At 72.2% G+C, this 230,686-nt stretch carries 191 protein-coding genes, 5 tRNA genes and 2 pseudogenes (1 of these 198 running past the window's edge); 123 read left to right on the plus strand and 75 right to left on the minus strand.

Annotation, left to right across the window (positions count from 1 at the left end; all coding sequences use genetic code 11):
* Nucleotides 1-606: the 3' portion of a site-specific tyrosine recombinase XerD gene (xerD, locus tag FE374_RS07770; RefSeq protein ID WP_223173666.1), read on the plus strand. 324 nt of this gene lie to the left of the window's left edge; only the last 606 of its 930 coding nucleotides appear in the window; its start codon lies beyond the left edge, outside the window; its stop codon occupies nucleotides 604-606.
* 56 nt (nucleotides 607-662) lie between these two features.
* On the opposite strand, the gene FE374_RS07775 is transcribed toward xerD, so the two are convergent.
* Complete coding sequence (locus FE374_RS07775) at nucleotides 663-1,622, minus strand: type IV toxin-antitoxin system AbiEi family antitoxin (protein ID WP_168205621.1); 960 nt, start codon at nucleotides 1,620-1,622, stop codon at nucleotides 663-665.
* Between the two features lie 282 nt (nucleotides 1,623-1,904).
* Here FE374_RS07775 and FE374_RS07780 point away from each other — a divergent pair, with 282 nt between their 5' ends.
* The 9 genes from FE374_RS07780 (at nucleotide 1,905) to FE374_RS07820 (ending at nucleotide 10,602) form a co-directional block, all read left to right on the plus strand.
* Nucleotides 1,905-2,768, plus strand: a complete 864-nt coding sequence (locus FE374_RS07780; RefSeq protein WP_230978556.1) for a ParA family protein — start codon at nucleotides 1,905-1,907, stop codon at nucleotides 2,766-2,768.
* A 19-nt stretch (nucleotides 2,769-2,787) separates the two neighbouring features.
* Nucleotides 2,788-3,684, plus strand: coding sequence for a segregation and condensation protein A (locus tag FE374_RS07785; RefSeq protein ID WP_179957357.1), 897 nt, complete (start codon nucleotides 2,788-2,790; stop codon nucleotides 3,682-3,684).
* Nucleotides 3,677-4,279 carry an SMC-Scp complex subunit ScpB gene (gene scpB / locus FE374_RS07790; protein ID WP_230978509.1) on the plus strand — a complete coding sequence of 201 codons (603 nt, stop codon included), beginning with the start codon at nucleotides 3,677-3,679 and terminating at the stop codon, nucleotides 4,277-4,279. The genes FE374_RS07785 and scpB overlap by 8 nt, the downstream gene beginning before the upstream one ends.
* Nucleotides 4,276-5,025 (plus strand): pseudouridine synthase, encoded by a 750-nt coding sequence (locus FE374_RS07795; RefSeq protein ID WP_139927981.1) that lies wholly within the window; start codon nucleotides 4,276-4,278, stop codon nucleotides 5,023-5,025. Before scpB ends, FE374_RS07795 begins: the two co-directional genes overlap by 4 nt.
* A gap of 144 nt (nucleotides 5,026-5,169) precedes the next feature.
* Nucleotides 5,170-6,300: a prephenate dehydrogenase gene (locus tag FE374_RS07800; RefSeq protein WP_179957358.1), complete on the plus strand. Its 1,131-nt coding sequence runs from the start codon at nucleotides 5,170-5,172 to the stop codon at nucleotides 6,298-6,300.
* 132 nt (nucleotides 6,301-6,432) lie between these two features.
* Entirely contained in the window at nucleotides 6,433-7,200 is a 768-nt protein-coding gene (cmk, locus tag FE374_RS07805; RefSeq protein ID WP_139927982.1) for a (d)CMP kinase, read from the plus strand.
* Nucleotides 7,200-7,973 (plus strand): lysophospholipid acyltransferase family protein, encoded by a 774-nt coding sequence (locus FE374_RS07810; RefSeq protein ID WP_139927983.1) that lies wholly within the window; start codon nucleotides 7,200-7,202, stop codon nucleotides 7,971-7,973. Before cmk ends, FE374_RS07810 begins: the two co-directional genes overlap by 1 nt.
* Entirely contained in the window at nucleotides 7,970-9,511 is a 1,542-nt protein-coding gene (gene der, locus FE374_RS07815; protein WP_388043978.1) for a ribosome biogenesis GTPase Der, read from the plus strand. The genes FE374_RS07810 and der overlap by 4 nt, the downstream gene beginning before the upstream one ends.
* 56 nt (nucleotides 9,512-9,567) lie before the next feature.
* Nucleotides 9,568-10,602, plus strand: coding sequence for a hypothetical protein (locus tag FE374_RS07820; RefSeq protein ID WP_139927986.1), 1,035 nt, complete (start codon nucleotides 9,568-9,570; stop codon nucleotides 10,600-10,602).
* Nucleotides 10,603-10,626: 24 nt separating this feature from the next.
* Here FE374_RS07820 and FE374_RS07825 read toward each other — a convergent pair whose 3' ends face one another.
* From FE374_RS07825 to FE374_RS07845, 5 genes are all read right to left on the minus strand, one after another.
* A complete protein-coding gene (locus tag FE374_RS07825; RefSeq protein ID WP_139927988.1) occupies nucleotides 10,627-10,806 on the minus strand; it encodes a hypothetical protein in 180 nt (59 codons plus the stop codon).
* A 95-nt stretch (nucleotides 10,807-10,901) separates the two neighbouring features.
* Nucleotides 10,902-12,191, minus strand: coding sequence for a serine hydrolase domain-containing protein (locus FE374_RS07830; RefSeq protein ID WP_139927991.1), 1,290 nt, complete (start codon nucleotides 12,189-12,191; stop codon nucleotides 10,902-10,904).
* A 15-nt stretch (nucleotides 12,192-12,206) separates the two neighbouring features.
* Complete coding sequence (locus FE374_RS07835; protein WP_168205622.1) at nucleotides 12,207-14,321, minus strand: transglutaminase-like domain-containing protein; 2,115 nt, start codon at nucleotides 14,319-14,321, stop codon at nucleotides 12,207-12,209.
* A gap of 95 nt (nucleotides 14,322-14,416) precedes the next feature.
* The gene (locus tag FE374_RS07840; RefSeq protein WP_168205623.1) at nucleotides 14,417-15,667 is read right to left on the minus strand and encodes a DUF58 domain-containing protein; all 1,251 of its coding nucleotides are present in this window, start codon (nucleotides 15,665-15,667) and stop codon (nucleotides 14,417-14,419) included.
* 176 nt (nucleotides 15,668-15,843) lie between these two features.
* Nucleotides 15,844-18,897 carry a helix-turn-helix transcriptional regulator gene (locus FE374_RS07845; RefSeq protein ID WP_139927998.1) on the minus strand — a complete coding sequence of 1,018 codons (3,054 nt, stop codon included), beginning with the start codon at nucleotides 18,895-18,897 and terminating at the stop codon, nucleotides 15,844-15,846.
* Nucleotides 18,898-19,035: 138 nt separating this feature from the next.
* On the opposite strand from FE374_RS07845, the gene FE374_RS07850 reads away from it, so the two are divergent.
* Together FE374_RS07850 and FE374_RS07855 are read left to right on the plus strand one after the other, a co-directional pair.
* Entirely contained in the window at nucleotides 19,036-19,296 is a 261-nt protein-coding gene (locus tag FE374_RS07850) for a hypothetical protein (RefSeq protein ID WP_139928000.1), read from the plus strand.
* Nucleotides 19,297-19,573: 277 nt separating this feature from the next.
* Nucleotides 19,574-19,647 (plus strand) — tRNA-Pro (locus FE374_RS07855).
* Nucleotides 19,648-19,923: 276 nt separating this feature from the next.
* On the opposite strand, the gene FE374_RS07860 is transcribed toward FE374_RS07855, so the two are convergent.
* The 3 genes from FE374_RS07860 to FE374_RS20285 form a co-directional block, all read right to left on the minus strand.
* Complete coding sequence (locus tag FE374_RS07860; RefSeq protein WP_139928001.1) at nucleotides 19,924-20,292, minus strand: tyrosine-type recombinase/integrase; 369 nt, start codon at nucleotides 20,290-20,292, stop codon at nucleotides 19,924-19,926.
* A 6-nt stretch (nucleotides 20,293-20,298) separates the two neighbouring features.
* On the minus strand, nucleotides 20,299-20,931 hold the full coding sequence (locus tag FE374_RS07865) for a malonic semialdehyde reductase (RefSeq protein ID WP_139928003.1): 633 nt from the start codon (nucleotides 20,929-20,931) through the stop codon (nucleotides 20,299-20,301).
* A 98-nt stretch (nucleotides 20,932-21,029) separates the two neighbouring features.
* Nucleotides 21,030-21,566: a tyrosine-type recombinase/integrase gene (locus FE374_RS20285; RefSeq protein ID WP_223173667.1), complete on the minus strand. Its 537-nt coding sequence runs from the start codon at nucleotides 21,564-21,566 to the stop codon at nucleotides 21,030-21,032.
* Between the two features lie 151 nt (nucleotides 21,567-21,717).
* Here FE374_RS20285 and FE374_RS07875 point away from each other — a divergent pair, with 151 nt between their 5' ends.
* From FE374_RS07875 to FE374_RS07925, 11 genes are read left to right on the plus strand one after another with little or no spacing between them, the layout of a single operon-like run.
* Nucleotides 21,718-23,109 (plus strand): MFS transporter, encoded by a 1,392-nt coding sequence (locus FE374_RS07875; RefSeq protein WP_139928006.1) that lies wholly within the window; start codon nucleotides 21,718-21,720, stop codon nucleotides 23,107-23,109.
* Nucleotides 23,106-24,080 carry an alpha/beta hydrolase fold domain-containing protein gene (locus FE374_RS07880; RefSeq protein ID WP_139928008.1) on the plus strand — a complete coding sequence of 325 codons (975 nt, stop codon included), beginning with the start codon at nucleotides 23,106-23,108 and terminating at the stop codon, nucleotides 24,078-24,080. The genes FE374_RS07875 and FE374_RS07880 overlap by 4 nt, the downstream gene beginning before the upstream one ends.
* A 37-nt stretch (nucleotides 24,081-24,117) precedes the next feature.
* Nucleotides 24,118-25,251 carry a crotonobetainyl-CoA dehydrogenase gene (caiA, locus tag FE374_RS07885; protein WP_139928010.1) on the plus strand — a complete coding sequence of 378 codons (1,134 nt, stop codon included), beginning with the start codon at nucleotides 24,118-24,120 and terminating at the stop codon, nucleotides 25,249-25,251.
* Nucleotides 25,248-26,480 carry an L-carnitine CoA-transferase gene (caiB, locus tag FE374_RS07890; protein ID WP_223173668.1) on the plus strand — a complete coding sequence of 411 codons (1,233 nt, stop codon included), beginning with the start codon at nucleotides 25,248-25,250 and terminating at the stop codon, nucleotides 26,478-26,480. The genes caiA and caiB overlap by 4 nt, the downstream gene beginning before the upstream one ends.
* Before the next feature lie 59 nt (nucleotides 26,481-26,539).
* The gene (locus FE374_RS07895; protein WP_139928012.1) at nucleotides 26,540-28,066 is read left to right on the plus strand and encodes an AMP-binding protein; all 1,527 of its coding nucleotides are present in this window, start codon (nucleotides 26,540-26,542) and stop codon (nucleotides 28,064-28,066) included.
* A 37-nt stretch (nucleotides 28,067-28,103) separates the two neighbouring features.
* Nucleotides 28,104-28,958, plus strand: a complete 855-nt coding sequence (locus FE374_RS07900) for a MaoC/PaaZ C-terminal domain-containing protein (RefSeq protein ID WP_139928014.1) — start codon at nucleotides 28,104-28,106, stop codon at nucleotides 28,956-28,958.
* Nucleotides 28,949-30,388, plus strand: a complete 1,440-nt coding sequence (locus FE374_RS07905; protein WP_139928016.1) for an MFS transporter — start codon at nucleotides 28,949-28,951, stop codon at nucleotides 30,386-30,388. The genes FE374_RS07900 and FE374_RS07905 overlap by 10 nt, the downstream gene beginning before the upstream one ends.
* Before the next feature lie 2 nt (nucleotides 30,389-30,390).
* Nucleotides 30,391-31,155 carry an electron transfer flavoprotein subunit beta/FixA family protein gene (locus FE374_RS07910; RefSeq protein WP_139928018.1) on the plus strand — a complete coding sequence of 255 codons (765 nt, stop codon included), beginning with the start codon at nucleotides 30,391-30,393 and terminating at the stop codon, nucleotides 31,153-31,155.
* A gap of 28 nt (nucleotides 31,156-31,183) precedes the next feature.
* On the plus strand, nucleotides 31,184-32,089 hold the full coding sequence (locus tag FE374_RS07915; RefSeq protein ID WP_139928020.1) for an electron transfer flavoprotein subunit alpha/FixB family protein: 906 nt from the start codon (nucleotides 31,184-31,186) through the stop codon (nucleotides 32,087-32,089).
* Nucleotides 32,086-33,387 carry an FAD-dependent oxidoreductase gene (locus tag FE374_RS07920; RefSeq protein WP_139928022.1) on the plus strand — a complete coding sequence of 434 codons (1,302 nt, stop codon included), beginning with the start codon at nucleotides 32,086-32,088 and terminating at the stop codon, nucleotides 33,385-33,387. The genes FE374_RS07915 and FE374_RS07920 overlap by 4 nt, the downstream gene beginning before the upstream one ends.
* Entirely contained in the window at nucleotides 33,384-33,671 is a 288-nt protein-coding gene (locus tag FE374_RS07925; protein WP_139928024.1) for a ferredoxin family protein, read from the plus strand. The genes FE374_RS07920 and FE374_RS07925 overlap by 4 nt, the downstream gene beginning before the upstream one ends.
* Nucleotides 33,672-33,732: 61 nt before the next feature.
* Here FE374_RS07925 and FE374_RS20185 read toward each other — a convergent pair whose 3' ends face one another.
* Both FE374_RS20185 and FE374_RS20390 read right to left on the minus strand, forming a co-directional pair.
* Entirely contained in the window at nucleotides 33,733-36,330 is a 2,598-nt protein-coding gene (locus FE374_RS20185; protein WP_139928027.1) for a LuxR family transcriptional regulator, read from the minus strand.
* Nucleotides 36,331-36,793: 463 nt separating this feature from the next.
* Nucleotides 36,794-37,109: pseudogene (locus FE374_RS20390) on the minus strand (transposase); the annotation flags it as partial.
* A 730-nt stretch (nucleotides 37,110-37,839) separates the two neighbouring features.
* Here FE374_RS20390 and FE374_RS07940 point away from each other — a divergent pair.
* From FE374_RS07940 to FE374_RS07985, 10 genes are all read left to right on the plus strand, one after another.
* Complete coding sequence (locus tag FE374_RS07940; protein ID WP_139928031.1) at nucleotides 37,840-39,084, plus strand: RidA family protein; 1,245 nt, start codon at nucleotides 37,840-37,842, stop codon at nucleotides 39,082-39,084.
* A 510-nt stretch (nucleotides 39,085-39,594) separates the two neighbouring features.
* Entirely contained in the window at nucleotides 39,595-40,152 is a 558-nt protein-coding gene (locus FE374_RS07945; RefSeq protein ID WP_168205624.1) for an RNase H family protein, read from the plus strand.
* Between the two features lie 287 nt (nucleotides 40,153-40,439).
* A complete protein-coding gene (locus FE374_RS07950; protein ID WP_139928036.1) occupies nucleotides 40,440-42,140 on the plus strand; it encodes an FAD-dependent oxidoreductase in 1,701 nt (566 codons plus the stop codon).
* 320 nt (nucleotides 42,141-42,460) lie between these two features.
* A complete protein-coding gene (locus FE374_RS07955) occupies nucleotides 42,461-43,438 on the plus strand; it encodes a substrate-binding domain-containing protein (protein ID WP_139928038.1) in 978 nt (325 codons plus the stop codon).
* A 39-nt stretch (nucleotides 43,439-43,477) separates the two neighbouring features.
* Nucleotides 43,478-44,236, plus strand: coding sequence for an ATP-binding cassette domain-containing protein (locus tag FE374_RS07960; RefSeq protein WP_168205625.1), 759 nt, complete (start codon nucleotides 43,478-43,480; stop codon nucleotides 44,234-44,236).
* Between the two features lie 9 nt (nucleotides 44,237-44,245).
* A complete protein-coding gene (locus FE374_RS07965) occupies nucleotides 44,246-45,247 on the plus strand; it encodes an ABC transporter permease (RefSeq protein ID WP_139928040.1) in 1,002 nt (333 codons plus the stop codon).
* Complete coding sequence (locus FE374_RS07970) at nucleotides 45,244-46,278, plus strand: phosphotriesterase family protein (RefSeq protein ID WP_139928042.1); 1,035 nt, start codon at nucleotides 45,244-45,246, stop codon at nucleotides 46,276-46,278. The genes FE374_RS07965 and FE374_RS07970 overlap by 4 nt, the downstream gene beginning before the upstream one ends.
* Nucleotides 46,279-46,306: 28 nt before the next feature.
* Nucleotides 46,307-47,059 carry a glutamine amidotransferase gene (locus FE374_RS07975; RefSeq protein WP_139928044.1) on the plus strand — a complete coding sequence of 251 codons (753 nt, stop codon included), beginning with the start codon at nucleotides 46,307-46,309 and terminating at the stop codon, nucleotides 47,057-47,059.
* A complete protein-coding gene (locus FE374_RS07980; RefSeq protein WP_139928045.1) occupies nucleotides 47,059-48,003 on the plus strand; it encodes a nucleoside hydrolase in 945 nt (314 codons plus the stop codon). The genes FE374_RS07975 and FE374_RS07980 overlap by 1 nt, the downstream gene beginning before the upstream one ends.
* A gap of 7 nt (nucleotides 48,004-48,010) precedes the next feature.
* Nucleotides 48,011-49,264, plus strand: a complete 1,254-nt coding sequence (locus tag FE374_RS07985; RefSeq protein ID WP_168205626.1) for a M20 family metallo-hydrolase — start codon at nucleotides 48,011-48,013, stop codon at nucleotides 49,262-49,264.
* 96 nt (nucleotides 49,265-49,360) lie between these two features.
* Here the strand turns inward: FE374_RS07985 and FE374_RS07990 are convergent, their stop codons facing one another.
* Complete coding sequence (locus FE374_RS07990; protein WP_179957359.1) at nucleotides 49,361-49,930, minus strand: helix-turn-helix transcriptional regulator; 570 nt, start codon at nucleotides 49,928-49,930, stop codon at nucleotides 49,361-49,363.
* 100 nt (nucleotides 49,931-50,030) lie between these two features.
* Here FE374_RS07990 and FE374_RS07995 point away from each other — a divergent pair, with 100 nt between their 5' ends.
* Nucleotides 50,031-51,044 (plus strand): NAD(P)/FAD-dependent oxidoreductase, encoded by a 1,014-nt coding sequence (locus tag FE374_RS07995; RefSeq protein WP_139928047.1) that lies wholly within the window; start codon nucleotides 50,031-50,033, stop codon nucleotides 51,042-51,044.
* Nucleotides 51,045-51,154: 110 nt separating this feature from the next.
* Here FE374_RS07995 and FE374_RS08000 read toward each other — a convergent pair.
* Nucleotides 51,155-52,156, minus strand: a pseudogene (locus FE374_RS08000) (AAA family ATPase); the annotation flags it as partial.
* 456 nt (nucleotides 52,157-52,612) lie between these two features.
* Between FE374_RS08000 and FE374_RS08010 the strand changes: the two are divergent.
* Nucleotides 52,613-54,778, plus strand: a complete 2,166-nt coding sequence (locus FE374_RS08010) for a DEAD/DEAH box helicase (protein ID WP_456319091.1) — start codon at nucleotides 52,613-52,615, stop codon at nucleotides 54,776-54,778.
* Nucleotides 54,779-54,864: 86 nt separating this feature from the next.
* Nucleotides 54,865-55,851, plus strand: coding sequence for an aldo/keto reductase (locus FE374_RS08015; RefSeq protein ID WP_139928050.1), 987 nt, complete (start codon nucleotides 54,865-54,867; stop codon nucleotides 55,849-55,851).
* Nucleotides 55,852-55,933: 82 nt separating this feature from the next.
* Here FE374_RS08015 and FE374_RS08020 read toward each other — a convergent pair whose 3' ends face one another.
* Nucleotides 55,934-56,311 carry a DUF2255 family protein gene (locus FE374_RS08020; protein ID WP_139928052.1) on the minus strand — a complete coding sequence of 126 codons (378 nt, stop codon included), beginning with the start codon at nucleotides 56,309-56,311 and terminating at the stop codon, nucleotides 55,934-55,936.
* 342 nt (nucleotides 56,312-56,653) lie between these two features.
* Here FE374_RS08020 and FE374_RS08025 point away from each other — a divergent pair, with 342 nt between their 5' ends.
* Nucleotides 56,654-56,884, plus strand: a complete 231-nt coding sequence (locus tag FE374_RS08025; RefSeq protein ID WP_221934881.1) for a hypothetical protein — start codon at nucleotides 56,654-56,656, stop codon at nucleotides 56,882-56,884.
* A gap of 140 nt (nucleotides 56,885-57,024) precedes the next feature.
* On the opposite strand, the gene FE374_RS08030 is transcribed toward FE374_RS08025, so the two are convergent.
* Complete coding sequence (locus tag FE374_RS08030) at nucleotides 57,025-57,417, minus strand: VOC family protein (protein ID WP_139928054.1); 393 nt, start codon at nucleotides 57,415-57,417, stop codon at nucleotides 57,025-57,027.
* A 351-nt stretch (nucleotides 57,418-57,768) separates the two neighbouring features.
* Here FE374_RS08030 and FE374_RS08035 point away from each other — a divergent pair, with 351 nt between their 5' ends.
* Nucleotides 57,769-59,196: an Nramp family divalent metal transporter gene (locus FE374_RS08035; protein WP_139928056.1), complete on the plus strand. Its 1,428-nt coding sequence runs from the start codon at nucleotides 57,769-57,771 to the stop codon at nucleotides 59,194-59,196.
* 257 nt (nucleotides 59,197-59,453) lie between these two features.
* On the opposite strand, the gene FE374_RS08040 is transcribed toward FE374_RS08035, so the two are convergent.
* Nucleotides 59,454-60,161 (minus strand): FadR/GntR family transcriptional regulator, encoded by a 708-nt coding sequence (locus FE374_RS08040; protein WP_139928058.1) that lies wholly within the window; start codon nucleotides 60,159-60,161, stop codon nucleotides 59,454-59,456.
* A 163-nt stretch (nucleotides 60,162-60,324) separates the two neighbouring features.
* Here FE374_RS08040 and FE374_RS08045 point away from each other — a divergent pair, with 163 nt between their 5' ends.
* Complete coding sequence (locus FE374_RS08045; RefSeq protein ID WP_139928060.1) at nucleotides 60,325-61,353, plus strand: L-idonate 5-dehydrogenase; 1,029 nt, start codon at nucleotides 60,325-60,327, stop codon at nucleotides 61,351-61,353.
* Nucleotides 61,354-61,669: 316 nt separating this feature from the next.
* On the opposite strand, the gene FE374_RS08050 is transcribed toward FE374_RS08045, so the two are convergent.
* A complete protein-coding gene (locus FE374_RS08050) occupies nucleotides 61,670-63,076 on the minus strand; it encodes an Nramp family divalent metal transporter (protein WP_230978511.1) in 1,407 nt (468 codons plus the stop codon).
* Nucleotides 63,077-63,527: 451 nt separating this feature from the next.
* Here FE374_RS08050 and FE374_RS08055 point away from each other — a divergent pair, with 451 nt between their 5' ends.
* The 3 genes from FE374_RS08055 to rlmC all read left to right on the plus strand — a co-directional run bounded on the left by FE374_RS08055 (nucleotide 63,528) and on the right by rlmC (nucleotide 67,723).
* Nucleotides 63,528-65,060, plus strand: coding sequence for a Re/Si-specific NAD(P)(+) transhydrogenase subunit alpha (locus tag FE374_RS08055; RefSeq protein ID WP_139928062.1), 1,533 nt, complete (start codon nucleotides 63,528-63,530; stop codon nucleotides 65,058-65,060).
* Between the two features lie 7 nt (nucleotides 65,061-65,067).
* Nucleotides 65,068-66,501 carry a Re/Si-specific NAD(P)(+) transhydrogenase subunit beta gene (gene pntB, locus FE374_RS08060; RefSeq protein ID WP_139928064.1) on the plus strand — a complete coding sequence of 478 codons (1,434 nt, stop codon included), beginning with the start codon at nucleotides 65,068-65,070 and terminating at the stop codon, nucleotides 66,499-66,501.
* Nucleotides 66,502-66,589: 88 nt separating this feature from the next.
* Nucleotides 66,590-67,723 carry a 23S rRNA (uracil(747)-C(5))-methyltransferase RlmC gene (gene rlmC / locus FE374_RS08065; protein WP_139928066.1) on the plus strand — a complete coding sequence of 378 codons (1,134 nt, stop codon included), beginning with the start codon at nucleotides 66,590-66,592 and terminating at the stop codon, nucleotides 67,721-67,723.
* A 72-nt stretch (nucleotides 67,724-67,795) separates the two neighbouring features.
* Here rlmC and FE374_RS08070 read toward each other — a convergent pair whose 3' ends face one another.
* Together FE374_RS08070 and FE374_RS08075 are read right to left on the minus strand one after the other, a co-directional pair.
* Nucleotides 67,796-68,203 carry a YchJ family protein gene (locus FE374_RS08070; protein WP_139928068.1) on the minus strand — a complete coding sequence of 136 codons (408 nt, stop codon included), beginning with the start codon at nucleotides 68,201-68,203 and terminating at the stop codon, nucleotides 67,796-67,798.
* A gap of 62 nt (nucleotides 68,204-68,265) precedes the next feature.
* On the minus strand, nucleotides 68,266-68,547 hold the full coding sequence (locus tag FE374_RS08075) for a DUF2277 domain-containing protein (protein WP_139928070.1): 282 nt from the start codon (nucleotides 68,545-68,547) through the stop codon (nucleotides 68,266-68,268).
* Nucleotides 68,548-68,673: 126 nt separating this feature from the next.
* On the opposite strand from FE374_RS08075, the gene FE374_RS08080 reads away from it, so the two are divergent.
* Nucleotides 68,674-68,868, plus strand: a complete 195-nt coding sequence (locus tag FE374_RS08080; protein ID WP_139928072.1) for a hypothetical protein — start codon at nucleotides 68,674-68,676, stop codon at nucleotides 68,866-68,868.
* A gap of 7 nt (nucleotides 68,869-68,875) precedes the next feature.
* Here the strand turns inward: FE374_RS08080 and FE374_RS08085 are convergent, their stop codons facing one another.
* Together FE374_RS08085 and FE374_RS08090 are read right to left on the minus strand one after the other, a co-directional pair.
* Nucleotides 68,876-69,280 carry a nitroreductase/quinone reductase family protein gene (locus FE374_RS08085; RefSeq protein WP_223173669.1) on the minus strand — a complete coding sequence of 135 codons (405 nt, stop codon included), beginning with the start codon at nucleotides 69,278-69,280 and terminating at the stop codon, nucleotides 68,876-68,878.
* A 130-nt stretch (nucleotides 69,281-69,410) separates the two neighbouring features.
* Nucleotides 69,411-69,872: a VOC family protein gene (locus FE374_RS08090; protein WP_230978512.1), complete on the minus strand. Its 462-nt coding sequence runs from the start codon at nucleotides 69,870-69,872 to the stop codon at nucleotides 69,411-69,413.
* A 75-nt stretch (nucleotides 69,873-69,947) separates the two neighbouring features.
* Between FE374_RS08090 and hrpB the strand changes: the two genes are divergently transcribed.
* From hrpB to FE374_RS08125, 7 genes are all read left to right on the plus strand, one after another.
* Nucleotides 69,948-72,497, plus strand: coding sequence for an ATP-dependent helicase HrpB (hrpB, locus tag FE374_RS08095; RefSeq protein ID WP_223173670.1), 2,550 nt, complete (start codon nucleotides 69,948-69,950; stop codon nucleotides 72,495-72,497).
* A gap of 137 nt (nucleotides 72,498-72,634) precedes the next feature.
* Nucleotides 72,635-74,965, plus strand: coding sequence for a DNA/RNA non-specific endonuclease (locus FE374_RS19520; protein ID WP_223173671.1), 2,331 nt, complete (start codon nucleotides 72,635-72,637; stop codon nucleotides 74,963-74,965).
* Nucleotides 74,966-74,986: 21 nt separating this feature from the next.
* Nucleotides 74,987-76,234: a zinc metalloprotease gene (locus FE374_RS08105; RefSeq protein ID WP_139928076.1), complete on the plus strand. Its 1,248-nt coding sequence runs from the start codon at nucleotides 74,987-74,989 to the stop codon at nucleotides 76,232-76,234.
* A 7-nt stretch (nucleotides 76,235-76,241) separates the two neighbouring features.
* A complete protein-coding gene (locus tag FE374_RS08110) occupies nucleotides 76,242-76,532 on the plus strand; it encodes a hypothetical protein (protein ID WP_139928078.1) in 291 nt (96 codons plus the stop codon).
* On the plus strand, nucleotides 76,529-77,899 hold the full coding sequence (locus FE374_RS08115) for a M28 family metallopeptidase (RefSeq protein WP_223173672.1): 1,371 nt from the start codon (nucleotides 76,529-76,531) through the stop codon (nucleotides 77,897-77,899). The genes FE374_RS08110 and FE374_RS08115 overlap by 4 nt, the downstream gene beginning before the upstream one ends.
* A 10-nt stretch (nucleotides 77,900-77,909) precedes the next feature.
* The gene (locus tag FE374_RS08120) at nucleotides 77,910-78,287 is read left to right on the plus strand and encodes an RNA-binding S4 domain-containing protein (RefSeq protein ID WP_139928080.1); all 378 of its coding nucleotides are present in this window, start codon (nucleotides 77,910-77,912) and stop codon (nucleotides 78,285-78,287) included.
* Between the two features lie 112 nt (nucleotides 78,288-78,399).
* Nucleotides 78,400-79,191: an alpha/beta fold hydrolase gene (locus tag FE374_RS08125; RefSeq protein WP_139928082.1), complete on the plus strand. Its 792-nt coding sequence runs from the start codon at nucleotides 78,400-78,402 to the stop codon at nucleotides 79,189-79,191.
* Between the two features lie 48 nt (nucleotides 79,192-79,239).
* Here FE374_RS08125 and FE374_RS08130 read toward each other — a convergent pair whose 3' ends face one another.
* From FE374_RS08130 to FE374_RS08160, 6 genes are all read right to left on the minus strand, one after another.
* Nucleotides 79,240-80,163: a S1C family serine protease gene (locus FE374_RS08130; RefSeq protein ID WP_223173673.1), complete on the minus strand. Its 924-nt coding sequence runs from the start codon at nucleotides 80,161-80,163 to the stop codon at nucleotides 79,240-79,242.
* A 63-nt stretch (nucleotides 80,164-80,226) separates the two neighbouring features.
* Nucleotides 80,227-80,508: a hypothetical protein gene (locus FE374_RS08135; protein WP_230977545.1), complete on the minus strand. Its 282-nt coding sequence runs from the start codon at nucleotides 80,506-80,508 to the stop codon at nucleotides 80,227-80,229.
* A gap of 444 nt (nucleotides 80,509-80,952) precedes the next feature.
* Nucleotides 80,953-82,116, minus strand: coding sequence for an imidazolonepropionase (gene hutI / locus FE374_RS08145; protein ID WP_139928086.1), 1,164 nt, complete (start codon nucleotides 82,114-82,116; stop codon nucleotides 80,953-80,955).
* The gene (gene hutU / locus FE374_RS08150) at nucleotides 82,113-83,783 is read right to left on the minus strand and encodes a urocanate hydratase (RefSeq protein WP_139928088.1); all 1,671 of its coding nucleotides are present in this window, start codon (nucleotides 83,781-83,783) and stop codon (nucleotides 82,113-82,115) included. The genes hutI and hutU overlap by 4 nt, the downstream gene beginning before the upstream one ends.
* A 41-nt stretch (nucleotides 83,784-83,824) precedes the next feature.
* On the minus strand, nucleotides 83,825-85,414 hold the full coding sequence (gene hutH / locus FE374_RS08155) for a histidine ammonia-lyase (RefSeq protein WP_139931466.1): 1,590 nt from the start codon (nucleotides 85,412-85,414) through the stop codon (nucleotides 83,825-83,827).
* Nucleotides 85,415-85,503: 89 nt separating this feature from the next.
* On the minus strand, nucleotides 85,504-86,436 hold the full coding sequence (locus FE374_RS08160) for an arginase family protein (RefSeq protein WP_139928090.1): 933 nt from the start codon (nucleotides 86,434-86,436) through the stop codon (nucleotides 85,504-85,506).
* A 278-nt stretch (nucleotides 86,437-86,714) separates the two neighbouring features.
* Between FE374_RS08160 and FE374_RS08165 the strand changes: the two genes are divergently transcribed.
* The 3 genes from FE374_RS08165 to FE374_RS19140 all read left to right on the plus strand — a co-directional run bounded on the left by FE374_RS08165 (nucleotide 86,715) and on the right by FE374_RS19140 (nucleotide 90,198).
* Nucleotides 86,715-88,346, plus strand: a complete 1,632-nt coding sequence (locus FE374_RS08165; RefSeq protein WP_139928093.1) for a LuxR C-terminal-related transcriptional regulator — start codon at nucleotides 86,715-86,717, stop codon at nucleotides 88,344-88,346.
* Between the two features lie 237 nt (nucleotides 88,347-88,583).
* Entirely contained in the window at nucleotides 88,584-89,708 is a 1,125-nt protein-coding gene (locus FE374_RS08170; protein WP_139931467.1) for a flavin-containing monooxygenase, read from the plus strand.
* Nucleotides 89,709-89,832: 124 nt separating this feature from the next.
* Nucleotides 89,833-90,198 (plus strand): methyltransferase family protein, encoded by a 366-nt coding sequence (locus FE374_RS19140; RefSeq protein ID WP_168205627.1) that lies wholly within the window; start codon nucleotides 89,833-89,835, stop codon nucleotides 90,196-90,198.
* On the opposite strand, the gene FE374_RS20290 is transcribed toward FE374_RS19140, so the two are convergent.
* Entirely contained in the window at nucleotides 90,182-90,736 is a 555-nt protein-coding gene (locus FE374_RS20290; RefSeq protein ID WP_407925321.1) for a DUF6191 domain-containing protein, read from the minus strand. The two genes, FE374_RS19140 and FE374_RS20290, sit on opposite strands and share 17 nt — an antisense overlap.
* Nucleotides 90,640-92,808: an HNH endonuclease signature motif containing protein gene (locus tag FE374_RS08180; protein WP_139928097.1), complete on the minus strand. Its 2,169-nt coding sequence runs from the start codon at nucleotides 92,806-92,808 to the stop codon at nucleotides 90,640-90,642. The genes FE374_RS20290 and FE374_RS08180 overlap by 97 nt, the downstream gene beginning before the upstream one ends.
* Nucleotides 92,809-92,967: 159 nt before the next feature.
* Here FE374_RS08180 and FE374_RS08185 point away from each other — a divergent pair, with 159 nt between their 5' ends.
* The 3 genes from FE374_RS08185 to FE374_RS08195 all read left to right on the plus strand — a co-directional run bounded on the left by FE374_RS08185 (nucleotide 92,968) and on the right by FE374_RS08195 (nucleotide 94,742).
* Nucleotides 92,968-93,432, plus strand: coding sequence for a TlpA family protein disulfide reductase (locus tag FE374_RS08185; protein ID WP_139928099.1), 465 nt, complete (start codon nucleotides 92,968-92,970; stop codon nucleotides 93,430-93,432).
* Nucleotides 93,429-93,881 (plus strand): DUF4395 domain-containing protein, encoded by a 453-nt coding sequence (locus FE374_RS08190; protein WP_139928101.1) that lies wholly within the window; start codon nucleotides 93,429-93,431, stop codon nucleotides 93,879-93,881. Before FE374_RS08185 ends, FE374_RS08190 begins: the two co-directional genes overlap by 4 nt.
* Before the next feature lie 189 nt (nucleotides 93,882-94,070).
* Nucleotides 94,071-94,742: a hypothetical protein gene (locus FE374_RS08195; protein WP_139928103.1), complete on the plus strand. Its 672-nt coding sequence runs from the start codon at nucleotides 94,071-94,073 to the stop codon at nucleotides 94,740-94,742.
* A gap of 20 nt (nucleotides 94,743-94,762) precedes the next feature.
* Here FE374_RS08195 and FE374_RS08200 read toward each other — a convergent pair whose 3' ends face one another.
* The 6 genes from FE374_RS08200 to pepN form a co-directional block, all read right to left on the minus strand.
* Nucleotides 94,763-96,280, minus strand: a complete 1,518-nt coding sequence (locus FE374_RS08200) for a M1 family metallopeptidase (protein WP_139928106.1) — start codon at nucleotides 96,278-96,280, stop codon at nucleotides 94,763-94,765.
* 40 nt (nucleotides 96,281-96,320) lie between these two features.
* Nucleotides 96,321-97,103, minus strand: coding sequence for a 4'-phosphopantetheinyl transferase family protein (locus tag FE374_RS08205; protein WP_139928108.1), 783 nt, complete (start codon nucleotides 97,101-97,103; stop codon nucleotides 96,321-96,323).
* Nucleotides 97,100-97,765, minus strand: a complete 666-nt coding sequence (locus FE374_RS08210) for a BPL-N domain-containing protein (protein ID WP_139928110.1) — start codon at nucleotides 97,763-97,765, stop codon at nucleotides 97,100-97,102. The genes FE374_RS08205 and FE374_RS08210 overlap by 4 nt, the downstream gene beginning before the upstream one ends.
* A 3-nt stretch (nucleotides 97,766-97,768) precedes the next feature.
* On the minus strand, nucleotides 97,769-99,313 hold the full coding sequence (locus tag FE374_RS08215; RefSeq protein ID WP_139928112.1) for a heparan-alpha-glucosaminide N-acetyltransferase domain-containing protein: 1,545 nt from the start codon (nucleotides 99,311-99,313) through the stop codon (nucleotides 97,769-97,771).
* Nucleotides 99,310-103,449, minus strand: a complete 4,140-nt coding sequence (locus FE374_RS08220) for a Pls/PosA family non-ribosomal peptide synthetase (RefSeq protein ID WP_230978513.1) — start codon at nucleotides 103,447-103,449, stop codon at nucleotides 99,310-99,312. The genes FE374_RS08215 and FE374_RS08220 overlap by 4 nt, the downstream gene beginning before the upstream one ends.
* Nucleotides 103,450-103,719: 270 nt before the next feature.
* Complete coding sequence (pepN, locus tag FE374_RS08225; RefSeq protein WP_139928113.1) at nucleotides 103,720-106,359, minus strand: aminopeptidase N; 2,640 nt, start codon at nucleotides 106,357-106,359, stop codon at nucleotides 103,720-103,722.
* A gap of 134 nt (nucleotides 106,360-106,493) precedes the next feature.
* Here pepN and FE374_RS08230 point away from each other — a divergent pair, with 134 nt between their 5' ends.
* The 5 genes from FE374_RS08230 (at nucleotide 106,494) to FE374_RS08250 (ending at nucleotide 110,373) form a co-directional block, all read left to right on the plus strand.
* Entirely contained in the window at nucleotides 106,494-107,411 is a 918-nt protein-coding gene (locus tag FE374_RS08230; RefSeq protein WP_139928115.1) for a universal stress protein, read from the plus strand.
* A gap of 144 nt (nucleotides 107,412-107,555) precedes the next feature.
* Nucleotides 107,556-108,065, plus strand: a complete 510-nt coding sequence (locus FE374_RS08235) for a DUF6328 family protein (RefSeq protein WP_139928117.1) — start codon at nucleotides 107,556-107,558, stop codon at nucleotides 108,063-108,065.
* Nucleotides 108,066-108,069: 4 nt separating this feature from the next.
* Nucleotides 108,070-108,501, plus strand: coding sequence for an alternative ribosome rescue aminoacyl-tRNA hydrolase ArfB (gene arfB / locus FE374_RS08240; protein WP_139928119.1), 432 nt, complete (start codon nucleotides 108,070-108,072; stop codon nucleotides 108,499-108,501).
* Nucleotides 108,502-108,620: 119 nt separating this feature from the next.
* Entirely contained in the window at nucleotides 108,621-109,097 is a 477-nt protein-coding gene (locus FE374_RS08245) for a methyltransferase family protein (RefSeq protein WP_139928121.1), read from the plus strand.
* 40 nt (nucleotides 109,098-109,137) lie between these two features.
* Entirely contained in the window at nucleotides 109,138-110,373 is a 1,236-nt protein-coding gene (locus tag FE374_RS08250; protein WP_168205629.1) for a sugar phosphate nucleotidyltransferase, read from the plus strand.
* A 49-nt stretch (nucleotides 110,374-110,422) separates the two neighbouring features.
* Here FE374_RS08250 and FE374_RS08255 read toward each other — a convergent pair whose 3' ends face one another.
* The gene (locus FE374_RS08255) at nucleotides 110,423-112,504 is read right to left on the minus strand and encodes an elongation factor G (RefSeq protein WP_139928125.1); all 2,082 of its coding nucleotides are present in this window, start codon (nucleotides 112,502-112,504) and stop codon (nucleotides 110,423-110,425) included.
* Between the two features lie 269 nt (nucleotides 112,505-112,773).
* On the opposite strand from FE374_RS08255, the gene FE374_RS08260 reads away from it, so the two are divergent.
* On the plus strand, nucleotides 112,774-113,571 hold the full coding sequence (locus FE374_RS08260; RefSeq protein ID WP_230978514.1) for a ribonuclease H family protein: 798 nt from the start codon (nucleotides 112,774-112,776) through the stop codon (nucleotides 113,569-113,571).
* Between the two features lie 65 nt (nucleotides 113,572-113,636).
* Here the strand turns inward: FE374_RS08260 and FE374_RS08265 are convergent, their stop codons facing one another.
* The gene (locus FE374_RS08265) at nucleotides 113,637-114,626 is read right to left on the minus strand and encodes an LLM class F420-dependent oxidoreductase (RefSeq protein WP_139931470.1); all 990 of its coding nucleotides are present in this window, start codon (nucleotides 114,624-114,626) and stop codon (nucleotides 113,637-113,639) included.
* A 30-nt stretch (nucleotides 114,627-114,656) separates the two neighbouring features.
* Nucleotides 114,657-115,286 (minus strand): DUF4126 domain-containing protein, encoded by a 630-nt coding sequence (locus FE374_RS08270; protein ID WP_139928127.1) that lies wholly within the window; start codon nucleotides 115,284-115,286, stop codon nucleotides 114,657-114,659.
* A 96-nt stretch (nucleotides 115,287-115,382) separates the two neighbouring features.
* Between FE374_RS08270 and FE374_RS08275 the strand changes: the two genes are divergently transcribed.
* The 9 genes from FE374_RS08275 (at nucleotide 115,383) to FE374_RS08315 (ending at nucleotide 122,165) form a co-directional block, all read left to right on the plus strand.
* Complete coding sequence (locus FE374_RS08275; RefSeq protein ID WP_139931471.1) at nucleotides 115,383-115,991, plus strand: CDP-alcohol phosphatidyltransferase family protein; 609 nt, start codon at nucleotides 115,383-115,385, stop codon at nucleotides 115,989-115,991.
* On the plus strand, nucleotides 115,988-116,977 hold the full coding sequence (locus FE374_RS08280; protein ID WP_139928130.1) for a DUF881 domain-containing protein: 990 nt from the start codon (nucleotides 115,988-115,990) through the stop codon (nucleotides 116,975-116,977). The genes FE374_RS08275 and FE374_RS08280 overlap by 4 nt, the downstream gene beginning before the upstream one ends.
* The gene (locus FE374_RS08285) at nucleotides 116,977-117,309 is read left to right on the plus strand and encodes a small basic family protein (RefSeq protein ID WP_139928132.1); all 333 of its coding nucleotides are present in this window, start codon (nucleotides 116,977-116,979) and stop codon (nucleotides 117,307-117,309) included. The genes FE374_RS08280 and FE374_RS08285 overlap by 1 nt, the downstream gene beginning before the upstream one ends.
* 2 nt (nucleotides 117,310-117,311) lie before the next feature.
* Nucleotides 117,312-118,130 (plus strand): DUF881 domain-containing protein, encoded by an 819-nt coding sequence (locus FE374_RS08290; protein WP_139928134.1) that lies wholly within the window; start codon nucleotides 117,312-117,314, stop codon nucleotides 118,128-118,130.
* 102 nt (nucleotides 118,131-118,232) lie between these two features.
* Nucleotides 118,233-118,754, plus strand: coding sequence for an FHA domain-containing protein (locus FE374_RS08295; RefSeq protein ID WP_139928136.1), 522 nt, complete (start codon nucleotides 118,233-118,235; stop codon nucleotides 118,752-118,754).
* A gap of 104 nt (nucleotides 118,755-118,858) precedes the next feature.
* Entirely contained in the window at nucleotides 118,859-119,527 is a 669-nt protein-coding gene (ftsR, locus tag FE374_RS08300; RefSeq protein WP_139928138.1) for a transcriptional regulator FtsR, read from the plus strand.
* Between the two features lie 71 nt (nucleotides 119,528-119,598).
* Entirely contained in the window at nucleotides 119,599-120,294 is a 696-nt protein-coding gene (locus tag FE374_RS08305) for a bifunctional nuclease family protein (RefSeq protein WP_139928140.1), read from the plus strand.
* A gap of 242 nt (nucleotides 120,295-120,536) precedes the next feature.
* Nucleotides 120,537-121,058 carry a MerR family transcriptional regulator gene (locus FE374_RS08310; RefSeq protein ID WP_143419852.1) on the plus strand — a complete coding sequence of 174 codons (522 nt, stop codon included), beginning with the start codon at nucleotides 120,537-120,539 and terminating at the stop codon, nucleotides 121,056-121,058.
* Nucleotides 121,059-121,127: 69 nt separating this feature from the next.
* Nucleotides 121,128-122,165, plus strand: a complete 1,038-nt coding sequence (locus tag FE374_RS08315) for a quinone-dependent dihydroorotate dehydrogenase (RefSeq protein WP_139928144.1) — start codon at nucleotides 121,128-121,130, stop codon at nucleotides 122,163-122,165.
* Between the two features lie 38 nt (nucleotides 122,166-122,203).
* Here FE374_RS08315 and FE374_RS08320 read toward each other — a convergent pair whose 3' ends face one another.
* The gene (locus FE374_RS08320) at nucleotides 122,204-122,782 is read right to left on the minus strand and encodes a DUF3043 domain-containing protein (RefSeq protein ID WP_168205630.1); all 579 of its coding nucleotides are present in this window, start codon (nucleotides 122,780-122,782) and stop codon (nucleotides 122,204-122,206) included.
* A gap of 73 nt (nucleotides 122,783-122,855) precedes the next feature.
* Between FE374_RS08320 and FE374_RS08325 the strand changes: the two genes are divergently transcribed.
* From FE374_RS08325 to FE374_RS08355, 7 genes are all read left to right on the plus strand, one after another.
* Nucleotides 122,856-124,217, plus strand: coding sequence for a dipeptidase (locus FE374_RS08325; RefSeq protein WP_139928148.1), 1,362 nt, complete (start codon nucleotides 122,856-122,858; stop codon nucleotides 124,215-124,217).
* A 2-nt stretch (nucleotides 124,218-124,219) separates the two neighbouring features.
* Nucleotides 124,220-125,545 (plus strand): glycerate kinase, encoded by a 1,326-nt coding sequence (locus FE374_RS08330; protein WP_168205631.1) that lies wholly within the window; start codon nucleotides 124,220-124,222, stop codon nucleotides 125,543-125,545.
* A gap of 180 nt (nucleotides 125,546-125,725) precedes the next feature.
* The gene (locus tag FE374_RS08335) at nucleotides 125,726-126,076 is read left to right on the plus strand and encodes a HesB/IscA family protein (RefSeq protein ID WP_139928152.1); all 351 of its coding nucleotides are present in this window, start codon (nucleotides 125,726-125,728) and stop codon (nucleotides 126,074-126,076) included.
* A gap of 114 nt (nucleotides 126,077-126,190) precedes the next feature.
* Entirely contained in the window at nucleotides 126,191-127,168 is a 978-nt protein-coding gene (locus tag FE374_RS08340) for an FKBP-type peptidyl-prolyl cis-trans isomerase (RefSeq protein ID WP_139928154.1), read from the plus strand.
* A 423-nt stretch (nucleotides 127,169-127,591) separates the two neighbouring features.
* Nucleotides 127,592-128,470: an aa3-type cytochrome oxidase subunit II gene (ctaC, locus tag FE374_RS08345; protein WP_230978515.1), complete on the plus strand. Its 879-nt coding sequence runs from the start codon at nucleotides 127,592-127,594 to the stop codon at nucleotides 128,468-128,470.
* Complete coding sequence (gene ctaD, locus FE374_RS08350; protein WP_139928158.1) at nucleotides 128,470-130,248, plus strand: aa3-type cytochrome oxidase subunit I; 1,779 nt, start codon at nucleotides 128,470-128,472, stop codon at nucleotides 130,246-130,248. Before ctaC ends, ctaD begins: the two co-directional genes overlap by 1 nt.
* Complete coding sequence (locus FE374_RS08355) at nucleotides 130,245-130,715, plus strand: cytochrome c oxidase subunit 4 (RefSeq protein ID WP_230977225.1); 471 nt, start codon at nucleotides 130,245-130,247, stop codon at nucleotides 130,713-130,715. Before ctaD ends, FE374_RS08355 begins: the two co-directional genes overlap by 4 nt.
* A gap of 231 nt (nucleotides 130,716-130,946) precedes the next feature.
* On the opposite strand, the gene FE374_RS08360 is transcribed toward FE374_RS08355, so the two are convergent.
* The 5 genes from FE374_RS08360 to ctaE form a co-directional block, all read right to left on the minus strand.
* The gene (locus FE374_RS08360; protein ID WP_139931473.1) at nucleotides 130,947-131,570 is read right to left on the minus strand and encodes a superoxide dismutase; all 624 of its coding nucleotides are present in this window, start codon (nucleotides 131,568-131,570) and stop codon (nucleotides 130,947-130,949) included.
* Between the two features lie 309 nt (nucleotides 131,571-131,879).
* Complete coding sequence (qcrB, locus tag FE374_RS08365; RefSeq protein WP_139931474.1) at nucleotides 131,880-133,601, minus strand: cytochrome bc1 complex cytochrome b subunit; 1,722 nt, start codon at nucleotides 133,599-133,601, stop codon at nucleotides 131,880-131,882.
* A 50-nt stretch (nucleotides 133,602-133,651) separates the two neighbouring features.
* Entirely contained in the window at nucleotides 133,652-134,710 is a 1,059-nt protein-coding gene (gene qcrA / locus FE374_RS08370; RefSeq protein ID WP_179957360.1) for a cytochrome bc1 complex Rieske iron-sulfur subunit, read from the minus strand.
* Nucleotides 134,707-135,489 carry a cytochrome bc1 complex diheme cytochrome c subunit gene (gene qcrC / locus FE374_RS08375; protein ID WP_139928162.1) on the minus strand — a complete coding sequence of 261 codons (783 nt, stop codon included), beginning with the start codon at nucleotides 135,487-135,489 and terminating at the stop codon, nucleotides 134,707-134,709. The genes qcrA and qcrC overlap by 4 nt, the downstream gene beginning before the upstream one ends.
* A 60-nt stretch (nucleotides 135,490-135,549) precedes the next feature.
* Nucleotides 135,550-136,188 (minus strand): aa3-type cytochrome oxidase subunit III, encoded by a 639-nt coding sequence (ctaE, locus tag FE374_RS08380; protein WP_139928164.1) that lies wholly within the window; start codon nucleotides 136,186-136,188, stop codon nucleotides 135,550-135,552.
* A 336-nt stretch (nucleotides 136,189-136,524) separates the two neighbouring features.
* Here ctaE and FE374_RS08385 point away from each other — a divergent pair, with 336 nt between their 5' ends.
* Together FE374_RS08385 and trpD are read left to right on the plus strand one after the other, a co-directional pair.
* Nucleotides 136,525-136,959 (plus strand): response regulator transcription factor, encoded by a 435-nt coding sequence (locus FE374_RS08385; RefSeq protein ID WP_139928166.1) that lies wholly within the window; start codon nucleotides 136,525-136,527, stop codon nucleotides 136,957-136,959.
* Complete coding sequence (trpD, locus tag FE374_RS08390; RefSeq protein ID WP_139928168.1) at nucleotides 136,956-138,023, plus strand: anthranilate phosphoribosyltransferase; 1,068 nt, start codon at nucleotides 136,956-136,958, stop codon at nucleotides 138,021-138,023. Before FE374_RS08385 ends, trpD begins: the two co-directional genes overlap by 4 nt.
* A gap of 553 nt (nucleotides 138,024-138,576) precedes the next feature.
* Here trpD and FE374_RS08395 read toward each other — a convergent pair.
* The 3 genes from FE374_RS08395 to FE374_RS08405 form a co-directional block, all read right to left on the minus strand.
* Nucleotides 138,577-138,855 carry an Lrp/AsnC family transcriptional regulator gene (locus tag FE374_RS08395; protein ID WP_139928170.1) on the minus strand — a complete coding sequence of 93 codons (279 nt, stop codon included), beginning with the start codon at nucleotides 138,853-138,855 and terminating at the stop codon, nucleotides 138,577-138,579.
* A gap of 70 nt (nucleotides 138,856-138,925) precedes the next feature.
* Nucleotides 138,926-140,704: a DEDD exonuclease domain-containing protein gene (locus FE374_RS08400; protein ID WP_139928172.1), complete on the minus strand. Its 1,779-nt coding sequence runs from the start codon at nucleotides 140,702-140,704 to the stop codon at nucleotides 138,926-138,928.
* Nucleotides 140,705-140,899: 195 nt separating this feature from the next.
* The gene (locus FE374_RS08405; RefSeq protein WP_139928174.1) at nucleotides 140,900-142,729 is read right to left on the minus strand and encodes an AMP-dependent synthetase/ligase; all 1,830 of its coding nucleotides are present in this window, start codon (nucleotides 142,727-142,729) and stop codon (nucleotides 140,900-140,902) included.
* A gap of 148 nt (nucleotides 142,730-142,877) precedes the next feature.
* On the opposite strand from FE374_RS08405, the gene FE374_RS08410 reads away from it, so the two are divergent.
* Nucleotides 142,878-143,810: an ROK family glucokinase gene (locus tag FE374_RS08410; protein WP_139928176.1), complete on the plus strand. Its 933-nt coding sequence runs from the start codon at nucleotides 142,878-142,880 to the stop codon at nucleotides 143,808-143,810.
* A 78-nt stretch (nucleotides 143,811-143,888) separates the two neighbouring features.
* On the opposite strand, the gene FE374_RS08415 is transcribed toward FE374_RS08410, so the two are convergent.
* Entirely contained in the window at nucleotides 143,889-144,473 is a 585-nt protein-coding gene (locus tag FE374_RS08415; protein WP_139928178.1) for a hypothetical protein, read from the minus strand.
* A 97-nt stretch (nucleotides 144,474-144,570) separates the two neighbouring features.
* On the opposite strand from FE374_RS08415, the gene FE374_RS08420 reads away from it, so the two are divergent.
* The 4 genes from FE374_RS08420 to FE374_RS08435 all read left to right on the plus strand — a co-directional run bounded on the left by FE374_RS08420 (nucleotide 144,571) and on the right by FE374_RS08435 (nucleotide 149,129).
* Nucleotides 144,571-145,554, plus strand: a complete 984-nt coding sequence (locus tag FE374_RS08420; RefSeq protein WP_456319092.1) for a lysophospholipid acyltransferase family protein — start codon at nucleotides 144,571-144,573, stop codon at nucleotides 145,552-145,554.
* 145 nt (nucleotides 145,555-145,699) lie between these two features.
* Entirely contained in the window at nucleotides 145,700-146,926 is a 1,227-nt protein-coding gene (locus FE374_RS08425; RefSeq protein WP_139928182.1) for a pyrophosphate--fructose-6-phosphate 1-phosphotransferase, read from the plus strand.
* A gap of 238 nt (nucleotides 146,927-147,164) precedes the next feature.
* On the plus strand, nucleotides 147,165-148,517 hold the full coding sequence (locus FE374_RS08430) for a class II 3-deoxy-7-phosphoheptulonate synthase (protein ID WP_139928184.1): 1,353 nt from the start codon (nucleotides 147,165-147,167) through the stop codon (nucleotides 148,515-148,517).
* Between the two features lie 90 nt (nucleotides 148,518-148,607).
* A complete protein-coding gene (locus FE374_RS08435) occupies nucleotides 148,608-149,129 on the plus strand; it encodes a molybdopterin-dependent oxidoreductase (protein WP_139931475.1) in 522 nt (173 codons plus the stop codon).
* 68 nt (nucleotides 149,130-149,197) lie between these two features.
* On the opposite strand, the gene pknB is transcribed toward FE374_RS08435, so the two are convergent.
* Both pknB and FE374_RS08445 read right to left on the minus strand, forming a co-directional pair.
* Nucleotides 149,198-151,099 (minus strand): Stk1 family PASTA domain-containing Ser/Thr kinase, encoded by a 1,902-nt coding sequence (gene pknB, locus FE374_RS08440; protein ID WP_139931476.1) that lies wholly within the window; start codon nucleotides 151,097-151,099, stop codon nucleotides 149,198-149,200.
* A 112-nt stretch (nucleotides 151,100-151,211) separates the two neighbouring features.
* Nucleotides 151,212-152,714 carry a LysM peptidoglycan-binding domain-containing protein gene (locus FE374_RS08445; protein WP_230978517.1) on the minus strand — a complete coding sequence of 501 codons (1,503 nt, stop codon included), beginning with the start codon at nucleotides 152,712-152,714 and terminating at the stop codon, nucleotides 151,212-151,214.
* Nucleotides 152,715-152,893: 179 nt separating this feature from the next.
* Here FE374_RS08445 and FE374_RS08450 point away from each other — a divergent pair, with 179 nt between their 5' ends.
* Nucleotides 152,894-153,265 (plus strand): Rv2175c family DNA-binding protein, encoded by a 372-nt coding sequence (locus FE374_RS08450; RefSeq protein ID WP_139928186.1) that lies wholly within the window; start codon nucleotides 152,894-152,896, stop codon nucleotides 153,263-153,265.
* 86 nt (nucleotides 153,266-153,351) lie between these two features.
* On the opposite strand, the gene FE374_RS08455 is transcribed toward FE374_RS08450, so the two are convergent.
* Nucleotides 153,352-154,440: a polyprenyl synthetase family protein gene (locus FE374_RS08455; RefSeq protein WP_139928188.1), complete on the minus strand. Its 1,089-nt coding sequence runs from the start codon at nucleotides 154,438-154,440 to the stop codon at nucleotides 153,352-153,354.
* A 140-nt stretch (nucleotides 154,441-154,580) separates the two neighbouring features.
* On the opposite strand from FE374_RS08455, the gene FE374_RS08460 reads away from it, so the two are divergent.
* From FE374_RS08460 to FE374_RS08480, 5 genes are all read left to right on the plus strand, one after another.
* Nucleotides 154,581-155,732, plus strand: coding sequence for a DUF4192 domain-containing protein (locus FE374_RS08460; protein WP_168205632.1), 1,152 nt, complete (start codon nucleotides 154,581-154,583; stop codon nucleotides 155,730-155,732).
* A 156-nt stretch (nucleotides 155,733-155,888) separates the two neighbouring features.
* Nucleotides 155,889-156,281 carry a universal stress protein gene (locus FE374_RS08465; protein ID WP_139928192.1) on the plus strand — a complete coding sequence of 131 codons (393 nt, stop codon included), beginning with the start codon at nucleotides 155,889-155,891 and terminating at the stop codon, nucleotides 156,279-156,281.
* A 157-nt stretch (nucleotides 156,282-156,438) separates the two neighbouring features.
* Complete coding sequence (gcvH, locus tag FE374_RS08470) at nucleotides 156,439-156,819, plus strand: glycine cleavage system protein GcvH (RefSeq protein ID WP_139928194.1); 381 nt, start codon at nucleotides 156,439-156,441, stop codon at nucleotides 156,817-156,819.
* On the plus strand, nucleotides 156,816-159,722 hold the full coding sequence (gcvP, locus tag FE374_RS08475) for an aminomethyl-transferring glycine dehydrogenase (RefSeq protein WP_139928197.1): 2,907 nt from the start codon (nucleotides 156,816-156,818) through the stop codon (nucleotides 159,720-159,722). Before gcvH ends, gcvP begins: the two co-directional genes overlap by 4 nt.
* A 113-nt stretch (nucleotides 159,723-159,835) precedes the next feature.
* On the plus strand, nucleotides 159,836-161,218 hold the full coding sequence (locus FE374_RS08480; RefSeq protein WP_230978518.1) for an RNA polymerase sigma factor: 1,383 nt from the start codon (nucleotides 159,836-159,838) through the stop codon (nucleotides 161,216-161,218).
* A 184-nt stretch (nucleotides 161,219-161,402) separates the two neighbouring features.
* Here FE374_RS08480 and FE374_RS08485 read toward each other — a convergent pair whose 3' ends face one another.
* Entirely contained in the window at nucleotides 161,403-162,230 is an 828-nt protein-coding gene (locus FE374_RS08485) for a DUF1206 domain-containing protein (RefSeq protein WP_139928201.1), read from the minus strand.
* Between the two features lie 111 nt (nucleotides 162,231-162,341).
* On the minus strand, nucleotides 162,342-162,542 hold the full coding sequence (locus FE374_RS08490) for a DUF7455 domain-containing protein (RefSeq protein ID WP_139931478.1): 201 nt from the start codon (nucleotides 162,540-162,542) through the stop codon (nucleotides 162,342-162,344).
* Nucleotides 162,543-162,742: 200 nt separating this feature from the next.
* Here FE374_RS08490 and FE374_RS08495 point away from each other — a divergent pair, with 200 nt between their 5' ends.
* From FE374_RS08495 to FE374_RS08505, 3 genes are all read left to right on the plus strand, one after another.
* Nucleotides 162,743-164,878 (plus strand): DNA gyrase/topoisomerase IV subunit B, encoded by a 2,136-nt coding sequence (locus FE374_RS08495; RefSeq protein ID WP_139928203.1) that lies wholly within the window; start codon nucleotides 162,743-162,745, stop codon nucleotides 164,876-164,878.
* An 88-nt stretch (nucleotides 164,879-164,966) separates the two neighbouring features.
* Complete coding sequence (locus FE374_RS08500) at nucleotides 164,967-166,001, plus strand: GNAT family N-acetyltransferase (protein ID WP_139928205.1); 1,035 nt, start codon at nucleotides 164,967-164,969, stop codon at nucleotides 165,999-166,001.
* Nucleotides 166,002-166,099: 98 nt separating this feature from the next.
* Entirely contained in the window at nucleotides 166,100-167,155 is a 1,056-nt protein-coding gene (locus FE374_RS08505; RefSeq protein ID WP_230978519.1) for a GNAT family N-acetyltransferase, read from the plus strand.
* 209 nt (nucleotides 167,156-167,364) lie between these two features.
* Here the strand turns inward: FE374_RS08505 and FE374_RS08510 are convergent, their stop codons facing one another.
* A complete protein-coding gene (locus FE374_RS08510) occupies nucleotides 167,365-169,827 on the minus strand; it encodes a DNA gyrase/topoisomerase IV subunit A (RefSeq protein ID WP_139928207.1) in 2,463 nt (820 codons plus the stop codon).
* 79 nt (nucleotides 169,828-169,906) lie between these two features.
* Between FE374_RS08510 and FE374_RS08515 the strand changes: the two genes are divergently transcribed.
* The 4 genes from FE374_RS08515 to FE374_RS08530 are packed head-to-tail and all read left to right on the plus strand — an operon-like array spanning nucleotide 169,907 to nucleotide 175,294.
* The gene (locus tag FE374_RS08515; RefSeq protein WP_139928208.1) at nucleotides 169,907-172,729 is read left to right on the plus strand and encodes a GNAT family N-acetyltransferase; all 2,823 of its coding nucleotides are present in this window, start codon (nucleotides 169,907-169,909) and stop codon (nucleotides 172,727-172,729) included.
* Between the two features lie 7 nt (nucleotides 172,730-172,736).
* Nucleotides 172,737-173,318: a DUF5998 family protein gene (locus FE374_RS08520; protein ID WP_139928210.1), complete on the plus strand. Its 582-nt coding sequence runs from the start codon at nucleotides 172,737-172,739 to the stop codon at nucleotides 173,316-173,318.
* Nucleotides 173,315-174,484, plus strand: a complete 1,170-nt coding sequence (locus tag FE374_RS08525; protein WP_230978520.1) for an alkaline phosphatase family protein — start codon at nucleotides 173,315-173,317, stop codon at nucleotides 174,482-174,484. Before FE374_RS08520 ends, FE374_RS08525 begins: the two co-directional genes overlap by 4 nt.
* On the plus strand, nucleotides 174,485-175,294 hold the full coding sequence (locus tag FE374_RS08530) for a thymidine kinase (protein ID WP_139928213.1): 810 nt from the start codon (nucleotides 174,485-174,487) through the stop codon (nucleotides 175,292-175,294). It abuts the gene before it with no gap.
* A gap of 214 nt (nucleotides 175,295-175,508) precedes the next feature.
* On the opposite strand, the gene sepH is transcribed toward FE374_RS08530, so the two are convergent.
* Entirely contained in the window at nucleotides 175,509-176,726 is a 1,218-nt protein-coding gene (gene sepH / locus FE374_RS08535) for a septation protein SepH (protein WP_139928215.1), read from the minus strand.
* 146 nt (nucleotides 176,727-176,872) lie between these two features.
* Here sepH and FE374_RS08540 point away from each other — a divergent pair, with 146 nt between their 5' ends.
* Both FE374_RS08540 and FE374_RS08545 read left to right on the plus strand, forming a co-directional pair.
* Entirely contained in the window at nucleotides 176,873-177,733 is an 861-nt protein-coding gene (locus tag FE374_RS08540) for an inositol monophosphatase family protein (RefSeq protein ID WP_230978521.1), read from the plus strand.
* 175 nt (nucleotides 177,734-177,908) lie between these two features.
* Nucleotides 177,909-178,208, plus strand: coding sequence for a DUF4193 domain-containing protein (locus FE374_RS08545; RefSeq protein ID WP_139928219.1), 300 nt, complete (start codon nucleotides 177,909-177,911; stop codon nucleotides 178,206-178,208).
* A 4-nt stretch (nucleotides 178,209-178,212) separates the two neighbouring features.
* On the opposite strand, the gene FE374_RS08550 is transcribed toward FE374_RS08545, so the two are convergent.
* Nucleotides 178,213-178,710 (minus strand): DUF3093 domain-containing protein, encoded by a 498-nt coding sequence (locus FE374_RS08550; RefSeq protein WP_230978522.1) that lies wholly within the window; start codon nucleotides 178,708-178,710, stop codon nucleotides 178,213-178,215.
* 156 nt (nucleotides 178,711-178,866) lie between these two features.
* Between FE374_RS08550 and FE374_RS08555 the strand changes: the two genes are divergently transcribed.
* Genes FE374_RS08555 through FE374_RS08565 form a run of 3 tightly spaced genes read left to right on the plus strand, consistent with a single transcriptional unit; the run spans nucleotide 178,867 to nucleotide 180,748 of the window.
* Nucleotides 178,867-179,592: a DUF3710 domain-containing protein gene (locus FE374_RS08555; protein WP_139928223.1), complete on the plus strand. Its 726-nt coding sequence runs from the start codon at nucleotides 178,867-178,869 to the stop codon at nucleotides 179,590-179,592.
* Nucleotides 179,589-179,960 carry an OB-fold nucleic acid binding domain-containing protein gene (locus FE374_RS08560; RefSeq protein WP_139928225.1) on the plus strand — a complete coding sequence of 124 codons (372 nt, stop codon included), beginning with the start codon at nucleotides 179,589-179,591 and terminating at the stop codon, nucleotides 179,958-179,960. The genes FE374_RS08555 and FE374_RS08560 overlap by 4 nt, the downstream gene beginning before the upstream one ends.
* Complete coding sequence (locus tag FE374_RS08565) at nucleotides 179,957-180,748, plus strand: DUF3159 domain-containing protein (protein ID WP_230978523.1); 792 nt, start codon at nucleotides 179,957-179,959, stop codon at nucleotides 180,746-180,748. Before FE374_RS08560 ends, FE374_RS08565 begins: the two co-directional genes overlap by 4 nt.
* Here the strand turns inward: FE374_RS08565 and FE374_RS08570 are convergent.
* A complete protein-coding gene (locus FE374_RS08570) occupies nucleotides 180,666-181,382 on the minus strand; it encodes a potassium channel family protein (RefSeq protein ID WP_139928227.1) in 717 nt (238 codons plus the stop codon). The genes FE374_RS08565 and FE374_RS08570 overlap by 83 nt on opposite strands.
* Nucleotides 181,382-182,032: a potassium channel family protein gene (locus tag FE374_RS08575; protein WP_139931482.1), complete on the minus strand. Its 651-nt coding sequence runs from the start codon at nucleotides 182,030-182,032 to the stop codon at nucleotides 181,382-181,384. The genes FE374_RS08570 and FE374_RS08575 overlap by 1 nt, the downstream gene beginning before the upstream one ends.
* 112 nt (nucleotides 182,033-182,144) lie before the next feature.
* Here FE374_RS08575 and FE374_RS08580 point away from each other — a divergent pair, with 112 nt between their 5' ends.
* The 8 genes from FE374_RS08580 to pflA all read left to right on the plus strand — a co-directional run bounded on the left by FE374_RS08580 (nucleotide 182,145) and on the right by pflA (nucleotide 197,947).
* On the plus strand, nucleotides 182,145-184,130 hold the full coding sequence (locus FE374_RS08580; protein WP_388044457.1) for an APC family permease: 1,986 nt from the start codon (nucleotides 182,145-182,147) through the stop codon (nucleotides 184,128-184,130).
* Nucleotides 184,131-184,387: 257 nt separating this feature from the next.
* Nucleotides 184,388-185,668, plus strand: coding sequence for a class I SAM-dependent RNA methyltransferase (locus FE374_RS08585; RefSeq protein WP_230978524.1), 1,281 nt, complete (start codon nucleotides 184,388-184,390; stop codon nucleotides 185,666-185,668).
* 198 nt (nucleotides 185,669-185,866) lie between these two features.
* The gene (acnA, locus tag FE374_RS08590) at nucleotides 185,867-188,668 is read left to right on the plus strand and encodes an aconitate hydratase AcnA (protein ID WP_168205634.1); all 2,802 of its coding nucleotides are present in this window, start codon (nucleotides 185,867-185,869) and stop codon (nucleotides 188,666-188,668) included.
* A 202-nt stretch (nucleotides 188,669-188,870) separates the two neighbouring features.
* The gene (locus FE374_RS08595; RefSeq protein WP_168205635.1) at nucleotides 188,871-190,160 is read left to right on the plus strand and encodes a serpin family protein; all 1,290 of its coding nucleotides are present in this window, start codon (nucleotides 188,871-188,873) and stop codon (nucleotides 190,158-190,160) included.
* Between the two features lie 56 nt (nucleotides 190,161-190,216).
* Entirely contained in the window at nucleotides 190,217-192,259 is a 2,043-nt protein-coding gene (locus FE374_RS08600; protein ID WP_139928236.1) for an amylo-alpha-1,6-glucosidase, read from the plus strand.
* Nucleotides 192,260-192,344: 85 nt separating this feature from the next.
* Nucleotides 192,345-194,324 (plus strand): 1-deoxy-D-xylulose-5-phosphate synthase, encoded by a 1,980-nt coding sequence (gene dxs / locus FE374_RS08605; protein WP_139928238.1) that lies wholly within the window; start codon nucleotides 192,345-192,347, stop codon nucleotides 194,322-194,324.
* 343 nt (nucleotides 194,325-194,667) lie between these two features.
* Nucleotides 194,668-196,929 (plus strand): formate C-acetyltransferase, encoded by a 2,262-nt coding sequence (pflB, locus tag FE374_RS08610; RefSeq protein ID WP_139928240.1) that lies wholly within the window; start codon nucleotides 194,668-194,670, stop codon nucleotides 196,927-196,929.
* Between the two features lie 115 nt (nucleotides 196,930-197,044).
* Nucleotides 197,045-197,947: a pyruvate formate-lyase-activating protein gene (pflA, locus tag FE374_RS08615; RefSeq protein ID WP_139928243.1), complete on the plus strand. Its 903-nt coding sequence runs from the start codon at nucleotides 197,045-197,047 to the stop codon at nucleotides 197,945-197,947.
* A gap of 156 nt (nucleotides 197,948-198,103) precedes the next feature.
* On the opposite strand, the gene FE374_RS08620 is transcribed toward pflA, so the two are convergent.
* From FE374_RS08620 to FE374_RS08640, 5 genes are all read right to left on the minus strand, one after another.
* Nucleotides 198,104-198,925 (minus strand): HpcH/HpaI aldolase family protein, encoded by an 822-nt coding sequence (locus FE374_RS08620; RefSeq protein WP_139928244.1) that lies wholly within the window; start codon nucleotides 198,923-198,925, stop codon nucleotides 198,104-198,106.
* On the minus strand, nucleotides 198,910-199,695 hold the full coding sequence (locus FE374_RS08625) for a fumarylacetoacetate hydrolase family protein (protein ID WP_139928246.1): 786 nt from the start codon (nucleotides 199,693-199,695) through the stop codon (nucleotides 198,910-198,912). The genes FE374_RS08620 and FE374_RS08625 overlap by 16 nt, the downstream gene beginning before the upstream one ends.
* 165 nt (nucleotides 199,696-199,860) lie before the next feature.
* Nucleotides 199,861-202,077, minus strand: a complete 2,217-nt coding sequence (locus tag FE374_RS08630) for a 3-hydroxyacyl-CoA dehydrogenase NAD-binding domain-containing protein (protein ID WP_168205636.1) — start codon at nucleotides 202,075-202,077, stop codon at nucleotides 199,861-199,863.
* A 55-nt stretch (nucleotides 202,078-202,132) separates the two neighbouring features.
* Nucleotides 202,133-203,395 carry an HRDC domain-containing protein gene (locus FE374_RS08635; protein ID WP_388044429.1) on the minus strand — a complete coding sequence of 421 codons (1,263 nt, stop codon included), beginning with the start codon at nucleotides 203,393-203,395 and terminating at the stop codon, nucleotides 202,133-202,135.
* 46 nt (nucleotides 203,396-203,441) lie between these two features.
* Nucleotides 203,442-204,026 (minus strand): DUF3000 domain-containing protein, encoded by a 585-nt coding sequence (locus FE374_RS08640; RefSeq protein ID WP_139928253.1) that lies wholly within the window; start codon nucleotides 204,024-204,026, stop codon nucleotides 203,442-203,444.
* A gap of 123 nt (nucleotides 204,027-204,149) precedes the next feature.
* Here FE374_RS08640 and FE374_RS08645 point away from each other — a divergent pair, with 123 nt between their 5' ends.
* From FE374_RS08645 to FE374_RS08670, 6 genes are all read left to right on the plus strand, one after another.
* Nucleotides 204,150-205,391: a carboxylate--amine ligase gene (locus FE374_RS08645; RefSeq protein WP_139928255.1), complete on the plus strand. Its 1,242-nt coding sequence runs from the start codon at nucleotides 204,150-204,152 to the stop codon at nucleotides 205,389-205,391.
* A gap of 35 nt (nucleotides 205,392-205,426) precedes the next feature.
* A complete protein-coding gene (locus FE374_RS08650) occupies nucleotides 205,427-206,458 on the plus strand; it encodes a lipid II:glycine glycyltransferase FemX (RefSeq protein WP_139928257.1) in 1,032 nt (343 codons plus the stop codon).
* A gap of 177 nt (nucleotides 206,459-206,635) precedes the next feature.
* Nucleotides 206,636-207,637 carry a siderophore ABC transporter substrate-binding protein gene (locus FE374_RS08655; RefSeq protein ID WP_139928259.1) on the plus strand — a complete coding sequence of 334 codons (1,002 nt, stop codon included), beginning with the start codon at nucleotides 206,636-206,638 and terminating at the stop codon, nucleotides 207,635-207,637.
* Between the two features lie 91 nt (nucleotides 207,638-207,728).
* Entirely contained in the window at nucleotides 207,729-208,712 is a 984-nt protein-coding gene (locus tag FE374_RS08660; RefSeq protein ID WP_139928261.1) for an ABC transporter permease, read from the plus strand.
* 43 nt (nucleotides 208,713-208,755) lie between these two features.
* Nucleotides 208,756-209,772, plus strand: a complete 1,017-nt coding sequence (locus FE374_RS08665) for an iron chelate uptake ABC transporter family permease subunit (RefSeq protein WP_168205784.1) — start codon at nucleotides 208,756-208,758, stop codon at nucleotides 209,770-209,772.
* Nucleotides 209,769-210,524: an iron ABC transporter ATP-binding protein gene (locus FE374_RS08670; RefSeq protein WP_139928263.1), complete on the plus strand. Its 756-nt coding sequence runs from the start codon at nucleotides 209,769-209,771 to the stop codon at nucleotides 210,522-210,524. The genes FE374_RS08665 and FE374_RS08670 overlap by 4 nt, the downstream gene beginning before the upstream one ends.
* A gap of 71 nt (nucleotides 210,525-210,595) precedes the next feature.
* Here the strand turns inward: FE374_RS08670 and FE374_RS08675 are convergent, their stop codons facing one another.
* From FE374_RS08675 to glgX, 4 genes are all read right to left on the minus strand, one after another.
* A complete protein-coding gene (locus tag FE374_RS08675) occupies nucleotides 210,596-211,501 on the minus strand; it encodes a M15 family metallopeptidase (protein WP_223173677.1) in 906 nt (301 codons plus the stop codon).
* 159 nt (nucleotides 211,502-211,660) lie between these two features.
* Nucleotides 211,661-213,415 (minus strand): malto-oligosyltrehalose trehalohydrolase, encoded by a 1,755-nt coding sequence (gene treZ / locus FE374_RS08680; protein ID WP_139928268.1) that lies wholly within the window; start codon nucleotides 213,413-213,415, stop codon nucleotides 211,661-211,663.
* Nucleotides 213,412-215,913, minus strand: a complete 2,502-nt coding sequence (gene treY, locus FE374_RS08685; RefSeq protein ID WP_139928270.1) for a malto-oligosyltrehalose synthase — start codon at nucleotides 215,911-215,913, stop codon at nucleotides 213,412-213,414. Before treY ends, treZ begins: the two co-directional genes overlap by 4 nt.
* Nucleotides 215,910-218,030, minus strand: a complete 2,121-nt coding sequence (glgX, locus tag FE374_RS08690; protein ID WP_139928272.1) for a glycogen debranching protein GlgX — start codon at nucleotides 218,028-218,030, stop codon at nucleotides 215,910-215,912. The genes treY and glgX overlap by 4 nt, the downstream gene beginning before the upstream one ends.
* 237 nt (nucleotides 218,031-218,267) lie before the next feature.
* On the opposite strand from glgX, the gene FE374_RS08695 reads away from it, so the two are divergent.
* Nucleotides 218,268-218,882: a YgjV family protein gene (locus FE374_RS08695; RefSeq protein WP_139928274.1), complete on the plus strand. Its 615-nt coding sequence runs from the start codon at nucleotides 218,268-218,270 to the stop codon at nucleotides 218,880-218,882.
* 107 nt (nucleotides 218,883-218,989) lie between these two features.
* Here FE374_RS08695 and FE374_RS08700 read toward each other — a convergent pair whose 3' ends face one another.
* The 4 genes from FE374_RS08700 to FE374_RS08715 form a co-directional block, all read right to left on the minus strand.
* Entirely contained in the window at nucleotides 218,990-219,913 is a 924-nt protein-coding gene (locus FE374_RS08700) for a carbohydrate ABC transporter permease (RefSeq protein WP_139928276.1), read from the minus strand.
* Complete coding sequence (locus FE374_RS08705) at nucleotides 219,910-220,884, minus strand: carbohydrate ABC transporter permease (RefSeq protein ID WP_223173678.1); 975 nt, start codon at nucleotides 220,882-220,884, stop codon at nucleotides 219,910-219,912. Before FE374_RS08705 ends, FE374_RS08700 begins: the two co-directional genes overlap by 4 nt.
* A gap of 83 nt (nucleotides 220,885-220,967) precedes the next feature.
* On the minus strand, nucleotides 220,968-222,290 hold the full coding sequence (locus FE374_RS08710; protein ID WP_139928278.1) for an ABC transporter substrate-binding protein: 1,323 nt from the start codon (nucleotides 222,288-222,290) through the stop codon (nucleotides 220,968-220,970).
* Between the two features lie 389 nt (nucleotides 222,291-222,679).
* A complete protein-coding gene (locus tag FE374_RS08715; RefSeq protein ID WP_139928280.1) occupies nucleotides 222,680-224,431 on the minus strand; it encodes a SulP family inorganic anion transporter in 1,752 nt (583 codons plus the stop codon).
* A 124-nt stretch (nucleotides 224,432-224,555) separates the two neighbouring features.
* On the opposite strand from FE374_RS08715, the gene FE374_RS08720 reads away from it, so the two are divergent.
* Nucleotides 224,556-225,725 carry an AI-2E family transporter gene (locus FE374_RS08720; protein WP_223173679.1) on the plus strand — a complete coding sequence of 390 codons (1,170 nt, stop codon included), beginning with the start codon at nucleotides 224,556-224,558 and terminating at the stop codon, nucleotides 225,723-225,725.
* Between the two features lie 154 nt (nucleotides 225,726-225,879).
* Here the strand turns inward: FE374_RS08720 and FE374_RS08725 are convergent.
* From FE374_RS08725 to FE374_RS08735, 3 genes are all read right to left on the minus strand, one after another.
* A tRNA-Val gene (locus tag FE374_RS08725) sits at nucleotides 225,880-225,954 on the minus strand.
* Nucleotides 225,955-225,972: 18 nt separating this feature from the next.
* A tRNA-Cys gene (locus tag FE374_RS08730) sits at nucleotides 225,973-226,043 on the minus strand.
* 36 nt (nucleotides 226,044-226,079) lie between these two features.
* Nucleotides 226,080-226,152: transfer RNA gene (locus FE374_RS08735), tRNA-Gly, on the minus strand.
* Between the two features lie 119 nt (nucleotides 226,153-226,271).
* Here FE374_RS08735 and FE374_RS08740 point away from each other — a divergent pair.
* The 3 genes from FE374_RS08740 to FE374_RS08750 all read left to right on the plus strand — a co-directional run bounded on the left by FE374_RS08740 (nucleotide 226,272) and on the right by FE374_RS08750 (nucleotide 229,603).
* Complete coding sequence (locus FE374_RS08740; RefSeq protein ID WP_179957362.1) at nucleotides 226,272-227,117, plus strand: aminotransferase class IV; 846 nt, start codon at nucleotides 226,272-226,274, stop codon at nucleotides 227,115-227,117.
* 135 nt (nucleotides 227,118-227,252) lie between these two features.
* A tRNA-Val gene (locus FE374_RS08745) sits at nucleotides 227,253-227,327 on the plus strand.
* Between the two features lie 317 nt (nucleotides 227,328-227,644).
* Nucleotides 227,645-229,603 (plus strand): potassium transporter Kup, encoded by a 1,959-nt coding sequence (locus FE374_RS08750; protein ID WP_139928282.1) that lies wholly within the window; start codon nucleotides 227,645-227,647, stop codon nucleotides 229,601-229,603.
* A gap of 442 nt (nucleotides 229,604-230,045) precedes the next feature.
* Here the strand turns inward: FE374_RS08750 and FE374_RS19150 are convergent, their stop codons facing one another.
* Nucleotides 230,046-230,213, minus strand: a complete 168-nt coding sequence (locus FE374_RS19150; protein ID WP_168205637.1) for a hypothetical protein — start codon at nucleotides 230,211-230,213, stop codon at nucleotides 230,046-230,048.
* Between the two features lie 7 nt (nucleotides 230,214-230,220).
* Between FE374_RS19150 and FE374_RS19155 the strand changes: the two genes are divergently transcribed.
* Complete coding sequence (locus FE374_RS19155; RefSeq protein ID WP_168205638.1) at nucleotides 230,221-230,565, plus strand: hypothetical protein; 345 nt, start codon at nucleotides 230,221-230,223, stop codon at nucleotides 230,563-230,565.
* The last annotated feature ends 121 nt before the right edge of the window (nucleotides 230,566-230,686 follow it).

Raw genomic sequence — 230,686 nt, forward strand, 5'->3', positions numbered from 1 at the left:
CCTGTCCCCGGCAAGCGGCTGCCCAAGGCGATCAGCGTCGAGGAGGTCGAGCGGCTGCTGGAGGCGGCGTCGCTGGGGGAGGGGCCGGTGCCGCTGCGCGACCGTGCCCTGCTGGAGCTGCTCTACGGCACCGGTGCCCGCATCAGCGAGGCGGTCGGGCTGGCGGTGGACGACCTCGACATGACCGGGGACGTCGCGACCGTGCACCTGTTCGGCAAGGGCCGCAAGGAGCGGGTGGTGCCGGTGGGGCACTACGCCGTCGAGGCGCTGGAGGCCTACCTGGTGCGGGCCCGGCCCGCGCTGGCCCGTGAGGGGCGGGGCAACCCGAAGGTGTTCCTCAACACCCGCGGCAACCCGCTGAGCCGGCAGAGCGCCTGGGCGGTGCTGCAGCAGGCCGCCGGCCGGGCCGGGCTGGACCAGCGGATCTCCCCGCACACCCTGCGCCACTCCTTCGCCACCCACCTGCTCTCCGGCGGCGCGGACGTCCGCGTGGTCCAGGAGCTGCTCGGTCACGCGTCGGTGACCACCACGCAGATCTACACCCAGGTCACCGTGCAGACGATGCGCGAGGTGTACGCCGCGGCGCACCCCCGCGCCCGCGACTGAGCTGCAGAAGAAGTGACCATGACTAGCCCGCGAGATGTCATCTTCTCCGCGACATGTCACGGCAAGTCGTGCATGCCCCGCCATCGGCGGCGGGTCGGCACCACCGAGAGCCCGAGCGCTTCGATCACCGTGGCCTCCACCACCGGCCGCCGGCCCAGCACGTCCCCGGCGTGGAACGCGAACGCCGTCCAGCCCCAGCGGTTCTCGATGTCCTCGCGGCGACGGACGTCGTGCCGCCCCTGCTCGACAGTGGTCCGATGGAACCGCTCCCCGTCGTACTCCAGGCCCACCTGTTTCTCGTGATAGCCCATGTCGAGGCGGTAGATCTCACGCCCCAACCCGTCCCGGAGGCTGATCTGCAGGTCCGGGATGGGCAGGCCCGCCTCATGCAGACGCAGCCGCGTCCAGGACTCACCGGGCAGCTCGGCGCGGGGGTCGGCCATCGCGAGGACGGCGCGCGCCCGGGCGATCCAGCGCCGTCCCCGCAGCTCTCGGATCCGCTCGGTAATCTCATCGAGAGTGATGAGGCCGGCGTGGCTGAACATGTCCAGGGCCGCCAAACCCATGTACCTCTCGCTGTGCCTGGCCAGGTCCAGTGCGGTGCGAGCGGGTGACGTGATCGGGACGCCGTCGACCTCGACGATGTCGCCCGGGCCCAGGTCGGTGAGGTAGCCGCGGATCTCCGGCCGGCGGAGGGGGTTCAGGAAGATCTCACGGTCGCTCAAACACTCCAGCATTGGTGGATCCCGGAAGCGGTCAGGCGGTCGGACATCCACGCCGTGCAGCCAGGCCGCGGTCTCGCGGCCGAGCGTGGCGCCGTCGGGCAGGAGCATCCCGATTGCGCGGGCACGCGCCTCGGGGTCTTCGGCGGTGTCGACGGGCAGGTAGATGCCCCGGAACGGCCGGACCAGCGGGCCGTCGCGCACCAGGTCCGTGAGCTGGTTCGGCCCGACCCCGGCGGCGCGGGCGGAGTCGAGGGTGATCGGCCGGTCGGTGGGCAGGTCTGTCGTTGTCATGCCCGCAGGCTGGCAGGGAGCCGACCCGCGGCACGAGGAGCTACCGCGAACGCTGTGGACAAGGTGGCGCTCGACGGCGGTCTGGGTGGGTTGAGCGACGACGGGACGTGGCCGGACGGGAGCTGTGACCTCTGGCGGAGAAGATGACATCTCGCCACGGAAGGGGCGGGAGTGGCAGGGGTGACGAGCCGGGCGCGCGCCGACCACGGCGCGCCGGGGCAGTGCCCAGGACCGCCGCGAGGCGTCGACTACCCTCGCAGAGTGAGCACCGAGCAACCAGGACTGATCACCAGAACCGCCGCGGGCGTGGGCGAGAGCCCCGACGGCGCGGTGGAGGACTTCCCGGTCCCTGCCCCGCTCTCCACCCACGGGCCCGCCCGCATCATCGCCATGGCCAACCAGAAGGGCGGCGTGGGCAAGACCACCTCCACGATCAACCTCGGCGCGGCGCTGGCCGAGTACGGCCGCCGGGTGCTCATCGTCGACTTCGACCCGCAGGGCGCCGCCTCCGCCGGCCTGGGCATCAACGGCCACGAGCTGGACGAGACGATCTACACGATGCTCATGACGCCCCGCTCGGACGTGCGGGAGATCATCGAGCACACCGACGTCGAGGGTCTCGACGTGGTCCCCGCCAACATCGACCTCTCCGCCGCCGAGGTGCAGCTGGTCAACGAGGTGGCCCGCGAGCAGGCCCTCGCCCGTGTCCTGCGCCCGGTGCAGGACGACTACGACGTCGTCCTCATCGACTGCCAGCCCTCCCTCGGCCTGCTCACCGTCAACGCGCTGGCCGCCGCGCACGGCGTCATCGTGCCGCTCGAGGCGGAGTTCTTCGCATTGCGCGGCGTGGCCCTGCTGGTGGAGACCATCGAGAAGGTGCAGGACCGGATCAACCCGCGCCTGCGCATCGACGGCATCCTCGCGACCATGATCGACCTGCGCACGCTGCACTCCCGCGAGGTCATCGAGCGGGTCCGGGACGCCTTCGGCGACAAGGTCTACACCACGATGATCGCCCGCACCGTGAAGTTCCCCGACGCGTCGGTGGCCACCGAGCCGATCACCACGTTCGCGCCGACCCACCCCGGCGCCGAGGCGTACCGCCGCCTCGCACGCGAGCTCATCTTCCGTGGCGACGCCGCCTGACCCTGCGGCGCCCCCGGCAGTGACGCGCCGTTCCGACGGCGCCGCCGCACCCGTACCTGCCGACGTGGACGACGGCGCCGCCCCGCCCGCCGCCACCGGTGCCCGCACGTTCGAGCTCACCCTGGAGAACTTCTCCGGCCCGTTCGACCTGTTGCTCTCCCTGATCGCCAAGCACCGTCTCGACATCACCGAGGTGGCGTTGGCGCAGGTGACCGACGAGTTCATCGGTTACATCTCCGCCCAGAGCGAGTGGGACCTGGGGCAGGCGAGCGAGTTCCTCGTGATCGCCGCGACCCTGCTCGACCTCAAGGCCGCCCGGCTGCTCCCGCGCGGCGCCGTCGACGACGAGGACGACCTCGAGCTCCTCGAGGCCCGGGACCTGCTCTTCGCCCGGCTGCTGCAGTACCGCGCGTTCAAAGATGTCGCCGACCACCTGGGGGAGCGGTGGGCGCAGACGGCCAAGACCTACCCCCGCAGCGTCGCCCTCGAGCCGCACCTCGCCGCCCTGCTGCCCGAGCTGGTCATGCAGATCGGCCCCGAGGAGCTCGCACGCCTGGCCGCCGCGGCGTTCGCGCCCCGTCCCGGGGCGCCGCAGGTCGACATCACCCACGTGCACGACCCCGCGGTCCCGGTCCGGGAGCAGGCGACCCTCATCGTCGACCGGCTCCGGCGCCTGCGGTCGGCGACCTTCCGCGCGCTCACGGCCGACGCGACGAGCACCGCCGTCGTCGTCGCCCGGTTCCTGGCCCTGCTGGAGCTGTTCCGGGAGCGGGCGGTGTCCTTCGAGCAGGCCGAGGCGCTGGGGGAGCTGACCATCCGCTGGTCCGGCGCCGAGGAGGGCGAGGTGGCCGTGGACGACGAGTACGACGACGCCGGCTTCGACGACGCCGCAGCCCAGAAGGATGACGATGAGTGAGCCGCGCTACGGGAGCGTGTCCGACGACGTGCTGCCGGAGGAACACCTGGCGGCCATCGAGGCGGTCCTCATGGTGACCGACGAGCCCGTCCCCGCGGCGCAGCTCGCGAGCGTGCTCGGGCTGCCCACCGGCCAGGTCCTCGAGCTGCTCGCCGAGCTCGGCGCCGACTACCGGGGTGAACGGCACGGCCGTCGGCGCGGCTTCGAGCTGCGTGAGGCTGGCGGCGGCTGGCGGGTCTACTCCGCCCCCGCGCACGCCGACGTCGTGGGCCGGTTCGTGGTCGACGGCCAGACCGCCCGGCTCACCCAGGCCTCGCTGGAGACACTCGCCGTCATCGCCTACCGCCAGCCGGTCGCCCGCGGCCGGATCGCCGCGATCCGCGGCGTCAACGTCGACGGCGTCGTCCGTACCCTGGTGGCCCGCGGGCTGGTCGAGGAGGCGGGCCACGACCCCGAAGGTGGTGCGATGCTGTACCGGACCTCCTCCTACTTCCTCGAGCGCATGGGCCTGCGCTCGTTGGAGGAGCTACCCCCACTGGCGCCCTACCTCCCCGAGGTGGACGCGCTGGACGACGTTGATGGAGAGCTGCGATGACCGGAACCGACCCCCACGTCCCCGACGGCGTGCGCCTGCAGAAGGTGCTCGCCGGCGCCGGACTGGGCTCACGCCGCGCCTGCGAGGAGATCATCGCCTCCGGCCGCGTCAGCGTGGACGGGCAGGTGGTGCGCGAGCTCGGCACCCGGGTGGACCCGGCCACCGCCGTCATCCACGTCGACGGGCTGCGCGTCCAGCTCGACGACTCCCTGGTCACCCTCGCCCTGAACAAGCCGCGCGGTGTCGTCTCCACCATGGACGACGAGCTCGGCCGGCCGAGCCTGGCCCAGTTCGTGGCCGACCGGACCGAGCGGCTCTACCACGTGGGCCGCCTCGACGCGGAGACCGAGGGCCTGATCCTGCTCACGAACGACGGCGAGCTCGCCCACCGCCTCGCGCACCCCTCCTATGAGGTGCTCAAGACCTACATGGCCACCGTCGAGGGGCGGGTGCCCCGGTCCCTCGCACAGCAGCTCAAGAGCGGCGTCGAGCTCGAGGACGGCCCGGTGCGGGTGGACTCCTTCGTCGTGAAGGAGACGACGGCGGACGCGTCGCTCGTGGAGGTGGTGCTCCACGAGGGGCGCAACCACATCGTGCGCCGGCTGATGGACGCCGTCGGGCACCCGGTCACCCGGCTCGTGCGCACCCGCATCGGCCCGATCCGGCTCGGGGCGCTCAAGCCGGGCCGCACCCGCGTCATCGCGGGCGCGGAGCTGGGCACGCTGATGCGCGAGGTGGACCTCTAACCCCCTGCGTCGCGCTGGCGAGATGTCATCTTCTCCGTGAGATGTCATCTCCTCGGTCAGATGTCCTCGCTCAGGTGCCGGGTCCCGGCTCTGACCGCCGACCGCGAGAACGGGGCAGATCCCGCTGCGGGGTAGTCTGCCCCGGTGCCCGTGAACCCTCACCACAGCGTCCCCGTCGCCACCAGGGGACCGGTGCGGGTGGTCGGCACCGGCCTGCTCGGCGCGAGCCTGGGCCTGGCGCTGAGCGCCGCGGGCGTGGAGGTGCAGCTCGAGGACGCCTCGCCGGCCGCCGTCGCGCTCGGCCGTGACCTCGGCGCTGGGCGGCCCGTCTCCCCGGACCTGCCGGACCCGCGACTGATCGTCGTCGCCACCCCGCCGGACGTCGCCGGGCCCGTGGTGCTGGCCCAGCTGCGCGCGCACCCGGCCGCCGTCGTCACCGATGTCGCTTCGGTCAAGGCACGCGTGGCCGAGCATGTGGAGGCCCACGGCGGTGACGACGCCGCCAGGTATGTCGGCTCCCACCCGATGGCCGGGCGGGAGCGCTCGGGCGCGGCCGCCGCCGACGCCGACCTGTTCGCCGGCCGTCCCTGGGTCATCGTCCCCTCGGCGCGGTCAACGCCCGACGCCGTCCTGGTGGTGCGGTCGCTCGCCGTCGACGTCGGCGCCACCCCGGTCACGCTCGGCGCTCAGGAGCACGACGACGCCGTCGCCCTCGTGTCCCACCTGCCCCAGCTGGCTGCGTCGCTGGTCGCCGCCCGGCTGCGCGAGGCGCCCGAGACGGCGCTGGCCCTGGCGGGGCAAGGACTGCGCGACGTCACCCGCATCGCCGCCTCCGACCCCCAGCTGTGGGCCACGATCCTGGTCGGCAACGCGGGCCCGGTGGCCGCGGCGCTGCGCGCTCTGCGCGACGACGTCGACGTCACCCTCGAGGCCCTCGAGCGGGCTGCTGCCGATGGCCCGCTCGCGGAGGGTGCCGCCGGGCCTCTTGCGCGGGTGGTCGCCGCGGGCAACACGGGCGTCGCCCGCATCCCGGGCAAGCACGGCGGGGCGCCGCGCCGCTACGCCGAGGTGACCGTGCTGGTCCCCGACGAGCCGGGCGAGCTCGGCCGGCTGTTCGGCGAGGTGGGGGAGATCGGGGTCAACATCGAGGACCTGCAGCTGGAGCACTCGGCAAGGCAGCCGGTCGGGATGGCCACCGTCTCGGTCGACCCGGCCGCCGCGGCACGGCTCGAGACCGAGCTGGGGCTGCGGGGCTGGCGCGTCGTTGTGGGATGAGGCAGGCGCCGTCGGTGGGCGTCGGCTTCGCCCGGCCGCGGCGCGGCGCGGCACCAGCGGCAACAGAAAGATGACATGTCGCCGAGGAGATGACATCTCGCGGAGAAGATGACATCTCGGGCTACTCAGGAAATGCAGGAGGACACGGTGGAGCAGGCAGGCACGGGTCGCACGCGGGGGATCGTCGTGGCGATCGACGGGCCGTCGGGGTCGGGGAAGTCGACCGTCTCCCGGCGCGTCGCGGCCGAGCTCGGGCTCGCCTATCTCGACACCGGCGCCACGTACCGGGCCGCCACCTGGTGGTGCCTGCGCCGCGGCGTCGAGCTGTCCGACACCGACGCCGTCGCCGCCACGGTCCGTGACATGCCCCTGGAGATGGTCACCGACCCCGCACGCCCGCGCGTGGTGTGCGACGGCGAGGACATCACCGACGCCATCCGCGCCTCGGCGCTGTCCGCCGTCGTCTCCCAGGTGGCCACCAACCTTGAGGTGCGCGCCGAGCTGTGCCGGCTCCAGCGCGCCGAGATCGAGGCCGAGGCCACCGGCGCCCCCGGCAGCCGCTCGGCCGGCCGCGGGATCGTGGCCGAGGGCCGGGACATCACCACCGTCGTCGCGCCCGACGCCGACGTGCGCATCCTCCTCACCGCCGACGAGCAGGCCCGCCTGGCCCGCCGCGCCAAGGAGCTGCACGGCACCGCCGACGCCGCCACCATCGAGGCCACCCGTGACGAGGTGGTGCGCCGCGACGCCGACGACTCCACCGTCTCCACGTTCATGACCGCCGCCGACGGCGTCACCACCGTGGACACCTCCGGCTACGGCGTCGAGGAGACGTTCCACGCGGTGCTCGCCGTGATCCGCGCCGCCTCGACCCGCCCGGCCAGCGGCGGGGAGCGGTGATGGCCGCACGGAGCCGCGGGCAGCGGGTCCAGCCGGACGACATCTACCGGTGGGGGCCGATCTGGTCCCGGCGCGTGGGCTGGGCGCTCGACCACCTCTGGTGGAACACCGAGGTGCACGGCGCCGCGAACGTGCCCACCACCGGGCCCGTGATCATCGCCTCCAACCACACCGGGATCGTCGACGGTCCCGTGCTGCACGGCGCCCTGCCGCGCGGCTCGCACGTCCTGGTCAAGCAGGAGTTCTTCGACTCCAAGATCGGCTTCCTCATGACGTGGGCCGGGCAGATCCCGGTGGACCGCGCCTCCGGGCGCGCGGCCCTGGCGGTGGCCAAGGCCATGCTCGACGAGGGCCGCGTCGTCGGGATCTTCCCCGAGGGCACTCGCGGGCGCGGCGACGTCTCCGAGGTACGCGCCGGCGTCGCCTGGCTGGCGGTGAACACCGGCGCCCCGGTCGTGCCCGCCGCCTGCCTGGGTACCCGGCGCAGCGGTGACACGCGTGGCTACGTCCCCCCGCCACGCGCGAAGCTGCACGTCGTCCTCGGCGAGCCCATCCCGATGGCCATGCCCGACGGCGCCACTCGCCGGGAGCGCATGAGCCATGCCATGGACGCCATCGGCGCTGGCCTGGCGGCCCACGTGGCCACGGCGGTCGCCCTCACCGGCGTCGCGCTGCCCGCCTCGGCGAGCGACCCCACCACCGCCGGGTCCGGCCCGGACCCTGTCGGCCCGATCGACTCGGTCGGCCTGGCCCCCGGCGAGAAGGGAGAATGACCCCCATGAGCACCGACCCCGCGCGCGAGCGCCACGATGTCACGGCCCCCGAGCACGACGGCCCGGAGCTGCGCGACCCCGCCGTGATCGCCGCCGAGGAGGCGGAGGAGAACCGGCGCGCCGAGGCGCTGCGCGCCGGCCTGGCCGAGTACGTCCTCGAGGAGGACGACCTCGCGCTCCTCGAGTCCGGCGAGGAGGAGATGGAGGCCCCCGCCCCGGCCGGGCTGCCGGTGCTGGCCGTCGTCGGCCGGCCCAACGTGGGCAAGTCGACCCTGGTCAACCGCATCCTGGGACGGCGCGAGGCCGTGGTCCAGGACGTCCCCGGTGTCACCCGCGACCGCGTGACCTACCCGGCCGAGTGGGCCGGGCGGAACTTCACCCTCGTGGACACCGGCGGCTGGGAGGTCGATGTCGCCGGCATCGACGCCCGGGTCGCCGAGCAGGCCGAGGTCGCCGTCCGCATGGCCGACGCGGTGCTGTTCGTCGTCGACGCCACCGTCGGCCCCACCGACACCGACGAGCGCGTGGTCAAGCTGCTGCGTCGCTCCGGCAAGCCCGTGGTGCTGGCCGCCAACAAGGTCGACTCGCCCATGCAGGAGTCCGACGCCGCCACCCTGTGGGCCCTGGGCCTGGGCGAGCCGTACGCCGTCTCCGCCCTGCATGGGCGCGGCTCGGGCGAGGTCCTCGACGCCGCGATGAAGGTGCTGCCCGAGGTCTCCCAGGTCGCCGACGCCATGCCGCGGGGCGGACCACGCCGGGTGGCCCTGGTCGGCCGGCCCAACGTCGGCAAGTCCTCGCTGCTGAACTCCCTGGCGGGAGCCGAGCGCGTCGTCGTCCACGAGACCGCCGGCACCACCCGCGACCCGGTCGACGAGCTCATCGAGCTCGGCGGCACGCCGTGGTGGTTCGTCGACACCGCCGGCATCCGCCGCCGCGTCCACCAGACCTCCGGGGCCGACTTCTACGCCTCGCTGCGCACCCAGGCCGCGCTGGAGAAGGCGGAGGTCGCCGTCGTGCTCGTCGACGCGTCCGCGCCCATGACCGAGCAGGACACCCGGGTGATCCAGCAGGTCATCGACGCCGGCCGGGCCCTCGTGGTGGCCTACAACAAGTGGGACCTGATGGACGAGGACCGCCGCCCGTTCCTGGAACGAGAGATCGAGATGGACCTCGTCCAGATCCAGTGGGCGCCGCGGGTCAACCTCTCGGCGAAGACGGGCTGGCACACCAACCGGCTGGTCCGGGCGCTGGAGACCTCCCTGGCGTCGTGGGACACCCGCATCCCCACCGGCAAGCTCAACGCCTTCCTCGGTGAGCTCACCGCCGCCCACCCGCACCCGGTGCGCGGCGGGAAGCAGTCACGCATCCTCTTCGCCACCCAGGTCTCCAACCGGCCGCCGCGGTTCGTCCTCTTCGCCACCGGGTTCATCGAGGCGGGCTACCGCCGGTTCGTGGAGAACCGGCTGCGGGAGAGCTTCGGCTTCACCGGCACGCCCATCGAGATCAGCGTGCGGGTGCGGGAGAAGCGGCGCCGCTGATGGCCCGCGCTCGGTGGGTCGGTGGCCGGCCGACGGCGGGTGAGTCCGCAGCGGGCGTGCCTTCGGCGCCGGGCGGGCCGCCACCTCGGCTCCTGCGCTGGGGGCTGCCCCGCGACCCGTACGCCACCGAGCACGTCACCGGGTTCGTGGTCACCACGGTGCTCACGATCCTGGTGACCCGCGGCTTCCTGGAGCTGGCGGGGTTCCCGCAGATCGGCGGGGGCGGCCTGCACGTGGCACACGTGCTGTGGGGCGGGCTGCTCATGGGCGTGGCGGTGATCCTCGCGCTGTCGTTCGCCGGCCCGGTGATCCGGCCGCTCGTGGCGTTCCTCGGCGGCATCGGGTTCGGGCTGTTCATCGACGAGGTCGGCAAGTTCCTCACGCAGGACAACGACTACTTCTACGCCCCGGCACCGACGGTCATGTACGTGACCTTGGTGCTGGTGATGATCGGGGCCGACGTGCTGCACGGCCGGCGGGCGCACCACCCTGCCGAGTACCTCGCCGCCGCCGCGGACCACGCGGTCGCCGGCCTGGTGGGCGGGCTCAGCGAGCGCCGTCGCGCCGTCGCGCGGGAGCTGCTCGACCGCGGCCGGGACGCGCCGGGCGGTGCGGAGACCGCCGCCCTCGTCGCCGCCATCAGCGACGACGACGAGGAGGTGCTCGACCCGCTGGACATGGCGCGGCAGCGGCTGCGGAACCTGCTGGGCACGGTCGTGACCCGCCGGTGGGCGACCCGGGCGACGACCGTGCTGCTCGTCGCGCTGATCGCCGGAGCCCCGGCCACGCTCGCCGCCCACCTGGCCGAGGGGCAGGCCCCGCCCGGCTGGGCCGGTGCCGGGGTGCTGGCCGCGACCGCGCTGACCCTGCTCGCCGCGGGCCGTGGCTGGCTGCTGCTGCGCCGCGACCGGTACCTCGCGTTCCGGTGGCTACGGGGCGCGGCGCTGATCACGCTCCTGCTGACCCTGGTGGCCCTGTACCGCCTCGAACCCTGGCTGGCCAGCGCCGGGCTCGCCGTCGCGGTCGCCGCGCTGGGCGTCACCGGCGCGGAGCTGCGTCGCCTGGAGCGGCTGCGCCAGGCGCCGGCATAGCCCTGATGACGGGCGCGCGCCGGGCTATCGATCCGCCTCGGTGTCGGCGTCCTCCTCCGCCTCGAACGAGCTGCTCTTGCCCGCGCCGATGCCGGCCCCGGTCTCCGGGTTGGGCACGCCGCCCTCCTCCGGCGGTGCGGTCTGCGCGTCCTTGGTCTCCGCCGCGCCAGCAGCCTCGGACGATTCCTGGCTGTGCGTGCTCATCGAGCCCTCCTCGGTTCGGGATTTCCTCCGAGTGTGGGCCCGGGTCGCCGGGGCGGCAAGGCGGGTGAGCCCGTCACCGCGGCGGCGTCAGCCCGTCAGCCGCGCACCGTCAGTGTCGCGAGCTCAGCCACCAGGCCCAGCAGCTCGTCGCCGAGCCCGTCGTTCGTCATGACGACCACGACGACGCCGTCCACCGGTTGGCAGTACGCCCAGGCTCGCGCCAGGGGCAGGGTGTCCGCGTAGCCGACCGCCGGGACGTCGGCGACCTCGGAGAGGTCCATCAGGCCGAGGCCGTAGCTGCGCAGCGTCCGAGCACCCTCCGCGGGGAACGCGGCCATCTCGGACAGGGAGGTCCGCGAGACCACCCGCCCCCCGCCCAGCTGCTGCCACCAGCGTGCGAGGCCGGCCGGGTCGCCCGCCAGCGCCCGGGCACCGCCGAGCGCGGACACCACCGCCTGGGAGGGGAGCGGCCCGCCGGACGGTGCCGCGTCGACGTCACGCGCCGACGGCCCGGTCACGACCTCGTCGGGCTGCACCGCGAGACCCCCGAGCGCGGGGTCCGCGAGCACACCGCCGCGCAGGACCGCGGCGAGGGGGCGGCCGGTGACGTGCTCGAGCAGCTTCCCGAGCAGCACGTAGTTCGTCCCGGAGTACGCCACGTCCTGACCGGGCCGACGGCGGGTCTGCGCCGGCGTCGCTGCCCTGAGCAGGTCGGCCGGTTCCCACGTGCGCGCCGGCTCGGCCCGTAGCTCGGCCGTGTACCAGGCTTTGTCCACGTCACGCAGGCCGCTGCGCATGCCGAGCAGCTCCCGGACGGTCGCCTCACCGACGGCGCCCGCCAGGGTCCCCGGCAGGTGCGCACGGGCGGGGTCGTCGAGACCGAGCACCCCGTCCTCGACGAGCCGCATCACCTGGGCAGCGACCACGGGTTGGGTCAGCCGCCCGGCGGCGAACACGTGCCGCGGGGTCAGCGCGACGCCGTCGCCCGCGCTGCCGGACGCCCCGCTCCAGCGGCCGTGCGGCGAGATGACGGCGGCGCTGATGCCGCCGTCGAAGCGGGCGGCGATCCCCTCGGTGGATCGCGGTGCCGCGGCCCGGTCGACGGCGCGCTGGAGCGCGCGGGCCAGCGGGGCCGGCACCGGGCCGTCCGGGGCGCGGGCGAGCGGCGCGGTCGTGAACGGCAGCGGGAAGAGGGTCACGACGTCGGCCGGATCCGGTGCCGGGGGCACGCTGGACCGGACAGGCGTGGGCGCGGAGCGGCGGGCGACCGGCGCGGCGGCGGCCGGCGCGCTCGCCTGGTCTGCCCCGTCCGGCGGGCCGGGCGCGCACGCCCCACCGAGCGCGACGGCCAGGGCGATGACGAGGACGCCCCGGAGTGCGCGCACGGTGGCCCACCGGTCCTAACGCCGTCGTGCGCGCGGCGAGAGGAACACGCCGCGCAGCGCACCGGCCCGGCGCGAGGGCCACAGCCGCACCCGGGCCCGTGCACGCCACGGCGCGGCCCGGCGCACCTGGTCGACGACGGCGCGCACGTCCGCGCCCACGTCGCCCGCCGCGGCACCACCGGGGTGGTACCGCGACCGCTCGACCGTGGCGACCACCCGGCCCAGCGCCCCGGAGGCCGTCCCCACCGTCGGCCCGTACTGCCCACCGGCCTGCCGCGGCGTGGCCGACGCCGCCAGGGCGGGCACGCCCAGGTCACCGAGGTCGGCGACCAGACGCCGCCACTCCCGTTCGATCCGGTCGGCGTCCGGCTCAACCGGCCGGCGCCGCCGGTGCAGGACGGCGGCCGCGACCACGGCGCCGGCCCCCACCACCGCCACCCCGAAGCCCAGGGCCGCGGTGCTGCCGGCAGCCCGCGCCGCGGCTTCGGTCGGCGCCGCCGCAGCGTCCGGGACGGTCTCGGTGGGCGGTGCCGTGGCGCGCGAGCCGGGCACCGGCCCCGGGTCGTCCCCGCCGGCCGGCACGTAATACAGCGGCACGTCGCCCCCCACCCCGGGGGTCGGCTCGAAGCGGGTCCAGCCCAGCCCGTTGATGTACAGCTCGGGCCACGCGTGAGAGTCGGCGAGCACCACGGTGTGCACGCCGTCGCTCCCCACGTCGCCGATCGCGAACCCGACGGCGAGCCGTGCGGGGATGTCGAGCGCCCGCGCGAGCATGACCATCGCCGTCGCGAACTGGACGCAGTAGCCCTGCCGGGAGTCCAGGAAGCTCGTGAGCGGATCGGGGTTGCCAGGTCCGGGGTCGGCGAGCTCGCGCGAGTACGTGTACGCCGGGCTGCGCAGGTGCTGCTGGATCGCCATGGCGCGGTCCACCTGGTTCGTCGCGTCCCCGGCCAGGTCCGTGGCGAGCTTCGTGACCCGGTCGCGGGCCTCCTCGTCGACGGCGAGGAGGTCGGGGCCGACCTCGCTGGGGGCGCCGGGCCGGCCCACACCGGCCGGCAGCGTGCTGCCGTACGCGTAGTACGTCGCGGTGTACGTGGTGACCGGGTCCTGCACGCGGGCGACCCCGAGGGAGTCGACGCCCCAGCCGGCCGGGACGTCCGCACCGGCCAGCGGTTCCGGCAGCGCGAGGCGGGGCCGGGGCAGCGCGTTGCGGGTCACCTCGAGCGTGTGCTCCTCGGCGCCGGCGGGTGGTGGCGTCGGGGCGAACTCGTCGACCCCGCGCGTTGGGCCGACGAGCCACCGACCGTCGACGAAGCGCGTGCTGCCGGCCACCTTCAGCGGCGGCGGCTCGGCCTCGTCGGCGTGGACCCGCAGGATCGGAGCCTGGCTCCGGTCGGGCAGGTCGGCCGCGAGGTCCAGCGAGCCGGTGAAGGTCCCGCCCGTGGCCGCGGCGACCGCCGTGGGTGTGCTCCGCGGGACTTGGGGCGCCAGGAGTGGCACGGCCGTCGCGGCTACGGTCACCGCACCGGCCAGCCACACCGCACCCATGCGGCCACGGCCCCGGGAGACAGGCGCCTCGCCCGGCCGGCTGGTCCCGTGGCCGAGCATGAGCAGCCACGCGGCGGCTGGGGCGAGGAAGAACGCCGCGGGCAGCGGGCCGCCGTCGTTGGGGGCCGCGGCCAGGCACACCACCGCCAGCGGCACTCCCGCGAGCGCGGGGGACTCGTACGAGACCGCGACGGCGTGGACGGCGATGGCGAGACCGATGAGCGCGGCGATGAGGAGCAGGACGACGCCGTCCGTCGCAGCCAGGGGGGCGACGTGCCGGCGGGCTGTCCAGGCCCCGTCCTCGAGGAGGCGGGCCGCCGCGGACATCGCGGAAGGCCGGGGCAGACCGAGCCAGGTGTGGTCGGGCAGGAGCAGCCAGCACGTGACGAGGGCCGCGGCGGCCGCCTGGGCACCCGCCGTCGGGGCGGCCCCCCACGCTCTGGAGCGCCCGATCGACCCCGCCGCCACGACGGCGACCGCCGCCGCGACGAACGGGCCGATCCAGCGGGGGTCGGCCACCACGCGGAGCAGGGACCAGCCCGCCGCCACCGTGGCGAGACCGGCGAGAGCGGGGTCCACCACGTGGCGCAGCCGTGGCAACGCGGCGCCGGGCCGCGGCGGCCGCGGCGGCCGCGGCGGCCGCGGTGGCCGCGGCGGCCGCGGCTGACGTGCGGCCGTCACCGCCGGCTCCAGCCGGCCGGGACAGGACCGGGGACGGCGGCGTGATGCCAGGCCGCCCGTACGGTCGTGCCGGCCCGCACCTCGACGCATCGCCATCCCGGTGTGCGCGGGAGCCCGGGGAGCGGGGCGGGCGCTGCCGGTACCGGGCCGCCGTACGAGAGGCGGCCTGCGCCGTCGAACGTCCTGGTCCGCAGGACGAGAAGCACATCGTCCCCGGCGCGCGAGCGGGTGCCCGCGCCCGCGAGGAACAGCGCCAGGTCCCGGTCGGGCACGACGGCCACGGTCGTGCCCCCACCGGCGCGGCCCAGGACGGGGAGGAGGCCGCCGAGGTCGTCGTCGACGAGGTCCGCGACGGCCAGGTACCGCAGCACCGTGGCGAGCACGAGCGGCCGGTCGGCGACGTCGTCGCGCACCGTCTCCGCCGTGACGAGGTGAAGACCGCAGCCGTGCGTGGCCAGGGCGGTCGCGACGGACGCGAGCGCGGTGACCGCCCACTCGAAGGACGAGGTCGGGCCTGTGCCGCGGTGGGCCGACCATGACGCGTCCAGGAGCAGCCGGGCCCGCGGCCCGACCGGGTGGTCCTCCTGGCGCACGATGAGATGGCCGTGGTGGGCGGAGGCGGGCCAGTGGACGCGCCGCAGGTCGTCGCCGACGCGGAAGGGACGGGTGGCGACGTCGTTCTCCCCGGCGGTGGGTGAGGGGAGGGACCGGGCACCAGCCCCCGCCAGCCCGGTCTCCCCGGGCAAGGCCTCCACCCGCGGCAGGACCACGATGTCGGTGGCCGGCAGCAGCTCGAGGTCGGTCCGGGTCAGACCGAACGGGTCCGAGCGGTGCAGCACCAGCGGGCCGAGGGTGTGCCGGCCGCGGGCCGTGCCGCGCACCAGGTACGCGTGGGAGCTCCACGTGCCCGGCTCGGTCGTGGGCAGGACAAGGGGGTGCGAGCCGCCCAGGGCCGGGGAGAGGTGCTCGACGGCGGCCGCGGGCGGCGCGGTCCGCCACCCTGGGTTGGTGATCCGGAGCTCGACCTGGGCCGCCCCGTCGTGCGGGAGCAGGGGCATGGAGACGGCGCGGTGGGCGGCGAGGGACGGTGTGCGGCGGCCCGTGAGCACCAGCGCGGCGGGCAGGAGAAAGAGCAGCAGGCCGATGCGGGTGACGTCCGGGACCTCGACCACCAGGCCCACGACGACGGTGGCACCGCCGGCGATGGTGAACGCCCGGCCGCGGGCGGTCAGGTGCGAGGTGGCCATCGCCGCCCATGGCCGCAGGCCCGCCCGAAGGAGCGGACGGGGGGTACGGACCGCGGCTGGAGGCGTCATGACGGGCCATTTCGACGGCGTGGTCGAAGCGTCCCCCGCCGGACCCCTTACAGGCATCGCCTGAGGACCCTTACACGCGCTCGATAGGCACTCAGGCACCGCTTTGTTCAGCCGGGCGGGCCGCGTCCGGGCCGCCGCGCCCGTTCCGGGCCCGGTCGCTCGGGGCCCGGCCGTTCCGGGCCCGACCGTCCCGCCTCGTCCGACGGCTGTCCCGGATGTTCTGGCCCGGCTTGTCCCGCCTGCTCCGAGCCGGGCCGCTCCGCACGTTGCGCGAGCCGGGCCAGCTCCAGCCGGCTGGCCGTCCCCGTCTTCTGCAGCAGGTGGGAGATGTGCACGCTGACCGTCTTCTCACTGATGGACAGGGCACGCGCGATCTCGCCGTAGGTCCGTCCGGCGACCACGAGACCGAGCACCTCCTGCTCGCGCGCCGTGATGCCGGCCAGCGCCGAGAACGCGTGGCCCGCGCTCGCCGGCTTGCCGTCCGTGTCCCGGCTCGGGCCGGGGATGGCCGAGAGGCTGATCCGGGCGGTGCGCGCCAGGTCTTCCAGCTCGGTCAGCAGCGGCACGGCGCGCAGGTCCGAGGCCATCTCGTGGGCGCGCCGCAACCACGCCGTCCCGCGGGCCCGGCCCCGCCGGTCGGTCAGGTACGCCTCGGCCGCCCGGCACGCGGCGTAGGCGGCGTCCCAGGGCAGCGACACCGCGGCGCACCGGTCTGCCACCTCCGCCCACGCGGGACCGGCGCCGGGGTCGGCCTGGGCACGCAGCCACTCGACGTCGTACATCGCCTGCAGCGCGGCGAGCTGTTCCGCGTACCAGGGCGGGGCGGACCCGCCGTCCTGCAGGACGGCGGGGTGCGCCCGGCGCAGCTCGCGCAGCCGGTCGAAGGTCTCGGTCAGCGCGGTGCCGTGGTCCCGGTGCTCCTGGGCCAGGTCGGCCAGCGCCCGGGCCGCCAGCGGGAGGAGCCACTCGGCGCGGGTGGGCGGCGGGCCCGGCGTGCTCACCCCGGTCAGTGCCGCGGCGACGGCGCCCTCGAGGTCGCCCGCCGCCAGGGCGACCTCGGCCCGGGAGGCGTCGAACTCGAACGCGAGGAACTCGGACCGTTCCTCGTAGAGCTCCTCGGCCCGGTGCAGGTGACCCTGGGCCTCGGGCAGCCGGCCCTGACGGGTGGCGAGGAGCGCGGCGGTGAGGCGGGCGGTGACCTCGCCCATGGGACCGGGGGAGGACCCGAGCGCCACGCGCAGGTTCTCCTGGCACTCCCGCCAGCGCCCCACCGTCAGCAGCGAGGAGGCCTCCGCCGCGCACAAGAACCCGACGTAGGTGTGCGGGGCGCCGAGCGCCGCGAGCTGCCGGCGCCGGGCACGCAGGGGCACGGTGTAGGCGGGTTCGGACCCGGCGGCCAGGGCGTTGGCCTCCCACAGGGCCACGTGGCTGAACGCCCACCAGTCCTGCGCGTCGACCGCGGCGTCGATGGCCTCGTCGGCCCAGTCGGGGGCCGGGCGACCACCGCCCCACATGGTGCGGGCCATGGACCGGGCGGCGAGGGCGTAGGGCAGGGCGCGCCGGTCGTCGGCGACGCGGGCCGCCTCGACCGCCGCCTCGGCGTGGGCGTCGCCTGCGGGGTCGTCGTGCCAGATCTCCGCGTGGGCCAGCTCGGCGAGGGCGTAGGCGTACTGCCAGCTGTGCGGCCACGGGGCGGCGAGGCGGACGGCCTCGCGCACGTCGTCCAGGCCGGCGAACTTCCGGCCGGTGGAGTGGCGCAGGTTCATGCGTCGCACGCGCAGCGCGGCGGCCTCCAGCGGGTCGTCCAGCGGCTCGGCGAGCAGCTGGTCCACCGCGGTGAGCTCCTCCTCCTGCCGGCCGACCCGCTCGGCCGCCCTCCGGACCTGCTGGAGCAGCTCGACGCGTGACTCCGGCGGGTCGTGGACACGGCGGTGGAGCACGACGGCACGGCGCAGCAGCCGCAGCATCTCGGCGGTGCCGTGGGCGTCCGCGGCGGCCCGGGCCGCGCGTAACGCCCAGCGATAGGCGAGCTCGTCGTTCCCGGCGCGGAAGTGATGGTCGGCGACGGCGGCCACCGCCCGCACGCCGTGGGACGCCGTCCGGGGCTCGAGCGCCGTCGCGAAGGCCGTGTGCCAGGCGCGGCGCTCCTCCGGCAGCACCCCGCTCTCGAGCACCTCGGCCTGCAGCGGGTGCCGGAACCAGTACGCGCCGCTGGCATGCACCTCGAGCAGCCCCGCCGCGACGGCCTCGTGGAGGAGGGGGACGACGTCGTCCGGCAGTCCCACCGCGGCGCTGACGGTGCTCAGCACGGCCGCGGGCACCGGCGCGGCGCCGACCGCGAGCAGCCGGGTGAGCTCGCGGGCGGCCGGGGTCATGTCGTGCCAGGGCTGGAGCACCGCCTCGCGCAACGTGGTCGGGAGCTCGGCCGGCAGCCGGTGAGCGTCGAGGGGGAGGTGCTCGACGATCAGGCGGGTGAGGTACGCGTTGCCGCGCGTGTGCGAGTAGACGTCGTCGACCAGCGACTCCCGGGCTGGGCCGCCCAGGATGGCGGCCATCTGGTTCGCGGTGCCGAGCCGGTCGAGCGGGCCGACCGGTGTCTGGGAGAAGCGCGGCATCCGGGCCGAGTCGGCCAGCCAGCGGTGCAGCGGGTGCCCGTCCCGCAGAAGCGTGAGGTCGCGGGAGGCGAGGAGCACCGCCAGCGGGCGCTCCGGCGGGCCGGCCAGCACGTAGGTGAGCAGGTCGAGGGTGCTCTGGTCCGCCCAGTGGAGGTCGTCGACGGCGAGCAGCACGGGCCGGCGTGCGCACAGCCGGTCCAGCCAGGAGTCGAACTCGACCACGACGTGATCGGTGCCCTCGCCGGGCTGGGGCAGCGTCGGGATGGGCGCTCCGGTGGTGCTCGCCCAGCGGCGGACCGCGGCGGCGATCGGCAGCAGGGGCACGGACAGCGAGGTCAGTGGCAGGCCGGCACCCATCATGATCTCGGCCCGGGACGAGGTGAGACGGCAGACCTCCGAGAGCAGTGCCGTCTTCCCAATACCCGGCGCGCCGACCAGCAGGCGCATCCCGGAGCGGCCGGCGGCGGCGTCGTCGACCACCTCGAGGAGCTGGGCCAGCTCGACGTCGCGCCCCGCCAGCACCGGGTACTCGGCACCGACACTCACCGGCTCAGTCTCGCACCGGCCCACGGCGGGCGATAGGCCGCGGCGGCCCCCCGATCTAAGGGGTGACCCCCGATGCTTGTAAGGGTGTGCGTTAGGGAGCGTGGGGCCCACGACCTCGTGCGCAGAAGGAAGATCACCATGAACCAGCACCGTTCCCTCACAAGGCTCGCGGCTGCGGCCGGCGCGGCGGCGCTGACCATGCTGGCTCTGGCGCCGGCGGCCAGTGCGGCGGACCCAGACGCCCACCTGGCCTCGACGACCCAGACGGTCTACGAGACTTACCAACAGTGCCCCATCACCCAGATCGGCGGCCAGCTGTTCCGTTGCGACGTGGCCACCGGCGGGGGAGTCCGGGCACCGGCGCACGTCCCGCAGGGCGCGCACAGCACCAACGGCTGACAGGGCGACTGACCAACCTAGACGCCCGGGCCGGCGGCCGGCGGTAAGGGCAGGTGGCCCCGGCTACCTGCGCTGCCGTCCCGCCGGCCCGGTGCTGTGTCGTGTGTCGGCCCGCTCCGCGCGTGGGCGCGCCTCGGCGTCCGACCATCGCACCGCACGATCGCCGCAGGCTCGGCGACCGCGGCCGCTTCGGTGAGGTCACCGTCACAGCGAGGCGGATTCGGTAGCGCCGGGACCGCTGCGGTAGTGTTCCTCTCGGCCCGCTGAGCGGGTCGGACGGGCTGTGGCGCAGTTTGGTAGCGCACTTGACTGGGGGTCAAGGGGTCGCAGGTTCAAATCCTGTCAGCCCGACAAAATTGGTGTATAACCGCAGGTCAGAGGCTCGTAGAGGGACTTTTCGGAGTCTCGCGGCGGGCCTCTTTTCACGCGTTGACATCAGGTTTGACATCAAACGGCGGGTTTCGGCTGCCGCGGCCGGCTCCGGCACGTCCAACGGCCGTGCCGCAGCGGTCACGGCGCGCTACTTCCGGAGGGCTTCGCAGAGCACGGAGAGGGCGGCGTGGGACGACTCGGGCGTCACGTGCCCGTAGACGTCGCCGGTGATGGCGATCGAGCTGTGGCGAGCAGCTAAGAGACGACCTTGAGGGGCACGCCGTTCTCGAGCATCACCGAGGCCGCCAAGTGCCGCAGCGTGTGGAGACCGACCCCGGGGAGGTTCGCCCTCTTCGCGGCCGCCTTCAATGCCCGCAGCGCGTCACGGGGGTCGCTCGGCTGGCCGGTCTCGGTGGTGAAGACGTAGGGCGTCTGGACCCACGCCGACCCTGCGGAGCGCCGCTCGATCTTCTGCCGCTCGCGGACGGTGCCGAGGATGGTGACCGCCGCGGGCGAGAGCGGCACGACGCGACGGGACTTCTCCGTCTTGGTGGTGGTGCGCAGGCTGTGCCCGGCCGGCGACAGGCGCCAGCGGGCGCGGACCCCGAGCGGGGGCCGTTTCAATCAAGCTCAGAGGGCCGTGACGACCTCGTCGAAGGGAAGACGGGGCAGGCGGTCCTTCCACGCGTCCTCGGCGGGCTCGCCCATGTTGATGGCGACGAGTACGCGGTGGCGGCCGTCCGGGAAGAACTCGCGGGAGATCGCGTCGGCGTCGAAGCCGGTCATCGGCCCGGCGGCGAGGCCGGCCGCGCGGATGCCGATGATCGCGTAGCCGACCTGGAGGTCTGTGTTGAGCTCCGCCGTGCGGGCGCGTGACTCCTCGTCGCCGGCGAACATGTCGCGGGCGCCAGGGAAGTGCGGGAAGGTCCGCGGCAGCTCCTTGTGGAAGTCGATGTCCGCAGCGAGAAGCGTGTTGGCGGGGGCGGCCGCCGTCTTCGCCCGGTTGCCCTCGGCCATGTGGGGGAGGAGGCGTTCCTTGGCGTCGGCGGAGCGGACGATGACGACGCGCAGCGGCTGGGTGTTCGTCGACGTGGGCGCCCTTTTGACGAGCTCGAAGATCGCGGCGATCTGCTCGTCGGTGACTGGCTCGTGCGTGAAGGCGCTGGCCGTGCGGGCGTGGTGGAAGAGCAGATCTTGCGCGTGGTCGTCGAGGAGGAGCGGGTCCTGGGTCTGGTGCCCCTTTTCCGTTCCCCACGCGGTCATATGGCCACGGATGTAGCCATGACACACGAACCCTGCCCTGACGGTCGCTTCCCTTCGCGGGATGGATCGCACGATGCGTACGGGCACCCTCAAGGTGCCTACAGGTACGAGGCGCGCTTGAGTTCGGTCGACTCGGGCGCGCGGCGGCTACCGCCCCAGCGCCGAGGCGAGACGATCGATGGCGGATCGGCCCCCTCGGTGGAGACGTGCCCGTAGAGGTTCCCTGTGACCTGGACAGAGGCAGGGTCGAGGATTTCCGAGACGGTGCGCAAGGGGACGCCGGCCTCGAGCATGGTGGACGCGGCGGGGTGCCGAAGCGTGTGTATGCCGACGCCGTGGAGGGCCGCCTTCAGAGCGAGCCACCACCACGCGACCCGCCGCGGGTCAGAGCAGCGCCGGCCCTCGCGTAGGCGAGCGCGGCGTCGGGAGCGTGGACGCGGACGCCGCGTGAGCGATTGCCGATCGGTTATCTGGCGCCTCTGGCGGTTCGAAGCGGCCGAGCGGAGGGACGTCGCGCGCGGCCAGTCTCGGCCTCTGCGCCCAGAGTTTCGTTCGCCGCGCCCGGCGGCCTCCGCGGCTTTCGCCGGCGCTCGACCTTCGCACCAGGGATGACGAGAACGGGCCTCACCCCGCACCCAGATCGTCCAGCGACGGTACTCAACCTGCCTTCGGTCGGTACCTAGGCCTCCCTTCCGGTCCCGAACGTCCTACGAATTCGTGCGCCAACCGTCCGAACCTGGCTCTCGTACAGCGCCGGCTCACGGCGCTCCGGCCGAGGAGACAAAGATGGCGGCTACCGCCAAGGGTGAGAAGAGGGCGTCCGACCTCTCGACGGCCCGCCGATGGTTCGTGCTGATCCTGGTGAGTGCAGGGAGCTCGACCATCTACGGACCTGCCTATCTCAAGAACGCGTTCTACGACTCGCAGCGCGTCGCACTGGACCTGACGAACACGCAGGTCGGCGCACTGCTCTCGGCGTACGCGATCACCGCGATGATCTGCTACCTGCCCTCGGGCCTCGTGGCGGACCGGATGCGGATGCGGACACTGTCCGCGACCGGGTTCCTGCTCACGGCGGGCCTGACGTTCTGGTACGCGACGCTCCCGTCCTTCAACACCCTGCTGCTGATCTTCGTCGCGATGGGTGTCACCACGATCCTGCTGTGGTGGGGCGTGCGCTACAAGCTGGTGCGCCTCATCGCCGATGAGTCCGAGTACTCCCGCAACATCGGGATCAGCTACGGGTTCTACGGTGCCGCTGGGCTCCTGGTCGGGCTTGTCGGTTCGGCGATCCTCGCCCGGCTCGGATCGACCTCCCCGGAGGCGTTCCGCGCCTTCCTGCTGGTCTACGCGTTCCTCATCCTGGCCCTGGGCCTGCTCTCGATCGTGGTCATCCCCAAGTTCGAGGGGGAGATCGTCGAGGGTCGTTCCGTCAAGCAGGTCTTCGTCGACGCCGTCGGTTCGCTGAGCAACCCGGTCGTCCTGATCACCGCGGCGACCATGTTCTTCGTCTACTTCTACTACACGGGTGTCAACTACGCGACGACCTACCTGGCGTACCTCGGCGCTGACGCCAACCTCAACAACATCACCTCCGTGGTGCGCACGTACGGCGTCACGCTGCTCGCCGGCCCGATCTTCGGCGCGCTGGCCTTCAAGGCGAAGCGCCCGTCGCGTGTGATCTCGATCGGCTCCCTCATCGCCGTCGTCGGGCTCGCAGTGCTCGCGCTCGTGCCGACCCCGGCACCGGCCTCCCTGCCCGCCACCATGGCCCTCGTCCTGACCGTGGCCCTGCTGGGTGTGGCCCTGGGCTTCATCGCCAATGGCGTGTTCGGGATCGTCTCCAGCCAGCTCACCGAGGGCAAGGTTCCGCTGCCGGTCTTCGGTGCGGCCACCGGCGTGATCTCGGTCGTCGGGTTCTTGCCGGACACCTTCTCCAGCACGTGGTTCGGCACGATCATCGACGGTGCCGCCGCTGCAGGTGACGAGGGTTCCGCCTACCCGGTGATCTTCTGGATCCTCGCCGGCTCCGCCGTGATCGCTGTCGTGTGCGCACAGATGCTGGCTGTCTACGTCCGCCGCAACGCGCAGAAGCTGGAGGATGAGTATGCCGCCGCGGAGGCCGCGGCCGCTGCCTCTACCAAGGACCGCGAGTCCCGCATGGCTGCAGCGTCATGAGCACCGACGTCCTTCCCTTGCTGACCGAGCCCATGCGCGAGGTGCTCCGGATCCAGTCCCGACAGAACGTGGGCTCCACCAGGGAGACGACCCCCGCGGAGCAGCGTCGGCAGTACGCGGCTGAACGCGCGTACTGGAACGAAGGCGGGCCCACGATGGCCGAGACGGTCGACGACCTGGTCGCCGGCCCCCACGGGCCGCTGACCGTTCGCTGGCACCGCCCGGAAGGCGCGGTACGGTCCGTCATCGTCTTCATCCACGGCGGCGGGTTCGTCGTGGGCGGCCTCGACACGCACGACCGGATCATGCGAGCCCTCGCGGCCGATTCCGGTGCCGTCGTCGTCGGCGTGGACTACAGCCTCTCCCCGGAGGCCAAGTTCCCGCAGGCGGTGCACGAGTGTGCCGCTGCTGCCCGCCACGTGGCAGAACGGGCCCACGAGCACGGGGTCGCCGAAGGCGCCATCTCCCTCGCCGGCGACTCCGGCGGAGCCAGCCTGGCGCTGGCAGCCACGCTCCTGCTGCGCGACCAGGGCGGCCCGGAGGTCGAGTCACTCCTCCTCTACTACGGGATGTACGGGCTCGTGGACTCCCGCTCGCGACGCCGCCTGGGCAACGAGTGGGACGGTCTGACGCCGTCGGACCTGGAGTTCTACCTCAAGGCATACACGTCCGGGTCGCAGGACCTCGCCGACCCCTACCTGGACTGCCTCGGTGCCGACCTCTCCTTCGGCCTGCCGCCGACGTATCTCCTCGCAGCGACGCTCGACCCGCTCCTGGACGACACCCTCGCCCTCATGGACGCCCTCGAGGAGTACGGCGTGCCGCACCAGCTGCGGCTTGTCGACGGCGTCCTTCACGGCTTCCTGCACTACTCCCGACTCCTCCCCGAAGCGGTGGAGGCACTGGCCGAGGGAGCTGCGTTCCACCGATCCGTCGTCGCCGGCCGGCAGCCGGCTACCGCCCACCACTGACCGACGGACACCACCAAGACACCGAAAGGCATCACCCATGGACTTCTCTCTGACCGAGGACCAGGACCTGATGGTCCAGGCCGTCCGCGAGCTCATGACACGCGAGAACTGGGAGCCGTACTTCGCCGAGTGCGACGCCGAGCACAAGTACCCGCAGCGCTGGGTCGCCGAGCTGGCGGCGATCGGCGTCGACACGATCCTCCTGCCCGAGGCGCACGGCGGCCTGGACGCCGGCTGGACGACGATCGCGGCGGTGTGGGAGGAGCTGGGCCGCCTCGGCGCCCCCACCTACGTCCTCTACCAGCTCCCGACGCTCGAGACCGTCGTCCGGGTGGGCAGCGAGGAGCAGCAGAAGAAGATCCTCGCCAAGGTCGGCACCGGCGAGCAGATCTGGAACTTCGCCATGACGGAGCCGGGCGCGGGCTCCAGCTTCGCGGCCATGGCCACGACGTACACCCGCCGTGACGGGAAGTTCTACCTCAACGGCCACAAGACGTTCATCACCTCCAGCAAGTACGTGCCGTACCTGATCGTCATGGCGCGCAACGCGGAGAACATGGAGCAGTACACCGAGTTCTTCGTCGACATGACCAAGGCAGGCATCACCAAGGAGCCGCTGGAGAAGCTCGGGCTGCGCATGGACTCCTGCTGCGAGATCTACTTCGACGACGTCGAGCTCGACGAAGCGGACATGTTCGGTGGCGAGGGTGAGGGCTTCGCCCGCACCGTCGCCGACTTCGACCTGGAGCGGTTCCTCGTCGCCGCCTGCGACTACGGGTGGGCCCTGTGCGCGTTCGAGGACGCGGCCAGGTACGCCAACCAGCGGGTGCAGGGCGGTCAGACGATCGCCCGGTACCAGCTCATCCAGGACAAGTTCGCCAACATGAAGATCGCGTTGACGAACATGCGCAACATGATCTATGAGGTCGCGTGGAAGGCAGACAACGGCCTGCTCGGCAAGGGCGACGCCTCGATGGCGAAGCTCTACTGCACCCGGGCGGCCGGCGAGGTCGTCGACGACGCGATCCAGGTGCTCGGCGGCATCGCCGTCACGGGCGACCACCGGGTGGCGCGCTTCTACCGCGACCTGCGCGTGGAGCGGATCTCGGGCGGCACCGACGAGATGATGGTCCTCACGGCCGGCCGTGCGGCGCTGAAGGACTTCCGATGAACAGCGCCGAGAAGAAGCAGCCTGCCATGACCACCGTCCCCGCCTTCGGCCCGCTCCAGGGCGTCAAGGTCGTCTACTCGGCCGTCGAGATCGCCGCCCCGTCCGCGGCCGCGATCATGGCCGAGTGGGGAGCCGACGTCGTCTGGATCGAGAACACCCGTACGGGCGACTCGATGCGCGACACCACCCACATCAAGGAGCTCGAGCGTCGCAACCAGCGCTCGATCGCACTCAACCCGTTCACGGACGAGGGCCGGGAGGTGCTGCTCTCGCTCATCGCCGACGCCGACATCTTCATCGAGTCGTCCAAGGGCCCGACGTACGTGCGGCGCGGAATCACCGACGAGCTGCTCTGGGAGCGCAACCCGAAGCTCGTCATCGTCCACGTGTCCGGCTTCGGGCAGTACGGCGTGCCGGAGCGGGTCAACCGTGCGGCGTACGACCTGACGGTCCAGGCCTACAGCGGCTACATGGCGCAGAACGGCACGCCCGAGCAGCCGATGGCCGCGGTGCCGTACGTCGGTGACTACTTCACCTCCCTCATGGTCGTCTCGTCGGCGCTCGCAGCGCTCAACCGGGCCAAGGCCACGGGCGAGGGGGACAGCGTCGACGTGGCGATGTACGAGGTGATGCTGCGCGTCGGTGCGTACTACCTCATGGACTACCTCAACGACGGCACGGTGTACCCCCGGCCGGGCGCCCGGCACCCGAACCTGTGCGGGATCGGGGAGTACCGCACGTCCGACGGGTTCATCGGGCTGTGCGTGTACGGCGTCAAGCAGAACAAGTACCTGCTCGAGCGCATCGGTCTGGGTCACCTGTGGGGCACCGAGGAGTACCCCGACGACACCAGCGCGCTGTGGCTCGACGGGCCCCAGGCGGAGCTCATCGAGGCGAAGCTCGACGAGTTCTGCCTGACCCAGAAGGCGCTGGAGCTGGAGAAGGAGTTCTCCGGCGTCGGCATCGCCGCCAACGCCGTGCTCGAGTTCGATCAGCTCGTCGCCGAGGAGCACCTCGCCCAGCGCGAGGCCCTCGTCGAGTGGGAGCGGCAGGACGGCAGCCCGGTCAAGGGAGTCGGCATCTTCCCGAAGTTTGTGCGTAACCCGGGCCAGATCTGGCGGCCCATGCCGGACCTCGGGCAGGACACCGACGACGTGCTCGCCGAGGCCGGGTACACGCCCGACCAGATCGCGCAGCTGGCCGACAACGGAACCGTCAGAAGGAGCTGAACCAGCCACGGGCGCGTGCGGGGCGACCCCGCTCCGCACGCGCCGACGGCACCACCACCATGGACATCATCGGCAACCGCACCCTGCGGGACCTCTGGGACGAGCTGGCGCGCACGCGCACCGAGGACGTGTTCCTCGTGCACGAGGACCCCGACGGTCACACCACATCGTTCACGTACGGCGAGTTCGGCACGCGCATCGTGCGCGCGACGAACCTCCTGCGCAGCCTGGGCATCCGGCCCGGTGAGTGCGTGGGCATGCACATGGGGAACGGCCCGCAGCAGCTCGAGTGCCTCTTCGCGCTCGCCTGCATCGGTGCGGTGGCCGTGCCGCTCCACCCGCGCAGCACCGCGGCCGAGTGCGCCCGGAGCCTCGCCCGGGTGGGAGCCGCCCTCGTGGTGTGCGAGCCGGAGGTACGCCCCGCGGAGGGGTACCCCGCCGGTGTCCGGGTCCTGGTGGCTCGCGAGCCGGTCCCGGGGCCGGACTCCTACGACGACGCGCGTGACCGGCAACCGGACACCCTCGTGGACCCGGCACCGCTCACGAGCGACGACCCCGCGGTCATCGTCTTCTCCTCCGGTTCCACGGCCGAGCCGAAGGGGGTGGTGCTCACGCACGCGAACCTGTTGTTCTCGGGCATCTTCGTCGCCTGGCAGGCAACGATGACATCGGCCGACCGGCTGCTGACGACCATGCCGGCCTGCCACGTCAACTTCGTGCTCAACGCGCTCATGCCGGTGCTCACCGTGGGTGCCGAGCTCGTCGCCGTCGAGCGGTACAGCGCCCGACGGTTCTGGCAGCAGGTCCGCTCGCACGACGCCACGATCGTCCAGAGCATCTCGACGATCGCGCGCACGATGCTCCTCCAGCCGCGCGACCCGCACGACCGCGACCACCGCGTGCGCGAGATCCTCTACTACCTGCCGATCAGCGACGAGGAGAAGGCCGAGTTCGACGAACGGTTCGGTGCCCGCCTCCTCAACTCCTACGGCACGAGCGAGACCCTCGTCGGCGTCCTGACGGACCCCCCGTCGGGGCCGCGCCGCTGGCCCTCCATCGGCCGCGTCGCCCTCGGCTACGAGGTGCGCGTCGCCGACACGGACGGTCGCGAGCTGGGGCCGTTCCAGCACGGCGAGATCCAGGTCAAGGGAGTGCCCGGGCGCACCCTCATGGCGGGGTATCACGGCGATCCGGAGCGCACCGCGCAGACCTACACGGACGACGGCTGGTTCCGGACCGGGGACATCGGCTGGTTCGACGAGGACGGCTGGTTCTACTTCGTCGACCGCCTCGTGCACTTCATCAAGCGCGCCGGGGAGAACATCTCGCCCACCGAGGTGGAGGAGGCCCTGACGGCGCATCCGGAGATCGCCGAGGCGGCGGTCATCGGAGTACCCGACCCCGTGCTCGACGAGGCGGTCAAGGCCTTCGTGGTGCGGGTGCCGGGCTCCGGCCTGAGCATCGCGGACATCCAGGCATGGGTCGCCGCGCGGCTGTGCGACTTCAAGGTCCCCACCCAGGTCGAGATCGTGGCGGCACTGCCGCTGACCACAACTTTCAAGGTCGCCAAGAACGACCTTGCATGACAAGTGCCTCCTCGGAGGCGGAAAGAGCAGGACAGAGATGGGCATCAACACCGACATGGTCGGCCAGTGGTTCGGGCCGTTCGAGCGCGAGTACACGTTCAAGGACCTGAGCCTGTTCGCGCTCGGCTCGGGCAGCGGCATCGACGGTCGCACCGATCTGGAGTACGTCTACGAGAAGGACATGAAGGTCCTGCCGACCTTCGGGGCGATGCCGATCGTCGACTCCGAGGTCACCAAGACCATCGACTACGGCTACAACTACGCCGGTTCGCTGCACTGGAGCTTCGACCTGACGTTCCACCAGCCGATCACCAAGCTCGCCGACCGGCTCAGCACCAAGGTCCTGCTCAAGGGCCTGTACGACCGGGGACCGGGCAAGGGCCTGCTCGCCCAGCACGTGGGCGACACCTACGACGCCGACGGCAACCTGATCTTCACCAACGAGAGCTGGGACTGCCTGATCTACGACGGCGGCTGGGGCGGCCCGGCGGCCCCGAAGGACCTCGTCGAGATGCCCGAGCGCGAGCCCGACGTCGAGCTGCGTGAGCGCGTGCCGGAGAACCAGGCGCTGATCTACCGACTCTCCGGGGACTATCACCCGCAGCACGTGGACTGGGAGTACGCCGCGGAGAACGGCCAGCCCAGGCCGATCCTGCACGCGGTCAGCTTCGCGGGCATCGTCTGCCGGCACTTCGTCCGCGCGTTCGTGCCCGGCGAGCCCGAGCGACTCACCAGGTTCAAGACGCGGATCACGGCCTCGCTGCTGCCGGGGACGACCGTGGCCAGCCAGTTCTGGCGCATGGACGAGAACCGGGTGCACTTCCGCCTCGTCGACGCCGACGACCCCTCAGCCAAGCCGTTCCTCAACTGGGGTGTCATCGAATGGCGGTGAACGGCCGGGACGGCGTCGGAGCGGCCCCCGCCGGTCGGGTGCTGCTCGACGACGTCGCCATGACCCCATTCCTCAAGCGGCTCACCGTCTTCGCCAGCGGTGGCCCGTTCCTGGACGGATACGTCCTGTCGATCATCGGCGTGGCTCTCATCCAGCTGGGGCCCGAGCTCGAGCTGGACGCCGCCGCGACCGGGGCGATCGGGGTCGCGGCGATCGTCGGGCTGTTCCTCGGCACGGCGGTCGGGGGCTGGATGACGGACCGCATCGGCCGCAAGCGGATGTTCGTCATCGACATCGTCGGCATCGCCCTCATCTCAGTGGGCACGGCGTTCGTCCCGAACGTGGTCATGCTCGTCGTGATGCGGTTCCTCATCGGGATCGTCGTCGGGGCCGACTACCCGATCGCGACCTCCCTCATCGCGGAGTTCACGCCGCGCCGGCACCGCGCCGTCTCGATGGGCGTGGCCGCCGCCGCCTGGTACGTCGGTGCGAACGTCGCCTTCCTGGTCGGCTACTTCCTGCTGTCGGTCGAGGGCGGGTGGCGCTGGATGCTCGCCTCCGCGGTCGTCCCCTGCCTCGTCATCCTGGTCGGCCGTTGGGACATCCCCGAGTCGCCCCGCTGGCTCGTGCGCAACGGCCGGTCCCAGGAGGCCGCGGCCATCGTCCGCCGCATCTTCGGGACCGACGTCGAGCTCGAGCCCGAGACGACGACGAAGGTCGGCTATGCGGCCCTGTTCCGCCGCGGTCACATTGGCAAGGTCCTGTTCATCGGGACGATCTGGATGTGCCAGGCGGTTCCGATGTTCGCCATCTACACCTTCGGTCCGCAGATCATGGCGGACTTCGGTTTCGGTGAGGTGCAGACGGCGACCCTCGGGCAGATCGTCATCGGCACGTTCTTCATGGTGGGCTGCATCCCCGCCATGTTCCTGGCCAACTCCATGGGGCGGCGCAAGCTGCTGGTCGGCAGCTTCCTCGTCATGACGGTGGCCCTCGGCGTGCTGGGGATCGTGCCGGTCGCCGGAACCGTCCTCGTCATCATCTGCCTCGCGACCTACGCGTTCTTCTCGGGCGGGCCGGGCAACCTCCAGTGGCTCTACCCGAACGAGCTCTTCCCCACCGACATCCGGGCCTCCGCCACCGGTGCCGCCATGGCGTTCAGCCGGATCGGCACGGTCATCTCGACCTACGTGCTGCCGAGCTTCCTCGCCAGCCACGGCCCGCGAGCCACGATGATCGCCGGCGCCCTCATCTCCGGCCTCGGACTCGTTGTCTCGGTGCTTTTCGCCCCGGAGACCCGTGGTCTCACCCTCAACGAGTCCAGCAAGCTCGGCGTCGGCTCCCGGCGCGCCCCCTCACCCGCTCCGAGCCCCGGCGCCACCCCTCCGTCCCAACCAGCCGCCACGAGCGGATCCACGAAGGAAGCATGACGATGAAGATTGCAGTTGCCTACAAGTGGGCCCCGAACCCGCAGGACGCATCGGTCTCCCAGGAGGGGACCGTCGACTGGGGCCGGGCGAAGGCCGCCATCTCCGAGTACGACCAGGTCGCCCTCGAGGTGGGTCGACGTCTGGCGGACTCAGCTGGCGCAGAGCTCGTCGGGATCAGCGCAGGCCCCGCCGACGCCGGGAGCAGCATGGCCCGCAAGGCCGCCCTGTCCCGCGGTCTGGACCGGCTCGCGATCGTGACGGACGAGGCGCTCGCCGGTGCCACCGCCGGCCGCACCGCACGGGTGCTCGCCGAGGTCGTCGACCAGGTCGGCGACGTCGATCTCGTGCTGACCGGGGACTCCTCCGTGGACCTCGGCGCCCAGCTCGTGCCGTCGGTGCTGGGCGCGGTGCTCGGCTGGCCCGTCCTGTCGAACGTCACCGCGATCACCGGCTCCGCCGGCGACCTGACCGTGGAGCGTTCTCGCGAGGGCGGCACCCAGACGCTCCGGGTCACCGGTCCCGCGGTCCTCGCCGTGGCACCGGACGCGGCGATGCCGAGCGTGCCCGGGATGAAGGACATCCTGGCCGCCGGCAAGAAGCCCACGGACGTCCTCGACGTCCCCGTCCCCGACGCCGAGCCCGTCAGCGTCGTCGCCACCGCGCCCCCGGAGATGAAGGCCCGCAAGCGCCAGATCATCGACGGTTCCGACCCAGCGGCCGCCGCCGCCGAGCTCGTTGCCGCATTGCGCGCCGACAACCTCGTCTGAGCCCGTGACCGAAGAGCAGGAGAATCCCATGAGCAGCGCCTACATCCTTGTCGCCGACGACGCCCGGATCGGCGACCTCGTCGCCGCCGCCGCCGCCACCACCACGACCGCACTGGTCGTCGGATCGCGGGAGGTGGCCGAGCGGGTCGCCACCTCCGGCGTCGACACGGTCGTCCGCCTGGTCGGCGCCGTCGACGACGCCCCCCTCGAGGCGTACGCCGCCGCCGTCGCCGAGATCGTCGCGGAGGCGTCCCCCGACCTCGTGCTCGTGGCGACCCGGCCCGCCGAGCGCGTCCTCGCCGGCGCGGTCGTCGCCCGCACCGGTGCCCCGGTGTTCACCATGGTCAGCTCGGTGCACGTGTCCGACGGGTCTGTCGAGCTCACCCGGGACGCCTTCGGCGGTATCGCGCAGGAGACGCTCAGGGTCGCCGGCACCGCTGTGGTCGTCGTCGACGGCGGCCCGGCGGTCGAGGCCGGCACGCCGGTCGAGGTCACGGAGCGCACGGTCGAGCCCGCCCCCGGCACGACCGTCGTCGAGGACCACGCCGCCGAGCGTGCCGCCGTCGACCTGTCCCGGGCGCCCCGGATCGTCACGGCCGGACGCGGCGTCAAGGCCCGCGAGGACCTTGCCCTGGTCGACGCCCTGGCCTCCGCGCTGGATGCGGAGTCGGCGTGCTCCCGCCCGCTGGCCGAGGGCGTCGGCTGGTACAGCCGCGACCGGTACATCGGTGTCACGGGTCAGCACGTGCAGCCCGAGCTCTACGTGGCCGTCGGCGTCTCCGGCCAGCTGCAGCACGCCGTCGGCGCGCGCGGGTCCGGCACGATCGTGGCGATCAACGCCGACAAGGACTGCCCGTACTTCGCCGAGGCAGACTACTGCGTCGTCGGCGACCTGTACTCGGTCGTCCCGGCCGTGACCGAGGCGCTGTCATGACCGAGGCCGTCGAGCCGGACTTCGACGTCGTCGTCGTCGGGGCGGGTATCGCCGGGCTGGTGACGGCGTACCGCCTTGCCGAGGCCGGCCGGTCCGTCGTCGTGATCGAGCGTGGCGAGACCCCCGGCTCGAAGAACCTCTCCGGCGGCGTGCTGTACTCGCGCGTCCTCGAGCAGGTGTTCCCGAACCTGCTCGAGGAGGCGCCGGTCGAACGCCGCATCACGCGCAACTACGTCCAGTTCCTCAACGGCTCCTCCTCGGTCGGCATCGACTACCAGGACGAGCGACTGGGCGCCCCCACCAACGCGGTGACGGTGCTGCGCGCCAAGCTCGACGCCTGGATCGCCGAGCGGTGCGAGGAGGCCGGCGTCTTCCTCATGCCCGGTGTGCGGGTCGACGACGTCCTCCGCGAGGACGGTCGTGTCGTGGGGGTGCGCGCCGGCGAGGACGAGCTGCGTGCCCACGTGGTCGTGGCCGCGGACGGCGTGAACTCCTTCCTCGCACGGACGACGGGACTCCGGACGAAGCCGGCGACGAACCAGGTCGCGCTCGGGGTCAAGGCCGTCCTCGCACTGCCGGCCGAGACCATCGAGGATCGGTTCCACCTCCGCGGCGACGAGGGTGTGGCGTATGCCATCGTCGGCGACTGCACGCAGGGGATCGGCGGCGGCGGGTTCCTCTACACCAACCGCGAGTCGATCTCCGTCGGTGTGGTGCTCCGCCTCGACGCCCTCGTCGACTCGGGCAAGTCGTCCGCGGAGGTGTTCGAGCAGTATGTGCAGCACCCGTTCCTCGAACCGCTCCTGCGCGGCGGCGAGATCGTCGAGTACGGCTCGCACCTCGTCGCAGAGGGCGGCCTGGACATGGTGGGCGACATCCATACCGACGGCATGATCGTCGTCGGGGAGGCGGCCGGGCTGGCGCTCAACACGGGGCTGACCGTGCGCGGCATGGACCTCGCCGCCGCCTCGGGCATCGCAGCCGCCTCGGCGATCGACGCGGCTCTCACCACCGGTGACACGAGTGCGGCAGGGCTGGCGGGCTACCGTTCGGCACTGTTCGAGTCGTTCGCGGGCATGGACATGAAGACCTACGCCAAGGCGCCCGCATTCCTCGAGCGGGAGCGCCTCTACGAGCAGTACGGCGCCCTGCTCGCGGACGTCCTCCACGGCGCCTTCAACCACGACCTGACCCCGCGTCGCCATCTGCGCGACGTCGCCCGGGACGCGCTGCGGCGCTCACCCGTGCGCGTGCGGGATCTGATGTCCGACGCACTGGCGGGGGTACGAGCACTGTGAAGATCGGGAGCGCGGCCGAGCGGCTGGCCCAGAACCGCTTCGAGACCGACGAGCAGGAGAGCCACATCGAGGTGAACCAGGAGGTCGCCCGCCGCGCGGGCGCGGTCGACCTGCTCGTTCGGGTGTGCCCCTCCGGGGTCTACAGCAAGGAGGCGGACGGTTCGCTGTCCGTCGAGTACGCGGCGTGCTGCGAGTGCGGTGCGTGCCTGGCGGTCGCCCCGCCCGGAGCGCTGTCGTGGCGCTACCCGCGCGGCGGCATGGGGGTGCAGTTCCGGGAGGGCTGAGCACGCGACGACGCCCCGCCGGTCCGCCGGCGGGGCGTCGTCGCGCCCGGGAGACGGGCGGTCATTGCCGCCCGCAGGTGAGCCAGGTGCGCGCGGCGCGCCCGAGGTCTTCGCGGTTGTCGACCTGCAACTTCCGACACGCCGCGAAGACGTGGTTCTCCACGGTACGGACCGACAGCACCATCCGTGCCGCGATCTCCTGGTTGGTGTATCCGCGAGCGACCGCGACCGCGAGCTCGCGCTCACGGGCCGTCAGGTTCACCGCCTGGTCGAGCGGGTTGAACAGCCCGCACAGGTCACGTCCGCGCAACCCGGCTTGGCTCCATGCAGCGTCGGCGTGCGAGATCGCCGCGGTCATCTCCCCCCGGTCCATCAGCTCAACGGACCGGGCCACCGCGGTGCGCACGGCCATCTGCCCCAGGCCGGCGTGGCGTAGCACGGCTTCCTGGCGCTCGAGCTCGTCGACGTCCCGCGACGCCAGCGCCGTCGCGTAGTCCGCAAGCCGCACGAGCAACGGGGACCCCGAACCGGCCGCGATCCGGGCGATGGTGTGTGCCCGCTCCGGGCATCCGCTGCGCTCGAGAGAGCGGACCCCGGCAACCACGCCGGCACTGACGAAGCCGCGCTCGAGCCGTTCGTTCGCCAGGTCCCACAGGGCCTGCGCCACGTCCCGGTCGCTGGCGTCGGGCATCAGCGCCGGTTCCTCCGCCGCGTCCATCCACGGGTGGGGTCCCCGCAGACCTCGTAGGGTGGCGGCCTCCGTTGCCAGCACCCGGGCGTACCCCGGCTGGTTCCGCCAATGGGCACCGGACGCGGCCAGGGTGAGCAGCGCCGCCTCGTCGTGCCTGCGGTGCAGGGGCGCGGCACCGAGCTCGAGCACCGATGAGACGAGACCGTTGAGCTCGACCGCGCGGCCCTGGAGCCACAGCGCGAACGCCGCGACGTACGCATGCTCCAGCACGGTCACCGGCTCGAGCGCGGCGCGTCCTCGCCGCACACCCTCCAGTGCGTCTCGCACGGCGTCATCGAGGCGACACTGCAGAACCGCGGCCAGGCCCCGCAGCGCCGAGATGTGCTCGCCCGCCTCGGCGGGGAGAGTGTCCAGCAGTGCGAGCGCCCGGTCCGCGTCACCGGAGGCCAGCTCGATCTCGGCGGCCACCGGAATGAGCAGAGGATGACCGGTCGCGCCGGGGTCGAGCGGTCGCACGGCAGCCCGTGCCTGCTCCAAGTCACCCGCGACGAGCTCGACACGTGCGGCCCCCGCGCGGAGCACAGCATGCGCCCGGCTCCCCGCCTGACACGCGGCGTCCAGCTCGGCGAGGGCCTCGGCCCGCGTCCCGCCTGCCGACGCGCGGTACAGCGCTGCCCAGGTGGCCAGGGTGGCGCCGTCGCCGTCCGCCTCCGCCACCCTGGTCCGCTCCAGGACTGCGTCGATCTCGTAGGGGCGCGAACGGGCCTCGAGCATCGCCTCCACGAGCGCCGACCCGTGGGCGGCGGAAGCGTCCGCCTCCCACGCGCGTCGTCGCGCCTCGCACCTGGCGGTCACGTGCTGCCTGAGCATCCGGACGATGACGGCCTGCCCCGCCTTCGACGTACCGTCGGCGCCGCTGACCGCGCCCAGCCCCGCGGCCGCGAGCCGTTCCCGCGCCAACAGGTTCCGCACGGTCGGCCCCTCGTGCGTGCAGTAGTCGCCGAGCAGCGGGGGGAACACACCGACCACCTCGGTGGCGTCGGTCGGCAGCACCTGGAGCAGCCCCCGGTCGTCGAGGTCGGCCAGCACCTCCGGAGCCACGAGCTCGCGCGCGGTAACCAGGGGCAGCGTGCCGGCCGCGGCGAGCAGCGTGAGCGCGTCGAACTCGACCTCCCCGAGATCGACGAGCATCGGTTCGGCGGCCTCGGCGAGCGCGGTGGTCCACAGGTCCCCGCGGACCGTCCAGAGACCATCACGCAGAACTAGGCGGTAGTCACGCCGACCGTGCTCGACGATGGCGGCGACGAGGCCGGGCAGCCCGCCGGACTTCGCTGCGATGCGTGCGACCGCCGTCGGGTCGACCGCTCCGGGCAGCAGACCGTGCACGTACATGAGCACCTGGTCGAACGTCAGCGGGTCGAGTGCGACGCGCGCAGCACGCGTCCCGGCGGTGATCAGCCCGGCGTTGTTGTTCTGGCGGCGCCCGCGGTGGCGCATGGTCAGGAGCACCGGCACCTGCCGGTGCTCGTGGAGCGCCGCGATCGCACCTGCGCTCGTCGGGTCCAGGTCGTCGGCGTCGTCGACGACGAGCACCGACGACCCCCGCGCTCCGACGAGCGACTCGAGCGAGGTGAGCGCAGATGTCAGCGCCGGCAGCTGCCCCGGCGTGGCGCTGATGTGCACGCCGGCGACCGCAAGCGCACTGAGCGGCCGGTCACGAAGCGCCCGCAGCCCGCGTACATGGACGACGTTGACGCCCTCGCTGGTGAGTCTCTCGACGACATGACGCACCAGCGTGGACCGACCGGCGCCCCGACGGCCCACGACCGTGACGCTCGTACGCTCGCCCAGCAGGGACAGCACGCGGCCAACTTCGGCCTGGCGCAGGTCGGGCGTGATAGGCCGCGTGGCCACGGGGACGGTCGACGGTGCGGGCGCCTGCTGTGGCGCACCGGTCGACTGTGTCATCGTTCCTCCACTCCTCCGCTCGTCCACTCGTCTGCTTTGGTCCGGCCCACCAATGTTCCACGGCCCCGTGGGCGCATACCCGGACCTCCGGCCCAGCCCAACTGCACATGCTCAGAGCCTCGGCCCGTTGAATCCGGCCGAGGTTCTCTCGGTGTCTCTCGGCGATTAGGGTCTCGGTCAGCCTCGTAGGAACTCCGCTGCGAACCGTTGGGAATCAGCCGTTCTGGGAGCCCGAGGCGGCTTTGCGGAGCGCATGCAGCGGCGTTGCGGGGCGCATCCAACCATCCGTGTGGTCCTGACACTGGTAGCGGTTGCATGCCGGGAGCGCAGTTTGGCTGGTGGCGTGGCCGGAGCCTACGGCAACCCCCATTCGCAGTAGGCGCGCCTCCGCCTTCACGACCTCACGCGTCAGTACGCGGGGGCGATCGCGTCGACGAGGCCGGAGTGGGTTCAGTGGTCACCGGCGCCACCCGATCAGGCTCTCGGCGACAAGGTCGCGGAAGACGCCGGCGAGCGGCACCGGTCTCGCCGGTGGCGACCAGGACGCCGCAGACCTCGCCATGGCCGCCGTGGTTCCCCCGGTAGCCACCATGACCGATCGTTGATGACCCTGCCGCCGCCGCGGACCTTCATCCTCAACGCGTCCGCGGCGGCGACCGTGTACAGGCCGGCATCCCACGGACGGGTGCGGGAGTCGTTGACGTGGGCATGGGGGTCGTTGACCATTTCGCTGACCCGGAGGTCGACAAGGCCGTGATGCCGAGCGTCTGGCCCAGCTTGCCCCTCCACGTACACCATGTGCGGGGTTCCATCCACGACTGCACGGGCGTACTACCCGCGAGGACTGTCCATTTCCAAGTGGTGGTCACTGATGACGCCGGAGTCGATGCGTTCGGGGTGCTTTACCCGGTATGACGCCAGCAACCCAGGCGGCACAACATGAGGCGATGGGACCATGGTCACAGTACGACCGTACTAGGCGAGTGCAAGAGTGAGGCCCCGGATCTTAATGACGAGAGCAGGTGGCGGGTCGTGAGGCGATAAGTTCTGCAGCCTCCATGTTGTAGTGGGCTTTTGCGGTACTCCCGGCGCGTCCGCCGTTCCGTGAGATTCGGTCGCGATGGATTGGTGGTCGACCGAGTCCGGTCGCGCAAGCAAGTCGCGCCTCACAGCCGTGAATCGTCACCGGCTGTCCGAGGTATCGATCCGCATCCTGAGGCCCGGAGTCGTTGACCGGGGCGGACACGTCGCTGATGAGGTCGTCTGCCTGAACCACGACAGGCCCAGCTGACGGCGGCCGAGTGTGAGGTGCCTGGGCGCACGCGGGCAAGGGCAGTGTCGGTCAGCCATGTCACCGCTACGACAAGGCAATGGCCAGGGTGATGCCGACGAGCACGGGAGATCCAGAAAGGGGGTGCTGTACGGCTGGATTGCAAATTGATTAGAGGTGTCTTCGAAAAGGTACTTCAGCTAGATGTTTCAACCCGCAATCAGGAGGTAGATACCATCATGAGCACCTACAACACCATTTATGCAAGAGGCACGGACACTGCCCCGAGGAGTTCGCTGCACACTCAAACCGTCGCATTCTCTCACTACAACAACATTTCTGCCCAGCTGCCTGTCGATCCTAGATCTGGAAAGGTGGTCGCTGGTGGTGTGGCAGAGCAGGCCAGGCAGTGCCTCGCCAATATCAAGGCAATTCTGGAGAGCATCGACCATGTCATGGACGATGTTGTCAGAATCACCATCTTTCTCAGGCACATCTCCGACATCGAGGCCGTCGACGACGTTTGCGCAACCTTTTTCACGAGCTATGTTCCTACGCGGACGACACTCGCGGTTGCAGACTTGCCTATGGATGCTCTGGTGCAGATCGAGGCAGTTGTCTCGAACGGGGAGGGAACAATTCCGGGTGCACCGCAGGCAGGCGACCTCGTCAAGGTCGCAAGAAACACAGAGAATGCGCCAACGAGTCCAGGAGCCACGCAGACCGTAGCTTTCTCGCACTACAACAACATTTCAGCTCAGCTCCCGATCGACCCCGAGTCCGGCAATTTGGTCGCTGGTGGTGTGCGAGAGCAGGCCGGGCAGTGTCTGAACAACGTCAAGACGATTCTAGGGAGCATCGGCCATGTTATGGACGATGTTGTGAGGAACACCATCTTCCTCAAGAACATCTCCGACGTTAGCGCCGTGGACGAAGTCTACGCGACGTTCTTCCCGAACTATGTGCCTGCACGGACGACGGTTGCAGTTGCAGGTTTGCCGATGGACGCTCTGGTGCAAGTTGAAGCAGTTGTGTCGCACGGAGACGGCACACCCCCACAAGCCCCTGAGGACGCGCGTCGTCTCGTCATTGAGGCCAACGACACGGAAAATGCGCCCAAGGATCCGCGCTCCTCGCAGACCGTAGCGTTCTCTCATTACAACCACATTTCAGCTCAATTGCCGTTGGACCCGAGAACTGGCGGAATGGTTCCTGGCGGCACAAAAGAGCATGCTTCCCAGTGCCTGGCCAATATCCAGGCGATTCTGGAGAGCATCGATCACCGCATGGACGATGTGGTAAAGCTCAACGTCTATCTCAGGGATATGGCAGAGATCGACGCTGTGGACGAAGTCTGCACCACATACTTCCCGAGCTATGTGCCTGCACGAAGGACAGTCGGCGTGTCAGCTCTACCCGGAGACGCCCTCGTCCAGATCGAAGCAGTTGTGTCAAACGCGGAAGGAACCCCTCCAGCAGCGTAGGTGCCCGGGTGCCCCACTGGGTCGGCGCAGAACGGGTGCGCTCCCGCCCGTTGCGGCCGGTGCGGGGCACCTCGACGATGTCTTGAGAGACCAGTCGCCCATGTCGTGAACCAGCACGCGTGATGTCCTAAGACATCGGCGCCGGGCGGCACCCACGAACGTGGGTGCCGCCTTGGTCGTTGGTGGGCCCGGGTGGTGTGGGGTTCGTGCTGCCGAACCGGCTGCGGATGCCCTGCACCATGTCGGTTAGGCTCGTCCGGCGGCTCCCTCCCGTCGTCGGAGGCGGCCGCGGGCTACCGGCATCGGGGAGGAGGGCTCGTGGAGGACTGGTCTACCCAGGCCGAGCTCGGTGAGCGACTGGGCGTCGACGCTCAGGCAGTGGGTGAGCTCCTGGTGGCCGCAGGACTGAAGGTCGGGCGGCAGGCAACGGATGACGCTCTGCGACGAGGACTTGCGGAACCGGGTATGTCGGAGCTCGGGCGACCATTCGTACGGTGGCGAGCAGCCGAGGTGCTGCCCATCATCGAACCCTTGGTACAGCGCAGTGAGACGCCGACTGTCAGTAAGGGGCCCGCGCGGACGACCCGACGGCGGACGGCGGCAGCGGATCGCCCCGTGCGGGTACCGGGCACGACGTTCGACATGGTGGTCGCACTGCAGGCTGTCGCTGAGCCGAACCCTGGCCCGACTGGGTGGGCGTATGTGAATCAGGAGAACGGGGCATCCACTTCGGGTGGGTTGCCTGACGGGACGGATCAGGTGGGGGAACTGACTGCCGCGATCCACCTTCTGAACCACTCGCCGGCGGGGGCCAACCTTCTTATCAGGTCCGCATCTGAGGATCTCGTCAAGGCCGCGACGGTGTGGGGGCCGAACTGGCGGCGCAACGGGTGGAGGAAGCGCAACGGGGAGACTCCCCATAACCTCGACCTGATCCGTCTGCTGCTCGCCAAGATCGAGGAAAGATCTGGGCGCACCAGGTTCGGGCACGCCGCTGCCGACGACGAGTTCGTCAGGGTTGCCGCCCAGACCGCGGCCGAGGCGGCACGCGAGATAGCCGGGCAGTAAGCGACTCAGCAGGACTTCGGTGGGGACGTGCTCACAGCCTCCTGCGCCTGGCCTGCATGGACCGATCCTGCGCGAGCAGAGCGAACATCCACCGTGAGCTGCAGGTCAGGATCTCGGCAGGGGGAAGTTTCCGTCTGGTGTCGCGGGTCAGCTCTCACGCGCCGTCGACAGCGCGCTCGGTGATGATCGCTTCGAGACGGTGACGTGCTCTGGCGTCCCGGCAGCCCTACGAGAAGCGGCGGCGCCGCCATACTGGTGGCGACTCGGGCCATCCATGAGGAGCCGCGTTGACTGACCGATCGATCGAGACGGGGAGCTCGGGAACCCCTGCGCCGTCCCGGGCTACGCGGGCTCCGACTCCGCTGCGGGCGGATCAGATCGAGGTCCTGAGGAACTACGGGCAGACGAGAGTGACGCAGGCCGGGGAGGTCCTCTTCCGAGCGGGCGACACCACGAACGACTTCTTTGTCGTCCTAGACGGAGAGGTACGGGTGGTCGACGACTTCGCCGGCGAGGTGCGGACGATGGGCGTCTTCGGCCCAGGCACCTTCTTGGGCGACCTCTACATGCTCACCGGGCAAGGGGTGCCCCTCTCGGCGGTGGTGAGCGAGGGCGGAGAGCTGCTGGCGATCCCGCGGGAGCGTCTGAAGAAGGTCGTCACCGAGGAGTCCAAGCTCTCCAATCTCATCCTCGATACCTTCATGGCCAGGCGCTTGTTCCTGATGAGGACGGGTGTGGGCCTGAGGCTCATCGGCTCCCGTCACTCGAGAGACGCGACGCGCCTCCGGGAATTCGCCATCCGCAACCGGCTGCCCCACGTCTGGATCGAGGTCGAGGAGGACCGCAGCAAGGCAGAGGCGCTGCTCGAGAGGTTCGGTGCCACCCTTTCCGAGGCGCCGGTGGCCATCTGGCAGGGCGAAGACGTGCTCACGAACCCGACGACCCCCGAGCTGGCGCGCATCATGGGCGTCAAGGTGGACTTTCCGCGGGAGAAGACTTACGACCTCATCGTGGTCGGGGCAGGGCCTGCAGGCTTCGGCGCGGCCGTCTACGGGGCGTCTGAGGGCCTCGCTACCCTCGCCCTCGAGTCAGTGGCCTTGGGCGGGCAGGCGGGCACCAGCTCTCGGATCGAGAACTACCTGGGGTTCCCGGTGGGTCTGTCCGGCTTCGAGCTCGCCACCCGCGCCCTGGCCCAGGCCGACAAGTTCGGCGCCCAGACCGCCGTGCCCGAGGAGGCCGTGAGGCTCCGAAGGGTGAACGGCCACTACCGGATCGGGCTCGCTGAGGGCGCCGAGATCGTGGCGCGCAGCGTGATCGCCGCGACCGGGGCTCGCTACCAGAGGCTGGACGTACCCGGACTCGCGCAGTTTGAAGGCGTCAGCGTCCATTACGCGGCCACCGAGTCAGAGGTTCAGCGGTGCGAAGGCGAGGAGGTCGTCGTCGTCGGTGGTGGGAACTCCGCGGGACAGGCGGCGGTGTACTTGGCGGGACGCGCGCGCAGGGTCTACCTGCTCATCAGGGGCGGCGACCTGAGCAAGGGCATGTCGACTTACCTCGTCGATCGCGTGAGGCACGCCGAGAACGTCGAGCTGCTCGCACACACCGAGGTAGAGCTGCTGGTGGGGACGGATCGCCTGGACCAGGTCGTGGTCCGGGACAACCGCACGGGCGAGGGTCGAAGCCTCGATGCGAAGGCGCTGTTCGTCTTCATCGGGGCGCAGGCCAACACGGGCTGGCTGCGCGGAACCGCAGAGCTCGACAGACGTGGCTTCGTTCTGACGGGAAGAGCAATGGCCGATTTCGCGCTCGAGGGGGAGGCCTGGCAAGGCCTCTCGCGAGAGCCGTACCGGCTGGAGACGAGCATGCCGGGGGTGTTCGCGGCGGGCGACGTGCGCAGCGGTTCGATCAAGCGTTGCGCGTCCGCGGTGGGGGAGGGCGCCATGGCGGTGGCGTTGGTCCATCAGTATCTGGCCGAGACCGGCGTGTGACGGCTCAAGCGGGCTCATACGCTCGGCAGGTCGTGAGTTCATCCCGCCATGTCCCGTCAACGACGTCGAATCCGACGACGCGAAGGTTCCGGGGATGCTGAACCCTCGGGGCTGCAGACGCCCGATCAGGCCCAGTGCGATGACCTCCGCCTCGGCAATGAGCGTCCCTCGCGCGAGCCCCTGCTCAAGCAACCAGTCCGCGCGTCCTGGCCCCAGCGGACGTCAGAGCCACCCACGAGCAAGGGAACACCGGGCAGCCGCGCGACCGCACGCTAGTGTGACCGAACGCACAGGTGGAATCGACTGCCAATGGAGGCACCATGAACTCGCACGTGCGCCCTCGAGCCCGCATCGGCGTCGGGATCGGACTGGCTGCCGCACTGCTGCTGGCCGCGTGCAGCACCGGGAACGAGGAGCCGTCCGGCGGCGACACCGGTGACGGCGCAACGTCCGCGGCCGGTGACAGCTGCACGATCGGCATGACGCAGATCAACCAGACCGCTGTGTTCTTCACGCAGATGAACGAAGGCGCGCAGCAAGCCGCTGACGAAGCGGGCTGCGAGCTCACGATCGCGAACGCCAACAACGACTCGGCCCGGCAGAGCAGCGACATCGAGAACTTCGTCTCGCAGGGCGTCGACGCCATCATCGTCGTCGCGATCGACGTCAACGGCGTGAAGCCGGCCGTCGAAGCGGCCCGGGGCGACGGCATCCCGGTCGTGGCCATCGACGCGGAGCTCGAAGGAGTCGAGACCTTCGTCGGCGTCGACAACGAGGCGGCCGGGAAGGAGGCCGGTCAGTGGTTGGTCGACGAGGGGCTCGCCGACGGGCAGCGCTACGGCGTCGTGGACGCGAAGAACTCCTTCATCCAGAACCAGCGCGAGGAGGGCTTCCGCGGAGTGATCGACGCGGCCGGTGCCGTCTACACGCAAAGCGTCAACGGCGACAACGTCCAGGAGAAGGCGGCGACCGCGGCCCAGGATCTCGTCACCGCGCAGCCGGACCTCAACTTCGTCTACACCACCGGCGAGCCCGCCACCGTCGGTGCGGTCGCGGCGCTTCAGGGCAACACCGACACGGTCATCATCGGCTGGGACCTGACCAAGGAGGTCATCGCCGGGATCGACAGCGGTCTCGTGCGCGCCGTCATCCAGCAGAACCCCAAGCAGGAGGGCATCGAGGCCATCAACGAGCTGAAGGCCATCCTGGGCGGGGCCGAACCGCAAGGCTTCATCGGGGTGCCGATCGAGATCGTCACCAAGGACAACGTCGATGACTACCGCTCGATCTTCCCGTGAGCGAGGTGCCCTGACGTCGCCGAAGAGGACGAGACACCCATGAGCCAGGCCGGCACTGATCTCCCGACCCCGACCGCACGAGTCGAGATGGTCGACATCCGCAAGCGCTACGGGCCTCTCGAGGTGCTGCGCGGAGTCAACCTCAGGGTGGAGCCGGGCGAGGTCATCGGCCTCGTCGGTGACAACGGCGCGGGCAAGTCGACGCTGATGAAGATGCTCGCCGGCGCCGTCACACCGGACTCCGGACGCATCCTGATCGACGGTCACGAGATGACCGGGGCGGGGCCTCGCGCCGCCCGGGCGCACGGCATCGAGATGGTCTACCAGGACCTTGCGCTGTGCAACGACCTCGATGTCGCGGCCAACCTGTTCCTGGGTCGCGAGCTCTACCAGCCGTGGAGCCGGCGGCTGGGGCTCACCCGGATGCACGCCGACGCGGCCGATGACCTCGCCAAGCTGCACATCCGGATCACCGACACCACCCAAGAGGTGGGCACCTTGTCTGGTGGCCAGCGACAGGCGGTGGCGATCGCCCGTGCGGTCACCTTCGACCCGAAGGTGCTCGTGCTGGACGAGCCGACGGCGGCCCTGGCAGCCAAAGAGGTCGAGATGGTGCTGCAGCTCATTCGCGACGTCTCCGGCCGGGGGGTGAGCGTCGTTCTGATCACCCACCGCCTGCAGGACCTCTTCGAGGTCTGCGATCGCTTCGTCGTCCTGTACGAAGGCGTCCTGCACCGGGAGCTCGCCCCGGAGGACACCGATCTGGCCGAGCTCGTGACCGCCATGATGGGGAAGTGACCCACGCAGATGACCGTCACCACTACTGAGCCGGCCAGCCGCCGTAAGCCAGCCGGCGGGAGCTCGTCGTTCGTCGCCCGCCACTTCGGCGTCCTGTCCATCAGCGTCGTATTCCTGGTCCTCTTCGTCGTGTTCTCCGTCCAGGCCGACGCCTTCCTCACAGCCAACAACCTGGTCAACGTCCTGCGGCAGGTCGCCCCGACCGTCATCGTGGCCATGGCCATGACGTTCGTCATCACGACAGGCCAGATCGACCTGTCGGTCGGGTCCATCGTGGGCCTGAGCGCCGCCGCACTCGGGCTGTGGGCGGAGAGCGGGAACGCGATCGTCGCGCTGGCCCTCACGATGGTGATGGGGCTGGGGATCGGGCTCCTCAGCGGGGCACTGACCGCGTACGGCCGCCTGCAGTCCTTCATCGTCACACTCGCGGCCCTGACGGCGGTACGTGGAGTCGCCCTGCTGCTCACCGAGGGATTCAGCACGCCGATCGACTCGCCCTGGATCGTCCCGCTCGGCCAGGGCAAGCTGCTCGGGCTCTACACACCGACCTGGATCGCCCTCGCGGTCGTCGTGCTCGCGTGGTACGTCTTCAGCCAGACGCGCTTCGGCCGCTACGTGGTGGCGGTGGGCTCGAATGCCGAGTCGCTGCGACGCTCCGGCGTCGACATCCGCCGCATCAGGATGATCGTGCTCGGGATGACCGGCTTTGCCGCCGCTCTCGCCGGCGTCATCACCGCCGCGCGTCTCTCGAGCGGATCACCGAACTCCGGGACGATGTTCGAGCTTGAGGTCATCACCGCGGTCGTCCTCGGCGGGACGAGCCTCATGGGCGGACGCGGCTCGGTGATCGGATCTGCGATCGGTGCCCTCACCTTGGGCATCATCAGCAACGGGCTCGTGCTGCTCCGGGTGGACGTCTACTGGGTGCCCATCGTCCAAGGCATCATCCTGGTCGTCGCGATCCTGCTCAACAGCAAGCTCTTCGGTCGGTTCTCCCGAGCCAGCGTATGACCCGGATCAGCACCGTCACCGGGCCCATCGCCAGCACCGACCTGGGCGTCACGCTCACCCACGAGCATGTCCTCAACGACGTGACGTCCTGGTCCCACGCGACGTCCTCGACCGGCTGGGACCCCGAGGACTACGCGAACCGTCCGGTGGCCGAGGACATCCTCTGGGACCTTCGGCAGGACCCTTTCGGGAACCGCGACAACTGCCTGCTCGAGGACCGTGATGCCGCCGTGGAGGAGGTCAGCCGGTACGCCCGGCTCGGCGGGCGCACCATCATCGACACCACCGGCCTGGGCGCAGGGCGGGACCTGATCGGGCTCCGGGAGATCAGCCGGCGCACCGGCGTCACCATCATCGCGGGCACCGGGTACTACCTCGAGTCGAGCCATCCACCCGGCGTGGACGCCCTCAGCCGGGAACAGATCGCCCAACGCATCCTCGACGACCTCTCCGAAGGCGAAGATGGCATACGGCCCGGGGTCATCGGCGAGATCGGGGTGAGCTCGGACTTCACGGCAGCCGAGCGACGAAGCCTCGAAGGCGCGTTCCTGGCCCAGCGGGAAACAGGCCTGCCGGTCCAGGTGCACCTCCCGGGCTGGTTCCGGCGGGCGGACGAAGTCCTCGACATCGCGGAGGGGCTCGGCGTCGACCCCACCCGTATCGTGCTCTGCCACATGGGGCCTTCCGGCGACGACGTCACCTACCAGGAGCGCTTGCTGGGACGTGGCGCCTGGGTCCAGTACGACATGATCGGCATGGAGGTCTTCTACGCCGACCAGCAGGTGCAGTGCCCCTCCGACGAGGAGAACGCTCGCTGGCTCGCCCGACTGGTCGAGCGCGGTCACCTGAGCCAGCTGCTCATCTCGCAGGACATCTTCCTCAAGTCCTTGCTGCGCCGTCACGGCGGGCCCGGGTACGGCCACATCCTCCAGTACTTCGTCCCGCGGTTGCACCGCCACGGGCTCGACCAGACGGTGACCGACCAGTTGCTCATCGACAATCCGCGCGCCCTCTTCGACGGGCGCGGCTAGAACCAGAGTCCTCGACGAAGGAGACACGATGGCCCGCATCCTGCTGGCAGGCGAGAGCTGGATCGTTCACGAGACCCACCAGAAGGGGTTCGACCACTTCAGCAGCACGACCTTCGACACGGGCGCGGACGCCTTCATCGCCGCGGCCGCCGAGCAGGGAGTCCAGGTGGAGCAGATGTACGGCCATGACGTCCCTCGGCACTTTCCGCGCACGGTCGAAGCACTCTCCGCCTATGACGGCGTCATCATCTCCGACATCGGCTACAACTCGTTCGTCCTGACACCCGAGACGTGGAAGCACGGACAGCGCAGCGACAACTCGATGGCCGCGCTGGCGGACTGGACGCGACAGGGAGGGGGCCTGATGATGGCGGGCGGCTACCTCAGCTTCCAGGGAATCCAGGGCCTGGCCAACTTCGCCCGAAGCCCCATCGCGGACGTCCTCCCCGTCGCGATGATTCCCGGTGACGACCGCGTCGAGGTCCCGCAGGGCGCCAGTGTCGAGGTGCAAGAAGCCGACCACCCGCTGAGCTCGGCCTGCACCGGCGCGCCACAGCTGCTGGGCTACAACCAGGTGACGGCGCTGGCGGACTCCACGGTCGTGGCGACCGTGAACGGGGACGTCCTGCTCGCGACGCGCGAGGTCGGCGCCGGCCGCAGCCTCGCATGGACCTCGGACATCGGGCCGCACTGGTGCCCGCAGGAGTTCCTCGACTGGCAGGGGTTCTCCACGCTGGTCGGCGCCATGCTCCGCTGGCTGGCGGGGGAGCGGGACCACTGATGCCGCTCCCGATCATCATCGACTGCGACCCGGGACACGACGACGCGGTCGCGCTGCTCCTCGCGGTGAGCTCGCCCGCCGTCGAGCTGCTGGCGGTGACCACCTGTTTCGGCAACTGCTCGGTCGAGGACGCCACGCGCAACGCCATCCAGGTGCTGACCCTGGCGGGGGTGTCCCATGTCCCGGTCGCCGCAGGCGCGGGCGGCCCGTTGCAGGGCGACGCCACGCTGGGCAACTACGTGCACGGAGCCAGCGGCCTCGACGGCCCGCAGATGCCGGCACCGGCCTTCGAGCCGCTCGAGGAGAGCGCCGTCAGCCTGCTGTCCAGGACGCTGAGCGACCATGACGACCCGGTGACACTGGCTGTCACGGGCCCGATGACCAACATCGGCCGGCTGCTGACCGAACGGCCCGAGCTGCGTCCCAAGGTCCGTGAGGTCATCTTCATGGGCGGCTCCACCGAGCGCGGGAACCACACACCGACCGCCGAGTTCAACACCTACGCCGATCCCGAGGCCCTCGACCGGGTCCTGTCCTCGGGCGTCCCCGTCCGCATGGTCGGGCTCAACCTCACTCACCAGGCCGTGGCCACGCAGGACGTCGTCGACCGGATGCGACGGATGAACCACCGGATCGGCGAGGTCTGCGCCGCGTGGATGGGCTTCTTCGGAGACTCCTACAACAAGCTCTGGGAGTTCGAGGCGCCACCCGTCCACGACCCCTGCACCGTTGCGGCCCTGATCGACCCGGAGGTGGTCCGCTGGCGCGAGGCCTTCGTCGCCGTGGAGCTCGACGGCCGGTGGACCCGGGGCACCACGGTGGTCGACCTGTACGGCCGGTACCCCGATCGAGAGCCCAATGCCCGGGTGGCGATGGAGCTGGACGCCACCCGGTACTGGAACCTGGTCCTGGAGTCCCTGGACGACCTGGGTAGACGGTCATGAGGGTCAGGTGAGCGCCACCATCGACCCCGAGATCGGGTGGGTGCAAGAAGGGCTGGATCACCTCGCCACCCTCGTCGACCCGGCACTGCCCGGCTGGTCCCGCACCGGCTTCAGCGTTCAGGACGTCGAGGGTCGCCGCTGGATCGCCCACCAGATGCGCGCCGCGGGGCTCAGTACGCACGTCGACGCCGTCGGCAACGTCATCGGGACCCTCGAGGGCACGGCCCCCGCCGCCCCCGCCATCGTCGTCGGCAGCCACAGCGACACCGTTCCGGGCGGAGGGCGCTTCGACGGCATCGTCGGCGTCCTGGGCGCCATCGAGGTGGCACGCACGCTCCGCCGCGCGGGCACCCGCCTCACCCATGAGCTGCGAATCGTCGACTTCGCCAATGAGGAAGGAAACCCCCAAGGAGTCAAGCTCGTCGGCAGCAGGGCGACCTCCGGAACCCTGGGCCACGACCACCTCCAGGCGACAGACGAGGGTGGCGTCAGCCTCGCCGATCTGATCAGCCGCGCCGGCCACTCACCCGAGAAGGTCCACACGTGCCGCTGGGACAGCGCCGGCATCGCCGCATATCTTGAGCTGCACATCGAGCAAGGCCCGGTCCTCGAACGAAACGGCGCCAGGATCGGCGTCGTCACCCGCGTGTGCGGCATCAGTACCTTTCACCTCGACGTCCACGGGCGCCGAGACCACGCCGGTACCACGCCAATGGCCACGCGGAGCGACGCCATGTGCTGCGCGGCGGACGCCGTGCTCGCCGTTCAGCGCATCGCCGCCGCGGGGCGCGACACCGTGGGGACGGTCGGTGCACTCACCACCACGAGCCCACTCACCAATGTGATCTCCGAGCTCGCCCGGGTCACCGGAGAGTTCCGGAGCCCGCACATGGCCGGTCTTCGAGCCCTCGCGGAGGAGCTGGAGGCCGACATTCCGCGACTCGACGCGGCGCACCGGACCACGAGCAGTCTCGCCTGGGGCCACACGGATCCGCCGGCCGTGATGGACCGGCACTTGTCCGCCATCGTCGCCGGCGCAGCCGCGACGGTTGGCCACGAGGCCGTTCGGCTCTACTCCGGTGCGACCCACGACAGCGTGCAGATGTCACAACTGGCACCGACCGCGATGATCTTCGTGCCTTCGGCGGGCGGGCGGAGCCACTGCCCGGAGGAGTGGACCGAGCTGGCTGACATCGAGCAAGGCGTTCGCGTGCTGATCCAAGCGGTGCTCGACGTCGACACCGGTTTCGCCGGCAGCTGAGGGGTCGCTGGGGACGTGGTCCGGGTCCACCGTTTCCGGTGCCGGACGCGCATAGCTCGCAGTTGCGGCAGTGCGGTCGGCCGCGAGTTTCCTGGCTCAGTCGCCATCGGTTCGCTGGTGGCCGCGACGGGCGTCGCGGTCGAAGATTCCCAGGATCTCGCAGGGGCCGCCCTCGGCGCCGATGGCGTGCGGCATCATCGTGGGGAACTCGGCGGCCTGGTTGGTCTCGACCCGGTAGCGCCGGTTGCCCAGCATGAGGATCGCGGTGCCCGAGAGGACGACGAGCCACTCGCGACCGGGGTGTGCGCGTAGGCGCGAGGCGATCTCTGGTGGCGGCTCGGTCATCCGTTGACGCACCACGGTCATCCCGGGATCGCCCTTGATGGGCCAGCGCATCAGCCCGTGAGGAGCGTCGATCATCGGACTCGTGACGACGTCGTCCGACGCGTCCTCCACCAGCTGGTCCAGGGACGTGTCCAGGGCGCGGGCGAGCGTGACGAGGGTGTCCAGAGAGAGGCGGCGCTGCCCGTTCTCGATGCGGGAGAGGGTGGACTGGCTGAGCCGGGCTCGAGAGGCCATCTCCTCCAAGGTCCAGCCCTGCGCCACGCGAAGGGCGCGGATGCGCTGGCGTACGAGGCCGTCCAGTTCCGCCAAACCTTGCGTCATAAGCAAGATCCTATGCCCAACCTGGAAGGTGCGGATAGCGTCGCGCCCACAGGGCGGACGTACATCCGGTGTCGTTCGCACCGACGGAAGAGGCGACGCCATGACGGTGACCACACCTGCGCAGACCACCCACACACCGTCCGGCGAGACGGTGGACGCCGTCGTGATCGGTGGCGGTGCCGCAGGGCTGAACGGTGCGCTGATGCTCGCCCGGTCCCGCCGCAGGGTGGTCGTGGTCGACGGCGGCACGCCCCGTAATGCGCCGGCCGAGGCGGTGCACGGCCTGCTCGGGCTCGACGGCACCGCGCCCGCCCAGCTGTACGAGCGCGGGCGGGAGGAGGTGCGCCGCTACGGGGGCGTGGTCGTCGCCGGCGAGGTGGCCACCGCCGAGCCGGCGGCGTCGTCCGCCGACGGTGACCTGCGCTTCACCGTCACCCTGGCCGGCGGCCGCACGCTGAGCGCGCGCCGCCTCCTGGTCGCCACCGGACTACGCGACGTATTGCCCGACCTACCCGGGCTGGCCCCGCACTGGGGGCACGACCTGGTGCACTGCCCGTACTGCCACGGCTGGGAGGTGCGCGACGAACCGATCGGAATTCTCGCCGTCGGGCCCGCCTCCGCGCACCACGCGCTCCTGTTCCGGCAGCTGACCGACGATCTCGTCTACTTCGCACGTGGCACCGAGCTGGACGAGGACACCCGCGCGCGCTTCGCCGTACGCCGCATCCGCATCGTCGACACCCCGGTGGCGGAGGTCGTCACGTCGGACGACGGCGGGATCGCTGGTGTGCGCCTGGTTGATGGTCGGGTGGTCTCCCGCAGAGTCCTCGCGGTGGCGACCACGATGCGGGCGCGCACCGAGGGCGTGGACGGACTGAAGCTGCCGATGGAGGACTTGCCCGACGGCAGGGGCCGCCGCTTCGCCGCCGGCCCGTCCGGTGCGACCGACGTGCCGGGCGTGTGGGTGGCCGGCAACGCCACCGACCTGACCGCCCAGGTGGGCGCCGCTGCCGCGGCCGGCGCCCTGGCCGGGGCCCACATCAACGCGGCCCTGGCCACGGCCGACACCGACGCGGCCCTCGTCGCGGCCGGGAGCCGCACCGTCCCCGCCTGATGCCGTGCACCCAGGTCACACTGTCACTCTCCCGCGCCTGGTCCACCCCTGGACGGGTTCGTGTCGGGAAGGCGAGCGCGCTGTCGGGGTGAGGCGAGCGCGCGCCCCAGTCACCCGGTGAGGACCACCAGCCGCTGCGTCGCCCGCGTCATCGCGACGTAGCGGTCGACCGCTCCTTCGATCCCGTCACCGAACGCCCCCGGATCGACGAGGACGACCAGGTCGAACTCCAGCCCCTTCGCCAGCTCCGGGCGCAGCGACCGCACGCGGGAGGTGACCCGGAACGTGGGATCGCCGATGACGCACGCGAGTCCCTCAGCGTGCTGGGCGAGCCACGCGTCGAGGATCTGGGCCAGTTCCGACCTGGTTCCGTGCACGACGGGGACACCGGTGCGGCGGACGGAGGTCGGCACGTTCGCGCCCGGGAGCATGGCCCGGATGGTCGGTTCCGCCTCGGCCATGACCTCCTCCGGTGTCCGGTAGTTGATGCTCAGCGACGCCAGGCTGATCCCACCGAGTCCGATCCGCTCGAGCCGCTCGAGCCACGACTCCGTGAACCCGTGGCGAGCTTGTGCGCGGTCCTCGACGATGGTGAAGCTTCGGGACGGGCAGCGGAGCAGCAGCATCTGCCACTCCGCGTCAGTCAGCTCCTGCGCCTCGTCCACGACGACGTGCGTGAACGGTCCGGCGAGCAGGTCCGGGTCGGTGCTGGGCGCCTCGGCCTCGTCGACGAGCGCTTGCTGAAGGTCCTGTCCGCGCAGCATCGACATGATCTGCAGGGCGGAGTCGTCCGCGGCGATGAGGTGGTCGACCACCCGTGCCATCTCCTCGCGCTCGGCAGCGAGCGCGACGTCCTGCCGGCGCTTGCGTCGTGACGCCTCCGGGTCTCCGAGGCGCTGCCGGGCTGCGTCCACGAGGGGCAGGTCGGACACCGTCCACGCCTGAGGGTCTGCGCGCCGCAGCTGCGGCACCTCCTCCCGGCTGAGCCACGGAGCGCACGCGCGCAGGTAGGCGGGTACCTCCCATAGGTCTCCGACAAGATCGGTGGCCTCGAGCACCGGCCACGCCCGGTTGAAAACGCTCGTCAGCTCCATGTGACGTCGCAGGGACCTAGGTGCCCGCTCACCCGACCCTGTTGATGCCTCTGCTGCCTCTGCTGCCTCTGCTGCCTCTGCTGCCTCTGCTGCCTCTGCTGCCTCTGCTGGCCGGCGTCGGTTCCTCGATCGGTGTCCCGGGCGGACTCGACGAGGTCTTCGTCTCCGCATCCCGGCCGTACCGTCCGAGGGCGACAGGCGGTATCATCGGAACTTCACTGGCTATCGGCCGGGCCGCTCGCGATGACGACCCGTGCGCTGAGGTTGGTGATCGGCCTTCGAGGGGTCGGACGGCCAGGGGGTCGGGTCGTCCGCGTCCTACGTGTTGATTCGCGCGCGGATCCGCGAGGCCGGCTCACGTCCCGGAGGGGTGCTTCTGCCCGCTCCGACCGGACGTCCATCGTCCCGGTCGCGGGGCTGTGTGCGGGCTTGTCCTCGCCACGGTCACCGGCAGGTAACGCTAGAGGAGGACCCGTGGCTCAAGGAGCCTCGCGCCAGTCGGGCGCACGCCGCGCTGCCCCGCGCCAGTCGGGCGCACGCCGCGCTGCGCCGCGCAATCAGCGACCGGCCCGCCACCACCACGACGACGACGGCATCATGCCGGTGCTCGCCCGGGTCGCACGCGAGGTCGAGACGGCCGTGCAGCGCGGTCGGGTGGTGCCGTCGGTGCGGAAGAAGTTCCAGGTCCTCGCGCTCCTGGTGCGTGAGGAGCGGTCCCGGCTGAAGTCGGACGCAACGGTCAGCGAGGCGCGGCGCGCCGAGGAGCTCAAGCGCCTCGACGGCATCGCCGTCATCCTGGCGACCACCGCGGCCCGCGACATGTCCCTGTTCTCCCTGCTCGACGGCGAGGTGGCCCTCTCGGAGGACGCTCGGGCATTCAAGCGCGAGCTGCTCCTTGAGGCCGGCATGGAGGTGCCCGCCGAGGAGGCCGCACCGCCCGAGCCGCCCGCGGAGACAGCACCCGATTCGCGTCGGGTGGTGCCGCAGTCGGTCGTCTCGCGTCAGATGGCCAACCCCTTCCTCGCCCCGGACTACTCCTCGTTCGCGAAGCGAAGCGCCCGCCCCCGCCGACTGGCCGGCTGGGAGCTCCTCGGGCCCCTGTTCCGCTCGTTCGAGATGGGCGGGGCGTCGTCCTGCATGGACCTGCCCGAGCCGACGGCGGTCCGCGTGCCGAAGGGTCGCCGGCTGATGCCGCACCAGGCGGGCGTCGTCGGGGCCGCCGCGGCGGGGCACCGGACCTTCCTGCTCGCCGACGAGCCCGGCCTGGGCAAGACGGCGCAGGCGCTCCTGGCCGCCCAGGCGGCCAACGCGTACCCGTTGCTCGCCGTCGTGCCGAACGTGGTCAAGGCCAACTGGGCACGCGAGGCTGGCCTGTGGACGCCCGAGCGCCGCGCGACCGTGATCCACGGCGACGGTGACACGGTCGACGGCTTCGCGGACATCATCATCGTCAACTACGAGGTCCTCGACAGGCACGTGGGGTGGCTCGGCGAGCTCGGGTTCCGCGGCATGGTGGTCGACGAGGCGCACTACATCAAGAACAAGAAGTCCCAGCGGTCCCAGCACGTGCTGCAGATCGCCGAACGGCTCCGCTCCCGGATGGGGAACCCGTTGCTGCTGGCCCTCACCGGCACGCCGCTGATCAACGACATCGAGGACTTCCACGCGATCTGGGAGTTCCTGGGCTGGATCGACGACAAGAAGCCGCTCGGCGAGCTGATGGAGGCGCTCGAGGAGACCGGGCTGACCCCCGCCGACCACGGGTTCTACGCCGCGGCGCGTGCCAGCGTGATCGACCGGGGGATCGTGCGCCGCCGCAAGATCGACGTGGCCGCGGACATCCCGGCCCGCCGCGTGGCCGATCTGCCCGTCGAGCTCGACGACGAGGCGGGCCGGTCCATCCGCGTGGCCGAGCAAGCGCTCACGCGTCGCCTCGTGTCGCGCTACGACAAGGCGCTCGAGGCGCGTCACGCCGACGTCGTGGAGGGCATCGACCACGAGCTGGTGCGTCAGGTCGCCAAGTGGGAGCGGGGCGCCAAGACCGACAAGAAGTCCGACGAGAACGTCTTCAGCATGATGCGACGCATCGGCCAGGCCAAGGCCGGCCTCGCGGCCGACTATGCCGCGCAGCTCGCCCGCAGCGTCGGCAAGGTGGTCTTCTTCGCCAAGCACGTGGACGTGATGGACGCCGCCGAGGAGACCTTCGCCCGCCGCGGGATGCGATACGCGTCGATCCGCGGCGACCAGACGCCGTCGGCGCGGCAGAAGAACATCGATGCCTTCATCACCGACCCGGACGTCGCCGTCGCGGTCTGCTCGCTGACGGCCGCGGGGGTGGGCCTCAACCTGCAGGTCGCCTCCAACATGGTGCTCGCTGAGCTGTCGTGGACCGACGCCGAACAGACCCAGGCCATCGACCGCATCCACCGCATCGGGCAGGCCGAACCCGTCACGGCGTGGCGCATCATCGCCGCCCAGACCCTCGACGCACGGATCGCGGAGCTGATCGACTCCAAGGCGGGCCTCGCCGCCCGGGCGCTCGACGGCTCCGACGAGGAGCTGTCGTCCTCCACCGACGTCCAGCTGGAGGCGCTGGTCACGCTCCTCACCGACGCGCTGACGGAGCGGGTCCCCGCCTAGGGCCGACACCCGTAGGACCTATCGATTGTCCGTTGCTCCCTCTGGTGGCCGAGACTGTAGCCATTCGGCATCGATAGGAGAACTTCATGGAGCAGCGCACACTGGGCCGCACCGGCCGCAACGTCTCGGTCATCGGCCTGGGCACCTGGCAGCTCGGCGCGGACTGGGGCGACGTCCGCGAGGACGAGGCCCTCGAGGTGCTCGAGGCCGCCCACGACAGCGGTGTGCGATTCCTCGACACGGCTGACGCCTACGGGGACGGGCGCAGCGAGCAGCTGATCGGTGCGTTCCTGCGGTCTCGGCCTGGGCACGACGTGGTGGTCGCCACGAAGGCCGGACGGCGGGTGATGCCGCAGCGCGCCGAGACCTACTCCCTCGACAACCTTCGGGAGTGGACCGACCGCTCGCGCGCCAACCTCGGTGTCGAGACGTTGGACCTGGTCCAGCTGCACTGCCCGCCCACATCCGTGTACGGCGACGATGCCGTGTACGACGCGCTCGACACGCTCGTCGCCGAGCGTCGGATCGCCGCCTACGGCTTCAGTGTGGAGACGCGTGCCGAGGCGTTGGCCGCGATCTCGCGCCCCAACGTGGCCACCGTCCAGATCGTGTTCAACATGCTGCGCCAGGGCCCACTCGCCGAGGTCCTGCCCGCGGCGGCCGCCGCGGGCGTCGGCATCATCGCGCGGGTGCCCCTGGCCAGCGGCCTGCTGTCCGGGAAGTACGACGAGAACACGCAGTTCGCGGCGAACGACCACCGCAACTTCAACCGCGAGGGCAAGGCGTTCGACGTCGGCGAGACGTTCGCCGGCGTCGACTTCACCGTGGGCCTCCAGGCGGTGCGCCGGATCGCGCCGCTGGTACCCGACGGCGCCACGATGGCCCAGTTCGCGCTGTGCTGGATCATCGACCAGCCAGGTGTCAGCACGGTCATTCCCGGTGCGCGCAACGCCGCCCAGGCCCGCGGCAACGCGGCGGCGGCGCAGATGGCGCCCGTGCCCAGCGATGCGCTGGCTGCCATTCGGTCCGTGTACGACGAGCTGATCGCCCCGCAGATCGGTTCGCGCTGGTGACCGGCACCGCCGCCTGACCGGCCGCGGTACTCGGGTGAACTCGCGGGGCCCGCGCCTGAGGTGCAGGCGCGGGGCCTCGCGCTCAGGCGTCTTGCGGCACGAGGCGAATGGTCGTGAGCTCGGAGCCCGGCCCCACCACCGTGTTCACGATCCGCGGCCCGTGCCGGTCGTACTTGGCGTGGTACGCGGCGTCGACCGCCTCCTGCAGCTCCTGGCCGACCTGCTCGAAGGTCACGTTCTTCTCCACCCCGCCCGCACGGACACGGCCCGACCCGCTCGCGAGCGCGCGGCGGAACCAGCCGTTCTCCGGCCCGTATGCCGACCGGATGAAGATGTCCTCGGCGGCCCGCACGACCCAGATCGTGACGAACGGTCGCGCACTGCCATCCCGGCGCAACGACGAGACCTGCAGCTCCTCGGCGCGCCCGACCTTGTCGAGCTCGTCCGGCGTCCACGTCATGTCTCCTCCTAGGTCCGGGTGGGCCGTCCAGCTGGTGCAGATCCTTCCAGGGGCTGCCACATCGGCGCGATGGGAGTAGACAGGATGCTGGCGTTCCGCACTTCGGTACCAAGGTCACGCTGGACGATCACCACGCAACGGAGGTGTGCCATGGGGCACAGCACGATGCCCGCACCACATCGGCGGATGGGGAAGGCTGCCGCGACCCGAATGGCGATGAAGTCGCCCAAGGGTGCCGCGATGCACATGGCGATGAGATCGCCGAAGCGTCCCGCGGGGCGCATGGCGGCGCGGCGAGGCGCGGGGAAAGGATCTTGGCCGCCCGGCGGCAAGGGGCCGACCGTGAGCGGCCCGCACGCGATGCCGGCGCTCGCCATCGGCGCGTTCGCGACCGGTGCCAGGAGCATCGGCTTCGCCAGCCTCCTTGGCACGGCCATGGGCGCGGCAGCGCTCGGTGTGGTCGCCGTCTGGCGCCTCTCGGTCAACAAGGCCGTCATCCGACACCTCAGGATCCGCGAGCTCGAGGTGGACGACCTGACCGTGCGGAAGCTGCACGTGGTCGACCGAACCTGACGGGCCGGCGGCCGATCAAGGCCGCCGCGGCAGCGTGAGAACGAGGGGCGCGGTTGTCACCGCGCCGTCGTCCGCGCGCCGGAACTACGGCAACACCTGTTGCCTCGGCAAGGTGGCGCCTCGTCGTGCGGAGCTCGGCGCTACTTGGCCTGCTCGTCGGGCTGGTGAATGCCGAAGACGTTGCCCTCGGTGTCGAGGAAATAGCCTTGCCAGGCCATCCCGGGAAGGGCGTGCTTGGCCAGGGCCACGGTCCCACCGGCGGTCAGGATCGCCGTTTCCGCCGCGTCGTAGTCCTCGACGCCGATGGTCAGCACCGCGCCCATCACCGCCTGACCGGTGGCCGGGGCGTCACCGTGGCGTTGCATGATGGCACCGTCGATGCCGGGCTGGTCCTCACCGGTTCGCACGCCGACGTAGGGCACGCCGGCGTACTCGCTCCAGTCCTCGAAGGTCCAGCCGAACGCGGCGCCGTAGAACGCCTGCGCGCGCGGGACGTCGCCGGCGTGGATCTCGAAGTGCACGGGACGGGGCATGGTCTCTCCCTGGATCGCGGCTGTTCGACCGTTCGGGCCAGACGGTGGGGCGGCCCGGCAACGGTGACGGTACCCGCCCGCCGCGTCCTCCTGTCCCGGCCGTGCGTAGACGTTCGCGCGTAGTCGGTTCGCATGGGCCACTACGTAACCCATGACGTGATCCGACTCACCAAACACATACGGATGACGGAGTTGTGACATCCCAGAACGTGTGATTAATATGTCTAAAGTCAGATGGGGCGAAGGTCCCAACGCGGCACACCTTCCACGCCCGGAGCCGGCGACAGCGACGTACGCAAGGTCCTCGAAGACCGTCAACACCTCCCGGGCATCTCCTTGAGAGGACCAGTCATGTCAGTGACGACGAGCGCCCAGAGCGCGACTCCCTCGTCCATCCGTGAACGCGACCCGTACAAGCTCGACCCGGCCGATATCCAAGATCCGCCCCGCGGATGGCGCCAGAGCTGGAAGTTCTTCGGTCCCGGCTTCGTCACGAGCGCCGCGGTCGTCGGCTCCGGTGAGCTGATCACCGCCACCGCATTGGGCGCCAAGGTGGGCTTCCTGCTGCTGTGGCTGGTGCTCGTCTCGACCTTCGTCAAGGTCGCGGTCCAGATCGAGCTGGCGCGCTGGTCGATCTCCACCGGGAAGACCTCGGTCACCGGTTACAACGACGTCACGCCGAAGATCGCCGGGCGCGGCTGGATCTCCTACATCGGTGTCCTGATGATCCTCCAGATCGTCATCGGCCAGGGCGGCGTCCTCGGCACCGGGGCGCTCGCGCTCAGCATGGTCATGCCGGTCGGCGGCGACCCGTTCTCCCTGGTCTCGATCGCGACCTGGGTGACCGTCATCGTCGTCCTCGCGGTCGCGGTCCACCTCACCAACCGCTACGGCGTGATCGAGAAGGTCTCCACGGTGCTGGTCGCCCTGGTGACCCTGGGCGTCATCGCGATGGTCATCGGGCTGCAGTTCACCCCCTTCGCATGGTCGGCGACCGACATCGCCGAGGGCATGCAGTTCAAGATCCAGGTCGGCACCATGGGTGTCGCGCTCGCCATGTTCGGCATGACTGGCGTCGGCGGCGGCGAGATCACCGCGTACAGCTACTGGGTGGTCGAGAAGGGCTACGCCCGGTTCGCCGGCCCGAACGACGGCTCCCAGGCCTGGGTCGACCGCGCGCGCGGCTGGATCTCGGTCATGAAGAAGGACGCGTTCCTCTCCTGGGTGATCTACACCATCTCCACCGCTGCCTTCTTCATCCTCGGTGCGGCCGTGCTGCACCCGCAGGGGCTCGTGCCGGAAGGCACCGAGGTGCTCGAGGTCCTGTCCCGCATGTTCACCGACGTCGCGGGTGACTGGACCAAGACGATCTTCCTGGTCGGTGCCGCGGCGGCGCTGATCAAGACGATCCTGGCGAACGTCCCCGGCTTCGCCCGGCAGGTCTCCAACACGCTGGCCATCTTCGGCGCATTCGACTGGAACGACGTCGAGGTGCGTAACAAGTGGCTGCGCGTGCTGATGATCGCCCTGCCGATCGTCTGGGGAGCGTTCTACCTCTTCGTGCAGTCGCCGGTCGCGATGATCATCATCGCCGGCATCGGCAACGCCGTGTACCTCATGGCCATCGTCGTCGCCGTCTGGTACCTCGGCCGCACCCAGACCGACCCCCGGGTCAAGGACGGCTCGACCTTCAAGCTCTACCTCGTCATCTCCTCGATCGCCGTCTTCGCGGTCGGCCTGCTGTCGCTGCTCGACCTCATGGGCATCTCGATCGCCTGAGGTCTCGCACGGAAGACGGGGCGGCAGCGGCCAGATGGCCGCTGCCGCCCCTTCGTACACCCGGGCCGTCCCGCCAGTGCGGTAGTGCGGGGAGGTGAGCCAGCCCTCCGGCGGTCGTGCGGGGAGGGGGGCGAGCCCTTCGGCGGTCGTGCGGGGAGGGGGGCGAGCCCTCCGGCGGTCGTGCCGGATGGTCAGCCACGCCGGCGCGCCGTCGTTCGTCGCGCCCTGGTAGTACTTCGTCAGAAGACCGAGCAGAGTCAGCCGGCGCTGGCGGGCTGGACCACCTCGTGGGCGACGACGTCGACGATCGCCGTGGCGAGCCGCTCGGCGCGGGCGACGTCGCCGTCCGCCAGTGCGTCCGCGAGCTCCGCGTGGTTGTCCAGGTTCTCCGCCGCGGGGTGCGGGGGAGTGAGCCCGAGCTCGTTGCGCCCGGTGAGGATCGCGGTGATCGTCTCCTCCAGGGCGGCGAGCATCTCGTTGCCGCTCGCCGCGAGCAGCGCGGCGTGGAAGCGGATGTCGGCGGCGAGGAACGCCGCGGAGTTGCCCTCGCCCGCCTCGCCCAGGCGCTTCATCTCCGCCGCGCTGCTGCGCAGCTCCTCGAGCTGCTGCCACGTCACCCGGGCCGCGGCGTATCGGGCCGCGGTGGGCTCGATGCCCCGGCGCAACTCGGTGAGCGTCTTGAGCTGGAAGGCCTTCCCGGGACTGTCCAGGCGCCACCGGATCACCTCGGGGGCCAGCATGGCCCACTCGCCCGGCTTCGTGACCGTGAGCCCGACCTTAGTGCTGGAGCGCACGAGCCGCAGGCTCTCGAGCACGCGGACGACCTCCCGCGCCACCGAGCGCGAGACGCCGTAGCGCTCCTCGAGCTCACGCACCGTGGTGCGGTGGCCCGGCGGGTAGGTGCCGGTGACGATGGCGTGCCCGAGGTCGTCAAGCATCTGCTGGTGGAGGTTCTTTCCCGTCATCACGTCTTCCTTGTCGCTCGCAGTCGGGATATAGACCTCAGAATAGCCGACCTGAGCAGTGGTAAAGTATGACTAATACCTGCGATCGGTCAGATCACCGATCGTGTTCAGTTGGGGCGACGGCGGCCCGAGGACCGCCGTTCTCACAGGAGCGGAGCGGGACATGAAGGCAGTTGTGGTGCACGGCGCGGGAGACCTGCGGGTCGAGGACATCCCGGAGCCGCAGTGCGGACCGGACGAGGTGCTCGTCGAGATGGAGTTCGGCGGCATCTGCGGCTCGGACCTCGCGTACTGGCGGCACGGCGCCTCCGGCACGGCCGTCCTGCGTGAGCCCCTTGTGCTGGGGCACGAGGTCGCCGGCCGGATCGCCCAGGTCGGCGCGAACGTCCGCGGCTTGGTCACCGGCACGCCGGTCACCGTCCACCCGGCCACGAACGTGGGCGACGGCGTCATGCCTGAGCGCCTTGCGGGTCGGTCCAACCTGTACCACACGGTGCGCTACTTCGGCTCCGCCGCCTTCCTGCCGCACGAGCAGGGCGGCTTCTGCCAGTACCGCGTGGTGCGTCCGGACCAGATCCGCGTGCTGCCCACGAACGTCACCACCCGTCAGGCGGCCGTGGCCGAGCCGCTGGCCGTGGCCCTCCATGCGGTGAACCGGGCCGGCGACCTCACCGGCAAGACCGTGCTCGTCAACGGCTGCGGGCCCATCGGTGTCCTCACGGTCGCTGCGGCGAAGGCCCGCGGTGCCGCCGAGGTGGTCGGCGCCGACCTCGCGCCGGCATCCCTCGAGATTGCCCGGCGCATGGGCGCCGACCGCGTCGTCAACCCGGCGGCCGGCGAGGACCTGCCGCAGGACGTCGACGTCAGCTTCGAGGCGTCAGGTGCGCCCGCGGCGCTCGGGGGCGTCATCGCCGCGACCGCCCGCGGCGGCGTCCTCGTCCAGGTCGGCAACCTGCCGGTCGGCGACGTCAGCGCTTCGCTCGGCAACATCGTCACCCGCGAGATCGAGTACCGCGGCTCGTACCGGTTCGCCGACGAGATCAGCGACGCGCTCACTCTTCTGGGCGAGGGCCTCGACGTCGAGCCGTTGCTGACCCACACCTTCCCGCTGGCCGACGCGCTCGCCGCGTTCGAGACCGCGGGCGACCGCTCGACCGGGTCGAGCAAGGTGCTCCTGCAGATCGGCGAGTAACGGCCGACGGCGTGGGACGGCTTGAGGCCGTCCCACGCGGTCCGTGTCGGTGGGCCTGCTGGCCCCTGCTGCGGTGGGCCTGCTCTGCTGCGGTGGAGCCGCGTTGCTGGCGTATCGACCCACGCTGCGGCCGTTCGGCCTCGCCGTCCGGGCCGTGGACGAGCAGGTGCGCCTGGTTCGGCGCGCCCACGAGAATCCACTGACCGACGCCCAGACAGGGCCCCGACGTGCGGAGCCTGGGTCGCCCCGCGTCATCGAGCCGAACGGACCGTGAGCCCCCCCGGGTGACCCGGGGGGCTCGCGGTCAGGCGTGTCGTCAGAACATGTCGTACAGCGCAAGGGTGCCCACGGCGAAGATCGCGAGCGCGGAGACCACCAGCATCACCATGAACCCGTTGCCGTCCTTGACGCGCGGGTCCGTCTGCGTGCGTGACAGGTACAGCGTCGCCACGGCGACGCCCATGAGGAACAGGGCGTTGAGGATGCCGGCGATGACGACCAGCGCGAGCGGGGAGTTGGCGAGGACGCCGAGGGTGCCCCAGGTGATCGGCAGGATGATCATGATGACCCGCATCCACCTGTCGCGCACGACCATGTTCATCCAGTCGAACGCGCCGAAGACGGACAGCGTGTTGGCCACCTGCCGGCCCAGGCTGGGCACGTTGGCGATGATCGTCTTGAACAGCGCCACCCCGGCACCGAAGAGGAAGATCGTCCCGCCCCACTGCCCGACGGTGGTCGAGAAGATGCCGGAGATGACCTCCATGACCTGGGTGCCCTCGGGCTCCAGGCCCTGGGGGTTCAGGACGGAGGCGCCGAGCATGTAGAAGGCCGCGGTGGAGATGGTGTAGATGGCCCAGGAGACCCAGGCGTCGAGCTTCATGACCTTGATCCAGCCGCGGGCCCGACTGACCCAGCCCTCAGAACCGTCGTTCGGGCCGGTCCACGCCGCGTAGCCCTTCTCGACCACCCAGTAGGTGTAGGCGGTGATCTCGCCGGCGCCCACGCCGGTCATGCCGAACATCGCCAGGGCGATGCCCATGGCCCCGGCCGCGACCTGGAAGCGGAGCCCGTCGGCGATGTCGGCGCCGCTCCAGGCGAACTCGGTGTACTGGACCATGAAGACCATGGCGACCGCGAAGAGGGTGACCATCAGGACGAGCCAGGTCGAGACGTTCTCCACCAGCTCGTAGCGGTTCGCGAGGTGGATGCCGATGGCGACGACCACGAGGATGGCGACCCACGCGCCGATCGACAGCACCGAGAACGGGTCGCCGCCGATGGGAAGCAGCATGGAGAACGCCAGCGCCGCGCCGCTGATGACGCCGGCCTGGCCGATGAGGAACTGCAGGAACATCAGCAGGACGAGCCACGCCATCCAGCCGCGGCCCAGGAACTTCGGGGGCACGTCGTTGTAGCCGGTGATCGCCGGCTTGCCGGTGGAGATGGACCAGCGGGCGAGCTCGACCTGGACCCACACCTTGACGAATGTCGAGATGAGGATGAGCCAGAACAGCATGAAGCCGACCTTGGCGCCCAGCGCCGTGGCGGTGAGCAGCTCGCCCGACCCCACGACAGCGGCGCTCGTGATCATGCCCGGGCCGAGGTACTTCAGGCTGCCGCGAATTGTTCTCGGGGCCTCCCGGACGTTGGCCGGATCCAGCAGATAGGGATCCAGGTCCTTGTCGAACGTCGTCTCACGTGTGACGGTCTGCGCGGTCACGGTCAGCTCCTCTGTGTCGCCCCGAGCGGGACGGTTGATCTTCGGTGCCGCCCACCGCGCACGCGCCACGGCGCCGGGGGACGTCATCCAGAAATGGGGCGCCGAAGGGTAGGCAGCACGCTGGACGGTTCAACTAGCTGTTGCAGGTTGTTGTTGTCGTCCACAGGTCCCGCAGGGGAGCGGCGTCGAGGGGCCTCTCCGGCGTCACCGCAGCCCACGGCGGCGTCATGGCGCCACCTGGGACTTTCGGCCCAACGGCCGTGGCGGGCACCCCAGGAGGATCGGTTGCACGGAGTACGATGTTTCAGAGGGTTTCCTCCATCACCTGGGAGCCGTCGGGCACACGAGTCCACTCGCCAGTTCGCCGCCCCGCGGTTGTGGACCGAGCACCCCGCGGAGAGGAGTCGTCGATGACTGACAGGCTGGTACCGGGAGCCGCGGTGGCGCCCCGATGAGGATCGGCATCCCGCGCGAGACCCTGCCGGGCGAGAACCGTGTGGCCGCCACCCCCAGGACGGTGCCCGAGCTCATCACGCTCGGCTACGACGTCGTGGTCGAGCAGGGCGCGGGGGAGCGGGCGAGTGCGCCCGACCCGGCCTACCTCGAGGCCGGTGCCCGGATCGTCGACCGCGCCGAGGCGTGGGCCAGCGACGTCGTCCTGGCCGTCAACGAGCCGGGCGAGGCGGAGATCGCCATGCTGCGCCCCGGAGCCACCCTCATCACCTTCCTGCGCCCGCGGCAGGACCCCGAGCTCGTCGCGGCGCTGACCCAGCGCGGCGTCACCGCGCTGTCGATGGACATGGTCCCGCGCATCAGCCGCGCCCAGTCCCTGGACGCCCTCAGCTCCCTGGCCAACATCTCCGGCTACCGGGCCGTCGTCGAGGCGTCCTTCGCGTTCGGCCGGTTCTTCACCGGCCAGGTCACCGCCGCCGGGAAGGTACCGCCGGCCAAGGTGCTCGTCGCGGGCACCGGCGTCGCCGGGCTGGCGGCCATCGGGGCGGCGAAGAACATGGGCGCCGTCGTGCGCGCCACCGACGTGCGCCCCGAGACGGCCGAGCAGGTCGAGTCGATGGGCGCCGAGTTCCTCCACGTGCGCGCCGCCGCGCTGCAGGTCTCCTCGGACGGCTACGCCCAGGAGATGGGCGACGACTACACCCAGCGCGCGGCCGAGCTTTACGCCGAGCAGTGCAGGGACGTCGACATCGTCATCACGACCGCGGCGATCCCCGGGAAGGCGTCCCCGCGGCTCATCACCGCCGAGATGGTCGCCACGATGAGACCCGGCAGCGTGATCGTCGACCTCGCCGCGGCCGGCGGTGGCAACTGCGAGCTGACCCGGCCGGGGGAGAAGTACACAACCGACAACGGGGTCACCATCGTCGGATACACCGACCTCTCCAGCCGGCTGCCCGGGCAGGCGTCCCAGCTGTACGGCACAAACCTCGTCAACGCGCTCAAGCTCATGACGCCGGAGAAGGACGGACGGCTCGTCCTCGACCTCGACGACGAGATCGTGCGCACCATGACCGTGTGCCACGACGGCGTGACCACCTTCCCGCCGCCGCCCATCACCGTGTCCGCCACCCCGGCGCCCGCACCGGCGGCCGCCGCCGCCCCGACCCCGGCGAAGCGGTCCCGGCCCTGGACGCACTCCTTCGGGGTGGTCGCTGCCGGCGCGGTGCTCATGATCGCCCTGCTGACCGTGGCGCCGTCGTTGTTCGTGCAGATCTTCGGGGTGTTCGTGCTCGCTGTCGTGGTCGGGTACTACGTGGTCTGGAACGTCACCCACGCCCTGCACACACCGCTGATGAGCGTGACCAACGCCGTCAGCGGCATCATCGTCGTCGGTGCCGTGACCCAGATTCCCAGCGAGAACATGACGATCCGGGTCATCGCGTTCGTCGCGGTGCTGCTGGCGAGCATCAACATCTTCGGCGGGTTCACCGTCACCCAGCGCATGCTCAAGATGTTCAGGAAGGCGTGAGAAGGCGATGATGACCAACTTCGTCAATGCGACCTACATCGTCTCCGGTCTGCTGTTCATCCTCGCCCTCGCCGGGCTGAGCCGGTTCGAGACCTCCCGGCGCGGCAACGCGTTCGGCATCCTCGGCATGGCGTTGGCAGTGGTCGCGACCATCGTGTCCGTGCTCGACCCGCCGGCCGGCGGCACCGCGCTCGACGGCGAGGGCCTGATGCTCCTCGCGGTCGCCATGGCCCTGGGTGCGGTGATCGGTATCCGCAAGGCGGTCAAGGTCGAGATGACCGGCATGCCGGAGCTCATCGCGCTGCTGCACAGCTTCGTCGGCCTGGCCGCCGTGCTGGTCGGGTACAACTCCTACCTCGAGAGCGGGAGCGACAGCTTCCACCTCGCCGAGGTCTACATCGGCATCTTCATCGGGGCGGTGACGTTCACCGGGTCGATCGTCGCCTGGGGCAAGCTCTCCGGGAGGCTCGCCTCCAGGCCGCTGATGCTGCCCGGGCGTAACTGGCTCAACCTGGCCGGCCTGGTCGCCGTCGTCGCGATGTCGTTCTGGTTCGTGCCCACCCGCAGCCTGACCGCGCTGGCGCTCATGACGGCGATCGCGCTCCTGCTCGGCATCCACCTGGTCGCGGCCATCGGCGGTGCCGACATGCCGGTGGTCATCTCGATGCTGAACTCCTACTCGGGATGGGCCGCCGCGTTCAGCGGCTTCATGCTGGACAGCACGGTCCTGATCATCACCGGAGCCCTGGTCGGGGCCTCCGGCGCGATCCTGTCCTTCATCATGTGCAAGGCCATGAACCGCTCGTTCGTGTCCGTGATCCTCGGTGGTTTCGGCGAGACCGCCGCCGTGGGCGGGCCGGTCGACCAGGGCGAGTACCGCGAGCTGAGCGCCGGCGAGGTCGCCGCGGCGCTCGCGGGGGCCGGCAACGTCATCATCGCCCCCGGCTACGGCATGGCCGTCGCGCAGGCGCAGTACCCGGTGGCCGAGCTGACGAAGCGGCTCCAGGCCAACGGCACCACGGTGCGGTTCGCCATCCACCCGGTCGCGGGGCGCCTGCCCGGGCACATGAACGTCCTCCTCGCCGAGGCGCACGTGCCCTACGACATCGTCCTGGAGATGGACGAGATCAACCATGACTTCGCCGACACCGACGTCGTGCTCGTCATCGGCGCGAACGACACGGTGAACCCGGCCGCCATGGAGCCCGGCTCACCGATCTCCGGCATGCCGGTGCTGCACGCGTGGGAGGCGCGCCACGTCATCGTGTTCAAGCGGAGCATGAGCCCGGGCTACGCCGGGGTGCAGAACCCGCTCTTCTTCCGGGAGAACTCGGCGATGTGCTTCGGCGACGCCAAGGCCAGCGTGCAGGCGATCCTCGCCGCGCTCCCGGGCGGCTCGACGGACGCCGCCGCCCGGACACCCGAGCCCGCCCACGCCTGAGCTGACCGCCGTGGGCAGGAACAGGGGCCCGTGAGGTGTGCCACCGCACAGGTATCGCCGCGACGTCGCCGCGTAGCATGGGCGGGCTATGCAGTGCTCCTACTTCGACGCCGGCCGGTGCCGTTCGTGCACTCTGCTCGCGGTGCCGTACGGCGAGCAGCTCGCCGGCAAGGAGCGGCACTGCCACGAGCTGCTCGCCGCCTACCCGGACCTGGAGTGGCTCCCCGCCGTCCCGAGCCCCGAGGGCGGGTACCGCAACAAGGCCAAGATGGTGGTCGGGGGCACCGTGGAGCAGCCGCGGCTGGGCATCCTCGACGCCGACGGGCACGGGGTCGACCTGCAGCGGTGCGGCCTGAGCGGCCCCGGCCTCCGGGCCGCCTTTCCCGCGCTCGCGGCGTTCATCACCCGCGCCCGCCTCACTCCTTACGACGTCCCCGCACGGCGCGGCGAGCTGAAGTACCTGCTGTTCACCGAGTCGCCCGACGGCGAGCTGATGCTGCGGTTCGTACTGCGCACGGACGAGTCGGTCCCGCGCATCCGCAAGCACCTGCCCGCCCTGCTGACAGAGCTTCCCCAGCTGCAGGTGGTCTCCGTCAACCTCCACCCCCAGCACAAGGCGGTGCTGGAGGGGGAGCGAGAGCTCCTGCTCACCGAGCGGTCGACCCTGACCATGCGGATCAATGACATCGCCCTGCACCTGCGACCGCAGAGCTTCTTCCAGACCAACACCGAGATCGCGGCGGCCCTCTACCGGCAGGGCCGGGCGTGGGTCGAGGAGATCGCGCCTGCCTCGGTGTGGGACCTGTACTGCGGCGTCGGCGGCTTCGCGCTGCACAGCGCCGCCCCCGCACGCGACGTCGTCGGCATCGAGACCAGCCGCGAGGCCGTGGCCAGCGCCGAGCTCAGCAGCCGGGAGGCGGGGCTGGACGCACGTTTCGCGGCCGGGGACGCCACCGCGTTCGCACTGACGACGGCGGCACCCGAGCTGGTCATCGTCAACCCGCCGCGACGTGGCATCGGGCCCGACCTGTGCATGTGGCTCGAGGCGTCCGACGTGCAGCACGTCGTGTACTCCTCGTGCAAGGCGGAGTCGCTGGCACGCGACCTCGCCGCGATGCCGTCCCTGGTGCCGCGGCGTGCCCGGGTGCTCGACATGTTCCCGCAGACCCATCACTACGAGGTCATGGTGCTGCTCGAGCGGAACGCCGCGCGCGTGGCGTGACCGCCGGGCCGGTCCGCCCGGCCGGCGTCGGCCCTCCTGGCCCAGCCGGGCTACGCCGGCTACCCAGCCGGGCTACGCCGGTTGCTCGCCGTCGACGTAGAACCAGCGCCCGCCCTCGCGCACGAACCGGGACACCTCGTGCAGGCGGCCGCCGCCGGCGGGGGAGCGGTAGTGCGCCACGAACTCCACCACGCCGTCGGTGTCGAAGGGCCCACCGGCCACGGCGGCGAGGACGTCCAGGCGCCGCCACGTCACGCCGTCCAGCGCGAGGTCGGGCGGTCGGGTCCGCGGGTGCCAGGTCGCCTCGAGGTAGGCGACGTCCCCGACGGCGAAGGCGCTGTACCGCGACCGCATGAGCGCCTCGGCCGTGGGCGGGTACGGTCCCCCGGCGGCGAGCCCGGCGTGGAAGCGGCCGCAGCACGCGCCGTAGGTCTCGCCGGACAGGCACGGGCAGCGGGCGTCGTCGTTCAAGTCGGCCACGAGACGATTGTGCCGTGCCCGAGAGCGGGCTCCCGCGCCGGCTCAGCGACCGCGCACGAGGGTCACCCGACCTCGGCGGTGGCGAAGCGCAACCGGCTGCGCTCGCGGGCCTTGGCCGCCTCGACCTCCCGATCCTTCGGAGGCGCGGAGGTCACGAGCGCATCCAGGAGGTCCTGCGTGGCGCGGGCCACCCGGGCCACGGCGTCGTCGAACGCCGCCTGGTTGGCCTGGGAGGGCTTCGTCATGCCGGCCACCTTGCGCACGTACTGCAGCGCGGCGGCCCGCACCTCCGCCCGCTCGGCCGGAGGCTCGAAGTTGTGCAGGGTGTGGATGTTGCGGCACATGCCCCCAGCCTTGCCCCCGGACGGCGCGCGGGCAAGCGGTCACCCGCTGCACGGGTGCCCCCTTGCGTGGCGGGCCGCCCGGGAGCAACCTCGGTCACAGACACCGACCGGGAGTGAGGAGCCAAGATGCGGCGCAACGGGTGGCGGATCGGCGGCGGCGCGGTGCTGGTAGCGGTCGGGGTGGTCTGGACCCTGCAGGGTGTGGGGCTCCTGGGCGGGAGTGTGATGACCGGCGTCACGCTGTGGGCCGTCATCGGCCCTGTGGTCGCGGTGGCCGGGCTGGTGCTGACCCTCCTGGGCCTGCGGCGGCGGGCCCGGTGATGGTGCCTCACGGCCGGCCGGGGTCCGGCTCGAGCAGCACCAGCGCGATCTGCCGGCTCGTGCGGGCCTGGTAGGTGCCATACGTCGGATACTCGCGGGTCACCCGCGGCCACAGCGCGGCGTGCTCGTCGGTGCCGGCGACGCGCGCCCGCGTGGGCCGAGCTCGCCCGCGGCCGGTGCGGACCCGGACGGCCGGGTTTGACCGGATGTTGAGCAGCCACTCCGGTGGCCGGTCGTCACCACCCCGTGACGCAACGACGACGAGGGTAGGGCCGTCCTGCACCGGCGAGGTCAGCAGTACCCGGTGGGGCCGGCCGGTGCGCCGTCCCGTCGTCGTCAGCTCGACGACCGGCATGCCCGCCACCTGCCACCCGATTCGCCCGCCGGTGACCACCAGGAAGGCGCGGTGCACCGCGTTGAGGACTTTCAGGGCCGTGACGGTGGGCGCGGTTCCAGCACGCCGCGAAACGTCGGACGGCCCAGGACTGTCGGACGGGTCCGGACTGCCGGGCGGCCCGGGACCGTCAGCAGGGTTCGGACGGTCAGGCGTACGTGCCCACGTTCAAGATGTTGCCGTCGAGGTCCTCGAACCAGACCGACTTCATCGAGCCGTCGCTGAGGACGCCGTCGTCCCAGGAGCCGCTCGGCATGTCGAAGGTCAGGAAGGTCACGCCCTTCTCACGCAGGGCTGCGACCTCGGCGTCGAACCCGTCCGCCGGGACCTGGAACGACACCGCGGTGGCCTTGTTCGTGCCCGCGTAGGACGACGCGTAGACCATCACCTTGCCCGAGCCCACCGAGTACAGGACCACGTCGGGCACATCACCTTCTGACCTGGTGAACCCGAGGGTGCCCTCGTAGAACGAGCGGGCAGCGTCGAGGTCCTTGACGGCGAGCGTCGGGACGGGGTTGAAGTCGGAGAGCATGGCGTCCTCCCGGGCACGATCGAACGACCGTCGGTCGATCGGCACCACGACGGTAAGCCCGGGCGCGACGGCGATCAAGGCCCCTAGCGCCTTGTGCGTCTCGCCGACAGGCCTCGGCCGGTCACCGGCGCCGGCGGGAGGCAGACTGCCCCTGTGGACGACCCGATCTCCCGGCTGCTGGCGCACCCGCCCGAGCTGCCGGTCCGGCATGGCCTGCCGGCCGTCCTTGAGGCCGTCCGAGCCCGAGGGGTCGCGGTGGTCCAGGCCCCGCCTGGCACGGGCAAGACCACGCTCGTCCCGCCTGCCCTCGCCGGTGCGGTGCCCGGGACGGTCGTCGTCACCCAGCCCCGGCGCCTGGCCGCCCGGGCCGCCGCCCGCCGGCTCGCGTACCTGCTCGACGAGCCGGTCGGACGCACGGTGGGCTACGCCGTCCGCGGGGACCGCCGCCGCAGCGCCGCCACCCGCATCGAGATGGTGACCACCGGCGTCCTCCTGCGCCGGCTGCAGCGCGACCCCGACCTGCCCGGGGTGGGCGCCGTCGTCCTGGACGAGGTGCACGAGCGCCACCTCGACGCCGACCTCGCCCTGGCCCTGCTGGTCGACGTGCGCGCGAACCTGCGCGAGGACCTGCCCGTGGTGGCGATGTCCGCCACCGTCGAGGCGGCGCGCACGGCCGCTCTGCTGGGCGGGGCTACGCCGGCGCCGGTGGTGGACGTGCCCGGGGTCCTGCACCCCGTGGCGCAGGAGTGGTGCCCGCCGCCGGCCACCGTCCCGCGGGCCGACGCCCGCGGGGTCACCCCCGGGTTCCTCGACCACGTCGCCGCCACCACCCGCCGCGCGCTGGCCGAGCGCGACGGCGACGTGCTGGTCTTCGTGCCCGGCGCCGGGGAGGTCACCGGGGTGGCGCGGCGGCTGGCCGGCGTGGCCGCGGACGTGCACCCCCTCCACGGCCGCCTGCCGCACCGCGAGCAGGACCTCGCGCTCACCCCCGGCCCGCGTCGGCGCGTGGTGATCTCCACGGCGGTGGCGGAGTCCTCGCTCACCGTGCCCGGCGTCCGGGTGGTGGTCGACGCCGGGTTCTCCCGTGAGCCGCGCACCGACCACCGTCGGGGTCTGGCCGGGCTCGTCACGGTGAGCGTGAGCCAGGCGGGAGCGGCCCAGCGCGCCGGCCGTGCCGGCCGTGAGGGGCCCGGGGCGGTGTACCGGTGCTGGTCAGAGGCGGAGCACGCCCGGCTGCCCCGGTACGGCGAGCCGGAGATCGCGACGGCGGACCTGACCGCGTTCGCGCTCGAGATGGCCTGCTGGGGCAGCCCGGACGGCGCGGGACTGGCCCTGCTCGACCCGCCACCGCCGGCCGCCCTGACGGCTGCACAGCTGAACCTGGCCGAGCTCGGCGCGGTCCGCCCGGACGGTGCCGTGACCCCGCGAGGCCGGCTCATCGCGGCCGTGGGCGCGGACCCGCGGCTGGCCCGGTCGCTGCTCGACGCCGCCGCGGTGATCGGGGAGCGGCGCGCCGCAGAGGTGGTCGCCCTGCTCTCCCTCGACGTGCGGGCGCCCGGCGGCGACCTCGTCGCCGCCCTGCGGGCGGCGCGCCGCGGCGGGCCCGACACGGCGGCCTGGGAGACCGAGACTCGCCGGCTGCGCGCCTCGCTGCCCGCCGGCGCCGCGCGGGGAGGCGGCAGCCCGGCGTCCGACGGCGGCACCCGGGGACGGGGGAGCGCCGTGCTGCCGGACGACCTCGCCGTCGGCCTCGTCGCCGCCCTGGCACACCCGGGCCGGATCGCCAGGCGCCGCCCGGGCGGATCGAGCTACCTGATGGCCTCGGGCACGGGTGCGATGCTGCCGGCCGAGTACTCGCCCCTGGCCGGCGCCGAGTGGCTCGCGGTCGCCGACGCCGACCGTGGCGCCGGTCGGCGGGATGCGACCATCCGTTCCGCGGCGCCGATCGACGAGGCCGTGGCGCTCGAGGCGGGTGCGGCGCTGCTGCACGAGACGGAGACGGTGACCTGGACGGACGGCCAGGTGGTGGCTCGGCGTGCCACCGCGCTCGGGGCGATCGAGCTGTCGGCGTCGCCCATCGCGAACCCGCCGGCCGAGCTGGTCGCTGCCGCGGTGCGGGACGGCCTGGCCCGCGAGGGGCTCTCGATGCTGCCGTGGTCGGACGCCGCGCGTGCGCTGCGTCAGCGCCTCAGTTTCCTCCATGGTGCGTGTGGGGCGCCGTGGCCAGACGTGTCGGACGCTGCGCTCCTCGACTCCGTGGAGGTGTGGCTGGGACCGGACCTGGCCCGCATCCGGGGTGTGCGGGACATCCGCCGCGTGGACGTGCTGCAGGCGCTGCGCCGCCTGCTGCCCTGGCCGGCGGCCGCGCGGCTCGACGAGCTGGCCCCCGAGCGAGTCACCGTGGCGAGCGGGTCCAGCGTGCGCGTGGACTACTCGGCGGAGCAACCGGTCCTTGCCGTGCGGCTGCAGGAGGTGTTCGGCTGGCGGTCGCCGCGCCTGGCGGACGGGCGGGTGCCGCTGGTGCTGCACCTGCTCTCGCCGGCGCGCCGCCCGGTCGCCGTGACCGCGGACCTCGCGTCGTTCTGGGCCACCGGGTACCCGCAGGTGCGCGCGGAGATGCGAGGCCGGTACCCGAAGCACGCCTGGCCGGAGGACCCGCTGACCGCGACGGCGGCCCGCGGCACCGGTCGCCCGCGCGGCTGACTCCGCGGCACCGGTCGCCCGCGCGGCTGACCGCGCTCGCTGTCAGCCTGCCGGACGCCATCCGGGTGCGTTGTCCGTAATGCCCAGGTCACGTCGGCGCGCCTACCGTGCTGGTGAGAACCACGTGAGGATCGGTCATGGTCGCAGTCCAGCCACCGGACGCCACGCGCCAGCGGCCCGACGACCACCTGCCCGACGACCACCAGACCGGTGGCGCGGCCGGCGACGTCGACGAGACCTACCAGCGCGAGCTCGCTGCCCAGCGGGCCGCCGCCCGCGAGCGGGTGGACGAGCGCGCCCCCGAGCGGCAGGAGCACGAGGAGGCGCTGCAACAGGCCGGCGGCCTCGCCCAGGCGGACGACCCCGTGCGTATCGCGAAGCGGCTGGACCGCCTCAGCCGCTACTACACCGGCGGGGATCCCGCCGAGTCACCGGCCGACGTCCAGCCCGAGGTTCTCGTCGCGGCGGCGGTCGAGCGCGCCCGCGACATGGTCGAGCCGGACGAGGCGCACGCGGTAGAGACGTCGACCCTGCTCCTCGAGAAGATCATCAACACCGCCGACTTCGTGGGCGTGCGGTATCTCGACGCGGGCGTGATCGCGGCACACGCGATCGGCCGGGTGAACATCCGGGACGTGCGCGGCACGGTCCGCGGGTACGGCACCGGATTCCTCGTCAGCCCGTCGCTGCTGATCACCAACCACCACGTGCTGCCCGACGCGCCGACCGCGCGCAGCAGTGTCATCGAGTTCGACTACCAGGACGGCGTGGACGGGCGACCGCTGGCCCCGCAGGTCTTCCCGCTGGACCCCGCACGCTTCTTCGTGGCGGACCGCGGGCTCGACTTCGCCCTGGTCGCGGTCGGCGCTCCGACCGGGGTCCTCGCGCAGTTCGGGTTCAACCGGCTCACCGCGGCCCAGGGCACAATCATCATCGGCGAGTTCGTCACGATCGTGCAGCACCCGCGCGGCGAGAAGAAGCAGGTGGCGCTGCGGGAGAACCAGATCGTCGACATCCCGGAGCTCGTGGTCCACTACGCGGCGGACACCGAACCGGGCTCCTCGGGGTCGCCCGTGTTCAACGACCAGTGGGAGGTGGTGGCCCTCCACCACGCCTCCGTCCCGGCGCCGACGCGTGACGACCTCGGCGGGTTCGTCAACGAGGGCATCCGGATCAGCCGGATCCTCAACTTCCTCGCCGCGCGCGTGGATCAGCTGCCGCCGGAGTGGCGCCCGCTCCTCGACGAGATGTTCCAGCCGCCCGAGGTGGCCCGCCCGGTGGTCATGGCTCCCGGTACCGTCCCCGCCGCTGTGGCGGCGGCCGCGGCGGCCGCGGCGGTGCCGGCGTCGGTGCCTCCTGCACGCCCCCAGCTCGGTGGCCCGGCCGTTGCCGGAGAGGTCGACGACGGCATGTGGGCCCTCCCCGCGGACGGGGCCTGGACCGCCCGACCGGACCGGGACGGCGCGGTCCACGTGCGGGTCCCGGTCGACGTGACCTTCCGGGTCGGCACGCCGGGCCTGGCCGTTCCCGGGCCCGGGCTCGCACCCGCGGCCGCCGGCGGCGCCCCACCTACCGCCGTCGGCGGAACCGGAGCCCCCGCCGACGGCGGCGCGCCCGCGGCGGGGGAGGCGATCTCTATCGACCCGGACTACTCCACCCGCTCCGGGTACGACCGCGCCTTCCTCACCGTCCCCCTCCCGCTGCCCGGCCGCGGCCCGGACCTGTCCGCCGTCGCCTCCGACGAGCTGCGCTACCACCACTTCAGCGTCGTCATGCACCGGCCCCGGCGGCTGGCCCTGTTCACCGCCGTCAACATCGACGGCAAGCAGTCCGAGCAGATCCGCCGCGAGAGCGACAAGTGGATACGCGACCCCCGACTGCCCGCCGAGGACCAGACCGGCGAGGACGTCTACCGGGACAACCCGCTGGACCGCGGCCACCTGGTACGCCGGCTCGACCCGGCCTGGGGGCCGGTGGCCAAGGCCGCCAACGACGACACCTTCCACTTCACGAACTGCACCCCGCAGCACCACGAGTTCAACGCCGGCCAGACGCTGTGGCTGGGCCTGGAGGACTACGTCCTGCGCCACGCCGACAACCTCGACCTCAGGGTCACCGTGGTCACCGGCCCGTTGCTCGACCCGGGCGACCCGCGCTACCGCGGGGTCGCGCTGCCGCGCCAGTTCTGGAAGGTCGTCGCCATGGTCACCGGTGCGGGGCGGCTCTCGGCCACCGGCTACCTGCTCAGCCAGGCGGCCTTCCTCGACGACCTCGGCCCCGAGGAGTTCTCCTTCGGCGCCTACCGAACCTTCCAGGTGCCCGTGACCCGCCTCGCCCGGCTGACGGGGCTCGACCTTGCCGCGTTCGCCGCCGGCGACCCGCTCGGCGCGCTGGAGACCACGCCGTTGCCGCGCGAGCTCATCCGCCTCGACGACATCGTCCTGGACCTGCCCGCCCGCCCCACCTGAACCTCCCAAGGAGCGACCGCCATGACCACGACCGATCTTCCCGCCGCACAGCCCACCCGCCGCAGCTGCGCGGTCATGGACGTCCACCGGCGGCTGCTGACCGAGTCGGAGTCCTACCGGGTCGCCCGCACGCGGATCGAGAACCTCACCATCGAGCTCGAGCGCCTGGAGGCGGACCGCGGCGTCGCCCGGATCCCCGTCGTCGTCCACGTGGTGGCCCGGACCCCGGCGGAGGACATCACCGCCGAGCAGGTGCACAGCCAGATCGACGTGCTCAACCGCGACTTCCGGGCCACCAACCCGGACACGGCCGACGTGCCGGCACCGTTCCAGGGGTTGGTGGCAGACCCGCAGATCGAGTTCCACCTCGCCACCACCGACCCGGCCGGCAACCCCACCGACGGCATCACCCGCACCTCGACCACCGTGAACGGCTTCGGGGCCGACGACCAGGTGAAGTTCACGGCCCGTGGCGGCCAGGACGCCTGGCCCGCCGACCGGTATCTCAACGTGTGGGTGTGCCAGCTCGGTGGCGGGCTGCTCGGGTACGCCCAGTTCCCGGGTGGGCCGCCGGAGACCGACGGCGTGGTCATCCTGCAATCGGCGTTCGGGACCACCGGCACCGCGCGGGCACCCTTCGACCTCGGCCGCACCGCGACCCACGAGATCGGCCACTACCTCAACCTCTTCCATATCTGGGGCGACGACGGCACAGGCTGCCGCGGCTCGGACGAGGTCGACGACACGCCCAACGCCGGCGGACCGAACTACGGCCGCCCGGCGTTCCCGCACGTCACCTGTTCCAACGGGCCGCACGGCGATTTGTTCATGGACTACATGGACTACGTGGACGACGCCGCGATGGTCATGTTCAGCTCAGGGCAGGTGGCGCGGATGTCCGCCTGCCTGACCGGGGTGCGTACCTCGCTGTGGGCGGGCGAGCCCGTACCCACGCCGCCAGGAACACCGGCCCCGGGCGGCCCCGGGGCCGGCCCGGCGCCCGAGCCGCCGGCTGGTGGGGCGCCCGAGCCGCCGGGTGGCGGCACCGAACCCGCCCCCGCGCCGGGCACCGTGGCAGTGCCCGGTCGCGTCGACGGCGCCGGTACCCCGATCGTCGTCGCCGGCCCGGGCACGCTCGACGTCTTCGCCGTCGGCCCGGACCAGATGCTTTACCACAAGCGGTGGGTCGACGGCGGATGGCAGCCCTCGCAGACCGGCTGGGAGTCCCTGGGACGCGCGGGCGGTGACGGTGGCTCCCCCCGACAGTGACCCCCCGGTGACCGGGCGCTGGGGGCACTCCTTCGAGGAGGACCACGACGGCATCGAGGTCTACCGGCCCGCCGGGTACGACTTCCCCCGCGCTCGCGGACGGGCCGGGATCGAGCTGCGAGCGGACGGCACCTTCGTGGAGTGGGCGGTAGGCCCGGGCGACGCCCCCGAGCCGCACGAAGGACGCTGGGACGCCGACCCGTCCGGCACCCGGCTCGAGGTCGCCGGGCCCGGCGGGGACGATCAGGTCCTCACGATCCTCACCGCCGAGCCGGACAGGCTGGAGCTCCGCCGGTGAGCCGCGTCGCCTGGACGGTGCTCCCGGTCGACGACCCGGCGGCACGGACGGCCAGGGCAGCGCGCTCGGGCCCCGCCGGGCGCACCGGTCCTCCCGCGGCCGGCGGCCACGACCCCTTGCTGCACTGGACACGGCTGGGGGACTCCGTCGTCCTCTTCGCGGAGGGACCGGATCCGGTGCACCGGGCGGCGGGGCCGGGAGCCGCAGTGCGTGACGCCGGTGGCCTGAACCTCGTCATCCAGGTAGGCCGAGCGTTCCAACGGGCGCATCCCGAGGTCTCCGTGCTGCTCGATCGTGGGCGGCATCTTGTGGTCGATGCCGCCCATCTTGTGGTCGACGCTGCCGGGACCCACGCCGGGGAGGGCCTCGACTGGGTGGTGCGTCCCTTGCCGCGGGACGAGGTCGTCGTGGACCGGCCGACGCCGTCGGCTCGCGGCGCGGACCCTGCGCTGGGCGAGCTGCTCGCCCTGCTCTCCCAGCCGTCCTACGAGGAGACGCTGCACGTGGTGACGGCGCCGCCGACCCGTCACTCCCTGGACCCCGGGTTCGTCATCGCCGCCGAGACTGCGGCCGCGGTGCTGCAGGCGCTGGGCTATGTCGTCGTGCGTGAGCCGATCATCGTGGGTGCCGGGCACAGCGAGAACGTCGTCGCCGACCTGGCCGGGACGGCGGAGGCCCCACGTGGCCTCGTCGTGGTGAGCGCCCACCTGGACTCCGTCAACCACGCCGACGGGCCGGACGCCCCCGCACCGGGTGCGGATGACAACGCCAGCGGCGCCGCCGGCCTGCTCGAGCTGGCGCGGGCGCTCGTGACGCGCCGGTGGCCCCACGACCTGCGGCTGATCCTCTTCGGCGGGGAGGAGCAGGGCCTGTTCGGGAGCAAAGCGCATGTCGCCGCGCTCGACGAGGCCGACCGCGGCCGGGTCCGGGCGGTGCTGAACATGGACATGATCGCGCGGTTGAACACGCCCGCACCGGGGGTGCTCCTGGAGGGGGCCGAGGTATCCCGGACACTGGTCGACGAGCTCGCCGCGGCCGCCGCCACGTGGACGTCGCTGGCGGTCTCGACGTCGTTGCATCCCTACGCCAGCGACCACGTCCCGTTCATCGACGCCGGCATCCCCGCGGTGCTCACCATCGAGGGCAACGACACCGCCAACGACGACGTCCACACCGCCCGCGACACCCTGGCCACGCTGTACCCGCCGCTCGCCCTGGAGATCCTGCGGATGAATCTGGCGGTGCTGGCCACGTACCTCGAGGCCGACGGCGGCGCGGACGGTGCGGTGCCGGCGCGGACGGCGCCGACCCCGCCTCCCACGGCGATCAGCCCGGCGCACCCGCCTGAGACCACGTCACCGTCGTAGGGTCGGTGGCGTGGCAGTCGAGGAGCCGTCGTCGGTGCGCGTGGACAGCTGGGTGTGGGCGGTGCGCCTGTTCAAGAGCCGCTCCCAGGCGACGGCGGCCTGCCGTGCGGGGCACGTGCGGGTCAACGACGAGCGTGCCAAGCCGTCGACGCCCGTGAAGGTCGGTGACCGGGTGGTCGTCCGCGGCGGGGAACGCGAGCGGATCGTCGTCGTGCGTCGTCTGCTGGTCAAGCGGGTGGGTGCCGTCGTCGCCGCCGAGGCGCTGACCGACCACAGCCCGCCGCCCCCGCCGGTCGAGGTCCGTGCCGCGGTGCCGCAGCGCGAGCGCGGTGCCGGGCGGCCCACCAAGCGTGAGCGCCGGCAGCTCGAACGGCTCCGCGGCCACTGAGCGCCCGGCCCGGCAGCAGCTTGTGCCCCGTCGACCACCGGGCCCTCGTGGGCTCATTCCCTCGTGCGCCCGTCCGCTCGTGGGCCCGTCCGCGCCGGACCATCATCGACCCATGATTTTGCGGGCCCGGCTGGGCACCGGAGTCACTTTGACGTGCGCCGACCTCGGCGACCGCGCCGGGATCCCGGTCCTCCTCCTGCACGCCTGGGGCGAGTCGCGGGGCGTCTTCGACCGCGTCGTCCCGCTCCTCCCGCCGGCCCTCCGTCTCCTCGTCCCGGACCAGCGAGGGCATGGCGAGGCCGACAAGCCGGCGGACGGCTATGCGCTGAGCAGCCTCGCCGCGGATGCCGCGGCGCTGCTCGACGCCGTCGGCGTGCCGGCCGCGGTGGTGGTGGGCAGCTCGAGCGGAGGCTACGTCGCCCAGCAGCTCGCGCTGGAGCATCCGGACCGTGTCAGTGGGCTCGTGCTCGTCGGGGCACCGCGCAGCCTGCACACCCGACCGGCGTTCGCCGACGAGGTGGACCGGCTCACGGAGCCCGTCGGTGAGGCCTGGGTGCGGGCATCCCTCGCGTGGTTCCCGACGTTCGACCCGATCCCGGACGACTACCTGGTGGAGCGGGTCGCCGACGGCGCACGTATACCCGCACACGTCTGGCGGGAGGCGCTCGCGGGTCTGCTGGACGCCGTGCCGCCGACCGAGGCCGGCGCGATCACCGCTCCGACCCTCGTCATTTGGGGAGACCTGGACGAGATCCTTCCCCGGCGGGAGCAGGAGGCCCTCACGGCCGCCATACCGGGCGCACGGTTGACCGTCTACGAGGAGACAGGGCATCTGGTCCTGTGGGAGGCCCCGGAGCGGGTCGCCGCGGACCTCGCGCGATTTATCGCGTCCATCGGCCGGTGAGCCCGCGCACGGGATTGGCCTCGACCGACCGAGTGACGTGCGCGCGACTCATGGCACCAGCTCCGCCAGCGTGGCGACGACGTCCACGAGCGCGCCGCGCCGGTAGACCGTCACCGGGAACGAGCGGCCCACCGCGGTGCCGAGCATGAGGCGCTGCAGGTCCTGCGCCGTCGTCACGGGTGTGGCGCCGGAGGCGATGACCATGTCCCCCAGGAAGACGCCCGCCGCGGCGGCCGGACTGCCCGGGACCACCTCGGCCACGTGCAGCCCGGTGCGCCGGCCGAGCCGCTCGCCCAGGGCCGGCGGGATCGCCATGGTCACCCCGCCGATGCCCAGCCACGCGCGGCGCACACGCCCCGTGCTGATCAGCTCGGTGAGGATGCGGCGGGTGGTGGAGTTGACCGGGACGGCCAACCCCAGCCCGATGCCCGCGACCGCCGTGTTCACGCCCACCACGGTGGCGGTGGAGTCGGCGAGCGCGCCGCCGCTGTTGCCCGGGTTCAACGCCGCGTCGGTCTGGATGACGTCGTCGATGGAGTGGGCGCCGTGGACCGTGCGCACGGGCAGGGAGCGTCCCAGCGCGCTGACCACCCCGGCGGTGACGGACCCGGCGAACCCCAGGGGGTTGCCGACGGCGACGACGAGCTGACCGACGCGGAGGTGGTCGGCGTCGCCGAGCGTCGCGGGTGGGGCGAGGTGGCTGCGGGTGCGCAGCACGGCGAGGTCGGAGAGGCGGTCGGCGCCGAGGACGTCGAAGGGGGCCTCGTCGCCGTCGGCCGCGACCACCCCACCGCCGCGCACGCCTTCGACCACGTGCGCACTGGTCAGCAGGAGCCCGTCGTCGGTGAAGGCGACGGCGGAGCCCGCGCCGCTGCCCCGGCGTGAGCGCACCAGCACGGACAGGACCGAGGGCTGCAGCGTAGCCGCGACCGAGGTGACCACCTCGGAGTAGGCGTCGAGCGGATCGACCATGAAGGCGGCAACGCCTGAGCCGGGCGCCGGCATACCGCGGTTCGCCGCAGGCGGACAACGGACCTACGGCGTCCAGCCGAACAGGCTCTCCCCGCCGATCATCACGACGAACCACACGGCGACCGCCACCACCGGCAGCAGCAGCACGAGGAAGGGATGACGGCGGAACCAGAGAATCCCGAGGAGGAACAGCGCCAGCCACACCACCACGAGAAGGGCGACGGCCCAGTACGGAGCCATCAGCCCGGAGGCCAGGTAGAACGGCAGCAGCACCAGCATGAGGACCAGGCCCGCCACCGCGGCGACATGACCCGCGATGCTGCCGCCCGCTTCGTTGCGCGCCATGGCGTCAGGGTAGGGGAGCGTGGGCGCGCCCGAGCCTCGTATCGGGCCGCCGGCCGTGCATCGGGTCGGTGGGCCGGTGGGCGCCTGCCGGTCGCGCGCTGCACAGTTCTGCGGATGCCGTGCCGGCGGGTCGAGCGGTTCACCCCATGTGCGTCGGGGCGCTCGCGGCCTAGCGTCGCGGCCATGGACGTCCAGGTCGCGGCGGGCGCGGTCTCCACAGTGATCTTCGGGGCAAGCATGCTTCCGATGCTCACCAAGGCGGCGCGCACCAAGGACCTCGGCTCCTACAGCCTCGGCAACGTGGTGCTGGTCAACGCGGGCAACGTCGTCCACACCCTGTACGTGCTCTCCCTGCCGCTCGGGCCGGTGTGGGCGCTGCACGGTTTCTACGTGCTCAGCCAGGCGCTGATGCTGGTGTGGTGCCTGGGCTACCGCCGCTCCCGCTCACTCGGGCAGGTCGAGCGCGCGGGCCAGGGGCACACCGGGCCGGTAGGCGAGATGGACGAAGGACGGCGCGTCGAGGATCGTCAGGTCGGCCCGCGCCCCGGGGCCCAGGCGGCCGACGTCGTCGCGGCGCAGCGCCCGCGCCCCGCCCGCCGTCGCCGCCCAGACCGCCTCGGCCGGTGTCATCCGCAGCTCCCGCACGCCGAGCGCCACACAAAAGGGCATCGAGCTGGTGTAGGAGGTACCGGGGTTGCAGTCGGTCGCCAGCGCGACGGTGACTCCCGCGTCGAGCAGCCGGCGGGCGTCGGGGTAGGGGTGCCGGGTGGAGAACTCGACGCCCGGCAGGAGCGTGGCGACCGTCTCGCCGTCGGCGAGGGCGGCGACGTCCGCATCGGTCAGGTACGTGCAGTGGTCGGCGCTCGCGGCACCGAGCTCCACGGCGAGGAGCACCCCCGGGCCGGGCGCGAGCTGACCGGCGTGCACCCGCAGGCCCAGCCCGGCCCGCGCACCGGCGGAGAGCACGGCGCGGGCGGCGTCACCGTCGAAGGCGTGCGGGGAGGCCGGCTCGCAGAACACGTCGATCCACCGGGCGTGCGGGGCGCACGCGGTGAGCATCGCCCCGGTCACCAGGTCCACGTACTCGTGCGTGCGGCCCGCGAACTCGGGTGGCACCGCGTGGGCGCCGAGGAAGGTGGTCTCCTCGGTGACCTCGGCCGCCAGGCGCAGCGCCCGCGCCTCCTCGGCCGTGGTGAGCCCGTAGCCGCTCTTGATCTCCACCGTGGTGGTGCCCTGCGCGCGCATCTCCGCCAACCGGGTGCGCAGCCGGGCCCGCAACGCCGAGTCGCCGGCCGCGCGGGTGGCGCGCACGGTGTCGAGGATCCCGCCGCCGTCGTACGGGACGCCGGCGGCCCGGGCGGTGAACTCCGCGGCACGGTCACCGGCGAAGACCAGGTGCGTGTGGGAGTCCACGAAGCCGGGCACGACGGCGCGGCCCGCCACGTCGAGGCGCGCGTCTGCCGCCGGGGCCCGGGCGGCGGCGCCCACCCAGGCGACCCTTCCGCCGTCGACCACCACCGCCGCGTCCTCGACGATGCCGAGCGGTCCCGGTCCCAGAGCCGGGTCGTTGGTGACCAGCTCGCCGATGCCGGTGACCAGCGTGCTCACCGGTGCCCGCCGGTGCCTTCGCGCATGGGCACCCGCAGGCCGGTGGCGCCGGCCACCTCCGCCGCCCTGTCGTAGCCCGCGTCGACGTGGCGCAGCACCCCGGTGGCGGGGTCGTTGGTCAGCACGCGGCGCAGCTTCTGCTCGGCCAGATCGGTGCCATCGGCCACGCACACCTGCCCGGCGTGGATCGACCGGCCGATGCCCACCCCGCCACCGTGGTGGATCGAGACCCAGGTGGCACCGGAGGAGGCGGCCACGAGGGCGTTGAGCAGCGGCCAGTCGGCGATGGCGTCGGAGCCGTCGGCCATCGACTCCGTCTCCCGGTAGGGCGAGGCGACCGACCCGGCGTCGAGGTGGTCCCGGCCGATGACCACCGGCGCCGCGAGGCGGCCGTCGGCGACCATCTCGTTGAACCGCACGCCGGCGGCGTCCCGGTCGCCGTACCCGAGCCAACAGATCCGGGCGGGCAGCCCCTGGAACGCGACGTGCTCGCCGGCGGCGCGGATCCACCGGGCGAGGTGGTCGTCGTCGGGGAAGAGGTCGAGCACCGCCCGGTCGGTGGCCGCGATGTCCGCGGGGTCCCCGGACAGTGCCGCCCAGCGGAACGGACCCTTGCCCGCGCAGAACAGTGGCCGGATGTAGGCGGGCACGAACCCGGGAACGTCGAAGGCACGCTCGCAGCCGCCGGCCACGGCCTCGGCCCGGATGGAGTTGCCGTAGTCGAACACCGCGGCACCGCCGTCCAGGAAGCCCACCATCGCCTCGACGTGCCGCGCCATCGACTCCCGGGCCCGGTCGGTGAACTCCTCGGGCTTGCGGGCGGCGTAGTCGTGCCACTCCTCGAGCGCGACGCCCTCCGGCAGGTAGGCGAGGGGGTCGTGCGCGGACGTCTGGTCGGTGACGACGTCCACCTCCACCCCGCGGCGGAGCAGCTCGGGCAGCACCGTCGCGGCGTTGCCCACCAGCCCCACGCTGACCGCCCGCCGGTCGCGGCGCGCCGCCTCCAGGTCGGCGACGGCGTCGTCCAGGCTCTCGGCGACGGCGCCCAGGTACCCCCCGGCGACCCTTCTGCGGAGCCGGGCGGGGTCGACGTCGACCACCAGGCACGCGCCGCCGTTGAGGGTGACCGCCAGTGGTTGCGCGCCACCCATCCCGCCGCAGCCTGCGGTCACGGTCAGCGTGCCGGCCAGGGTGCCGCCGAAGTGTTGCGCAGCGACGGCGGCGAAGGTCTCGTACGTGCCCTGCAGGATGCCCTGGGTGCCGATGTAGATCCACGAGCCCGCGGTCATCTGCCCGTACATGGTCAGACCGAGGGCCTCGAGGCGGCGGAACTCCGGCCAGGTGGCCCACTGGGGCACGAGGTTGGCGTTGGCGAGGAGGACCCGGGGTGCCCACGGGTGGGTGCGCAGCACGCCGACCGGGCGGCCGGACTGGACGAGCATCGTCTCGTCGTCCGCCAGGGTGGTCAGGGTGGCGACCATCGCGTCGAAGCTGGCCCAGTCCCGCGCGGCGCGGCCGGTGCCCCCGTAGACGACCAGGTCCTCGGGCCGTTCCGCGACCTCCGGGTCGAGGTTGTTCATCAGCATGCGCAGCGGGGCTTCCGTCTGCCAGCTACGCGCCGTCAGGGTGGTGCCGCGCGGGGCGCGGACCGGCTGGGATCCTTCCACGGCGTCCTCCTCTCCTCGTTGGCGCCGGGGTGTCCGGCTGGTCAGGCGAGCTCGCCCGCCACCTTTTCCGCGGCGGCCAGCACGACGCCGTCGCGTACGGCAGCGACGACGGCGGCGAGCTGCGGGGCGAGCGGGGCGTCCGGTCCGGGGCCGGGCACGCCGGCGCCGCGCAGGGCGTCCCGCACGGCCGCGGTGGCCGGGGCCGGTGCCAGCGGGGCGCGCAGGTCGAGCGCCCGGGCGGCAGTCAGGAGCTCGACGGCGAGCACCTGCGCCAGGCCGTCGAGCGCGCGGCGCAGCTTGCGGGTGGCGGCCCAGCCCATCGAGACGTGGTCCTCCTGCATCGCCGAGGAGGGGATGGTGTCGACCGACGCCGGGACGGCGAGCCGTTTGAGCTCGGCGACGATCCCGGCGGCGGTGTACTGGGCGATCATCAGGCCGGAGTCGACGCCGGGGTCGTGGGCGAGGAAGGGCGGCAGGCCGTGGCTGCGGGCCGGGTCGAGGAACCGGTCGGTGCGGCGCTCGGACATGGCGGCGACGTCGGCGACCGCGATGGCCAGGAAGTCGGCGGCGTAACCGAGCGGCGCACCGTGGAAGTTGCCGTTGGAGGCCACCCGACCGTCGGTGGTGACCACCGGGTTGTCGATGGCGGCGGCGAGCTCGTGGCCGGCGACCACTTCGGTGTGGGCGAGGGTGTCGCGCGCGGCGCCGTGCACCTGCGGGACGCAGCGCAGCGAGTAGGCGTCCTGGACCTGCGGGCAGTCGGGGCCGCGGTGGCTGGCCATGATCGCGGACCCGGCCACGAGCGTGCGGAGGTTGCGTGCAGCGGCCGCCTGGCCGGGGTGGGGGCGCAGCGCGACGAGATCCTCGGCATAGGCGGCATCGGTGCCCAGCAGTGCTTCGACGCTCATGGCGGCCGCGATGTCCGCGGTGCGCAGCAGCAGGTGCAGGTCCGCCTCGGCCAGCACCAGCATGCCGAGCATGCCGTCGGTGCCGTTGATGAGGGCCAGCCCCTCCTTCTCGGCGAGCACGACCGGCGTCAGCCCCGCGGTGGCGAGGGCCTCGGCGGCCGGGCGCAGCGCGCCGCCGCCGTCGCGGACGTCGCCCTCTCCGGTCAGGGCCAGGGCCACGTGGGCGAGCGGGGCGAGGTCGCCGGAGCAGCCCAGGGAGCCGTGCTCCGGCACCACCGGGGTGAGGCCGGCGGAGAGCAGGGCGGCGTAGGCCTCGGCGGTGGTCCGGCGCACCCCGGTGCGGCCGGTGGCCAGGGTGGACAGGCGCAGGAGCATCATCGCCCGCACCACTTCCCGCTCCACCTCGGCGCCGGAGCCGGCGGCGTGGGAGCGCACGAGGCTGCGCTGGAGCCGGGCGCGGTCGGCGGGTGGGATGTGCCGGACGGCGAGGGCGCCGAAGCCGGTGGAGACGCCGTAGTGGGGCTGGTCGTCGTCGGCCAGGGCCTCCACGAAGGCACGACCGGAGTCGAGCGCGGCCAGCGCCTCCTCGGTCAGGCGCACCGCGGCACCCCCGCGGGCGACCGCGACGACGTCGGCCGGGGTCGGTGCCCCGGGCCCGACGGCGACCGCCCCCGCCGCGCCGGCTCCTTTCGTCCCCGGCGCCCCGGCTCCGTCCGTGACCACGCTGTCCACGGGCACATCACACCGCGTTCGTGGCGTTGTGGCCAGTGCGGGCGGGGTGCGGGGGCGCACGCCGGCTGCCGCCGTGGGGTCTACTCGCCGGTGGGGCGGGTCGCGAGCCCGGCGAGCACCTCCAGGACGCACAGGGCGACGAGCCGGACCGTGCGGCCATCGGGTGCGTCCGCCGTCGCGTCCACCTCGGTGAGGTCCACCGACCGCACGGCGGGGTGGGCGCCGGCGGTGCGGGCGGCGGCCCGCAGCTCATGTGACGCAAGGCCGCCGGGCAGGGCGGCGGGGCAGGCGGGCGCGACGGCCCGGTCGCAGACGTCGACGTCGAGGTCGACATGGACGCCGCCACCGCCCGACGCGGCCCGGTCCAGGGCCTGGGCCATCACGGCCGCCATCGGGCGCCGGTGGAGCTCGTCGCGGTGGACCACCGTGATGCCGGCCGCCTCTGCCCGTTCGGCGTAGGCGGGCGAGTTCGCGAAGTCGGCGATGCCGACCTGGACCACCCGGTGCCCGTCGAGGCCAGCGGCGATCAGGCGCCGCACCGGTGAACCGTTGGAGACGCCGTCGCGCAGGTCGTGGTGCGCGTCCACGGTCACCAGCCCCGCGGTGCCGAGGCCGGGGCCCAGGGCACCGAGCGCCGCGGGGACGGTGGCGGCGTTGTCACCGCCGAGGACGACCACCACTCGAGCACTGGCGGCCGCAGCGGCGACGGCGGCAAGGGCGCGGTTCTCGCCGTCGGCGCCGTCGGGCTCGGTGACGTCGCCGGCGTCGGCGCAGCGCAGGGGGAGCAGGTCGACGGCCGAGCCCGTGCCCCCGGCGGCGACAAACGGTGCGTACAGGCGCAGCGCCTCCCGCACGGCGGCCGGGGTGGCTGCGGCGCCGGTGGGGGACAGGGACGTGCGCCAGGTCGGGATACCGAGGAGCACCAGGTCGGCGCCCGCCGCACCGAGCTCGTCCAGTGGCGGCCAGCCGCCGGCACGCGGCCACAGCGGGTCCGCGTGCAGCGTCCGGCTCATGGTCGGCACCGTAGCCCGCGAACGCGCTGGTCGCCCGCGATCGCGTACGGCGTCAGGCCACCCACGGCCTGGCGTACGACGCCAACCCCGGGGTATCGCCGGGGGTTACGTTCCGGGGGCATCGCCGTCGTCGGACCGCAGCAGGCGTCCAGGGGCCCTGCCGACCTTGTGCCGCCCGTCGTGAGCTCGTTCGGTGGGCGGAGTAGCCTCGTCAGCACGGCGCCTCGGGACTGCCCGCGGGTGGGCTGCTCGCTCCCGGTGCGCGCCGGGGAGGGGCCATGGCCGACGCCGAGCTGGTGGACCGCGGCAGGGTGGCGTTCTCCCGCGCTCGGTGGGCCGAGGCCTACGACCAGCTCGCAGCGGCCGATCGCGACGGGCAGATCGCGGCCGCGGACCTTGCGCGGCTGGCCACCGCGACGGTGCTGCTCGGCGAGGAGGCCAAGGGTTGCGACACGCTGGGTCGCGCCTACCACGCCTACCTCGATGCGGGGAACGCCGAGGGGGCGGCCAGCTGCGCATTCTGGGCCGGGATGCTGCTGCTCAGCCACGGGCACCCCGAGCAGGGCGCCGGATGGATCGCGAAGGCGCGCCGGGCCGCCGACGATGGGCCGGCGGATGGCGTGGTCCACGGCTACCTCAGCCTGCCGTCCGCGATCCAGGCCTTGCGCGCCCGTGACTTCCCACGCGCGCTCGAGGGGTACTCCGCGGCGCTGGAGGTGGGGGAGCGCTGGCACGATCTCGACCTCGTGGCACTTGCCAGGCTCGGGCTGGGCAGCACCCGCGTCGGCCTCGGCGAGGTGACGGCCGGCAACGCCCTGCTCGACGAGGTCATGGCTGGTGTCACCGCCGGTGAGATCTCACAGATCCCGGCAGGGATCGTCTACTGCACCGTTATCCACGTGTGCCGGGAGTGCTATGACCTCAGGCGCGCTCGTGAGTGGACGGCCGCGTTGACCCGCTGGTGCGAGCAGCAGCCCGACCTGGTGCCCTTCCGCGGGGAGTGTCTGGCCAACCGCGCCTACGTCATGATGACGCAAGGGGACTGGGCAGATGCGCTGGCCGAGGCGGACCGGGCCGTCGAGCGCCTCTCCGACCCGCCGGGCCAGCCGGAGCTGGGCTGGGCGATCTATCACCGGGCGGAGATCCTCCGCGTGCTCGGCGAGGACGTGGATGCCGAGGAGGCCTACCGGCGGGCAAACCAGCTCGGCTGGGACCCGCAGCCCGGCCTTGCGCTGCTGCGGGCACGGCAAGGCCGCACCGAGGAGGCCGTGACGGCCGTGCGGCGCGCTCTTGATGCCGCCGGCCAGGGGCCGGTGCGGGGTGTGGTATTGCCCGCCGTCGTCGAGGTCACCCTGGCGGCCGGCGACGTCACGGCTGCCCGGCAGGCAGTGGATGAGCTGGCCGAGATCGCGGGGCGGCTGGACAGCACCTGGCTCTCCGCGGTGGCTGCCCAGGCGGTCGGCGCCGTGCAGCTCGCCGAAGGCGCCGCCGACGGCGCGCGGGGCACGCTCCGTCGCGCGTGGACCACCTGGCGTGAGCTCGGCGTGCCGTACGAGGCGGCTCGCACCCGGGTGCTGATGGGCCAGGCCTACCGGGCACTCGGGGACGAGGAAGCCGCTCAGCTCGAGCTCGACGCGGCGCGCTGGACGTTCAGCCAGCTGGGCGCCCGGTCCGATCTCACTGCGGTCGAGGCCCTGGCGCGCCGTACCGCAGGGACGGGCCGGCTGACCGCTCGGGAGGTCGAGGTCGTGCGGCTGGTGGCGACCGGGCGGACGAACCGCGCGATCGCCACCGAACTCTTTCTCAGCGAGAAGACGGTGGCGCGCCACCTCAGCAACATCTTCACCAAGCTGGACCTGCCCTCGCGCGCTGCGGCCACGGCGTACGCGTACGAGCATCACCTCGTGTAGGCGGATGGGCGCGGAGCGCTGCTGCTCGGTGGTGGCCTCGCTGGTGGCACTGCGCGCTGCGCCGTCCGGAGCCGGTCTCCACGGGGAGGGCCGTCTCCCCAGCACCGTCGACGAGGTCCCGTGGGCAGAACTGCCCATGGTGTCCGGCGCCCCATTTGGGTAGGCCGCCCGACGCCCACGAGGTGGACGGTCCCTAGCGTCGTCGGTGAGGGCCCCGGGCGGGGGCCGGAGGGGACCATCATGAGCGAGCACTTTGACACCGTCGTCATCGGCGCAGGACAGGCGGGCCTGGCCACCGGGTACCACCTCACCCGGCAGGGCGCGGACGTCGTCATCCTTGAGTCCCGAGCCCGAGTGGGCGACGTGTGGCGGGAGCGATACGACTCCCTCCAGCTCTACTCGCCCGCGATCGGTGACGGGTTGCCGGGCATGGCGTTCCCGGCGCCCCGGTTCAGCTACCCCACGGGCACGCAGATGGCCGACTTCATCGAGTCCTACGCGCAGTCGATGGCCCTGCCAGTTCGCACGGGCGTCTTCGTGGAACGGGTTCGTGCCCGGACCGACGGCGGCTACCTCGTCGACACCGCGGACGGTCAGCAGCTTGCGGCGGACCAGGTCGTGGTAACCACGGGAGGTCACCATCGACCGTTCGTTCCCGCGTTTGCGGGCGACTTGGACCCGGACATCGTGCAGATCCATTCCGCCGGGTACCGCAACGCGAGTCAGTTGCAGGACGGACCGGTGCTGGTGGTCGGCGCCAGCCACTCCGGCGCCGACCTGGCGTTGGAGGTGGCTAGCGCCCACCAGACCCATCTGTCCGGCCGCATCCACGGCGAGATCCCGTACACGCTCGGGCGTCCCTCGGGGTACCTGGCCACCTTGTTCATCCCGTTCGTCTTCAAGCACGGGCTTACGCTCAGGACGCCGATCGGACGGCGGCTGGCCCCCAGCGTCCGTCAAGGAGGTGGCCCGCTCATCCGGGTCAAGCGTGCTCATCTGAAAGCCGCGGGCGTGGAGCTGATCGAAGCCCGCACGGTCGGGGTGCAGGACGGGTTGCCGGTGCTGGACGACGGACGCGTCCTCGACGTGCGCAACGTGCTGTGGTGCACGGGCTACCGAGAGGACTACCGGTGGGTCGAGCCGGCGCCGTTGGACGAGGACGGGTTCCCGCGCAGCTACCGGGGCGTCGTCGACGATGCGCCTGGCTTGTACTTCGTGGGACTTCCGTTCCAATACGCCTTCGCCTCCATGCTCATCCTCGGCGTGGGGCGGGACAGCGCCTATGTGGCCCGGCATATCTCGTCACACCGTCGGTCGCGGCAAGGTACGGGCGCCGGTGCATTGCGGGCTGGTCAGGTGTGAGTTGACCGGGGCGACGGTCTCCGTCGGGCGTGCTCGGCGGGCCGCGAGCAACGTGCCGGTGCCGGAAGCGTTCGTGATAGCGCCTATCGCGGCGTGGGTCGCAGGGCGGGCTATACCTCTCCGGGTGCCAGGGCCCCGCCTGGTGTCGATCCTGGGCACCGCGCTGGAGGTCGCCGGAAGCTCGATGATCGCGTGGGCGTGGCTCGCGGCCCGAGATGTGTATCTGATCGAGCCCGGTCGGCTGCTCACCGATGGCGTCTACGGGCGCGTGCGGCACCCGATGTATGTCGGCTGGGCCCTGCTCTACCTTGGCGGCGCCCTGACCTCCCGGAATGGATGGGCGCTGGCGGTCTTGCCGGTGGCCGTGAGGATCGTGCACCACGAGGTCCTGCGTGAGGAAAGGGCTCTAGTCGAGCGTTTCGGCACGACCTACGAGAAGTACCAGGACCGCGTGCCGCGGTACGGGCTGTGGGTCATGCCTCGGGGGTGACCGGGGGGTTGGGTGTTCGTGCCGGTTTGGTTTCTGGTTTTCGTGCGGGTTTGGTTTGTGGGTAGGCGATGCCGGCGTCGAGGTCGATGCCGAAGGGTGGGGCGCCGTCGCCGGGTCGTTCGATCTCGAGGCGTTGGCGTTCGCGTTCGTCGGTCAGGTGTTTGAGTCCGGGGCGAACATCGAGAAGACCTCGTCGAACACGGCCTGATCCTAGGAGCGGTAGCCGGGCGGCGGGGTGGGGACCGCGGGGCTGGGTGTGGATGGACGGTGGGGCGGGGTGTGGATGGACGGTGGGGCGGGGTGTGGATGGACGGTGGGGCGGGGTGTGGATGGACGGTGGGGCGGGGGGTGCGGAGGCCGGGCCTGCGCGGCTGCTGATCGACCGCCGCGGGAACGGTGTCGGGAGAATCCCGACCCGGGGGCCGTGGCCCCGGGTCGGTGTTAGTAGGGCGGGTCGTCGTCGCTGGGTGGGGGGAGGCGTTTGCCGAGGGGTTTGGGCGGTGGTCGGATGTAGGTGTGCCCGGTCAGGGCGGTCCAGATGATGTTGCCGGTGGTCTCCTCGCGGGTGGCGGTCCACCATTTGTTGGTCTTGAGGTTGTGGTGGCGCCGGCACAGGGCCTGCAGGCGGATCTTGGTGGTCTGCTCGATCAGCTCGGCGATCGCGGGGTCGTAGGACGCGATGTGGTCCAGGTCGGCCTTCCACGCGGGTTGGCGGCAGCCGGGGAAGGTGCATTGGATGTCGCGGGCGATGACCTGGCGGGTCAGGTCCGCGCCGGGGCGGTACTTCTTCGACCCCAGGGCGCGGAAGCAGCCGGTGGCGTCGGTGAACAGGCCACGCCAGGTGCCGTCCTGGGCGATCTCGCGGGCGAGGTCGGCGGGGATGGGGCCGTACCCGCCGAGCTGGGCGGGTTCGTCGTCCAGGCCCAGGAGGGTGGGGGCGGCGATGGTGACCTGGATCTGGGGTTTGACCCCGTGGTAGGTGGGGAGCTCGTGGCCGTCGAGGTCGACGCCGCGGGTGAGCACGGTGGTGAACAAGTCGGTGAAAACGTCGGCGCGGCGTTGGTCCAGGGTGCGGGTGTCGAGGTCGTTGGGCCCCTTGGCCGCGTGGGCGAGGGCGTCGAGACAGATCCGGGTGGCCCCGGCCTGGTCGGCGCGGATGAACGCCGAGACCCACGCCATGTTCTCCGGGGCGGGCTCGAACCGCACATGGCGGTCGGCGAAAGCCTTCTCCCGGCGTTTGGTCGCGGCGTCGACACCACCGGCATCCACCGCCGCCAAACGCAGAAGATCACGCAGCTGCGACCCGGTCAGGTCCTCCACCCCCAACGTCACCGCCACCGCCTCCGCACCCTCCACGTCGGCATCGACATCGGCATCGGCGTCCGCGGCTTCGGCGTTTGCGTCAGCGTCCGCGTCCGCGTCCGCGTCCGCGTCGGCGTCGGCGTCGGCGGTGTCCGTGTCCGTGTCCGTGTCGATGGCGTCGCCGTCTGTGACCGCATCCGCCTGTGTGGCGTCCTGGTCAGGGGTGGCGGTGGTGTCGGCGGTGTCCGAATCCGGCTGGTCGCCGCCGCCACCTGCGCCGTCGCCGGCGCCGGCACCGGCGGTGTCGGTGTCGGTGGTGGGGTGGTCGGGGTGGAGGTGGGTGCGGATCGGCACGCCGAGGATGTCGGCGACGACCTTGCGGTGGTCGGCCACGGACAGCCCGTCCTCACGGTTGAGGAGCACGTCGGCCTTGCGTTTGTCGATCCGGCCGGTGGTCAGGGCGTCGGCGACCTCGGGGAACAGGTCCAGCCCGGCAGCGAAGTGGACCTTGGCCTGCCCGGCGTAACCGGTGATGCCCAGCCGGGCGGAGATCTCCGCGCCGGCACTGGTCAGGGCCAGGGAGGTCGGGCCCCGCCGGTCGGTCAGCTCACGCACCGCGCGGGCCTGGACGGCCATCGCCCACGACGCCAACCGCTCCGCGCCGGCGATCGCCTCGACGATCGTGGCGTCGTCCGCGTCACCGACGCACATCCCGCCCAGCACCGAGGCCAGCCGCCCACCCGGGGCGAGGCGTTCGAGGAAGACCGCCGGCGCCGACGTCAGCCCGTACCCCGACTCCCACTCCTGCCGGACGCCAGGCCCCTCGTCCCCTTCCGGCTCAAGGTCGTCCGGTGGCGCATCGAGGTCGTCCACGGCGTCAATCACAGGGCCGGTGACCGCCGGCCGGGGGGCGACTGCAGAGCCAACGAGCTCAGCCGGGTCGAGCTCGCCACGCCCGGCCACGTCCCCGCGGCCGGGGTCGAGATCGGCGAAAGGATCGTCCTCCGCGTCGTCGGTGGCCGCGGCGTCGTCGGTGGCCGAGCCGGCGCCGGTGGCCGTAGCGTCGCCGGTGGTGGAGCCGGCGCGGGTGGCCGCGGCGGCGGCGAGCTCCTCGTACCGGTCCCACCACGGCGCGGAAAGCACCAGCTCGGTCATGTCCACGGCGACCTCAGCGGCCGCCGTTCCCAGCGCCGCCTCGGGCACCGACAGGTGCACCATCAACGTGCCGTCGGACTCCACGACGCGGACCGAGGGAAAGGCCAACGCCACCGCGCCGCCCGCCCCGCTCACGCCGTCGTCCTTGACCATGAAACGACGCTATCGGCGACCACTGACATCGACCCGAAAGCCTCTTTGACCTGGGCAATCGGACTGAGAACGGGCCGCTTCGTTGGCGCCAGATCCCGTGATGTGAGACGAGTGCCGCGCTGTCGCCGTGGTGGCCGCTCCGAACCCTAGCCTTCGGTCATGCCGGACATCCTCCTGCGCGCGGCGGTGATCGCCGTGGTCCTCGCTGTGGCCAGCGGCCTGTGGTTGCTGCGGGAGCGCCGCCGTGGCCAGCTGCGCCCGGTCCGCGCCGGCACTGCGGCGGACTCCCTGACGCTCGCCCGTGTTCGTGCCGCCGTCGGCCCGCTACTGGATCCCGGCGCCCGGGCCACGCTCGTCCAGCTCTCCAGCGAGACGTGCACACCCTGCCGGCAAAGCGCGCGCACCTGGTCGAGCCTCACGCCTCACCACCCTGGCGTGAACTTCCTCGAGATCGACGCCGCTGAGCACCTCGACCTCGCCCGGGCGTTCGACGTGCTCCGCACCCCGACCACCCTCGTGTTCGACGCGGCCGGCACAGCCGTCGGCCGCGTCCTCGGACCGCCCACCCCGTCCCAGGCCAGGGAGATCCTGGCCGGCCTCCACCCGATCCCGGAGTACCGATGACCGCCGAAACCACCGCCCGCACGACCGGCATCGACCCCCGCGGACCGCGCTTCGGTGCCGCGGTCACCAGCGTGCTTCTCGTCGTCGTCATCCTCCTCGGGCAGACACCGACCGCCACGATCCTGCTCGTCGTCGTCACCGCGTCTTTCGCGCTGGGAGCGGTACGTGGCACCCAGGGCACCTGGCAGGGCTGGCTCTTCCGGACTCTTGTCCGCCCGCGACTGGCGCCACCGGCCGAGCTCGAGGACCAGGCGCCGCCGCGGTTCGCGCAGCTCGTGGGGCTGGTCGTCACGGGCATCGGTCTCGCCCTGGCGCTGGCCGGTCTCGGGTGGGCCCTGCCGGTGTTCGCCGGTGTCGCACTCGTCGCGGCATTCCTCAACGCGGCCTTCGGCTTCTGCCTCGGCTGCGAGCTGTATGTGGTCGGACGGCGGCTCGTCGCCGCCCGCTGACGGTCAGGGCCGACGGCCAAGACGGCGCTCCATGGCATCTCCTCGTGCAGCTGCAGACGGGACGACGTCCCTGCCCCTCGGCAGCGGTGATCCGCGGTACGTGGACCCGTCCCAAAGGCCTCCCAAGCCGCCCGCCCGTACTTACTCTGGAACGCGACAGCCAACGTCGTCATCGGTCGAGGGGGTGCCGTGACAACTCGTCTCAGGCTCGCCGCGCTGTGCGCGGCAGCGCTCGTGCTGACCGGATGCGGTGCGGTGATCACCAGCCCTGATCAGGTGACGCCGGAGGTGTACGTCGAGCAACCGTCCGTCTCCCCGGCCGCTGCCAAACGTTTCGGCGACGACAAGGCCGAGCAGGCCTATCAGGAGGTCACCACGTTCGCCCTCGAGCAGGCGTTCCCGGAGGCGTTCCTCGACCCCGCCAAGAAGACGTACACCGCGGCGGAGCTGACGGCGGGTGTCGCACCGCATCTGACGCCGACGGCGGCACAGGGCTGGTCCTCGCTCGTGACCTTGGCGCTGGCCGGGGACGCCGACGCCCAGGACTCCCTGCGGATCCTGCAGTTCTACAACGTGGACTTGCCCGGCTCGGAGCTCCCGCCAGACGGTGACGTGCTCGTCCGGCAGCAGATCACCGACGCCACGGTCGACGTCGAGGAGCCGTCCGGCGACAGCCCGGAGCGGCTGCTCGTCTCCTTCAGGCACGAGGCGGTGCTCACTTACGCCGAGGCGGGCCGGCCGTACGAGCTCGACGTCACCAAGACGATGTCCTACTGGCTCTCACCTGCCGGCGCGAACGCCGGTTCGACCTGGCTCATCGCGTCCTACGACGGCTGGATGGACGTCGCCGTCGACAGTTAGCACGGCGGACGCTCGGCGCCTCACCGTTCCAGCGCACCGGCGTCCTTCAGCACCTCGATCACCTCGGGAAGGTCGGCGAAGGCCTCGACGACGTCCTCGGGTGTGGCGACCGAATGCGCGTTGGCGCGAATGTACGAGCGGAGCGCGTCGTCGAACGCATCGGCGCCGACGGCCCGGCGGGCCTCGATGAGGGCGTCCGTGCCGGCCACGTAGACGCCTTGGATGTAGGCGTTGCCGGGCCGGTCGAACTGCTCCGCCCAGAACGACATCGGCCGGCCGACGTCACCCAGCACCAGGCGCGGCACGTCCCCGGACGGCGCCGGGTCCCGGTCCCGGTCGTCGGCCACGACCTGCACGAACGAGGCGAAGGACTCGTCGAGCCACGGGTCACGACCCTGGTTGTTGCCCACGAGACCGTAGAACCACATGTGGGCGACCTCATGGGTGACCAGCCAGCCGTCCCTGCGGGGGTTGGTGTCCCTGAACTGGACGGCCCCGGGAAACTCGACGCCGTCTGCGGTGTCGGGCAGCACGCTGACCCACAGGTCGTCGTACGGCATCGGTCCCAGCAGGGCGCTGACCCTTTCCACGGAGCCCGCCAGTTCCTCCGCCCACCGCTGGGGCGTAGAGCGGATGCCGATGGTCGGTGCACCGACGTGGACCGTCACGTCGCCGACGGTGTACTGGATGACGTCGAGCCGGCCCACCGTCACCGTGACGTCCCGAACCGCGGGAGCGGTGAACCGGTGGATGGTGGTGCCCGGGTCCTCACCGTCCGTGGTGCCGACAAGCTCGCCGGCGCCCAGCACGTCGTACTCCGACGGCGCCGTCACCTCCAGCGACCGCAGCTCGAAGTCCTCACTGGTGGCCGTCTCGCCGGAGACCGGTACGGCGTCGTCCCGCGCCCACCCGACACCCCGCTCCCAGGCGAGCATCGGGTACGCGGATCCAAACCACGCGACCTCGTCCTCGGGCGTGACACCGACCCGCTCGCCGGAGTCCTCACCGAACGTGAGGGTGAAACCGAGGTCGACGTCGATCGGCGTGGCGGCGTCGACGCAGCCCGGCAGCTGCACCTCGATGAGCGTGCCCGGCGATCCCTCCGGCGCCCCCGCCGGGGACACTTCGGCCACGGCCGGCGCCCCGTCCACGCTGACCGCGTCCATCACCAGCGCGTTGCCGGCCGCCGCGATGGAGGGGTTGTTCGGCCACGCCCGGAACACCAGCTCGCACACGTCGAGGTCCGGGGTGAACCGCACCCGCTCCTGCCCGACGGCGGAGCGCAGGTCCGTGGCGACCGTGAAGCTCAGGTCCATCACGGGTCGTGAGGGGTCAGGTGCGGGCCAGGACGCGGCACCGGACGCCGTCGCCTCGGGCCGTTCCTCGCCCGGGCGCACCGGGCCGGACGACCCGTCGGCCCCGCTCCGGCTGGGCGCCCCACTGCCGGACGCCCCGCCGCCGGGCGCGTCCGTTCCCGTGCACGCCGAGAGCGCCAGCAGCGCCGTGACGACGGCGGCCGAGAGCGTTCGGCGCCTCATCGCGCCAACGTTAGCGATCACGTCCCACATGCACCGTGGGTCAGGCCGTCCGGGCGTGCGCGACGTTCCCCGCCGACGACGCGAGGAGGGCGTCGCCGTCGTGCTCGACGACGGTCAGGGGGCCCGGGCCCATGACGGCGACGCTGGCGACGAACGCCGGGCTCGGGTGCAGGTCTGCCAGCGTCACCGCGGGCGGTGGCGCAGGCCCGGGCCAGGTGAGCAGTGCCGCAGGCAGTTTCGGGCCGGTGACCTGGATCGTCTCAGGCGGAACCGCGAGGCCCTCCCCGGTCGCCTTGAGAACGGCCTCCTTGCGTGTCCACCACACCGCGAGCGCCGCCCGCCGCGCCGTCGCCGGCAGCTCGCCGAGCTCGCCGAGCTCGGCGGTGCTCAGCAGCCCGGCGGCGTCCTGATCGGTCAGCCGGGCCAAAGCCTCCACGTCCACGCCGACCGGCGGACCGGTGCTGACCGCCACGACCACCTGCCCGGCGGTGTGGGCGAGGCTGAACTCCACGGCAGCCGGTCCCGGAAGCCGGGGCTTGCCGTGGTCCCCGCCGCACCGCGGGCAGGTGGTGTCCAGCCGCAGCTCGTGCGGCGCGACCCCCACGGCCGGCGCGAGGAGCAGCCGGAGGAGCGCACGGGCCGTGACGAAGCCTGCCCGCGCCCCCCCGACCAGGCGTGCCGCGCGGCGCCGCTCGACCGGCTCGAGCAGCCGGGTGAGTGCGGGCAGTCCCGCGGGCCCGGCCGGGCCATCGTGCGGACCCTGGCTGTGGTGCCGACCGGTCGTCGACGGCGTCGCCCACCACACGTCGCACCGCACGCTCATGCCGCCATCACCCGATCGAGCAGGTCCAGCCCGAGGTCGGTGGCCGCCCGCCGGGGCGGGCGCAGCCCGACGTCGGTGAACCAGTCGGCCGTCGCCTCGGGGTGGGGACCGACCACCCCGACCACCCCGTGGCCGAACCGGGTGACCACCGCGGCGGGCAGCCCGTTGTCGTACTGGGCGACCACCTCGGCGCTGCCGCGAGCGGGGTCGAGCACGAAGTAGGGCCCGTCCTGGAAGTAGACCTCGCGGCGAAGCCCGCCCCACCGCACCCGGAGGACCGCGTCCCCGTCCGAGGTCACGGTCGCGCCGGGCGACTCGATGTACCGGTCCGTGTCCCCGGGCAGCAGGCCGAAACCGGGCGTCTCGCCGGCCAGGTACGCGCCGAGGCAGAACCCGAGGTAGCGGCCGCCGCCGGCCACGTACTCGCGGACCGCTCGGGCACGACGGCGGAGCCGGCGGTACGCCGGGCCCAGCTCACCGCCGCCGGGCTGGGCGTACAGCGCTGCACCGCCGAGCACGTCCGGCGTGAGGGGCAGCTCCTCCCGGGGCCCCACGAACCGCACGTCGAAGTCCCAGCGGGAGGTGCGCAGCAGCCCGGCGACGGCCTCGGGACACCCCGGTGACGACGCCGGCCCCCGGTATACCAGCGCGCGGGCGGCCATGGGTCAGCCCGAGGTCGTCGGACGGCGGGTCTCGGTCCCTGCGGCGAACGAGACGGCGGCCGGCGGAGCAGCGGCGGAGGGCACCCCCGCGGGTACCCCGGCGAGGTGTGCCTTGCGTGGCCGGGCGTGCATCGGGGGACGGGCGAGCCGACCACGTCGCACCGCGCCCCTCGAGCCGGTTCCCGTCGGGCCCCCGCCGCTCGGTGCGCCGTCGCCCCGGCCTCGGCCGAGGACCAGGTTGCGCGTGAGCCGCGTGGCCCACCACACCACTGCTTCGAGCGGACCGCGGCCCAGCCACTTGGCCCACAGCATCGCGAACACGACGAACCCGACCACCTGAACGGCGTAGTCCAGTCCCTCGTTCTCGGGCATGAACCCGGCACCGAGCAGGAGCAGGTGCGCGACGTACAGCGTCAGCGTCATGCTGCCGGCCTTGGCGAGCGGCGCGAGGGGTGCCCACGCCACCCGGCCGAGCAGGATCGCCAGACCGATCACTGCCAGCGAGACGCCCATCGTGAAGAGCAGGTCCACCGGTGTGGTCGTGTGCGGCGCCATGACACCCAGCCACCACGGGCTCGTCGTCGGCAGGGTGCCGTCCCCGCCCCACACCATCAGGTCGGTGTACTGCTCGAGCGGCATCGTGGCCAGCGCGACCGGCTCGAGCGCAGCCCGGCCGCCTAGCTGGACCATGGCGAACCATGAGGCGCCCGCAGCGGCCACGGCCAGCACCAGCCCGGCGAACGTCATCCGGATGACCACGCCGCGGGAGGACAGCCGCGAGCGGCCCACCGCCATCCCGAGGGCCAGGTACGCCACCCACGGCAGCGCTGGGTATACCCCGGTGAGCGACAGGCGAACCAGCTCCGCGGCCGGATCGGCGACGAGCTCGGCGAAGGTCGGGTTGGCCAACGGCGGGACCGGCAGGTCGCCGCGCAGCAGGTGGCTGACGACCGGGATGAAGACGGCGGCGAGCAGCGCGAGCACCGCGAGGGCCCTCGGCGAGAGGCGTAGCAGCGGGATAGCGAGAACAAAGAGCACGGCATAGAACGGCAGGATCACGCGGGCGTCGTCGTAGTTCACGAGCGGCCCGACCAGCAGCCCGATCGCGCCGATGAGCAGCGCCCGGACGACCAGCGAGACCCCGGCCGCCACCAGGCGGCGGCCCCCGGGGCGGCGTTCCCGACCGGTCATGAACGCGATGCCCACACCGGCGACGACGGCGAACAGCGCCGCCGACTTCCCTGAGGAGAGGATCCACGGCAGCGACATGTTGCCGTCGTCGGTCGCCGGGTCGAAGATGTGCACCGCCATCATCCCGAGCAGCGCGACGCCACGGGCCACGTCGACCCCGATGAGGCGGGCGGCGGACCGCTGCGGCGCCGGCGCGGAGGTGTCGGGGGGCGCCGGGACGCAGTCGTGCGGGATGTCGACCGCGGGCGGGGGCCACGCGAGGTCGACGGGACCAGGCGTGGACAGCACCGCCGTCTCGGTTCCGGCGGACCGGGCCGGCGCGAGCGCGGTGCTTCCCGGCGGGTGGGGTGCGTTCACTGTGTCTCCTGCGTCGGGTCGACTCGCGTCGGGTCAGGCTGCGGCTGCGCGGGCACCAGCTGCCCGGCCGGCGGTTGCGTGTGCGGCGTACGGTCGGGCTGCACCCGGGCCGGGTGCTGCGTGGTCTGGGCGGGGATGCCCCGCCAGGCGGTTCCCGGTTCGAGCCGTTCGCCCTTCATCACCAGCGAGAGCGGGGCGAGATAGGCGTCGGCGCCCACCGCGGAGTCGTAGAGCACGATCGATCGGGTGCCCACCGTCGAGCGGGCGCCGATGTCGATCGTCGACATCTTCATGACCCGGTCCTCGAACAGGTGGGTCTGCAGCGAGGCGTGCGGGCCCACGACGGCGTCGTCCCCGATGCGGACGAGGTCGAACTCGGTGGTGTAGGTGGTGGAGATCAAGGTGCGGCGGCCGGCCTTCACGCCGAACAGCCGCAGCATCGGTCCGAGCAGGGGCGTACCGGTCAGGATGTCCAGCAGCGCGGGGACCGCGGCCGCCTCGTAGATGCCGGTGACGAACTCCGTGCGCCGCACGAAGGAGCTCCACAGCGGCTCCACCCGCCGGACGTACCGCCCCACCACGACCCACTTCAGGGCGGCGACGGCGAGCACCACGCCGAGGCTGGCGGTCAGCGCCAGCACGGGGGTGGCCAGGACGGTGACGACCGTGGGGGCCGCGCCGGCCACGAAGGACAGCGCGTAGAGGGTGGCGAAGGTCGACAGGGAGAGGATCGACGCGGGCAGCGTCATCCGGAAGAACTCGATGACGTAGCGGTTGCGCACCTGCCGGCGGCTGGGACGGAACGTCTGTGCCTCGGTGAACTCGTCGTACATCTCCCGGCGCGGCAGGAAGATCGGCGGCGAGCCCAGCCAGCTCGTGCCCGGCGGCACGCCGCCCACCGGGGGCACCGACAGCACGCCCACCAGGGAGCCGTCGCCCAGGTGGATCCCCGACGGCACGTAGGACGCGTTGCCCACGAAGGTGCGGGTGCCCACGTCCGTGGCCCGGAAGGCGACGTGGCCGTTGGCGTAGGACGCGGCGCCGACGCTGGCCATGTCCGCCACGAAGCTGTCGTCCTCGAGGGTGAGCAGGTCCGGGTCGATGTTGGCGATGGTGGAGACCTCCGCGCCGCGGCCCACCCTCGCCCCGAGGGCACGCAGCCACATGGGGGTGTACAGCGTGGAGTACATGGTGTTGTTCAGGTCCAGGCTGAGCTCGAGCAGCTTGTCGCCGAACCACTTCTCCATGCCGAGCTGGGAGCGCAGGTGGTGCACGCCTACCGGCGTGGCGGGCAGCGCCAGGCGCCGCACCCCGAGGATGAGCACGCAGGAGGTCGCCACGAACAGCGGGCCGCAGCAGGCGGTGACCACCAGGGCGGCGACCTCGCCGCTGGTGAGCAGCGTCCACCAGACCAGCACGACGATCGGGACGAGCGCCGCCAGCGGCATCAGCTCGAGGACGGCCAGGCCGACGGCGAAGCCCGGCAGGAGCCGCCGCGGCCAGGCCCGCGGGGCCTCCTGGCACTGGGCCATCAGCTCGAGCACGGGGTCGCCCGCGGACGGCAGCACCCGGGCCGGGGAGCCGGCCCAGGTCTCGCCGTCGGGCACGTGCTGCCCGGCCTCGAGCAGCGTCTGCTCGCGCAGGATGGCGTGCGCGCCCACCTCGCACGGTCCCTCGAGGACGGTGTTCGCCCCGACGACGGCGTCCCGGCCGACCGCCAGGTGCCCGATCGTCAGCACCCCGTCGTCGAGGTGGCTGGCGTTGAGGTGCGCGGCGTACCCCACGGTCGCGCCGTCGCCGAGATAGATGAACCGCGGCAGCGAGATCTGCGCGGTGCCGATGTGGCACGCCTCGCCGATCCGGGCGCCGCCCAGGCGCAGGTACGCGGCTGCCCACGGCGAGCCGGAGAGCATGTTCAGCGGCGAGAGCGTCATGGCCTTCTCGGCCGCCCAGACCCGCAGGTGCACGTGCCCCCACAGCGGGTAGGTGCCCTCCCGCAGCCCCAGGGTGAACAGGCGCACGGCGACCAGGGGGAGGAGCCAGCGCCCGATGAGGTAGGACACCGGGAAGGTCAGCACCAGCTGCTCGATCATCGCCACGGACGGGATGCCGTCGTTGATGGCGTAGACGAGCCCGATCGGGAGCATGAACACCACGAGCATCGTGTAGACCCACGCGAGCTGGGTGCTGCCGAACAGCATCACCCGCCACCGGCGTGGCGGCGTGGGTCGGGCGGCGGCGGTGGGCTCCGTCCGGCCGGCGGCGTCGCGCTCGAGGAGGATCTCGTCCTGCCGCTGGGCGAGGGCGCGGACGGTGGGGTGGGCGTACAGGTCGAGGATGGACAGGCCGGAGTCGGCGAGGTCGGCCCGCAGCCGCGAGACCACGGTGGCCGCGAGCAGGGAGTGGCCGCCCAGGTCGTCGAAGAAGTCCGCCTCGACGGACACCGAGCCGGGGGACAGCCGCAGGACCTCCTCCCACGCCGCCGCGATCCGTTCCTCGGTGGGGGTGGCGGCGGGCACGTGCCCGCCCCCGCCCATGAGGCGGGGACTGCTGGGCTCCGGGAGGCTCTTGCGGTCGACCTTCCCGCTGGGCAGCATCGGGACCGCGTCGAGCACCTCGAGATAGGCGGGAACCATGTACGCAGGGAGCCTGCGCCGCGCCGTCGCGTGGAGGCGGCCGACGACGTCGTCGGTGCGGGGTGCGTCGTCCGTGAGCAGCACATAGCCGGCCAGCTCGCCGCCGCTGCCGGCCGTGGTGAGCAGCTTGACGACGGCGACGGCGACGTCCTCGTCCTCGATCAGGACGTTCTCGATCTCCTGCAGGTCCGCCCGGTGCCCGCGGATCTTCACCTCGCTGTCGGCGCGTCCGAGGTACTCGATCTCGCCGTCGGGCAGGATCCGGCCGAGGTCGCCGGTGCGGTACAGGCGTTCACCGGCCCGCCCGTCGGGGTCGGGGATGAACCGGTCAGCGGTGAGGTCGGGCCGGTTGACGTACCCGCGCGCGACACCGGGCCCGCCCACGCAGATCTCGCCGACCTCGCCGTCGGGCACGGGGTGGCGGTCCTCGTCGAGCAGGACGACCGAGTACGTGGGCAGCGCGCGGCCGATCGTGACGGGCCGGCCCACCTCGAGCTCGGCCCACGTGCACGTCACCGTGGTCTCGGTAGGTCCGTAGGTGTTGAGGATGCGCCGGCCGGTCCCGCCCCAGCGCTCCACCAGCTCGGGTGGGCAGGCCTCGCCGCCGACGTTGACGGTGCGGATGGCCGGCGGCGTGCGGTCGAGAGTCGCCAGGACCGTCGGGACGCAGTAGAGCATGGTGATCGCCGCGTCCTCGAGGAAGTCGGCGAGCCCGGTGCCGATGCGGCGGGCGTCCGTGGGCCCGGCGACGACCGTGGCACCCACGGCCCACGTGGGCCAGATCTCCTCGATGGAGAAGTCGAAGGCGATGGTCATGCCCTGGTAGACGCGGTCGGACGGCATGACGCCGTACACCTGCGGGACCACGCTGAGGAAGTTGCAGATGCTGGACTGGCAGACCTCCACGCCCTTGGGCCGGCCGCTCGACCCGGAGGTGTAGATGATGTAGCAGACCGGGTCCCCCGACGCCTCGATGCGGGGCCGGTCCGCCGCGGCGCCGCGCACCTGGGCCGCGACCGTCTCCACGGCCAGCACCCGCGCCTCCAACCCGGCGCAGACCGCGGTCAGGGCGCCGGTGGTGAGCATCAGGTCGATACCGGAGTCCTCCGCGATGAAGGCCACGCGGTCCGCCGGCGAGGCGGGGTCGATGGGCACCAGGGTGGCCGAGGCCTTCAGCGCCGCCAGGAACGCGACGTACATCTCGGTCGAGCGCGGCAGGAGCAGTCCCACCCGCGACCCAGGGGCCAGGCCGTCACCGAGGAGGTGGTTCGCCAGCTGGTTGGCCCGTCGGTCGAGCTCGGCGTAGGACAGGCTCTCGCCATCGCACTCGAGGGCGACGGCGCCCGGCCGTTCGTCCACGGTGTGCTCGAAGACGTGCTGCATCCGGGCGTGCACCGGCCCGGGGCTGAACGTCCGTGCGGCGGGGGCGCGGGCCGTGCCGGGCTGCTCTGCACCGACGGTGCCTGGTGTGCTGGTCGCTGCTGGTCGCAGGTCCGTCACGGACGTCCTCCCGGTTGGGCGCCGGGACCGTACGTGGTTCAGGCTCGGCGCTGGCTCGTCTCGAGTCCAACAGAGGTACGACGGCGGGCCTCAGACGGGTTCGGGTGAACCGGGGTGGAAAGGCCAGGGTGAGGTGGTGGGGCGACCAGGGGGGTGATGGGGGGCGATAGGAGGGCCTGGACCAGTACCCGCCGTGACCGGTGCGGCCGGGTGGGTGGTGTCAAGGTGACAGGCCCCGTGAACGCGGCCCACGTGGCGCTCGCGGGAGCCCTATCCGCTCGCGAGCTGGGCGCGCAGAGCCCGCAGCAGGTGGTCCCGCGCCTCGATAACCAGCCGGCGCAGCGCAGCCGGCGCGTCCGGGTTCACCTCGAGCCACTCCGTGGTGCGACGCACGGCGGGGTGGTCGGCAGGGTCGCGGGCCGGCTCGGCGTCCTGGTGGGCCGGGTAGAGGCCGCGCACCAGGCGGTCGGCGATCTCGATGCTGTGCTCGACCCAGACATGGCGCAGCGCCGCGAAGTAGCGCTCCGTGTACGGCGCGGTCAGCTCGCGGTGCAGCGGCTGGGCGAAGCCGGCGAGAGTGGCGTCCACATGGTCGTTGGTGAGCGCGCCGGGGGTGAACAGCTCCTGCCACGCCGCGGCCTTGACCTCCGGGTCGGGGACGGCGGACAGCGCGGCGAGGTGCTGGGTGGCGCCGTCTGCGGTGGCGTCGCGGGCCAGCTCGCCGTCGAGCTCCTCCCTCGTGGCGTCGCCGACGGCGGCCAACGCCTGCCACAGCGACCACCGCAGCTCCGGGCCGAGTGGCAGCCCCGGAACCTCACCGGCCAGCACGGCGCGCAGCCGCGGTGCCGCCGCGGGGGCCACCGCCGCGGCGGAAGCGAGGGCGCGCGCCCACACGAGCTGGACGTCGGAGCCCGGCGCGGCCGCCAGCAGCCGGGACCAGGCGCCGTCGGCCTGCTCGTCCCGAACCTGGGGGCGTTGCGCGGCCGGCAGGTAGTGCTCGACGGCGGTGCGGGCGTTGCCGGTGAGCCCGGCCAGTACGGCGGTGTCGGTCTCGCCGGGACCGTGCCGGAGCACGAGGTCGAGGTAGTCCGCGGCGGGCAGCAGACCGTCACGGGTGGCGTTCCACAGTGCCGACCAGACGAGCGAGCGTGGCAGCGCGTCGGTCAGCGCGCCCAGGTGCTCCCGGGCGGTGGCCAGGCTGGCCGGATCCAGCCGCACCTTGGCGTACGTGAGGTCGTCGTCGTTGACCAGGACGAGGTCCGGGAGGGGCAGCCCTCTCGCGTCGGGCACCTCGGTGGCAGCTCCGGTGACGTCCACCTCCAGCCGGTGGGTGCGCCCCAGCGTGGGCGCGGCTCCACCCGTCCGGGGACCGGCGCCGTCCGTCACCGAGTACAGGCCCACCGCCAGGCGGTGCGGGCGCAGCACCTCCTGCCCCGTCACCGGGTCGGCGCCCTCCTGGGTGACGACCAGGCGGGCGACGTGGCCGCCGTCGGCGGTGACCTGCGCCGTGAGAACCGGGGTGCCCGCGGTCTCCAGCCACACCCGCGACCACGCGGCCAGGTCACGGCCGGAGGCGCCCTCCAGCGCGGTGAGGAGGTCGCCCAGCGTGGTGGCGGACCACTGGTGCTGCCGAAAGTACGCCCGTGCACCGGCGAAGAACGCGTCCGTGCCCACGTAGGCGACGAGCTGCTTGAGCACCGCGGCGCCCTTGGCGTAAGTGATGCCGTCGAAGTTCTGCTTGGCGGCCTCGAGGTCGGGAATGTCGGCGACGATGGGGTGCGTGGTGGGCAGCTGGTCCTGGGTGTACGCCCAGGCCTTGCGCCGGTGCGCGAACGCCACCCACGCGTCGGTGAACTCGGTCGCGGCCACGGAGGCGTGGGCGCCCATGTAGTCGGCGAAGGACTCCTTCAGCCACAGGTCGTCCCACCAGCGGGGCGTGACGAGGTCCCCGAACCACATGTGCGCCATCTCGTGCAGGATCGTGTTGGCCCGGGCCTGGTACTGCGCCCGCGTGGCGGCGGACCGGAACACGTAGCTCTCGGTGAACGTCACGCAGCCGGGGTTCTCCATCGCACCGAGGTTGTACTCGGGCACGAAGACCTGGTCGTACTTGCCCCACGGGTAGGGGAAGGCGAAGGCCTCGTGGAAGAAGTCGAGCCCCTGCCGCGTGACCTCGAGGAGATGCTCAGCGTCGAGGTGCTCGGCAAGGGATGCCCTGCAGAGCAGCCCGAGCGGGACCTCGAGGGTGCCGCCGTCGGGCAGCGGGGCGGACCAGGGCCCGTTGACCCGGTGGTACGGGCCGGCGACGACGGCGGTGAGGTAGCTCGACATCCGCGGCGTGGGGGCGAAGGTCCAGCGGCGCAGCGCGGGGTGCGCGCTGTCGGCCGGCAGGTCCTCCACCTCCGCGGGGACCTGGTTGGAGAGCACCTCCCAGGCGGCTGGCGCGAGCACCTCGAACGTGAAGGAGCCCTTGAGGTCGGGCTGTTCGAAGGTGGCGAACACCCGACGCGAGTCGGCCGGCTCGTATTGGGTGTAGAGGTAGGTCGCGCCGTCCACGGGGTCGGTGAAGCGGTGCAGGCCCTCACCCGTGCGGGAGTAGAGACCCTCACCCTCGACCGTCACCTCGTTCTCGGACCCGTCCGCCGTCAGCCCGGTCAGGAGCACACGGGCGCCGTCGTGCTCCGGCTCGACCGAATGACCGTTGACGACGACGGAGCTCACCTCACCGAGGAAGTCCAGGAAGGTGGTCGGTGCCGTGGCGGTGAACCGCACGGTCGTGGTGGTGGGGAAGGTGGTGCGCGCCGGGTCGGGCGCCCCGCTCAGGTCCACGCGCACCAGGTACTCGCTCACGCGCAGGTGGGTGCTGCGCTCGCGGGCCTCGGTGCGGGTCAGGTTCGCCGTGGTGCTCATTTGGGCACTCAACCACCTTGGCGCCCGCGGTCACCAGCCCGCGGGTAGGCGGATGAGCTCCCGCCGCGGGCGAGCCGGTGCCACGCTGGGACCAACCGGGAGCGCCGGGCCGGCGGCGCGGGAAGAGGTGCGTCATGGACCACGCCTTCCCCGACGGCGCGGTGGTCGTCGGCGTCGACGGCAGCGGCAAGGCACAGCACGCCCTGGTGTGGGCAGGGGAGGAGGCCGCCCGGCGCCGGTTGCCGATCCACGTGCTCTACGCGTTCTCCCCACGGATCTCGGCCCGGTCCTACGAGCTGCTGCCGACGGCCGAGCTGATCGCCGCGGGGGAGAGGATCACCGCCACCGCCGCTGCGGAGCTGCGCGCCGCCCATCCGGAGGTCGACGTGACCGCCGAGGTGCAGCTGGACGAACCTGCCGTCGCGCTGGTGGATGCCTCAGGGCGCGCGTCCATGAGCGTCCTCGGCGCCCGTGGCCTCGGGACGGTGCTGGGACGACTCCTCGGCTCTGTCTCGCAGAAGGTGGCCGCCCACGCAGCGGGACCGGTCGTCGTCGTGCGGGAGGGGGCCACCCGCTCCGACGGCCCGGTGGTCGTGGGCGTCGACCCCGAGCACGACGCGCCCGAGCCGCTCGAGTTCGCCTTCACGCACGCGGCGGCCCACGGCGTCGGAGTGCGGATCGTGCACGCGGCGCACCACGAGAGGCTCCGTGCCGACCTGGCGGACGGGCGGGTCCACGACCTTCTCGCCGAGGCGGACCGGCACGGACTGGAGGCGGCCCGCGAGCTGGGAGCACGCTGGGCGCAGCGCCACCCCGCGGTGCCGGTGGAGGCCCGGACGGTCCTGGGCCGGCCGGTGGACGAGCTCGTGCGCGAGGCCGCCGACGCCAGCCTGCTGGTGGTGGGTGCGCGCGGCCACCACGGGCTGGCGGGAGTGCGGCTGGGATCGGTGGCCCGCGGGGTGCTGCACGAGGCGCCGCTCGTCGCCGTCGTGCGCCGGCATGACGGCAACCCGAGAGACCATGACGGGGTGATGCCGGCCACCGCATCATGACGGGTCGGTGCCGGCCACCGCATCATGTCGGTGCCGGCCACCGCGTCGCCCGGGCGCCTGACGGCCGGGCGGACGGCGTCGTCCTGGCCCCGCGCCTATCCTGAGCGGGCCGGCGCCGGCCGGCCCCGAGCCAGGAGGGGCGACATGACGACGCAGCAGCAGGCTGCGCCCACCGGACAGGACGACGACGGGCGCAAGGAGACCCCGGAGGAGCGGTCGGACCGCAACTGGAACGAGCTGCTCCAAGAGCTCCGGGTGACGCAGACCGGCGCGCAGATCCTCACCGGTTTCCTCCTTACACTGCCCTTTCAGCCGGCCTTCGCGGACCTGGACGACTTCCAGGTGACGGTCTACCTGCTGCTGGTGAGCCTCGCGGCACTGACGACCCTGCTCGTGGTCACCCCGGTCAGCGCGCACCGCTTGCTGTTCCAGCGGCGGCTCAAGCCCGAGCTGGTGCGCGGCGGGCACCGCGCCGCCCTCGGCGGGCTCGCCTGCCTGGCGCTCGTGGTCACCGGCACCATCCTGCTGGTGTTCGACGTCGTCGTCGGGCGCGGGGCGGCCCTCGCGGCCGGCGGGGTCACCCTGGGCCTGATCCTCTTTGGGTGGGTGCTGTTCCCGCTGGTCTACGGACGCCGCGGCAACCCGCGGCGATGAGCTGATGAGGGAGACGTCGAAGGTGCGGGTGACCGACTCGGTGCTGCTCGATCCCCGGGAGCTGCGCTGGCGCTTCTCCCGTGCCGGCGGGCCCGGCGGGCAGGGGGTCAACACCACGGACTCACGCGTCGAGGTCAGCGTCGATCTCGCCGGCTCGCCCGCGTTCTCGCCGGCCCAGCGCGAGCGGGCCCTGGCGCGGCTCGGGGACCGAGTGGTCGACGGCGTGCTGACGGTGACGGCATCGGAGCACCGGTCCCAGCTGCAGAACCGCCATGCCGCGCTGGACCGGCTCACCGCGCTGCTCCGCGAGGCGCTCGCACCGCCGCCCCGGCCCCGCCGACCCACCCGGATCTCGCGCGGAGCGGTGCGGCGGCGGGCCGCGGCGAAGCAGCAGCGCAGCCAGGTCAAGCAGCTGCGGCGGCGTCCCGACGACTGAGGGCATGGTCTACCGGGCGTGGGACGCGCTCAGCCTTCTCGGCGGACAGGTGTGCTGATGCTCGTGGCACCGGCCGCCGTCGTCGCCGCCCGGGCGCCCGGGCGTGACATCCTGGTCCGGTGAACCGTGCCGACTGGCTCGTCGCCGCCCAGGCCGCGGCGCTCACGGGCATCGTGTGGCCCGGGCGGGCGCGTTGGGCCCTACCGCCGGTGGCCACTGCCGCGGCGAGCCTGCTGGTGGCCGGTGGAGCCGCGCTAGCGGTGGCCGGCGTTCGTCCGCTGGGGCCGCACGTCACCCCGCGGGTCGCCCCGCCGCCGGGCGCTCAGCTGGTCACCACCGGCGCCTACGCCGTGACCCGCAACCCGATCTACACCGGCCTGCTGGCGGGGTCGGTCGGGGCGGCGGTGCTGCGCCGTCGCCCCGCGCCACTGGTCAGCGCCGGGCTGCTCGGCCTGGTCCTGGCGACGAAGGTGCGCCTGGAGGAGCGGGCCCTCGAGGGGCGGTTCGGGTCGCGCTACCGCGCGTATGCCGCGCGAACTCCTCGCCTGGTGCCGCGCCGGCGCCGCCTGGTGCCGCGCCGGCGCCCGCCCGGCTGACACCGCCGTCACGAGACCCATCCCGAACCCTGGAGGCGCCATGGCCCCGCCCCGGACGCTGCTGATCGTCCTCGCCGGTGGTGCGGGCGCCCGGTTGGGCTCGGTGGCCGACGCGGCCGCGGCGTCGGCGCTGCGCTTCGCGGGCAGCCACCGCCTCATCGACTTCCCGCTCTCGCACGCCCGCAACAGTGGCATCCCCGACGTGTGGGTCCTCGAGCGGCACCATGCGATCACCGCGCACCTCGCCGGCGGCCGCCCGTGGGACCTCGACCGGACCCGGGGCGGTCTGGTGGTGCGCGGCCTGGGCGAGGTGGCGGACGGGGCGGCGGCCGGCAGCGCGGACGCGCTGTGGGCGCAGGTGGACGCGATCGGGGCGTACGAGCCGGAGGTGGTGCTCGTCGCGCCGGCGGACGCGGTCTACCGGATGGACTACTCAGCCGTCGCCGCGGAGCACCTGCGCATCGGGGCCGCCGCGACCGTGGTGACCACGCGGTACGACGGCGACCGCTCCCGGCACGGTGTGGTGGTGGTGCGTGAGGGCCGGGTGACCCACTACGCCCACCGGCCACGGGTGGCGCGCACGGACGTCATCGCGACCGGTGTCCTCGCGTTCGAGCCCCGTGAGCTGCTCGCGCGCCTGACCAGCCTGCGCCGGGACCGCGCCGGTGACGGGGCCCTCGGGGACATCGGGGAACGCCTCATGCCGGGCGTCGCGGACGCGGGCGACGCCGTCGAGCTGCGGCACACCGGCTACTGGCGCGACGTGGGCACCGTGGCGGAGTACTGGCGCGCACACATGGACCTGCTGACCCGGCCGCCCTTCGACCTCGACGATCCCGCCTGGCCCATCTCCACCCGCCAGCTACGGCACGCCGCGGCGCGGCTCACCGCCGGCGCCGAGGTGGACCGCGCGCTGGTCAGCGCCGGCGCGGTCGTGGAGGGCACCGTGCGGCGCAGCGTGCTGGGGCCCGGTGTGCACGTGTCACCGGGCGCGGTGGTCTCGGACGCCGTCCTTCTCGACGACGTACGGATCGGCCCCGGGGCCCAGGTGCACCGCGCGGTCGTGGACGAGGGAGCCCGGGTGCGGGGCCGCGCGGAGGTGGGTGCGCCCGCGCCGACCGGTCCCGCCGCGGAGGCGGACGCCGCCGTCGAGGCAGGTGCCGCCGTCGGAACAGGTGCCGCCGTAGGCGACGGCGAGATCGCCCTGGTGGGCGCGCGGGCCGTGGTGCACCCCCGCAAGCGGGTACCGCCGGGCGGGCGCTACGGGGCCCGGTAGTCCGAACGCGGCGACAGGTGGGCCCTGCCGACAGGTGTGTCGCGATCCTCTAGCGTGCCGCGCCGGCGGACGCCCGGGTGGCGGCCACCAGGTGCTCGGGGACCGGCTCGTAGTGGTCCGGCACGGCCCGGTAGTGGCCACGCCCGGCGGTCAGTGCACGCAGGTCGACGGCGTAGCGCCGCAGCTCCGCGGCCGGCACCAGCGCCTCGATCACTTCCTCGCCGCCCGTGCCACCGCCGGTGTCCACCACCCGGCCGCGCCGGGTCGCCAGATCGGCGAGCACGTCGCCCTGGCTGGCGCTGGGCACCACCACCGTGACCGCCACGACCGGTTCGAGCACCACGGTGCCGGCCTGCGCGAGCGCCTGCGACAGGCCCATCGCTGCGGCCGTGCGGAACGCCATGTCGGAGGAGTCCACCGAGTGGTACTTGCCGTCCACGCACTCCACCCGCAGGTCTGTCACGCGGTGCCCGAGCGGCCCGCCCTGGCGCATGGCGTCGTCGACCCCGCGCTGCACAGCCGGGAGATAGTTGCGGGGGATGGCGCCGCCGACGATCTTGTCGACGAACTCCAGACCGGTCCCGCGCGGGGCGGGGGAGACCCGCAGCTGGACGACGGCGAACTGGCCGTGCCCGCCCGACTGCTTCTTGAGCTTGCCCTCGATGTCGACCGGCCGGGAGATCGTCTCCCGGTACGGGACCTTGACGTCCTCGGTCTCGACCTTCACGCCAAACTTCCGCTCGAGGCGCTCCAGCGCCACGGCGAGGTGGGTGTCGCCGACCGCCGTGAGGAGCACCTGGCCGGCCTCCTCGTCCTGCACGACCGTCAGCCCCGGGTCCTCCGAGCACAGCCGGCGCAGCGCCTCGGGCAGCTTGTCGTCGTCGGACTGCGTCACCGGGCGGACCGCCCGGGTGAACCCGGCCGCCGGGGCCGGCAGCGGGGACAGCGCGACGGGCCGGCCGGGCAGGGCGAGCAACGACCGCGTAGGGGATCCGGCCAGCTTCGCGACGCCCGCGATGTCGCCGGCGACGACCTTCTCGGCAGTCAGGTGGTCCCGGCCACGCAGGAAGAACAGGCCGTGCAGACGTTCTTCGGTCCCGGTGGTGGTGTTCGTGAGGTGGTCGTCGCCGCGCAGCGTGCCGGAGAGCACCTTCAGCAGCGACACCTGCCCGACGAACTGATCGGCCATGGTCCGGAACACCTGGACGAGTGGCTCGCCGACCGGGTCGGCCGTGACCGTGGCCTCCTGACCACCGACGAGGATGCCGACCGGGCGCACGTCGGGGGAGGGGCCGAGCTCGCAGACGAAGTCACCCAGGCGGTCCACGCCGACGCCCGTCGCAGCCGAGCCAAGCAGCACGGGGTGGACGGCGGCCGAGGCCACCTCCCGGGCCAGCGTGCGCTCGACGTCGGCCGCCGAGATGGACTCGCCGGCGAGGTACCGCTCGAGCTGGTCGTCGTCACCGGAGACGACCTCCTCGACGAGCTCGTCGTGGCGGCGCCGCTCGTCGTCGACCTGGTCGGCGGGAATCGCCACCTGGGAGCCGCGCCCCTCGGCGTCGTACTCCCGCGAGCTGTCGAAGATCAGGTCGGTGACGCCGTGGAAGCCCTGCTGGCTCCCCACCGGCAGCTCGATCGGTACGACACCGGCGCCGAAGGACTCACGCAGCTGGGTCAGCGTGCCCTCGAAGTCGGCACCGGCCTTGTCCTCCTTGCTGAGGAAGAAGAGCCGGGGCAGGCCGAGCTCCTCGCACCTGCCCCAGGCTCGGACGGTGCCGGCCTGGACGCCGTCGACCGCGCTGACGATGATCACCGCGAGGTCGGCGACGGACAGGGCGGCGTCGACCACCTGGGTGAAGTCGTCGTGGCCGGGGGTGTCGAGCAGGTTGACCTTGCAGGTCTGCCCGGCCTGGGTGGTCCAGTCCAGGGCGGCGACGGCGATGGTCAGGGTGGCGCGGCGGCGCACCGACTCCGGCTCGACGTCGAGGATCGACGTGCCGTCGTCCACCCGCCCCAGGCGGGTCGCGGACCCGGCCCGGTACAGGAGCGCCTCGGCGAGCGAGGTCTTCCCGGAGGCCTGGTGCCCCAGCAGCACCACGTTGCGGATGGCGGTGGTGACGACGTCGCCCATTGCGCACTCCCCGTCGAGTGGGTGACAGCCGTGCCGGTGCCCGGCCTTGACCCAGAATGCTAGTTGGCCGGGCGGCCGGGGCGGAGGCGTCTGGAGCATTTGCCGAGGCCGGATCGGACGGTGCGTCAACCGGATCGGACGGTGCGTCGAGCGGGAGCGACGCGGCCGTGTGGGACACGGCACGGCTCCGCGTGTCGGCTGGGTGCCGCGCCGCGGCGCGTAGCAGGGTGGTCGGGGCCGCGAGAGACGTGGCGAGGAGAGGATCGACGTTGGCAGGCAAGACCTGGTCCACCCAGACCCAGCTGGGCACGATGTTCTCGCTGACGGCTCGGCAGGTGGGCACACATCTGTCGGAGCTGGGCCTCAAGGACGGTGCGCGCGCCACCGACCGTGCCGTGGACGAGGGGCTGGCGAAGGACGCCAAGCTGCGTGACGGCACCGTGTTCTACGTCTGGCACACCGACCGGGTGGCCGAGCTGCTCCGCGGTCGGGGGCTCGAGGCGTCCGCAGCGGGCGCGGCCGGTGGGACCGGGCGTGCTCGGCCGGCCGCCGGCGCCGGGTCCGGCGCCGCGCGCTCCACCGCAGCCAGCCCTCCGCCGCGTCCCACCGAGGGGTACGGCAAGGTCGTTGCGACGGACGGCTCCGCGCTCGGCAACCCCGGACCGACCGGCTGGGCCTGGGTCGACCAGACCACGGGGGAGACCGGGTCCGGGGGCCTGCCTCACGGCACCAACAACATCGGCGAGCTGCTCGCCCTGCTCGAGGCGCTGCGCCACGCTGGCCCCGCCGTCGACCTGCTCGTGCGCGCCGACTCCCAGTACGTCATCAACATCGCCACCAAGTGGGCGAAGGGGTGGAAGCGGCGCGGCTGGCTGAAGGGCGACGGGAAGGTCCCCGAGAACCTCGAGCTCGTCCAGGCGATCGACGCCGAGCTCGAGGCCCGGACCGGTCGCACCGACTTCGAGTGGGTGCGTGGCCACGCCGGCGACGAGCACAACGAGCACGCCGACGCCCTCGCGGTCGCCGCCGCCAGGGCCGCGGCACCGACCCGCGCCGGCGCCGGCTGACCGGCGCGCCGGGCCCGCGGGGCTAGCCGGCGCGCCGGGCCCGCGGGGCTAGCCGGCGCTGTGGCTCACCGCAGCGCCGGGATGACCTCGAGCTCGAAGAGCTCGATGCTCTCTGTTCCGTACGCCGCGTCCGGGAAGTAGAAGATCCCGTAGGTCATGCCCGCCTCCCGCAGGGCCGTCAGCTTCTCCACGACCTGCTCGGGCGTCCCGTACGCGGGCAGGTCCTTGTACCCACGGACCTGCCGCTCGACGTCGTCGGCGCTCATGTGCGGGCTCAGCCGGGCCACGAGGCTCTCGACCTTCTCGGCCACCTCACGCTCGTCGCGACCGATGGTGACGTTGTAGTTGGCCGAGCGGGTGATCTGCTCGAAGTCCGTGCCGACCTCCGCGCAGTGCTCGCGCAGGATCGCGCTCTTGCGGGTGAAGCCCTCGAGCGTGCCGTCGAAGTTGGTGTACCGGGCGTGCTTGGCGGCGAGACGCAGCGTGACCTTCTCCCCGCCGCCGGCCACCCACACCGGCACCCCACCGGGCTGGAGGGGCAGCGGGCGGCAGATCGCGCCGTCGACGTCGTAGTGGTCGCCGTGGAAGGTGACCTCACCGTCGCGCCACGCCTGCTCGAAGATCTCCAGGCCCTCGCGCAGCCGGGCCAGCCGTTCACCCGCCCGCGGGAACCCGTAGCCGTACGCGCGCCACTCGTGCTCGTACCAGCCGGCCCCGATGCCCATCTCCAGCCGGCCGCCGCTGATGTGGTCGACGGTGGCGGCGACCTTCGCCAGGTACATCGGGTTGCGGTAGCTCATGCAGGTGCACATCTGCCCCAGCCGGACGCGGTCCGTGATCGCGGCCAGCGCCGCCATCAGCGACCACGCCTCGTGGGTGGCCTCCTCCGTGGCGTGCGGAGTGGTGTGGAAGTGGTCGTAGACCCACAGCGAGTCCCAGAAGTCGCCGGCGTCCGCACGCCGGGCGAGGGAGCGCATGGTCGGCCAGTGCTGGGAGTCGTCGATGCCGACGAGGTCGAGGCGCCAGCCCTGGGGAAGGAAGTGACCGAACCGCATCTGTGTCATGCGGGGAAGCCTAAAGGCGGGTCACCCGGCCAGCCCGCCACCCGGCCCGGCCGGACGCCGCCCGGGCGGGCGCTCGCGCCGCCCGGTGAGCCGCCGTCGGACCGCCAGGACCAGCAGTGCGACCAGCGCCGCCACCAGCGCCGCCACCACCACCGGGAGCAGGAGCGAGACCACGACCAGGCCCACCGCGGAGACGTCCTCGGCGGTGGAGACGACCGGGGCGCCGGCACCCGCCGTCGTGAGGTTGACCGCGGGCCGGGCGATGCTCTTGACGGTGTGGGTCGCCAGGGCCAGCAGGACACCGAGGACCACCGGCACCCAGCCCCACCCCTCCAGGGTGGCCGGGTCGGTCACGGCGGGGGTCTGGGAGGCCGAGCCGGCAGCCAGGACGAGACCGCCTGACGCGGGCCGCACCACGGTCTGGAGCACGTCGTTGATGCTGTCGAGCACCGGAATCTTGTCCGCGACCACCTCGACGGCGAGGAGGACCGCCAGCACCACCAGCGCGATGTCACCCTCGAGCCAGCCCCACCCGGCCGGCAGCGTGAGGACGTCGGTGAACCGGGAGAGCAGGCCGAGGGCGAGGAGCGGGATGTAGGCGTTGAGGCCGGCGGCCATGGCCAGCCCCGAACCGGTGAGCAGCTCGAGCACGGGCACAGCGTCCCACGCGCCGGGGCGCGCCGCGCCGCTCCGCGGCCGCGGTGTCCAGGCAGAACGGTTGCGCCTGCGTAACCTGGGGCGGTGAGCATGCAGACCGGGGACGAGCCGGCGCCCCCGACGGCGTCCGAGCGGGTGCTCACGCTCCCCAACGCCATCTCGTTCGCCCGGCTGCTGCTGGTGCCCGTCTTCGGGGTGCTCATCTTTACGGAGCGCGACGTCGCCGCGCTCGTCGTCCTCGTCGTCGCGGGTGCGAGCGACTGGTTCGACGGGGTCATCGCCCGGCGGTTCAACCAGATGAGCCGGCTCGGTCAGCTCCTCGACCCCGCGGCGGACCGCCTCTACATCTTCGTCACGCTCGTGGGCCTCGCCTGGCGCGAGCTGGTCCCGTGGTGGCTCGTGGTCGTCATCGCGCTGCGCGATGTCCTCCTGGCCGCGCTGCTGCCGGTCCTCACCCGGCACGGGTACGGGCCGCTGCCCGTGCACCTGGCGGGCAAGGCGGGCACCTTCGCCCTCATGTACGCCTTCCCGCTGCTGCTCCTCGCCAACGTGCCGGGCACGTTCGGCACGGTGGCGTGGACCTTCGGGTGGGCGAGCGCGCTGTGGGGGGTGGGCCTGTACTGGCTCGCCGCCGTGCTCTACGTCGACCAGGTGGTCCGGATCGTCCGGTCGGACCAGCGCGGTGCGCGCCCCGCATGAGCCCCACCGACGACGGCGCCGCGTCGGCGGGCGGCACCGGTCCGACGCCGGGCCCCGGCGGGCGACGCCGGCCCGACGAGTCGATGTCCCTCCTGCGTGACGTCCTCGACAACCCCCTGGACGCCGGGTACACCGCGTGGGCCGCCCGCGCCGCCGGTGCTGAGCCCCCGTCCGCGCTGCCCTGGTGGCGGCGCGGCTTCGTCGTGCTGGCGTGCGCCGTCATCGGCGCCGGCGCGGTGTGGTCGGCGAGGGCCCTGCGCCCCGCCGAGGAGGTCGTCACCAGCGCCTACGGCCTCCTCGTGGAGGAGATCGACCAGCGCCGGGCCGAGGGCGACGCGCTGCACCGGGACAACGACGTGACGGCCGCCGAGATCGAGCAGCTGCAGGAGGCGGCCCTGGCCGGTCAGGCCGAGGAGCTCCTGGAGCGGGGCCGTGTGCTGGGCGTCGCGTCGGGCCAGACCCGGGTGCGCGGGGAGGGGCTCGTGATCGAGCTGGCCGACTCGCGTGCCGCTCAGGAGGGCGCCCCGGGCACCGAGGACGAACGTGTGCAGGACATCGACCTGCAGGTGCTGGTCAACGCGCTGTGGGCCTCCGGCGCCGAGGCGATCGCCATCGACGGCCAGCGGCTGGGCTCGACGAGCGCCATCCGCGCCGCCGGGCAGACGATCCTGGTCAACCTCGTGCCCGTGGTCTCCCCGTACGTGGTCGAGGTCGTCGGGGACCCGGTGGACCTCCAGACCGAGCTGTCCCGCACAGCGGCCGCCAACCACCTGTCGGTGCTGCGGACCACCTACGACATCACGGTTTCCATGCGCCCCGCCGACGACCTCGACCTCGGCGGGAACCCGTCACGCATGTTGCGGTTCGCCGAACCAGTGACCGGTGCACCGGGCGCACCGGAGGGCGCAGGAACGGCGCCGCCGGGCCCGGGTGTGCCAGGGTCGGGGCAGGATAGTGCGGGGACGACTGATGGAGGGGTGAGCTGATGCTGGCTGTGATCGGCCTGGTGATCGGGGTGGTGGCCGGCTTCCTGCTCGAGCCCACCGTGCCCCTCGGGCTGCAGCCGTACCTGCCCATCGCGCTGGTCGCGGCCCTGGACGCGCTCTTCGGGGCGGCCCGGGCACGCCTGGACGGGGTCTTCAACGACCGTGTCTTCGTCGTCTCGTTCGTCTTCAACGTGCTCATCGCCGCGTTCATCGTCTTCCTCGGCGACCAGCTAGGCGTGGGCACGCAGCTGTCCACCGCCGTCATCGTGGTCCTGGGCATCCGGATCTTCTCGAACGCCGCCGCGATCCGCCGGCACGTCTTCAAGGCTTGACCTTGACCGGCGAGCACAGCAGCAAGGGCACCGACCGGCAACCCGCCGGGCGGCCCGATGCGGAGCGGAACAAGCCCGATCAGCCGGAACCTCAACCCGCGGCGCCGCGCTGGCGCACCCTGCTGACACCGCGCCTCAACAACACCCAGCTGATCGCGTTCGTCCTGTGCGCGGCCCTCGGCTTCGGGGTCGTCGTCCAGGTGCGCCAGACGCACGACGACGCCCTGGCCGGCATGCGCCAGGACGACCTGGTGCGCCTCCTCGACGAGCTCACCCGCCGCAACGCCGACCTGGCCGAGGAGCAGCAGCAGCTCCGGTCGGATCTCTCCGACCTCCGCTCCAGCTCCAGCAGCCGCGAGGCGGCTGCCACGGCAGCCGCCGAGCAGGCCCGGGTCCAGGGCGTCCTCGCCGGCACGCTGCCGGTGCGCGGCCCCGGCATCCGCCTGAGGATCGACGACCCGCAGGGCGGGGTCCGCGCTCAGACGCTGGTGACCATCCTCGAGGAGCTGCGCAACTCCGGTGCCGAGTCCGTCGAGCTCTCGGGGCAGCGGATCACTGCCTCCAGCTGGATCCTGGACGACGCCGTCGATGGGGTGGTCGTGGACGGGGTTGCCATCTCACCGCCCTACGAGTGGGTGGCGATCGGCGACCCCGACACGATGGCCGTGGCCCTCGGTATCCCTGGTGGGGCGCTTGCCGCGGTTCGCAACGCGGGCGGAGAGGCCGACGTCGACGAGGTCGAAGACCTGGAGATCACCTCGGTACGCCCACTCGAGCCGCCGGAGCATGCCACGCCCGCCCCCGCCAACGGCGACGGGTGATGCTCAGAGGCACGTGCGGTGCGCGGACCTCTAGAGTGGAGACCAGCACCGTGGGCGTCCGATCGCGCCCCTGACCGCGCCCGAACCCCTGGAGGCAGGCACATGACCAGCACCCCGGAGCGACCCGACCGCCCGGAGGACCGGCCCGACCGCGCGGAGGAGCAGCAGCCCGGCCGCCCGGACGTCACCAGCACCGCCCGGTTCGGCGCGATCGGTCACGAGACCGAGTCCGAGCTTGCCGCGCAGGGGCTGGGTATCGACGACGCCGCCGCGATCGAGGCGCTGCCGCCGTCCTCGGCGCTGCTGGTCGTCCAGCGTGGCCCCAATGCCGGGGCCCGCTTCCTGCTCGACGCCGAGCGCACCACGGCCGGGCGTCACCCGAGCTCGGACATCTTCCTCGACGACGTCACCGTGTCGCGCAAGCACGCCGAGTTTCTCTCGGTCGAGGGCGGCTTCGCCGTCCGCGACGTCGGCAGCCTCAACGGCACGTACGTCAACCGAGAGCGGATCGACTCCGTCGCGCTGCGCGCCGGCGACGAGGTCCAGATCGGCAAGTACCGACTGACCTACCACCCCAGTCCCCAGCGCGGTGCCGCCTCCGCGGCCGGCGCGGAAGCCAGGTGAGCGGCGCCACCGAGCGGCGCCAGGCAGCCGAGGAGCCGGTCGCGGCCCACTCCGAGGCGGAGGCCGCGGCCTCATGGCCTCCAGGGGTGTCGCACGAACCCGCGATGAGCATCGGCGCGGTCCTGGCCGCGCTCAAGCCTGAGTTCCCCGCCGTGACGATCTCGAAGCTGCGCTTCCTGGAGGAGCAGGGGCTCGTCCAACCCCACCGCAGCGGCTCCGGGTACAGGATGTACTCCCGCGCGGACGCCGAGCGGATCCGGTATGCCCTGACCGCCCAGCGCGACAGCTATCTGCCCCTGCGGATCATCCGCGAACAGCTCGCAGACCTGGACGCCGGCCGCGGCGTCGAGCCGCTCTCGCACGCCCGCATGGTCACGCGCGACGGCGAGCTGGTCGCCCCGGCGACCGGGGCCCGGGTGAGCGCCCGAGAGGTCTGTGAGCTCACGGGCGCCACCGAGGCCGAGCTCGACGAGATGGCCCAGGCGGGCCTCGTCCTGGCCGACACCCGCGGCCGGTTCCCCGGCCGCGCCGTCCAGGTGGTGCAGGCGGTCCTCGCCCTGCGCCGGCACGGCATCAGCCCGCGGCACCTGCGCACTGTGCGCACGAGCGCCGAACGGGAGGCCGACGTCATCGACCAGGTCGTCGCCCCGCTGCGCGCACAGCGCTCAGGGGCCGCGCGCGAGCGGAGCGCGGCGCAGGCGGCGGAGCTCGCCGAGCTCTACGCGCGCCTGCACGCCGAGCTGCTGCGCACCGCCGTCGACCAGCTCGGCTGACCCCGCGAACCCGGACGAGCGGGACGGTGGTTCCGGGCGCGTCGGGACCGGCGGCGACGTACCGTTGCGCCATGCGCGAGATGGTGGTTCTCGGCGTCCGGGTCAGCGTGCCCGGCAACGAGGTCGTCGTGGTGCTCGGTGAGCCCGGCGGCGACCTCGTGCTGCCGATCGTCATCGGTCCGCGTGAGGGGGCGGCGATCGCCTCGGCGCAGGCGGGGCTCGTCCCGCCGCGTCCCCTGACCCACGACCTGCTCGTCTCCATCCTCGACAGGCTCGGGGTCAAGGTGGTCGAGGTGCGCGTCACGCACGTGCTGCACGGCATCTTCCACGCCGAGCTCGTGCTCGGTGGCGGGGCGGTGGTCGACGCGCGACCCTCCGACGCCATCGCGATCGCGCTGCGGGCGCACTGCCCGGTCCTGTGCGAGGAGAGCCTCCTGGCACTGGCGGGCGTGCCCGTGGAGGACGCCGGCCTCGACGCGTCCGAGGTCAGCGAGGCAGGTGCGGCGTCCGGCACGCCTCCGGCCCGGGCCGAGGAGTCGCCCGAGGTGCTGGAGGAGTTCCGCGTCTTCCTCGAAGGCGTCGAGCCCGAGGACTTCGAGGACCCGGGCGGGAACGAGCCGCCCGCCGGTGGGGAAGCGGGTGGCCCGGAGGGGCCTGGTGGTGAGAAGGGCCCGCGGCACCGGGCCGACAAGTCCGGACCCGGCGAGGAGGAGCCCGGTGAGCCCGGCTCTTCCCGTGGGCCCGACCAGGGGCCGCAGCGGCACTGAACCTCAAGTTCCGCTTGAGGGTAAGACACGCCCGAGCGACACGCCGGACGATGCTCACGGCCAGCCTCGTTGACCTGCCCGGGGCCGGGTCCTAGCGTGGACCACGCACGACCAACTCAGCAGTATCCTCGGCCATGGCGCGCCAGCGCGGGACGAGGGAACAGCGACGAACGGAGATCCCTGTGAGCGGCACTGATGCGACGGCCGGCGCCGTTCCCGGCGTCCCCCAGCGCGCCCAGGGCATGCTGTTCGGTGACACGCTGCCCGACCTCGACCAGGACACCGGGTACCGCGGACCCACCGCCTGCAGGGCGGCCGGTATCACCTACCGCCAGCTCGACTACTGGGCCCGCACCGGCCTCGTCGAGCCCAGCATCCGCGGGGCCAAGGGCTCCGGCAGCCAGCGGCTGTACAGCTTCCGCGACATCCTCGTCCTCAAGGTCGTCAAGCGGCTGCTCGACACCGGTGTCTCGCTCCAGCAGATCCGCACCGCGATCACCCACCTGCACGAGCGCGGCGTGGAGGACCTCGCCCAGATCACCCTCATGAGCGACGGCGCGTCGGTCTACGAGTGCACGTCCGCCGACGAGGTCATCGATCTGGTCCAGGGCGGTCAGGGAGTCTTCGGCATCGCCGTCGGCCGCGTGTGGCGGGAGGTCGAGGGCGACCTCGCGAAGCTGCCCACCGAGCGGGCCCACCACGACGAGGGACCTGATGTCGAGGACGAGCTCGCCCGCCGGCGTGCTGCCCGCAACGCGGGCTGACTGCCGCCCATGACGGTGGCCGACTGCCGCCCGCACCGCCGCGCCACCGGGCGCCGGTAGGCTCACCGCGTGTACCCACTCCTCTTCCGCACGGTCGCCGTGCGCCTCGATCCCGAGCGCGCCCACCGGGTGGGGATGGCGCTGATGCGCGCTGCCAGCGGCGTCCCCGTGCTCGCCGGCGCCGTCCGCGCCACCCTCGGTCGACGCCCGGACCGGGCCGTCCCGGCCGCCCAGGACGGTGGCCCCTTCGCACGGCCCGTTCCCGGGGTGCTCGGGCTGGCCGCCGGGCTCGACAAGGACGCCGACACCGTCCTGGGGCTGGACATGCTCGGCTTCGGGTTCATCGAGGTGGGCACGGTCACTGCTCTGCCCCAGCCGGGCAACGAGGCGCCGCGGCTGTGGCGACACGTGGAGCGCCGCGCGCTCCGCAACCGCATGGGGTTCAACAACCGCGGCGCCGCGGCCGCGGGGGAGCAGCTGCGCCGCCTGCGCGGCACCCGCCGCGGACGCTCCGTGGTGGTGGGCGCCAACATCGGCAAGAGCAAGGTCACGCCGCTCGCCGACGCCGTCGCCGACTACGAGGCGAGCGCCCGAGAGGTGGCCCGCTGGGCCGACTACCTGGTGGTGAACGTCTCCTCGCCGAACACGCCGGGACTGCGCGACCTGCAGGCCGTGGACACCCTGCGCCCCATCCTCACGGCCGTCCGGACCGCCGCCGACCGTGCCGCCGGCCGGCCCGTGCCGCTGCTGGTCAAGATCGCGCCCGACCTCGCGGACGACGACGTCGACGCCGTCGCCGACCTGGCTCGCGAGCTGGACCTGACGGGGGTGGTGGCCACCAACACCACCATCGCCCACGACCTGGGCCCCGGCGGGCTGTCCGGCGAGCCGCTGCGCGAGCGTGCCCTCGCTGTCGTGCGTCGTCTCCGGACGCGGCTGGGGGAGGGGCCCGTCATCATCGGCGTCGGCGGGATCTCCTCCGACGCCGACGCCGAAGCCATGCTGGACGCCGGCGCGGACCTGCTGCAGGCCTACTCCGCCTTCATCTACCACGGCCCCGCGTGGCCCGGCCGGATCAACCGCACGCTGGGTGCCCGCCGAGCCTGAGGCTCGGCAGGCGACGAGGAGTCAGCCCGCCCGGTGGCTCAGGACGGGTACTCGCCGCGCTTGACCTGCGGCTTGGGCTGGCGCAGCCGGCGCCAGTAAAAGCTGCGCCCGAAAGCGTAGAACGCCGTCCACGGCGCGATCGCGCTCGCGCCGAACTTCTTGGTGAGCCTGCGCTTGAGGATCTGGGCCATGATCGTCGAGTCGATGATGGACACCAGCAGCACGCCGTACATCCCGAGCACGACGATCTGGGCGAGCTGCGGCACGGAACCCGCGAAGAGCATGACGACGATCATGACCAGGGCGACCGGCATGAAGAACTCGGCGATGCTCCACCGGGCGTCGACGTAGTCGCGGGCGTAGCGGCGCACCGGGCCCTTGTCCCGCACGGGCAGGTACCGCTCGTCGCCGGTGATCATCGCCTGCCGCTGCTTCGTGTAGGCCTCGTTGCGGAGCTCCCGCGAGCGGCGCTTGGCCTCCTTGCGGTCGTCCGGGACCAGCGGGCGCCGGTTCTGCGCCTCGACCTCCCGGCGCTTGGGCGTCGGGCGCCCCTTGCCGGACCGCACCTCCTCGAGAGGCTCGGGCTCGACAGGGGTGGGCTTACGTCGTCCGATCACCCCAGCAGGATAAGCGAGCCGGGCCGACCTCTTGGTATCGGCCCAGCCGGCGGCTCGCCGGTAACCTCGGGTGGTGATCACCGTCGAACAGCTCGCCCAGCGCACCGCCGACGCCTTCGGGCAGGTGCGCGCCGACCTCGAGGACCTCGTGCGTATCCCGAGCGTGTCCTCGCCAGCCTTCGACCAGGCCCACGTGCGCGCCAGCGCCGAGGCCGTCGCGGAGCTCCTGCGCGGCGCCGGGTTGCCCCAGGTGGACATCCTCCAGGTGGAGCTACCCGACGGCGCGACCGGCCGCCCCGCCGTCGTCGCCCACCGACCGGGGCCCGACGGCGCCCCCACCGTGCTGCTCTACGCCCACCACGACGTCCAGCCCCCGGGCGAGGCGGCCGGGTGGACCTCCGCCCCCTTCGAGCCGGTCCAGCGCGGGGAGCGCCTGTACGGGCGCGGCGCTGCCGACGACAAGGCCGGGATCATGGCCCACGTGGGCGCCCTGCGCGTGCTCGGCGAGGACCTCGGTGTCGGCGTCACCGTGTTCGTCGAGGGCGAGGAGGAGATCGGCTCGCCGACCTTCACCCCCTTCCTGCACGCCCACCGGGACCGCCTCGCCGCCGACGTCATCGTCGTGGCCGACTCCAGCAACTGGAAGGTCGGCATACCGGCGCTGACCACCTCGCTGCGCGGGCTCGTGGACTGCGAGGTGGAGGTGCGGGTGCTCGACCATGCCGTGCACTCCGGCATGTTCGGCGGGCCCGTCCTGGACGCCGTCACCCTGCTGGCCCGGCTCATTGCCACCCTGCACGACGACGAGGGCACCGTCGCCGTCGCCGGGCTGGTCTCCCGCGACGACGCTGCCGTGGACTATCCCCACGACGAGCTGCGCGCCGACGCCTCCGTGGTTGAGGGCTACCGGCTCGCCGGCACCGGCCCGCTCGCCGCCCGCATGTGGACCAAGCCGGCGATCTCCGTCATCGGGCTGGACGCCACCTCCGTGGCCAAGTCGTCCAACACGATCGCCCCCGTCAGCCGGGCGAAGCTGTCGATGCGTATCGCACCCGGCCAGGACCCGGCCGACGCCGAGCGGGCGCTGCGTGAGCACCTGCTCGCCCACGCACCCTTCGGCGCCCAGGTCACGGTCACCCCGGGCGAACGCGGCCAGGCCTTCGACGCCACAGAGGACACCGAGGAGATGCGCAGCGCCCGGTGGGCGTTCCACCAGGCCTGGGGTCACGAGCCGGTCGACATCGGCGTGGGCGGGTCCATCCCGTTCATCTCCGAGCTCCAGGAGGTCTTCCCGCAGGCCAAGATCCTCGTGACCGGCGTGGAGGACCCGGACTCGCGCGCCCACAGCGAGGACGAGTCTGTCCACCTCGGCGAGCTGGAGAAGGTGGTGCTGGCCGAGGCGCTGCTGCTCGCCCGGCTGGCCAAGCAGGTCTGAGCGTGCACGTCCTCCTCGCCCCCGACCGTTTTTCCGGCACCCTCACCGCCGTCGCCGCCGCCCGCGCCCTCGCGCGCGGCTGGCGGGAGAGCGCCGCCGATGACGTCGTCTCCGAGGTCCCCATGTCCGACGGCGCCGCCGGGCTGCTCGACGTCGTCGCCGCCGCGCGGGGCGGCACGCTCGTCCCGGTGACGGTTCCCGGCCCCCTCGGGGTGGCGGTGCCCGCTGCCGTGCTCCACGTGCCCGGCCCGGGCGGGGGCACCGCCTACGTCGAGGCCGACCAGGTGCTCGGCGCCCACCTCGTGGCGGCGGCCGACCGGCGTCGCGCCGCCACCGCCGGCACGTCCGCCGGACTGGGTGAGCTGCTGCTCGCCGCAGTGGGGAGCGGGGCCGGTCGCGTCGTCGTCGGCCTCGGACCGGGTGTGGTGCATGACGCCGGAGCCGGGCTGCTCGCCGTGCTGGGCGGCACCGCCGCCGCGGGGGACCGGCGCGACGACCTGCTCGAGGCAGGTGGGCTCGCGCTCGCCGACCTCCGGGTCGATGACGTGCTCCTAGCGGCGGCTCGGGACGCCCTCGGAACGGTCGACGTCGTCCTGGCCCTCGCCGACGACGCCCCCCTCCTCGGGCTCCACGGCGCCGGCGCCATCCTCGGTCAGGATCCGGGTGTCGGCCCGGCCGTCGCCCAGGAGCTCGAACGCGCCCTCGGGCACGCGACCACCGAGCTCGAGCGCACCGCCGCGCGCCTCGTCCCGCGGCGCCCGAGCCTGGCGTTGGCGGACGGCGCGGCCCGGCCCGGCCCACCGGTCGCTGCGCGCTCACCCGGCGCCCAGGGTCATTCGGCCGGTGGTGCCACGGGCCACGCGCACGGTGCCGCGGCCGAGCCGGCCCGGTTGGCGCGCCGGTCGGGCACCGGCGCCGGCGGCGGCGCGGCGTTCCTTCTGCGGCTCCTCGGGGCCCGGGCGCTGGCGGGGGCCGAGCTGGTCGCGGACGCCGTCGACCTGGCCGGGCACGTCGCCCGCGCAGACCTCGTCGTCACCGGCGGCCGGGTGCTCGACGCAGCGGCGCTGACCGAGTCGGTGCCCGCCACCGTCGGGCGCCTGGCCATGGCGCGCGGCCTGCCCGTCGTGGCCGTCGCCGAGGAGGTCCACACGAGTCGTCGTGAGGTGGCCCAGATCGGGATCAGCGGCACGTACGAGGTGGTGGAGCGGCGCCGCGCCGGCGTGGCGGCCCCGGCGGGGGAGACGGGTACGGGCCATCCCGTGGCGCCCGCGCCGGCCGAGCTTCTCGCGGCCCGGGGCTCGCGGATCGCCCGCACCTGGTCCTCGTGAGGGTGGCGCCAACGCCGTGTCCGGCGCCCTTCGTCGTGGGTCGTGCCACACGCCGCAGGCCGTGCAACAACTGGCAGCAACGACGTAGGCTGCAACTCAGCGCGTAGGCTGGCGGGAACACGGCCGTCACCATGACGGTTGCATCCGTCGAGGCCGTCCATCGACGAAGCGGAGAGACGAATGAGCGAGATCACCGAGATCGCCACCCACGGGGTGGAGCTGACCGATGTCGCATCGAACAAGGTCAAGACCCTGCTCGAGCAGGAGGGTCGGGACGACCTGCGCCTGCGTGTGGCCGTGCAGCCCGGTGGCTGCTCCGGTCTGATCTACCAGCTGTACTTCGACGAGCGCCTGCTCGACGGGGACGCGGTGCGCGACTTCGGTGGCGTGGAGGTCGTGGTGGACCGCATGAGCGTGCCCTACCTCGACGGCGCCACGATCGACTTCGCCGACACGATCGAGAAGCAGGGCTTCACGATCGACAACCCGAACGCCGGCGGGTCCTGCGCCTGCGGCGACTCCTTCCACTGACCGACGGCGCCTGAGCCAGTCGATCTCGCGCGGCCCCGCGCCGGAGCACCCGGCACGGGGCCGTTGCGCTGCCCGGCCACCCCGGGTGCCAAGACACCCCGATATGGAGAACCTGTGCGTCGTCGCCCTACCGTCCTGACCTCCCTGGCACTTGCCGCCGCCCTGACCCTCGCCGCCTGCTCGGGCGGGGAGAGCGACCCGGAGCCGAGCGGCAGCGCCGACGAGACCGCCTCCGCCGAGGCCACCCCCGCCGGCACGGAGATGCCGCAGGTCGAGGGCGGGTTCGGCGAGGACCCGACGATCACCTTCCCGGGCAGCGGCGCGCCCGCCGACCTGCAGGTCGAGGTCGTGGAGTCCGGCGACGGCGACGAGGTCGGCGCGGACGACTACGTCATCGCCCACTACAAGGGCCAGGTCTGGGACGTCGACGAGCCCTTCGACAGCTCGTTCGAGCGTGGCGCCCCCACCGGCTTCAGCCTCAACGCCGTCGTCCAGGGCTGGAAGCAGGGCCTGACCGGTACCCACGAGGGCGACCGGGTGCTGCTCTCCATCCCCTCCGACCTCGGGTACGGCGACGACGGTCGCCCGCCGAGCATCCCTGGCGGCTCCACCCTGGTCTTCGTCGTCGACATCGTCGACGCCATCGCCCCCGACGCGTCGGGCCAGGCGGACGCCACCCCGGTCGAGCCGGCCCCCGACCTGCCCGTCGTCGTCGAGGGCGACCTCGGTGGCCCGGCCACCGTCCGTGTCGAGGAGGGGGCGCCGGAGCCCACCGTTGGCAGCGTCACGGTCATCGCCACTGGAACTGGCGAGGCCGTGCCCGAGACGCCCGGGACCACGCTGGTCCTCCAGCTCGCCGAGAACCTGTGGGACAACAGCCAGCCGAACTCCACCTGGGAGACCACCGGCGTGACCGACGGTGTGAAGATCGGCGGGGGTGGCCTCTTCGACCAGCTCGTCGGCGTGCCCGTCGGCTCGCGTGTCGTGCTCCAGCAGCCCGGCGCGCCTGGCGCGGACGGCGCGGAGGCCGCGCCGGCCATCGCCGGCGTGGTGGACATCGTCGCCGTGGTCCCCGCGCCCGCCGGCTCCTGACCCACGCTTCGCCACCGGCCCCGGTCCTGTCCCCCTGTGGGACGGGCCCGGGGCCGGCGTCGTTGTGCCGTGACGGGTTGGGGCGGCGTCGCGCGGTGAAGGTCCGGGCTGGCGCCGTCGTGCGGGAGCGGCCGCGTTGGCCGCATTCACCCCCGAAGCAGCCCCGGCGCTGGAGCGTCCGGTAAAGCGGACAATAGGGGCCGAAACGCCCGCAGGGATCTGACGGATCGTCAAAAATCGAGGCCTGAGCCCCGCCGTGGCGGGCGCGAACCGGCGCCGGGGACCGGTAGGGTGACCGACGAAGGACGTTGGTCCCGGGTTCGTGCGCGCGCTTGAGCGCTGCGCTCGGCTGGGCCTCGTCCGCCAGTACCACAGCACCGTGTCGGAAGGTCAGGTCCCGTGCGATCACCGTCTCTCTCCAAGGTGAGGCGCCCAGCGCGCACCCTCGCTCTCACCGCAGCGGTGGCGCTCGTCGCCGCCGGCTGCGCCGCCGAGCGCCAGTTTCCCAGCGAGCCGGGCAAGGGTGTCGACGTCGGCTTCCTGCCCTCCGAGCGAGGGCTGACAGATCAGACCTCCGGCATCATCGACCTCTGGAACGGGTCGTGGATCGCCGCGCTGGCCGTCGGCGTGCTCGTGTGGGGCCTGACGATCTGGTGCATCGTGGCCTACCGCAAGCGCAAGAACGACAACCAGCTCCCGGTGCAGCTGCGCTACCACGTGCCGCTCGAGCTGATGTACACCGTGGTGCCCATCCTGATGATCGGTGCCCTGTTCTTCTTCTCCAGCCGCGTGCAGGGCGACATCCAGGACGTCTCCGCCGAGCCCGACGTCGAGATCGAGGTCTACGGCAAGCAGTGGAGCTGGGACTTCAACTACCTCAGCGACGACGTCTACTTCTCGGGACACCGCGTCAACCTCACCGGTGAGGAGGGCGTGGAGGAGACGCTGCCCACCCTGTACCTCCCGGTGGACGAGACGGTCGAGTTCACTGTGAAGTCCCGCGACGTCGCCCACTCGTTCTGGATCCCCGCGTTCTTGTACAAGGTCGACAACTTGCCAGGCCGCGTGAACACCTTCCAGGTGACCCCGCAGCGCGAGGGCGTCTACTCCGGCAAGTGTGCCGAGCTGTGCGGGGAGTTCCACTCCGAGATGCTGTTCAACGTCGAGGTGGTGGATCGCGCCACCTACGACGACCAGATGGACCAGCTCCGCCAGGCCGGGCAGACCGGACGCCTCGGTGACGAGCTCAACCGCCAGTACAACGTTGTCGACGAGGTCGGCACCGAAGGGAGCCAGAACTGATGGCGGCCACCACCCAGGCTGGTCTGGACGTCGTGCCGGGGCTGCGTCCCCACAAGCAGGGCCTCGGCAAGACCCTCGTCTCGTGGATGACCTCCACGGACCACAAGACCATCGGGTACATGTACCTGATCACCGCGTTCATCTTCTTCTGCATCGGCGGTGTGATGGCCCTGCTGATCCGGGCCGAGCTGTTCGAGCCGGGGATGCTGCTGCAGTCCAAGGAGCAGTACAACCAGCTGTTCACGATGCACGGCACGATCATGATGCTGCTGTTCGCGACGCCGCTGTTCGTGGCGTTCGGCAACATCCTGGTGCCGGTGCAGATCGGCGCGCCGGATGTGGCGTTCCCGCGGCTGAACATGTTCGCGTTCTGGCTGTTCCTCTTCGGTGGCCTCATCGTGATCGCGGGCTTCCTCACCCCCAAGGGGGCGGCGAGCTTCGGCTGGACGGCGTACATGCCGCTGGCGAACGCGACATTCTCCCCGGGCCTGGGCGGTGACCTGTGGGTGCTGGGCCTGGCGATGACCGGTTTTGGCACGATCTTCGGGTCGGTGAACTTCATCGCCACGATCGTCACGCTGCGGGCGCCGGGCATGACGATGTTCCGGATGCCGATCTTCACCTGGAACATCCTCATCACCTCGATCCTGGCGCTGATGGCGTTCCCGGTGCTCGCGGCGGCCCTGTTCGGCATGGTGTACGACCGGGTGCTGGGCGGGCAGATCTACAACCCTGAGGCGGGCGGCGCGCTGCTGTGGCAGCACCTGTTCTGGTTCTTCGGGCACCCCGAGGTCTACATCATCGCGCTGCCGTTCTTCGGGATCATCTCCGAGATCGTGCCGGTGTTCTCCCGCAAGCCGATCTTCGGCTACAAGGGCCTGGTCTTCGCCACCATCGCGATCGCTGCCCTGTCCATGACGGTGTGGGCGCACCACATGTTCACCACCGGCGGCGTCGCGCTGAGCTTCTTCTCGTTGATGACGATGACCATCGCGGTGCCGACCGGGGTGAAGTTCTTCAACTGGGTCGGCACCATGTGGCGGGGGAAGATCACGTTCGAGACGCCGATGCTCTTCACGCTCGGATTTCTCGTGACGTTCCTGTTCGGCGGGCTGACCGGTGTGATCATGTCGAGCCCTGCGATGGACTTCCAGATCCACGACACGTACTTCATCGTCGCGCACTTCCACTACGTCGTCTTCGGCACCGTGGTGTTCGCGATGTACGCGGGCTTCTACTTCTGGTGGCCGAAGTTCACCGGCCGCATGCTTGACGAGAAGATCGGCAAGATCCAGTTCTGGTTGCTCTTCTTCGGCTTCCACAGCACGTTCCTCGTCCAGCACTGGCTGGGTGTGCAGGGCATGCCCCGCCGGTACCCGGACTACATGCCCGAGGACGGCTTCCAGCTGTACAACCAGGTGTCGTCGGTCGGCGCGATCATCCTGGCGGTCTCCACGCTGCCGTTCCTCTACAACGTCTACAAGACGCAGCGCGGCCCTCGGACCGTGTTCGTCGACGACCCGTGGGGCTTCGGGCAGTCCCTCGAGTGGGCGACGGCGTCGCCCTTCCCGCGGCACAACTTCACCTCGCTGCCGCGCATCCGGTCCGAGCGGCCCGCCTTCGACCTGCACCACCCGGAGGTCGCCGCGCTGGACCACGCCGAGCCGAACCAGGACGTCCTCGACTCCATCTACGCCGGCGCGGAGCGCACCGGCCGCACGCAGGTGCTCGAGGAGCGCGTGCGGCGTAACGACGACACCGAAGGGACCGGGCGATGAGTGAGCGACTGGTCGGCCACGCCGACGAGCATGCAGGCGGTCATGTCGAGCAGGCACAGTCCAAGCCGATGCGTGTCGAGGCGTGGCTCCTCAGCGCCGGCGTCGTCTTCTTCGTGCCCATCGGCGTGATCTACGGCTGGGCCTCGGACTGGGAGCCCGTCGGGGTGGTGAGCTTCCTCCTGCTCGGTGGCATGTTCGCCCTCGCCGGTGGCTACATGTGGCTCACCGCGCGGCGGATCGACCCGCGCCCGGAGGACAACCCGACCGCCGACATCGAGGACCGGGCCGGCGACGTCGGCACGTTCTCCCCGCACAGCTGGTGGCCGCTGGTGATGGGCGCCGGCGTCGCCCTCGCCTTCCTCGGCGTGGGCGTGGGCTGGTGGCTCACGGGCATCGGAGCCGTCGTCGCCCTGGTCGCCGTCGCCGGTCAGCTCACCGAGTTCTCCCGCGGGATGCACGCCCACTGAGCAGCGCACCTCGCGCAAGGAGGCCCCCGGACTTACGTCCGGGGGCCTTCTGCGTGCCAGGAGGCCGCTGCAGGAACCCGAGGAGGGGACCCAGCGTCATTGAGGGACGACCAAGGGCCCAGGAGTGTGCCACGAGGGACGACAAGGCCCCCAGGACGCATCCTGGGGGCCTTGTCGTCCCTGGAGGGCATCATGGCCCCGCCGAGGTCATCACGCGCCGACGAGAGGTCGTCAGGCCGGCACGATGAGGCCCGAGGCCTGGGTGGCGCGGCTGAGGCGGGCGGTCACGTCCTGCCAGTTCACGATGTTCCAGAAGGCCTTGACGTAGTCGGCCTTGACGTTGAGGTAGTCGAGGTAGAACGCGTGCTCCCACATGTCGAGCATGAGGAGGGGCAGCGTGCCGACCGGGACGTTGCCCTGCTGGTCGAAGAGCTGGAAGATCACGAGCTTCTTCGAGATCGAGTCGTAGGCCAGCACCGACCAGCCGGAGCCCTGGATGGACGTGGCGTTGGCCGTGAAGTGGTTCTTGAACTTCTCGAAGTCGCCGAAGCCGTCCTTGATGGCCTCCGCGAGCTCGCCCTCGGGCTCTCCGCCGCCCTCGGGGGAGAGGTTGTTCCAGAAGACGGTGTGGTTGACGTGCCCGCCGAGGTTGAACGCGAGGTTCTTCTCGAACAGGTTCACGGCCGCGAGGTCCCCCGACTCACGGGCGGCGGCGAGCTTGTCTAGGGCCGCGTTCGCGCCGTCGACGTACGCCTTGTGGTGCTTGTCGTGGTGCAGCTCCATGATCTTGCCGCTGATGTGCGGCTCGAGGGCGGCGTAGTCGTAGGGCAGGTCGGGCAGCGTGTACACAGCCATGAATGTCCTCCAGGCGTCGTGGGGTGCCATGCCGGCACCGTGTGCTTGTGGTCCCGGGAAGAACCCGGTCACAAGGGACAACCTATTCGGTTGCCGTCTGTTCCCGCCTGTCCATGGCCTGAGACACACTCCAGCGCGCCCGCGGGGCCCTGACCTCGGGAGACGTGGACAGTCGGACGGACCTGCCGCCGCGGACTGGTCGACGACCCTGCCCTTCTCGCGCCGGCAGGCGGACCGCGCGGCGCGCACACACGAAACGACGGCGGCCGGCCCCCAAGGGGAGCCGGCCGCCGTCGTTTCGTGCGGAACTCAGTCCTCGCGCGACCGGGCGAGCATCGCGACGGAGCTGGAGGCGGGCACGCCCGGGTCGTGGTGCCCCTGCGGCACCTCGAGCTCGACCTCGACGCCGCCGCCGCGGACCTGACGGGCCGGGCCCTCGTCGCCGAGGATCTCGCCGCCGTGGCCGGTGGCGGCCAGCTCGGCCGGGGTGACTGGCTCGACACGGTCCTCGTAGAAGAACCGGGACAGCTTGTGGCGGATCATGTCGGTGCGGTAGCCGGGCCGGTCCACACCGTTCCGGTCGGTCGCGGGCTCGATCTCGATCGGGCGGCGCGGCTCGTGCGCCACCAACAGCCACCGCTCGTGGTCGTCGAGCGGCTTGTGGACCTCCATGAACGCGCCGTTGGCCAGCTGCACCACGCGGCCGGTCTCGTGGCCGTGCAGGGCGAGCTCGCGGTCCCGGCGCTGCAGTGCCAGGCACGCACGCTTGGTGACGATGAAGGCGATGACCGGGCCGACGAAGAACAGGATGCGGAAGGCCCAGGTGATGTCGTTGATGGACAGGTCGAAGTGCGTGGCGAGGAGGTCGTTCGACCCGGCCAGCACGAGGATCACGAACGAGGTGAGCCAGGCGACACCCAGTGCCGTGCGCACCGGGACGTTGCGCGGGCGGTCGAGCACGTGGTGCTCGCGAACGTCCTTGGTGGCCGCCGCCTCGAGGAACGGGTAGACGGCCATGAAGGTGAACAGCAGACCCGGGATGACCACGCCGGGGATGAGGATGTTCAGCGACAGCGTGTAGCCGCCGATCATGACCTCCCAGCCCGGCATGAGCCGCAGGGCGCCCTCGAGGAAGAGCATGTACCAGTCCGGCTGGGCGCCGGCGGAGACGGGGGAGGGGTCGTACGGGCCGTAGTTCCAGACGTTGTTGATCGACAGGAACGTGCCCATCAGCGCCAGGAAGCCGAAGACGATGAAGAAGTACCCGGCCATCTTGGTGACGTACACCGGGAAGGCGGGGAAGCCGACGACGTTGCCGTCGGTGCGGCCGGGCCCGGGGTACTGGGTGTGCTTGTGCACGACCATCAGGATGAGGTGCACAGTCACCAGCGCGATGATCAGGCCGGGCACGAGCAGGATGTGCACGGTGAACAGGCGCGGGACGATGTCGGTGCCGGGGAACTCGCCGCCGAAGAGCCCGTAGCTGGCGTAGGAGCCGATGATCGGGATCGACTTGGCGACGCCGTCGGCGATGCGCAGGCCGTTGCCGGACAGGACGTCGTCCGGCAGGGAGTAGCCCGAGAAGCCGGCCGCGAGGCCGAGGATCAGCAGCGTGAACCCGATGAGCCAGTTGAGCTGGCGGGGCTTGCGGAACGCACCGGTGAAGAAGATGCGCATCATGTGCGTGACGATGCCGGCCATGAAGAGCAGGGCGGCCCAGTGGTGCATCTGCCGCATGAGCAGACCACCCTTGACCTCGAACGACATGTAGACGGTCGAGGCGTAGGCCGCGGACATCTCCATGCCCTGGTGGGACACCGGCAGGGCGTCCGTGGGGTAGGTCGTGTGGGTCATCGACGGCTCGAAGAACATCGTCAGGAAGATCCCGGTGATCACCAGGGTGACGAAGCTCCACAGCGCGATCTCGCCGAGCAGGAAGGACCAGTGCTCGGGGAAGATCTTCCGGGAGATGAACTTGACGGCCTTGCCGGCGCCGGTGTGGGTGTCGAGGTAGTCCGCGGTGGCGGCCATCGGCTTGGACGGCTTGTACCCGCTGTAGTGGTCGCGGGGGACTGTGGTGCTCACTTCAGACGCTCCCAGTAGGACGGGCCGATCGGCTCGGTGAAGTCGCTGCGCGCGACGAGGTAGCCCTCGTCGTCGACCGCGATGGGCAGCTGGGGCAGCGGCCGCTTGGCGGGGCCAAAGACCACCTTGGCCTCGTCGGTGACGTCGAACGTCGACTGGTGGCACGGGCACAGCAGGTGGTGGGTCTGCTGCTCGTAGAGGGCCACCGGGCACCCGACGTGGGTGCAGATCTTGGAGTAGGCCACGATGCCGTCGTAGGACCAGTCCGCGCGCTCGGGGCGCTCCTTGAGCACACGCGGGTCGACGCGGACCAGCAGGACGACCGACTTGGCCTTCTCCTCGTAGAAGTCCTCCTCGTCGTTCAGGCCCTGGGGGATGACGTGGAAGACCGACCCGATGGTGACGTCCGACGCCTTGATCGGGGTGTCCTCGGGATCACGGGCCAGACGCCGCCCGCGGGAGCCGTCCGGCAGGGTGCCGTACGTGCCTTCGGGGGTGTCGCCCCAGATCGTGTGCTTGAACTTCGAGACATCCCAGTCGTCGCCGAGGTTGCCGATGAGCGGCACGAGGATCGGCAGGGGAGCGAGCGCGGCGGCGCCGGCGATGGCGCCCTTGAGGACCGGGCGGCGGGCGATGCCCGACTCGTTGACGCCATCGATCATCATCTGGGCCGCGACCTGCTTGGTCTCCGGGTCCGACTCGGTCGGGTGCCGCAGCTCGATGCGCTCGTAGTAGAACATCACCGCCTTGGCCCAGTGGATCGCGGCGGCACCGATACCGAAGAACCCGATGCCCAGACCGAGGCCGAGCACCAGGGTGGAGAGCCGCACGTTGCCGAGCGTGCTGTCCAGCGGGATCGCGAAATATCCGACGACCGCGCCGATCGAGGCGAGGATCGACAGGGTGAAGAGGATGAGGACGAGCCGCTCGGCGCGCTTGCGCGCCCCGGAGTCGGCGTCGGTCAGGCGCGGGAGGTTCTCCTCGAGGCCGGGGTTCTCGAAGCGCTCGGGAACCTCCGTCGTCGGGGCGGGGTTGTACTGGTCGATGCTGCTCACGACGACTTCGCTCCGATCCAGACGGCCAGGCCGATGAGGCCGCCGATGCCGATCACCCACACCCACAGGCCCTCGGCGACCGGGCCGAGGGATCCGAACGTGATCCCTCCGACGGAGGTCTCCCGCTGCTCCATGAGGAAGGCGATGATGTCCTGCTTGCCCTCGGGGCTGATGTTGGCCTCGTTGAAGACCGGCATCGACTGCGGCCCGGTGAGCATCGCCTCGTAGATCTCGGTGGGCGTCGACTCGTAGAGGGCGGGGGCGTACTTGCCCTCGCTGAGCGCACCACCGGCGCCGACGGCGTTGTGGCACATGGCGCAGTTGGTGCGGAACAGGGCCATGCCGTTGGCGGAGTCGCCGGCCGCGGGGTCGACCTGGTCGGCGGTGGGGATGGTCGGGCCGGGGCCCAGGGATGCGACGTAGGCCGCGACCTGGCTGATCTGCTCGCCGTCGAACTGCGGTTCCTTCGCCTCCGCCTGCGGGGAGTTGTTCGCCATCGGCATGCGCCCGGTCGCCATCTGGAAGTCGACCGATGCGGCACCCACGCCGATGAGCGACGGCGCCAGGTCGGTGCCCTCGGCGTCCAGTCCGTGGCAGGTGGAGCAGTTCGCCTGGAACAACGCCTCACCCTGCTTGATGTCCTGGGCGGTTCCGGTGGTCGTCGCCTCCGCGGGGCGCGGGGCGAGCACGGCGTACAGGGCGCCGGTCAGGATCAGGGCGAGCAGCACCAGGACGGCCGGTGCGTACCGGCTCCTTCTGCTGGCGGCGAGTGCCTTCACGATGGCGATTCCTCGTTCGGGTTCGTGGGGACGGGCAGGGCAGAGGCCGAGGGGCCGGTGCTACCTGAGGACGTAGATGATGAAGAACAGGGCGATCCAGACCACGTCGACGAAGTGCCAGTAGTACGACGTGACGACCGCACTGCCCGCCTCGAGGTGGCCGAACCGCTTGGCGCTGAATGCCCGTCCGAGGACGAACAGGAACGCGATGAGGCCACCGATGACGTGGAGCGCGTGGAAGCCGGTGGTGATGTAGAAGACCGACCCGTAGGAGCCGGAGGAGATCGTCAGCCCGTGCTGGACGAGCTCGGCGTACTCGGCGACCTGACCGGACACGAAGAAGGCGCCCATCAGGAAGGTCAGCGTGTACCACTCGACCATGCCCCAGCGCGCGACGTTCAGCAGAGAACCCGTGCGGGTGGCCTGGAAGCGCTCGGCGGCGAACACCCCCATCTGGCAGGTGACCGAGCTCAGGACGAGCACGGTGGTGTTCGCGAAGGAGAACGGGAAGTTCAGGATGCTGGAGGTCTCGGTCCACACCTCCGGCCCAGCGACAGACCGGTGTGTGAAATACATCGCGAAGAGACCCGCGAAGAACATCAGCTCGCTGGACAACCAGACGATGACGCCGACCGACAAGGTGTTCGGCCGTGTCACCGATACGTGGGCAGCGCTCGGGGCAGCAGTGGTTGACGACACGACGTCATTATGGCCCAGGTCCGGGGCAGGATCGCCAGTTAGCGGCCGCGCGAGTCGCGCAAGAACCCAGAATCAGCGTACTGGCGCGGGATCTTTGCTGAACCGAGACCTTGGTCCCGGCCCGCTTTGTCGTGATCGTCCGGGTCTGTCCCGCGGGTCGCGACGTCCGGGATGGTGGTGCGGACCTCCGGCCGGTGGGCCGGTGCGGGGGACCGCGGCGCCGGGCCACTACCATTGGCGCCAGGACGGTGACGCGCGGCGCGCGCCGCCCGTGCACCCTTACACGCAACCGGCGCGGCCGTGGCCGCCGCCCGTGGGACCTCCTGGAGGACGACGATGACCAGCACCCAGACCACACCTGCACGTGCGGGGGATGAGACGGGGACGGTCGACCTGCTGATCTACAGCGACGACGTCGACACCCGACGGACGGTGATCGAGGCGGTGGGCCGGCGCGCCGCCAAGGGCCTGCCGCTGATCCGGTGGACCGAGGCCGCCACGCACGCGGGCGTGCTCCAGAAGGTCGCCGACGGCGACTTCGCGCTGCTCGTGCTCGACGGCGAGGCCGCGAAGGTCGGCGGCATGGCGGTGAGCCGGCAGCTCAAGAGCGAGATCTACAACTGCCCCCCGATCCTGCTGCTGATCGCCCGTCCGCAGGACGCCTGGCTGGCCACCTGGTCCGAGGCCGACGCCTACGTCTCCGCCCCGCTCGACCCGATCGACCTGCAGGAGGCGGTGGCGCTCCTCCTGCGCGAGCAGGCCGCGAAGTGAGTGCCGCGGTCAGCACTCACGCGCCCGAGCCGACCTGGCCCGGTCTGCTCCTCCAGCTGGTCCACCGCCAGGACCTGACCGCCGCCGAGACGGCGTGGGCCATGGACCAGGTCATGCAGGGTCTGACCTCACCGACGGTGCTCGCGGGGTTCCTCGCCGCCCTGGCCACCAAGGGGGAGACGGTCGAGGAGCTGCGCGGCCTCGCGGACGCCATGCTCGATCACGCCATGCCCATCCACGTGCGCTCCGACGTCGTCGACATCGTGGGCACCGGCGGGGACCGGCTGCAGACGGTCAACATCTCCACCATGGCCTCGCTCGTGATCGCCGCCGCCGGGGTGGGGGTGGTCAAGCACGGCAACCGGGCGTCGAGCTCACGCTCCGGGTCGGCCGACGTGCTGGAGGCGTTGGGGGTGGACCTGAACCTGGAGATCCCGCGCGTCGAGTCGGTGTTCGCCGAGCTGGGGATCACGTTCTGCTTCGCGAACCTCTTCCACCCCTCGTTTCGGCACGCGGCGGTGGCCCGCAAGGAGCTGGGGATCGGCACGGCGTTCAACCTGCTGGGCCCGCTGACCAACCCGGCCCGCCCCCGGGCAGGAGCGATCGGTGTCTCCGACGCGCGCACGGCCCCGCTCGTGGCCGGTGTCCTGGCGAGCCGCGGCACCCGGGCGCTGGTGTTCCGGGGGCAGAACGGGCTCGACGAGCTCAGCGGGACGGTTCTCAACGAGGTGTGGGAGGTCCGCGACGGCGCCGTCACCGAGCACACGGTCGACGCCGTGCGGGAGCTGGGCCTCGCCCCGGCCACCGTGGCGGACCTGCGCGGTAAGGACGCGACGTACAACGCCGGCGTGGCCCGGGACATGCTCGCCGGGCGGGCCGGACCGGTCCGTGAGGCGGTGCTGCTCAACGCCGCCGCCGCGTTCGTGGCCGACGGCACCCTCCCGGGCACGTCGGAGGGTCGACTGGTCGCTCGGCTCGCCATCGGTCTCGAGCACGCCGCACGCTCGGTCGACTCCGGGGCAGCTGCGGACCTGCTCGAGCGCTGGGTGACGCTGACGCGCTGAGCCCCGCCACCCACGCGCGCCCCGGCTCCGAGACATCGGTGCCGGGGCGCTGTCGGTCGTGGCAGTGACGGTTGGTGCAGTGACGGTTGGTGCAGTGACGGTTGAGCAGGAGACAGTCACCGCGGCGCGGGCCTGTTGCGCCGAGACCTGCCTGTTGCGCCGAGACCTGCCGGTGGAACGGCAGGTGTGGGTCGCTAAGTGCAGGTCTCGCCGCTCTTTAGAAGCTCACGAGATCGAGCTCCCGCGCCGCAGAGCTCCGACCAGCACGGGGGACATCACCCTCGCGCCAGTCGCACTATTCGGCCTTGCTGGCCACGGCGGTTGGGGTCGTCGGGGTTCAAACGAGTGCGTGCGCGATGACAGACATCGACACGGAGCCGTGCTGGAAACGAAATGGCCGAAATGGCTGAAAAAAACAACCACCTCGGCCATTTCGTTGGTGGCTCTGGCCCGATCGAGGCGGATCTGTCCGATGGGCTGCGGACCAGCTGGGACGAGGTCGCCCCACGTCACCGGCCCACTACACTGTCCGCCTCTGTCCGCGCATGCTCTATCAGTCGAGTCCGATGTGGAATGCCTGCTCGAGGTCGTGCTGGGAGTAGGCCTGGAACGCGATGTAGGTCTTCATGCCCTTCACGCCCTCCACCTTGCCGACGTGGTCGGCGACGACCCGCGCGAGGTCCTCGTGCTCGCGCACCCGGGCGATGGCGATGAGGTCGATGTCCCCGGTCACCGAGTACACCTCGCTGATGCCCTCGAGGTCGGCCACCTGCTGGGCGACCTCAGGGATTCGGGCGACGTCGGCGTCGATGAGCACGATGGCGGTCAGCATGTTCGCTCCTTGATCGTTATGGGGGCGCGGGGCGCACGCAGGCGCGCCGCGCGGCGGGATCTTGAGCCCATCATCCTCTGGCCGGCAGGCGGTGTCGTGCAGCGCCGCGCACCGGGCACGCCAGGGGCACCTCCCCCTGCACGACCTCGACCAGCCGGACCCCGGGCCGCTCGAGCCAGGTGGCGACCAGCTCCGACTCCTCCACGGGAGCTGCACCGCACGCGGTGTCCGGTGCGGGCACGGCCTCGGCGCTGACACGCAGCGACTCGGCCACGAGGACCGGGTCGATGCCGCGCGGGGCGACGGCGGTGCCGGCGAGCCTGCCGTGCCGCACCAGGACGAGCTCCCACCCGCCGGCGTCGCGGCGGCGTGCGGCGAGGATCTCCGGCGTGGTCACCAGCGGCCGCAGCCGCTCCGCGCGCCGGGCACCGGCCAGCAGGGCATGGAGCCGATCACGCTGGGTGGCCGCCTCCTCGTAGCGTTGCTGCGCAGAGAGCGCGCGAATCTTCTCGTGCAAGGCCGTGACCACGTCGTCCACGTCGGTGCGCAGAGCCTGCCGGACGCCGTCGGCCACGCGGGCGTAGGCGTGGGCGTCCTGCCCACCGGTGCAGGGGGCGCCGCACCGGCCCATCTCGGCGAGCGCGCAGGCGCTCGCGCCGGTTCGCGGGACGAGCGGGAGCCGCGCGTTGCACCGCCGGACGGCGACCGCCTCCTGCAGGGCCTCGAGCGCCTCGGTGGCGGCGCGGGTCGAGGTGAACGGCCCGAGCGCCTGGTCCATCAGCGAGGCGGGCAGCTTGCGGACCACGCTCAGGCGCGGGTACGCCTCGTCGGTCAGGCGCACCCACGGCCTCCGGTCGGGACGGCGGGAGCGGCGGTTGTAAGGCGGGTCGAGCTGGGCGATCAGCCGCAGCTCGCGGACCTGCGCCTCCAGGACGGTCGCGCACGGGATGTGCCGCACGGCCGCGGCGATGTCGAGCATCTCCCCGATGCGGGCGCGTTTCTCCGCGGCAGTGAAGTAGCTGCGCACACGCCGGTACAGGTCGGTCGCGGTGCCGACGTAGAGCACCTCCCCGCCCGGGCCGATGAACTGGTATACGCCCGGGGCGTGGGGCAGGCCGTCCGCCAGGGTCGACTTGCGGCGCCGCTGGTGCGGGACCGGGTCCGACGCGGTGGCCAGGTCCTCCAGGTGGGTCACCCCGACCGGGGCGAGCCTACCGAGCAGGGCGTGGAGGACGTCGACGGTGGCGCGGGCGTCGTGCAGGGCGCGGTGGTCCGGAGTGACGGCCGTGGAGAACAGCGCCGCCAGGGTGCCGAGCTTGTGGTTCGGCGCCTCGTCCTTGGTCACCACCCGGCGCGCGAGCTTGACCGTGTCCACGATGGGCGGGCGGGGCCAGACGAGGTCCATCCGCTCCGTGGCGTGGCGCAGGAACCCGGCGTCGAACGCGGCATTGTGCGCGACGAAGACCGAACCGCGGTCCAGGCCGGCGAACTCGAGGAAGGCGGGCAGCACCTCGGTGATCGGCGGCGCCTGGATCACCATGGCGTTGGTGATCCCCGTGAGCACCGTGATGGTTGGCGGGATGGCCATGCCGGGGTTCACGAGCGTCTGGAACTCGCCGAGCACCTCACCGCCGCGCACCTTCACGGCGCCGATCTCCGTGATCTCGGACCCGGTGGGGGAGCCGCCCGTGGTCTCGAGGTCGACGACGACGAAGGTCACCTCGTGCAGGGGGGTGCCCAGATCGTCCAGCCCGAGCTGGACGGGGGTGCCGGTGCCGCTCGCCGCGCGGGTGGCGTCGTCGAGCGCCAGACGGCGACCCTGGGCGACCTCGAGGAGCGAACGCTGCATGCCGGTCACGCTAGGTGCCGGCACTGACATCGCCCGGCAGGCGCCCCCGGCGAGGCGGCGGACGAGCCCGCCCGCTTTCCTCTCCCCCCGGCTCCCCCCGCCGCCTACCCGCGAGATGTCATCTTCTCCGTGAGATGTACATCTCACGGAGAAGATGACATCTCGCGGGCAGGGCGGGGCGGGTGTTGCCGAGTCTCAGCGGGACTCGGTGGCGCGCCGCGCCGCGGCGCCCACGTAGAACTCCTCCACGGCGTCGGCGTAGTCGCCGAGCACCTTGTCGCGCTTCACCTTCAGCGACGGTGTGAGGTAGCCGTTCTCGACCGTGAAGTCGCCCTCGAGCACGTGGAACGCCCGGATCGACTCGGCGCGGGAGACCTTCGCGTTGGCCCGGTCGACGGCCATCTGGATGTGCTCGCGGACCATCGGGTCGGTCCTGGCCTGCTCGGCCGTGAGCGCCTCGCGCCCGTGGTTGGCGAGCCAGCCGGGCAGCATCTCGGCGTCGAGCGTGACGAGGGCGCCGATGAACGGCCGCTGGTCGCCAACGACCACGCACTGCGAGACCAGCGGGTGCGCCCGGATGGAGTCCTCCAGCGGCGCCGGGGCGACGTTCTTCCCGCCCGCGGTGACGATGATCTCCTTCTTGCGGCCGGTGATCCGCAGGTAGCCGTCCTCGTCCATGGACCCGATGTCCCCGGTGTGGAACCATCCGTCGCGCAGGCAGGCGGCGGTGGCCTCGGGGTCGTTGTGGTAGCCGCGGAAGACCGGGACGCCCTGGACGAGGATCTCGCCGTCCTCGGCGATCCGGACGGCCGTGCCGGGCAACGGTGGGCCCACCGTGCCGATCTTGATGCGCTCAGGCCGGACGACGTTGGTGGGTGCGGTCGTCTCGGTCAGCCCGTAGCCCTCGAGCACCCGTAGTCCGACGCCCCGGTAGAAGTGGCCCAGGCGCTCGCCCAGCGGCGCGCCGCCGGAGACGGCGTAGGTCGCCTGACCGCCCAGCGCCGCCCGCAGCTTCGACAGCACGAGCTTGTCGGCCAGCCGGTGCTGGGCCTTGAGGATGGCGCCCGGCCCGCCCGTGTCGAGCGAACGGGACCAGGTGATGGCCACCTTCGCCGCCCAGCGGAAGATCTTCAGCTTCAGCCCACCGCCGGTCTTTTGCTCCGAGGCGTTGTAGACCTTCTCCCACACGCGCGGCACCGAGAGGATGAACGTGGGCCGGAAGGTGGCGAAGTCCGCGACCGCCTGCTTGGCGTCTGCGGTGTGACCGAGCGGTCGCCCGGACAGCAGGACCAGGACCTCGACGAACCGCGCGAAGACGTGCGCCAGCGGCAGGAAGAGCAGCGAGCGTGACCCGGGCTGCTCGAAGACCTCCTTGATCGCCTCGATCGCCTCGAGGGACACGTTGACGAAGTTGCCGTGCGTGAGCTCGGCGCCCTTGGGTCGTCCGGTGGTGCCGGACGTGTAGATGATGGTGGCGAGGTCGTCCATGCCCACCGAGGTGTGCCGCGCCTCGAGCTCGGCGTCGGGCACCGCCGAGCCGAGCTCGGCGAGTGAGTCCAGCGCGCCGTCGTCGATCTGCCACAGGTGCTGCAGCGTGGGCAGGCCGCCGTCCTCGGACCGGGCCTGCTCGACGACGGCGGCGTTCTCTGCCGTCTCCACGACCACCGCCATCGCGCCGGAGTCGGCAAGGATCCACTGGGCCTGCTCGGGGGAGCTGGACTCGTAGATCGGCACGGGGACAGCGCCGGCGTGCCACGCCGCCAGGTCGAGGAGGGTCCACTCCAGGCGGGTGCGGGACATGATGCCCACGCGGTCGCCGCGCTGAACACCGGCCGCGATCAGGCCCTTGGCGACCGCCTCCACGCGTGCCAGGGTCCATGCGGCGTCGTGCCGCACCCAGGCGCCGTCGACCTTCTCCTCGTACAGGACCGCCGTGGGCCGCTGCTTGGCGTGGTCGACCAGGTAGTCGGTGATGCTGCGGCCAGGGTCGACCTCGACCCGACGAGGCACGCGGAATTCGTCCATGCTGTCTCCAGTGGCAGTAGGGCTGCTGCCCGGAGCGTAACGGCCCAGGTCGCCGCCGGGGCACGGGTTGGCGCAAGCGGCGTGGCGCGGGCCCGCAAGACCTGCGCGGGCACGACGATGGGCAGCAACGAGGACGAGGAGCGTGGGCATGGACGCCATCGGCGTGGACATCGGCGGGACGAAGATCGCGGCAGGGGTGGTCGCCGACGACGGCACCTTGCGCGCGCAGCGCTGGTACGACACCGATCCGGGCGACCCCGCCGCCATCGAGGAGTCCGTGATCCGGGCGGTGTCGGAGCTGCGTGAGGAGCACAAGGTGGCCGCGGTGGGCGTGGCGGCGGCCGGCTTCATCAGCCCACGGCGCGACGCCGTGCTGTTCGGCTCGAACATCGCGTGGCGTGACCACCCGCTGCGGAACCGGCTCGCGGCCGGCATCGACCTGCCGATCGTCATCGAGAACGACGCGAACGCCGCCGGGTGGGCGGAGTTCCGCTTCGGCAGCGGTCGCGACGCCGAGCACATGGTGATGGCCACGGTCGGCACCGGTCTTGGCGGCGCGATCGTCGTCGACGGGCGCCTGCTGCGCGGGGCGTTCGGCGCGGCCGGGGAGATCGGGCACATGCAGATGGTGCCGGGCGGTCACTACTGCGGCTGCGGGCACGAGGGCTGCTGGGAGATGTACGCCTCTGGGCGGGCGCTGACCCGGGCGGCGCGCGCCGCCGTCGTGGCCTACCCGGACCGGGCGGGCGCGCTGGTGGACCTGGCCGGTGGGCCGAAGATCAAGGGCCCGCACGTGACGCAGGCGGCGCAGGCGGGCGACCCGCTCGCCGTCGAGCTGTTCGAGGACCTGGGGTTCTGGTTGGGCGCGGGCATCGCCGACCTCGCCGCGATCGTGGACCCGGAGATCGCCGTCATCGGCGGCGGCGTGGCGGCGGCCGGTGACCTGTTGCTGGAACCGGCCCGTGAGTCCTTCCGCAGCCACCTGTCCGCGCGCGGCTACCGCGGCGAGCTGACCGTCCAGCTCGCCGAGCTGGGCAACGAGGCCGGCATGGTCGGCGCGGCGGACCTCGCCCGCACCTGAGGCGGGGGAACTGCCGCGGGGGCAGCGCTCTCATAGGGCAGCGCGCTCAGACGACGGCGCCGTCAGACGACGGCGCCGTCAGACGACGGCGCCGTCGGAGCGGTCGTCGGGGTCAGAGCCGTCCGGCATGCGCCACAGGAGCAGTGCGACCCCAGCGAGCATCGTCAGGCCCAGCACGGTAAGCACGGTGGAGGGCAGGGGCCGCCATGCGATCGCCAGGACGATGGCGACCACCACCGAGCCGACCGCGGCCACCCAGCCCAGCGTCAGGGCGGGGTCGGCGTGCGAGAGCGGCTCGGGCTCGGGCGGGACGTACCCCTCGTCGTCGTCCTCGTCCGCGACGTAGTCCCGCGGACCGGGGAGCGGTAACGCACCCGTCGCGCCGGGTGCCGCGCCGCTCGCGGCGTCGACCCGGCCGACGGCGTCGGCCGTGCCGTCGTCCGTCCAGCCCACGGTGTTCCCCGGGCCGTCCGGCCGGGCCCCCTCGGTGGTGGGGCCGCCGTCGGCGGAGGGCCCTCGCGCGGGGTCGCGTGGCGGGTCCGCGACGGCCGGGACCTCGAGCTCGCCGAGGGAGGCGGTGAGCTCGGCCCAGCGGGCCGCGACGGTGGCGTCATCGAGCGAGTCGCTCGAGTCGTGCTCCCCGTCGCGGGTAGGTCCTGCCATGGAGATCACTCTAGAGTGAACGAAGGCCGCCGCGGTGTTGGCAGTTCGACGGCCCGCGGCCCACGGCGGAGGTTGACGACAAGTGTTCTACCGGTTGATGAAGGCGACGCTGGGCTCCATCCTGCGGGTCTTCTACCAGCCGTGGATCCGCGGCGCCGAGCGCATCCCGTCCTCGGGGCCGGTGATCCTCGCGTCGAACCACCTCGCGGTCATCGACTCCTTCTTCCTGCCCCTGATGATCAGCCGCGAGGTGGTCTTCCTGGGCAAGCAGGACTACTTCACGGGCACCGGGCTCAAGGGGCGCTTCGTCGCTGCCTTCATGCGCGGCGTCGGCACGATCCCGGTGGACCGCTCCGGCGGCAAGGCGTCCGAGGCGGCCCTGCAGACCGGGCTTCGCCGGCTGCGCGAGGGCGGGTTGTTCGGGATCTATCCCGAGGGCACCCGCAGCCCCGACGGGCGGCTGTACCGGGGCAAGACCGGGGTGGCCCGTCTCGCGCTGGAGTCGGGGGCGCCGGTGGTACCGGTGGCGATGATCGGCACGAACATCGCCCAGCCGATCGGCAAGCGCATCCCGAAGCTGCACCGCATCGGCGCGGTGGTGGGGGAGCCACTGGACTTCAGCCGCTACCGCGGACTGGAGAACGACCGGTTCGTGCTGCGGTCCATCACCGACGAGATCATGTACGAGCTCATGCGCCTGTCCGGCCAGGAGTACGTGGACATGTACGCCGCGACGATGAAGACCCGGCTCGCCGCCGCGAAGAAGGAGCAGGGCCGTAAGCATCCCGACGCCGTCGCCGAGGCCGCGGCGGCCGCACCTATCGGCGCCCCGGGTGGCCGTCCCGTGCCCGAGGTGGTCGTGCCCGAACCCTCCGAGGACGAGATTCGCGCCGCCGCCGAGGTGTTGGGGGAGGCCGACGCGGCCGGCGCAGTCGAGCCGGCCGGCGGGATTGGTAAGGCCGGTAGGGCAGATCCGGCCGGCTTGACCGGTACGGCAGATCCGGCAGCCGGTACGACCGGCGAGCCCGGTACAGCGGGCCAAGTCACGATGACCGGCGACACCGACACCGCGCGCGCCTAGCCGCCCCCAGCGGGCGGCTGCGACCCCGGTCCCGGCCGGCCCACGGGCCGCAGCCTAGAATGGGGCCGGCCAGCGCACCGTGGTGCGCACCGGTCCGCCGCGGCCCTCGCCGCGGCCACTCAGTGAAGTCAACGGAAGGTTGCCGATGTCGGTCCGTCGTGTCGCCCTGCTCACCGCAGGCGGATTTGCCCCCTGCCTGTCCTCCGCCGTCGGCGGCCTGATCGAGCGGTACACCGAGATCGCTCCCGAGGTCGAGATCATCGCCTACCAGCACGGCTATCACGGCCTGCTCACCGGTACGAAGATCGTGGTCGACGACGAGGCCCGCAAGCGCGCCGGGATCCTGCACCGCTTCGGCGGCAGCCCCATCGGTAACTCCCGGGTGAAGCTCACCAACGCCAAGGACCTGGTCTCCCGCGGCCTCGTCAAGGAGGGCGAGGACCCCCTGCAGGTGGCGGCCGAGCGGCTGCGTGCGGACGGCGTCGACGTCCTGCACACCATCGGCGGGGACGACACGAACACCACCGCGGCTGACCTGGCCGCCTACCTCGAGGACAACGGCTACCACCTGACCGTGGTGGGCCTGCCCAAGACGATCGATAACGACATCATCCCGATCCGACAGTCCCTCGGCGCGTGGACCGCGGCCGAGGAGGCAAGCGAGTTCGCGCAGAACGTGTTCGGCGAGCACCGCTCCGGGCCGCGCCAGCTCATCGTGCACGAGGTCATGGGGCGGCACTGCGGGTGGCTCACGGCCGCCGCCGCGAAGTCCTACCGCGGCTGGCTCGACACCCAGGAGTGGGTGCCCAGCATCGGGCTGACCAAGGAGCGGTGGGACATCCACGCGGTGTTCCTGCCGGAGATGAAGGTCGACATCGCGGGCGAGGCCGAGCGCCTGCGCGGCGTGATGGACACCGTCGGCAACGTCAACATCTTCCTCTCTGAGGGGGCCGGCGTGCCGGAGATCGTCGCCGAGCTCGAGGCCAAGGGCGAGGAGGTCCAGCGCGACCCGTTCGGTCACGTCCGCCTCGACACCATCAACCCCGGTGCCTGGTTCGCCAAGCAGTTCGCCGAGCTCATCGGTGCCGAGAAGGTCATGGTGCAGAAGTCCGGGTACTTCTCCCGCTCTGCCCGCGCCAACGCCGAGGACCTGCGCCTCATCAAGTCCATGACCGACCTGGCCGTCGAGTCCGCCCTCAAGGGCGAGTCAGGCGTCATCGGCCACGACGAGGAGGACGGCGACCGGCTCAAGGCCATCGCGTTCCCCCGCATCGCTGGCGGCAAGGCCTTCGACATCACCCAGGACTGGTTCGGCGAGCTCATGGCCGGCATCGGCCAGCCCGTCGCGGCGGCCGCGCCCGCGTCCCACTGAGCGACCCGGGCCCGCCACGCGGGCCCGGGCCCACTGACCCGGGCTCGCCACGCGGACCCGGTCACCCTCGGCGCAGGTGACCGAGGACGACGGCGCCCCCACCCGCCCGGGTGGGGGCGCCGTCGGCCAAGCCCGGGTGGGGACGACGGCGCGCCAGCCGGCGGTGCCGACGCCGGGGTGGTTCCCGGCCGTTGGACGCCGTCCGAAGCATCAGCGCGGGGCACCTATTCTGGTCCGCGTGAGTATCGAGGCAACTGACGAGGTCCTGACCGGGCTGCAGCACTGGCGCGAGCTTCCCGCCGCCCACCAGCCCACCTGGCCCGACGCCGGCGCGGTGGATGCGGCGACCCGGGAGCTTCGCGAGTGGCCCCCGCTCGTCTTTGCCGGCGAGGCCGACAGCCTGCGGGACAAGCTGGCCGCGGCGGCCCGCGGGGAGGCGTTCGTCCTCCAGGGCGGGGACTGCGCCGAGACGTTCGCCGAGTCCACCGCGGACCGCATCCGCAACAAGATCCGCACGATCCTGCAGATGGCGGCGGTACTCACCTACGGCGCCTCGGTGCCGGTGGTCAAGCTGGGCCGGATGGCCGGGCAGTACGCCAAGCCGCGCAGCAGCGACCTGGAGACGCGCGACGGCGTCACCCTGCCCGCCTACCGCGGCGACGCCGTCAACGGCCACGCCTTCACGTCGGAATCCCGCATCCCGGACCCGCAGCGGCTGCTGCGCGCCTACCACCACTCCGCGACCACGATCAACCTGATCCGCGCCTTCACTCAGGGCGGCTACGCCGATCTGCGGCTCGTCCACGACTGGAACCGCGGCTTCATGTCCAACCCGGCCTACGCCCGATACGAGGTGCTCGCCGCGGAGATCGACCGCGCCATGCGGTTCATGGACGCCGCCGGGGTCGACTTCGAGGCGCTGCGGACGGTGGACTTCTACACCTCCCACGAGGCGCTGCTGCTCGAGTACGAGTCGGCGATGACGCGCATCGACTCGCGCACCGGGCTGCCGTACAACACCTCCGCGCACTTCCTGTGGATCGGGGAGCGCACCCGCCAGGCCGACGGCGCCCACGTGGACATGCTCGCCCGGGTGCGCAACCCGATCGGCGTGAAGCTCGGGCCCACCACCACCGGCGACGACGCGCTCGCCCTCATGGACAAGCTCAACCCCGACGGCGAGCCCGGCCGCCTGACCTTCATCACCCGCATGGGTGCCGGAAAGGTCCGGGACAACCTGCCCGGGCTCGTCCAGCGGGTCACCGCCGACGGGCGGCCGGTCACCTGGATGTGCGACCCCATGCACGGCAACACCATCACCTCCCCGTCCGGGTTCAAGACCCGCGAGCTGGCCACCATCCTGGACGAGGTGCGCGGCTTCTTCGAGGTGCACAAGGCGCTGGGGACCGTGCCCGGCGGGCTGCACGTCGAGCTCACCGGCGACGACGTCACCGAGGTGCTGGGCGGTAGCGAGGAGGTCGACGACGCTGCGCTGGCCCGCCGGTACGAGACGCTCGTGGACCCGCGGCTGAACCACCAGCAGTCGCTCGAGATGGCGTTCGACGTGGCCGAGATGCTGCGCGGCCACTGACCCGGTGCCGTGACCACCGACGAGCCGGCCCTCCTGCCTGTGGAGCGGCACCTGCCGCCCGGGCAGCACCTGGTCGACCCGGCGCCGATCATGCACTACGGGCCGGTGCCGCGCCGTCGTCCCGAGCGGTGGACCTTCACCGTGGGCGGGGCGTGCGAGGGTGGCGGCGAGCAGACCTTCAGCTTCGCCCAGCTCGCCGAGCTGCCCACGCACGAGGTCGTCGCGGACCTGCACTGCGCGAGCGGGTGGTCCGCCGTGGACGAGCGGTGGTCCGGCCCGCTCGCCCGGGACGTCGTCGAGCTGGCCCCGCCGCGCAGCGACGCAGAGCATGTGCTCGTCTTCGCGGAGTACGGCTACAGCGCCACCGTGCGGCTGGAGGACCTCATGTCGGCGCGCACGCTCCTGGCCACCCACCACGACGGCGCCCCGCTGGACGACGAGCGTGGCGGACCGTTGCGCCTGATCCTGCCCCACCTGTACTCGTGGAAGGGGCCGAAGTGGCTGCGCGGGTGGAACTACCTCACCGCGGTCGAGCGCGGCTTCTGGGAGGAGCGGGGCTACCACCTCCGCGGGGACGCCTGGCGCGAGGAGCGGTACTCCTACCAGGAGTAGCCGCTCCGTCGGGGCGCGAGATGACAGCTCACCGAGGAGACGACATCCCGCGGGATTTGCTGGCGTTGCTACACCACCGTCAGGGTGATCACGCTGTCGCGGGGGAGCATCGCGCCGGCGGCGGGGTCCTGGGCTCGCACGGTCCCGAAGAACCCGCCGAGGACCTCCTCCACCCGCACCCGGAAGCCCGCGGTCTCAAGCACCTGGGTGGCCTGCCGTACCTGGCTGCCCACCACGTCGGGCACCGCGAACAGCTCCGGCCCCTTCGAGACGACCAGCGCGACGGCGTCGCCGCGGTAGAGCTGGGCCGCACCGGGCGCGGGGGACTGGGCGATCACCGCACCGGCCGCGACCGAGTCGGAGAACTGCTCGGTGACCTCACCGGCGACCAGCCCGGCGCCCTCGAGCGTCGCGACGGCGTCCGCCTGCGCTGCCCCGGTCACGTCGGGCAGCCCGACGGGCTCGCGCCCGGCGGAGACCACCAGCTCGACCCCCGTGGTGTGGGGGACCACCTCGCCGGCGGCGGGCGTCGAGGACAGGACAATGCCGGCGGGGACCGTGCCGTGGTACTCCTCGCGAGCCTCCGGCGCTGGCAGGCCCGCTTCGGCGAGCGCCGCCTCGGCGTCCTCCAGGCTGGTGTCTACCAGTGTCGGGACCGTGACCATGAGGATGCCCAGGGAGACCGAGACCTGCACCTCGCTGCCCTTGCGTGCGTCCGCGCCACCGGCGGGGTCGGTGGAGATGACCTCGCCCTCGGGGACGGTGTCATGGTGGGTGCGGCTGACAGCCGGCTCCAGCTCGGCGTCGCGCAGCCCGGCGACAGCGTCGTCCTCCGCCTGACCGACGACGGTGGGGACGGTGACCATCGCGCCCGGGCCCACCTGGAACCACCAGAGCGTGCCCGCACCGGCCGCGACGACCAGGACGAGCAGGACCGCGAGCACCCGCGGCCACACGCGCCGACGGCGAGGCCGGGCGGGGGCCTCGGCCTGCGGGCGCGTGATGGCACCGATGGGCAGCGCGACCGTCCCGTGACCGTTGCGGAGATCGGTGACGCGGGTGGCGTCGTCGTCCACCTCACCGTCGCCCGCTCCCGACGGCGTCGCCGGCCCGGGCCGTACGTCGGCACGGCGCGTGAGGGTGGTCGGGTCCAGGGTGGCAACCGTGCGGCGCAGGAGCATGAGCGCAGCGCCGGCGTCCTGGGGGCGTTCGTCGGGGTCGCGGGCGGTCAGGGCCCCGACGAGCTCGTCGACCTCGACCGGCAGCCACGCCACCGCGGCCGACGGGGCAGGCACGGAGGAGTTGACGTGCTGGAAGGCCACCTGGATCGGCGCGTCGCCGGTGAAGGGCTGGCTGCCGGTGAGCAGCTCGTAGAGGAGCACCCCGACGGCGTAGACGTCGGCGCGCGGGTCGGCTCGGCCGTCGGTGACGATCTCGGGCGCGAGGTAGGCGACCGTGCCGAGCACCGTGCCGGTGGTGGCGGCAGTGGCCTCGCTCACCGCGCGGGCGAGCCCGAAATCGGCCACCTTGGCGCGCCCGTCGGCGGTGAGGAGCACGTTCTCGGGCTTGATGTCGCGGTGCACCAGGCCCGCCCGGTGGGCGCTGGCGAGCGCGTCGAGCACCTCGTCGGCCAGCGAGAGGGCCTCTCCGAGCGGCAGCGCACCGCGCTCGCGCAGCACGGTGCGCAGGTTCGGCCCGTCGACGTACTCCATCGTCAGGTAGCTGGCCTCACCGGCGACGCCCTGGTCGTGGACGGCCACGATGCCCGGGTGGGTCAGCCGGGCCGCGGCGCGCGCCTCGCGGCGGAAGCGCGCCACGAAGTCGGCGCTCTCCGCCAGGTGCGGGTGCATCACCTTGACGGCGACGGTGCGCTCGAGCCGCCGGTCCACGGCCCGGTACACGGTGGCCATCCCGCCGCGCGCGACCCGCGCGGTCACCTCGTACCGGTCGTCGACCAGCTGGCCGATCATCGGGTCGAGGGCGGTGGTGTCCACAGGCGCAGCCTACTTGGCCGGACGGCGCCGGCCCGGGTGCCGGGCCGTGTCGGAGGCGCGGGCACCCGGGCCGGGCGGTGCGGGACGGTCAGAACCGGGCCATGTGCGCCTTGACCGACGCGACGTACCGCTCGGTGTCCGCGAACATCCCGTTGCGCTTGACCGAGCCGGCGCCCTGGTAATAGCTCGCGATGGCCGAGTCGAGGTCGCCGGGGAACGTCTTGACGAGCTGACGGATGATCGCCACACCGGCCACGACGTTGTCGTTCGGGTCGAGCAGGTCGAGCTTGCGCCCGACGAGGGACGACGCCCACTCCCCGGAGGAGGGGATGACCTGCATGGTCCCGATGGCGTTGGCAGGGGAGACCGAGGTGTGGTTGAAGCCCGACTCCTGATAGGCGTGGGCCTGGGCCAGCGCGGGGTCCACGCCCATCTGCCGGGCCACCTGGACCACCGTGGCCTGCATCTGGGCGCGGGAGGGGACGCCACGGGCCAGCAGGGTCGCCTTGTTGGCGTTCGCCGCGGAGACGGTCGCCTCTGGGTAGGTGCGGCCGAGGAAGGTGTTCGGCACGAGCTGGCCGGTGGCCGGGGCGGCCGCAGTGGGCGCGGACGCGCCGGCCGGGACCTTCAGGGTCTGGCCGACGTAGATGAGGCCCGCACCGCTCAGCCGGTTCGCCTCGATGACGGCGGGGACGGTGGTGCCCCACGTGCGGGCCAGGCCGGAGACGGTGTCCCCGGCCCGGACGGTGTATGTGCCCGCCGAGGGGGCCGGGGCGGCCGGGACGCTCGCCACCGGCGCGGACACCGGGACCACCGTTGCGGTCCCGCCGACCTGGAGGGTCTGGCCGATACGGATGAGGGCGTTCGGCCCGAGGTTGTTGGCCGCGACGATCGCGGCCACCGTGGTGCCGTACTTCTTGGCGATGACCGAGACGGTGTCACCCGCGACGACCCGGTGGGTGCGCGCGGGGACGGGTGTGGACACCGGCGTGGTGACGGGGGTGGACACCGGGGCCGCGGTCGCCGGGCGTGCGGTCGCACCCGGGATGGTGAGCTGCTGCCCGATGCGGATGAGGTGCGCCGACTTCAGCCCGTTCGCGGAGACGATCGCGCCCACCGTCGTGCCGTAGCTCTTGGCGATCCCGGAGAGGGTCTCGCCGCCGCGCACGCTGTGCCGCCCGGTCCCGGCGGTCGACGTGGAAGGGGCGGGTCCGGAGCTCGCGGACGCCACCGCGCTCGCCGAGGGGATCTTGAGCATCTGCCCGACGCGGATGAGCGCCAGGGCGTCCAGGTTGTTCGCCCGGACGATCGCGTCGACGCTCGAGCCGGTGCGCAGCGCGATGTGGGAGACGGTGTCGCCGGGCTGCACCTGGTAGGTCATCTGCGGCACGGCCGCCGGGGTGACGGCTGAGGCGATGGCACGGGCGGTGGCGCCGTGCAGTGCCGCGGCGGGAGCGGTCGGGGTGGCGGCCTGGGCGTGCGCGGCCGGGCCGGTGGCGCCCACGGCCGTCGTGGCTGCGAGGGCGAGGCCCACGCCGGCGCGGCCCGCGTGCCGGCGCGGGGCCGTGCGGGGTCGTTCGGCCTTCGACATCGATCCTCCATGGGGAGTTCTTGTGACACCGGGCGTTGGCTCGACGTCGCCGGCACCGCCCGTGCCAGACGCAGCGGAACGGTGTGGCTGGTGTTACTGCAGTTAACTAGCGTGACCATAGCGACTGGTGTGGCGTGTCGACAAGACTTTCACCAGGTGAAAGGCCGTAGGCTGCCCCGGTGGAGCCCACCCCCGTCACGCCGTCCGGTTGGTACTCGGTGCCCGAGGTGGCCGATCTGCTCGGTCTGCGGCAGCGAGATGTCCGCGCCATGCTGAAGGACCACCGGCTGCTCGCCGTCCCGCACGGACCGAACGGTGCCACCTCCGTCCCGGCCGAGTTCTTGCTCGTCGGTGACGAGGCAGACGCACCCGGCGTGCTCGGCTCGTTGCCTGGCACGCTCACGCTTCTCGCCGACTCCGGCTACGACGCCGAGGCTTCCTTCCGGTGGCTCTTCACGCCCAACGACGAGCTCGGCTCGACGCCGGTCCAGGCACTGCGAGAGCGGCGCACCCACGCGGTGCGGCGTGTCGCCCTGACGCTGGCCTTCTGAGGGGGTTGTCTGGCCGACGTTCGCGTCGCGCCGGCGCGGTGGGGTGCCGGCGGGCGAGGTGCGGTCCTGGCCGGCCGCCGTCGTGCTCAGGCGATCCGTGTCGTCAGGGCGGTGGCGAGCTCCTCGAGGAGCTGCCGGGCGCCGTCGTTGAGGGCAGTGCGGCCCAGCGCCTCCAGGCCAGCGTCGCGGCGTTCCTCGATCATCGCCTCGTGCGCGTCGAACGCACCGCCGTCCTTCATGAGCTGCTGGATCTGCGCCACCGCCGCGCCGCTGAGGTCCGGCTGGCCGACCTGCGTGCGCAGCAGCTCCCGCTCGGCCGGCCCGGACATGGTCATCGTCATGGCCAGCAGGACGGTCCGCTTGCCCTCGCGCAGGTCGTCCCCGGCGGGTTTTCCGGTGACCGCCGGATCACCGAAGACGCCCAGCTCGTCATCGCGCAGCTGGAATGCCTCACCCAACGGCAGCCCGACGGCGCTGAGCTCGCCCAGCAGGTCCTCGCCCGCCCCGGCCAGGGCGGCGCCCAGGAGGAGCGGGTGCTCGACCGAGTAACGGGCGGACTTGTGCCGGACCACCTGCAACGCACGGTCGACGGCGGCCGCCGCGTCCTCGCCCCACGGCATGTCCTGCGAACGGATGTCGAGGTACTGGCCGAGCGCGACCTCCGCCGTCATCACGTCGTAGATGCCCCGGGCCCGTGAACCAGCGGCCGTCGGCACGAGCGCGCGGGCCCGTTCCATCTCCATCGCGGAGACGGCCAGCAGCAGGTCGCCGAGCACGATCGCTGCCGCGTGCCCGTAGTCGTCCGGACTGCCGAGCCAGGCGTTCTCGGCGTGCTCGGCGGCGAACCGGCGGTGCGCCGCGGGCAGCCCGCGACGGGTGAGCGAGCCGTCGATGACGTCGTCGTGGACGAGCGCGGTCCCCTGGAACAGCTCCAGCGCCGAGCCCGCGAGCACCACGGGCGCCAGGCCGTCCTGCTCCGTGGCGCCCCCGGCGGCCACCCAGCCCGCTGCGCACAGCTGGGCGCGCAACCGCTTGCCGCCGCCGAGGAGGTCCCGGGCGGGGGCGAGGAAGTCGGTCAGCGCGCCGACCGATGCGAAGTGCTCGGTGTGCTCGCCCAGGGCCACGAGCACCCGATCGGAGACCCGGTCGCGGACGTCGGCGGGGGAGGAAGGCATGGCCTGAGCCTACGGTGGAGCAGGTCGGCGCCCAGAATTCGCGCGCCCCCGCCCCCCGGCCACCGTCCGGAGCCCGTCGGGTCGGCGGTTGTCCACAGGCACCCGGCACGGGCACGCCACCGACCGGTGCAATGGGCGGCATGGACGACACCGTGATCCGCCTGAGCTCCCCGCGCGACCTCCTCGCGCTCGTGCCCTACCGACTGGGCTTCCACCCGGAACGATCGGCGGTGCTCATCGGGACTCGGGTGAATGAGCGGGGCAGGGACGCCCCGGGGCTGGTCATCCGGGTGGACCTCGCGGACGTCGCGCACCCGGATGCGGGCCCGACGGTGGCCGCGGCGCTGGCCCGGCACCTGCGCGCGGACGGAGCGCACGACGCCGCCGTGGTGCTGTACACCCCGCTCACCCATGCCGAACGGGCCGTGGACGAGGGGTTGGCCGCGGCCAGTGCGGCACTGTCGGCCGCGCTGCCCTGGGTCGAGGACCTCCGCCCGTGGGTGGTCGGCCCGGACGGGTGGCGCCACCTCAGCTGCGAGGACTGCTGCCCGGCGGCGGGGTACGCCCTGGCGGACCTCGAGGCCAGCGCGGTGGCGGCCGCGCACGTGCTCGAGGGACGCACGGCCGCGCCGTCGCGGGCGGCGCTGGCGGTGAAGCGGGTGCCCGCCGGTCCCGCCCGGGAGGCGGCGCAGCGTGCGGCCGAGGAGGAACTGGCCTGCCACCGTGCGGTCCTCGCCGCCACCGGCGGCGCTCCGCTGCTGCGTGGGGCGGCGTTCGGGGTGCCCGGCGCCGCACCCGCCCGCGACCAGGGCCCGCTCGACCGCCGGCGCCGAGCGGGCGCCCGTCTGTGGGACAGCGCGGTCGCCGCGCGCCGACCGCGCCCGGGCCCAGAGGTGCTCGGGCGCCTGCTCGTGCACCTGGGCGACCGTCCCCTGCGCGACGCGGTGCTCGCGCGCACCACGGACGGCGGCATGAAGGCGAGCCACCGGTATCTCGGGAAGGCCGCGGCGGGTGCCGTCTTCGACGTTCCGCGACGTCCGGACGTCGACGTGCTCGACGCCGCGATGGCGCTGGCGGGCGATGTCGCCGCGCACGCCGCCCCCGGTTGCGGCGCACCGGCGCTGGGCGTGCTCGCGTTCCTCGCGTGGTGGTCGGCCGACGGCGCCCGCGCGGACGTCGTCGCCCAGCAGGCCCTGGCCGAGGAGCCGGACCACCGGCTTGCGCTGCTGGTGCTGCGGAGCCTCGACGGTGCGGTGCCCCCGCCGTGGTACGAGCCCGGCGGGCCGTGGTGACCCGGCGTGAGACCGGGTCGTGGTGAGCGTTGGGTGCGCGTTCTCGCGCCGGTCGTTGCGAGGCGTGCGCGGGCGCCCACGGCACGGCGGGATCAGGTAACGTCCCGACGCATCAGCGTGGCGGGCACCGACCCCGCCAGGGACGGGGGACCGGGCATGTCGATCGTCGTGGGCTACCTCTCCACCAGGGAGGGTGAGGCGGCGCTCACGGCCGCTGTGGCCGAGTCACGCCGTCGGGACCACAAGCTGGTCGTGGTGCTCTCGCGACGCGCCAAGGCCGAGGAGCACGCCGTCCTCGAGGCCGAGGCTGACGCGGTGCGTGACCGGCTCGACGACGCCGACATCGCCTACGAGGTGCGTCAGCTGCGCCGCGGCCACGACGTCGCCGAGGACCTGATCACCGCCGCGGAGGAGGAACAGGCCGCGCTCATCGTGATCGGGCTGCGGCGGCGATCCCCGGTCGGCAAGCTCATCCTCGGCTCCAACGCGCAGCGTATCCTCCTCGACGCCCCGTGCCCCGTGCTGGCGGTCAAGGCGGATCCCGAGTAGGTCAGCACGGCGCTCCCCCGAGCCGGCCACTTCGTGAGACGCTGCGCGAGCACCGCAGGCGCGGGACGGTGGACCACGGCACCAGGGGCTTCTCCCTGGCCGCGGAGACCAGGCCCCGCCTCGAGCAGACACCGTCGTCAGGAGAACAGGAGCAGCCATGGACTACCCCAGCGACCGCCGCTACACGGCCGACCACGAGTGGATCGCCGTCGACGGCGAGGTGGCCACCGTCGGGGTGACGGCGTACGCGGCAGAGGCCCTGGGCGACGTGGTGTACCTGGAGCTCCCCGAGGTCGGTGCCGCCGTCACGGCCGGGACCAGCTGCGGGGAGATCGAGTCCACGAAGTCCGTCTCCGACCTCGTCTCGCCCGCGGACGGGGAGATCCTCACGGTCAACGACGACGCCGTCGACAGCCCGGAGAAGGTCAACGCCGATCCGCACGGTGAGGGCTGGCTCTACACGATGCGCGTGACCACCGTGCCCGACGGCCTCCTCGACGCCGCCGCCTACACCGAGCTGGTGCAGGGGCACTCGTGAGGAGCTTCGCCGACCGGCACATCGGCACCGACGCCGCCGCGCAGCAGCGCATGCTCGAGGCGGTCGGGGCGCCGTCGGTCGACGCCCTCCTCGCGGCGGCCGTGCCCGCCACCATCCAGCACGCGCAGGTCCCCGCCGGGCTGCCCGGCCCCGCCGCCGAGCACGAGGTGCTCGCCCGGCTGCGGGCGATCGCGTTCCGGAACACGGTCCGCACGTCGATGATCGGCCAGGGCTACTACGACACGGTCACCCCGCCGGTGATCCAGCGCAACGTCCTGGAGAACCCCGCCTGGTACACGGCGTACACCCCCTACCAGCCGGAGATCTCCCAGGGCCGCCTCGAGGCGCTGCTCAACTTCCAGACCATGGTCATCGACCTCACCGGGCTGGAGGTGGCGGGCGCGTCGATGCTCGACGAGGCCACCGCCGCGGCCGAGGCGATGCTCCTGGCCCGGCGGGCCACGAAGGGGCGGGGGCACCGGTTCCTCGTGGACGTCGACACCTTCGCCCAGACCCGTGCCGTCCTGGCCACCCGCGCCGAACCGGTCGGCATCGAGCTGGTGCCCACCGACCTCACCGACGGGCTGGCCGCGGCCGACCTGACCGACGTGTTCGGCGTGCTGGTCCAGGTGCCCGGCGCCGCCGGGCGCGTGCCGTCCCGTGCGGTGCTCGAGTCCGTCACCGCCGCCGCCCACGACGCCGGCGCCCTCGCCGTCGTCGTGGCGGACCTGCTCGCCACCACCGTGATCGCCGCGCCGGGGGAGTACGGCGCCGATGTGGCGGTGGGCACCACGCAGCGCTTCGGGGTACCGATGGGCTTCGGCGGCCCGCACGCCGGCTACATGGCCGTGCGCCGCGGCCTGGAGCGTCAGCTGCCCGGCCGGCTGGTCGGGGTCTCCAAGGACGCCGACGGCGCCCCCGCCATGCGCCTGGCGCTGCAGACCCGCGAGCAGCACATCCGCCGGGAGAAGGCGACGTCGAACATCTGCACCGCCCAGGTGCTGCTCGCCGTGATGGCCGCGATGTACGCCGTCTACCACGGCCCGGACGGGCTCACCGCGATCGCCCGGCAGGTCCACGCCCGCGCCGTCGAGCTGGCCGCGCGGCTGCGCACAGGCGGTGTGCCCCCTCGGCACGAGCACTTCTTCGACACCCTCGAGCTCGTCGTGCCCGGCCGTGCGGAGTCGGTGGCCAAGGCCGCGCTCGCCCAAAACATCACCGTGTTCGTGGCGGATGCCGACCACGTGCGGGTCTCCACCGACGAGCTGACCACACCCGCCGTCGTCGAGGACCTGGCCGCCGCCGTCGTCTCCGCGGCCGGTGAGACCGCGGGCGCCGGCGACCCCGCGGCGGAGCACCACGGCACCGCCACGTCGTCCACGGCCGGCGACGCCCTCCCCGCGGACATGGGCCGCACCGGCGAGTTCCTCACCCACCCCGTCTTCCACGCCCACCGATCCGAGACCGCGATGATGCGGTACCTCCGGCGCCTGGCGGACAAGGACTACGCGCTGGACCGCGGGATGATCCCGCTCGGCTCCTGCACCATGAAGCTCAATGCGGCCGTGGAGATGCAGGCGATCACCTGGCCGGAGCTCGCCCGCATCCATCCGTTCGCGCCCGCCGACGACGTCGCCGGCTACCTCGATCTCATCCACCAGCTGGAGGGCTGGCTGGCCGCCGCCACCGGTTATGACGCAGTGAGCCTGCAGCCCAACGCCGGCTCGCAGGGCGAGCTCGCCGGGCTGCTCGCCATCCGTGGCTACCACGCCAGCCGCGGTGAGTCCGCACGCGACGTCTGCCTCATCCCGGCCTCCGCGCACGGCACCAACGCCGCCTCGGCGGTCCTCGCCGGCCTGCGCGTGGTCGTGGTGGCCACCGACGACAACGGGAACGTGGACCTGGCCGACCTGCGCCGCCTGGTGGCCGAGCACGCCGACCGCCTCGCCGCCGTGATGATCACGTACCCCTCCACCCACGGGGTCTACGAGACGCAGGTGCGCGAGGTGAGCGCCGCCGTGCACGACGCCGGCGGGCAGGTGTACATCGACGGCGCGAACCTCAACGCCCTGCTCGGCCACGCCCTGCCCGGGGAGTTCGGCGGCGACGTCTCGCACCTGAACCTGCACAAGACGTTCTGCATCCCGCACGGCGGCGGCGGCCCCGGTGTCGGCCCGGTCGCGGCCCGTGCCCACCTCGCCCCGTTCCTGCCCGGACACCCCCTGGCGCCCGACGCCGGGCAGCGTCGCCTGCGCCTCGACGGCGCGGTGTCCGCCGCGCCCTACGGGTCGCCGTCGATCCTGCCGATCAGCTGGGCGTACATCGCCCTCATGGGGGCGGAGGGGCTGCGCGCCGCCACGGACGCCGCGGTGCTGGCGGCCAACTACGTCGCGGCCCGGCTGGGGGAGTACTTCCCGGTCCTGTACCGCGGCGCGGACGGGCACGTGGCGCACGAGTGCATCCTCGACCTGCGCCCGCTGCGCGCCGCCACCGGCATCACGGTCGACGACGTCGCGAAACGCCTCATCGACTACGGATTCCACGCACCGACGATGTCCTTCCCCGTCGCGGGCACGCTCATGGTCGAGCCCACCGAGAGCGAGGACCTGGGCGAGATCGACCGGTTCTGCGAGGCGATGGTCGCCATTGCCGCCGAGGCGGCGCGAGTGGGAGCCGGTGACTGGCCGGCCGACGACAACCCTTTGGTGGGGGCGCCGCACACGGCACTGTCGCTCACCGACGACTGGGCACACCCCTACTCCCGCGCGGAGGCCGTCTTCCCCGTGCCGGGCCTCGCGGACGGAAAGTACTGGCCACCGGTACGCCGGGTCGACGGGGCTTACGGGGACCGGCACCTGGTGTGCGCGTGCCCGCCCGTGGAGGCATTCGACTCGGTGGTGTAGGGCGGGCGCGCGCCCCGTCGGGCATAGATCCGGCCCGTCGCGCGTTGGAAGAGGTGGCGAGGGACGCCCGGGTTCCACGCCCACGGGAGTCACATTCCCACGCCGCGCCCCACATGCCAGCCGGACGTTATAATTGTAGGGCCGCCACGTCGATCGTCGGCCCCGCACCCCCCGCCGAAAGGTTCTCTGTGTCGCCCACCCCTGCCTCCAAGTCCGCTCGAACCGCTGACGCCGCCGAGGCCTCGGTCGACGAGGTCACGGGGACGGCCGCGCCCAAGGCCGCCGCCAAGCCGGCCACGAAGGCCGCCAAGACAGCCGCCGCCTCGGGTGAGACCGCCGCCACGGCGAAGAAGCCCGCCGCTCGCAAGGCACCGGCGAAGGCCGCCACCACGAAGGCTGCGACCACGAAGGCCGCCGCCGCGAAGACCAAGGCGGCGCCCGCGGCGGCCGCCAAGCCCACGCTCAAGGCCGTGCCCGACGAGCCGTCCGAGGAGGAGCCCATCGCGGAGGAGACCTCGACCGGTTTCATCGTCTCCGACGCCGACGACGACGACGCGCCCGTCCAGCAGGTCGTCACCGCCGGTGCCACTGCCGACCCGGTGAAGGACTACCTCAAGCAGATCGGCAAGGTCGCGCTGCTGAACGCCGAGCAGGAGGTCGAGCTCGCCAAGCGCATCGAGGCCGGCCTGTTCGCGGAGGAGAAGCTCGCCGCGGAGGGCGAGGACCTTCAGCCCAAGCTGCGCCGCGAGCTGCAGTGGATCGCCAACGACGGTCACCTGGCCAAGAACCACCTGCTCGAGGCCAACCTGCGCCTGGTCGTCTCGCTCGCCAAGCGGTACACCGGCCGCGGCATGCTGTTCCTGGACCTCATCCAGGAGGGCAACCTCGGTCTGATCCGCGCGGTGGAGAAGTTCGACTACACCAAGGGCTACAAGTTCTCCACGTACGCCACCTGGTGGATCCGCCAGGCGATCACCCGCGCCATGGCCGACCAGGCCCGCACCATCCGCATCCCGGTGCACATGGTCGAGGTCATCAACAAGCTCGCCCGCGTCCAGCGGCAGATGCTCCAGGACCTGGGCCGCGAGCCCACCCCGGAGGAGCTGGCCAAGGAGCTGGACATGACGCCCGAGAAGGTCGTCGAGGTCCAGAAGTACGGCCGCGAGCCCATCTCCCTGCACACGCCCCTCGGTGAGGACGGTGACAGCGAGTTCGGTGACCTCATCGAGGACTCCGAGGCGGTCGTGCCGGCCGACGCCGTGAGCTTCACGCTCCTGCAGGAGCAGCTCCACGCGGTGCTCGACACGCTCTCCGAGCGGGAGGCCGGCGTCGTCTCCATGCGCTTCGGTCTCACCGACGGCCAGCCCAAGACGTTGGACGAGATCGGCAAGGTCTACGGCGTGACGCGTGAGCGCATCCGCCAGATCGAGTCCAAGACGATGTCCAAGCTGCGCCACCCCAGCCGCTCCCAGGTGCTGCGGGACTACCTGGACTGACAGGCAGCCGCACGACGCACGAAGGAAGGCCCGCACCCCGAGGGTGCGGGCCTTTCTCGTGCGCTCGTAGCGGGGGACTTTCCCGCAGGGACCATCCCGCGGGCGGTCCTCGCGCGGAAAGGAGGCGGCCTGGAACACCGGCCGAAACGGGGACCGCCCGGAGACCGAGCCGGCCAGTCCGCCGTCAGCCCTCGACGAGGTGACGGGCCACCACCACCTGGTAGACGCCGCAGAACATCAGCGCGAGCGCCACCGCGCCGAGCACGACGGCGCCCAGCGGCAGCTGCAGCAGCGCGGTGAACGCGGCGTCCAGCCCCCCGGCCTGCTCGGGATCGTGCCGCGCGGCGGCGAGCACGAGCAGCACGCCCACCACGGCGACCGCGACCCCCCGGCCCGCGTAACCCACCCGGCCCGCGGCGATCACCCGCCGGTCCACACCCGGCTCGAGCTTCTCCCGGAAGGACGCCGTCACGCCGCGATAGACCAGGTACGCGCCGAGCACCAGCAGCGCAAGACCGGCTGCCACGACCAGGGCGAATCCGCCCGGCACGCCAAGCACACCGGAGGTCGCCTGCTCAGGTGAGCCGCCCGAGTCCCCGCCCGACCCCGAGAGCAGCCCGATGGCCGTGGCCACCAGGGCGAGGGACAGAACCGCCTTGCCCGCGGAGCCGAGGCGTTTGGCGAGCCGCTTCTTCTGCTCCTGATGCGTGTGACCCCAGATGGCCTCGACCGCCTGCCACACGGCATAGGCCACGAGCCCGGCGATCATCACGACCAGCAGGACCCGGCCGAGCCCGTTCCCGGCCAGGCGCGCCAACGCGCCCTCCTGCGTGGCCTCCTCGCTGGAGCCGCTGCCCAACGCCAGCTGCAGCGCGATCCAGCCCAGCAGCAGCCAGACCACTCCCTGCGCCGCGTACCCCACCTTGCCCAGTGTCCGGAGCCATCCGCCGCGCGCCGAGGACCGGGCCGCGGCCCCTGCCTCCCGTGCGTGGTGCTCCACCGCATCCGTCATGGGTTCACCGAACCACGCCAACCCTCGGGCCGCATGGCGGCGTCCCGGACGCACGGACGACCAAGGCCGCCACCCCGGCGGGGGTGGCGGCCTTGGTCGACCCGAGCGGCGTCAGCGCGCCGCGGCGGTCTTGTCCTCGTGGAGACGGTCTGTCTCGTCATGGATGTGGGTGGCGACGCCGGCCAGGGCCTCGGCGTGCTTGCGCGCGTGGTGCGCGCAGAACAGCAGCTCGCCGGCCTCCAGCTGGACGCGCACGTAAGCCTGCGCGCCACAGGCGTCGCACCGGTCCTGCGCGGTCAGTTCGGGGGTCATCGTCGTAGCGGTCACATCAGCATGTAACCACCTCGCGGGCCCAAACCTGCCCGTAGAACCCGCCGGTTCGCTCCCGGCGTACTCCCTTCAAGGGGCGAAGGTCCCGCAAGTTGTGGTGCACCGCACATTGCTGAGGAGATGATCCCCACGATCGCGGGTCGATGCACGGTCCTGAGCGTGCGGAAACTTAGAGTAGGCGGGTGTCGACTGCCACCGCCAACGCCGCATCGAGCTACACCGCCCGGCACCTCTCTGTACTGGAGGGGTTGGAGGCGGTGCGCAAGCGCCCGGGCATGTACATCGGGTCCACCGACTCCCGGGGCCTCATGCACTGCCTGTGGGAGATCATCGACAACGCGGTCGACGAGTCCCTCGAGGGCCACGCGACCACCATCGAGATCATCCTGCACCCCGACAGCTCGGTGGAGGTTCGCGACGACGGCCGGGGCATCCCCGTCGACCTCGTCCAGTCCGCCGGGCTCAGCGGTGTCGAGGTCGTCTTCACCAAGCTGCACGCGGGCGGGAAGTTCGGGGGCGGCTCGTACGCCGCCTCCGGCGGCCTGCACGGCGTGGGCGCCTCCGTGGTGAACGCGCTGTCCGCCCGCCTGGACGTGGAGGTGGACCGCGGCGGCAAGACCCACCGCATGACCTTCCACCGGGGCGAGCCGGGCGTGTACGACGACCGCGCCGGGATCTCCCCGGAGTCCCCGTTCGACCCGTTCACGAGCTCCTCCGAGCTCACCGTGGTGGGCAAGGTGCCCCGCACCCGCACCGGCACCCGGGTGCGTTACTGGGCCGACCGGCAGATCTTCCCGGCCAGCGCCCACTTCGCCTACGACGACCTCATCGACCGTGCCCGGCAGACTTCCTTCCTGGTGCCCGGACTGACCCTGACCGTGCGCGACGAGCGGCGCCTGCCCGACACCCCCGGCCAGGACGGGCCCGTGGAGGAGGTGTTCCGGCACGACGGCGGCGCCGTCGACTTCGCCGACTTCCTCGCCCCGGACGCCTCCGTCACCGACACCTGGCGGCTGCGCGGCACCGAGACCTTCACCGAGACCGTCCAGCAGCTCGACTCCCGCGGCCACCTGCGCCCGCAGGAGGTCGAGCGCAGCTGCGAGGTCGAGGTCGCCCTGCGCTGGGGCATCGGCTACGACACGACCGTGCGCTCCTTCGTCAACATCATCGCCACCCCCAAGGGCGGCACCCACCTCGCCGGGTTCGAGATGGGCCTGCTCAAGACGCTGCGCAAGCAGATCGACACCAACGCCCGCCGGCTGAAGATCACCGCCAAGGAGGGAAAGGTCGAGAAGGACGACGTCCTCGCCGGTCTGACCGCCGTCGTCACCGTCCGGTTCCCCGAGCCGCAGTTCGAGGGACAGACCAAGGAGGTGCTCGGCACGGCCCCCGTCCGCGGGATCGTCGCGAAGGTCGTCGAGCGTGAGCTCACCGCGCTGCTCACCTCCGCCAGACGGCACGAGAAGGTCCAGGCCGCGGCACTGCTGGACAAGGTGGTCGGCGAGATGCGGGCCCGGGTCTCGGCGCGCGTGCAGAAGGAGATCTCGCGGCGCAAGAACGCCCTGGAGACCTCCACGCTGCCGCCCAAGCTGGCCGACTGCCGCAGCGAGAACATCGAGCACACCGAGCTCTTCATCGTGGAGGGCGACAGCGCGCTCGGCACCGCCAAGCTCGCCCGGTCCTCGGAGTTCCAGGCGCTGCTGCCGATCCGCGGCAAGATCCTCAACGTCCAGAAGGCCTCCCCGGGCGACATCCTCAAGAACGCCGAGGTCGCCTCGATCATCCAGGTGATCGGCGCCGGCTCGGGCCGCACCTTCGACACCGAGCAGGCCCGCTACGGCAAGATCGTGCTCATGACGGACGCCGACGTCGACGGCGCCCACATCCGCACCCTGCTCCTCACCCTGTTCTTCCGGTACATGCGCCCGATGGTCCAGGCCGGCCGGGTGTTCGCCGCCGTCCCGCCGTTGCACCGTGTGGAGATGGCCGGCTCGGGCGGCAAGAAGGGGGAGGTCGTCTACACCTACTCCGAGGCCGAGCTCACCGCGCTGCTCAAGAAGCTCGAGCGCGCGGGCCGGAAGTACAAGGAGCCCATCCAGCGGTACAAGGGCCTGGGGGAGATGGACGCCCACCAGCTCGCCGAGACCACCATGGACCCGGCCCGGCGCACCCTGCGTCGCATCTCCATGACGGACGAGGCGGCGGTGGCCCAGGCGGAGGACGTCTTCGAGCTGCTCATGGGCAACGACGTCGCCCCACGCAAGGACTTCATCGTCGCCGGCGCCGAGCACATCGACCGCGAACGCATCGACGCCTGACCACCCCGGGTGGGGTACGTCACCCCCGGGTGCGGCACGTCACCCCCCGGTGCCCGGGCCCGCGGCCACGGCACCCTAGGATCGAGCCATGCCTTCCGACCGTCTCGAGCGGCCGCTCGCCGAACGCCTGCACGTCCCGGACACGGCGGAGGTCCCCACTCCCCACCTCGGGCTGAGCTGGCGGCGGCTGGACGGAACGGACGTCTCCGCCGTCCTCGGTCTCCTCGAACGGTGCGCCGCCGTGGACCGCGCCATGATGCGGCTGTGCCCGGTGGAGATCGCCGCCCGGCTCGGGGGCGCCACCGGGATGGTGACCGACTCCCTGGGCGGGTTCGCCCCGGACGGCGAGCTGCGCGCGATGGCCATGGTCTACCTGCCGCCGCACGACACTGCCATGCTCCGTGCCTTCGTCACCGCCACCATCGATCCCGAGTGGCGCGGCCGGGGCATCGGCCGGGCGCTGCTGGACTGGCAGGACGCCAGGGCCCGCCAGCTGCTCGCCGAGGACGGGCGGGACCTCCCGGCCCGGATCGGCGCCTACGTGGGAGAGCACCTCGCGGACCGCCGCAAGCTCTACGTCGCGGGCGGGTTCAGCTCCAAGCGCGTGTACCAGGAGATGCGGCGCCCCGTGTCCCGGCCGGTGCCCGAGGTGACGCTGCCGGCAGGACATCGGCTGGTGGACTGGTCACGCGAGCTCGACGACGCCGTCCGCCAGACCCACAACCAGGCCTACGCGGAGCACTGGGGGGCCCAGCCGTTCGACCCGGAGTCGTGGTCGGTCGTGCACCCGGAGCTCGCCCCGGCCTGGTCGAAGGTCGTGCTCGCTCCCGGCGCCGACGGCCACGAGGTGGTCGCGTTCGCGATGACGAGCCGCCACGAGCACTCCTGGCGCCAGCTCGGCTTCAGCGAGGGCTACACCGAACAGATCGGTGTACGGCGGGACCACCGCGGCAAGGGACTCGCCCGTGCCCTCCTCGCCGAGGTTATCCGTGCTCTGGCGGCCGACGGCATCGAGTCCTCCGCGCTCGCCGTGGACACGGTCACGGAGGGCACGCACCGCTTCTACGAGGAGCTCGGCTACCAGCGGCAGGGCGCGCAGATCCTGTACACCATCGAGATCTGAGCGAGACGTGCTGCGTCACCCACCCGGCGGTCGGCGGCGACGGAACTCGCCCGCAGCCGAAGTCGACTCCCGCGGCGGTCAGCGAATAGGGTCGCGAGGTGCCCACCCCCGCCCTGACACCCGACGGTAGCGCGCGCGCTCTCCGGCCCCTGGCCGAGCGTGTCCACGCCCCGGCGCGGCTCAGCGTGCCCGACGGCTCCGGCGGGCTGCACTGGCGTGAGCTCCACACCGGCGACCTGGACGCACTGGGGCAACTGGTACGCCGCATCGAGGACGCCGACGACCCGCCGTACCGCACCTCCGAGGAGGAGGTGGCGGAGTACTACGGCGACAGCCACGCCTGGAGCGGCCTGGGTGCCTGGGACGCGGACGGCACGCTGCGGGCCTTCGGGTTCGTGCGCATCCGGCACGGCGACATCACCCTGCTGCGCGCCTTCTGCTCCGGCGGGGTGGACCCGGCCTGGCGCGGTCGTGGGGTGGGGAGTGCGCTGATGGACTGGCAGGTGGCGCGGGCGCGGCAGATGGTCGTCGCCGTCGGCCGGGAGGCGCCGGCGCGGATCGTCGTCCACGTCGACGACGGCATGGACGCCATGGCGTCGGTGCTCGCCTCCCGCGGCTTCACCCCGCGGCGCTGGTACATGGAGATGCGCCGGGACCTCAGCATGCCGATCCCGCAGGTCACGCTCGGGACGCACCTGTCCGTCGAACCCTGGACGCCCGAGCTCGACGATGCGGTGCGCCGCGCCCACAACAAGGCCTTCGGCGACCACTGGGGCTCCCAGCCGCACACGCCGGAGACGTGGCAGCAGGGCCGGACCCACTTCGCGGCGTCCTGGAGCTTCGTGGCGCTGGACCGCAGCACCGACCGCACCCAGGTGGCCGGATACCTCCTGTCCGGGCGGTACGAGCACGACTGGCCGGCCCTGGGTTGGAGCGAGGGGTACACCGAGATCATCGGGGTGCTCCCGGAGTGGCGCGGGCGGCACGTGGCCAGCGCGCTGCTCACCCGGGCGATGCGTGCCTACGCCGCCGACGGCATGCAGTACGCCGGCCTCGACGTGGACGCCGACAACCCGACGGGCGCGCCGACGCTCTTCGCGCACCTGGGCTACGAGCGCACCCGCGGCTCCGCGATGTACACCATCGAGTTCTGACGGACCGTCGCCAGCACCTTCACACCCGCGAGATGTCAAGTCCTCCGTGAGATGTCATCTTCTCCGTGAGATGACATCTGATCCGGAAATGCTCGCGACATCGGACGGTACAAAGCGCGCGCGAGCATTTCCAGCCCTGCCGGGCCGCCCCGCAGGGGCGGCTATGACATCTCACGGAGAAGATGACATCTCGCCGGATTCGATGGGGGTCAGCCGATCGCCGCGATCGGGGCCGGCAGCGCGTGCCCGGAGCCGTCGCGACGCTCCTCCGCCTCCGGCAGCGCGACCGCCTGGCCACCCGACCCCACGGCCCGGGCCGGCTCGGGGCCCACCCACGCCAGCTGCAGGCAGTCCTCCCCGCGCAGGAACCGCTGCGTGCGGACGCCGCCGGTGGCGCGACCCTTGGCCGGGTACCGGTCGAGCGGGGTGACCTTGGCGCTGCCGGGGACCGTGCCGGGCAGCGCACCGGTGGTGCCGGCGACCGTCACCACGACGCAGGCGGAGACCTCCTCGCCCGCGACGATGCCGAGGTAGATCACCGAGGCGCCCTCGCCGAGCTTGATGCCGGCGACGCCCTGGCCCGTGCGGCCCTGGGCGCGCACAGCAGACGCGTCGAAGCGCAGCAGCTGGGCGTCGGAGGCGACCAGGACGAGCTTGTCCTCCTCACCGGCGTGCCCGGCACCGATGACCCGGTCACCCTCGCGCAGCGAGATGACGCCCCAGGCGTCCTTGTTCGACGGGTGGTCGGCGGTGACCCGCTTGACCACACCCTGCGCGGTGGCCAGCGTCAGGGGTGGGGCGTCGCCGTCGAGCCGGGCCAGGCCGACCACGGTCTCGCCCTTCTCCAGCTGTGGGACCTCCGCGACCGGGACGCCGCCGGAGAGGCTGTAGGCGGCGCCGCTGGGCGGCAGGGACGGGGCGTCGAGCACGTCCAGGCGCACCATCCGGCCGGCCGAGGTCACCGCCGCCACCTGGCCGCGGGCGGTCGCGGGCACGGCGTGCGTGACGGCGTCGTGCGCCGAGCGGGGGCCCGTGCGCAGCGGCGCCTCCGCGGTCGAGGTGCGCGCCCACAAACCCGTGCCCGAGAGCAGCACCCAGCACGGGTCGTCCGCGACCTCTAGCGGCACGGCGGTGCCGCGCGCGGCGGACCCGGGGGCCGCCGTCGTCGCCGGACCACCCGCATGCTCCAGGAGCACGGTGCGCCGCGGGGTGCCGAACTTGGCGGAGACGTCGGCGAGCTCGTCGGAGACCACGCCGCGCAGCCGCTCGTCGGAGTCGAGGATCGCCCGCAGCTCTTCGATCTGCTTGGCCAGCTCGTCGGCCTCGGCCTCGAGCTCGAGGCGGGAGAACTTCGTCAGGCGGCGCAGCCGCAGGGCGAGGATGTACTCCGCCTGCGCCTCGGAGAGGTCGAAGACCTGCATCAGGCGGGCACGGGCGGCCTCGGCGTCGTCGGAGGAGCGGATGACGGCGATGACCTCGTCGATGTCCGCGATCGCGATGAGCAGACCGGCCACCAGGTGCGCCCGCTCGGTGGCCCGGTTCAGCCGGAACGAGGTGCGCCGCCGGACCACGGTGAGGCGGTGGGCGACGAAGACCTGGAGCAGCTCGCGCAGCCCCAGGGTCCGTGGCTGGCCGTCCACCAGCGCCACGTTGTTGATCCCGAAGGACTCCTCCATCGGGGTGTGCCGGTAGAGCTGTTCCAGCACCGCCTCGGGGTTGAACGCGTTCTTGACCTCGATGACCAGGCGCAGCCCGTGGTGGCGGTCGGTGAGGTTCTGGATGGTGCTGATGCCCTGGAGCTTGCCGGCCTTGACCGCGTCGGAGATCTTCTCCATGACCCGCTCGGGACCGACCATGTAGGGCAGCTCGGTGACGACGATGCCCTTCTTGCGGGCGGTGACGTTCTCGATGCGGGCCGTCGCGCGGGTGCGGAAGCTGCCCCGGCCGGTGGCGTACGCGTCGCGGATGCCCTCCAGGCCGATGATCTTCCCGCCCTCGGGCAGGTCCGGGCCCGGGACGAACCGCATGAGGTCCTCCAGCGTGGCGTCCGGCTGGGTGATGAGGTGGCGCGCGGCGGCGACCACCTCGACCAGGTTGTGCGGCGCCATGTTGGTCGCCATGCCCACGGCGATGCCCGTGGCACCGTTGACGAGCAGGTTCGGGATGGCCGCGGGCAGCACGTCGGGCTGGGTGAGCTGGTTGTCGTAGTTCGGCACGAAGTCGACGACGTCCTCGCCGAGGTCGGCCGTCATGGCCAGCGCCGCGGGAGCCAGGCGCGCCTCGGTGTACCGGGACGCCGCGGGGCCGTCGTCGAGGGAGCCGAAGTTCCCGTGCCCGTCCACCAGCGGCAGGCGCAGCGCGAAGGGCTGGGCCAGGCGCACCATCGCGTCGTAGATGGCGGTGTCGCCGTGCGGGTGGAGCTTGCCCATGACCTCGCCGACCACGCGCGCGGACTTCACGTGCCCACGGTCGGGCCGCAGCCCCATCTGGTCCATCATGAACAGGATCCGGCGCTGCACCGGCTTCAGGCCGTCGCGGGCGTCGGGCAGCGCCCGGGAGTAGATGACGGAGTAGGCGTACTCCAGGAACGAGCCCTGCATCTCCTCGGAGACGTCGATGTCGACGATCTTCTCGTCGACGGGCACGGGCGGCGGCGGAGTCTTACGGGCCATGGGCAGATTGTCCCTGACGATTGCCCATGCTCGGTGCACCGGCGACCGTGGTGTCGGACTCGCTCGGTACTCTCACAGCATGGGCGAGGACGGCGTGGGCGAGGACTACCCCTGGCACTGGGCGGCCGACGTCGTCCTGCGGGACGGCGCGACCATGCACATCCGCCCCATCCGGCCCGACGACGCCGACGCCCTGCAGCGCATGCACCTGGCGCAGTCGCCGGAGTCGATCTACTTCCGGTTCTTCGCCCCGGTCCCGCGCCTGGGGGAGAAGGACCTCTACCGCTTCACGCACGTCGACCACCACAACCGGGTGGCCCTGGTGATGGTGGACGGCGCGGAGATCCGTGCGGTCGGGCGCTTCGACGTCGTCGCCCCCGGAGACGCGGAGGTGGCCTTCAACGTGGTGGACACCGAGCGCGGCCGGGGCCTGGGCTCGGTGCTCCTCGAGCACCTCGCGGCCGCAGCGCGCGAGCTGGGCGTCACCCGGTTCGTCGCCGACGTGCTGCCCGCCAACGCACGGATGGTCCGGGTGTTCGGCGACGCCGGGTACGAGGTGGCCCAGCGCCTGGAGGACGGCGTGCTGTCGATCTCCTTCAGCATCGAGGAGACGGAGCGCTCCTGGCAGGTGATGGCCGAGCGGGAGCGTCACGCGGAGGCGCTGAGCATGGGCGGGCTCCTGCAGGCCGCGTCGGTGGTGGTCCTCGGGCTGGGCCCGGAGGGGGAGGAGGGCCACGTCCTCGCCGGTCGCGTGGCGCAGGCTCTCGCCGCCGGTGCGTTCACCGGCCCGGTCCACGTGGTCGGGACGGCTGCGGGAGGCCCGACGGCGGAGCCTGGCGCCCCACGGCAGCCCACCCAGGTGCACCGAGCCATCGGTGAGGTGCCGGGGCCCGTCGACCTCGCCGTGGTGTCCGGCCCGCCGCGGGACGTCGTCGGATCGGTGCCGGCGCTCCGTGACCTGGGCGTGCGGGCGATGGTGGTGCTCTCCCACGGCTTCGGCGAGTCCGGGCCCGCGGGCATGGCCCGGCAGCGGGAGCTGCTGCGCCGCACGCGCGCCGCCGGGATCCGGGTGGTGGGCCCCGCCTCCTTCGGGGTGGTCGGGCACGGGCCGGCCGGCCGGTACAACGCCACGCTGTGGCTGGAAAGCGGCGACGTGACCGGGCCAGGAGACGCCCCGGCGGCCGGGTCGGCCGGCGACTCACGAGCGGCAGGGTCGTCTGGCGAGGCCCCCGAGGGACTGGGGCTCTTCGCCCAGTCCCTCGCCGCCGGGCTGGCCGTGCGCTCCGCCGCCGCCCGACGGAACCTGCCCGTGGCCACATTCGTCTCGGCCGGCAACCGCATGGACGTCTCCGGCAACGACACCATGCAGTTCTGGTCCCAGCACCCGGCCACGGCCGTCGGGGTGGTCGTGCTGGAGTCGATGGGCAACCCCCGCAAGTTCTCCCGGATCGCCCGCCGGCTCTCGGCGAGCAAACCGCTGGTAGCTGTCATCTCCGGCCAGACCGGCCAGGCCACCCCGCCCGGTCACGCCGTGCGCACCTCCCGCGAGCCGCAACGGGTGCTCACCGAGATGCTGCGGCAGGCCGGCGTCGTCCGGTCACGCACGGTGCGGGAGATGCTCGACGTCGCCGCGCTGATGCTCACCCAGCCGTTGCCCGCCGGCCCACGCACCGCCGTCGTCTCCTCCTCCACGGCCCTGGCAGGCCTGGTGTCGGACGTCCTGCGCGCCGAGGGCCTTGAGGTGGCCGGGGAGCCGGTGACCCTCCCGCCCCTGGCCGGCGCCGCCCAGTACGAGGACGCCCTCGCGCGCCTGACCGCCCGTGACGACTTCGACGCGGTCATCGTCGCGCACGCGGCGCCGCTGGCCACCACCGACCGGGAGGTCGCCGCCGTCATCGCCCGCGCCGCCGCGCGAGACCCGCGTACCTGGGTCGCGTCCGTGTACGGCCTGCACGGCCTGGACGAGGCCCTCACGGCCGAGGGGCGCCGGGTGCCTGCGACGGGCACGGTCGAGGACGCCGTCACCGCCCTGGCCGGCGTGGTGCAGCACGCCCGGTGGCGCACCGGTGCCACCGACCCCCTGGTGGCCCCTCCGGGCATCGACCCCGCGGGCGCCCGCCGCGTCCTGGCCGACCTGCTCAGCGCGGTCCCGCAGCACGAGCGGCGCACCCTCGACCGGACCGCCACCCAGGCCCTCCTGGCCTGCTACGGCATCGAGATCCTGGCGGCTGAGCCGGTGCGCGACGCCGACGAGGCGGTCGCGGCCGCCGAGGCGACCGGGTGGCCGGTGGCCCTGAAGGTCTCCGACGCCGTGCTGCGCCACCGCATGGACCTCGGCGGGGTCCGGCTGGACGTGGCGGACGCCGACGCGCTGCGCGAGGCGATGACCCAGGTGCGCACGCGGTCCGAGCGGGTGCTCGGCCACCCGGTCACCTTCGAGGTCCAGGCCATGGCGCCGCCCGGCGTCGCCTGCGTGGTGCGCGGCAGCGAGGACGACCTGTACGGGCCGGTCGTGGCGTTCGGCCTCGGCGGCGACGCGACCGAGCTGCTCGGCGACGTCTCCTACCGCATCCCGCCCCTGACCAGCCGGGACGTCTCCGAGATGGTGCGCTCCGTGCGCGCTGCGCCGCGCCTGCTCGGGCACCGGGGCCTGCCCCCCGTCGACGTCGCCGCCCTCGAGGACGTCGTCGCGCGCGTCTCGATGCTCACCGACGACCTGCCCGAGGTGGCCGAGGTGCTGCTCAACCCCGTCATCGTGGGCGAGGAGGGCGTCCAGATCGCCTCGGCGGTGGTCACCGTCGCCCATCCGCTGCGCCAGGACGCCGGGCGCCGGGCACTGCCCGAACCGCCCGCAGAGCCGACGGGGGACGCGGGGGACGGCGGGGGTGCCGAGGTGGGATGATGTCCCGGTGCCGGACCTCAACCTCGCCAACAAGCTGCGCTCCGAGCTCGACCTCGCGGGTTACTACCCAGAGCTCGTCGCCGGCGTGATCGACGTCGCCCTCGCCGACGAGGCGGTGGTGTCCTACCTGGTGCACCCCGAGACCACCTTCGACGAGACCGAGGTGTTCCGGCACCTCACCGCGCTGGTGCTCACGCCGTCGCGCCTCGTGGTGGCCCATGTCGACGATGGCCCCGGCCCGGACGGGCGGCCCTCCGCGCTGGCCACCACCGAGTCGGTCCCGCTGCGCGAGGTCCGGTCCGTGACCCTCACCCACGGGGTCAGCGACCCCGCCCGCGCCCGCAGCATGCGCACCCAGGAGCTCACGGTCGCCGTCAGCTGGGGCACCGCGGACAGCCTGGACCTCAAGCCCGACCACTGCGACGACCCCGAGTGCGAGGCGGACCACGGATACGTGGGCACCGTCACCCCGGAGGGCCTGGAGGTGCGCATCAGCGCCCAGGCGGAAGGTGCCGGCGCGCTGGACGGGGCGCTGGCGTTCGCGAAGGCGCTGTCCTCCGCGACGGCCGGTCGCGCCGCCCGCGCGTGATCGAGGAGTTCCGGCCGCCCGGCCAGGACGGCCTGCACGTGCGCGCCGTCATGCCCGCCGCGCTGGACGCCGTCGGGCTCGACACCGCCTCGGCGGGCCGCCCCAGCGCCACCGACCGGGCGGTGCTCGGGCTGCCCCAGGCGCCCAAGGTGTGCGTGGTGCTCGTGGACGGCCTGGGGATGCGCATGCTCACCGAGCGGGGCGGGCACGCCCCGTTCCTGCGCGGCCGGCTGCCGGACGCGCTGACCCTGAGCAGCACCTTCCCCTCCACCACCGCCTCCGCCGTCACCGCACTGGGGACCGGCGAGCTGCCCGGGCTCACCGGCATGCTCGGGTTCTCCGTGCGTGACCCCGCCACCGGCGGCGTGCTCAACCTCATCCGCTGGGAGGCCACCACGCTCACGCCACGATCGTGGCAGCGCCAGGACACCCTCTTCGAGCAGCTCGCGACCCGCCGGCTGGGCGGGGAGCGGCTGCGGGAGGTGGTCAGCGTTGGCCCGGCCCGGTTCGTGGGCTCCGGGCTGACCGAGGCCGCGCTGCGGGGCATGCGCAACGTCTCCGCGGAGTCCCTCGCCGACCGGGTGGACGCCGCCTCCGCTCAGCTGCGGCGCGACGAGGTCGCCGCGGTCTACCTCTACTGGGGCGATGTGGACCACACCGGGCACGAGCACGGCTGGGGCTCGTGGCAGTGGGGCGAGGAGGTCACCAAGGTCGACGGCGAGCTGGCCCGCCTCGCCCGCACCCTGCCGCGCGGCACGCTGCTGGTCATCACCGCCGACCACGGCATGGTCGACGTGACCGACAAGGTCGACGTCGCCACCACCCCGGCCCTCGCCCAGGACGTGGAGCTGGTGGCCGGGGAGCCGCGCGCCAACCACGTCTATACCGCCCCCGGCGCCGCCGAGTCGGTCGCCCGGCGCTGGCAGGAGGTGCTGGGGGAGCGGGCGTGGGTCGCGCTGCGCGAGGAGGTCGTGGCCGCCGGGCTGCTCGGGGAGGTCGCCCCGGACCGGCTGCAGACGGTGGGCGACGTCGTCGTCGCGATGCGCGGGCGTCACGCGGTGGTCGACTCGCGCACCCAGACCCCCACCTCGCTGCGGCTCGTCGGCATGCACGGCTCGCTGACCGAGGCAGAGATGGCCGTCCCGCTGATCGCGACGGTGGTGTAGATGGCCCAGCTCGTCTTCTTCACAGGCACGATGGACTCAGGCAAGTCCACCCTCGCGCTCCAGATGGATCACAACCACGCCGCCCGGGGCCGTGACGGCCTGATCTTCTCCCGCAACGACCGGGCGGGAGAGGCGATCCTGTCCTCCCGCCTCGGGCTCGCCGTGCCCGCGGTGGAGGTCACCGACGGCACCGACTTCTGGGCCGAGGTGGTGCGCCGGCGTACCCACGGCGCCCGCGTGGACTACCTCATCTGCGACGAGGTGCAGTTCTACAGCCCCGAACAGGTGGAGCAGCTCGCCCGGCTCGTCGACGAGATGGGCGTGGACGTCTTTGGGTTCGGCATCACCACGGACTTCCGCACCCGGCTCTTTCCCGGCTCGGCACGCATGCTCGAGCTCGCCGACCGGGTGGAGCGCCTGCAGGTGGAGGCGCTGTGCTGGTGCGGCGCCCGTGCCACGCACAACGCGCGCACGGTGGGCGGCGCGATGGTCACCGAAGGTGCGCAGGTCGTGGTGGGGGACACGGTGCCCGGTGACGCGGCGGCGGCCGAGCCGGCTCACGCGGCGCAGCCGGACCACGTCGCGCAGCCGGCTCATGTCGCGGACCTGAACCACGCCGCGGACCCGGCTCACGCCATGCAGCCGAACCCCGCCATGCAGCCAGAACACACTGGGGCGCCGGCCGCCGTCGGCGAGCCCGCCGAGGTCGGCTACGAGGTGCTGTGCCGGTTCCACCACCTGCATCAGGTGACGGCCGCCCGGGCCCGTGCCGCGAGCCTTAGCCCGCAGACCCTGCCGCTGGGCGAGTAGCCGAGGTCGGTGCCAGACCGGGCTACCCGTGCGTTCCACGCGTTGAGACCTGCACGTTCCGACCGAGACCTGCTGTTCCGCCTGCAGGTGTCGGCGCAAGTTGCAGGTCTCAACGCGGTGGGAACCTGCCAGCGGCCATGTGGCGGTCGGGTGGAGGGGTGACGCGGTGGCGTGGGACCGGCCGCGGGCCAGGGCTACTCGGGCTTGGCTCCGGTTACTCCGGCTTGGCCCCGAACACGATCTCGTCCCAGCTCGGCACGCTGCGCCGGACGGTCTTGCGTCGTCGCGGGGAACTACCTGCACGGGGGTCGCCGTGACCGTCGCCGGCGGCACGGCGCGCGGGCTCGTCGTCGCGGGCATCGGGGTCCTGACGGCCCGCCGGCTCCTCGCCGGTCGCGGCGGGCCCGGCCTCGCGCGATCCAGGTGGTGACTCGGCCAGGGTGGCCCGGCCGGTCTCGGCGGCGTTCGCTGGCAACGCCGGGGTGGTGCCGGGCGCCGCGGGTGCGCCGTCGTGAGCGGTGCTCGCGGTGGTGTCCCGGCGCGGCAGGGACAGCACGTGCGCGTCGGTGGCCTGCTCGGGGCGCGACGCCGGCGGGTGCGCGCCGTCGAACCCCTCGGTGTCCTCCTCAGCCGCGTCGTCGTCCATGGCGAGGTCCACCCGGGTGCCGCGGTGCGCGGCGAGCTCGGCCAGCAGGGCGTCGGTGGGTGAGTCGGCGGGCTCTTCGGTCGCGGGAGCGGCGGCGGGCGACGGCGCCGACGGGCTCACCGCCTCGCCGTGCCAGGCCGCGCCGAGGGGCTCAGGCCCGGTGGCCCGCAGTCGTGAGGAGCCCACCGGGGTGAGGTGGCGGCGCGAGTGCGCGGTCGGACCCATCTCGGTCTCGGACAGCCAGCGGGCCTCGTCGCTGATGGCGTGCAGGGAGCGGGCCCCGAGGTCGATCTGCCAGCGGGCCTCCCGCTCGCGATCGCCGGCGACGAAGGTCACCAGGACCTCCCACGACTGCCCGGGGCGGCGCACCGCGTCCCACAGCAGGCTCGTGCTCGTGACGCCGCGGGCCGCGAGCCGGTCGACGACCAGGTCGCCCAGGCGGGGAGCGTCCGCCTCGTGCCCGAGCCGCTGAGCCTGGGCCTGCTGCACCACCCAGGCGCGCTCGGCCAGCACCGGGCCCTCGTAGCGGCGCACGTGCTCCACGGTGAGGCCAGCCTCCGCGGCCACCTCCTCCACGCTGGCGCCCGCCCGCACGAGCGCCTGGATGTCCTTGGGCCGCAGGGCGGACTCACCGGCCGCACGCAGCGCCTCGAGACCCGGCCGGTCCCGGCGCACGGCGGCGCGCAGCGCGTCGTCGATCGCGAGGCGGTAGCGCTGGCCGTCCCCGTCGGAGAGCGTGAGATGCTCTCCGTCACCGTGCAGCCCGAGCAGTTCGAGCTCAACCATGGGGTCCTCCTTCGAGGTTCTCAGACCCGAGAGTGCCATCTGGCCACCCCGGCTGGAAGGATTGGCCCCGGTGTGTTCGGTGTGGGCTGGTCGACACTTATGGCCCGATTACCAGGGCGGATGCGTCCTGAATGGGAAGGATCGATGTGAGCAGCACCTCCGTGCCCCCCGCCGACCCGGCGGTCCTGCCGCAGGAGCAGGTGGCCGACCTGCTGGCCCTGTGCGAGACGCTCGCCCGCGAGGCGGGCGACCTGGTGCGGCAGCGCTCCCTGGCGAAGGTCACGGTGACGGACACCAAGTCGTCCGTCAACGACGTGGTCACCGCCGTCGACCGCGAGGTCGAGGAGCTGCTGCGCCGGCGCATCGCGGCTGCCCGCCCCGAGGACGGCGTGCTCGGGGAGGAGGAGGGTGCCCAGGCCGGCACTTCCGGCCTGACCTGGGTGGTCGACCCCATCGACGGCACGGTGAACTTCCTCTACGGCATCCCGTCCTACAGCGTCTCGGTCGCCGTGGTCCTCGGAGAGCCCGACCCGCAGCACTGGACGGTGGTGGCCGGCTGCGTGCATGCCGTCAGCCTGGGCACCACCTGGACGGCGGGACTGGGCATGGGGGCACGGCGCGACGGGGAACCGCTACGGATCAAGGAGGCCGTGCCCCTGGGCCAGGCGCTGGTGGGCACCGGGTTCGGGTACACCGAGGAACGACGGCGCGAGCAGGCCGCCGTCGTCGCCCGCCTGCTGCCGCAGGTGCGGGACATCCGGCGGATCGGCTCGGTGGCGATCGACCTGTGCCTGGTGGCGGACGGCCGCCTGGACGCCCACTACGAGCGTGGTCTGAACCCGTGGGACGTCGCCGCCGGCACCCTCGTGGTCACCGAGGCGGGCGGCGTCGTGCAGGGGCTGGGCGGCGCCCGCCCGTCGGGGGCGATGACGGTGGCCGGGCCCGCGGCCCTCGTCGGTGAGCTGGCCGCCGCGCTCGAGGACGCCGGAGCACCCGCGACCTTGTGAGGTCACTCACGACCGGCCACAAATGTGACGCTAGCCGTGGGCAGATCGCGCATCGGTGGTGCACAATCCGGTGACCGCGGGAACAAACGCGTCCTCAGGACGTTTGGCGGGTATCTGGCTTTTGCTGCCGCGACAAGAACCGACGACCACGAAGAAACCGGAGCGTGACGCCGATATGGCGACCGACTACGACGCACCCCGCAAGAACGAAGAGGACCTCAACGAGGACTCGATCGAGGAGCTGAAGGCGCGACGCGCCGAGAAGAACTCCGGGGCGGTCGACGAGGACGAGACCGAGGCTGCTGAAGGCTTCGAGCTCCCCGGCGCCGACCTCTCCGGGGAAGAGCTCTCCGTCCGTGTGCTCCCGCGCCAGGCGGACGAGTTCACGTGTGCCAAGTGCTTCCTGGTGCACCACCGCAGTCAGCTGGCCTACGAGGACAACGGACAGCTCGTCTGCTCCGAGTGCGCCGCCTGACCTTCTACCCCTCGCGCCGGCCGAGCGCAGCCACGAGCTGCGCGGGCCGGCGCGTGCACACCAGCCAGTAGGGCGTCGCGTCACGAGGGTCTGTGACGGCTAGCCGCACCGCCCCACGGACCCAGGCGCGGTGGCACACGTGCGCCCGGGCGTCCGCCTCCGTGCGCATGAGGCGCTGCAGGCCGTCCGCGTCGACGACCTCGGCCGCGCCGAGGGCACCCAACGGGATGACTGCTCCGCCGGCTCGCAGCCGGGGCTCGCCGGGCGCGCCGCCGTCGGCCGGGTCCCCACCCCTCACCACGGACACCACCGGCGAGGTCAGCACCAGGACCGCCGAGCACCCGGCGGCCACGAGCAGGCCGACGACCGCGGCGAGGACCGGCGTAGTGAACGGCGTCATGCCGAGCAGCACGATGCCGCCCACCACGAGCGAGATCAGGTGCACGCTGGGGGGCGGTGCGAGCCGTTCGGTGTACAGGGCAGGGGCGTCGGCGGTCTCCACACCGCCCACTCTGCCAGGCGGCGCCCGCACGTCCGGCGGGCCGTCCACACGCGCCGGCCCCCGCTGGACCGGCCCGACCGCGCCGGCCCGGCCCCGGGTAGGCTCGTCTGGTCATCCGGCGAGTCGCCTGGGACAACACAGGAGGAGACGTATCCGATGGGCCTGTTCACACGCCGCAACCGCGACACCGCCGCCGACGGCGCCCCCGAGGGCGACGGCGCGGAGGAGACGACGGCGGAGGCCGGGACCACGCAGCACGCGGACACCGGTCCGCGGCGCGGTCCGCACGACGTCGCCGACGAGCCCGACCTCGGCAAGCGCCTCGACCTCGGCGCGCTGCGGGTGCCCGCACGGGCGGGCATGCAGCTGCGCCTGGAGGTGGAGAAGAAGACGAAGAACATCGTTGCCGTCACGCTCGGACTGTCCGGCTCCGCGATGCAGCTACAGGTCTTCGCCGCCCCGCGCACGCTGGGCATCTGGGAGGAGCTCCGCGAGGAGATCACCGCCTCCGTGGCCAAGCAGGGTGGCACCACCGACGAGATCGACGGCCCGTTCGGCCGCGAGCTCCTCGCCCGCCTGCCCGTGAAGACCCCCGAGGGGCAGACCACCCACCGGCCGGCCCGGTTCGTGGGCGTCGACGGACCCCGTTGGTTCCTGCGGGCGGTCCTCACCGGTCAGGCCGCCGTCGACGTCACCGCGGCGGCGGAGCTCGAAGCGGTCCTGGCCGACGTCGTGGTGGTGCGCGGGACCGAGGCGCGCGCCCCCCGCGACGTGCTGCTACTGCACGCCCCCGGTCGCGCCGCCGCCCCCGCGGTGCCGCCCACCCAGACTCCGGCGCTGGACGTCACCCGCCGCGGCCCGGAGATCTCGGAGGTGCGGTGAGCGCCTTCGGTGACCTCCTCCACCGCCTGACCGCCACCCGCGAAGAGCTCGACGCCGCCGACGAGCGGCGGACGAGCCTCGCCCGGGGGGCCACTCCCTGCGCGGACCTCGCCCCGCGGGGGCGCGCCAAGGTGACGGGCGTCGTCGCGGCGCTCACGTACCGGCCGCGGGGGGAGTCGCCCGCGCTGGTGGCCAGGGTCTTCGACGGCTCGGGCTCGATCGACCTCGTCTTCCTGGGCCGGCGTGAGGTGCCCGGCGTCGACTGCGGCCGCCGGCTGGTGGCCGAGGGCATGGTCACCATCGAGGACGGCCGTCGCGTGATGTTCAACCCCGACTACCACCTCCTCGCCAAGGGACCCGCCGCATGACCGAGCACCGCCCCGAGCCGGCCGGCGCCGCCGACGGCGCCCCCCTCGACGACGCTTCCCCAGCCGACGATGCTGCCCTACCCGACGACGCCCCGCGCGACCCGGCCGACGACGCCCCGCGCGACCCGGCCGATGTCGCCGCGGCGGCGACCCGGCGCTCGGGCATGACCCAGATCCTCGGTGAGGAGTTCGACCTCAAGGAGGCCGTCGGGGGTCCGCGGGGGCTGGTGGAGGCCGTCGCCCCGGGGCTCGTGTTCGTCGTGGTCTACATCGCCACCGGCGCCCTCGTGCCGCCCCTGGTCGCCTCCCTCGCCGTCGCCGTGCTCGCCATGGTGCTGCGCCTCGTCCAGCGCACGCCCCTCACGCAGGCGGCCGGCGGGCTGGCCGGCGTCGTGATCGGCGTGGTCTGGGCGTGGCGATCGGGGGAGGCGGAGGACTACTTCGCGCTCGGCCTGTGGACCAACGCCGCCTACGCCGCCGGGCTGGTGGTGTCGCTGCTGGCGCGGTGGCCGATCGTCGGTGTCGTGGTCTCCCTGCTCAAGGGCGAGGACTTCTCCTGGCGGACGGACCCGGCCCTCGCCGGGCGCCGGCGCCGGTACGTGCTGGCCACCTGGTTGTGGATCGCGATGTTCCTCGTGCGGCTGGCCGTGCAGGTGCCGCTCTACCTGGACTCTTCGGTCGCCTGGCTGGGCACCGCGCGCATCGTCATGGGCGTGCCGCTGTGGGGCCTGACTCTGTGGGCGACGTGGGTGCTGGTGCGCCGGCCAGCAGCTCCTGCAGCGTCCTGAGCTCCGCCTCGGCCCCGGCCGAGACCACGATCAGCAGCTCGTCGCCGGCCTCCAGGGTGTCGTCTCGGCTGGGCGCGATGGGGCGGTCCTCGCGGATGATCGCGGCCAGGACGGTGTCCGTCGGCCAGGTCACCTCGCCCACCCGTCGGCCCACGACCGGGGACGACGACGGCAGGGTCAGCTCGTGCATGCTCGCCCCCGACTGGTGGAACCGAAAGATCCGGACGAGGTCGCCGACGGAGACGGCCTCCTCCACGAGCGAGGTCATGATCCGCGGGGTGGAGACGGGCACGTCCACGCCCCACGCGCCGTCGAACATCCACTCGTTCTTGGGGTTGTTCACGCGGGCGACCACCCGTGGCACCCCGAACTCGGTCTTGGAGAGCAGCGAGACGACGAGGTTGGCCTTGTCGTCACCGGTGGCCGCCACGACGACGTCGCACTGGTCCACCGACGCCTCCGCCAGGGCGCTGGGCTCGCACGCGTCGGCGAGCAGCCACTCCGCCTCCGCGACGCTGGCGATGCGCATGGCCGCCGGCTGCCGGTCGATGAGGGTGACCTGGTGGCCGTGGCCCAGCAGCTCGCGGGCGATCGAGCGGCCCACCGACCCGGCCCCGGCGATGACGACGCGCATCAGTCCTCCCTCGCGGGCGCGGCGGCCAGCACACGCTGGACCCGGCCGATGCGGTCGGTGGGCACGGCGAGGTGCACCAGGTCGTTCTCCTGCACCACCGTGCCCGGCTCCGGCACGACGCCCTGACCCAGCCGCGTGAGGTAGGCGACCCGCGCGCCGGTGAGGTGCTCGAGGCGGTCCAGCTCCTGACCGACCCACGCCCCGTGGAGGTCGCAGGTGATGATCGAGACCTTCGACGAGGCGTCCTGGTACTCCGAGACCGCGCCCAGCGGCAGGATGCGGCGCAGCACCTGGTCCGCCGTCCACCGCACGGTGGCCACCGTGGGGATGCCGAGGCGTTGGTAGACCTCCGCACGGTTGGGGTCGTAGATGCGGGCGACGACGTTGCGCACGCCGAACGTCTCGCGGACCACCCGTGCGGCGATGATGTTGGAGTTGTCGCCGTTGGACACCGCCGCGAAGGCGAAGGCGTCCTCGATCCCGGCCTGGGCCAGGGCGTCACGGTCGAAGCCGAGGCCGGTGACCCGCCGGCCCTCGAAGCTGGCCGGCAGGCGGCGGAACGCGTCCGGGTTCTGGTCCACCACGGCGACCGAGTGGCCGTGGTCCTCGAGCTGGCCGGCGAGGGAGGCCCCCACACGGCCGCAGCCCATGATCACGAAGTGCACGACGCCGACGCTACCGCGCGCGCGAGGCGTCCGGTATCGGCACGGCACCGAGGTGACCGACGGGCGCCCGGGCATAGCATGGTGCCTCGTGCCGGACATGACGGAGGCCCTCAAGCGGGCCCTGGTCGGTCGACCCATCCGCAGCGAGCGGCTCGGGGCGACCCTCCTGCCCAAGCGGATCGCGTTGCCGGTCTTCGCCTCCGACGCGCTGTCCTCCGTCGCCTACGCCCCGGACGAGGTGCTCCTGACCCTGGCGATCGCCGGGGTGACCGCCATGGTGATCTCCCCGTGGATCGGGCTGGCCGTCGTGGTCGTCCTGCTCACGGTGGTCGCGTCCTACCGCCAGACGGTGCACGCCTACCCCTCCGGCGGCGGTGACTACGAGGTGGCCCGGGAGAACCTGGGCCACCGTGCCGGGCTGACGGTCGCCAGCGCCCTCCTGGTCGACTACGTGCTCACCGTCGCCGTGTCCATCTCCTCCGCCGCGCAGTACGTCGGCGCCGCGATCCCGGCGGCCGACGGGCACGAGACGGTCATCGCCGTCGGCGTCGTCGCCGTCCTGGCGCTGCTCAACCTCCGCGGGGTGCGCGAGGCAGGGCGCGGTTTCGCGGTGCCCGTGTACCTGTACATGGCGGCCATCGGCCTCATGGCGGTCATGGGGTTCGTGCAGTACCTGACGGGGTCGCTGCGCCCGGCGGAGTCGGCCGGGCTCGACGTGCTCCCGCAGGCCGGCTTCGAGCAGGGACTCGTCGGGCTGGCCGGGGCCTTCCTCGTGCTGCGGGCCTTCTCCTCCGGCTCCGCCGCGCTGACCGGGATCGAGGCCATCAGCAACGGCATCCCGCACTTCAAGCGCCCCAAGTCCCGCAACGCCGCCACGACGCTGCTCATGCTCGGGCTGATCTCGTCCAGCATGATCATGTCGGTCCTGCTCCTCGCCCGCGCCACCGGGGTGCGTTTCGTCCAGGACCCGGCCACCGACCTGCTGCGGGACGGCGCCCCGGTGGGTGACACCTACGTGCAGCACCCCGTGATCGGGCAGATCGCCGGCGCGGTCTTCGCCGACGTGCCGATCCTGTTCGGCGTCGTCACCCTCGTCACCGGGGTGATCCTCGCGCTGGCCGCGAACACCGCCTTCAACGGGTTCCCCGTGCTCGCCTCGATCCTGGCCCGCGACGGGTTCATGCCACGCCAGCTGCACACCCGCGGGGACCGCCTGGCCTTCTCCAACGGCATCGTGCTGCTCGCGGTCGCCGCCATCGTGCTCATCGTGGCGTTCGACGCCGAGGTCACCCGGCTGATCCAGCTCTACATCGTCGGGGTGTTCGTCTCCTTCACCGTGAGCCAGCTCGGGATGGTGCGGCACTGGACCCGGCACCTGCGGGTGGAGACCGCGCCGGCGGCGCGCACCCGGATGCAGCGCTCCCGGGTGGTGAACTCCTTCGGTCTCGTGATGACCGGTGCGGTGCTCGTGGTGGTGCTCGTCACCAAGTTCACCCACGGGGCGTGGATCACGCTGCTGCTCATGGCGATCCTGTTCCTGACCATGACGGCCATCCACCGTCACTACAGCGACGTCGCCCGGGACCTCACGGTGCCCGACCTGGCAGCCGCCCGCGCCCTGCCCTCCCGCGTGCACGGCATCGTGCTGGTGTCCAAGCTGCACCAGCCCACGATGCGGGCCGTGGCCTACGCCCGCGCGACCCGGCCCTCCACGCTCGAGGCGATCACCGTCAACGTCGACGCGGAGGAGACCGCACGGCTGCGGGTGGCGTGGGAGGCCGCGGACGTCCCCGTGCCGCTGACCGTGCTTGACTCTCCGTTCCGGGAGGTGACCCGGCCCGTCGTCGAGCACATCCGCGCGGTGCGCCGGGACTCGCCGCGCGACCTCGTGGTGGTGTTCGTCCCGGAGTACGTGGTGAGCCACTGGTGGGAGCAGCTGTTGCACAACCAGAGCGCGCTGCGGCTCAAGGGCCGGCTGCTGTTCATCCCCGGCGTGGTCATGGCGTCTGTTCCGTTCCAGCTGCACGAGGTGGACCACCTCGCTGCCGGACCGGGCCGGACCGAGGACGAAGGAGACATGTGAGCGAGCAGGACGAGCGCGAGGTCCGCGACGGCGCCGGCGGGCCCGGCGGGCCCGGCGGCGAAGGATCCCACCGAGACGGCGGCCGGCGTGGCGCGGGCCGGCCGGGAAGCGCCGGTCGCCCGGCGGGATCCGGGCGCCCGGCGAGATCCGGGCGCCCCCAGGCGACGAGGCGTCCCCAACCCACCGGCCGACCCGATACGTCTGGCCGCGCGGGTGGCCGCCAGGGCAGGGCTCGCCGCGGCTCTGCGGGGCGCCCCTTGGCCGGACCGCTGCCCGTGGAGGAGCACGAGGTCACCGTGGGGCCGCCCGCACACGGGGGCCACTGCGTGGCCCGGCTGGCGGAGGGCCGCGTGGTCTTCGTCCGGCACGTGCTGCCGGGCGAACGGGTGCGGATCCGGATCACCGAGAAGCGCTCGAAGTTCTGGCGCGCCGACGCCGTCGAGGTGCTGGACGCCTCCGCCGACCGCGTTCCGAGCGTGTGGCCCGAGGCCGGGCCGGGCGGCGTCGGCGGTGGCGAGCTCGCCCACGTCGCGCTGCCCACACAACGGGAGTGGAAGGCCCAGGTGCTCGCCGAGACGCTGCGCCGCATCGGCGGCGAGGAGGTGGCCGCGGACGTCGCCGCGGCCGCCGCCAGCAACCAGTACCCCCTCACCGTCGAGGCCCTGCCCGGCGACAACGACCGCGGCGGGCTCGGGACGCGCACCCGCATCGACCTCACCGTCGACGCTGCGGGGCTGGCCGGCATGCACCGCTTCCGCAGCCACGACGTGCTCGCCCTGCGCGAGATGCCCCTGGCCGACCCTGCCCTCCTTGCGCTCGACCTGCTGGGCGAGTCGGCATGGCGGCGCGGCTGGCACCCCGGCGCACGCGTGGAGGCAGTGGCACCCAGCGCGGGCGAGCCGATGGTGCTGGTGGACGGCGAGGTCGCCACCCTGCGCAAGCGCAGCGGTCCACCACGCCGGGCCGTTCGCGAGCGGGTCGAGTCCTCGGTGGGGGAACTGGCCTACCGCGTCAGCGCCACAGGTTTTTGGCAGGTACACCGCCTCGCCGCGGCGACGCTCGTCGAGTCCGTGCTCGCCGCCGCCGGGCCCCTCGACGGGCGCCGGGTGCTTGAGCTGTACTCCGGGGCGGGCCTGCTGACACTGCCGCTCGCGCGCTCCACGGGCCCGGGTGGCGCCGTCATCAGCCTCGAGGGGACCGAGGACGCCGTGCGGGACGCCCGCCGCAACCTCCACGAGCACCCCGAGACGCTGCTGCAGCACGGCCGGGTGGACCCGGCCGCCGTCGCCGAGCTCGGGGCGCGGGCCGACGTCGTCGTCCTCGACCCGCCCCGTGCGGGTGCCGGCGCCGGCGTGATGCACGCCGTCGCGGAGGTGAACCCCGAGACGATCGTGCACGTGGCGTGCGACCCCGCGGCGCTGGCGCGGGACCTGCGCGCGGCCCGGGAGCGCGGCTACACCGTCGCCGCGATCCGGGCGTTCGACCTGTTCCCGCACACGCACCACTTCGAGGTCGTCGCCGCGCTGCGCAGGGACTGAGGACGAGAGGCCACCAGCGCGGCGGCTCACCGACACCGCAGGTGAGCGCGCCGGCGCCGCCGCCGCGTGTCGGTGGACACACCCCCACGACGCGAAGTATCTTGATATCGAGATATCAGGGAGAAGGCCATCGTGGGACGATGGCCACCGAAGCGCAGGGTGGCGCCAGCTGCGGGCGCCGGAGCACGAGGAGCACACGTGAATACAGACAGCTTCAAGTCCAGGGGCACGCTCGAGGTGGCGGGCAAGAGCTACGAGATCTTCCGCCTGGCCGCCGTCGAGGGGCTCGATCGGCTGCCGTACAGCCTGAAGGTCCTCGCCGAGAACCTCCTGCGCACCGAGGACGGCGCGAACGTCACCGCCGACCACGTCCGCGCGCTGGCCGAGTGGGTCCCCGACTCCGAGCCCAGCACCGAGATCCAGTTCACCCCGGCCCGCGTGGTGATGCAGGACTTCACCGGCGTGCCCTGCGTGGTGGACCTGGCCACGATGCGTGAGGCCGTCACCGACCTCGGCGGCGACCCCGCCCAGATCAACCCGCTCGCACCCGCCGAGCTGGTCATCGACCACTCAGTCGTCATCGACGTCTTCGGCCGCGAGGACGCCTTCGAGCGCAACGTCGAGCTCGAGTACGGCCGCAACAAGGAGCGCTACCAGTTCCTGCGCTGGGGCCAGACCGCCTTCGACGACTTCAAGGTCGTGCCCCCGGGCACCGGCATCGTGCACCAGGTCAACATCGAGTACCTGGCCCGCGGCGTCATGACCCGCGAGATCGACGGCGTCCTGCGCGCCTACCCCGACACCTGCGTCGGCACCGACTCGCACACCACGATGGTCAACGGCCTGGGCGTCCTGGGCTGGGGCGTCGGCGGCATCGAGGCCGAGGCCGCGATGCTCGGCCAGCCGGTCTCCATGCTCATCCCGCGGGTGGTCGGCTTCAGGCTCACCGGCTCCATCCCCGCCGGCGCCACCGCCACCGACGTCGTCCTCACCATCACCGAGCTGCTCCGCAAGCACGGCGTGGTGGGCAAGTTCGTGGAGTTCTACGGCGAGGGCGTCGCCCAGGTGCCGCTGGCCAACCGCGCCACCATCGGCAACATGAGCCCCGAGTTCGGCTCCACCGCCGCGATCTTCCCGATCGACGACGTCACCCTGGACTACCTACGCCTGACCGGCCGCAGCGACGAGCAGGTCGCGCTCGTCGAGGCGTACGCCAAGGAGCAGGGCATGTGGCACGACCCGGCCCACGAGCCGGAGTTCTCCGAGTACCTCGAGCTCGACCTGTCCACGGTGGTGCCCTCGATCGCCGGCCCGAAGCGCCCGCAGGACCGCATCGCGCTGTCGGACGCCAAGGAGGCCTTCGCCGACGCGCTGCCGCACTACGTCGGCGACGAGCCGGCGCTGACCGAGAACAAGCTGGACGAGGCCGTCGAGGACACCTTCCCCGCGTCCGACCCGATCGCCGCCGGCGCCAACGGTCTGGAGGAGGAGCCTGCGGCCCACCATCACCTGGGCCTGGGTCGCGCCTCGAAGAAGGTGCCCGTCACCATGGCCGACGGTCGCGTGACCGAGCTCGACCACGGCGCCGTCGTCATCTCCTCCATCACCTCCTGCACGAACACCTCCAACCCGTCGGTGATGCTCGCGGCCGGCCTGCTGGCCAAGAACGCCGTCGAGCGGGGCCTGCAGGTCAAGCCGTGGGTCAAGACCTCCATGGCGCCCGGCTCGAAGGTGGTGACCAACTACTACGACAAGGCCGGCCTGTGGCCCTACCTCCAGGAGCTCGGCTACCACCTGGTCGGCTACGGCTGCACCACGTGCATCGGCAACTCCGGCCCGCTGCCCGAGGAGGTCTCCGCCGCCGTCAACGAGCACGACCTCTCCGTGGCGTCGGTGCTCTCCGGCAACCGCAACTTCGAGGGCCGCATCAACCCTGACGTGAAGATGAACTACCTCGCGTCCCCGCCCCTGGTCATCGCGTACGGCCTGGCCGGCACGATGGACTTCGACTTCACGCACGAGCCGCTCGGCAAGGACAAGGAGGGCAACGACGTCTTCCTCAAGGACATCTGGCCCTCCGCCGCCGACGTGGACGCCACGATCGCCAGCTCGATCGACCGGGAGATGTTCACGTCCGACTACGCCGACGTGTTCGCCGGCGACGAGCGGTGGCGCTCCCTCGAGACCCCCGTGGGCGACACCTTCGAGTGGCAGCCCGACTCCACCTACGTGCGCAAGCCCCCGTACTTCGAGGGCATGCCGGCCCAGCCGGCCCCGGTGCAGGACATCGCCGGCGCCCGCGTGCTCGCCAAGCTCGGCGACTCCGTGACCACCGACCACATCTCCCCGGCCGGCGCCATCAAGCCCGACAGCCCGGCGGGCAGGTACCTGGCCGAGCACGGCGTCGCGCGCCGCGACTTCAACTCCTACGGCTCGCGCCGCGGGAACCACGAGGTCATGATCCGCGGCACCTTCGCCAACATCCGGCTGCGCAACCAGCTCCTCGACGGCGTCGAGGGCGGGTTCACGAAGAACTTCCTGACCGGGGAGCAGGAGAGCATCTTCGACGCGTCCACGGCCTACCAGGAGGCCGGCGTGCCGCTGGTGATCCTGGGCGGCAAGGAGTACGGCTCGGGCTCGTCGCGCGACTGGGCGGCCAAAGGCACCCTGCTGCTCGGCGTCAAGGCCGTCATCACCGAGAGCTTCGAGCGTATCCACCGCTCCAACCTCATCGGCATGGGCGTGCTGCCGCTGCAGTTCCCGGCGGGGGAGAACGCCGACTCCCTCGGCCTGGACGGTACGGAGGCCTTCGACATCTCCGGCGTGACGGCGCTCAACGAGGGCACCACGCCGCGCACCGTCAAGGTGCGCGCCACCAAGCAGGACGGCGGTGTGGTCGAGTTCGACGCCGTCGTGCGCATCGACACCCCCGGCGAGGCCGAGTACTTCCGCCACGGCGGCATCCTGCAGTACGTGCTGCGCCAGCTCGTCGCGGCGTGAGGTAGCCGGCCCGAAGGACGCCCCCGCGCCCCCCACGCCCCCTTCCGGCGACATGTCATCTTCTCCGTGAGACGTATATCTCACGGAGAAGATGACATCTCGCGGGAGGGGGCGTCTCGCGCTGCCGCCGTGGCCTGTCCGTGGCCGGATCGTGACCGTGTCGTGCTTCCTTCGCCGTCGGGGCCTTCCTAGGTTCACATGCATGGTCCGCCGTCGTCGCGTCGCGTCCGCGCTGCTGGTCGGCGCGCTGGCCCTCGGCGTCGCCACATGCGCCGCGCCCGGCACGGGCACGGCGCTCAGGTCCGACGTCGCCCGCGAACCCGTCGCGGTGGTCGACGCGCTGGCCGTCCCCGACATCGTCGACGCGACGACGGCCCTCGGCGTCGCGCTCCTCACGCGCCCCGGCGCCGAGGAGAACGCCCTGGTCTCGCCGGCGTCGGTCGCCGTCGTGCTCTCGATGCTCGGCGAGGGCGCGGGCGCGTCGACCGCTCAGGAGCTCGATGCGCTCCTCGGTGCCGGTGGCCCGGACCGCACCCGGGCCGTCAACGCGATGCTCGCCGACCTGGCGACGTTCGACGGCGACCCCGCCGACGCGTCCCGCGCCGAGCTGCCCGACCAGGTGCTGCTCCACATCGCCAACAACGTGGTGATCGACACCGGCCGGGAGGTCAAGGACACCTTCCTCGACGCGCTCTCCGCCGGTTACGGCGCCGGCATGCGCAGCGCCGACCTCTCCGGCGACGAGGGGCGTGCCGCGCTGGACGCCTGGGTAAGCGAGCACACGGGCGGCCGGGTGGAGCACTCGGCGATCGAGCCGAGCGAGGACCTCGTCCTCGTCCTGCAGAACGCGGTGCTCCTGGCCGCCCGGTGGGCCGAGCCGTTCAGCCCCGCGCTGACCACGCCGGAGCCGTTCACCGTGGGCGGCGGGGACCGCGTGGACGTGGACACGATGCACCGCCAGGGGATGATGGCCTACTCCGCGGACGGGCCGTGGCAGGCCGTCCGGCTGCCGTACGCGGACGGGTTCGCGCTGGACGTGGTCCTGCCCCACGCCGGCCGGCTTCCCGGGTCGCTGACCGCAGAGGAGTGGGACGCGCTCAGCGCCGCCCTGGGGTCCTACGAGACCACCGCCGAGGTGGCGCTGGCGCTGCCCACCGTCGAGATCGCGACCAGCACCGAGCTCGTGGAGGCGCTGCAGGACGCCGGGCTGCACGCCCTGTTCTCCCCGGGCACCGCGGACCTGCGCGGCATCGCCGAGCCCGCGGAGGGACCGCTGTTCGTGTCCACCGTGGCGCACCAGGCCACCCTCGCCATCGACGAGGAGGGCACCGTGGCGGCCGCCGTCACCGAGGCCGGCCTCGCGGCCGGCGCCGCCCCGGAACCGACGCGGCCGGTCCAGATGACCGTCGACCGGCCCTTCGCGGTGCGGATCGTGCATGTCGGCACCGAGTGGCCGATCTTCATGGGCGTGGTCAACGACCCGCGTGGGTGAGGCTCGCTGCGCGTGGCTGTGGGACGCTGGCGGACATCGCGGCAACGGAGCAGCTCATGACGCGCCAACCTTTCCTGCAGGACCTGCTGGTCTGCCTGCACGCACCGACGCAGGCGTGGTCCGCCTCCGACGGGCAGGTCCGCGGCAGCGGCACGCAGGGCCTGATGCACGCGGACGTGCGGGTGCTCAGCCGCGCCGTCCTGACCGTCGGGGGTGAGGAGCCGGAGGTACTCGCCGCCGGCCCGGAGGGCGCGGGCACGGTGCGCATCGTCGCCGTCGCGCGGTCGGTGGACGGCCCCGGCGCCGATCCGACCACGCGCGTGGAGCGGCGCCGGCTGGTTGCCCCGGGACGCATGACAGAGGAGATCACGCTCAGCTGCGCCACCGCCGAGCCGGTGGTCGCGGAGGTCGCCGTCACGCTCGCCAGCGACATGGCCCCCATGGACCGGATCAAGTACGGCGCCGGGACGACGGCGCACGCCCCCGCGCCCGGCCCTCCCGCCCGGTGGACCGGGCCAGACGGCATCGAGGTGCGGGTGGACGCCCCCACGGCGGAGGTCGAGCTGACGCCGGACGGCGCGGTGCTGCGCTGGCACGTCACCGTGGCGGCCGCCGCGCCGCGCACCCTCACGTGGACGGCCCACGTCACCGACACCGCCGCCGTCGTCCTGCCCGCGCCCGGGCCGGCGGAGTGGTCCGCGCCGCGGGTGGACGCCGCCGACCGGCGCCTGCCCGGGCTCGTGCGGCAGAGCCTGGCGGACCTGGAGAGCCTGCGCCTGCGGTCCACGCTCGCGCCGGACAGCACCTTCCTCGCCGCCGGTGCGCCGTGGTTCCTCACCCTGTTCGGCCGCGACTCCCTCTGGGCCGCCCGGATGCTCCTGCCGCTGGGGACCGACCTGGCCCGCGGGACCCTGCGCACCCTCGGGGCCGCGCAGGGCACCCGAACCGACCCGCGCACCGCCGAGCAGCCGGGCAAGATCCTCCACGAGCTGCGCCGCGAGGAGCTGGTGATCGACGCGCACACCGTGCTGCCGCCGCTGTACTACGGCACGATCGACGCCACCCCGCTGTGGGTCTGCCTGCTGCACGACGCGTGGCGGTGGGGGATGGCCGAGGACGACGTCGCCGCGCTGCTGCCCCACCTCGAGGCCGCCCTGACCTGGATGGGCGACCACGGCGACGCCGACGGCGACGGCTTCCTCGAGTACCTCGACACCAGCGGGACGGGCCTGGCCAACCAGGGGTGGAAGGACTCGGGCGACTCCATCCAGTGGCGCGACGGCACGCTGGCGGCGGGCACCATCGCGCTGTGCGAGGTGCAGGGCTACGCGCACGAGGCCGCCCGGGGCGGCGCGGCACTCCTCGAGGCGTTCGGCCGATCCGGCGCCGAACGCTGGCGCGACTGGGCCGCCCGGCTCGCCGGACGGTTCCGGGAGAGCTTCTGGGTCGACGACGGCGCCGGCCCCTACCCGGCCGTCGCGCTCGACGGCGCGAAGCGCCCGGTGGACTCCCTCACCTCGAACATCGGTCACCTGCTCGGCACCGGTCTGCTCACCGCCGCGGAGGAGGAGCTCGTCGTCGTCCGGCTGACCAGCGCCGACATGGACTCGGGCTACGGCCTGCGCACCCTGTCCACGCGGGCGGGCGGGTACTGGCCGCTGAGCTACCACGGCGGCACGGTCTGGCCGCACGACACCGCCATCGCCGTCATGTCCATGGCGCGGGCGGGCTTCGTCACCGAGGCGGAGCGACTCGGCTCGGGGCTGCTCGAGGCGGCGCCGCACTTCAGCTACCGGTTGCCAGAGCTGTTCTCCGGCGACGCCCGCGGCACGGTCCCCGGTCCGGTGCCGTACCCGGCCGCGTGCCGACCGCAGGCGTGGTCGGCGGCTGCCGCCGTCGCGCTGATCACCGCAGCCCTCGGCCTGCGGGCCGACGTGCCCGCCGGCGAGCTCCACGTGCGGCCCGCCGGCGGGGCGGTCACCGAGGGCCTCGCCGTGACCGGGCTGCGGCTGGCCGGCCACGAGCTCTCCGTCGACGTCGGCCGCGCCCGCGACGTGGTGGTCCGCACGGGTGCGGACCTGCGGGTCGTGGCGACCTGAGCAGGGTCCCGCGTCTCGCACATGGGCCGCGACGGACCTACAGTGGGTCGCCGGTGCGTCGATCCGTCGGCGCGGAAGGAGCACGATGAGCCACCTGGAGCGGATCCGGCGTCCGGCAGACCTGCGGGGTCTGAGCATCCCGGAGCTGGAGGTCCTTGCCAAGGAGGTCCGCGACTTCTTGGTGAACGCGGTCTCACGGACCGGCGGGCACATGGGACCCAACCTCGGCGTCGTCGAGCTCACCGTCGCCCTGCACCGCGTGTTCGACTCACCGCGGGACCGGATCGTCTTCGACACCGGCCACCAGGCCTACGTGCACAAGCTCCTCACCGGCCGGCAGGACTTCGAGAACCTGCGCCGCCGCGGCGGGCTGTCCGGGTACCCCTCCCGGACCGAGTCGGACCACGACGTCGTCGAGAACTCCCACGCCTCCACCGCGCTGAGCTGGGCGGACGGCATCGCCAAGGCCAACCAGCTGCGCGGGCTCACCGGCCGCAGCGTGGTGGCCGTCATCGGCGACGGCGCCCTGACCGGCGGCATGGCCTGGGAGGCCCTGAACAACATCGCCGAGGGCCAGGACCGCTCGGTCGTCATCGTGGTCAACGACAACGGCCGCTCCTACGCCCCGACCATCGGCGGCCTGGCCCGTCACCTCGACGCCCTGCGCACCACCCCGCACTACGAGAAGGTCCTCGACTGGGGCAAGCGGACCCTGCAGCGCTCCGGCCCGCCCGGCCGGATGGCCTTCGACGCCCTGCACGGCATGAAGAAGGGCCTCAAGGACGTCATCGCCCCGCAGGGCCTGTTCGAGGGCCTCGGCATCAAGTACGTCGGGCCGATCGACGGGCACGACATCGTCGAGCTCGAGGTGGCGCTGGGCCGCGCGAAGGCCTTCGGCGGTCCGGTGATCGTCCACGCCATCACCGAGAAGGGCCGCGGCTACACCCCGGCCGAGACCGACGTCGTCGACCGGTTCCACGCGGTCGGGGTCATCCACCCCGAGACCGGGCTGCCGGTCGCCCCCTCGCGTTTCGGCTGGACGTCGGTCTTCGCCGAGGAGATCGTCGAGATCGGCCGACGGCGCAGCGACGTCGTCGCCCTGACCGCGGCCATGCTGGCGCCGGTCGGGCTCGCACCGTTCGCAGAGGAGTTCCCGGACCGGGTGTTCGACGTCGGCATCGCCGAGCAGCACGCCGTCACCTCGGCCGCCGGGATGGCCTTCGCCGGCCTGCACCCGGTGATCGCGCTATACGCGACGTTCCTCAACCGCGGCTACGACCAGCTGCTCATGGACGTCGCCCTGCACCGCGCCGGCGTGACCTTCGTGCTCGACCGCTCCGGTCTGACCGGGGACGACGGTGCCTCCCACAACGGCATGTGGGACATGGCGCTGCTGCGCACCGTGCCCGGGCTGCGACTGGCGGCGCCGCGCGACGAGGCCACCCTGCGGGCCGAGCTGCGTGAGGCCGTCGCCGTCGAGGACGCCCCCACCGTGGTGCGCTATCCCAAGGGGGCGCTGCCCGAGGCGCTGCCCGCACTGGGCCGGCACGGCAGCGTCGACGTCCTGGCACGTCACGCCGGGTCGCCGCGGGTGCTCGTGGTGGGCGTCGGCGTGATGACACACACCGCTGTCGAGGTCGCCACGGGCCTGGACGCCCAGGGCATCGGCGCGACCGTGGTGGACCCGCGCTGGGTGCTGCCCGTCTCCGCGGACCTGGTGGACCTCGCCCGTCAGCACGACCTCGTCGTCACCGTCGAGGACGGGCTGGTCACCGCGGGGGTCGGCTCGGCCCTGCGCGACGCACTCGCCGCCGCGGGCAGCGACGTGCCGGTGCGCTCCCACGGCATCCCCGCCCGGTTCCTCGAGCACGCCTCACGCGGGGAGCTCGTGGAGGAGTTCCACCTGCGCGGGCAGGACATCGCGCGGGAGGCCGCGGCCGCCGTCGCCGGTCTGCCCCCGTCGGCGAGCCCGTCCGTCGGACCGCGCGCCGTCGGACCGCGCGCCGGTGAGGCGGCGGCCGCGGACTCCACCCGGCCCGGTCCGGACGCGCAGTCTGGCCGTTGAGGTCTGCGTTCGAGCATGGCCGTCATCACTTCGGCGAGCATGGCCACCCCGGCTGCGGGGACCTGCGCCACAACGAAGTCGCCCATATGGTCAGAATTTCGACCATATGGGCGACCTCGATTGCCGTGGACCCGCGATTGTCACGGCGCAGCGGCTCGCTACGCCAACACGGTCAAAATGCGTCCACACACCGGTCAAGGACTGGGCTGAGGCGCAGGTCACGGCGCTGTGAGCGGCCCCACGCTCCGGCGCGGTCGTTGGTCCCACGTGTCGGAAGGTCCTATTTCGTAACGTTGAGGACGAGGCGGTAAGGGTTGCCGCCTCGGACGAGGAGGCAGCGGAGATGGCCACCATCACGACCGAGCACGCAACATCGGGAACCGGCGCCTGGGACGGCTTCACGCCGGGACCGTGGTGCAGCGCGATCGACGTGCGTGACTTCATCCAGAGCAACTACACGCCGTACACCGGCGACGCAGGCTTCCTTGCCGGGCCCACCGATCGCACCACCGGCATCTGGAACACGCTCATGGCGATGTTCCCCGCCGAGCGGGAGAAGGGCGTCTACGACGTCGACCCGAAGACCCCCGCCGGCATCACCGCTCACGCGCCGGGTTACATCGACGAGGGCAACGAGCTCATCGTCGGTCTGCAGACCGACGCCCCGCTCAAGCGGGCGATCATGCCCCTGGGTGGCTGGCGGATGGTGGAGACCTCGCTGGAGACCTACGGGTACGAGGTGGACCCGCTGGTGAAGGACATCTTCACCAAGTACCGCAAGACCCACAACCAGGGCGTCTTCGACGTCTACCCGCCCGACGTGCGCAAGGCACGCAGCGCCCACATCGTCACCGGCCTGCCGGACGCCTACGGCCGCGGCCGCATCATCGGCGACTACCGCCGCGTCGCGCTCTACGGCGTGGACACCCTCATCACCGCCAAGAAGGCCGAGCGCGCCGAGCTCGACACCCTGCGCAGCGTCGAGGACGTCATCCGCGACCGCGAGGAGAACACCGAGCAGATCCGCGCCCTGCATGAGCTCAAGGAGATGGCCGCCTCCTACGGCTACGACATCTCCCGCCCCGCCACCACCGCCCGTGAGGCCATCCAGTGGCTGTACTTCGCCTACCTCGGCGCAGTGAAGGAGCAGAACGGCGCGGCCATGTCGCTGGGCCGCACCTCGACCTTCCTCGACGCCTACATCCAGCGTGACCTGGACGCCGGTCACCTGACGGAGTCCGAGGCGCAGGAGATGATCGACGACTTCGTCATCAAGCTGCGCATCGTCCGCTTCCTGCGTACGCCGGAGTACGACGAGCTCTTCTCCGGGGACCCCACCTGGGTCACCGAGTCCATCGGTGGCATGGGCACCGACGGCCGCACCCTTGTCACGAAGAACTCCTTCCGGATGCTGCAGACCCTGTACAACCTGGGCCCGGCTCCCGAGCCGAACCTCACCGTCCTGTGGAGCGACGCACTGCCCGAGGGCTTCAAGCGCTTCTGCGCGCAGGTCTCCATCGACACCTCCGCCATCCAGTACGAGTCCGACGCCCAGATCTCCAACGCGTGGGGCGACGACGCCGCGATCGCCTGCTGCGTCTCCCCGATGGCCGTGGGCAAGCAGATGCAGTTCTTCGGCGCCCGCGTGAACCTTGCCAAGGCCCTCCTCTACGCCGTCAACGGTGGCAAGGACGAGAACTCCGGCAAGCAGATCGCCCCGGTCACCCCGGCGGTGACCGGCGACGTGCTCGAGTACGACGACATCGTGGCCAAGTACGACGTGCTCCTGGACTGGCTCGCCCAGACCTACGTCGATGCGCTCAACTGCATCCACTACATGCACGACAAGTACGCCTACGAGCGCCTCGAGATGGCCCTGCACGACAAGGAGGTGCTGCGGACCATGGCCTGCGGCATCGCCGGCCTGTCGGTGGCCGCGGACTCCCTCTCGGCCATCAAGTACGCCACGGTCAAGCCGGTGCGGAACGAAGACGGTCTCGTCGTCGACTACCTCATCGAGGGCGAGTTCCCGATGTTTGGCAACGACGACGACCGCGTGGACGACATCGCCGTCACGCTCACTCGGAAGTTCATGGCGAAGATCCGCAAGGTCCCGACCTACCGGAACGCGGTGCACACCCAGTCGGTGCTGACCATCACCTCGAACGTCGTCTACGGCAAGCACACCGGCAACACCCCGGACGGTCGCCGCTCGGGCGAGCCGTTCGCTCCCGGTGCGAACCCGATGAACGGCCGGGACAGCCACGGCATGCTCGCCTCTGCGCTCTCGGTGGCCAAGCTGCCCTACGACGAGGCGCAGGACGGGATCTCGCTGACCAACACGGTGGTGCCCTCCGGGCTCGGCCGCACCAAGGACGAGCAGGTCACCAACCTCGTGGGACTCCTGGACTCCTACACCGGGTCCGCGGGCTACCACATGAACGTCAACGTGCTGAACCGGGACACCCTCTACGAGGCCATGGAGAACCCGGAGAAGTTCCCGCAGCTGACCATCCGCGTCTCCGGCTATGCCGTGAACTTCGTGCGGCTGACCCGCGAGCAGCAGCTCGACGTCATCTCCCGCACCTTCCACGGCGCCCTGTAGCCAGCAGCCGCCGTCCGGCCCGGCCGACCGCCGGGCCGGACGGGGCTCGCCCAGCACCGACGCACCTGCGGAACCGGGTGCGGCTCCGGCACCCCGACCCGCGACAGGAGGCCCCATGACCGCCGTCGAGCCACCCACGGCCGGCATCGTCGCGCCCGACGGGATCAACGGCTTCTACGAGCCCGTCCCCGAGGACAACGTGCCTCGGCTGCGCCGCAGCGCCGGCACCGCCGGGATCGCCTCGGCCGAGCTCATGGACCGCCACGACCACATCGCCGCGGTCCGCGCCGGAAGGGTCGGGTCCATGCACTCCTGGGAGCTCGTCACCGCCGTCGACGGCCCCGGCACCCGCCTGACCGTCTTCCTCGCCGGCTGCCCGCTGCGCTGCCTGTACTGCCACAACCCCGACACCCTGAAGATGAAGGACGGCGAGCCCATCGCCGTCGAGGACCTGCTCGTCCGGGTCAAGCGGTACCTGCCGATCTTCAAGGCCACCCGCGGCGGGCTCACCGTCTCCGGTGGCGAGCCGCTCATGCAGCCCGCGTTCCTGGGCCGGCTGCTGCGCGGCGCCAAGGAGATGGGTGTGCACACCACCATCGACACCTCCGGGTTCCTCGGCGCCTACGCCTCCGAGGCGCTGCTCGACGACATCGACCTCGTGCTCCTCGACATCAAGTCCGGCGACCCGGAGACCTACCGCCGCACCACCGGCCGGGACCTGCAGCCCACGCTGGACTTCTCCCGCCGCCTGGCCGACCGCGGCATGCCGATCTGGATCCGGTACGTGCTCGTGCCGGGCCTGACCGACGACTTCGACAACGTCGAGGCCGTCGCCGACCACGTGGCGAGCCTGTCCACGGTGGCCCGGGTGGAGGTGCTGCCCTTCCACAACATGGGCAAGGACAAGTGGGAGCGGCTGGGCATGGCCTACGAGCTCGTGGACACCCCGGCGCCGACGGCGGAGCTCGTCGAGCGCGTGCGCGGCCAGTTCCAGCGGCGTGGGCTGACGGTGTACTGAGGACAGCTCCCAACGAACGTGGGTTCGTGCGCCGAGCGCGGGTTCTTGTGGCTCGCGCGGGTGGTGCGCCACCCGCGCGAGCCGCGAACAGGCGCGGTCGGAGCAAGAAGCCGCGCTGGACGTCACACCGTCGCTGAGTCGCGTGCGGCCGTCGTCTCAGTAGCTCGTGCGCGCGCTCTCGTCGGCCGCGGGCACGAACGTGGCAGCGAGCGCCTCGGAGCTGCGCGCGAGGAGCGCCACGTCGGCCCCCACCAGCACGAAGGAGGCCCCGGCGTCCATGTAGGAGCGGGCGACCGCCGGGTCGAACGCGTTGACGCCGACCGGCTTGCCCGCCGCGCGCACCGCCTCGAAGGCCCGGCCGACGGCGGCCACGACCTCCGGGTGGCTCTGCTGGCCCAGCAGCCCCATCGATGCGGAGAGGTCGGACGGCCCCACGAAGACCCCGTCCACGCCGTCGACCGCCGCGATCTCGGCGGCGGCGTCCACGCCCTCGGTGGTCTCGATCTGCACGAACAGCGACACGTGCGCGTCGGCGTCCGTGAGATAGCCGTCGACGCGGTTCCACCGTGCGGACCGGGCCAGGGCCGAGCCGACACCGCGACGCCCGCGCGGGGGGTACCGGGCGGCCTCGACGGCGGCGCGTGCCTCCTCGGCGGACGACACCATGGGGACCAGCAGGTTCTGCGCGCCGAGGTCGAGCACCTGCATGATCGTCACGACGTCATTGGTCGGCACGCGCACGACCGGAGTCATGGGGTAGGCGGCGACCGCCTGCAGCTGTCCCAGCACCGACTCGAGGCCGTTGGGGGAGTGCTCCATGTCGATGAGCATCCAGTCCAGGCCCGAGCCCGCGCAGATCTCCGCGACGAGCGGGCTGCCGGAGCACACCCAGATCCCCGCGAGCGGACGAGCCGCCGCGCCGCGTCCGGGCTGGGCCGCCAGCGCGTCGCGGAAGGTCGGCGTCAGACGAAGCGACATGAGATGGTTCCCAGCTCTCGGAAGTCGGCGAGCACGGTGTCGCCCTTCTCCACCCACATCGGGCGGGTGAACGAGCCCGCGAGCACGATCTCCCCGGCCTCGAGCCGGTCGCCGTGCTGGGCGAGCTTGTTCGCCAGCCATGCGACGCCCATCGCGGGGTGGTTGAGCACGGCCGCGGCGACGCCGGACTCCTCGATGGTCTCGTTCCTGTACAGCAGCGCCGAGACCCAGCGGAGGTCGACGTCGCCGATCTTCACCGGGTTGCCGCCGTAGACCATCGCGCCCATGGCGGCGTTGTCGCTGATGTTGTCGACGATGGTCTTGTCCTTCATCTCGACCCGGGACGAGAGGATCTCCAGGGCCGGCACGACGTACTCGGTCGCCCGCAGCACGTCGAAGACCGTCGCGTGGGGGCCGTCGACCGGCTCGGCGAGCTTGAAGGCGAGCTCGACCTCGATGCGCACGTTGGAGAACCGGGAGTGCTCGATGACCGCGCCGTTCTCGAGCACCATGTCGGCGAAGATGGCGCCGTAGTCGGGCTCGTCGATACCGGTCGCCGCCTGCATCACCTTCGACGTCAGCCCGATCTTGCGGCCGACGGGCCGCCGGCCGGCCTCGATCGCCCGCCGGCGCCACTCGTTCTGCACGGCGTAGGAGTCCTCGATCGTCATGCCGGGGTGCCGCTTGCCCAGCGGTGGGACGGTGGTGCGGTCACGCTCGGCGACCGCGAGCTCGTCGGCGATCGCGGCGACGGTCTCAGTTGAGAGCATCAGTTCCTCCTTGCACAGGCGTCGTCCCGGACCCGTTGGTGGGTCCGGGACGACGAGGGGTCACAGCTGGTGACCGGGCGTGCACTCGCCCTGACGCCACTCTGGCAGGCCGCGCGGCCTCCACGATTCCCGCCAACCCGTTCTGAGATGGGGTGCGGCGGGTGGCTACCGCGGCGGGCTGGCCACCCCCGGCTCGTGGAACCGCCGCCCCGTGACCGCCTCGGCGGCCCCGGTGCGGTCCAGGTATGCCGTGAGGCCGCCGTTGTGCAGCGGCCAGCCCGCCCCGAGGATCATCGCCAGGTCCACGTCCCCGGCGTCGGCAGCCACGCCGTCGTTCAGGAGCAGGTCGGTCTCCTGCGCGAGCGCCCGCCGCACCCGGTCGAGCAGCCCCGCGGCGTCCAGCGGCTGCGGCACCGGCCGTGACCCGAACAGCTCACCCACCGCCGGGTCCACCGGGGAGGTGGCGCTCGGCCGGCCCTCGAAGGTGACGAACGCACGCCCTTCGCGCACCACGCGGGCCAGACCGGGGGAGTCGGCGTAGCGCTCGCCCAGATCACGCCGCAGCGTGACGAGCACGTGCTCGGCCACCGCCGGCCCCACCAGCTGGAGCAGCTGGAACGGCCCCATCGGCAGACCCATGCCCGCCAGCGCACGGTCGGCGTCGGCCACCGTGGTGCCTTCCTCCAGAGCGCCGAGCACCTCCCCGAGCAGGCGCACGAGGAGGCGGTTGACCACGAAGCCGGGGGCGTCGGCCACCGCCACCGCTGTCTTGCGGCACGCGTGGGCGATCGCGAATGCCGTGGCGTACGTGGCGTCGTCGGTGCGGTCGGCCCGGACCACCTCGACCAGCGGCATCTGGGCCACCGGGTTGAAGAAGTGCAGCCCGACCACGCGTCCGGGGTGCTCCAGACCGACGGCCATCTCTGTGACCGACAGGGCGGACGTGTTCGTGGCCAGCACGGCCGTCGGGCCGACGACGTTCTCGAGCTCGGCGAAGACCTGCCGTTTGACGTCGAGCTCCTCGAAGACGGCCTCGATGACCACGTCGGAGTCGGCGAGGTCGGCCACGTCGGTGGTGACCCGCAGCAGGTCCGTCAGCGCCGCCGCCCCCCGGTCGTCCAGCCGCCCCTGGGTGCGCAGGCGGTCCACCTGCGCGTGCACGGCGTCGAGGCCGCGCCGCGCCCGCTCCTCGTCGAGGTCGCGCATCGTCACGGGCACCCGCAGCGACCGGGCCAGCAGCAGGGCGAGCTGACCGGCCATCAGCCCGGCCCCGGCCACCCCGACGGCGCGGATCTCACGCGGCGCGGTCCCCTCCGGTCGGCCCGCGGGGTGCTTGCGGCGGCGGCGGAGGAGGTCGGTCGCGTACAGGCTCGCGTGCAGGGCCTCGGTCATGACGAGCTCGGCCAGGGCGTCGTCCTCGACGGCGAAGCTCTCCGCCCGGGAGCGGTTCCGAGACGCGGCCACCGTCCGCAGGGCACGCTCGTACGCGGGCGCGCCACCGGCCGCGCGGGCCTGAGCCAGCGGATGGCGGGCGTCCACGGCGGCGAGCCACTCGTCGTCGCTCGCCGGGTCGCCCGGATGGGGGCCGGTGGGCCGCTCGACGCGGCGTGCCACGGGCACCTGGCCGTCGACGGCCTGCCGGAGCCACTCGATGACCGGGCGCGGCACCCCGGACCGGGGCGGCGGCTCCTCCTCGGTGGCCCCGCCGCCACCAAGGCCGTGGGCGCCGGCCTCGGCCAGCACACCCGGGCCGTCGTCCGGCGCGGCGACCACGAGGTCCACCAGCCCGTGCGCCAGGGCCGCGCCGGCGTCGAGGAGGCGGTTGTTGCGGGCCGGGTTGTCGACGATGATCTCGAGCGCGGTAGCGGGCCCGACCAGGCGGGGGAGGAAGGTGCACCCGCCCCAGCCCGGGATCAGGCCGAGGTGGGTCTCGGGCAGCCCGATAGCCCGGACGTCCCGCGCCGCCGTCCGGTAGTCACAGGCGAGGGCGACCTCGAGGCCGCCGCCGAGGGCGGCACCGTTCAGGTGGGCCAGGGTGGGCACCGGCAGGTCGGCGATGGCGGCGACCACCTCGTGGCCGCGGCGCGCGAGCAGGCGGGCCTCCTCGATGTCGGTGACGGCACGGACGGCCCCCAGGTCGGCACCCGCGAGGAACGTGCGGCCGGTGCCGGTGAGCACCACGGCGGCGAGACGCCCCGTGCGTGCCCGCTCGTGCGCCGCGGCCAGGGCGTCCGCGAGGTTGTCGAGGCCCCGTTCGCCCAGTGTGCACGGCCGGTCGCTGCCGTCCTCGGGCTCGAGGGTCAGGACCAGCACGGTGCCGAGGTCGGTGACCTCGAGGTCGGTGGTCCGCACGACGGTGACGCGCTCTTCGGTTCCAGGCACGACATGAGCTCCTGACGGCGGTGTCGGGCAGGTCGCTGGGAGCCTACCGCGAGCGTCAGACTGCGGTGATCGCCTCGGCGAGCGGGCCGGCGACCAGCTCCAACTGCCACTGCCGCGCACCGAGCTCGGTGAGCCGGTCGGCCACGTCGTCCGTGGTGGGGCGGGCCGGTGTCTCCCACGCCAGGTGGCGCTGCGTGGCCGGCGCGAGCAGGTTCTCCTGGGGCAGGTCGTGCGCGGCGGCCACCGTGCGCACACAGGTGCGCACGACCTCCAGCCGGGCGGCGGCGTCAGGGTTCTTCTCGCCCCACGCGCGAGGGGCGGGCAGCTGCCCCGGCTCGCGCGCCGCCCGCTTGGGTGGCAGCTCGGACTCCGGCAGCTCCAGCGCACGGTTGATGGCGGCCTGCCAGTACGCGGCCCGCTTGCGCGTGCCGCGGCCCGCGAACTCCCGCAGCCGCACCAGCTGGCCCTCCGTACGGGGCAGCGCCAGGGCGGCGGCCACGATCGCGCCGGCCGGGAGCACCCGCCCGGGGGAGCGGTCCAGCTCCTGACCGAGCTCCTCGCGGGCCACCCACAGCTCGCGGGCGACGGCCAGGCCACGGGTGCTGCGCACCGCCTGCAGGCCGGACGTGCGGCGCCACGGGTCGATCCGCGGGGGGTTCGGCGCGGCGGTGCGGACGTGCTCGAACTCCTGCTCGGCCCACGCCAGCTTGCCCGCGGCCTGCAGCTGCCCGGTGAGCACCGCACGCAGCTCGAGCAGCAGCTCGACGTCGAGGGCGGCGTACCTCAGCCACGACTCGGGCAGCGGGCGGGTGGACCAGTCGGCCGCCGAGTGCTCCTTGGCCAGCTCGTAGCCCAGGTTCTCCGCGACGACGGCGGCCAGCCCGACCCGCTCGCGGCCGAGGAGCCGGGAGGCGAGCTCGGTGTCGAACAGCGTCGCCGGGGTCAGCCCGAGCTCGCGCAGACAGGGCAGGTCCTGGTCGGCGGCGTGCAGCACCCACTCGGCGGGGTTGATCACGGCGGCGAGGCTGCCCAGGTCGGGCAGCGGGACCGGGTCGATGAGCACCGTGCCCGCGCCCGCACGGCGGAGCTGGACCAGGTAGGCGGCCTGGCCGTAGCGGTAGCCCGAGGCCCGCTCCGCGTCCACGGCGACCGGCCCGGTGCCGGCGGCCAGGCGGGCGACGACGTCGGCCAGAGCCTGGGGGGTGTCGACGACCGGGGGCACACCGTCGGCCGGCTCGGTAAGCGGGACCGGTGGGAGCGTGCCTGAGCTCGGCGCGGTCACCACCGCGGGGGCGGCGTTGGACGGTGGGACGGGCACGTCCGTCACGCTACGCCCTGCCCGTCCGCCCGGCGTCGCACCGCGCTCAGCGTCGCCGTGTGAGGGAGGTGACATTGTCGGGCAGCGGCTCGAGCCCCGCCGTCGTGCAGGTCAGGGCCGCCCAGGCCAGCAGGTGCGGGCCGAGGTCCGTCGTCGTCGGAGTCCACGACGCCCGGACCTCGATCTCCACCTGCCCGCCGCGCAGCTCGAGGCCACCGAAGGTCTCGGAGAGCACCCGGGTGACCGTGCCGGAGAGGTCGTGGTAACCGACGCCGGCCTCGGTGAGCGCGTCGGTCAGCCAGGTCCAGCCGACCTCGCCGAGCATCGGGTCGGCGCCCATCTCGTCCTCGAGGCGGGCCTTGGCCATCACGATGACCCGGAACGTGCCGTGCCAGGCCTCCTGGCCCGCGGGATCGTGCAGGACGACGAAGCGGCCGTGGCCCAGGAAGCCGTCCGGGTCCATCGTGCCCGGGGTGGCGTTGACCTCACCCGTCAGGGCCAGCGCGTAGGGGGCGATCCGCGACGGTGCGGGCACCTCCTCGAGGCGGAGCTCGGGACGCACCCGATGGCCGCGCAGGCTTTCCAGCGCGTCCTGGAAGTCCGGTGGCGCCACCGGGACGTCTTCCTTCACGTGCTCAGGCTAGGCCGGGAGCCGACGGCGCGGGAGAGGCGCGCCGCAGCGGCCCGATTACACTGGCCCGGACCGGACGGGGAGACCAGGCGCGCGCCCCCACGCGCAGGAGGACCGCACGCAATGACACCCCGCCCCCTCACGCCGGTGATCCTGGGCACGGACATCGGCGTGTACTCCATGGCGCGCTCGTTCCACGAGGCCTACGGCGTGCGCTCGGTGGTGGTCAGCGAAGGCCCCCGCGGGCCCATCGACCACTCCTCGATCATCGACAACGTCTACATGGGTGCCGGTGCGGACGACGACCGCCTCCTGGCCTCGCTGGACGCCATCGCCGCGCGGCACCCCGGCACCAAACCCGTGCTCATGGTCAACGTCGAGCACCACATCGACCTCGTGCGCCGTGAGCGCGCCTGGCTCGAGGACCGGTTCGTGGTGCCCACGCCGCCGGACGCCGTCATCGAGCGGGTGGGGGACAAGGGCGTGCTCGACCGCGTGCTGCGCGCCGAGGGGGTGGCGAGTCCCGGGCACGTGGCCGTGGACGTCCCCGGCACCGATCGCGACGCCTGGCCGGCCCTGCTGGCCGAGCTCACCTTCCCCGTGGTCGTCAAGCCCGCCACCTCGGGGGAGTACGAGGTGCTGCGGTTCCCCGGCCGGAAGAAGGTGTACGACGCGGACACCCTCCCGGAGGTGCTCGACATCCTCTCCGCGGTCAAGCAGGCCGGGTTCTCTGGCGAGATGCTCGTCCAGGAGCTCGTGCCCGGGGACGACACCTACAACCGGGTGGTCAACGCCTACGTGGACAGCCGCGGCGAGATGACGATGGCCGCCTCGGGGCAGGTGCTGCTCGGCCTGCACCAGCCCGCCTTCCTCGGCAACGCGGCGATCACCCTGGTGGAGTACGACGCCGCGCTCGTGGACATGGTGCGCAAGGTGCTCACGGCGGTGGACTACCGGGGTTACGCGAGCATCGACGTCAAGATCGACCCCCGCGACGGCGTCCCCCGCCTGCTCGACATCAACCCGCGCATCGGTCGGTCCAACTACTACATCAACGTGGGCGGGGCCAACCCCGTGCGGGTGATGGTCGAGGACCTCGTGTACGGCCGCGCGCACACCCCCGAGCTGGCCACCACCACGGGCGTGTTCCACTACGTGCCCACCGCGGTGCTGCCGCGCTACCTGACCGACCCGGCGCTGCGGGCGAAGGTCCGCGGCGTGCTGCGCCGTCGCCGCGCGGTGCACCCCCTGGACTACCCCGCGGACCGCAACGTGCGACGCACCGCCTACCGGCTGCTGGCGGGCGTGAACCAGGTCCGCGGGCTGCGCACCCACTACCCACGCCCGACGGACACCGGCTTCTAGCCGGCACCCATCCCGACCGGCAGACGAGGAGCCTCATGACCGTCACGGTCCGCCCCCTGGACGACGCCACCTACCTGCGCCTGGGCGCCGGTGCCACCATCCCGCTCGAGCAGGCGCCCGCGTGGGACGCCTTCGACGACGCCGTCCCCGGCCGCACCCCGTGGCGGCGGCTCGGTGCCTGGGAGGGGGAGGAGCTGGTCGCGCTCGCCTCCTTCACGCACCTGCGCGGGCGCGGCTTCCGCTACCTGTGGGCCAAGCACGGCCCGGTCTGGCTCGCCGAGGCGACGGCGGCACGGGAGCGGGCCCTGCGGGCCGCGCTGGTCGAGCACGTGCGCGCCGCAGACCGTGGCCTGGTGTTCGTGCGACTGCACGCCCGGCACCCGGCGCCGGACCTGCGTGAGCTGCTCCAGACCGTCACCTACGACCGCACGGTCGTGCTCGACCTGACGCCCGAGGAGGAGCAGATCCTCGCCTGGATGAAGAAGCGGGGACGGCGGGACGTGCGCAAGGCCCTGCGCGACGAGTCCATGCTCCCCACCGAGGAGACGGGCCTGACCCGTGAGGCCTTCCGCGAGCTGTACCAGGTGCTCGTGGAGACCGGCGGGCGCGACGGGTTCGGCATCTCCGACGAACGCGTGTACTGGACCATGCTGGACTCGCTCGGGCCCGAGCACGCCCGCATCTTCGTCACCCGAAGGGAGGGCCGGGTGCTCGCGTGGGGCCTCGTCACGGTCAACGGTGACTACGCCACCTACTACTACGCCGCCTCCAGCGCCGAGGGCCGCAAGTCCGGCGCCGCCGACCTGCTGGTCTGGCACATGGCGACGGCGCTGCGCGCCTCCGGCGTGCGCACGTTCGACCTCATGGGCATCGACTCCCCGCGCGCCCCGCAGCTGACCGGGGTGCGCGACTTCAAGACCAAGTTCAGCGAGGAGATCGCGGAGGTCGACGGCGCGTGGGACGTGCCCGTGCACCCCGCCCGGTACGCGGCCCTCGTCGCGGCGCTGGGCGCCAAGCGGCGCCTGGTGGCCGGGGTGCGCGCGGTGCGCGGGCGCCTGGGGCGCTGACAGCCCCGAGGCGCCAGCAGGACCTTGGTCCCGTGCGCGGGCCGACGGCGCGGCCGTGCGCGCTGTGACATGCGCCGCATTCGGACGATCGTTATTTTCGGCACGTGACCTTTGCGAAAAGGTCGGTTAGGTTCGCCTTTGTTAGGTCAACCTTCCTTGCTCACACCTGGAGTCCATGTGCGTCTGACCACGCGCCGCGGTGCTGTTGCCGCCCTCACCGCCTCGCTCCTGCTCACGCTGACCGCCTGCGGGGCGCAGGACGCGGCCGAGGCCGTGCCGGCGGCCACCGCCGTCGAGGAGCCGACCACTGTCGAGGTCGAGGACAACAACGGCACGCATACGATTCCCACGCCGCCGCAGTCGGTCGTCGCCACCGACAACCGCACCTTCGAGACCCTCTCCGACTGGGGCGTCGAGCTCAGCGCCGCCGCGGTGGCACTGATGCCCGACACCATCGCGTACACGAAGGACGACTCGATCGTCGACCTCGGCAACCACCGCGAGCCCAACCTCGAGGCCGTCGTCGCCGTCGAGCCGGACCTCATCATCAACGGCCAGCGGTTCGCGGACTACCACGAGGACTTCGCCAAGCTGGCGCCAGACGCCACGATCCTCGAGCTGGACCCGCGCGAGGGTGAGCCCTTCGACTCCGAGCTCAAGCGCCAGACCACCGTGCTGGGAGAGGTCTTCGGCAAGCAGGACGAGGCGGCGCAGCTCAACGCCGCACTGGACGAGGCGATCGAGCGCGTCAAGGCCGCCTACGACCCGGCGAGCTCCGTGATGGCCGTGAACACCTCCGGCGGCGAGATCGGCTACATCGCACCCGGCGTCGGCCGCACGCTCGGCCCGCTGTTCGACATCCTGGGTCTGACCCCGGCGCTGGAGATCGCCGAGGGCAGCGACGACCACCAGGGCGACGACATCTCGGTCGAGGCGATCGCCGACTCCAACCCCGACTGGATCCTCGTCCTGGACCGCGACGCCGCCGTCGCCGCCGACGACCCCGCGTACAAGCCGGGCAACGAGATCCTCGAGGCCTCCGAGGCCCTCGCGAACGTCACCGCGGTCAAGGACGCCAACATCGTCTACATGCCGGCCGACACCTACACCAACGAGGGCATCCAGACCTACACCGAGTTCCTCAACACCCTGGCGGACGCCCTCGAGGGCAACAGCTGACCCACATGTCGTCGGGCGGTGGTGGGACGGGCCCTCGGGCCGGTTCCACCACTGCGGCACATGACCGATCGATGAGAAGCGGCTGCTGCGCATGACCACCACAACGACGATCCCGCGGACAAGCTCCAAGGGGGCGCTCCTCGACTGGAGGCTCCTCCTTGGGGTCCTGGGCGTCGGCGTGCTCCTCGTCCTGTCCCTGTTCACGGGTGTCTACGACATCGGCGGGCGCGACGGCGGGGAGATGTTCGCCATCACGCGGATCCCGCGCACCATCGCGCTGGTCCTGGCCGGGGCTGCGATGGCGATGTCCGGACTCGTCATGCAGCTGCTCACCCAGAACCGCTTCGTCGAGCCCACCACGACCGGCACGACCGAGTGGGCGGGCCTGGGCCTCCTCGGTGTCATGATCCTCGTGCCCGACGCCAGCATCATGACCCGGATGGCCGGCGCCATCCTGGCGGCCTTCGTCGGCACGATGGTGTTCTTCGCCTTCTTGCGCCGGGTGTCCCTGCGGACCTCGCTCATCGTGCCCATCGTGGGGATCATGCTCGGGGCGGTCGTCAGCTCGATCTCGACGTTCGTCGCGCTCCAGACCGACATGCTCCAGAGCCTCGGCGTCTGGTTCGCGGGCAGCTTCACCTCGGTCCTGCGGGGCCAGTACGAGGTGCTGTGGATCGTCGCGCTGGTCGGGGTCGCCGTGTTCGTGGTCGCCGACCGGCTCACCGTGGCCGGGCTCGGCGAGGAGATCGCGACCAACGTCGGGCTGAACTACAACCGCATCATCCTGCTCGGCACGGCGCTGATCGCCGTCGCCACCGGCGTCGTCACGGTGGTCGTGGGCGCCCTGCCGTTCCTCGGCCTGATCGTCCCCAACATCGTCTCGATGTTCCGGGGCGATGACCTGCGGTCCAACCTGCCGTGGGTCTGCCTCCTCGGCATCGCCATCGTCACCGTGTGCGACCTCGTCGGACGGACCATCATCATGCCGTTCGAGGTGCCGGTGTCCCTGATCCTCGGAGTCGTCGGTGCCGTCGTCTTCATCGCCCTCCTCCTCCGGCAGCGTCGTCGTGGCTGAGGTCATCGCCCGGCCGACGGCGCAGCGCCCGGCGTCCCTCCAGCTGCCGGTGCGGGGCGGGCACGGCTGCGGGCCGTTCCCGACGGTGCGCGAGCAGCGCCGCTACCGCATCGTGCTGGCGGTCCTTGTCGTCCTGGCGGCGGCCTTCGGCATCGGTCTGGTCGTCTGGGACAACCCCATGCCGCTGGGGTCCGACGGCTTCTGGCGGATCGCCCAGATGCGCACGACCAGCGTCGTCGTCATGGCCGTCGTCGCCTTCTGCCAGGCCGCGGCCACCGTGAGCTTCCAGACGGCGACGAACAACCGCATCATCACGCCGTCGATCATGGGCTTCGAGTCGCTGTACGTGGCCGTGCAGACTTCGGCGGTGTACTTCCTCGGCGCCGCCGGTCTGGTCGCCCTGACCGGCGTGCCGCAGTTCGTGCTGCAGGTCGTCCTCATGGTGGGTCTGTCGATCGCGTTGTACGGCTGGTTGCTCTCCGGCCGGTTCGGCAACCTGCAGGTCATGCTGCTGATCGGCATCGTCGTCGGTGGCGGTCTCCGCGCGGTCTCGACCTTCATGCAGCGCCTGCTCACGCCGAGCGAGTTCGACATCCTCACCGCCCGGATGTTCGGCTCGGTCTCCAACGCCGACGTGAGCTACCTGCCCGTGGCGATCCCGCTCTGCCTGGTGGCCGGCGGCCTCTTGCTCGTGCGGTCCCAGCGCCTCAACGTCATCGCGCTGGGGCGCGACGCCGCCATGAACCTCGGGCTCAACCACCGGGCCGAGCTCATCAAGGTGCTGACGCTCGTCTCCATCCTCATGGCGACGTCCACCGCGCTGGTCGGCCCGATGACCTTCCTCGGCTTCCTCGTGGCCACCCTGGCCTACCAGTTCGCCAACACCTACGACCACCACCGCATCTTCCCGATCGCGGTCCTCGTCGGGTTCGTCGTGCTGGCCGGCTCCTACTTCGTCATGAAGAACATCTTCTACGCGGAGGGCGTCGTCTCGATCATCATCGAGCTCGTCGGCGGATCCGTCTTCCTGCTCGTCATCCTCAGAAAGGGTCGCCTGTGATCACGCTCACCAACGTCCGCAAGGACTACAGCAGCGAGGTCTGCATCGGCCCCGTCGACCTGGAGATCCCCACCGGCGGCATCACCGCCCTGGTCGGACCCAACGGCGCCGGCAAGTCCACCCTGCTCACCATGATCGGCCGGCTGCTGGGGCTCGACGACGGTGTCATCGAGGTCGCCGGCTACGACGTGACGTCCACCGCGTCGAAGGACCTCGCCAAGATCGTCTCGATCCTGCGGCAGGAGAACCACTTCGTCACCCGGCTGACCGTGCGACAGCTGGTCGGCTTCGGGCGGTTCCCCTACTCCAAGGGCCGGCTGACGCGCTCGGACGAGGAGATCATCAGCCGGTCCATCGACTTCCTCGACCTCACCGACCTCGAGACGCGCTACCTCGATCAGCTCTCCGGCGGCCAGCGTCAACGTGCGTACGTCGCCATGGTCCTCGCCCAGGACACCCAGTACGTGCTGCTCGACGAGCCGCTGAACAACCTCGACATGAAGCACTCGGTCAGGATGATGCAGCACCTGCAGCGGGCGGCCGAGGAGCTGGGCCGCACGATCGTGATCGTCCTGCACGACATCAACTTCGCTGGACAGTACGCCGACCACATCTGCGCGGTGAAGGACGGCACGGTCGTCGAGTTCGGGCCGCCCGCCGCCATCATGACCGGCGAGGTCCTGACCCGGGTCTTCGACACCGACGTGCAGGTGATCGACGGTCCGCGCGGTGCCCTCGCCGTCTACTACTGAGGTGATGACGCCCACCCCTTGCTGACGCTGCCCGCCCACCCCGGCGGCTAGCCGCCGACAGGCCGGCAACGTCAGCGTCCTGTGGTGGAGAAGTGCTGGTAGTCCTTCGGTGAGCTCCAGGTGCCGCCCCACACCCAGCCGCGGGTCGCGAAGGCCCGGACGACGGCGTCGCCGTCGTGGATCATCCCGGGCGCCTGCAGCGTCCGGTCGGCGTACGCCGCGCCGCCCGCGGGCAGCACCGTGGAGCCGAGCACGTACGGGTTGACCAGCGGGTTGAGGTCGATCGCGCGGCCGTAGGAGTGCTCCGACCACGAGCTGCCGCCTGTGACGGCGCGGCAGTTGAACGCGCTGGTGTTGTTGGCCGCCATCGACGCGTCGTCGTCCCCGCCGAACGCCTCCACCGGTTCCATCCGCGCGATCGGGAAGCGTGCCTCGTACAGGGCCTGCATCACCCCGACCACGTCATCGGCGACCGCGGCGGCAACCACGATCGTGCCCGACGCGGCGCCGTCACCGGTCCATCGGGTGAGGGTGACGGAGCGTAGGTCGGCCGGTGAGACGGGGCAGCCGGCATGCCACGAGGCGAGGTCCGCCTCGGAGACGGCGGCGACCGTGGCGTGGAACGGTGGCGGAACGGGCGCAGGTGGTGAGCTGGTGGGGCCCGGGGAGGTCGGTGCGGGCTCGGTGGTACCGGGCGTTGGCGAGGTGGCGGACCGCGACGGCGCAGGTGCGGCCGGTGTCGGCGCCGGGACGACCAGGGGCGCCTTCGCGGGCCGGACCGCGCCCGTCGAGGTTGGGACGCCCGCGCCCGACGTGGGGCCGCCGGGTGGTGTGGCCGACGGCGGGGTGGGCGAGGCGGTTTGCGTCGCCGATGTCGCCGGTCCGGTGGCAGGCTCGGTCGGTCCACGCGCCGGCGTGCAGCCGGCGAGGACGAGCAGCCCCGCGGCGAGCGCCGCGAGCAGGGGGCGTGAGCCCACCGGCACATTCTCCCACCGTGTGGATCGGGCGACCGGGCGCGGCACGTCTCGTCCCTGAGACGGAGACGGGCCTCTCGAGACGACATGTCGCGGAGGAGATGACATCTCACCGAGGAGACGACATGTCGCGGAGGAGATGACATGTCACGGGGGAGGGGGTTAGCGCAGGCGGAGCACCACGGGGCCGGGGCCCGCCACGATGAGGGTCGCGCCGTCGTCGCCCGTCGTGACGGTCTCCCAGGCGAGCAGCACCTCCGCGGCCGCGGCCGGCAGCGGGACGGTCACCGCGCCGTCCGTGAGCACCAGGACGACCGCCACGTCCCCGCGCCGCACGATCAGCCACGCCCCGCCGTCGTCCACCTGCACCGCGGGTCGCTCGCCGGTGGTGAGACCGGGCTCGGTGCGGCGCAGCCGGATCAGGTCGCGGTAGAGCTCGAGCAGCCGGGCGTGCGCGGGGCGCGCGGCCTCGTCCCAGTCGAGCCGGGACGCGGCGAAGGTGCCCGCTGCCTGCGGGTCGGGGACGTCCACGTGGCCGCCGTACAGGTCGGCCCAGCCGTGCGTGCCGAACTCCTCCGTGCGGCCTTTCTGGATCGCTGCCGCCAGCTCGGGCTCGGCGTGGTCCGTGAAGTACAGGAACGGGGTGGTGGCCCCCCACTCCTCACCCATGAACAGCATCGGGGTGTACGGCCCGAGGAGCACCGCCGCGGCGCTGACCGCGAGCAGCCCCGGCGCGAGCACCCGGCTCGGCCGGTCGCCCAGCGCCCGGTTGCCCACCTGGTCGTGGTTTTGGGCGAAGACGACGAACCGACGCCGGTCCATCTCCGGCGGCACCGGCGCGCCCCAGTCCGTGCCCCGGAACGTGGAGAACGCGCCGTCGTGCACGAAGACGTCCTGAAGGGCCTTGGCCAGCGTGGCCGGCGCCCCGAAGTCCACGTAGTACCCGTGCCGCTCGCCGGTGAGCAGGGCGTGCAGGGCGTGGTGGACGTCGTCGTCCCACTGCGCGGTCATGCCCAGACCACCCTGCGCGGTGGGCGTGACCATGCGGGCGTCGTTGAGGTCGGACTCCGCGATCAGCGAGAGCGGACGCCCCACCTCCGCCGCCAGCGCGGCGACGGCGTCGGACAGCTCGGCCAGGAGGTGGCGGGGGGAGTCGTCCACGAGTGCGTGCACGGCGTCCAGCCGCAGCGCGTCGAGGTGGAAGTCGCGCAGCCAGCGCAGCGCGTTGCCGATGATGAACGCCCGCACCTCGCCGGCGTCGGGTCCGTCGAGGTTGACCGCGGAGCCCCACGGGGTGTGGTGCCGGTCGGTGAAGTACGGCCCGAACGCACCGAGGTAGTTCCCGGAGGGCCCGAGATGGTTGTAGACGACGTCGAGGCACACCGCGATCCCGTAGGCGTGGGCGGTGTCGACGAACCGTTGCAGGGCGGCGGGCCCGCCGTACGGCTCGTGCACCGCCCACAGGGCCACGCCGTCGTACCCCCACCCGGCCCGGCCCGGGAAGGGGGCCACCGGCATCAGCTCGACCATGTCCACGCCGAGGTCGGCGAGGTGGCCCAGCCGGGCCGCGGCGCCGTCGAGGGTGCCCTCCGGGGTGAAGGTGCCCACATGGAGCTCGTAGGCCACCGCGCCCAGGGCCGACCGGCCCTCCCAGCCGGCGTCGGACCAGGTGTGGGCGGCGGTGTCGAAGGTGCGTGAGGGGGCGTGGACCCCGGCGGGCTGCCACGGGCTGCGCGGGTCGGGCAGCGAGGGGCCACCGTCGACGCTGAGGGCGTAGTCCGTGCCGGGGGCCAGGGCGACGGCGGAGCGCCACCAGCCGCCGTCGTCGGGGGTCATCGGCCCGCGGGTGCCGTCGCCGGGCAGCACCAGCTCCACCCGGCCGGCGGCGGGGGCCCACACCTCGACGAACGCGCTCACGTGACCCGCTCCAGCAGTGCCGCGGGGCGCGGGCCGAGCAGGTCACCGAGCCGGCACGAGCCACCCGGCACGGTCGCGCCGGTGAAGACGTCGCGCCAGGTGCCGTCGGGCAGCACCACCGCGGCGTCGGGGAGCGCGTACGCGCTGGCGGTCGCGGCGCCGAGCCGGGCGGCCACGGCCACCACCCGCGGGCCGTCGGCGTCGGTGCGGGCGAGGGCGACGGCGTGCCCGGTGGTGGTGGGCAGCGGCTCGTACCCGGCCTCGGCGCCGACGAACGCCGCGGGGTGCGCGCGCCGCAGGCGCAGCGCCGCGGCGGTGAGCTTGAGCTTCTCGTCGTCCAGGCCGGCGGGGCGGGCGCCGCCGTCCAGCGCTTCGAGGCGGGCGGCGAGCGCGGCGAAGTCCACCGGACGCCGGTTGTCCGGGTCCACGAGGGAGGTCTGCGTGATCTCGCTGCCCTGGTAGACGTCGGCGACCCCGAGCACCGTCAGCTGGAGCAGCTTGGTGGCCAGGACGGAGCTGCGCACGGCCTCGGCGGTGCGCGCGACCCAGGCGGTGAACGCCTCGACCACGGCCGGGTGCTCGAGCAGCGCGACGGCGTAGCCGAGCGTCGCCTCCTCGCGTGCGGTGTCGGGCGCGGTCCAGGTGGTCCAGGCCTTCTGCTCGCGGGCGGCCTTGAGCAGGTAACCGGTCAGGCGGTCGGCCTCGATGGGCCCGGCCTCCGTCCAGGTGCCGGCCAGGACCTGCCAGAGCAGGTTCTCGGTGCGCCCGTCGATGTCCGCGGGCCGCAGCTCCGCCGTCGCCTCCCGCAGCGACCGCACCATGGCCACCCAGTCCGTGGCGACCTCGGCGAGCACCCCGATGCGGGAGCGCACGTCCTCACCGCGCTTGGTGTCGTGGGTGGACCCGGCGGTCATGGTGGCGGGCCAGGCGGCACCGGTGCCCGCCGCCCAGGCGTGCAGCTCGTCGGGGTCGATGCCGAAGCGGGCCGGGGCGCCGCCCACCTCGCACAGGCTCACCAGGTGCGTCCAGCGGTAGAAGGCGGTGTCCTCCACCCCCTTGGCCATCACCGCCCCGCACACCTGCGGGAAGCGGACCATCAGCTCGGCGCGCCGCGCCTCGCCGGTGCGCCCGGCGCTGCCCACCTCGGCGCCGAGCAGCAGCTCGACGACGACGATCAGCGTGTCGTGGCGGTCCGGGTCCAGCCGGGTGCGGGCGATCTCGGCGGCCTCGCGCAGCGTGCGCTCCTCGGCCGGTGGGGCCGGCTCGCCGGGGACCACGTAGGCGCGGTAGCGGTCGAAGGCGACGAGCAGCTCGACCACGCAGTCCTGCAGGGAGCGGAACGTGTGGTCCCGCAGCCGCACGTCGGCGTGGCAGATGTCCGCGAGCAGGGTGGTGAGCCGGTGCACCTCGGCGTACAGGGAGGTGGCGACCACCTGACGCTTGGCCTCCTCGACGACGGCGGCGAGGTTCGCGGCCTCCCCGGTGAGCTCGTGCTGGAGCGCGGCCAGCGGCGCGGAGCCGGCCGGGTCCACCTGGAGGGCGTGCAGGCGCCACGCGGCGTCGTACCCGGTGGTGCCGGCCACGGGCCAGTCGGGCGCCAGCTCCTCGTCGGCCTCGAGGATCTTCTCGGCCACGACCCAGGCCCCGCCGGTGGCCTCGTGCAGCCGCCGCAGGTACCCACGCGGGTCCGCCAGACCGTCGGGGTGGTCGATGCGGAACCCGTCGATGACGCCCTGCGCGTGCAGCTCCAGCAGCAGCGCATGGGTGGCGTCGAACACCTCGGGGTCCTCCACCCGCACCGCGGCGAGGGTGCCGACGTCGAAGAAGCGGCGGTAGTTCAGCTCCTCGTCGGCCACCCGCCAGTACGCCAGGCGGTAGTGCTGACGCTCCACGAGCTCGGCCAGGGGCAGGTGCTCGGTCTCCGGGCGCACCGGGAAGACGTGGTCGTGGTAGCGCAGCACGGCCTGCTCGCCGGCGTCGGGGTCGGTCGGCACCACCATCCGGTCCAGGACGAGGTCGCCGGAGGCGAGCACGTCCCCGATGCGGGCGCCCAGGACCGGCATGAGCACGCCGTCGTCGGAGCCGACCAGGTCGATGTCGAACCAGGCTGCGTAGGGGGAGCCCGGGCCGTGCCCGAGCAGCGACCACAGCGCGCGGTTGTGCCATGCCGGGGTGGGCACCGCCATGTGGTTGGGCACGACGTCGACCACGATCCCCAGGCCGCGCGCGTGGGCGGCGGCGGCGAGGGACTCCAGGCCTGCCCGGCCCCCCATCACGTCGCTGATCCGGCTGTGGTCGACCACGTCGTAGCCGTGCGTGGACCCGGGAGCGGCCTGCAGCACGGGGGAGAGGTAGAGGTCGGTCACCCCGAGGGCGACGAGGTAGGGCAGGGCCGCCTCGGCGGCCGCGAAGTCCAGGTCGGGGCCGAGCTGGAGCCGGTAGGTGCTCACCGGCAGCCGCTTGCCCGGCCCGGGCAGGTGGGTGCGCGGGGCTGTCACTGCTCGTTGTCCCGGGGGGAGAGCAGGATGACGACGCTGCGATCCTGCACGGTGACCGTCGCGCCGGCGCGGACCGCGCTGCCGGATGAGCGGCGTGAGCTGGTGTCGAGGACGACCGACCACTTGGCGCCGTAGTCTGCGCCGGGCAGGGTGAACTTACGGGCGGCGGCGTCGGCGTTGAGGAGCAGGAGGACGGAGTCGTCGACGATGCGCTCGCCGCGGGCGTCAGGCTCCGGGATGGCCTGCCCGTTGAGGAAGACCATGACGGCGCGTGCGTGGTCGTCGGCCCAGTTCTCGTCCGACATGTCGTGGGCCTCAGGGGTGAACCACTCGATCTCCCCGATCTCCGACTCGCCGCCGTGCTCGGCCGCGCCCGCGAAGAACCGTCGTCGGCGCAGCACCGGGTGGTCGGCCCGCAGCCGGACGAGCTTGCGGGTGAACTCGAGCAGCTCGGCCTGCTCGTCGCCGAGGGCCCAGTCCACCCAGCTGAGCTCGTTGTCCTGGCAGTAGACGTTGTTGTTGCCCTGCTGGGAGCGGCCCATCTCGTCGCCGTGGGCGATCATCGGCACGCCCTGGCTGATGAGCAGCGTGGTGAGGAAGTTGCGCTGCTGGCGGGCGCGGAGCCGGTTCACCTTGGGGTCCGTCGTGGGTCCTTCGGCGCCGCAGTTCCAGGAGCGGTTGTGGGACTCGCCGTCGGCGTTGCCCTCGCCGTTGGCCTTGTTGTGCTTCTCGTTGTAGGACACCAGGTCCCGCAGCGTGAAGCCGTCGTGCGCGGTGACGAAGTTGATGGAGGCGACGGGGCGGCGCCCGGTGTGCGCGTAGAGGTCGGAGGAACCGGTCAGCCGGCTGGCGAACTCGCCGAGGGTGGCGGGCTCGCCTCGCCAGAAGTCGCGCACGGTGTCGCGGTACTGGCCGTTCCACTCCGTCCACAGGGGCGGGAAGCCGCCGACCTGGTAGCCGCCCTCGCCGACGTCCCAGGGTTCGGCGATGAGCTTGACCTGGGAGATGACCGGGTCCTGCTGGATGATGTCGAAGAAGGAGGAGAGGCGGTCCACCTCGTGCAGCTCACGGGCCAGGGTGGAGGCGAGGTCGAACCGGAAGCCGTCGACGTGCATCTCCTCGATCCAGTACCGCAGCGAGTCCATGATCATCTGCAGCGTGTGCGGGGAGCGCATGAGCAGCGAGTTGCCGGTCCCGGTGGTGTCGAAGTAGTGCGCGCGGTCGTCGTCCACGAGCCGGTAGTACGACGCGTTGTCGATGCCGCGGAACGACAGCGTCGGGCCCATGTGGTTGCCCTCGGCGGTGTGGTTGTAGACGACGTCGAGGATTACCTCGATACCGGCCTCGTGCATCGCCTTTACCAGCGTCTTGAACTCGGTGACCTGCTCGCCGCGGGTGCCGTAGGCGGCGTAGCCGTTGTGCGGGGCGAAGAACCCGATGGTGTTGTACCCCCAGTAGTTGCTCAGGCCTTTCTCCTGCAGGTGGGGGTCGTGGACGAACTGGTGCACGGGCATGAGCTCGAGTGCGGTGATCCCCAGCTCGGTGAGGTGCTCCACGATCGCCGGGTGGGCCATGCCGGCGTACGTGCCGCGCAGCTCCTCCGGGACGGCGGGGTGGAGCTGGGTCAGGCCCTTGACGTGCGCCTCGTAGATCACGGAGTCGTGGTAGTCCAGGGCCGGCGGGCGGTCGTAGCCCCAGTCGAAGTACGGGTTGATGACCACCGAGGTCATCGTGTGACCGAGGGAGTCCTCGGTGTTGCGCTGCTCGTGGTCGTCGAAGTCGTAGGAGAACAGGGAGGCGTCCCCGTCGATCTGGCCGTCGATCGCCTTGGCGTACGGGTCCAGGAGGAGCTTGGACGGGTCGCACCGGTGCCCGCCCGCGGGGTCGTACGGGCCGTGCACGCGGTAGCCGTACCGCTGGCCCGGCTGGGCGCCCGGCAGGTACGCGTGCCAGACGTGCGCGTCGACCTCGGTGAGCTGAATACGGTTCTCGGTGCCGTCGTCGTCCAGCAGGCACAGCTCGACCTTGTCGGCGACCTGGGAGAAGAGGGCGAAGTTGGTGCCGGAACCGTCGAACGTGGCGCCCAGAGGGTAGGGGCGGCCGGGCCAGATCTGCATTTGCACAGATTCGCACGGCATGCACGGATCGGCAGTACGAGCCGGCGCTGCCGGGGTGTGGTCCGTGTCACCGTGGTCGGACGGCACGCGATGTCCGACCACGGCTGCTGGCGTGGCCTACGGCCGCGCTGCGGTGGCACGTGCGGCCGACCGTCCGTCACGTGGGATGATCCCCAGCGCCGGCGCCGGCCGCACTGGCCTTCGCGCGCCGGGCGACCGCGACCACGAGGAGCAGACGTGCCAGTCCTGGAGATCATCGGATGGGTCGGCTCCGCCGTCGTCGTCTGGTCGATGATGCAGCAGCGCATCCTCCGGCTGCGGGTGATCAACCTGGTCGGGTGCCTGATCCAGGTCGTCTACAACGGGGTGCTGGAGGTCTGGCCCGTGGTGGCGCTCAACGTGGTCCTCGCCGGGGTCCAGATCTTCAACCTGTACCGGTTGCTGCGCACCCGGCACTCGCCGGCCGAGTACGGCGTCCTGCGCGTCGACCCGGCGGGGGAGTACCTGCACCACCTGCTGGCCCTGCACCGTGCCGACATCCAGCGCTTCACACCTTCCTACCGCGAGGCGTCCCCGCAGCAGGAGGCCTACCTCATCGTCCGCGGCGAGGAGACGGTGGGCTACGTGCTCCTGCACGACGCGGGCGACGGCGTCGCGCAGGTGGACCTGGACTACGTCATCGAGAAGTATCGAAACTTCACCCCGGGGGAGTTCGTCTTCCACTCCTCCGACGTGCTGCGCGAGGCCGGCTACCGCAAGGTCGTCACCGCCCCGCGCATGCGAAAGCCGTACTACGCCAAGATCGGGTTCACCCAGGCCGGGGACCGGTACGAGCTGGCGCTGACCTCCTGACCTCGTCGCGCTGAGGTGCGCGGGCCGACGTCCTGACGCGGCCCTGACGCGGCTGCGCGAGGCGCCCCTGCACGCCTCGCGAAACCTGCCCGCCCGGAGTCGTCGGCTCAGCCCTTGACGGCACCGCCGGTGATGCCGCGCACGAAGTACCGCTGGAGCGCGAAGAAGACGACGATCGGGATGATCATCGAGACGAACGCCGCCGCGGTGACGAACTGCCAGTTCCCGCCGAAGTTTGTGGTGAGGTTGGCCAGCGTGACCGACAGCGGGTGGTTCGCGGGCACCGGGCCCAGGTAGACCAGGGCGACCAGGAGGTCGTTCCACACCCACAGGAACTGGAAGATCACCAGCGAGGCGAGCACGGGCACGCTCATCGGCAGCACGAGCCGGAAGAACGTGGTGGCGTGGCCGGCGCCGTCGATCTCGGCGGCCTCGAACAGCTCACGCGGGAGCCCGCCGATGTAGTTGCGCAGCAGGTAGACCGCGAAGGGCAACCCGTACCCGGTGTGGGCCAGCCACACGGCCAGGATCGTGCCGTTGATCTCGTAGCCGCCGATCGAGGCGTCCCGGAACAGGGACAGCACCGGGATGAGCGTGACCTGGAGCGGGACGACCAGCAGCCCGACGACGACGACGAACAGCGCGTTGCGCCCCGGGAAGCTCATCCAGGCGAAGGCGTACGCCGCGAACGCGGAGATCATCACCACCAGGACGGTGGCCGGGATGGTGATGTACAGGCTGTTGAGGAACGAGTCCCAGAAGCCCGCGCGGTTGAGCACGTAGTCGTAGTTGCTGAACGTGAACTCCCACGGCGGGACGATCGCCGTCCACCACCCGCTCGCGTTCGTCGCCTCGGCGGTACGGAAGGAGGCGACGAACAGACCGATGGCCGGCACCGCCCACATGAGCATGAGGACGGCCAGGACGATGTGGAGCACGGGTCGTGCCGGCCGGCGCCTGCCGATCTCGGACTGTCCGCGCGCCTCGCCCAGCTCGCTGCCGACAGCGACGGGAGCCTGCGCCTGGGTCATCGCACCTCCTCCTGCTGCTTGAACCGTTTGACGTTGACCACCATCACGGGCACGGTCGCGAGCAGGAGCACGACGGCGACGGTCGCCGCCCGGCCCTGCTGGCCGTTGGCGAAGAGCTCCTTGTACATCGTGTTGGCGATGACGTCGGTGTCGAAGTTGCCGTTCGTCATCACGTAGACGATGTCGAACGTCTTGAGCGCGAAGATGATGACGGTCGTGGCGACCACGGCGATCGTCGGGGACAGCAGCGGCAGGATGATGTGCCGGAAGACCTCCCGCTCGTTTGCGCCGTCGATGCGGGCCGCCTCGAGCAGCTCGGGGCTGATGCCCTTCAGTCCGGCTGAGAGGATGACCATCGCCAGGCCCGTGAACATCCAGACGCCGACGATGATGAGCATGACGTTGTTCCACGGCGAGGTGCTCAGCCAGCCGACCTGTGGGCCGCCCACCGTCGCCAGCAGCGCGTTCAGCGTGCCGGTCTCGGGGTTGAGGTCGTACATCAGCCGCCAGATGACCCCGGCGGCGACGAAGCTGATCGCCATGGGCAGGAACACCACCGACTTCACGATGACCTCGTACTTCACGCGGTCCACGAGCACCGCGATGAGCAGGCCGAGGCCCACCACCAGCAACGGCAGCAGGATCGCCCAGAGCACGTTGTTACGCAGCGCCGTGAGCGTGTCGTTGCGGGTGAAGAACCACTCGTAGTTCTCCAGCCCGGCGAAGGCGTCCCCGCGGCGGTTGAAGAAGCTGCGCCAGATCGTCGCGATCGTCGGGTAGACGAGGAAGACGCCGAGGAAGATCAGCGCCGGGGCCAGCCACAGCCAGGGGCGGACGCCGCTGGAGACCCGGCGGGGCAGCCGCCCGATGACCGCCTCCACGAGCATCACGTAGCCCACGAGCACCGCGGGCACCCCCAGGACGACGATCAGCCCCAGGGCGATCCGGTTCTCGAACAGGTCGACGAGCACGTGGGCCTCCGGTTCATCGGGCCGGTCCGGGGCGGCGGGCCGGCCGCCGCCCCGGAGGGCTGCCTACTCGCTTCCTCGGGCTGTCACTGGTTGTAGGAGTCGGCCTGCACGGTGTCGAGCTCGCTGAGGATCGAGTCGAGCTGGTCCGGGTTCTGCGCGAAGGCGACCATGGCGCGGTTGAAGGCGTCGGTCATCGCCGCGGGCATGTTGTCCGAGCCGTCGAAGCGGAACGTCTCGGCGTTCTGGAGGATCTCGGCGGACCGGCGGGAGGCCTCGTCGGGGTAGACGTCGAGCGGCACGCCGGAGTTCGCGGAGATGAACCCGCCGCGCTCCACCCAGATCTGCTGTGCCTCCGGGGTGAGCAGGTACTCGACGAGCGAGCGGGCGGCGGGCGTGTCGTTGAACATGCCGATGAGGTCACCGCCGCCCACCACGCCGCCGGCGAACTGCGGGTCGATGTCCGGGAACGGGAAGAAGTCGAACTGATCCGGGGTGGCGCCGGCCTCGTTGGCGAAGAAGTCGGTGATGAAGGAGGCCTGGTGGTGCAGCACGCAGCCGGGCGGGTCTTCGAACATCGGGTTGGCGGCGCGGCCGAAGGCGGTGTTGACGATGTAGTCGGAGCCGCCGTAAGAGCTCGCGAGCGCGTCACCGAAGGTCTCGAACGCGCTCTTGATCTCGTCCGAGGTCCACTTCATCTCGCCGTTCACCCAGGAGTCGTACGCGTCAGGCCCGGCCTGGCGCAGGACGATGTCCTCGATCCAGTCCGTGCCCGGCCATCCGGAGGTGGCACCGGACTCCAGGCCGATGCACCAGGTCGCGGTGTCCGGCCCGCCAAGTCCGTCGGCGGTGGAGATCATCTGGTCCCACGACGTGGGTTCGTCCCCGGTCCAGACGGCGGTGTTGTAGTAGATCAGGCCCTTAACGGCGGCCTTGGTGAAGACGCCGACGAGCGTGTCGTCCGCGGCCTTGCCGAGGTCGGCGAACCCCTCGGGCGTGGCGCCGGAGTATGTGTCGAAGTCGACGAAGTCGAGCGGCTGCAGCGCCCCCTGGTCGTACCAGTCCTTCATCGGTCCCGGGCCGGGCAGGCCCGCGATGTCCGGCAAGTTGCCCGACGCGATGCCGGTGGTGATCTGCTGGCTGAGGTCACGGGTGCCGGTGTACTCCACCGTCGCCCCGGTCTCTTCCTGCCAGGGCTCCACCATCGCCTGGAAGGAGTCCTGCTCGTCGCCGGACCAGGAGCCGATGAAGCTGACGCTCTCGCCGCTGATGTCCTCCGAGCCGCCGCCGGTGGTGGCGGTCCCGCCGTCGCCGCCCTCGTCGCCCCCACCACCGCAGGCGGCGAGCAGCAGCAGGGCCGTGACCACGGCGGTGCCTCCGGTGACCTTCGATCTGGTTCCTGCACGCATGGCGTTCCTCCGATTCGGTCAGACACCTGCCCGGCCGGTGGCCGGGCACGCACGACGGTCGGCGCCGACGAGCTCGCGCCACGGCGTGGGGTGGGGTGGGGGTCCTAGCAGGAACTTGGCGGCCGCGCCGATGCCCGCGGGCACGGCGCGGGGGCGCGGCTGTGGGTGTCGGGGTGCCCCGGCGTCCGTTCTCACGCGCCGCCTCCGTTCCGGCGGCCAGGCAGGCGCTGCCCGTCCGGCGCCCGTGAGGCGCCGGGACGTGCAAGGTCCGCACTGACCATCACGTGTCGATGTTCTTGCCACCCCGTGACGATGTCAACACTGACGAAGGACACGGTCCGGTAACGACGGCGCTGGTCCGAGGCAGGTGTACGCCCCTGAGGAGCGTCTTACCGCCCCCTGGTCGGCTCGGTCTCACCCTCGGCGCGCCACGCCCGGTAGGCCTCCACCGCCGTCGGGAGCGTGGCGTAGATCCGCGCCTCGCCGATCGCGTCGACGAGCCCGTGGGCCTGGAGGTCGGCGAGCAGGTCCTGCTTCACCCGGGCCAGGGCGAAGACGATGCCGCGGTCCTGCAGCTCCTTGCGCAGGGCGTCGAGGGCGTCCAGCGCCGTGAGATCGACCTCGACGTTGGCCTCGGCGTTGAGGACGAACCACGCCACCTTGCCGTCGTCGTCGTCGTCGTCGTCGTCGTCGTGCTCGTGCTCGTGCTCGTGCTCGGCCACGGCGTCGAGGGCGCGGCGCCGGAAGTTCTCCGCATTGGCGAAGAACAGCGGGGAGTCGTAGCGGTAGACGACGAGCCCGGGGACGGTGTGCGCGGACGGGTAGTCGTCGACGTCGTGCATCCCGGCCACGCCGGGCACCAGTCCGAGGACCGCGTCGTGCGGTCGGCTGACCCGAAGGAGCAGCTCGAGGATCGACAGGCCGACGGCGATACCGATCCCGGGCAGGATGCCGACCACGACCACGGCGACGAACGTGGCCAGTGCCAGCAGGAACTCGCTGCGGCGGAACGCCCACAGTCGCCGGAACTCCGGGACGTCGACCAGGGACGTCGCCGCGAAGATGATGAGCGCGCCCAGTGCCGCCATCGGGAACGCCGCGAGGACCGGTCGGGCGAACAGCAGGATGCCGACCACGGACACCGCCGCTACCAGGGAGAAGACCTGCGTGCGACTGCCCGCCGCCACCGCGATCGCGGTGCGGCTGCCGCTGCTGGACACGGCGAATCCCTGCACGAGCCCGGCGACGACGTTCACCGCGCCTAGGGCGAGCAGCTCGGCGTTGGCGTCCACCCGGTAGCCGCCGCGCAGCGCGAAGGCGCGCGCGGTCAGCACGTTGTCGGTGTAGGCGACGAGCAGCACGCTGACCGCGGGCAGGACCAGGGAGCCGAGCAGCCCAGGGTCGAGAGTCGGCAGGCCGAACGAGGGCAGCCCCGCGGGGATCTCGCCGACGACGTCGACCTCTGCCTGCAGACCCAGCAGGATCACCGCGCCGGTGGCCAGCAGGACGACGATCAGCGGGCCCGGCAGCCGGGGCACCCACCACCTCAGCCCGAACAGCGCGGCGAGGACCACCGCGGAGAAGGCGGTTGTGGTGAGGTCCAGGCTGTCCAGACCGGTGAGGAACGCCACGACCTGCTCGACGAAGGTCCCGTCCGGGACCGGCACCCCCGTGACCTTCTCGAGCTGCCCGGAGACCATCAGCGCCGCCACACCCGCCATGTACCCCACGAGCACGGGCTTTGAGATGACGTCGGCCACGGCGCCGAGGCGGACCAGCCGCGCCACGAGCGCGATCACCCCGACCATGGCGGCCAGGGTCGCCGCGAGGGTGGCGTAGAGCTTTTGGTCCCCCGCGGCCAAGGGCCCGAGCACGGCGGCCACCATGAGCGCCGTCGTCGACTCCGGGCCGACGGACAGCTGCCGTGAGGAGCCCAGGACGGCGTACACGACCATCACCGGGACGATCGTCCACAGCCCGACGACGGGTGGCAGCCCGGCGAGCGTGCTGTAGGCCATCACCTGCGGGACGAGGTAGGCCGTGACGGTCAGCCCGGCAAGGACGTCACCGCGCCACCACTCGCGGCGGTACCCGCGCAGGGCGGTGAGGCCGCGGACCAGACCGGGGGACTCGCGCTCCATGACGCCTCCCACCGCCGGGGCGCGCGACGGCGCCGCGTGGGACGCACTCTAGTGGCCGACCCGCGGCTGCCGGTGCGCGGGTGCCGGCGCGCGCGATGTCGGAGCGTCGGGTCACACTGATCGCGTGACCAGTCCGACACCTGTCGATCTGCCGGAGCGTGCCCCCACGCCCGGGATCGTCCGCACCATCCTCACCACCATCGGCCTGCTGCTGGCGACGGCGCTGCTGCTCTACATCGTGGTGGAGTCCAAGCGCGTGCTGACCTGGATGGTCATCGCCGCGTTCTTCGCCGTCGCGCTCTACCCGGTCGTCAACTGGGTGCAGGACCGCCTGCTGGGCCATCGCCGGCGCGTCCTGGCCACGCTCCTGGTGTTCGTGGTCGTGCTGGTCGTGCTGGCGGCGATCGTGGCGGTGTTCGCCGTCCCGGTCGCGCGTGAGGGCGCTCAGTTCGCCGGACAGCTGCCGCACCTCATCGACGAGGCGCGCGCCGGCCGCGGACCGGTCGGGGACCTGCTCGAGCGCACCAACGCCCTGGAGTACGTGCAGAACAACCAGGAGCGGATCAGCTCGTTCGCCACGGGTCTGACCAGCCCGGCCGCCGGTGCCTTGAGGAGCGTTGCGACCGGGATCGCCGGGCTCCTGACGATCTTCGTGCTCGCGTTCCTGATGATCCTGGAAGGGCCGAAGGTGGTCGAGGGATTCGTCGGGCTCTTCCAGCCGCGGACCGGCCGGCGGATCCGGGCGGTGGGCGGCGACTGTGCGAGGTCCGTCACCGGGTACCTGTCCGGGAACCTGCTCATCAGCGTGATCTGCGGCGTGCTCGCCTACGCCGTGCTCAAGATCAGCGGCGTCCCGTTCGCCGGGCTGATCGCACTCTTCGTCGCGCTGGCCGACCTCATCCCGCTCGTCGGCGCGACGCTCGGTGCCGTCGTGGCCACGGTTGCGGCGCTCATCCACTCGGTGCCCGCCGCGATCGCGGTCGTCGTCTTCTTCCTGATCTACCAGCAGCTCGAGAACCACCTGCTGCAGCCGGTGATCCTGTCGCGGACCGTCAAGCTCAACCCGCTCACGGTCATCGTGGCGATCCTGCTGGCCGTCGAGCTGGCCGGCATCCTCGGCGCCTTCCTGGCGATTCCTGTCGCCAGCATGGTCCAGGTGATCGCGCGTGACGTCTGGGACCACCGCCGCGGCCGCCCGAAGGCCGAGCCGACCGTCGGCGAGGAGCGACAGCCGGTGAGCCGCGCACCTCACGACGCGGCGATCTCCGGCGAGGCGGCCCCGCCGCGCGTGTGACGTGCCGCGCACCACGGCCCGCGACCGCGGCGCTGCGGGTCGATCAGCGCCATGCCCCCGGGGAACGGGACACGACGACCCTCGGGAACGGGAAAGAACCCTCGGGAACGACGAGAGGCCGCCCGGATCTCTCCGGGCGGCCTCTCGTTCGTGCTGGTGGGCGATACTGGGATCGAACCAGTGACCTCTTCCGTGTCAGGGAAGCGCGCTACCGCTGCGCCAATCGCCCATATCTGTCGGCAAACCGAGGTGGCGACGGGATTCGAACCCGTGTGTACGGCTTTGCAGGCCGCTGCCTCGCCTCTCGGCCACGCCACCCTGAGGCTGTGTGCCCACCGGGTGGTGGAACCTCCGAGCGGATGACGGGACTCGAACCCGCGACCCTCACCTTGGCAAGGTGATGCTCTACCAACTGAGCCACATCCGCATGCGTCCTCCGGTGGGCTTTTGCTCTCCGGCGGTGCTCCAGAACCTTAAACCAGGACCTCCGCGAAAGTCCAAACCGTGGGGCTGGATTCGGGAGGTGAGCCATGCCACAGTGCCCTCATGTCCCCGGAAAACCGCGTGATTCTCTGGGTCGACGGCGCCATCCGGGACCCGGCCGAGCCCGTCGTGCGCGCCACTGATCACGGACTCACGGTTGGCGACGGCGTCTTCGAGGCTTGCGAGCTGCTCGACGGGCGACCGTTCGCGCTCACTCGGCACCTGGAGCGGCTGGAGCGTTCCGCCGAAGGCCTCGGGCTCCCCGCACCAAACCGCGACGAGGTGAGCAAGGCGGTGGACGCCGTCGCCGCCGCCTGGGGCGACGAGCTGGCTCGCGTGCGGATCCTGTGGACCGCGGGGGAGGGGCCGCTCGGTACCGATGCCGCGTGGGGGCCGGGCACGCTGGTCGTCGCGGCCACCGCGGTCGGGGTGCCGCGGGCGGTGCGCGTGGCGGTGGTCCCCTGGGTGCGCAACGAGCGCTCGGCGATCGCCGGCCTCAAGACCACCTCGTATGCGGAGAACGTGCGGGCCCTGGCCTGGGCCAAGGCACACGGCGCCGACGAGGCGATCTTCGCCAACACCCGCGGTGAGCTGTGCGAGGGCACCGGGACCAACATCTTCCTCGAGCGCGACGGGGCCCTTCTCACCCCACCGCTGACGTCGGGCTGCCTGGCGGGGGTGACGCGTGCCGTGGTGATCGAGTGGGCCCGCGAGGACGGCATCGAGGTCCGCGAGGACGCGCTCGATCTCGCCGAGCTCGACGGCGCCGCGCACGTCGGTCTCACGTCGTCGACGAAGGGGATGGTGCCGGTCGTCGCCGTCGACGGTCGCCCGATCGAGCCCGGCCCCCTGACCGGGCGGATCGGCGAGGTCTACGCGCGCCGGCACGTGCTCGAGCGGGACCCGTGACCGCGCGGCGGCCGGTCGGTGTGGGCCTCGTCTCACCCCGGGCGGGCCGTGCCGGTTTCACGATCCGGGTGACCATTCGCTACGATCACTTCTCGCGAGGAACACGCCGGCCTGGTTCCGGAGGTTCCCCGATGCGGGCGATTGGCTCAGTGGTAGAGCGCCTCGTTCACACCGAGGAGGTCACTGGTTCGAACCCAGTATCGCCCACCATCACAATGGGCCTCTGACCAGCGAAAGCGCAGGTCAGGGGCCCGTTCTGTGTCCGCCCCAGGTGGACACGAGAGGACCCGGATGTCCTCGGTGGGGCTCTGCCAGCCCCACCACAGCCCCGCGGCCGATGCGGATCGGGCTGCTCTGGCTGTCACCGTGACAAGCGTCCCCGGGGGCCAAGTTCGACGCTGCACGGCGTAGCAGGGGCATTCCCGGGAGTGGGGCGCAGGCGTAGGGTCCCCCTTGCGTCGTCACCCGTCGACGATGCCCCGGACTAGTTAGCCCGGTGCCCAGGGCGCTCTCCCGAAGGTCCGCGGATGTCCACCGATGCAGATGTTCCCGCCGCCGCACCCCAGCCCGCGCCGGATCTGCCGGAATCCCAGGTGAAGGGACACGGGCGTGGCGTGGGTCTGGGTCTGTCCTTGGCAGCGCTGGGCGTGGTCTTCGGCGATATCGGCACCAGCCCTTTGTACGCCCTAAAGACGGTCTTCAGCGTGCAACACAATGCGGTCGAATCCACCCGCGAGGACGTCTTCGGCGTGATCTCCATGGTCTTCTGGGCTATCACGATAATCGTCTCGTATGGCTACGCGTTCCTCATGATGCGCGCGGACAACGAGGGAGAGGGCGGCATCCTGTCGCTTGTCGCCCTGCTGCGCCGTAGGGCCGCTGGGCACACGCGCCTGGTGGCGGCGTCCATCGTGATGGGGATCATCGGTGCGGCGCTGTTCTACGGCGACAGTGTGATCACTCCGGCCATCTCGGTCATGTCGGCCATCGAGGGCCTGGCTGTGGTGAGCCCGAGCTTCGGGTCGCTGGTCCTGCCTGTGTCGCTGGTGATCCTTACGGGGGTGTTCGCGGTTCAGAGATTCGGTACGTCGGCGGTGGGCCGGTTCTTCGGGCCGATCATGAGCGTCTGGTTCGTGTCGCTCGCCGCGCTCGGAATGCCGCACCTCCTGAAAAACCCCGAGATCCTGGGCGCGATCTCCCCGCACCACGCGATAGCGTTCGCCGTCGCCCGCCCCGGGGTCGCCTTCATCGCCATGGGTGCGGTCGTCCTGACCGTGACCGGCGTCGAGGCGCTGTACGCCGACATGGGCCACTTCGGGCGAACCCCCATCCGGTTGGCCTGGTTCGGGCTCGTGTTCCCGTCGCTCACGATCGTGTATCTCGGTATGGGCGCGATGATCCTGCGTCACCCTTCCACCATCGACAACCCGTTCTTCCATCTCGCCCCCGCCTGGGCGCAAGTTCCGCTCGTCGTCCTCGCGACGATGGCCACGATCATCGCCTCACAGGCAGTGATCTCGGGCGCGTTCTCGGTGTCCCGGCAGGCAACCCGCGCCAACCTCCTGCCCCGCCTCAATGTGGTGCACACGTCCACGGAGGAGGGCGGGCAGGTCTACATCGGCTCCATCAACTGGATCCTCTTCGTGGGTGTCATGCTCATCGTCGGGGTCTTCCAGTCGTCGGAGGCACTCGCCAGCGCCTATGGACTTGCCGTGACTGGAACACTCCTGCTGGAGATCACGGTCTTCCTGCTGCTGGCCCGCTTCGTGTGGCGGACGCACTGGGCGAAGATCCTGCTCGCCGTCCTCCTCATCGTTGGTTTCGAGCTGGCCTTCTTCCTCGCCAACGTCGCCAAGATCCTCCACGGAGGCTGGCTGCCGCTGCTCATCGCCGCCGGCGTCGTCACGATCATGCTGACCTGGCGCCAAGGGTATGCAGCCGTGCAGGAGCGGCGGCGCCAGATCGAGGGCCGGCTGGCGGACTTCATCACGATGGTGCGCGCCAGCGACATCCCACGGGTGGCCGGGCTGGCGGTGTTCCCCCACCCGAACGCCGAGACCACCCCGCTGGCGCTGCGCCAGAACCTCGAGTTCAACCACGTCCTTCACGAGCACAACGCGATCGTCAGCATCGTGAACGAGAACGTGCCCCATGTCCGGCACGTCGACCGGGCGAGCGTCGACGACCTGGGCTACGCCGACGACGGCTTCATCCATATCCGCTACCGCGTCGGGTTCAACGACAGCCAGTTCGTTCCCAAGGCGCTGGAGTGGGCCAAGGGCAAGGGCCCGGAGATCGACCTGGACCCCGACCAGGCGCGCTACTTCCTCTCGTCGCTTCGGCTCACCCAGGGAGACGTCCCCTCGCTGCCGAGGTGGCGCAGGCGACTGTTCCTGTGGTTGTCCGCCAACGCCGCCACCCGCACGGGCGTCTTCCACCTCCCGCTCGAACGCACGATCGTCATGGGCGGCCATCTCGAGCTGTGAGGCCGGACGCCGACCTCGGGCCGTCCCTCTCGGTTCGGCGGAGTCCGAAAGTGTCCGCCTGACAACCAGCTCAGATCAACGTCACCACACCAACGGTAGGTGATGGTCAGCGTCGACAGCGCGAAGGCCCGGCCGGTGGCCGGGAACGGGGATGGGCGGGTACACAGCGACTTCGCGAGCGAGGACTTGGCGGAGCCGACGATGCCAGCGACGACGACGTGGGGTGCGGTGACCGCCCCACCTGGCGCGGGCTCGGGACAGGGCTGGTGCTGCGGGGGCAGCCGCCCGCCGGGGTCAGGTCCGGCGCAGCCGCTGGCGGCGACGTCGAGGACCTCGATGATCCCGGGGTACTGCCAGACGCGGTTGCGCTGCTTGCCTGTGCGCTCCTCGAGCACGCCGGCGTCGGTGTGCTGGGCGAGGGCGCGCTGGGCGGCCATCTGGTTCAGGCCGAGGGTAGGGCGGCGAGGTCGTCGACTAGCTGGGCGTCGGAAGAGGCGGCGAGGCGGGAGGCGTCGGAGAACCGCTCGACGATGGGTCGGGCGTCGCCGGCGCGGTAGGCGGTCAGCGCGTCGAAGTAGCCGTCTGTGTCCTTGAGCAGTCCGGCCGACACCGGCGCGGTGGTCGAGCGCAGCACGCCCCTGCCGCGCAGCAGCGCGTGCACGATGGCGCGGCCGGTGCGGCTCCCAGCCGGGCTGAGCGTGCAGCAGCTCGGCCTGCATGGTCAGCACGGCCTGCTCGTCCAGCTGGTTGGCCAGCTCGAGCGCGGCCTCCATGTCCCGCACGTTGGCGACGACCACCTGGGAATTGCCGGAGGTGGACTGGCCGATCTCGGCCAGGGCGACCTGGCGGGCGCCGGCGGTGAGCTTCTCGATCTGCGACGAGGACGTGGACTCGGTGCGCAGCAGGATGGACGACATCGGCCCGAGCGTGGGGAGTCGGCGCCGAGCACGAAGCGGGCGTAGGCGTCGAAGCGCGACAGCGCGGAGGTGGCTTCCTCGGCGTCCGCGTCGTCCCGACCGGGGTGTGACGAGGTGTGCTGCGTCGTCGGCTCGACGCCGGCGGTGAGCTTCTCGATCTGCGACG

The sequence above is a fragment of the Georgenia yuyongxinii genome, from assembly GCF_006352065.1.
Lineage (GTDB): Bacteria > Actinomycetota > Actinomycetes > Actinomycetales > Actinomycetaceae > Georgenia > Georgenia yuyongxinii.

Coding starts and splice junctions, on each gene's coding strand:
- FE374_RS07775 (WP_168205621.1), bottom strand. CDS start 1,622: ATGACAACGACAGACCTGCCCACCGACCGGCCGATCACCCTCGACTCC.
- scpB (WP_230978509.1), top strand. CDS start 3,677: ATGAGTGAGCCGCGCTACGGGAGCGTGTCCGACGACGTGCTGCCGGAG.
- FE374_RS07795 (WP_139927981.1), top strand. CDS start 4,276: ATGACCGGAACCGACCCCCACGTCCCCGACGGCGTGCGCCTGCAGAAG.
- cmk (WP_139927982.1), top strand. CDS start 6,433: ATGCAGGAGGACACGGTGGAGCAGGCAGGCACGGGTCGCACGCGGGGG.
- FE374_RS07810 (WP_139927983.1), top strand. CDS start 7,200: ATGGCCGCACGGAGCCGCGGGCAGCGGGTCCAGCCGGACGACATCTAC.
- der (WP_388043978.1), top strand. CDS start 7,970: ATGACCCCCATGAGCACCGACCCCGCGCGCGAGCGCCACGATGTCACG.
- FE374_RS07825 (WP_139927988.1), bottom strand. CDS start 10,806: ATGAGCACGCACAGCCAGGAATCGTCCGAGGCTGCTGGCGCGGCGGAG.
- FE374_RS07840 (WP_168205623.1), bottom strand. CDS start 15,667: ATGGCCACCTCGCACCTGACCGCCCGCGGCCGGGCGTTCACCATCGCC.
- FE374_RS07850 (WP_139928000.1), top strand. CDS start 19,036: ATGAACCAGCACCGTTCCCTCACAAGGCTCGCGGCTGCGGCCGGCGCG.
- FE374_RS07865 (WP_139928003.1), bottom strand. CDS start 20,931: ATGACCGCGTGGGGAACGGAAAAGGGGCACCAGACCCAGGACCCGCTC.
- FE374_RS07875 (WP_139928006.1), top strand. CDS start 21,718: ATGGCGGCTACCGCCAAGGGTGAGAAGAGGGCGTCCGACCTCTCGACG.
- FE374_RS07880 (WP_139928008.1), top strand. CDS start 23,106: ATGAGCACCGACGTCCTTCCCTTGCTGACCGAGCCCATGCGCGAGGTG.
- caiA (WP_139928010.1), top strand. CDS start 24,118: ATGGACTTCTCTCTGACCGAGGACCAGGACCTGATGGTCCAGGCCGTC.
- caiB (WP_223173668.1), top strand. CDS start 25,248: ATGAACAGCGCCGAGAAGAAGCAGCCTGCCATGACCACCGTCCCCGCC.
- FE374_RS07895 (WP_139928012.1), top strand. CDS start 26,540: ATGGACATCATCGGCAACCGCACCCTGCGGGACCTCTGGGACGAGCTG.
- FE374_RS07900 (WP_139928014.1), top strand. CDS start 28,104: ATGGGCATCAACACCGACATGGTCGGCCAGTGGTTCGGGCCGTTCGAG.
- FE374_RS07905 (WP_139928016.1), top strand. CDS start 28,949: ATGGCGGTGAACGGCCGGGACGGCGTCGGAGCGGCCCCCGCCGGTCGG.
- FE374_RS07910 (WP_139928018.1), top strand. CDS start 30,391: ATGAAGATTGCAGTTGCCTACAAGTGGGCCCCGAACCCGCAGGACGCA.
- FE374_RS07915 (WP_139928020.1), top strand. CDS start 31,184: ATGAGCAGCGCCTACATCCTTGTCGCCGACGACGCCCGGATCGGCGAC.
- FE374_RS07920 (WP_139928022.1), top strand. CDS start 32,086: ATGACCGAGGCCGTCGAGCCGGACTTCGACGTCGTCGTCGTCGGGGCG.
- FE374_RS20185 (WP_139928027.1), bottom strand. CDS start 36,330: ATGACACAGTCGACCGGTGCGCCACAGCAGGCGCCCGCACCGTCGACC.
- FE374_RS07940 (WP_139928031.1), top strand. CDS start 37,840: ATGAGCACCTACAACACCATTTATGCAAGAGGCACGGACACTGCCCCG.
- FE374_RS07955 (WP_139928038.1), top strand. CDS start 42,461: ATGAACTCGCACGTGCGCCCTCGAGCCCGCATCGGCGTCGGGATCGGA.
- FE374_RS07960 (WP_168205625.1), top strand. CDS start 43,478: ATGAGCCAGGCCGGCACTGATCTCCCGACCCCGACCGCACGAGTCGAG.
- FE374_RS07965 (WP_139928040.1), top strand. CDS start 44,246: ATGACCGTCACCACTACTGAGCCGGCCAGCCGCCGTAAGCCAGCCGGC.
- FE374_RS07970 (WP_139928042.1), top strand. CDS start 45,244: ATGACCCGGATCAGCACCGTCACCGGGCCCATCGCCAGCACCGACCTG.
- FE374_RS07975 (WP_139928044.1), top strand. CDS start 46,307: ATGGCCCGCATCCTGCTGGCAGGCGAGAGCTGGATCGTTCACGAGACC.
- FE374_RS07980 (WP_139928045.1), top strand. CDS start 47,059: ATGCCGCTCCCGATCATCATCGACTGCGACCCGGGACACGACGACGCG.
- FE374_RS07990 (WP_179957359.1), bottom strand. CDS start 49,930: ATGACGCAAGGTTTGGCGGAACTGGACGGCCTCGTACGCCAGCGCATC.
- FE374_RS07995 (WP_139928047.1), top strand. CDS start 50,031: ATGACGGTGACCACACCTGCGCAGACCACCCACACACCGTCCGGCGAG.
- FE374_RS08015 (WP_139928050.1), top strand. CDS start 54,865: ATGGAGCAGCGCACACTGGGCCGCACCGGCCGCAACGTCTCGGTCATC.
- FE374_RS08020 (WP_139928052.1), bottom strand. CDS start 56,311: ATGACGTGGACGCCGGACGAGCTCGACAAGGTCGGGCGCGCCGAGGAG.
- FE374_RS08030 (WP_139928054.1), bottom strand. CDS start 57,417: ATGCCCCGTCCCGTGCACTTCGAGATCCACGCCGGCGACGTCCCGCGC.
- FE374_RS08035 (WP_139928056.1), top strand. CDS start 57,769: ATGTCAGTGACGACGAGCGCCCAGAGCGCGACTCCCTCGTCCATCCGT.
- FE374_RS08040 (WP_139928058.1), bottom strand. CDS start 60,161: ATGACGGGAAAGAACCTCCACCAGCAGATGCTTGACGACCTCGGGCAC.
- FE374_RS08045 (WP_139928060.1), top strand. CDS start 60,325: ATGAAGGCAGTTGTGGTGCACGGCGCGGGAGACCTGCGGGTCGAGGAC.
- FE374_RS08055 (WP_139928062.1), top strand. CDS start 63,528: ATGAGGATCGGCATCCCGCGCGAGACCCTGCCGGGCGAGAACCGTGTG.
- pntB (WP_139928064.1), top strand. CDS start 65,068: ATGATGACCAACTTCGTCAATGCGACCTACATCGTCTCCGGTCTGCTG.
- rlmC (WP_139928066.1), top strand. CDS start 66,590: ATGCAGTGCTCCTACTTCGACGCCGGCCGGTGCCGTTCGTGCACTCTG.
- FE374_RS08075 (WP_139928070.1), bottom strand. CDS start 68,547: ATGTGCCGCAACATCCACACCCTGCACAACTTCGAGCCTCCGGCCGAG.
- FE374_RS08080 (WP_139928072.1), top strand. CDS start 68,674: ATGCGGCGCAACGGGTGGCGGATCGGCGGCGGCGCGGTGCTGGTAGCG.
- FE374_RS19520 (WP_223173671.1), top strand. CDS start 72,635: ATGGTCGCAGTCCAGCCACCGGACGCCACGCGCCAGCGGCCCGACGAC.
- FE374_RS08105 (WP_139928076.1), top strand. CDS start 74,987: ATGACCACGACCGATCTTCCCGCCGCACAGCCCACCCGCCGCAGCTGC.
- FE374_RS08125 (WP_139928082.1), top strand. CDS start 78,400: ATGATTTTGCGGGCCCGGCTGGGCACCGGAGTCACTTTGACGTGCGCC.
- FE374_RS08130 (WP_223173673.1), bottom strand. CDS start 80,163: ATGGTCGATCCGCTCGACGCCTACTCCGAGGTGGTCACCTCGGTCGCG.
- FE374_RS08135 (WP_230977545.1), bottom strand. CDS start 80,508: ATGGCGCGCAACGAAGCGGGCGGCAGCATCGCGGGTCATGTCGCCGCG.
- FE374_RS08160 (WP_139928090.1), bottom strand. CDS start 86,436: ATGAGCCGGACGCTGCACGCGGACCCGCTGTGGCCGCGTGCCGGCGGC.
- FE374_RS08165 (WP_139928093.1), top strand. CDS start 86,715: ATGGCCGACGCCGAGCTGGTGGACCGCGGCAGGGTGGCGTTCTCCCGC.
- FE374_RS08180 (WP_139928097.1), bottom strand. CDS start 92,808: ATGGTCAAGGACGACGGCGTGAGCGGGGCGGGCGGCGCGGTGGCGTTG.
- FE374_RS08185 (WP_139928099.1), top strand. CDS start 92,968: ATGCCGGACATCCTCCTGCGCGCGGCGGTGATCGCCGTGGTCCTCGCT.
- FE374_RS08190 (WP_139928101.1), top strand. CDS start 93,429: ATGACCGCCGAAACCACCGCCCGCACGACCGGCATCGACCCCCGCGGA.
- FE374_RS08200 (WP_139928106.1), bottom strand. CDS start 96,280: ATGAGGCGCCGAACGCTCTCGGCCGCCGTCGTCACGGCGCTGCTGGCG.
- FE374_RS08205 (WP_139928108.1), bottom strand. CDS start 97,103: ATGAGCGTGCGGTGCGACGTGTGGTGGGCGACGCCGTCGACGACCGGT.
- FE374_RS08210 (WP_139928110.1), bottom strand. CDS start 97,765: ATGGCCGCCCGCGCGCTGGTATACCGGGGGCCGGCGTCGTCACCGGGG.
- pepN (WP_139928113.1), bottom strand. CDS start 106,359: ATGAGCACCACGGCGAACCTGACCCGCACCGAGGCCCGCGAGCGCAGC.
- FE374_RS08230 (WP_139928115.1), top strand. CDS start 106,494: ATGGACCACGCCTTCCCCGACGGCGCGGTGGTCGTCGGCGTCGACGGC.
- FE374_RS08235 (WP_139928117.1), top strand. CDS start 107,556: ATGACGACGCAGCAGCAGGCTGCGCCCACCGGACAGGACGACGACGGG.
- arfB (WP_139928119.1), top strand. CDS start 108,070: ATGAGGGAGACGTCGAAGGTGCGGGTGACCGACTCGGTGCTGCTCGAT.
- FE374_RS08250 (WP_168205629.1), top strand. CDS start 109,138: ATGGCCCCGCCCCGGACGCTGCTGATCGTCCTCGCCGGTGGTGCGGGC.
- FE374_RS08255 (WP_139928125.1), bottom strand. CDS start 112,504: ATGGGCGACGTCGTCACCACCGCCATCCGCAACGTGGTGCTGCTGGGG.
- FE374_RS08265 (WP_139931470.1), bottom strand. CDS start 114,626: ATGCGGTTCGGTCACTTCCTTCCCCAGGGCTGGCGCCTCGACCTCGTC.
- FE374_RS08275 (WP_139931471.1), top strand. CDS start 115,383: ATGCAGACCGGGGACGAGCCGGCGCCCCCGACGGCGTCCGAGCGGGTG.
- FE374_RS08280 (WP_139928130.1), top strand. CDS start 115,988: ATGAGCCCCACCGACGACGGCGCCGCGTCGGCGGGCGGCACCGGTCCG.
- FE374_RS08285 (WP_139928132.1), top strand. CDS start 116,977: ATGCTGGCTGTGATCGGCCTGGTGATCGGGGTGGTGGCCGGCTTCCTG.
- FE374_RS08295 (WP_139928136.1), top strand. CDS start 118,233: ATGACCAGCACCCCGGAGCGACCCGACCGCCCGGAGGACCGGCCCGAC.
- ftsR (WP_139928138.1), top strand. CDS start 118,859: ATGAGCATCGGCGCGGTCCTGGCCGCGCTCAAGCCTGAGTTCCCCGCC.
- FE374_RS08305 (WP_139928140.1), top strand. CDS start 119,599: ATGCGCGAGATGGTGGTTCTCGGCGTCCGGGTCAGCGTGCCCGGCAAC.
- FE374_RS08310 (WP_143419852.1), top strand. CDS start 120,537: ATGCTGTTCGGTGACACGCTGCCCGACCTCGACCAGGACACCGGGTAC.
- FE374_RS08335 (WP_139928152.1), top strand. CDS start 125,726: ATGAGCGAGATCACCGAGATCGCCACCCACGGGGTGGAGCTGACCGAT.
- ctaD (WP_139928158.1), top strand. CDS start 128,470: ATGGCGGCCACCACCCAGGCTGGTCTGGACGTCGTGCCGGGGCTGCGT.
- FE374_RS08355 (WP_230977225.1), top strand. CDS start 130,245: ATGAGTGAGCGACTGGTCGGCCACGCCGACGAGCATGCAGGCGGTCAT.
- FE374_RS08360 (WP_139931473.1), bottom strand. CDS start 131,570: ATGGCTGTGTACACGCTGCCCGACCTGCCCTACGACTACGCCGCCCTC.
- qcrB (WP_139931474.1), bottom strand. CDS start 133,601: ATGGCCGCCACCGCGGACTACCTCGACACCCACACCGGCGCCGGCAAG.
- FE374_RS08385 (WP_139928166.1), top strand. CDS start 136,525: ATGACCAGCACCCAGACCACACCTGCACGTGCGGGGGATGAGACGGGG.
- FE374_RS08395 (WP_139928170.1), bottom strand. CDS start 138,855: ATGCTGACCGCCATCGTGCTCATCGACGCCGACGTCGCCCGAATCCCT.
- FE374_RS08400 (WP_139928172.1), bottom strand. CDS start 140,704: ATGCAGCGTTCGCTCCTCGAGGTCGCCCAGGGTCGCCGTCTGGCGCTC.
- FE374_RS08405 (WP_139928174.1), bottom strand. CDS start 142,729: ATGGACGAATTCCGCGTGCCTCGTCGGGTCGAGGTCGACCCTGGCCGC.
- FE374_RS08410 (WP_139928176.1), top strand. CDS start 142,878: ATGGACGCCATCGGCGTGGACATCGGCGGGACGAAGATCGCGGCAGGG.
- FE374_RS08415 (WP_139928178.1), bottom strand. CDS start 144,473: ATGGCAGGACCTACCCGCGACGGGGAGCACGACTCGAGCGACTCGCTC.
- FE374_RS08420 (WP_456319092.1), top strand. CDS start 144,571: ATGAAGGCGACGCTGGGCTCCATCCTGCGGGTCTTCTACCAGCCGTGG.
- FE374_RS08425 (WP_139928182.1), top strand. CDS start 145,700: ATGTCGGTCCGTCGTGTCGCCCTGCTCACCGCAGGCGGATTTGCCCCC.
- FE374_RS08435 (WP_139931475.1), top strand. CDS start 148,608: ATGCACTACGGGCCGGTGCCGCGCCGTCGTCCCGAGCGGTGGACCTTC.
- pknB (WP_139931476.1), bottom strand. CDS start 151,099: ATGATCGGCCAGCTGGTCGACGACCGGTACGAGGTGACCGCGCGGGTC.
- FE374_RS08445 (WP_230978517.1), bottom strand. CDS start 152,714: ATGTCGAAGGCCGAACGACCCCGCACGGCCCCGCGCCGGCACGCGGGC.
- FE374_RS08455 (WP_139928188.1), bottom strand. CDS start 154,440: ATGCCTTCCTCCCCCGCCGACGTCCGCGACCGGGTCTCCGATCGGGTG.
- FE374_RS08460 (WP_168205632.1), top strand. CDS start 154,581: ATGGACGACACCGTGATCCGCCTGAGCTCCCCGCGCGACCTCCTCGCG.
- FE374_RS08465 (WP_139928192.1), top strand. CDS start 155,889: ATGTCGATCGTCGTGGGCTACCTCTCCACCAGGGAGGGTGAGGCGGCG.
- gcvH (WP_139928194.1), top strand. CDS start 156,439: ATGGACTACCCCAGCGACCGCCGCTACACGGCCGACCACGAGTGGATC.
- FE374_RS08480 (WP_230978518.1), top strand. CDS start 159,836: ATGCCAGCCGGACGTTATAATTGTAGGGCCGCCACGTCGATCGTCGGC.
- FE374_RS08485 (WP_139928201.1), bottom strand. CDS start 162,230: ATGACGGATGCGGTGGAGCACCACGCACGGGAGGCAGGGGCCGCGGCC.
- FE374_RS08490 (WP_139931478.1), bottom strand. CDS start 162,542: ATGACCCCCGAACTGACCGCGCAGGACCGGTGCGACGCCTGTGGCGCG.
- FE374_RS08500 (WP_139928205.1), top strand. CDS start 164,967: ATGCCTTCCGACCGTCTCGAGCGGCCGCTCGCCGAACGCCTGCACGTC.
- FE374_RS08510 (WP_139928207.1), bottom strand. CDS start 169,827: ATGGCCCGTAAGACTCCGCCGCCGCCCGTGCCCGTCGACGAGAAGATC.
- FE374_RS08515 (WP_139928208.1), top strand. CDS start 169,907: ATGGGCGAGGACGGCGTGGGCGAGGACTACCCCTGGCACTGGGCGGCC.
- FE374_RS08530 (WP_139928213.1), top strand. CDS start 174,485: ATGGCCCAGCTCGTCTTCTTCACAGGCACGATGGACTCAGGCAAGTCC.
- sepH (WP_139928215.1), bottom strand. CDS start 176,726: ATGGTTGAGCTCGAACTGCTCGGGCTGCACGGTGACGGAGAGCATCTC.
- FE374_RS08545 (WP_139928219.1), top strand. CDS start 177,909: ATGGCGACCGACTACGACGCACCCCGCAAGAACGAAGAGGACCTCAAC.
- FE374_RS08555 (WP_139928223.1), top strand. CDS start 178,867: ATGGGCCTGTTCACACGCCGCAACCGCGACACCGCCGCCGACGGCGCC.
- FE374_RS08565 (WP_230978523.1), top strand. CDS start 179,957: ATGACCGAGCACCGCCCCGAGCCGGCCGGCGCCGCCGACGGCGCCCCC.
- FE374_RS08570 (WP_139928227.1), bottom strand. CDS start 181,382: ATGCGCGTCGTCATCGCCGGGGCCGGGTCGGTGGGCCGCTCGATCGCC.
- FE374_RS08575 (WP_139931482.1), bottom strand. CDS start 182,032: ATGGGCTGCGGCCGTGTGGGGGCCTCCCTCGCCGGCCAGCTCGAGGAC.
- FE374_RS08580 (WP_388044457.1), top strand. CDS start 182,145: ATGACGGAGGCCCTCAAGCGGGCCCTGGTCGGTCGACCCATCCGCAGC.
- FE374_RS08595 (WP_168205635.1), top strand. CDS start 188,871: ATGGTCCGCCGTCGTCGCGTCGCGTCCGCGCTGCTGGTCGGCGCGCTG.
- FE374_RS08600 (WP_139928236.1), top strand. CDS start 190,217: ATGACGCGCCAACCTTTCCTGCAGGACCTGCTGGTCTGCCTGCACGCA.
- dxs (WP_139928238.1), top strand. CDS start 192,345: ATGAGCCACCTGGAGCGGATCCGGCGTCCGGCAGACCTGCGGGGTCTG.
- pflB (WP_139928240.1), top strand. CDS start 194,668: ATGGCCACCATCACGACCGAGCACGCAACATCGGGAACCGGCGCCTGG.
- pflA (WP_139928243.1), top strand. CDS start 197,045: ATGACCGCCGTCGAGCCACCCACGGCCGGCATCGTCGCGCCCGACGGG.
- FE374_RS08620 (WP_139928244.1), bottom strand. CDS start 198,925: ATGTCGCTTCGTCTGACGCCGACCTTCCGCGACGCGCTGGCGGCCCAG.
- FE374_RS08625 (WP_139928246.1), bottom strand. CDS start 199,695: ATGCTCTCAACTGAGACCGTCGCCGCGATCGCCGACGAGCTCGCGGTC.
- FE374_RS08645 (WP_139928255.1), top strand. CDS start 204,150: ATGACACCCCGCCCCCTCACGCCGGTGATCCTGGGCACGGACATCGGC.
- FE374_RS08650 (WP_139928257.1), top strand. CDS start 205,427: ATGACCGTCACGGTCCGCCCCCTGGACGACGCCACCTACCTGCGCCTG.
- FE374_RS08660 (WP_139928261.1), top strand. CDS start 207,729: ATGACCACCACAACGACGATCCCGCGGACAAGCTCCAAGGGGGCGCTC.
- glgX (WP_139928272.1), bottom strand. CDS start 218,030: ATGCAGATCTGGCCCGGCCGCCCCTACCCTCTGGGCGCCACGTTCGAC.
- FE374_RS08700 (WP_139928276.1), bottom strand. CDS start 219,913: ATGACCCAGGCGCAGGCTCCCGTCGCTGTCGGCAGCGAGCTGGGCGAG.
- FE374_RS08710 (WP_139928278.1), bottom strand. CDS start 222,290: ATGCGTGCAGGAACCAGATCGAAGGTCACCGGAGGCACCGCCGTGGTC.
- FE374_RS08715 (WP_139928280.1), bottom strand. CDS start 224,431: ATGGAGCGCGAGTCCCCCGGTCTGGTCCGCGGCCTCACCGCCCTGCGC.
- FE374_RS08740 (WP_179957362.1), top strand. CDS start 226,272: ATGTCCCCGGAAAACCGCGTGATTCTCTGGGTCGACGGCGCCATCCGG.
- FE374_RS08750 (WP_139928282.1), top strand. CDS start 227,645: ATGTCCACCGATGCAGATGTTCCCGCCGCCGCACCCCAGCCCGCGCCG.